Consider the following 230686-nt stretch of genomic DNA (forward strand, 5'->3'; position numbering starts at 1 on the left):
ACGTATCGGATCGGAATCAGGGCCAGAATCTATGGACATTGCCGATTGATGGTAAGCCTGCTATGCTGACAAACTTTACCAGCGGTCGGGTACTGTGGCCGTCGATCAGCTATGATGGTAAGGCTATTGTCTTTGAACGCGATTTTCAGTTGTGGAAATACGATATCGCTAGTCGGCAGGCGACACCGATTGCCATCCGGCTGCGGGGCGTTGCCGCTAGTCCGGCAGTTGAACACCTGAAGCTAACAAATCAATTCCGTGAGCTGACTTTGTCGCCAGATGGTAAGAAAGTTGCTTTCGTTGCGCATGGTGACGTGTTTGCAGCATCGACCAAAGAAGGGGGCGACGCAACGCGGATTAGTCACAGTGCCGCGAATGAATCGCAACCAGTCTGGACACCCAACAGTCGTAGTTTGGTCTATGTCTCCACGCGCGACGGGGTAGCCCATTTGTATCGCTATGATTTCTCGACGCGTGACGAAACGCGTCTGACGGATGGTACGCTGGACGATGGTTCACCCGTGTTTTCACCCGATGGTAAATCGCTGGCTTTTGTTCGGAATGGGCAGGAATTGCGGGTGGTGGATCTTACCACAAAAAAGGATCGTCTGCTTAAGAAAGCGTATCTGGGCCGTCCGCCATTCGGCGCTAATGGAAGTGTTGTCTGGTCGCCGGATGGTAAATGGATTGCGTTTGCATCGTACGGTGCCAAAACGTTTCGGAATATTTCGGTTATCCCGGCAGCCGGTGGCGAGAGTAAGCCAATCAGCTTTCTGGCGAATACATTCGGCGGTAATGTAAGCTGGAGTCCTGATGGAAAATACATTCTGTTCGGTACAACCCAGCGGACCGAGACGGCCCAGATTGCCCGCGTTGACCTGGTTCCCCGTTCGCCTAAATTCCGGGAGGATCAGTTCCGTGATTTGTTTAACGAAGAAGTGCCCAAGACGCTGAAGCCAGCGCCGACGAGTCCAGCAATTGCCAAAACCCCTACGCGCGATACGACGGCCCTCGCTCTAGGCGATACCGCTAAATCGGGACGGGGCGGAGCAACCCGAATCGTTTTCGACGACATTCGCCAGCGGCTAAGCCTGTTGCCCGTAGGCGTAGACGTGGATGCCCATTCGATTAGTAAGGACGGCAAAACGCTGTTGCTGGTAGCTACCGTCGCTGGTCAACAAAACCTGTACACCTATTCACTCGATGAATTAGGGCGCGATCAGAGCGTAGCGCGTCAGCTAACCTCGACGCCCGGTAGCAAAAGCGGGGTACAATTCTCGCCCGATGGTAAGGAGGTATTTTATCTGGAACAGGGGAGAGTTCAATCCATTGCTTTAGACAAACGCGAACCCAAACCACTCGCTATAACCGCTGAAATGGACGTTGACTTTGGCGAAGAGAAAATTCAGGTGTTTCGGCAGGCGTGGGATATACAAAACAAAGGCTTTTACGATTCTACATTCCACGGTGTAGACTGGAAAGCCGTCCGGGCAGAATACGAATCGGTAGCGGCTGGTGCCCGTACGCCCGACGAACTACGTCGGCTGATTAGCTTAATGCTCGGCGAGTTGAACGCGTCACATTCGGGAATTTCGGCGCCCGCTGGCTCGGTGCAGACCACTACGGGACGGATCGGCCTGCGCTTTGACCGGGAGGAATACGAAAATAAGGGTAGGCTAAAAATTACGGAAGTCATTGCGCTGGGGCCGGCTGCCGTAGCTGGCTCAATCAAACCCGGTGATTATTTACTGGCCGTTGATGATACAAAAATTACCGCTTCAACTAACCTTGACCAGCTACTCGAGAACCAGATTAACCGACGTCTTGCGCTCACAATCGCTTCTTCTGCCGACGGAACCCCGCGTGAAGTGACGGTTCGGCCTGTTAACCTGACAACAGAAAAAGGATTGCTTTACAAACAGTGGGTACAACAGCAGCGTCAGTACGTTGACAAGGTGAGTGGTGGGCGGCTGGGTTATGTGCACATGTACGATATGTCGGCTGAATCGTTGGCGCAGTTGAGCGTTGACCTTGATGCGGATAACCACGCCCGCGAAGGTGTCGTTGTTGACGTTCGAAATAACAACGGTGGTTTTGTCAATGCGTATGCGCTGGATGTCTTCACCCGGAAAGGTTATATGACGATGACTTCGCGCGGTTTACCATCGGCTCCGGCGCGGACGCAGTTGGGACAGCGGGCATTGGAAACACCAACCATTCTAGTAACCAATCAACACTCGCTTTCTGATGCGGAGGACTTTACAGAAGGGTATCGAACGCTCAAAGTCGGCAAGGTCGTTGGCGAACCAACGGCAGGGTGGATCATTTACACATCAGCGGCTCAACTGATTGACGGGTCTAATCTACGGCTTCCTTTTTCAAAAATTACGGATAATGCCGGTAAGAACATGGAGTTGGCTCCCCGTCCAGTAGACATAGCCGTTGCTCGGCCAATCGGGGAGAGTTACACCGACAAAAACAGCCAGTTAGACGCTGCGGTCGCCGAATTGCTAAAAGAGCTAAATGAAGCAAAAGCTGCTAAATTGAGTACCGGAAAATGATATAACAAGGGGAGCGGATTAATTCCGTTCCCCTTGTTATTGATTAAATGTCATCAGAAAGTAAGCCCCTTCGTTCGATTGGCCTCCAGCCTGAATGCGCCAGCCTTGTCGTTGGTAAAACTGGACGGCGTTCGTATTTTGTTGAAGGCATTTAAGCGAAGCTGGCCGACCGACTTGCGCTAAACTCTCATCAAGCAACGCTTTGCCGATACCTTTATGGTGAAAGTGGCAATCGACGAATAAGGTATGAATGAAGTTGTCGGGAGGCCACCACGACACAAAACCAATCGGTTTTTCGCCCACAACGGCTACTCGTATCTCTTCGTCTTGCGTTGCTGAATCGAAATCGCTGGAAGCGAACCGCGCCTTATCTAGCCACGTGAACGTCTGCGCGCGAGAATCTAAGTACAATTGCCGTAAACCGGGTAGGTACGCCGGTTGCATCGTGACAATCTTCCAATCCATCGGAACGCCGTTTGCTGGCTATAAGCTGTTTCTCTGAATTTACTTCACCCGGCTAAATTCAAACAGGTTATTGAATACCCATTTGCCGTCTTTTTGCTGACCGCGCTGAATCACCAACTGATCGTTTGAGGGCTTTTCGTAGATAATACGAATAGAACCATCTTCTTTCTCGAATAGCGCGTTGTCTTTTTTTGCTTCGATAAAGGAGTAACGATCCTGCTTATCTTTTTCCTCCTGTCCGATCAGGCCCGGCTTGAAATGTTTGACCAGCGCTATGGGACCTTGTTCGGTCTGTTCGAAGATTAGCATTTCGTACATCGTCACTTTATCGTCCTTCATCATTCGAATAAAGCCGGTAAGGTTATCACCAGCCGGAGCTATCCATACCGCGTCAATCGGCCCGCCATTGAACGTTCCCCGCCAATGGCCTTCCAGAAAACGCATATCGGACAAAGAGCCTTTGGCAGCTTTGCTAGTTTGGGCGTACGAGGCAAAAGAGGTTGTAAAACAAAGAAGGAAAAGCCAGAAAAGCTTGTTCATACGAGTTAAGGAAGTTAGTGTAAAAATTGGGGTTGATAAAAAGGATTATTGTGGTTAAGCTACCGTATCATCAGTAAAACGATGGTTCAGCAATAGTTTCTAACATTTCGTGTTTAGAAGAAAGCTATCCGGCATGATTCGTGATAGAAAATCTGAATTTATCCTACACTGATCGATAATTGATTCGCCATGATCATGACATCAACTGACAGGCAAGAAATTGCTGATGAGATAAGAGCAAAAGTCGTTGAACTAGAAAATCTAATTGTTTTGGCAGAGTCGCTGGGGCTAACTATAAAGCTGACGGGGCGAACCGTTGCCAGCAGTATATTCCGTCCAGACACTACCCTATGCGTAGAGATTAACCATCACCATGTCCAGAAATACTAAAGTTTAATATTGAGGGTTTCCGATAGCGTAACAGCCATGTGCATACTGTCATCAACTACGCCCACAACTGTACCGCAAGCCGTACATTGAACAAAATACAGTTGATAGACGCTGTTCTTGACCGAAGCGGGCTGAAGCTCGAACGATGTATGCTGACAACGGGGGCACCTTGATTTAGCCATGATTTGAGCACCAATTGAGAAGGGCAGAGGTTTGCATAAAGGATAAAAATCTTTGTGACTAAATAGGAAATTTAGTATGAAAACTATCTAGTTAGGATTAACCCTGTTCAAGTATAATCAAGGAAATGTTAAATGAAAATTTTAGCTATAACTATTATCTATAGGGTAATAGGATACTCCTTAACAAATAAGCACACTTGTATAAAAATACATTAGTTAGTTAAAAATATATATATCAATAATAGTTTTTTATTACTACTAGTAATGCTGTAATTTATTGTCTGTCAACAGGTAAAGTTAACTTAACCAGCTAATAGATATCCTCTTTACAAACGTATAAAAGTTACATAATATGTACCTTGAAACGTATCTTATAACTGTCTTATGTTTGGTTAAATGATAAAATCGAGTAGCTGAAATTCAGGTAATTAACTCTTTATGACTCATATTCTATCAAAGGGCTATTTGTTCTAGAAGAAAATAATAGAAAATTATCTACGTAATAGAACGCAGCCAAATGTATGGTCTAACCAAAACGTATAAAAACAGGCTTGATAAAATAAGTTACTTAGTATAAATAGAAATGTGAATTAAAAAAGTTGACTGTACCACTCAATAAAAAAGCAGGATAAAGACACGTTTTTGTGTCTTTTATCCGGATATAAAAAAGATTGCTTTATTCTAAAACAGAGGCTACTTATTGGTATATTTCATACCCTATGTGCATCGAGCTCGTTACTCACCAATTACTTGTTTCTCGATTAGAAGAATAAACAAGTGAATAATTTTGATGTGAATCTCCTGTATACGGTCGGCATAGCCAAAGTGAGGAACTCGTATCTCTACGTCTGCTTTTCCGGCAAGTTTACCGCCATCTTTTCCCGTCAGTAAGATAACGGACATTCCTTTTGAACGCGCGGCTTCGACTGCTCTGATAATGTTCGCTGAATTTCCGCTTGTACTAAGTCCTAACAGTACGTCTCCTTCGTTGCCAAGTCCTTCGATGAAGCGTGAAAACACAAACTCGTACCCATAATCGTTGCTGACACAGGAAATGTGGCTTACGTCCGAAATGGCGATTGCAGCCAACGACCGACGGTCATTCCGATAACGTCCGGAAAGCTCTTCAGCAAAATGCATTGCGTCGCAGTGAGAGCCGCCATTCCCGCAGGAGATTATTTTACCACCTTTTTTCAGGGATTCAGCCATCAGCCGGGCGGCTTGTTCGATAGCAGTAAGGTGATCAGGATTACTAAGAAATGTATCTAAGACGGACTGGGCTTCGGCCAGTTCGTGGCGAATTATGTCAAGCATTGAAAAGCAAGTTTGAATACTCGTCTGCTGCTATTTGTTGTTGATGGAAAGCAAACGATTGCCAAAGTTGGCTACTATCCGACGAAAACTCAAAAGTCGGTTCTAAAAACTAGCGTTAGAAAACCCAGTTCCGGTAAGGCAGATTCCAGCGCAACGCAAAACTAGCTAGTTTATCTGTGTACGCTTCGGCTTCGTTCTGACTGTCTTTAAAGCGGTACAACAAGCGCCCCTCCAGAAAGATGTTATGACGGATCATATAGGAAGCGCGTACATCAGCGTAAGTAATGATGGTTTTACGACCCTGACCGATGTAGTTCCCTAAATCGCCAATTCGGGTATCATAGTTAAGCAAAATGTTGCCGCCATAGTTACGGCCTGGCTGGTCGGCTCCGTACATCATGACGCCGAAGATACCGTTGCCAGACCATTTGTTACGCTGATACCGAACGATACCCAGACCTTCCAGAAAGTTGGCACCGAGTGGGTGAGCCATCGGCTGGCTGTAATGCGCGTAGTTTCCTTGTCCGGCCGTCACATAAGGCGACGTTAGGTGAGAATACGTATAAGGACGAGCCAAGTTCATTTCCGCCTGGATATCCAAATTCGGCACGTTGAACGCGTCGATGTATTTACCACCCAACTGGAAAGCAAACTTATTGGTCCAGTTCCCTTTACCCGACAACATGTCGCTTAGCCTGAACTCATCCAGCAGAAGTTGGCTGTACACCAGAAAGCGGGAAAGGAAATTAGCCTTAAGATCAATCCCAATCATCGCGTTATCGGCGCTGCCCCGGTATGATTCAACGAAGCGGTAGAAAATGATTGGATTAAGGTAGTTTAGATCCAGCCGGTCTCGGCTGAATACTTCGGCTTCAAAGACACCTAGATTGATCTGAGGAGTGATATTTACGCTGAGGTGGTGCATGGCTGCGAACTTCTGCTTGAACAGCGTACTGGCCGCTACCGCATCCTGCGTATTTTGTAATTCGGTAAATAAGTTGGTATACTGAATCTTCTTGCCCAGTCGGGTCGTCAGCTTCAGGAAAAGGTAAGGCGCGCTATTGTCCGAAAGAAGCAGTGAACGGAAGCCATTACCGAAGAAGTTACGGTCGTGGCCAAATTGCAAATTGATTATTTTTAGGACGTTGAGCGTAAAGTAACCACGCGCCGAAATAAAGTCGGCTCCTCTCCGGATGAGATCAGGTCCGTTCTGGCTACGTACTTTTGTAAAACCTTCTCCAGGAGCAAATCCACCACCCGCTTCCGTCGCCTGGTAGAGCTGGCCATAATCGTTTATGTACTGCGGATAAATCGCCTGGTTGTCGGCAAAAAAGGTGTAAAAACCTACTTTCTTACCAATGGTACCCCGAATTTCAAGTCCACGCGTGTTGACAAACGGATTGCGTAGCGACTCGTCTGAGCTGGCAGCGTTGCCAGAAACCTGTTCTCCCCCGATACCAAAGTAAAAAACGGGGTTTACGTGCAAGTCAAAGTCAGGGGTTTGCAGACTATAGAAGTCCGCTTTTTTGTGATAGAAAGGCTTGAGAAACGATACCGTTTGACCCAAGGGTCTTTCGCTGTCACCGGGGGACGGGGGTGGGAGCAGATGCTTCGTGAATGGATCACGAACGAGTGAATCCGCCGTGGAGCGAACCCATTCCCAACTGTCGTCCTGTAAATAATTGAAGTTGAAGTAATCCGTATCCGAAAAACCCCGGCCTGGTTTGGCCAGCAAGCTATCCGTGAGCTGAATAACGCTTTGCCGGTTGTAGGGTTTCACAGAACTATGGAAGCCATCGGCCCAGTGGCCCTGTCTGATCTCCAATCGGTCGATTAAGTGGTAGTAGTCCGTGTTTAAGGGCACAAATGGACTTTGTGACCAGCCAGAAAATGATATTACTAGAAATAAGAAAACGTAAAGAAAACGCTGCATACAAGTTACAAGATTGCTCACTCCACTCCGTTCATCCACTCAATTTGCCTTATCTGAGCGACAAATTAGGCATTTGGTTTGGATATACGCCAGTCATCGGGCTAATTTACGGGGAAAGATAACCGTAATCTATGTTTGTTTTTGCGCAACAGCCCTCGCTGGCTAATCAATTCGTAGCTGAACTTCGCGATGTATCGATTCAGAAAGACCGTTTACGTTTTCGACGGAATCTCGAACGAATTGGTGAGTTGATGGCTTATGAAATCTCAAAAACGTTACCTTATCACAATGTATCGGTACCAACACCACTCGGTATAGCCGATACACAACTGCTTAGGCAACAGCCAGTTCTGGCGACGATCTTACGTGCGGGGTTACCTTTTCACCAGGGGTTCGCCAATTATTTCGATCAGGCTGAGAACGCTTTTGCCGGAGCGTACAGGGGGTACAGCGCCAGTGAAAGTGACGAGTTTGAGATTGCGATGGATTATATCGTCGGACCAGATTTAAGCGGGAAAACACTGATCCTTAGTGACCCGATGCTGGCCACGGGCCGTTCGCTAGAAAAAGTATATCACGCGATGCTTCGCTACGGAATTCCGGCGCAAACCCATATTGCCGCTGTTATCGCCAGTCCAGAAGGTATTCGGTATGTCCAACGGCAATTACCGCAATGCCATTTGTGGCTGGGAGCTATAGATGATCACCTGAATGAGCATTCGTACATTGTCCCCGGACTCGGCGACGCTGGCGATCTCTCGTACGGCGCGAAAGTTTAAAACAGCGTGTATGACTACGGGGTGCGGTCAACTCTCGAGTAGTCGATCACACCCCGTAGTCATAAGTTTTATTAATTACCGTAAATCAACAACTTCGACGCCTGGGTATTTCGACTTGTCAAAGACAAAATGCGTGTCGGGTACGTTGACGTTCGGGGTAAATTTGGTGATCGTGTACGAAGTACGCTTCCCGTCTTTGTTAATAATCAGCCAGTTCCGAACGGATTTGTCAGCTTTATCTACCGAAATCTGGACGGTTGCTATAGGACTTTTCTGACGGTTCGGGGTCAATTCGATAACTTCGAGCGTACGACCTCCCTGTTTTTGCTCCTTCAAAAAGCGATAATCGAACCCGCGTTTGTAGATCGTATAGATCTGAGTCGGGTTTAGTTCACCGTTTGCTGCTGCTTCGTAGTCCTGAACGTTTACTTCGTTAGACTCTTTGACATAGGTAGACATTGTTTGCCCATCTGAGTAAACTTCCTGCCCTCCCAATTTTAAGCGAAACTTCGGACCCTTAACGGCTAGATCTCCTTTGAATGAGTCGTTGGCCCCCGCTCCAGCGCTGGCATAAGTAAAAGCGGCCTGGTAGGATTTCAGTGCCTGATATTGTTTACTCATTGCGTCCAGAATGGTCTTTGCCCGCTTATCTTTCTGAGCTGCGGCAGGTAGTGACAGCACTAACGCTATGCTCAGTATCCATGCTACTTTTTTCATCTCTCTGTATTTACTCCAAAATTCGAATTGAAAAGGTGGTCTATTTATTAAATTTCTTCTTTCTGCTTAGACTATAGACAGAAAGAATAGTTTAACACAATTGTTTACTAGTGAGCTTATTAACGACTTATTCTCCTTTTAGTCGTTTCAGCGTTTCTTCCAATAGCTGTAAGTCCTGAACCAACACATCGCGGGCTTTACTTCCCTCAAAAGGCCCAACGATTCGAGCGGCCTCCAATTGGTCAATAAGCCGGCCCGCGCGATTATAACCAAGCTTAAGCTTCCGTTGAATAAGCGATGTACTTCCCTGCTGATGAATCACAATAAGCCGGGCTGCTTCGTCGAACATTGGATCACGATTGTCAAGGTCCACGTCTTTTTCTTCACCCTGACCACCCTCATCACCGACAAATTCGGGCAGTGCGTAGGCATCGTCGTAACCGCGCTGGTTGCCCACAAAGTCACACAGATCTTCAATTTCGTTCGTGTCCACGAATGGGCACTGTAAACGGATAAGGTCTGAGTTGGACGATAGCAGCATATCGCCCATACCCACGAGCTGTTCGGCTCCACCCGTGTCCAGAATGGTTCGTGAGTCGATCTTCGACGTTACTTTAAATGACAGACGGGCGGGGAAATTGGCTTTTATCAATCCGGTAATAACGTTCACGGATGGCCGTTGCGTAGCGACAACCAGATGGATACCGATGGCCCGCGCTAGCTGAGCCAGCCGGGCAATAGGCTGTTCTACTTCTTTTCCAGCGGTCATCATCAAATCGGCCAACTCGTCGATGATCAGCACGATGTACGGTAGATACCGGTGCCCTTTTTCCGGGTTCAATCGACGCTTTGTGAACTTGGCGTTGTATTCTTTCAGGTTACGGCAACCCGCGTCTTTAAGCAGGTTGTACCGATTGTCCATCTCGATGCAAAGCGAGTTGAGCGTGTTGACCACCTTTTTCGTATCCGTGATAATCGGCTCTTCCGAATCGGGTAGCTTGGCCAGAAAATGCCGTTCCAGCTTGTTGAACAAGGTCAACTCCACCTTTTTGGGGTCTACCAGCACCAGCTTTAGTTGCGACGGATGTTTCTTGTAGATCAGCGACGTAAGCAGGACGTTCAGACCTACCGATTTCCCCTGACCCGTAGCACCCGCCATTAGTAAGTGCGGCATTTTTGCCAGATCGGCTACGTAAATCTCGTTGGATATGGTCTTACCCAACACAACCGGCAAATCAAATTTGCTGCTGGCAAAAACGTCGCTCGTAATCACCGAGCGCATCGAGACCATCTCCCGGTTCTTGTTGGGCACCTCGATACCGATTGTTCCCATACCTGGCATCGGGGCAATGATGCGGATACCCAACGCCGACAGGCTAAGGGCAATATCGTCTTCGAGACTTTTGATTTTTGAAATACGAACGCCTTTGGCCGGTACAATCTCGTACAGCGTAACCGTTGGCCCGATAGACGCCTGAATCGAATCGATTTCGATCCCAAAATTGCGTAAAGTCGTTTCAATCCGCTCTTTATTCGCGGTCAGCTCGTCGTCAGAAACCTGTGCCTTTCGATTGTTTTGATAATCGGTGAGTAGCTCGTTGGTTGGATATTGGTACTGCGGCAAATCGAGGGTTGAGTCGTACAAGCCGTGAGTCGCTACCAAGTCATTTTCATCGAATGCATCAGGTTCGAAGGTAGGCGCAGGCGTTGCGCTCAGCTCCGAGGGCTCGGCGTCCGCTGAATCGTCGGTAACGGATTCGCGGTTTTTGATCGTCAGCGTAACGCCAGTTGTTTTGGCAATGACTTCGGGCAGCGAAGCCGAAACGGTTTCCTGAACATTATCGTCGATTGCCGGCTCAACCGGCTTAACGGGTACAACTTCAGGTTCCTTCTCAACGAAGTGATTAGGTGTTGCAACGGGAACTGTGTTGACAGGAACCGGCTCTTCTTCCTCCTCGTTGTCTTCCTCGATTTCACTTTCTTCGTAAGACTGCAAGGTGGCGTCAGGCCGTTTAGGGGATTTGGAACGTAGGCTTCCGGCCAGATCGGGCGCTGACAAACTAGGTAGTTTAATGTTTCTAACGTCGAAGAAGTAAACGACGAATAGAAACAGAGAAAAGGCGATGAAAGCTAAGTTTCCCCAGCCGAATAAGCTGTAAAGCGTCACGTTGAATTCGTAGCCAAGCCCTCCGCACCACACGCTGGCTGTTTCGGCAGAATCCGTAGCAAGAACAATATAACCGGCTAATAAACTAGCCCAAACCGCCAGGAAGAGCAGACCTGCGGTTGCACGGCTCAACGGAAACAGTTCACGGCCAAGCGTAAGTTTGTAGCCGGCTAAGAACATAATCATCGGCAACGCCAGTGCACCAACTCCAAACCAGCGAAACACGAAGACGTGGGCTACGAAAGCACCGACCAGCCCAACCCAGTTGCGGGTTTCGGTGCCTGACTCGGCTAACGGTTCCGAAAAAGCCGATCCGACCACACTTTGATCTGCGTGCCCGGTCGTCATGTACGAAATGAAGGCAATGAACAGACCAATCGATAGCAGCATCAGCAAAACGCCTAAGGTAAGCGCCGATCGTTGATCGCTGAACCAACGATCCAGTGAGGCTCCCCAGTTCAAGGATGGTCTTTTCTCCCGCAACGGACCCGCCGAAACGGCCTCGCGATTAGGGCGGGGCGTGTTCTGACGGTTACGGTCTGGCTGTGGTTGACGAACTGAATTTTGGCGAGATGATGTCGTTGGTTGTGCCATGCGTTGAGATAAAGCTGTAGCGGCAGTGGTAAATTTCCCATTTTTTGGCGAAAATCCGCGCACAAAAACGTAGATTTCGGGTAAACTGTGGGAACGGGCCAAGGTCGTCTAGTATACGGCTAGGCAGTCGGTAGGGGCGAGGTTACCACGTCCTTCAATAGGGCCCTGTTGATGCGCTTTGCCAGTCCTGGCCCTTCGTAGATGAAGCTGGTATAAACCTGAATCAAACTCGCTCCCGCTTGGAGTTTTTCCTGCGCATCTTCGGGGGAGAAGATACCACCAACCCCAACGATTGGAAACGCCCCGCCCGACTGCTGGTGCAGGTAACGAATCACCTCCGTCGAACGCTCGCGCAAGGGGCGTCCGCTCACACCACCAGCACCGATCTGGGAGACGGTGGCTGAGTCTGTTCGTAAACCGTCGCGGCTTATCGTCGTGTTGGTTGCAATGACGCCTGCGATGCCGGTATCGCTGACGATGGCGATGATATCGTCCAACTGCCCGTTGGTTAAATCGGGCGCTATTTTCAATAAAATCGGCTTAGGAGTGGCCCGTTGACGATTTTCGGTTTGTAAAGCGGTCAGCAAACGGGTTAGGGGTTCCCGTTCCTGAAGGTCGCGCAGCCCCGGTGTGTTGGGCGAGCTAACGTTAACTACGAAGTAATCGACCGCATCAAACAACTCACGGAAACTGATAAGGTAATCGTTCAGCGCACTTTCGTTCGGGGTATCTTTATTCTTACCGATGTTGCCGCCAATAATCACGTTGCGTCCGCCCCGGTTTTTGGCGAAGTGACGCAATCGTCCACCCGCCGGTCCTGCTCCTTTATTGTTGAAACCCATTCGGTTAATCAAGCCACCATCGGCTTTTAACCGAAACAGACGGGGGCGGGGATTTCCCGGTTGCGGGCGTGGGGTTACGGTGCCAATCTCAACGAAACCAAAACCCAGGTCACTCAACTCGCTGACCAGTTCGGCGTTTTTGTCGAACCCGGCTGCCATTCCAACCGGATTTGGAAACGTAAGTCCGAAAACGGTACGGTTTAAACGTTGATCCTCAATGACGAATAATCTGCGGCAAACGGCGGATACACCGGGAAGGGCTAGGCCAAATTTAAGCACCGTTGTAACGGCATGATGAATCGTTTCCGCATCGAAACGGAACAGCAAGGGCAGAATAATGCGCTTATACATGGCAGCAAAGGTACGGTCTTGGCGCAAGAAGGCCGCTACGGTCCACTAAGTTTACCCAAATAAGTCGGAAGAAAGGTAGCGGTCGCCCCGGTCGCAGATAATGCAGACAATAACCCCTGAATCCAGCTCCTGGGCTAACTGCTGGGCAGCCCATACGGCACCACCGCTGCTCATACCCGCGAAAACACCTTCTACGCTCGCCAGCTTCCGCGTTTGCTGAGTAGCATCATCGGCTGATACGTCAATGACGCGGTCTACTCGTTGCGGTTCAAAAATCTTGGGCAGGTATTCGACGGGCCATTTCCGAATGCCTGGAATCGACGAGCCATCCGTTGGCTGGCAACCGACGATCTGTATAGCCGGATTTTGCTCTTTCAAATAACGGGAGGTTCCCATGATCGTACCTGTGGTTCCCATCGACGAAACAAAGTGAGTAATCTGCCCGTCTGTATCGCGCCAGATTTCCGGTCCGGTGGTTCGGTAGTGCGCTAAGTAATTATCGGGGTTAGTAAACTGATTAAGCATCAGATAACCTCCTTTTTTGACCTGGTCTTCGGCGTAATCGCGGGCTCCTTCAATGGTTTCGGTCAAGATCACTTTTGCACCGAATGCTTCCATGGTCAGTACCCGCTCCCGCGTAGAGTTTTCGGGCATGACCAACTCAATATCTATGTCGTAAAGTCGGGCAATCATGGCTAAAGCAATGCCGGTGTTACCACTGGTCGCTTCGATAAGCTTCATGCCCGGTTTTAATTCGCCACGAGATAACGCGCCCTGAATCATGCTGGCAGCAGCTCTGTCTTTCACACTACCACCGGGGTTCGTGCCTTCGAGCTTACCATACAATCGAACGTTGGGATTAGGGTTCAGGCGATTCAATTCTATCAACGGCGTATTGCCGACTAAATCAAGCAGGGTTGCCATGCCAATACATCTGGAATAAACTATGTCGATTTAAGGTCAAATGGATTCAATAAGTTCGCATGGCGGTTTTTTCTCCCGGATGTGACGCAATTTTTTTAGAAATGGTATTATCCAAACTTTTCATATGATTCAAATTTTTTTGCGGGTTAATGAATTGATAATGAATTTTTTGTATAATTGAACACGCTTACTCTATGGAGCATATTTATGTATGTGGAAGTAGGCAGGCAGTTTACTTATTCACACCATTAAAATAGATTGATTATGAAAGCCGCTTTGCTTCAAGAGCCGCTATCCAGCGCCTATGTCGAACAAATTGCTCTCCAGTTCGACATGCCCGATCTCGTTTTACCATTCTGGGGTTACCGCAAAAAGATGCCGATGCATCAAATTGTTCGGCTGGAAGGAGAAGGTAATTACACCCTCTTTCACTTCTCGGATGGTAGCCAGCTCATGGTTTCGCTGACGCTTAAAAAAATGGAGAGTCGGTTGTCATCAAAGGTCTTTGTCCGACCGCACAAAAAAAATATTATCAATCTGCTGTATCTGGAAGGTGTTTATCCGGAGACCGTTCAGCCGAAACGACCACAACTGAGTGTTGGTTTGGTCAATGGTCATCGGATAGAAGTATCGCGCCGGAAAGCCAGCCAGTTCATCAAACAAGTGAAAGGATTTCAGGAGGAAATTCAGTCCTTAAATAGTTAGCCTCAGTCACAAAAGCGGCCCCTGGGTAATTCTCAGGGGCCGCTTTTTGTCGATTAGCACAGGACCTTTTGAATGGGTTTCTGCCTGAGTTTGGCTATTTACCTTTTATTTTTGCTAGCTCTTCATCCCGTAGCGGCCGGCGCAGAATTTTGCCCACGTTCGACTTAGGCAATTCGGTTCGAAACTCGATCAATTTTGGAATTTTATAAGGCGTCAGATTTTCGCGGCAGAAAGCTTTGATGGTCTCATCTGTCAAGGCGGGGTCCTTCTTCACCACAAAAACCTTAACAATCTCGGTCGACTTCTCGTTGGGAACGCCAATGCAGGCAACTTCAAGAACGCCGGGGCACTGCGAAACGACATCTTCGATTTCGTTCGGGTAGACATTGAAACCTGATACCAGAATCATGTCTTTTTTACGGTCAACGATTTTGAAATAACCGTCTTCGTTCATTACGCCAATGTCTCCCGTTTTGAACCAGTTTCCTAACATAACCTGAGCCGTCTCTTCGGGACGGTTGTAGTAGCCCGTAAATACTTGAGGGCCGAAAGCGGCAATTTCACCAGCTTCGCCCAGGGGTGCATCGGTACCGTCTTCACGAATGATTTTCATTTGGGTGCTGGGCCACGGAATACCAATCGTTCCAACGCGGATCCCCTCACCTACAGGATTAGACGATAATACAGGAGAAGTTTCGGTAAGTCCGTAACCTTCGCAGGGGGTATTACCCGTAAGTTTGGCCCACCGTTCGGCTACGGATGTCTGTAAAGCCATACCGCCCGCCGAGGTTACTCGCAAACCACTAAAATCGACTTCGCCGATTCGGGGGTGGTTCAAAAGTCCATTGTAAAGGGTGTTAACACCGGTGAAAGCCGATACCTTGTATTTTTTCAGATCGTCGATAAAGGCGTTGAGATCACGCGGGTTCGTGATCAGCAAGTTCATGCAACCGCTTCTCAGCGCCGATAGCGCATTCGTCGTCAGGGCGTAGACATGGTAGAGGGGTAAGGCGGCCACAAAAATGCCTTGGCCTTCTGGTATGCCCGCCGGTCGAATCCAGGCGTGCTGACCCTCGACATTGGCAATCATATTTCGCTGCGTGAGCATAGCCCCTTTTGAAACGCCCGTGGTTCCTCCCGTGTACTGAACAAAGGCGAGGTCGCTGCTTTTAATATCCACAGGCTGGAAGCTGTGACGACTGCCCCGGCTCAGCGCATCGTTGAACGAAATGGCATTGGGCAGTTTATACGGGGGAACCAGCTTCTTAACGTAGTTGACAACCGCATTGACAATTTGCTTTTTGGGAAAGCCCAGCAAGTCGCCTAGTTGTGTTACAATGACGTGCTGAATGTCGGTTTTATCGAGAATCTTTTCCAGGTTGGCCGCAAAGTTCGCCACAATCACAACGGCCTTGGCACCAGAATCCTTAAACTGGTGCTGCATTTCACGCGGGGTGTACAAAGGATTCGTGTTAACTACTGCCAGCCCAGCGCGTAACGCCCCAAACATGGCAATTGGATATTGCAAAACGTTTGGCATCTGAATGGCCAGCCGATCTCCTTTTTTAAGACCCAGATCATGCTGTAAAAAGGACGCAAACTGTTTTGAAAGACGGTCCAGCTCGCCATACGTGATCTGCTTACCCATGCAGGCGTAAGCGGGTCGATCACTGAATCGTTGACAACCTTCCTCGATCAAAGCTGCCAGAGACGGGTAAGCATCCGGATTTATTTCGTGGGGAACACCTTTGGGATAAAAGCGTAGCCAAGGATATGTCTGATTCGTTGTGGGCGTGTCCATAAGAAAGATTTGGAGCTTTTCTAGTAAAAGTAAAATAAAATGAGGAAAGGTTGTGTTGCGCGAAGCAATTTATACGACGCTAAGCGGTACAAAAACAAAAACCACAGAATGGATCAGTGGTTTGGCGGTCCTGCTTCTGTTACGGCAAGGAAGCCTCTAATAAAGCTACTCATTGATGGAATAGCTTTATTGCTGTATGTTGATTTACATGAACAAACGCTCTCCTGTGTAATACGCTCTGGTAAGGGCAACGAGTGCGCTTCAATGAAAACGAGTGCGCTTCAATGAAATAACTTACGCTTAAGCCGCTGCCAGCGAGAGGGTGTTTTAAGAATCGCGATGCCTCCACCCGTAATGGCTACTGAAATAGGCCGACCATACGAATAGAGTAGTATATCGTTTAGTTCAATGACCGGGCTTGATGGTGACCCTTGAAACGTAGTTTGTCCGCGCCAAAAAGTTAAGGCATGTACATCAACCTTAAAAGCCGTAGTATCGATACGGGTAGTAATCGGCAGGCTGAAAGCACCCGTATCATCCGATTGCGTAACCCATCGTTCTCCTGATCGAGAAACTGATACATAAGCTTCCGATACCGGTAAAAGAGTACCACTCGAATCATTCCGCATTATCCGTCCCCGAACGACCCACTTTGTGCTTGGACCAAGTGTACTCCGGACGGGAATTGCCCTGATCGAAACAACCGGTTTTTCTGCCGCTTGGTATACGGTAGCGGGTTGCGAGAGAATTCTACGTTGATTGACCTGCGCTCGGGCCGCTTGCCACCCAAACAAACTCATTGTCAACAGGCTAAGCCAATGCCGCCAAACGGGTCTAGCGCCCTTAGTAGCTGGTACTAATGGGCGGTTTAACTGGTCATCTCGAAAACGGCCGCAGTTTGTTGCCAAAGGTTTGCTCAGTAGCTTGATTAATTCCTGATCCGAAAAAGCCGTGTAGTCAACCACTAGTTTCTGGCAGCTTGCGCAAAATCGACCCCGCTCGTCTGGTTGCATTTCAGACCAACGTTCGTGACAAGGCTGTGGAATCTGGACGGAGAAGCTTGACATGGTGTGTACCTTCGACTAGGACTTACTTAACCGGGAAGCATGACTATACTGAATCATCTATCGTTTAACAGGACCACCAGTTGTACAAATAAGAAGCCTGATGGTGTGTCGCTGTTTTAGCAATTCTAAAAGCGGTTGATACGCCCTGTATACTTCAAATAATGTGTACATCGGTAGGAGCCAGAATAGTGACCAACCAAACGAGGGTTCGAAATGTACTGTCTGAAAAGCCAGCTTTTACAGGCTTTCGCCATATACGATTTGGTAAGAACGCGTGAGCTTATCTGCCATACTATTTATGGTAATATAAGCACAAATGAATGAGTGATAATTTTATATAAATACTTGTATAGTAAATAGAAAGTTGATTAATTAGTGCTATTATAACAAATAGGTAAGTAGTAATGGCTCTTATTGTAGTAGGGAGATACTACTTGCAAGAAGCGTTGTTATTTATAACAAACAGATCTAGATAATTGTAATTAAACAGAACCCTATGTCGATTTATATAGTCAACAACGTAAACGTGTCAACAATTAGTGCACCGTTAGGTCCGAGATCTGTGTTCACTAGTCTGTAATCCTTTTCGATTACCCAATTATCCACATTGCATTGTAGGTCATGGAGCAGCGTAATGCAAGCATAGATGTCTTTCGCTTTTTTGCAGCCTGTTTGGTATTTATCAGTCACAGTGTTTATTCCAATCATCCGTCACTGCTGGCTTTATTAGGAATAGTAGGTCGATGGGCGTTGCCTTTCTTTTTTCTGGTGAGTGGCTATTATTTTGAGAAAAGTTATGCTCGTCGGTCCGTATCTGCCTTTTCCAAAACCATAACGGCTCTGTTATCCGCCACCTTGTTTATTAATTTGTTTTACCTGGTGTTTGTTGGGCTCACGGAAGGGACGCTTAAGCCACTTGCTACGCACTTTACCCTGCTAACCGGTACTTACTTTCATCTGTGGTTTCTGACCTCACTTTTAGTAAGTTATGTAGTCCTCTGGTTTTTTCTAACCTACAAGCTGACCCGGTTACTACCTTATCTGGCAATAGCAACCATTGTCCTTGTTCTGCTGCTGACTCCTTACAATTATTTGTTTGGTATGAGCGCACACCCCATTTATGCGCGCTCGCTCTTATCAATCCCCTTCTTATGCATCGGGTTTTTTATTGCCCGATATTCAGTGGATGTTAACGTTTCCAGGCCAACGACCTATGTATTGATTGCCGTAGGTATCGGGATACAACTTATCGAAGGATGGTTTTTGTCGAATGGGGGGCAGGATTCGTCAAGGGTTAACTTCCTGGGCGGCACGTTTTTCGTATCGATCGGAATGTTCTTACTAGCCCTGCAACTGGTTGTGCGCAGCGACAGTGTGTTGGGTTATTATGGCCGTCGGTATTCGTTTCCTTTATACCTATATCATCCGTTCATCAACTACTTTCTTCACAAAACGCTGGAAGTTACGTCAATCGGGGAAGTGATGTATTGGCTTAGTCCAATAGTAGCCCTGGCTGCAACCTTACTCCTATTTATTTACCTGGACAAATATGCTCCGACCGTATTTCGTGTTCTGAGTGGCAACCTAAGTAGGCCAAAACTTGCTGAAAAGCCAAACTAATCTCTTAACCAAGCTTACACTAAAAGCAACTGAAAATCAGTACGCTTTGCTTGATCTACTAAGGCTGGTTAATTCATATTTGTAAATTAGAAAGGGCCAACAGATCGCGATCTGCTGGCCCTTTCTAATTTATTAAGTGCTCCCGAAGGGATTCGAACCCCTATCGTCGGTACCGGAAACCGAAATTCTATCCATTGAACTACGGAAGCGTCTTTTCCCAATGGGAGTGCAAATATACTAGCTTTTGCTCTAAAAACGCAAGTATCTTGCAAAGATGATTTTAGGCAAAAAGTCAAATGAGCAAGCACATCCTTTGAAAAACGAGCTCAATTTGAGGGTTGAGTAGGCATTGTGACCCGATTTGTGCTTTCCTACGTTTTCTCGTCAATCTCGCCAATTTTCTTCGCTCGTTTGGGTAGATGATCAGCCAGTTGCTGAAAGTTTTTGATGGGTGGACGGGGCTTTTCGGCTTCGCCGATCAAAAAACCGTAAGGGTTAAGTGACTCGACAGCATCGAAAATCACTTTTATGATGGCCGTCATGGGTAGTGCTAGTACCAGGCCCGGAAATCCCCAGACGTTTTCCCACAGAATCAGGACTATAATAGCCGCCAGCGGATTAATACTTACCTTAGAACCCACAATATAAGGCGTAATGAAATTACCTTCCAACGTTTGAACAAAGAGAAAAACGCCAATGACGCCGAGCGCTTTCAGCGGATTATCTTGCGTGACCAATGCGTAGGCTGCGGGTAGAAGCGAACCCATAGAAATTCCGAAGTAAGGGATCAAAACCAGACAAGCACCAAAGAATCCGAAGAAGATAGCATAGTCAATGCCGAGGATAAATAGCCCGATGGTCATTAGGGTACCGATGATCAAAATAACCAATACTAGTCCGGCCAAATAATCTTTTACGACGTTGTAGATACCGCTCAGCACAGCATCTATCTTGGAGCGCCGTGTACCATTGAACGCTCTGTAAAAAAAAGATCGGAAAAAGTCGCGGTAAAGCAAAAAAAAGAAAATAAACAGCAGCACCAGAAAAACATCCGTTAGGGTGCTGGTCGTAGCCAGCAGCGTGCTGGTCAGAATGGTGCCACCTTCAGCCAAAGCCTGGTTCAGGTATTTACGAACTTCGGCAACCTGGCGCTGTCGGTCGATGTTTAAACGTTCGTCGGCGTACGTCTGAAGCTGCCCCAGATACTCGTTACCTCGCTTGATCAGCTGCGGTATGACTTCGGCAAAGCTGCTGATCTGCATCGAAACAGCGTATAGAATGCCAACGATAACGGCCAGCGTCAGGATTAAACACAAGATAATGGCGAGTATTCGGGGAAGTCGCCAGTTTTCAAGTCGTTGCGCCAACGGAAAGAGCAGGACGGAAAATAGAATAGCAAAAACCAGCGGAATTAATAATCCATGGAGTGCATGTAATCCGTAAATAATAATAACCAATGACAGTAATACGCAGGAAATTTTAGCGTATAAGGGAAGCTTTATCTCCCGGGCGCGAGTATCCATAATGCAGCATAAACACGAATTCTAGTCTAATCGTTATTAAGTTTTTTTAAGCTGGAAAGGATACAACAGACTATACCGTCCCGTTGGCGGGCTAGTTGAAATCTTATAGCGTATAGAGTGAATTCAATGGGTTAGTAATCAACGGGTAACAAAAGCTTATGGAAGTTGTTTGCTTGTTAAATTTTTGTTAAGTATGTACTGTTTAGGCGTAACGTTGTGGATAAGCCACGTAACTTCGCAGTAGCCTAAGCTAACTAATAGGCTGTTCTCACCAATTCCGCTTCTCATGAGTGCTGCTAAAGCTGCTCAACCGCAACATCGCATTTTAGTCGTAGATGACGACGCCGACATTGTCGAAATGCTCGAATACAATTTGATTAAGGAAGGGTACGATGTGCGCACAGCGACCGATGGTCGTAAAGCCGTCGAAATTGCCCGTACTTATTTGCCTGAATTAGTAATGCTCGACATTATGATGCCGAAATTAGACGGTATCGAAGCAGGTCGGCAATTACGTGACATACCCGAGCTACGTCAGACTTACATTCTGTACCTGACCGCCCGTTCGGAGGAATATTCAGAAGTCGCGGCTTTTGATGTCGGGGCTGATGATTACATCACGAAACCCATCAAGCCGCGTGCCTTGATGAGTCGGATTAATGCACTCTTCCGGCGCGAAGCCCAGCGCGATGATCCAGGTGAGCAGATCAATATCGCCGAACTAACCATCAACCGGAAAAATTATTCGGTTACGCAGGGTGACAAGTCGGTCATTCTACCCAAAAAGGAATTTGAACTACTGTTTTTTCTGGCGCAACATCCCAATAAAGTGTTTAGCCGGGAAGAACTTCTTCAAAAAATATGGGGGGCCGATATTTATGTCCTCGAACGCACTGTCGATGTTCATATCCGTAAACTCCGCGAGAAAATCGGGGATACGCATATTCGAACGCTCAAAGGAGTTGGCTACATGTTTACCGACCAGCCCGAATAAACGAATGAGTGAATTAGTGACTGAGCGAATTGGTTTATTGATAAGTGATTGTGTGCCTATGCTGGGACACAATCACTCATTCTCTTATTTAGTTGATGTCGCTTAGCCCCCGCTTTATAGCTTTGCTGCTGGCGTCGCTGATTTCGGCGCTGACGGTCGTTTTTTTAACCTTCGTGGAAGGCGTAACCAACAACATGTTGTTTGTTGTGGGAATCTCCTCGTTTGGCGTCTCGTTTTTTCTGGTCCTGTACGCCATTGAACTGCTCGTTTTTCGAGAGGTCAATAAAATGTACAAGACCATCCACAAACTCAAGATCCGTGATTTTGCTATTTCGCGCAAGACAATCGTCAAAAATGTCAATCCCTTCAAGAAGCTGAACGACGAGATCTTTGTTTATGTCGCCAAAAAGCAGAAAGAAATTGATGAACTGAAACGGCTGGAACAATTTCGGCGTGAATTTCTGGCCGATGTTTCGCACGAACTGAAAACCCCAATTTTTGCCGCGCAGGGATTTATCCATACCCTTATCGACGGGGCCGTCGATGATGAGTTCGTGCGGGATAAGTTTCTGGCAAAGGCGGCTAAAAGTCTGGATGGTCTGGATGCGTTGGTCAAAGACCTGGTAGCGCTTTCGCAACTGGAAACTGGCGAGGTAACGATGAGCTTTGAGCGCGTTGACATTGCCCAGGTGACGGAAGAAATATTCGAACAGCTAGAAACGATTGCCAGTGATAAACGCACGTTTCTGAAGTTACGAATCGATCAGCCCGGCCCGGTCTGGGTGAAAGCGGACCCGCAGCGCATCATGCAGGTTATGACCAACCTGATCGAAAATGCGGTTAAATACGGGAATGAGAACGGCAAGGTTATCGTAAGTCTCGAAACCGACAAAAAACATGTGCTTATCGCTGTCAAAGACGATGGTCCCGGTATTCCGCCCGAACACCTGAGCCGAATTTTTGAGCGGTTCTACCGGGTCGAAAAAAGCCGCTCTAAGGATCGGGGTGGTACGGGGTTAGGATTGGCCATTGTGAAGCATATCCTGAATGCTCACAAAGCAAAGATCACCGTCATGAGCAAATTGGAAAAAGGAACTACGTTTCGCTTCAAACTGGAACGAATGGAGTAACCAAGCCAATCGCGTTTTTTACGTCAGAAAAGTTAGATGAATCGTTTCAGGGCAAAATGCGCAATAACCATCTGCCCATTACGTCTGACCAAGATAGAGACTTCCTTGCCTTCGCCTTTTTGAAGGATCTTATAAATATCGCTGACTGTCAGGTTCTTGGCTGAGTAGTTATTGACAAATAAAACTTCGTCACCTTCTTTGAGTCCAGACAGATCAGCGGGGGAACCTTCGATGATTTTGCCGACGTAATAGTTGCGTAACTGTTCGCCTTTGGCGCGAAGCTCCAGACCGCTCATATCGTGCTCAAACGTTTCGCGCATCAGACGCTTGACCGGTTTCATCACAACATAGCGCTCCGGGTAGTTGAACGTGACATTGAACCGGCGCAGCAGTTCGCAACCGACATTGCCCTGTCGTTCGGGCATATCGACCAGCTTCATCCCAAAAGCGGTGCTATCCGGGAAGGACGCCAGGATATTATCCAGTTCATAACGGCCAAATTTTATTTTCTGAATCCGGCCCATGCTGCCGTTGATCACTCCGTTTAACCCACGGCCCAGTTGCGCCCGAACCACTTTGGCCGGCAAGGGCATTGCATTTGTGCTGCGCGAGGGATCCAGCAGAAGGGCATGACCGGCCCCCGTGTCTAAAACCACCCGAAGCGGCATAGACTTTTCTCCGTCGTAAACAGACAGTGCATCGGTATACGCTTTGGTGTCTTGAATCGTAATGGGATAACGGTCGCCTTTCCGCTTCCGATAGCGGTATTTTTTTGGCTGCATGATGACGAGTTCCCGCCGGGTAAAATCAACGTTTACGACAAAATTGGCAAAGAGTTCATAGCCAAAAATGCCATGAACCGGTGTTCCGACAAACTCCGAAAGCTTTAGAATGTCTTCGTCCAACAGCACAATGTTGTGGTGCGAAGCCCGTAGGTCGCCCATTCGCAGGTTGTTGTTGATCGCAATTGATGCGGTCAGGTTAGCCCCTTCACCTGCCCCCGCAATTTTCATTTTTCGGGCGAGTGTAAGCGGTTGTTTCTTGAAAATACTAGGGTCGGTAATAATGGTATTGCTAACGCCCGTATCCAGAATAAAATGGAGCGTATCGGAATCATTGATGCGTACCGGGACGATGATCAGGTTTGAATGAAGTTGGAAAGGAATTCGCGTCCAGGAGCGATTCCCGGCTATATAAAAGCCGTAACGGTCGCGATCCGGGGTACCCTTGTTGCCATCCTTGGCCCAAGCGTCCAGACAGATGCATAGCATCCCGATTGCCAATAGTACCGCCTTCATGTAGATGTTGTTTATAGCATTGAAATTACGTATTTTTTACTAGAATAACACAAAAAAAGAGTAGTGAGTTTTGCTTGTGAACAAGCGGTATACACCGTTGAACGATCGCTTTACAAAATTTACCACTGCTCCAAACAACGGGTTCGGATGAAAAGCCCTAATTTCGCCCAGAGTTGATAGACAATGCCCTGTTTAAGTAACTCATTGTAGTTGATTATTAGCACATTATTTTCTGTTCTATGCGTAAAAAGATAGTTGCCGGTAACTGGAAAATGAACAAAACCTTCGAGGAAGCGAAAGCCCTGCTATCGGAGGTGATCAATATGGTTAAGGATGAAGTTACGGGGGACGTTCAGGTGGTGCTTTGTCCGCCTTCGTTGTACCTGACTACATCACGCCAGTACATCGCACCGGGTGGTAAGATTTCACTAGGAGCACAGAACTGCCACGAGAAAGCTTCGGGTGCTTACACAGGTGAAATTTCGGCACCGATGCTCCAGTCTATCGGCGTCGAATACGTCATCCTGGGTCATAGCGAACGGCGTCAGTATTTCGAAGAAACCAATGCGCAGTTGGCCGAAAAAGTCAATAGTGTACTTGAAAATGGCCTGACGCCAATTTTTTGCTGCGGTGAATCGCGCGATCTACGCGAAAACGGCGATTACATCGGTTTTGTAAAAGATCAGTTGACCGAAAGCCTTTTTCACCTGTCGGCTGAATCGTTCAGCAAAGTCGTTATTGCTTACGAACCCATCTGGGCTATCGGTACCGGCTTAACGGCTTCATCGGCGCAGGCGCAGGATATGCATTTCGAGCTTCGTCAGCACATTGCCGGACAGTATGGTGATGAGGTAGCGCAGGAAACGTCAATTTTATACGGCGGTAGCGCCAACGAGAAAAATGCGGCTGAGCTCTTCGCACAACCGGATGTTGACGGTGGTCTTATCGGTGGTGCTTCGCTCAAATCGCGCGAGTTTACCAACGTTATCAAGGCTCGCCAGTAACAACAATGGCCAGGTCAATGCCTGGCCATTACTTTTTCTAACGCTTAAACGAACGGTGGTTCCGGATGACAGCTGCTTACTACGTCCAGAAATTACAGATGGAGCCCCATCCAGAGGGCGGTTATTTCGCCGAAACCTACCGGTCAGCCGAAACGATTCCACATTCGGCCTTGCCTGATCGATTCGGCGGTAATCGTGCGTTTGGAACGGCGATTTATTTTTTGCTGGAAAGCCACCACGTTTCTGCGCTCCACCGAATACAGGCTGACGAAATCTGGCATTTCTACGCGGGTGGACCACTAGACGTTTTCGTAATCGATCCAACCGGCGAACTGACAGTTATTCGTTTGGGCAACAAGCTGGAACAGGGCGACGTATTTCAGGCGGTTGTTCCGGCGGGCTGCTGGTTTGGCTCGAAGCCCGCCGAGGGTAGCGCTTTTTCGCTCGTGGGCTGCACTGTTGCGCCGGGTTTCGACTTTGCCGATTTCGAAATGGCTGATCGCGCTACACTTCTTGAGGAATACCCTCAACACCGGGCGGTTATCGAGCAGCTAACGGAAGTTTACATTCCCAAACTTTGAGATAACCCGAACCTTAGGGCCTGAACCGCTACCGATTTTACCCGTGTATTGCTTCGTCAGACGCGGTCCCGAATTACTCTTCTCTTCGGGTTGTGTTCGAAAATGCAGCGACTGATCGGATGCGTAGTTGAAGTTGCCGTAGCTAACGGTCACGTCGAAATCGCAGTTGTTTACATTTTCCATCGGCAAGGCAACGGATGAGTAATTCGCCTGAATATCAATGTTGTCTACTTTGTTAGATAACTGCTCGATCCGAAAACCACCCGAAAAGTCGAGTTTAATCTTTCCCGATTCGCGCAGGGTGCCAATCTTCGCTCCTGAGTAGTTGATATCCGCATCCAGTTTACCAACGTCCCCGATGCTCATTTTACCGAACTTGTTGCTCAGGACAAGCACGTTCACCCGATCCAGTTCCAGATTACCGTAGGCAATGTCCAGTTTCCCTTCGTCAAGCGTGTGAATATCAGCTTTGCCGTAAGCAACATCAATGTCGTTCTGGCGGCCCAGCAATTGATCGGCGCTAAAATTACCGTAGCGCGAATGAACTGACAGCGGGGCATGAAATGACGGAATACTGGTGTTGCCAAACTTATTACGAATGGTCAGCGCGTTTTTCTTGGGCATCGTCACTTCGTAATTGATCTTTACAAAGTTTCGGTCGCCGTTGTTTTTCCAGCTGTTCAGACTCCAGTTCGACAATTTATTCTGGCTGAAATTTGTGCGAATGAGAATCTGATCGCCACTCCGTTTTTCTTCAATCGAAACTGCATCCAGGTACCGTTGGACACGTTCGTCCGAATCCGAGTTGGCTACGATGGTGATTTGAACGCGAATTTCGCTTTTGTCCCACAATCCCACCGATACTTCGCCGAACTGATTGTCAACGACCAGATTGTCTTTGGCATCGACATCGAATAGCTTGATAATGGTTTTCTTTCGTTCAGTCGCGCCCGCTACAATCGGGTCCTCGGCTCGCGTTAGCAGCGGGCAAAGGAAAAGCAATAGGCTATACAGGATTCTGATTTTCATTCGTTTGCTGTTTAATGCGTTGAATAACACGCAACTGTTCGTTAAGCAGGTTGATCTGTATTTGCAGGTTCTGAATCATGGCCTGAATCAGCATTTCCTGATTCGGATTTTTCGGCAGATCGGCTTTCAATGACTGGTACGATTTTTCGAGCCGGTTAAGGTCCGTCGCAAATTCTTCGTACAGAGCGGGATTATCTTCGGTCATGTGTTTCAGTTCGGCCCGCTTATCATCAATCAGTCGCGTATACTGAACGACTTCTTTGGCGTAGGTAGGGCCGACCGCCACCACTTCGGGTTGACGGGTAACACCGTACTGGTGATTCATGTACAGAAAGCTGCCCGCCAGCAATAACACGGCGATAGATGCGGCCACTCGCCAGTCCAGGCTCGACCATGACCAACCAGACCGGTCGTGCCTGGATTGACCTAGTCTTGCTTGACCAAGTTGGTTGTTATCCGATTCGGACCCGTTTTTATGAATTTGCCCAAATGGGAAGGTGCTGTCGAGCCGAGCCTGATCGGGCGTCGAATCTTTCTCATCCGGCGGTTGTGCTGGTAACCCGGCTTCTATCTTACGCCACAAGTCCAGGGACGGCTCTTTGTCGTCAAAATCCTCGCGATTGTCGCGTATGAAGCGTTCTAAATTATCTTTTCTCATCATTAGTTTTGTTGTTCATTGCAATAATTCTAACAACCGTTTTTTACCCCGCAGATATTGTGTTCGGGATGTTGTTTCGCTAATATTCAACACATTGCCTATCTCTTCGTGATCGTACCCCTCAAATAAATACAGCGACAAAACAACCCGGTACCCTTCTGGAAGCAACTGCATCGCTCGCCTAACCCGTTCTACTTCAAGCTGAGTCCCTTCTTCGTCGTAGGGTTCCGGATCGGCAAAGTCGGGACCATCGTCTTCACCAAACCGATTTGAATCCATATCGACGAGTTCCAGGCGACGACTACGCAGGTGATTAATGGCCCGGTTAACCACAATCTGCTTTAGCCAAGCCCCGAAAGTACTCTGCCCCCGGAACGAACTGATGTGATTGAACGCATCCATGAACGCTTCCTGCAATACGTCTTCGGCCTCAGCCTCGTGATTGAGAATACGGAGGCAGACGTTGTACATCGCTTTGACGTACTGCTGGTAAAGTTCATATTGAGCCCGTCGCTCACCCTGTTGGCAGCGCCTGACCAAGTCAGCATGGCGATCTGGGTATGGTTTAGGTTCCAACAGTTTCAGCCTAGTGTGTAGTTTAGATTGTAATCAATGAAAAGATGGAAGAAAAAAACAAATGTTGCACGGGTTCTTAAAAAAATAGGTAGCTACGCTAACTAGAAGGTCTACCCCAAGCAATAAAAAAAGGACAGACCCGTTTTGTCTGCCCTTAATTAGCTGGTTTCTTGCGCTATGTGGCTAGTCTGTTGAACAACTAACTCATAGGGCGCAATCTTACTTTTTCGTCGATACTTTACCCGTCGAATTCGCAGAAGTACCGCCGGTCAACTCGCTTACCAACCGATCTGCTTTGTAGATGTAGCGCATAGCGGCTATAATACCACCAGTATGAACCGAGATGGTTCGGTTTGCGTCGGGTACAAAAATGAACTCGCCCGGCAGGCTTTCCATGTTTCCGTCGAAAGCCAGACCGACTGCTTCCCGATTTTTGTTGATCATAGGACTTCCTGAATTGCCGCCAATAATATCGTTGGTTGAAATAAAACACATTGGCTCCTTCAACAAGGCCGCCGGTGGATTCTTCCAGCGGGCGGGTAGATTCCAGGGTGCTTTATCGGCAAATGAATAATTACGGTCGTATAAGCCCGAAAACGTGGTCATGATCGGTGCTTTGGTGCCGTTGTAATTATAGCTCTGAACCACGCCGTCATTGATACGGAGCGAAAAAGTAGCGTCGGGTGGCACGGCAGCGCCGTATACGTCGTACAGCATCCGCCCTAATTGGCCGCGCAGTACCTCCTGCCGTTGCGAGATTTGTCGTGCCTGACGGGCTGCGGCCACATAGCGTGGGAAGCCAATGCGGGCAAGTACCAGCATCGGATCGTCGGAGGCCGCAATTGAGCCGGGCCGCGTAGCCAGTTCTTTTATAAAGGCCGGATTGCTCAGTTTAGTTGTTTTAAGCAAGTAAGCCGCTGCCTCTTTAGGCGTTCGGGGTTTGCCCGCAACCATTCCCAACGCCGTTTTTACGTAAGGGTCGTCGTTACCCAGGCCAGTCTGAGCTTCGGTCAGGTGAGCGGTCAGGTACGCTTCTTCCAGAACAGCGCTTTTTACGTTTGGCGATACCAGAAGCGAACGGGCACTTTCCGCATCCTGCGGACGGGAAGTCAACAGCTCACCAAATTGGGTCAGCACATTCGCAAAGGTGAGGTATTCACCCATAATTCGCTCGCTGGGGGCCAGGTAGTTTGCATCCTTGAACAGACTACGCAACTGAGCCGTATTGGTGGCAATATCGTCCCACGTTTTTAGCTGATCGGCGGGTAGGTTTTTGGCTTTGGCCGCCGTCTGAAACTGATGCTCGAAGTTGGCCTTACGGGCCAGTAAACTTGCATCGCGCAAACCCGCCAGTTGCCCACCGTAGGCTTTCAGGCTGTTTTCATAGCTGAAGATCTCGTTTAAGATGCTGTCGTTTTTGGCCGTAGCATTATAAGCTTGTAGAGCAGCCGAGCGGTTACGCAACAGCTGAATGGTTGCGGGTGTCTGCAAATCGCGGTCAAATTCCAGCTCGGCAACGGTCTTGAGCCGTTCGGTGTGACCGGGGTTACCAATCACAAAAATTGGTTCGCCGTCGCGGATACCGTTGGTATTGAATTTAAAAAAGTGCGTAGTCTGGAGTGGCTTGCCGTTGTCGTACACCCGAAAAAAAGAGCAGTCAAGCGCGTAGCGGGGGTAAGTAAAATTGTCGTAGTCGCCACCAAAGAAGCCGAGCTGCAATTCGGGCATAAATACAAGCCGAACGTCGTTGTAGCGTTTAAAGCCGTACAGCGCATACCGCCCGCCGTTGTAAAACGTAATCGTCTGCAATTCCAGCCCCTGCCAGCCTGCTTTTGTGCTGTATTCCTGCTTGATTGTTGACAATGCTTGTTCGCGGGCCTGCAACTGCGCCTGCTCGTTGCCTACGCCGTTCATTGCGTCCTGAACACGTTTCGTAATATCCTCAATCTTGACGAGCTGATCGACGAACAAACCGTCTACCTTACGCTCTTCGGTGAGGGTTTTCGCAAAAAAGCCGGTTGCGTTCAGATCTTCTCCTTTGCGCGTAACCCCCGTTCCTGACTCGCGGGCGCAGTGATGGTTTGTCATGACCAGCCCGTTGGCGGAAACAAATGAAGCCGAACAGTAATCGGCAAAACGTAGCGATGCGAGCCGGGCCTCATCAAACCACTTATCGTCTGGTTTGAAGCCGTATGTCTTCGTGAAAAACTCCTTCGGTGGGGTATCGAAAGTCCACATTTTCCCCAAGTCGAGTGGACCGCCTTTGGTACTATCGACTTGATCCGCCGGGGCGGTTCCGGGATAAGGCTCGGTTGATTGTGCTAAAAGTGCACCTGTGAGGGTGGTGAATAGCGCACTTACAAACAGTGTAGAGCGAAGGTTAATCCTGTGCATCAGAGAAAATAGCTAGTAGCCAATAAAACGTGAATTTGGCGCAAACGTTTTATGAAATCGTTTTTGCACTACCAGCTCAAGGTCGTGGGTCGTCGTTAATCCCTGCGGAATTCATTCGTTCTAGTCAATACCGCTTCTCTGTAGCTGCACATGAATTGTGTAGCCATTAAATACACCGCTAATAGTGGCTGTGCGTACCCTCGTCGGTAAGCCCAAACACACAAACGGCAACTCCTTTGCCAAGAAGCTGCCGTTTGTGTGTTTGGGCTATGGTTACTTAACTCATTTCGTTTTTCAGGAGAATTTCCTGACCGACCTTATCATCTTTCCGAACAAAAGGTCGGATGATGATCCGGGTACCCCGTTCGTATGTGAACAATCGGTAGATCCAGTTACTGAAAACAATCAGTTTGCTACGGAAGCCGACCAGGTACCAGATGTGCACAAAAAGCCAGGAGATCCAGGCAATAAAACCACCGAGGTGAATATTTCCCGGTAGGTCAGCCACGGCACGGCTACGGCCTACAATCGCCAGTGATCCTTTGTCGAAGTACTCGAACGGTTCCGTTGGCTCGTTCTTCATCAGTCGGCGTAGGTTTTTCGCAAGGTGCACACCCTGTTGAATGGCGGGCTGAGCCACCCCTGGATGACCTCTTGGATACTTTTCCAGTTTCATGAACGCAATATCACCGATGGCAAATACATCGTTCAGACCTATGACGCGGTTGATGGGGTCTACCAGCACTCGGCCCTTTTCAATGGATTCGGCTGGAATACCGTCGATTAGAGCTCCGGTTACGCCCGCTCCCCAAACCAGGGTTTGCGTTCTGATTTGCTCACCGCCTTTAAACGTTACCGTATCGCCGTCGTACGATTCGACAAGCGTATTTAGCTTGATAATAACGCCCAGATCTTCGAGATACCGCTGCGATTTTTGCCCGGCTTCATCCGACATCGGTGGTAGTACCTTGCCCAGCCCCTCCACGATGTATATTTTCATCTGACTGAAATCCAGACCGGGATAATCGCTCGGTAGAACGTGTTTCCGCATCTCGGCTAGTGAGCCAGCCATCTCAACACCGGTCGGTCCCGCTCCGGCAATAACAAACGTCAGCAGACTCTGCCGTTCAACTGGATCGGTGGTGACGCTGGCCTGTTCGAAGCATTGCAGGAACTGGCTTCTCACATTGAGCGCTTCAGGAATAGTCTTTAACGGAAACGAATATTTCTTGATCTGTTCATTGCCGAAGAAGTTTGATTTTGTTCCCGTAGCAATGACCAGATAGTCGTAATGCAAGTCGCCGATGGTCGTGGTTACCGTTTTAGCTGCTGGATCAATTTTGTTGACACGCACCATCCGGTAATGGAAATCCTCGAAGCCGTCAAACATTTTCCGGAAGGGTTCGGCAATAGCATCCGGTTCAAGTCCGGCGGTTGCTACCTGATACAGCAGGGGCCAGAAACCGTTGTAATTTTGTTTGTCGAGCAACACTACCTGAACATCTTTATTTTTCAGGCTTTTGGCTAAGTTCATACCACCAAATCCTCCGCCGATAATGACGACGCGCGGTTTGGTAGTATCAGGTATATTCAGCGAAAGTTTATCAAATTGGAGCATCGTCGTGAAGTTTTCAGCCCAGCGGTTGTTTACGGTTGTACTACCTTGTAATCAGTTGTTTTGTTTGGCTCAGGGCCAAAAAGTAAGCAGCGTAAAAACTCTTTGCCCGGTTTGTGTATACGATTTGTCGATAAAAAAGGTTAATAGATTGATTAGCTTTATTGCGCTGGTAAGCGAGCTTACTGCCCTGCCTCAATCTACCCGTTTTCACCTCATTCTCTTTTATGCGTTTTGGTCTTTACGCTCTAGTGAGCTTTTTCTATCTGTATAACAATGTATGGGCTCAGAAAGTGACCAATCGGGCAACTATAAGCGGTTATGTGCGCGAAATAGGGAGCCAGGAAGCTCTAATTGGCGTAAACGTTTACATTCCCGGCACGACGACAGGTACCACAACGAATACGTACGGATTTTACTCGCTGACGCTGCCTGCGCAGGATAGCGTTCGATTGGCCTACTCATTCGTCGGTTACGAAACGGTTACGCGTGCCAGTCAACTACGCGCTAATCAAACAATCAGTGTAGCGCTTACGCCCGGACGCGCCTTAGCAGAGGTGAACGTGCCCGCCGAATCGACGGGTGAAAAAGTTAGCGAGAGTGCTCAGATGAGTGCAATCGATATTCCAATTGCGCAGATCAAAAAGATACCGGCTTTTCTGGGAGAGAAAGACGTGTTGAAAGTGCTTCAGCTGATGCCGGGTGTTCAGAAAGGTTCTGAGGGGCAGACCGGCATTTACGTGCGGGGTGGGGGACCGGACCAGAACCTAATTATTCTGGACGACGCCGTCGTGTACAATGCCAGCCATCTATTCGGCTTCTTTTCTGTATTCAACGGTGATGCGATCAAGAGCGTCGAGTTAATAAAAGGAGGCTTTCCGGCACGGTACGGTGGGCGGTTGTCGTCGGTAATCGAAATGAACCTGAAAGATGGTAACCGCGAAAAGCTCCACGGCGAAGGCGGTATCGGGCTAATCGCGTCGCGGCTGACGCTCGAAGGCCCCCTGACCAAAAACAAGAAAAGCTCCTTTCTGATATCGGGTCGTCGTACGTATCTGGATATTCTGGCGGCTCCGCTTATCAATGCCGAAACGCGTGGTCAGACAAAGATTGGGTATTTCTTCTACGACCTTAACGCCAAGGCAAATTACGACCTGAGCGATAAAGACAAATTGTACCTAAGCGGCTACTTTGGCCGGGATAAGTTTCATGCCCGTGACAGAACCCAGAACACGGATACCGACTTGAGTTGGGGCAATGCCACCAGTACACTTCGCTGGAATCACCTCTTCAGTCAAAAACTGTTCTCGAATCTGTCGCTGATTTATAGTGATTACAAGTTTCAAATTGCGTCTATCGAACGGGGAACGGTAGACAATCAGCTGTATTCGCTTCAATACAATTCGGGAATTCGGGATTTCTCGCTTAAGTACGACTTCGATTATTATCCGTCGCCTGAACACTCGGTAAAAGTTGGCGTCCAGGGAACGTATCACCGCTTTACACCCAGCGCCGTTGTCTTGCAAAACAGTGCGATCAACCAGCTGAACAGCACCATAAATACTATCGACGTTACCGAATCCGGGGTTTATGCGGAGGATATCTGGCGACCTTCGAGCCGGTGGCGCATCAATGGTGGGTTACGCCTGAGCTATTTCCAACAAAAAGACGTTGGCTATTTCCGCCCGGAACCGCGCCTTTCTGGTGCTTATACACTCCGACCCGATTTGTCTGTCAAGGCGTCCTATGCGTTGATGAACCAGTACGTTCATTTGCTTTCAAATACCGGAATCGGCCTGCCAACCGATTTGTGGGTTCCTACTACCGACCGGGTAAAGCCGCAGCAATCGCAGCAAGTGGCGGTTGGCATTGCAAAAGATTTTACGACCGGGAGTTCGTTCACCAAAGGTTTGGCATTGACCATCGAAGGTTACTACAAGACGATGGACAACATTATTAACTATAAAGAAGGAGCCAGCTTTTTGTTGATCAATGACCCTACTTCGGCGAATAGCGTACGCTGGGAGGATAATGTGACCGCTGGCAGGGGCTGGTCCTACGGCGCAGAATTTCTATTGCAAAAGAAAGTCGGGCGGTTTTCAGGTTGGGCGGGCTACACGCTCTCCTGGACGCAGTGGCAATTTGCCGAGTTGAACAATGGTCGGCCTTATTACCCACGCTACGACCGTCGTCATGATGTTTCGCTGGTTGGTATCTATGAACTAAACAAACGAATCACGTTGTCAGCAACTTGGGTGTACGGTACAGGAAACGCGCTTACCATGCCGATCTCCCGGTACGATGCCTACCGGGCGGGTGCTAGCTACCTGTATGACAACGACGGACGCGGTATTATACAGTCGCTTCTTCAAAATAGCCGCCCGGTCGATGATTACGGAACGCAGAGAAACCGGTTTCGGGCTGAGCCCTACCACCGCTTCGACGTAAGTATTCAGTTTCATAAGCAGAAAAAACACCACGAACGAACCTGGGAAATAAGCATGTACAACCTGTACAATCGTCGTAACCCTTATTTCTATCGGTTAGAAGCCGTCGATCCATTATCTACTGAGCCGTCGCGGATTGGGTTATTTCGTTACTCGGTTTTTCCAATCGTCCCGTCGGTGAGTTACAATTTCAAGTTTTAAAATGCGTACGAAGCTATTTTTTGTCTTTACTATCCTTATTGGATTGACCGGTTTATTAACGGGTTGCGATAGCTTGCGCAACGAAGTTGATCCATCTGTGCTGGGAGCCGAATCGCCACGGTTGGTTGTGCATGGGTTTTTATCTCCGCAAAGTAGGGTGCTTGCCGTTCGGGTGACACGCTCGCAAACGGTAGTCGGCGACAGCGTTGGGGGAGCAGTAACGATTGATGATTCGTTGGCAGATGAAGCCGACGATGTGGTTGATGCTGTCGTTACGATCTCCGAAGGGGGACGGTCGGTGAACTTACGCTACAAAGCGAATGGGCTACCGTATTACAGTGCTCGGGCGGGAGAGCTACTAATTACAGTTGGTAAAACGTATACGCTTACGGTTCAAACGCCCAACGGCGAGCGGGCCACGAGTAGCTGTACGATACCCGGACCCGTTGATCTTACGAGCATACGATTTGATTCATTACAGTCGGGTAGAATACAGCGCTATTTTGTCCGGGCTCGCTGGTACGATGTTGCCAATCAAACCAATTACTACCAGGTTACGGGAGCGTTCCGCTTTATTGCCGATTGCCCTGAATGCACTACTAAACCGGGTTATATAGAACGGGAAGAGTTTAGTAATTTGTCGTTTGACGATAATAGTCGGGGGCTACTTACCGATGCGGATGGGAATGACGAAATGATTTCTGGGCGAGCTTACTTAAACGGGGCAAACGTAGATACACAACTGCCGTTCAGGAGGCAATACAAAACGGCAACTGTAACCATGAACTTGCTTAACATCGAACCAAGCTATTATCAATACTGGACAGCGGTGATTCGGCAGCGACGTACTCGCGGCAACCCCTTTGCTGAACCCGTTATGATTCCGAGCAATATTCAGGGAGGACTAGGCTGCTTTGCCGGCTACAGCAATTCGACGTTAACGCTACGAATAAAGTAACTATAAAATAAAAAACGGGGTACCTCGTGTCTGGAACGCGAGGTACCCCGTTTGGCAATAATAAAAATTTATACGCCCTGTACGGTACTGTTTATGATTTCGGTTTGTTTCCGAATCGACTCCATGTGGATGATTTTGTAAATCTCTTCCACCAGTTCAGGATACAGACCTAATTTTTGACCCAGTTCGGTACGCGTTTTCAAGATTTCTTTCCAACGATCAGGCTGGAACAGCGTCACGTTGTTATCGCGCTTGTACTCAGCCAGACGCTCAACCAATGCCATACGAGCAGCCAGCATTTCTACAATCTGACGGTCTACGTTATCGATGCTGCGACGTGATTGATCCATGAAGCCCTGGAACTCCAGATTCTGCGATTCAACCTGGCGGATTTGCAGATGGTCGAGCATTTCGCCAAACGCGGCTGGCGTCAACTGCTGAGCGGCATCACTCCACGCTTTATCAGGATCGATGTGCGATTCAACGATTAGACCGTCATAGTTGAGATCCATAGCCATCTGAGCCAGTTCGTTCAGATAAGCGCGCTTACCCGCCATGTGGCTTGGATCACCGATGATAGGCAGCTGAGGGAAAATAGACTTAAGCTCAATCGCCATCTGCCACATTGGCACATTACGGTATTTGCTGGCTTCGCCCGTAGCAAACCCACGGTGAATAGCGCCCAACTTTTTGATACCGGCTCCGGCCAGACGCTCGAACGCGCCTACCCATAACGCTAAATCAGGGTTAACCGGGTTTTTAACCAGAACAGGTACATCAACACCGCGCAGGGCATCGGCAATTTCCTGTACGTTAAATGGGTTAACGGTGGTACGTGCGCCAACCCACAGAATATCAACGCCGTATTTCAGCGCTAACTCGATATGTTCGGGAGTTGCTACTTCAACGGCAAACGGCAAGCCCGTTTCGGCTTTGGCGCGCTGAATCCAGGGTAGAGCGGCTTCGCCCATCCCTTCAAAGCTACCTGGCCGGGTGCGTGGCTTCCATACGCCTGCACGAATAACATGAACAGCCCCTAGTTCTTTCAACTGGCGGGCGGTTTCTACTAACTGATCTTCCGTCTCGGCGCTGCATGGGCCAGCGATGATCAGGGGCTTGCCGTTGGTCTCAATCCACGATCCAAGCGGCTCTACGGCTAATTCTACTTTCATACTAAACACTTAATATTCCAAGTAACACCTTTACTCTATAGGGAACTTTTCAATGCAAATTTATGGTATATTTGCAGAAGGAACCAGCTGTCTGTCAAGCTAGTTCCTCTATTTTTCTAAAACAGTTTTCACTTTGTCAAACAGGTCGTAATCGCGATTTTAACTTAATGACCGAAATTTCGTTATATATTTCGGTCGCGTTAGCCGAATACGAACCTAAGCTATAGATGTAGCGCCGTCAGAACGGAGCACTGATATGTCGAACCGAAGTAATGTAATGCCGGAGACCGTCGAACGGTTCAATGGCTCGTTTCAGGCTGGGTCGCATACGACCAACATGAAGCCTGTCTCTTTCGAGGACACTTCGATTGCTTTTTCTTCCCAGTCGGATTCAAAACTGAGAAAGACCTACTGGTTATTTGCGTTGATGAATAAAGGATGGCTGGTAAATTTAGGGACTTTTTTTATAAAGATTGCCCTCCGCCTGCATCTCCCTATTAAATTCCTCATAAAAAACACGATTTTCGAACAGTTTTGTGGGGGAGAAAGCATTCAGGATTCTGAAAAAACAATTCAGTATCTACATAACGTACACGTAGGAACCATCCTTGACTATTCCGTTGAAGGCGAGGATAATGAGAAAAGCTTTGATGAGACAACGCTCGAAATCCTGCGGACAATCGAGCGCGCCAGTCAATCCGACGATATTCCCTTTTCTGTTTTTAAAGTCACGGGCTTAGCGTCCACTGAACTTCTGGAAGCTGTTCAGATCGGCGATTCGCTTAATAAAGAGCAGAAAGCGCAGTTTGACCGGGTTCTTAAGCGGGTTGATACCCTTTGTCGCCGGGCTTACGAACGTAATGTGCGAATCTTTATCGATGCCGAAGAAAGCTGGATTCAGGATACGATTGATACATTGGCCTACGAAATGATGGATCGCTACAATCACGAGCGGCCCGTTGTTTTCAATACTTATCAAATGTATCGGTGGGAAAGCCTGGACCACCTGCGCCGGGATGTGAACGAAGCGCACGCAAAAGGGTATTTCCTGGGTGCCAAGCTGGTTCGGGGTGCTTATCTGGAGAAAGAACGGCTTCGTTCGCACGAAGAAGAATACCAGGATCCGATTCAGGCAACGAAAGAAGATACGGACCGTGACTTCAATGCTGCTATCGATTTCTGTCTGGAAAACCGGGATGTCGTGTCATTCTGCTTAGGCACGCACAATGAGTACAGTTGCCAGTACTGTGTTCAGCAAATGAAACGGTATGAAATTGAACCGGGCGATTCGCATATTTACTTTGCTCAACTGCTCGGCATGAGCGACAACATATCGTACAATCTGGCCAATGCGGGTTACAACGTGGCTAAATATGTGCCTTATGGACCTGTTGAAACGGTAATGCCTTATCTATTCCGGCGGGCGGAGGAAAACAAATCCATCGCTGGACAAAGCAGCCGGGAGTTTATGCTGGTCAGCGATGAGTTGAAGCGCCGTAAAGGTTGTAATTAATTTTTCGGAAAGGCACGGCATTTGTTGCTTTGCTTTTACTGTTTATAACGGCACAGCAGCGATGCTGTGCCTGTGCTTTATGATCAAGAAAAGTCCCCTAAAATTTTTTATCCTAACCCTGATTCTGATTCTCATTGACCAGGGCGTGAAGCTAGCCGTTCATTTTTACATGGCTCCTGGCTTTGCGGGTCAAATAAAACTGGTTGGTGATTGGCTTAAACTGCATTACGTGTTGAATCCAGGAATGGCGTTCGGAATGCAGCTAGGGTATGAGTACGGCAAATTGCTGCTGAGTGTGTTTCGGCTTTTTGCGATGGTAGGTATCGGCTATTACTTGGTTCATTTGGCGCATCGAGGGGCTCCCGATGGATTGCTCTGGGCAATGGCTATGATTCTGGCCGGAGCCGTTGGTAACGTAATTGATAGCACATTTTACGGCGTCTTCTTGAATAATGCACCGTACGGTTCGCCGACACCCTGGTTTCACGGTCAGGTAATCGACATGGTTTTCGTCGATGTATGGGAAGGGTTTATTCCGGACTGGGTACCGGTCTGGGGGGGACAATACTATTCAACGCCAATTTTTAACATTGCCGATTCGTGCATCTTTATTGGTGTCTGTATGATCCTAATCTTTCAGCGCCGTTTCTTTGGTGGTCATACCCTTGAAGATGGTTTGCTGCCTGTTTCTGGTCCTGATGCTACCCAAGCCGAAGTAGTACCAATGTCGGAGCTTACGGATGGAGAGTATGCCGAAAAACAGGTTGAAAAGACGAATGAAGAGCTGTCAAACGAAACGAGTAACGACGAAAAAACGTCGTCTTCTTCGGAGCCAGTGACGTTAGAAGAACCAAAAGACGAAGACTCCCTTTCGTCTGATTTAAAGAAGTCCTGATTCAATTTTATACTCTAGCCATCAAAACGAAGGGCGTCTGACTGTTCAGACGCCCTTCGTTTTGATGGCTAGAAGAGGATTTATTGAGTCTCTTCTAAAGGAGTGAAATCCTTAAACGTTCGCTTGATCGCTTTGTCGGAGGCTTCTTTCTTACTTTGCCAGTTGGCGTCAAGTTCTAAGGCAACCAGTCCGCTTAAGCTCATCGCGCTCCGAAAATCGTCCAGTTTTTTAACAAACTCATTGCTTCGGCGGGATGATTTGAGCGAAAACTCCCGGGCAAAAACATCTCCTTTGTTCTGCAACTCTGATTTCTTTCCCAACACGTAATTATAGCGGTCGAGTAGGTCTTTCATCGATTTGCCAATAACTTCCGTTGCTTCCAGTGTTCCCATCGTCAGAACGGCGGTACCACCAATTGCTGAAATGAGACGCTGTTGATCTGGCCTGTCAGCCGTTATTGCTGGCGATACGCCCGTGACTGCGCCCAGGGATGCGTTGGCAACCGAGCGGTTCCGTTTGCCGCCTTTAGCCCGCTTATAATCTTTCTTGAGCTGTTCTTCTTTTTCGCCTAATTGTTCGACCAATCCCCAAGCCTGTACAAGTAGCTGACGATAGAGCGAGTAGTAGTACCGATCTTTCTCTAATTCGTTTACGGTATTGATTACGGTAAATGTGATGCGACGTTCCTCCCGGTTCTTCGCTTTGTCAAGGGCGTAGAACGTGATTTGCGTGTTTAGTGAATCATAGGGGTCCTTTACGAAGTCGTAGCCGGGCTGCCAGATAAATTCGTACTGGTTATCCGTGTTTTTCACTAAGCTTGTCTTGGGTATTTGTTGATTGTCCGACAGAAAACCGAACGTAGTAACGTCGTCTTCTCCGTTTGGATCCGAGAGGTAAAACTTAAGGTTTACCGTTGCGTTTTCCTTTAGCTTGTAGTGGGTCTCTTTTGGTATAATCTGGATAATAGGAGGAAGGTCCATTTCCGTTACCTGAACCTTAAGACGGCCTTTTGTGCGCGTTTTCGCGGGCTGGTCTTCTACCCAAAATTCGATGTACTGTGGATTTTGCTTTAATCGATTAAACTGATTCAAAGACAGCGTCCACGTCAGTTCACCCTGTGAAGAAAGCTTGCTACCTTCCGGCATCTGGTCCGCAATAGGAATAAAGGCAATCGGGTCGCCATCGTCATCGTGGACAATTTCGGGGTCGATTTTATAGGTGTTCTGCGTTCGGTAGCTCACGTAAAACGGCTGTAGGTCGCCAACGACCGGCGGGCGGTTAACGTGCATTACTTTAAAATCGACGGTCTGAGAAGCCATTTGCCCACGTCGATTTCGGGCCTCAAACGTCACGGGATAAGTCTTGGTCGTCTGAATACGGTCGGCCAGATCGAAACCAGGAGTCCAGCTGAAATGACCCAGCGAGTCCAGGCGCATGCCTTCCTGCTTGTTGTCCCCAAAGGAATAGATTATGGTGTCAGTAGGAACTGCATTCGTTTTCAAGTCAAACTGAATCGTGCTACCTTCTGGTACCGTATTCCAGTTAGCTTGCGTAGGTAGTAGTAATTGAAATGATTTGGCGTCCTGCGCGTAGCTGCCAACAACTGAGAGAAGTATTAGCAGCCACGCTATAGTACCGGCAGTTCGGCTCATAAGCAACAACAAAAGGTGGTCTGTCTTGAAAAACGTAAAAGTAAGGCGAAGATTTCGTCTGTTTAATTCAAAGGGACAGTTTTGATACTTTTCTTAGTTAAATCTAGGAAATGCCCTGTAATAATTATGTTTTTCGTTGAACAAATGCGCATGTTAATGAGGTGACAGAAAGCAAGACTTTGGAGAAAATCCAATAAAAAATCGCTCCCTGCCAAGGCGGGGAGCGATTATAAGCATAAGCCGGATCGGCTATTTATTACTTAGTTTTTTTTGGGCGTTGCTGCTCCTGAACCCGCGCTAGCTGGTTTGCTTGCGTTGTTGGTAGCGGCTGGCGTCGCAATCTTGGTTGGGTCGATACCCAATTTTTTCAGCACTAGCTCTGTAATGTTATTTTCTTCTGGAGCTACTAACAGGATTGGAGTCGTGTTGGCACCAGCGTCCAAGTTGAAAACGTACGTATACGCGTTTTCTTTGGCTACCGCATCAATTGCTTTTTGAATCTTCTGCACAACAGGATTAACCAGCTGGCCATATTTGTTTTGCAGCGATTGCTCAGCGGTCCGACCAAACTCCTGAATCCGACCTTGCAAACCCTGCAATTCCGTTTCGCGGTCTTTGCGGATAACATCCGTCATCTGCGCTGCGCCTTTTTCGTAAGCACCGTATTTATCTTCCAGTTCCTTCTGCATCCGCTTCAGTTCGTTTTCCGACTGCGTGCGCTGGATCGTCAGTTGGTTCTGGATGTCTTTTGCTTCAGGCGTTTGCGCGAGGATATAATCAATATTCGTATAGCCTAACTTCAGTGAAGCAGCTGCGGTTGTGGTCGGAGCTGCCGTTGTCGTTTGAGCTTGTGCCTGTGCATTCAGACCGCCTACCAAAAGAGCCGTTGCGAATGCCATGACGAGGTTTTTATTCATCTCAGTTTACTTGTTTGTACTACTTCGGTTTTATGGTTGTTTTATTGTCGGGGGTACCGTTGGCTGGTTGGGTTGGCGCATTAACGGCTGTTGGTTTGTTTGGCTTGTTGGCTGCATCCAAACCTAGTTCCTCCATAATGTAGTCCGTGTAATCGTGACGGGGATTCGTGTAAAGCATCGTAAAATCAGAAGCCTTGTCAAAGACAAATTCTAATTTCTTTTGTACAGCAACTTTCTCGATTGCCCGGTTCACCAACTCCATCGGCACCTTCATCAGTTCTTTCTTTTTCTCGAAAAGCAATCCCTGATAGCCAAAGACCTTGTTGTTGTACTCTCTGGCTTCGCGTTCTTTATCGCTTAGCACCCGTTGACGGTCGCGTTTCATGTCTTCAGTCAGCAGGATCTCCTCCGCCTGATACGATCTCTGCAATTTCTCGATCTCGGCGTATTTTTCCTGAATGTCCTTCGACCACTTATCCGCAAACTTATCGATTTCGCTCAATGCCTTCTGATACTCCGGCATCTTGCCCAAAATGAACTCTGAGTCTACGTACCCAAATTTTTGTGCTCGTGCCGGTAACGCAAGACAAACGGCGCACAAAAGTACGAAAAAAAGGCCCTTTTTCATTATCAGCCGATCAATTTTTTACGCGAACTAATTGATTGTCAATTATGGATGTCAGCCTTTTGCCTGTTAGATACACAACTAACACGAAGGTTTAATTGCGAGTTCATTGAACCGGCCATTAGGGCAACAACCCGATTTTTATCTACAACTAACGCTCAACAGTTCGAAATCTTATCTGAATTGCTGACCAATTGTAAAGTGGAACTGACCTGAAGCTTTGTCTTTGATACCCGGAATCTTGTCAAAACCATAGCCATAGTCAATACCAATCAGACCGAAAGCAGGCATGAAAATCCGAGCCCCAAAACCAACCGACCGTTTCAAATCAAAAGGATTGTACTGCTTGTAGCTTGCCCAGTTGTTACCCGCTTCCAGGAAGGTCAGCACGAAAATAGTGGCCGACGGGTTCAATGAAATAGGATATCGTAGCTCCGTAACAAACTTGTTGTACACAACTCCACCCTGGCTACGAGCATTGGTTGTAGGAACCCGGTCGTAATCGGCTGTGTAAACGCTCCGGTCATCGTAACCGCGTAGACCAATGATGTCCTGTGCCAGCGCAAACTGACCCTGACCAGCCAGACCTGATCCACCTAATACAAACCGCTCAAAAGGTCCGATTGCCGTGCGCTTGTTATAGCTACCCAGGAAACCCATGTGCGCCCGTGCGTTCAGTACCAGCTTGCCGAATACCGTCTGGAACCAGCTGGCGTCAAACATCCACTTGTGGTACTCTACAAACTTGTATCTGTCTTCCGGCTTTTCTGTTGTGGTCACTGTCCGGAAAGCGGAGTAAGGAGGGGTAAACGAACCACTCAACGTAAACGACGAACCAGAGCGCGGGAACTGCGGGTTATCGATGCTGTTCCGCGAAAGGGTTGTATTGAAGGTGAAGTTGTTCGAGATACCGTTGCTATACCCGATGTAGAACAAATCCAGGTTATTCAAATCGTACCGTTGATACGACAAGGAATTGCTCAGAGTAAAGAAGTCATCGGGGACTTTTAGCTGCCGGCCTAAGCCAACCGTAATAGCGGTGTTTGTGTACGAACCCGTTGGTTTACGACCTTTAAGGCTTTGGTAGATACTAAGCGGATTTGTTGGATCGTAGAACGTGCGATAAACCGTGTGGCTGGCACTTACTGACAGCGCATTGGGTTTGCGGCCACCCAACCAAGGTTCCGTAAACGACAGCGAATACACCTGATACTGGCTACCGTTGGCCTGGAAGCGCAACTGTACACGCTGCCCATCGCCCGCTGGTAAGGGCCTCCAGGCGCTGAAATTCGGAATGTTGCGGGCCGAGAAGTTGTTGAACGTCAAACCGAGCGTTCCGACAAAACCGACGTAGCCACCCCAACCGCCTGACAATTCGATCTGATCCGATGGTTTCTCTTCAACCGTGTATTCAACGTCAACCGTGCCGTCATTCTGCGGAATGGGGTTGATACCAATTTTCTCCGGGTCGAAATAGCCAAGCGTGGCTAACTCGCGCTGGGTACGAATGAGGTTCGTTTTCGAGAACTTCTGGCCCGGCAGCGTCCGGATTGAGCGCATAACCACATGGTCACTGGTTTTGGTATTACCGTTCAGAATAATGCGGTTGATCGAAGCCTGTTTGCCTTCGAAAATGCGGATTTCCAGATCTATCGAATCGCCATCGATGCTTTTCTCAATAGGCTGTGCATTGTAATACAAATAGCCATCGTCCATGTATAGTGAACTCAGATCCTGTCCGGGGTTACCGTTCAGCTTTTTCTCTAGGTCCTCTGGGTTGTACACATCACCTTTCTGGATGCCAAGTACATCGCGCAGACGGGTTGCAGGATACAGGTAGTTGCCCGAGAAGTCAACATTACGATAGTAGTACTTATGCCCTTCGTTCAGCGTCATATTGATGCTGATGGTGTTGTTGCTGTTGTGGATGATTGTATCGTGTTCGATAGCCGCATCCCGATAGCCAAGCTTATTGTAATATTCAATCAGCTTCTGTTTATCCTCTTCGTACTTTTTAGGGACAAACTTCGACGGTGAGAACAAGCGGCCAAAGCGTTTCTCTTTGGTGCTTTTAAGCTTCATCCGAACGGCGGATTCTTCGACCTCATCCCGGCCTTCGAACGAGATCTTGGCAATCTTGACCTTCTGCCCTTTATCGACCAGTACGCGCATAGTCGCGTTATTGCGGGCGCTATCCGGTATGGTTGTAATTTTTACTTTCGTATTCAGATAGCCTTTATCGACGAAGAATTTCCGAACGGCCATCTGCGTATTTTTGGTGATGGTGTTCGAAACGATCTTACCCAGATTCAGCTTCACTTTATCTTTCAACTGATCCTGTTCGCCTTTTTTGACACCCAGGAAGGTAACCCGGTAAAGGCGGGGCCGCTCCTGAGCCCGGAACATCAGCGTAACCTTGCCTTCGCCTGCATGGTTGGCAAACAACTCAACGTTGTCGAGCAGACCCGACTCCATCAGTTTGCGAACCGCCGAGCCAACCGCTTCCCCCGGAATCCGGATTTTATCGCCGACTTTAAGGCCCGATAAAGATACCAGTGAGTTGGGATCGAGATAACGGGTTCCCGTCATGGTCAGCCCGGTAATTTCGTAATCTTTAGGATTGGCGTAATTCAGCAATTCATCGTTGCTGAGCGGGGTTTCTGTACCTCGTCCGACGCCCACACGAACCTGCGCCCGAAGCGTGGCCGGATATAAACTAGTGAGCAACAAAAAAGCTCCCAGTACGAGTTTTATACGGTGTTTCAAGTGAATTGTACAGTTTTCGATTTTCTGTTTTTCAGTAGGTGAGTTTTCAGTTGCTTTGCTCGGCCAGATTTCTCAAAACTCATCTACCAACGACTGAAAACTTTATTTAACTAATTGCTCGCTGGTTTTCCCAAACCGGCGCTCACGTTTTTGATAGTTCAAAATGGCTTCGTACAAATGGTTTTTGCGGAAATCCGGCCAGAGTACATCTGGCATGTAAAGTTCCGAATACGCCAACTGCCAAAGCAGGAAGTTGCTGATACGCATCTCGCCACTGGTTCGGATCATCAACTCAGGATCGGGGATGCCATCCGTCGTCAGATAATGGCCAAAAAGCGTCTCATTGATGTCATCTGTTGTCATCCGTCCGTCGCGGACATCCGTGGCAATCTGCCGAACCGCTTCCAAAATTTCCCAGCGTCCGCTATAACTTAACGCCAGGATCAGCGTTAAACCCGTATTACCCGCTGTTTCCCGCATGGCTTCGGCCAGTTCGCGCTGGCAGTCGCCGGGAAGGCTCTCCGTGTTACCGATGGTGGTCAGCCGCACGTTGTTATTCATCAGGGTTTTTATTTCGCCCCGAATCGTATGAACCAACAGCGTCATGAGTGCATCAATTTCAAATTTTGGTCGGTTCCAGTTTTCCGTTGAAAATGCGTAAAGCGTCAAAAATTTAACGCCCAGCTCGGCACAACCCTCTGTTACCTCACGCACAGCCTTAATGGCATTCCGATGGCCAAACACCCGGGCAGCGCCCTGCCGTTTCGCCCAACGTCCGTTTCCGTCCATGATAACGGCTATGTGCTGAGGCAGATTGCTCGGGTCAATGAGTTCTTTCATCCCAATGGGGGAGTTTTAACTTTATTTAAGAATCAATCTTACAAAAGTACCTATAAATCCCGATAAAGAGTGAGCTTGCCCTGAAATCCAATTTCTTAAAATTTGTTATAAGTTAAATTTTTGGGCGGGCCAGAACAATTTTTTCTCACTGGATTGAACGTGCCGGTAAGCCTGGTCTGGTAGTTACTATTGGGAGCCCGTTTATCTTTGCACACGGGAAACATAAGCGGGACCGTTACGTTTGACGTACAAAGACCTCTTATTTCATTGTTCACTTCGTATGACTAGATTTTTTTCATTGCTTCTGGGCCGAGGCCAGTTGGCTGTTTTGGGGCTACTGCTGACAGCGTTACTAAGTTGTACAAAAGATGATACGACTGTTGCCGAGCCCAAAACGATTACGGATCAGATTCTGGAAGATAAACAGTTTAGCCTGCTTAAAGAAGCAATGGCTTATGCCAATGCCGGTGATGCACTCAAAGCCGCTAATCTGACTTTCTTTGCGCCCAACGATGCGGCTTTTCAGGCATCGGGGATCTCGTCGGTGGCTACCATTATGACCATGTCGAAAGAGCAGGTCAAGACAATGCTGCTCTACCATGCGCTCAATGCGCCCGTTACCTCGTCAGCCATTCCGTCCGGGCAAAATGCGGTGCTGACGGCTAGCCAGGGGGTGGCTTACCTGAACAATGCCGGAGGAGGTACGATCTACGTTAACAGTGCCCGGGTTACCCAGCCGGATATTAAAGCCGCCAACGGTATCATTCACGTGATTGATCGCGTATTGACGCCATCCGCCGGGTCTATTCTGGCCACGATTCAAGCCAATCCGAGACTGACCTTTCTGGCGGCTGCCGTCAAACGCGTTGACAGTAGCAACCCGTCCCTGATCGCGTCGCTCAGCAACACGTCCGCTTCGAATCCGCTTACGTTGTTTGCGCCGAATGACGATGCCTTTATGGCCGCTGGCTACAAAACGATAAGCGCTATCGAAACCGCTTCAACGCAAACGCTTTCGTCGCTGCTTTCGTACCACATCGTTTCTGGCCTAAACCTGTCGTATCAGATTCAGACAAGTTCGGTCAATACCCTGCTGAGTGGTAACCGGTTGAACTTAACCGCCAGTAATGGTGTGTTGGGGGTAAAAGGCAATAAGAATACAACGCCAGCTATCGTCCGAACCGCCGATCTGGTTGCTACCAATGGCGTCGTTCATATTATTGATCAGGTGTTGCAACCGTAAATCGGACCAATCGACCGAATTCTGCTGATGGCTATGTGGTCTAAAGTGCTGCTTGGATTAGGTGTGCTGATTCTGGTGGTTGTTATTGTGGCGTTGATTATCGGCTACGCTGTTTCGGGACCTCGCTATTCCGGACCGATCAGTGATCATTTCGACGGGAATGAATTTCAAAATCTGGATGGGGTAAAAGCTAAAGGCTTTCGGGAAGTGCTGGCCTGGTCGCTCAACCGCCACCGTGACCCCTGGCCAGCCTACCATAATGACCCACCCGGTCCGCCACCGCCCACGCGCGTTGAAGGCCGGACGGTACGAGTGACATTCATTAACCACTCGACAGTATTGCTTCAGTTCGATGGCTTGAACGTACTGACCGATCCGGTGTATTACGAACGCGTAAGTCCGGTGCAGTTTGCGGGTCCCAAACGAAACAACCCGCCGGGCATTCGTTTCGATGAACTGCCTAAAATTGACGTACTTTTGCTGAGCCATAACCACTGGGATCACCTGGATATTGGAACGGTGCAAAAGCTCTGTGATCGCGACAAGCCAACGGTGTTCTGCCCACTGGGTCTGAAAGCATTTCTGGAAGAAAAAAATTGTCGGAATGTTCAGGAGATGGATTGGCGTCAGTCCGTTGCCTTCAATGACAGCACGGCGATTCACTGTGTTCCCGCGCAGCACTTCTCGGGTCGGGGCCTGTTCGACCGAAATGCTACTCTATGGGCGGGTTACGTAATCGATAGTAAAGTAGCCGGTAAGTTATACTTTGTGGGAGACAGCGGGTACGGCACGTTTTTCAAGGATATTGGCAAGCAGTTCGGTCCGTTACGGCTGGCGCTGATTCCAATTGGCGCGTATAAGCCACCCTGGTTTATGGCCCCTATTCACTGTTCACCGTTCGAAGCGGTGCAGATCCATACCGATGTTCAGTCGCAGCAAAGCGTGGCCATTCATTTTGGTACCTTTCCGCTAGCCGATGACGGAGCCGCCGAACCAGTGCGTGATCTGGCAAAGGCATTAGCCGAAAAAAATGTATCTTCTGAGCGGTTTCAAGCGTTAAAAGCAGGCGCAAGTCTGGTTCTGGATTGAAAAAATTGACTTCCGTCCCAACGCTACGCCACACTACGGGGTCATTATGCGTACTAGTTAGTATCTATTTGTCTATTTAATTCCATGCGTAAGCTTCAATTACTTATTTGCGGTGCATTGCTGATTGGGGGAGTAGCCGCTTGCTCCCAACAGGATATCGACGCGTCGAACACACGATTTGCTGAGAACGATCAGCAGATCAAAACGTACGCCACGGCTAAAAACCTGAATGGTAAGACAACCAATTCGGGTTTGTATTACGTGATCACCTCACCCACAACCGGTAAACTACCGTCGCTTGGGGAAGAAGTAGAGTTTATGTACAAGTCGTATAATTTACAGGATGTGCTGATTGACAGTACAGTAAGTGGTAAACCTGTTTATTATCCGCTGGGTATTCAATCCATTCTGGCCGGTCTGGAGGAGGGTGTAGGGTTGATGCACGAAGGCGAGAAAGCAACGTTCCTGATCCCGTCGTATCTGGGTTACGGAAACAATGCCGTTAACGCAAACCTGCCTGCTTACTCGGTTGTACGGTTCGACGTGCAGCTAAACCGGTCCCGTACCGAAGATCAGCAAATTCGGCAGTACATCGCCGATAGAAAGTTGGTGGTTAGTGATTCGTCGTCGACAGGAGTGCGGGTTATCAAAACCAAAGCGAACCCAACTGGGGCAGCCCTTGGCGCTAATCAGACGGTTACGATAAAATATGTAGGCCGACAACTGCGAGCTGCCGCTCCGTTTGATAGTACCGGACAGAATTTTGACGCGGTGCTGGGCGGCAACCGGTACGTGAAAGGCTTTGAAGAAGGGCTGTCGAAATTGCGCGTTGGTGAAACGGCGACTATATTATTCCCCTCAACCGTTGGCTACGGAACGACCGGTGTGATTAGCGGAAATTCATACAAAATCACTCCCTACGCGCCACTCCGTTTCGATATACAAGTGATTTCGGTAAAATAACCAGATCGTTAGCCGATATTAATTCGCAAAACGTACTCATGACAAAGGCCGGTCACTTGATCGGCCTTTGTCGTAGATAGTAACTGGTAGCATTTATTTCGGAGCCATTCGGATAGCACCATCCAGCCGAATCACTTCACCGTTCAGCATTGGATTTTCAATAATACTTTTAGCGAGCAACGCGTATTCGTCGGGTCGGCCAAGCCGCGATGGAAACGGCACCTGCTGACCTAGTGATAAGCGCGCTTCTTCGGGTAAACTTGCCAGTAAGGGCGTCTCGAACAAACCGGGTGCAATGGTCATCACCCGGATGCCGGAACGAGCCAGATCACGCGCGATGGGTAACGTCATCCCCACGATACCACCTTTTGACGCCGAATAAGCCGCCTGACCGATCTGGCCGTCGTAAGCCGCTACTGATGCGGTGTTGATGATAATCCCCCGCTCACCGTCGCTGCCGCTTGGTTCGTTGTGTTCCATCGCCAGAGCCGCCAGCCGGATGACGTTGAAGGTGCCGATCAGGTTGATAGAAATTACTTTTTGAAAAGCCGCCAGCGAATGCGCTCCGTAAACACCATCCACTTTACCTACGGTTTTACGAGCTTCGGCGACCCCCGCACAGTTCACATTGATGTGTAAACCCCCAAACGCTTCTACTGCCAGATTGACAGCCGCTTGTACATCCGCTTCGTCGGTAACGTTAGTCTTAATAAAGCGGGCGGTTGCTCCTAGTTCTTCAACCAATGCATTGCCACGTTCTTCATTAAGATCGACGATGACGACGTTAGCCCCGTTCGAGGTCAGCAGTCGGGCGGTTGCTTCCCCAAGGCCGGAAGCGCCACCGGTTATCAGTGCCGTTGATGAGTTTAGTTGCATAACGTGCTAAACGTTTTACAGAATCGCAATTAGTTCTTTCCAGTGGCGAATGTCGTAGGTCGGTTGATCATCGACAAGTAATCCCTGCGGATTGTAAAATACCGTATCCAGATTAACGCCTTTTGCGCCCATGATATCGGCCTCGTAGTTATCGCCGATCATCAGGCTCTCCTGCGCATTAGTTCCGCTGATTTCCATCGCGTACTGAAATACCAGCGGATTCGGCTTCTTCGCATTGGCATTCTCGCTCGTAACGACATGGGTAAAATAATGCGCTATTTCGGCACTATCCATCTTAATCGCCTGAATTTCGGCGAAACCGTTGGTGATGATGTGCATGACGTAGCCTTTCTCTTTCAGGTAATCCAGTACTTCACGCGCTGATTCCAGCAGGTGCGGCTTGCGAGGTAAAATCCGCAGGTATTCCGTGTTGAGGTCCGCGTGGACTGCTGACTCATCGACCCCCAAAGCCTGAAAAACCAGCGGAAAGCGGTGCTGCCGGATGTAGCTATGCTCAATAAGGTTCTTGTCGTAATCGGCCCACAACTGTCGATTGATCGTAACAAAGTGCCGACTGAACTCTTCGGCAGAAGGAATACCTAAATCGACTAGCCGAAACGTTTCAAACAATTCAGTAATCGACTCGGCTGAATTACGGTCAAAATCCCACAGCGTGTGGTCAAGGTCGAAGAACAGGTGCTTGTACATGAAACAGGTTTTTCGTTTCCAGCGATAATGGCTTGTTTAACAAGTAAGTTATCGGACGGAAAGCAGGAGGACGAGAAGCTAGTAATTTAACTTAAGCCGCTCGACGGGCTGGTTATTTATCAGATCGCTCTCTACGATTTCTTCAACGTCGGACAGTTGAACGTTGCCGTAATACGTACCTTCCGGATAGACAACCAGGGCTGGACCAAAGGCGCAGGCGTCGAGACAGCCAGTCCGCTGCGCGCGCATTTCTTTCAATAAACCACGTTGGGCCAGAGCCGCTTTAAACGCATCAACGAGTTCGTTACCGTGGGCTTCACCGCAGGACTTTTTTGGGGCGGCCTTCTGATTGGCACAAATAAAAACGTGCTTTTTGTATTTCATGGGATTGAATCAAATCTATGCGGCAAAGGTACGGAACGAACCGGACTACCGGCCAACTTACTTTTTGGCGGCTACCATCACCCGACCGGGCATGGTGCGGTACGAGATAACTTTGTGCGCTTTCAAACCGGCGGTTTGCTGCCACTGCTGAATTTCGGTGACGGAGTAATTTCCCGCTGTGCTGCTCAGGCCGTAGAATAAATCGGTACTGCTGCCGATCAAGTCCGGTTTGGCTCCCAGCTCGGGACGGATAAATTCATTAACGATAAATACCCCGCCGGGCCGTAGCGCACGCGCCACTTTGTCCGTGACGAGTTGATTTTGTTCAGGAGTAAAATGATGCGCCAGACTTGACAGAAGCACAATGTCAAACGCACTTTCGCCGAAATCGTTGGTAAGCGCGTTACCCGGTCGGTACGTTATCCGATTGCCCATGCCTTGCCGGGCAAGCAGCGGAGCCGCCTGCTCAATGGCTGGTGGCAAATCCAGAATGGTAGACGTTAAGGCCGGAAGCTTGCGGCAAAGGGCTGCCGAATGCTGACCGTGCGAACCACCAATATCAAGCATCGAAGTGGCTCCTTTCGGAACGGGTGCCCGTCGGCCAAACTCCCGCGCTTCGGTGCTTGACGCTGCGACCATTGCCTCCTGGTAATACTGCCACTGCTCGGTTGACAGCGAGTCGTGGTATTGGATGCCTTCACCCGTTTGCAGGTAGTTGCCCAACTGATTCATCCAATCCCAGACGACGCGGTTGTTGAAGATCATCATGCCGTAAACCGAGAACGGGTCATCTTTGAGCGTAAACCGTCGGGCCATTCGGGTCAGCGAAAACTGGTTATTTTTATAGGTAAAGTAACCCATTGCCGTCAGCAGACCCATCAACTCGCCCAGTGCCTTCCGGTTCAGATGTAATGTCGTCGTAAGTTCGTCCAGCGTTTTGCGGCCTTCTTTGACGGCTTCAAAGACACCTTTGTCGGCGGCTTCGAGTACTGCCTTTGCCAAAACGGGCATGATCTGAACGTGGAGGAGCGGAATAGGGGCAAGGTTAGCGCGAAGGGCCAGCCATTCAAGTGGATTTTCAGGCGAGATGGTAAGTTGCATAAACGTATTACTTCTAACCGTACAACTCGCAAAAGCCAGAACTGGCTTCCAGACGGGAAAGTATTTATCGAACTGCTCCGTGCCGGGCTCAATCAAAAACAAGTCGTCCCGACAGATCTGGCAAAACAGATTCTGTCGGGACGACTTGTTCACGTCGAGTAGCTTAGGATCGTTTGCCCGACGATTTAGAGGAGGCAATTGGCTTTTTTGGCGTTGCTTTGGTCGTCGTTGGATTTTTCTGGGTCATCGTGACAGGGTCCCAATGAATCACTTTCTGTTCGAAATAGCTTTCGTTGCAGGCCAGTACCGGCGCGGCTGCCCGGAAACCAAACACGGGATCTTCAACCGTTCCCTGACTTCCCTGCCTTACATTCTCGAAAAAGTTAGCGAAGTGTTTAGCGTGCGGGTCGTCGTCTTTCGGGGCTTCGAATCGTACTTCTTTCACGGGTTCTGCCTTTCGGGTTTCGGGCGGGTACTGGGCATCGTACTGCTTGACAAACTCCTGCTGCACGGGTTCGGTAAACGTAAAGAAGCTATCGTAACCGCCGTAGCCGGGAGCCGTCGGTAGTTTCTTCTTGCTCATGATAAGGTTGTTTTCCGAAAACTCAATCTGGCCTTCGTTACCGATAATCCGGGTTACGTCGTTGATCTTACCGGCGTTGGCAAAGTTTACGCGCAAAACCATCTGAAACGCTTCATGCTGATCGGTTTTCGGGTAATCCATAATGCACGACATCACATCCGGTACATCACGGCCATCTTTCCAATACGCTAAATTTCCCGATGAGAAGATCCGTGTTGGGCCGAGGGTATTCGTAACGAAGTGAACGCCGGTGATGAGGTGGACAAACAAGTCACCCGCAACACCGGTGCCATAGTCCCGGTAGTTCCGCCAGCGGAAAAAGCGTTTTGGATCAAACGCTTTCTTCGGCGCGTCGCCCAGGAAGCGGTCCCAGTCGAGGGTTTGTGTAGACGCATCGGGTGGAATGGAATACTGCCAGGCCCCCATAGCGTTGAACCGGTCGTTGTTCGACTCGATATAATTGATCTGTCCGATTTCACCCGCTTCGACGAGTCGTTTCGCTTCCTGAAAGGCCGCGCTGCTGATGCGCTGACTGCCTACCTGCATGGTTTTGCCTGATTTCTTCCAAGCATCAATCACTGCTTTGCCTTCGCTGAGGTGCTGTACCATCGGTTTTTCGCAGTAAACATTTTTACCTGCTTTGAGCGCTGCGATGGTGATGTGATCGTGCCAGTGATCGGGCGTAACAACCAGAACGGCGTCAATATCGGGCCGGGTCAGAATTTCGCGGTAGTCGCGGGTTGTGAACAGCTCCTTGTCTTTCCCGTAGGCCGTTTTCGCGTGCTCCAGCCGACCGTCGTAGAGATCAGCTACGGCTACCAGTTCTACGTCAGGACTACGCAGGGCCGCGCGGGTATCAAAATTGCCCTGAATTCCCATGCCGATGGTGGCAAAGCGAATCTTGTCGTTCGGGCTGATTTTCTTAAGATTCTTGATGTAGGCAGGAGCCACGCCAAACGGTTTCGCCAGCCCTTGCGTGGCTATGAGCGCCGAAGCCGCCGACAGGCTTTTTATGAATGTGCGTCTGTTGGATTGCATAGGAAAGATTCGTTTCGAGTATGCTAACTAAAGCGTAAACATTGAAAAAAATACCCCTATTTCCTGGCGTTAATGCGTGTTCTTTTGCGGTGGTGTCGGTTTTTCAAAACCGACACAAATTGCTGACGCGAAGTGTCGGTTTTGAAAAACCGACACCACCATAGAAGGGTATCAGATTGGGACAAATCCAACATTCCGGACAATACTGTTTTTAGAACCGCGCGAGCATCCCCGCCGACACCACCGCTAGGCATTCGCCATACCGTATTCTTTGAATCCGATTGCGTTATAGATGAAGCAGGTTTCAACAAGGTTAACGCTAGGCATGGAGTAGGGTAACCGTCCAAGAACGCTTTTAGTCCTGTTTCGCCTAACTTTCTATAGGATCTCCAATGCTTCCCGTTTCACGTCGTTCTTTTTTGCGGTCATCGGCTGTTATATCCGGTAGCCTGCTCACCGCGTCAATTCCTGCGTTCAACAAGGCACAAAAAGCGCTGCGGCTGGGTGGCCCCATTTTTCTCAAAAGTGATGATCCTGAAATTCTGGCTCGTGAGCATCGGCGGTTACGGTACAGTTCGGCCTATGTTCCCCCGGTCGAGTTGAAAGACTCGGACAAAATCAAGGCGATTCAAAAAGCATTTACCGAGCAGAATGTTCTTATTGCGGAGGTTGGTGCCTGGGTAAATATGCTGGATCAGGATGCCGAAAAACGTCGGAAGAATCTGACGTACGTAACTGAGCGGCTGGCGTTGGCCGAAGCGGTTGGTGCGCTGACCTGCGTAAATATTGCTGGTTCGTACAATCCTAAGCATTGGGACGGACCCGACGCCCGTAACCTGACGAAAGAATATTTTGACGCGACGGTTGAAAATTGTCGAAAGGTGATTGATGCCGTAAAGCCTAAACGGGCCAAATTCGCGCTCGAAATGATGGGCTGGAGCTTACCCGATGGACCCGAATCCTACCTCAAATTCATCAAGGCAATCGACCGGCCAGCGTTCGGAGCGCACATCGATATTGCCAATATCATCAACAGTCCCACGCGCTATTATACCAACACGGCCCTGATCAACGAGACGTTCCGGATTCTGGGCCGCTGGATTGTCTCGTCACACGCGAAAGATGTTTATGGAAAAGACGGTCATTTTATGGAAACCATGCCCGGTCGGGGAGAAATGGATTACGTAACGTACCTGCGCAACGTGACTGCATTGCCGCAGGAAGTGCCGTTGCTGCTTGAACACCTGCGAACAGCCGACGAGTACGACGAAGCGCGGCAATACGTTATCGGTCAGGCTGAGAAGGCGCAGATTTCGTTAGCCTGAAAAAAGCCTATAGCTCAGTAATCTCCCGAATACGCACTTTCACCACCGGACGCTCCCCATCGGGTACTATCGCGACAAACATGTTGGTTACCGACTCGCCATTGTGCAGAATGTACCCCGCCTGGATGTTGGTTGTGGTCGTTACTTCTTTGCCTTCCGCGTTTTTAACTTTTTGCTGATAAGGAACAGTAAAGGGTTTAGCCAGAATCTTGCTGCCCTTCGCCGTCAGGCGCTTTCCGTTCGCGTTCAGGCAGTCGAAGGCGGCTAGTTCGTTGAAGTTTTCCTGACCGAAAACGGTCTGGCGGGGAAGAAACAGTTTCGTGCAGTTGCTTTTGTTGGTGACGTAGACCGTCAGCTCATACCGCATGAACGGTTCGCCACTGATTTTTATGTGGCGTTCATTCTTGATCTCAAACCCATAGTCGATCCCGTTGAATTGGGCGGGTTTGCCCGCTTCCAGATCATACGCCTGTTGGGCGAAAACAGGACAACAGATAGCTAATACAAACAGACAAGCGTTCAAAAAGCGGATCATAAGAATTAAGTTACGTTACGGGCTATAAAAATACGTAGAGAGCCACGTATCACGCAAGCCAAATTCAAACCGGGATTTAAACGGGCAGTACATGATGAACCACTGCCCTATTGAACCGACTAAGAGCAGTAGGGCAGTGGTCGTATTTTAATGCATTGTATGGCTATGAGCGGTCTGCGATAGCGTGATTACAGCGGCTTGCTCAACAGATGAGGCCGTTCGGCTGCTACTTTTAACACAAACTCACCGAAGAGCGTGTTGGCCCAGGCAAACCACTTCCGGGTAAATTTAGTCGGGTCGTCCTGATTGAACGATTCGTGCATGAAACCTGTGCCCGCGTGGTTTTGCTTGAGCTGACGAAGCTGCGCCAGTATTTCTGCATCGTCGGTAGATGTTAGCCCGCGCATGATCAGACTCATTGGCCAGATGTTTTGTACCAGCGTATGCGGGCTACCGATCCCTTCGGCGGCTTTACCTTTGAAGAAATACGGATTGTCGGCGCTGAGCACAAAACGGCGGGTGTTTTTGTAAATCGGATCGCTGGCAGGAAATGCACCCAGGTACGGTAAGCCCAGCAGGTTCGGTACGTTGGCATCGTCCTGAAGCAGGTAGTTGCCGTAGCCGTCCACTTCCAGCGCGTAGATTTTGCCGTATTTCGGGTGATTGTAAATAGCATGCTGTTTCAGCGCGCCTTCGATTTCGTTGGACAGCGCCCGACAATCGCTGGCAAACGCAGCTTCGTTTTTGTGCATCTGGTCGATCATAGTCGCCAATTGCCGGAAGGAAACCACCGCAAACCAGTTTGATGGCACGTAGAACGGGAAAACCGTCGCGTCATCCGATGGGCGGAAAATGCTGTGGATCAAACCAATTGGGCGGGATGCATTGCCATAACCATCGCCCGGAACCGTATCCGTTGACCAGGACGTCGTGCGACTAAATCGATAAGGTCCCCGGTTTGTTTTGCGCTGTTGCTCCCGGCAAGTTTGCAAGGCCAGCTTCATAGCTTGTAGCCAGTTGGCATCGAAGGGACTCGTATCGCCCGTCAATTTCCAGTACTGATGAGCCAGCCGGATCGGGTAACAAAGCGAATCCAGTTCCCATTTGCGCTCATGGAGGCCGGGTTTCATGGCCGTAACGTCTTTTTTCCATTCGCCTTCTTTGGTCGCATCGGCGTAGAAAGCATTGGCATACGGATCGCGACGAATGCACTCGGCCTGTCGGCGAATAACCCCCTCAATGAGTTGCTGTAAAGGCTTATCCTGCTTGATGAGCGGTAAATAAGGCCAGACCTGCGCCGTACTGTCGCGCAACCACATAGCGTCAATATCACCGGTAATCACAAACGTATCGGGCTTGCCGTCGCGGCTACTGAACTGAACCGTAGTATCGAGCGTGTTGGGAAAGCAGTTTTCGAACAGCCAGGCTAGTTCAGGATCACGGATGGTTTTGTGCATCCGCTCAATTGTTTGGTCAACGGCAGCACTCTTGAAATTCCGCTGACCGGTAGCCGTTCGAACAACGGGAAAATCGGGCGCTGAGGTTGCCCAGACGGCAGGCTGATTGACGAGTAATCCGGCACTGACTAAGCTGGACTGTTGGATAAAATGACGGCGATTCATGTAAACGAAAAGTAACGATAAGACGCAAAAAATGCCGGGTACAGCGCATAACGCTTCACTGTACGGTAATCAGGAGCAAAGAAAATGCAGCCAGCGCCCAGAATCGCATTCAAGGACAATATTATTTCGCGTTAAGGCCGTATTTGGCCTCCAAAGAAGGTATTCTTACATTGTTTACGCACTTTTTAGTGGATCAGCATATCTTTTTCTATACTTATGGCTTGAACCCCCGATTACGTCTCAGTACGATAAACGCTCATGATTCATTATACGCATCCAAACCGGATTTTGGTAGCACTGGACTGCATTATCTTCGGCTTCGATGGCGAAGAGATCAAGCTTCTGTTGATCAAACGAAATTTTGAACCGGAGAAGGGTAAGTGGTCGCTCATGGGCGGATTTCTGAATGAGACCGAGGACCTGGAAGCCGCTTCTCAGCGCATTCTGTACGAACTCACCGGATTGACCAACAATTATCTGGAGCAGTTGCAGACCTTCGGTGCCGTAAACCGAGATCCCGTAGAACGAACGATCTCGGTAATCTACTACGCGCTGGTCAATATCGAACAGCAGGATGTTAATGCCATTAAAGCGCATAACGCCTATTGGATTAGCCTGACGAATAAACCGGAACTGATCTTCGACCACGATGCCATGGTTGAACAGGCACTGCAACGGTTACGCTACAAAGCCGCTTTGCACGCTATTGGCTTTGAGCTGTTACCGGAAAAATTCACGATTCCACAGCTTCAAAAACTCTACGAAGCGATCTACAAAACCCAACTCGACCGTCGCAATTTTAGTCGGAAAATCATGTCGACGGGTTTGTTGGAGAGTACGGGTGAAAAGGATACCAACTCGGCTACCAAAAAAGGCCAGCTCTACCGGTTGAATAGTGAAAAATACCAGCGGTATCTGACCGATTACGTTAGCTTCTTCCCCGAACTGACTTTATCATAAAACCGACTCATTCTTCCGGAATAATATACTATGTTTCGATAGCTGGTGAGTAAAAAATAATTTCTATTCTTTATTGATACAACACAACAAGTTTGTAGTATTGTGTCAGATAAACACTATTCGGAAATCGCTTCTGAATGAAACCCTTACTTAATGATCCGGCGCCCAAATCGGGACGCGGTAACAAATCACCATTATGAGCAATTCCTACGTTATCGGGGTTGATTTTGGCACCGACTCGGTCAGGGCGCTGATCGTCGATACGCAGACCGGTCAGGCCGTTGGAACGCATGTCCATAACTATGTCCGGTGGAAAAAAGGACTTTACTGCAATCCCGCTACTTCGCAGTTTCGCCAGCATCCGCTCGATTATCTGGAAGGGCTGGAAGCAAGTATCCGGGGCGCACTGGCTAACGCATCCGATGACGTACGACAGCACGTAGTCGGTATCTCGATTGATACGACAGGTTCGACACCCGGACCGGTGGATGAAACAGGGTTGCCGCTAGCGCTTCGGCCCGATTTTGCCGAGAACCCAAACGGGATGTTTATTCTCTGGAAAGACCATACCGCCAATGCCGAAGCGGAAGAAATCAACAACCTCGCTCACCACTGGGATATTGACTACACGAAATACGTCGGGGGTATCTACTCGTCGGAGTGGTTCTGGGCAAAAATGCTGCGAACGATCCGGGTGGACGAAGCGGTTCGTCAGCACGCGTTTTCGTGGGTCGAGCATTGCGACTGGATTTCGGCAGTGCTGACCGGCAATACGAATCCACTCACGCTTCGTCGGTCGCGTTGTGCGGCTGGTCACAAAGCGCTTTGGCACAGTGAGTTTGATGGACTACCTTCCGAAGAGTTTCTTACCCAGCTCGATCCTTTGCTGGCCGGACAGCGCGACCGGCTTTACCACGATACCTACACATCCGACCAGTCTATGGGAAACCTGTCGGCTGAATGGGCTCAAAAATTAGGGCTCTCTACCGACGTTGTTACTGGGGTTGGTGCTTTCGATGCGCATATGGGCGCTATCGGTGCGGAGATTGAACCTTACGCTTTTGTTCGGATCATTGGTACGTCAACCTGCGATATTCTGATGGCTCCCAATGAAGAAATCGGTCATCGGCTTATTCGCGGCATCTGCGGTCAGGTCGATGGGTCGGTTGCGCCGGGAATGCTCGGTCTGGAAGCGGGTCAATCGGCTTTTGGCGACGTGTACGCGTGGTTTGCCCGGCTGATTACCGGCCCGGTGCGCGAACTGCTGGGCGACGAAGCCGCTGATACCATGAGCAGTCAGCTCATCCCACATCTTTCGGCACAGGCCGAGCAGTTGCCCGTTACGGCGAACGATCTGATTGCGCTGGACTGGATCAACGGACGCCGGACGCCCGATGCCAATCATACGCTGAAAGCGGCCATTACTGGCCTGAACCTTGGAACGGATGCACCTAAGATCTTCAAAGCACTGGTCGAAGCGACGGCCTTCGGTTCTCGCAGCATTGTCGATCGTTTCCTACAGGAAGGCGTTCCGATCAGCAAGGTAATTGCAATTGGGGGGGTGGCCAAAAAATCACCCTTTGTCATGCAAACCCTAGCCGATGTGCTTAATAAACCCATTCAGGTGGCTAGTTCCGATCAGGCCTGTGCGCTGGGAGCCGCCATGTGTGCCGCTGTAGCCGCTGGTATTCATCCGACGATGGAAGCCGCTCAGCAAGCAATGGGTTCAGGCTTCGATGCCGAGTACCAGCCCCGTCCAGAACAGGTAGCGACCTACGAAACTTTATACCAGAAGTACCTTCAACTAGGCGCTTTTGTCGAAAATAAACCAGTAAGCAGTTCCCAATCAATCGCGCAGTATGCTCAATCTGAATCACTATGAAGTCTGGTTCGTCACCGGAAGTCAACACTTGTACGGTGAAGAAACGCTTCGACAAGTAGATGCTCATTCCCAAATTATTGCCAAGTTTTTAGATGAAGCTTCGGCTGTTCCGGTACGGGTCGTTTTCAAGCCAGTCGTTAAAACACCGGACGAAATTTACGCGATCTGTCAGGAGGCCAATGTCGCACCCAATTGTGTAGGGATCATAACCTGGATGCACACGTTTTCGCCCGCTAAAATGTGGATTCGCGGACTGACGGTGCTTAAAAAACCATTGCTTCACCTGCATACCCAGTTCAACCGGGATATTCCCTGGGGCGACATCGACATGGATTTTATGAACCTCAACCAGTCGGCGCACGGCGACCGCGAGTTTGGGTTCATGGTATCGCGGATGCGCCTGAACCGGAAGGTAATCGTTGGTTTCTGGCAGGATGAGAGCGTTGTACAGAAGATCGGTGCCTGGACACGGGTGGCCGTAGCCGCTTACGAGTTAAAGACCATGAAGGTAGCCCGTTTTGGGGATAACATGCGTCAGGTAGCCGTGACAGAAGGCGATAAAGTAGCGGCCGAAATGACCTTCGGGATGTCGGTTAATACCTACGGAATCGGGGATCTGGTCGCGGTGATCAATCAGGTAACGGACGGGGACATAGATCGGCTGGTGGAAGAGTATGCCGATAGCTACACGCTGATGGATTCGCTGCTGAAAGGCGGTGCGCAATACAGTTCGTTGCGCGATGCGGCTAAGATCGAATTAGGCTTGCGGGCTTTCCTGAAAGACGGAAACTTTAGCGCCTACACCGATACGTTCGAGGATTTGCACGGTATGGCGCAGCTACCTGGTATCGCGTCGCAGCGGCTGATGGCTGACGGCTACGGTTTCGGGGGCGAGGGCGACTGGAAAACCTCGGCGATGGTGCGTACGCTAAAAGTGATGGCGGCTGGTCTACCGGGCGGTAACTCGTTTATGGAAGATTACACCTACCATTTCGATCCGGTAAATCCGTTGGTACTGGGCTCCCACATGCTTGAAATCTGCCCGTCCATTGCCGACGGTAAACCGTCCTGCGAAATTCATCCGTTGGGTATTGGCGGCAAAGCCGATCCGGTGCGGCTGGTGTTCAACGCTCCGGCGGGTCCCGCAATCAACGTATCGCTGATCGACATGGGCAATCGGTTCCGTTTGCTGGTCAACGAAGTCGAAGCGGTTGCCGTAACCGAAGCGTTGCCCAAATTGCCGGTAGCCCGCGCCTTGTGGAAACCCATGCCCGACATGCAAACCGGCTGTGCGGCCTGGATATTAGCGGGAGGGGCGCACCACACGGTCTACAGCCAAAACCTGACGACCGAACATATCGAGGATTTTGCCGAAATCTTTGGTGTCGAACTAGTTGTCATTGACAAGGACACAACCCTACGGCAGCTAAAGAACGAATTACGCTGGAACGAAGCGTCTTATCGATAACCCTTTCCTGTCCTCTGCTCACGCTTTTACGGAAACGAAGGAGCAGAGGACAACCCTGATTTTTATGAAAAAACCATTTCTTACACTGGCGTTGGCGTCGCTGAGTCTTGTTGGCTTAGCACAGAACAAAGTGACGATCAATGGGGATGAAGGCAAGCATACCATCAACCGGCATATCTACGGCCATTTTGCCGAACACCTGGGCCGCTGCATCTACGGCGGTTTTTACGTCGGCGACAACAACAAGACCATCCCGAACAAAAACGGGGTGCGGCTCGACGTGGTCGACGCGTTGAAGAAGATGAAAATTCCGAATCTGCGGTGGCCGGGCGGCTGCTTTGCAGATACGTATCACTGGAAAGACGGCATTGGTCCGAAAGCCAAACGCCCGAAGATCGTGAACACCTGGTGGGGGGGCGTTACAGAAGATAACAGCTTTGGTACGCACGACTTTCTAAACATGTGCGAACTGCTGGGCACCGAGCCGTATCTGGCAGGTAACGTCGGCAGTGGCACCGTGCAGGACCTCAGCGAATGGGTGCAGTACGTCAACTTCCCGAGCAATAGCCCTATGTCGGCCCTGCGGCAGCAGAATGGGCGGGCGACCCCCTGGAACGTCAAATACTGGGGTGTTGGCAACGAAGCGTGGGGTTGTGGAGGAAACATGAAACCGGACTATTACGCCAACATCTACCGCCAGTACAGCACCTTTATGAACGGGCAGGTCGGTAAGGAAAAGATCTTCCGCATTGCATCCGGAGCCAGTTCGGATGATTACAACTGGACCGAAACGTTGATGAAAAACATTCCCGGCAACATGCTCGAAGGTGTGGCGATGCACCATTACTCGGTGTTTGGCTGGGGTGAAAATGCGAAAGGTTCGGCCACGGAGTTCACCGAAACCGACTACGCCCACACCATGAACGAAGCCCTGAAAATGGATGAGTTCGTGCAGAAGCACTCGGAGATCATGGACAAGTACGACCCGAAGAAAAAGGTTGCGCTGGTCGTCGACGAGTGGGGTGCGTGGTACAACGTTGAGCCGGGTACGAATCCGGGGTTCCTTTTCCAGCAGAACACCATGCGCGACGCAGTACTGGCGGGAGCTACGCTCAATATTTTCCACAAGCATGCTGAACGGGTTCGGATGGCTAACCTGGCGCAGGCGATCAACGTACTACAGGCGGTTATCCTGACCGACGGTCCAAAGATGCTGCTGACGCCAACCTACCACGTGCTGGAAATGTACAACGTTCACCAGGACGCAACCATGCTACCGGTCGACGTGAAAGCTGACGACTACAAAGTGGGTGAGTACAAAATGCCTGCCGTGTCGGTTTCTGCCTCGCGCGACAAAGCCGGAAAAACGCACATTTCGCTGGTCAACATCGACGCGGGTAAGCCCCAGACCTTCACGGTAAATCTGAAAGGCATTAACGCGAAAAGCGTGTCGGGTCGTATTCTGACATCGGCTAAAGTGCAGGACTACAACACCTTCGCTCAGCCGAATAAAGTGAAACCGGCGTCTTTCTCCGGTGCCAAACTCACTGGTGATGAACTAACCGTAACCCTGCCCCCGGTGTCGGTGGTGGTGTTAGAAATGTAGAATTAATGAATGCGTGCCGCAACGGAGGTTGAATGAATGAGCGAGTGTTTGGTTTTGCGCCAGCAATTATTCGCTTATTCAACCTCTTTTGCGGCACGCATTCATACAATCACGCATTGAATCATGTACAAAAATCTTCAAGACGAATGCTACGAGGCTAATATGCAGCTTCCGGAGCTGGGACTGGTGCTGTTTACGTTCGGTAACGTCAGTGCTGTCGATCGCGACAAAGCGGTATTTGCGATCAAGCCCAGCGGGGTACCGTACGCGCTGCTCAAACCCGAAGACATCGTTATCTGCGATTACGACGCGAAGATTGTCGCCGGAACCATGCGCCCCTCGTCCGATACGAAAACGCACGCGCTGCTGTACAAAACCTGGGACGACATTGGCGGAATCACGCACACCCACAGTACCTACGCGGTGGCCTGGGCGCAGGCGGGTATGGACATTCCCATCTTCGGCACGACCCACGCCGACCACACGCATCAGGATATCCCCTGCGCCCCGGTACTAACCGACGAGATGATTCAGGGCGACTACGAACACGAAACGGGGAACCAGATTTTCGACGTATTCCGGGAAAAGGGGCTGTCGCACAAGGAAGTCGAAATGGTGTTGCTGCAAAATCACGGTCCGTTCACTTGGGGGAAAACGGCCGAAAAATCAGTGTACAATGCTGCCGTGCTGGAAGAAGTGGCCCGTATGGCGTACATGACACTGGTGATCAACCCCGATACGCCACGCATCAAAGACACGCTTCGGCTCAAGCATTACGAACGCAAGCACGGCAAGAATGCCTACTACGGGCAAGGGTGCTGACATGTAGCTCCAAAAGAAAATTGTAAACTGAAACCGCGATCAATCTGATTATCGATCAGCTACATTATTTTCTGATGCGTATTCGCTTTTACGTAGCGGGGAGCGGGATCGAACTCCGCATCTTATCATCACCTTGCCTTTTCCCATGAAAATAGTCTTTCAATTTACAGCTGTTGCCCTGCTGATGGGCTGCTTAGCCATGACATCTTCTTCCCCAGAATCAATTGACCAGAATCAAAAAGCCGGAATTGAAAAGTCAGTGTTTGGTCAGTTACCCAGTGGGCAAACGGCTGATTTATACACGCTTCGCAACGCAGCCGGTATGACCGCCAAGATAACCAACTACGGTGGTATTCTGGTGTCGCTGGTAACACCGGATAAAAATGGCAAATTCGAAGAAGTTACACTGGGTTACGATTCACTGGACCCCTATGTACAAAGCAACCCCTTTTTCGGTGCTTTGGTGGGGCGCTACGGAAATCGAATTGCGAAAGGTCAGTTTACACTCGATGGAAAAACGTATTCGCTCGTAACGAACAACATGGGTAACCATCTGCACGGTGGTAAAGTCGGTTTCGACAAGGTACTCTGGACTGCTACGCCGGTCGATGGCAAAGAGCCCGCCCTGAAGTTGGCGTATACTGCAAAAGATGGCGAAGAAGGTTATCCGGGCAATCTGGCGGTTGCCGTTACCTACACGCTCACCAACGACAATACGTTGCGGATCGACTACCAGGCTACGACCGATAAACCAACCGTGGTGAACCTGACCAATCACACGTATTTCAATCTGACCGGCGGAGTCAAGCGCGACGTTCTCGACCACGTGGTGACGCTCAATGCCGATCGGTTTCTACCCGTTGACAAGACCTTGATTCCGACGGGCGAACTAAAGCCTGTTGCGGGTACGGTTTTCGATTTTACGAAGCCAACGCCGATCGGTGCACGGATCAACGATGCGAACGACGAGCAGATCAAATACGGATCGGGCTATGACCATTGCTGGCTGATCAACGGTCCTGAAACGGCGTCGAAGCGAGTTGCTACGGTCTATGAACCAACCAGCGGACGAGTGATGGAAGTGCGTACCACTGAACCCGCCGTTCAGTTTTACACGAGCAATATGTTGGTCAGCAAAGCGCCGGGTCACGGTGGAGTTTCCTACAAAAAGCGGGATGCGCTGTGCCTTGAAACGCAACATTACCCTGACTCGCCTAACCAGCCTTCTTTCCCGACAACCGAACTACGACCCGGCCAGACGTACAAAACGACAACCGAGTATACGTTCTCTACCCGGAAATAATTGCTGAACGCGTTTGACACAGTACTAACGTGAAGAGGGCCGTATAATCGTATACGGCCCTCTTCACGTTAGTCGGCTAATTGGTCGATTAGTACGTTATTTTCTTAACCGTACCGTCAATCAGGCTGCTGACGTAGTAGGTGTTAGCGGCAGTACCTGCAATGATCGATGTTGGGTAATTAAGACCCGTTAGTAATGTTGTCGTTTGTCCATTGACGGTTTGCTTTATGTTTCCTGAATTTTGGGCGAAACCTTGCGGACCGAACTCTCCAACACTAAGCGTGATAATGCGCTTGTCAGGTGCTAGCAGTAAATCTACCATTGTCGTATAGCCTTCCTGGAACGTATCCACGCTACCGTCCTGACTGATTTTATAGATTCGAGCCTTGCCCACAGGGAAAGGAAAACCAATCAACGTAGTTACCAGAAACTTATCGCCATCAAACGTAATGCTGGTTGGTACAACGTTGATTTTAGGCGGGCCCACCGTGGTTGGATTGTCAATGTTTGCCAGTTCTGTGAACACACTCAACGCTCCATTGGGGGTCCGCCGAATGATGGCGTTGGCTGCTGCGTCAGTGATGTACAAATCGCCGTTGGGCGCGAACGTAAGGTTATACAGGTTTGAATCGTCGGTATCTTCCTTAAACTTATAATTCAAGACAAACTGACCTATTGGCTCGCTGCTGAGTTGGCTAACCGTCATAGCCGGATCGCCCGGCTTAAAATTAGAAACATCGGCTTTGTACAACTTGTCATCGACGCCGTGCAGAATGTACAGCATACCGTCTTTATAAGCCAGATGGTTAAGACCGTCGGGCGTGTTTTCGGGGCTAACGGTCACCGAAAAACCGGTGATGACCGGGTACTTATTGCCGTCCGGTGTGATGACCGATACGCGACCCGCTCCGGCTTCGGTAACCCAGATCTGTCCTTTAGCGTCACGCGCCAGACCGATGGGCGCGCCCAGGCCACTAGCCAACGTGGTAGGAGTTGGTAACTGACCCGAAGCAGGTGGCTCCCGGTGATCCTGACAACTGGTTGCTGCCAGAAGAGCGCACAGAGAAAAAACGCTAAGCAGTTTAGTTTTCATGAACGAGTAATGAGGAATTGAAACGTAGATAGATGACTAGCAATCAGTATGATTACGGGGCCAAAATAAAAGAGCTTGAAAGGATATCGTTGTTTTTTATAGCAAACGGTAGCTTTAGAAGAGCCCCTATTATTTTACGGTAGTCTACGCAGGCAATTTATTCCATAAGCTGTGCTATGCTACCTATTTGGTTAGGTAGTTTAGGCCGGTTTCGGTCTTATGGCTATAACCTAGTAGTCAATCTATTTCCTAAGCGCTGCTTAACTGTAATCGTTATGTCTTTTTTATCGACATCTGGTAAACACTGGCTTCATCTGCTCGGAGCGGCCGGGGTTTCCATAAGTTTGTACGCGTGCCTGAGTACGCAAAAAGTTACCAATCAAACGGGAGCCAACTCGGTTTCGGCCACCGACGCTTCGGTAACACCTACGTCTGCCGTTCCTGAACCGGGCCGGGCCACGTTAGGCCGGGCCACACCTGGCCGGGTGTTGGTTTTTTCTAAAACAAAAGGCTGGAAACACACGTCCATTCCGTTTGGCATTGCGGCTATTCAGAAGCTGGGTCGGGAAAACAACTTTCTGGTCGATACGACCAAAAACGCGAATTACTTCAACGACGATAGCCTGAAAAAGTATCAGGCCGTTGTCTTTCTGAGTACTACGGGCAACATATTAAATCAAATCCAACAAGCGGCTTTTGAGCGGTACATTCAGGCCGGGGGTGGCTACATGGGTATTCATGCCGCTGCCGATACCGAATACGATTGGCCGTGGTACAACAAACTGGTGGGTGGGTATTTCGCGAGCCATCCGAGTAATTCAAACGTTCGGAAAGCGACGGTTGACGTGACCGACAAAAACCATCCGTCAACGGCGCACCTGCCCGACCATTGGGAACGCACGGATGAGTGGTACAACTACCGCTCGTTCTACACCGATCTGACCGTACTGGCTAATCTGGACGAGAACACCTACGACGGAGGAACAAACGGTAGCAATCACCCGATTGCCTGGTATCATGAGTTTGACGGTGGACGCGCTTTTTACACGGGCGGTGGCCACGAAGATGCCAGCTTTAGCGAACCGTTGTTTGTGCAGCACGTACTCGGTGGTCTGAAATGGGCCATGGGCGACGGCAAGGCCCTGAACTACAGCAAATCGTATGCAGTGGTAATGCCCGAAGAAAACCGATTCGTAAAAACGGTCCTGGTTAATGACCTCAACGAGCCGATGGAGTTAGCCGTGGCCAACGACGGTCGTGTTTTCTTTACCGAACGCAGCGGTAACCTGTCGGTTTACAACAGCCGCACCAACGAGCATAAAATCATGCACAAGTTTGCGGTAACGACCAAGCAGGGCTTCGGTGTACAGGGCGTTACGGTTGATCCAAATTTTGCAACGAACCATTACCTGTACGTGTATTATTCGCCCGATACCGACAAAGATCCGACCTATCATCTGTCGCGCTTCGTGGTCAATGCCAACAATACGCTTGATCTGGCTTCGGAGAAAGTAATCCTGAAAGTGCCCGGTGAGTTTGAAGCTAGTGCCCACCACGGCGGCTCGCTGGCCTGGGATAAAGACGGAAACCTGTTTCTTTCAACGGGCGATAACACCAACCCGTTTCCATCGAACGGCTACGCGCCCATCGATGAACGTCCCGATCATCTAACACTCGATGCCCAGCGGTCAGCCGCCAACACCAACGATTTACGCGGTAAAGTCCTTCGTATTCATCCTCAGGCCGATGGTACCTACACGATTCCTGACGGTAACCTATTTCCGAAAGGTACTGCTCAAACGCTGCCTGAGATCTACACGATGGGGCTACGGAATCCGTACCGCATTGCCGTCAACCCGAAAACGTCGGTCCTGTACTGGGGCGAAATCGGTCCTGATGCCGGAAAAGACAGTACCATCGGACCACGGGGTTATGACGAATTCAACCAGGCGAAAAAGCCCGGTAACTACGGCTGGCCCCTGTTCATCGGTAACAGCCAGCCCTATCCCGATCTGAATTTTGCGACCAACGAGGCCGGTCCGAAATTTGATCCGAAGGCACCGGTTAACAGTTCCCCGAACAATACGGGCATGAAAAATCTGCCGCCGACCAATTCGGCCATGATCTGGTATCCGTATGCCGCTTCAAAAGAGTTTCCCGAACTAGGCTTGGGCGGACGCAGTGCCATGGCGGGCGAGTTTTATACCTACGACAAGAACTCGTCGTCGAAAACGAAATTCCCGGAATACTACGACGGAGCCTTGTTTATCTTCGACTGGATGCGCAACTGGGTTGTAGCCGCGCGGTTTGATAAAGACGAAAACTACGTGCGCAACGAGCCGTTCATGGCCGCTGGTGGCGACTTCCGGCGACCTATCGACCTCGCGTTCGGTAAAGATGGAATTATGTACATGCTGGAATATGGTTCCGTTTATGGCGCTGACAACGACGATGCGCGTTTGGTGAAAATCGAATACAACACGGGCAACCGGCCACCCATTGCCAAAGCAGGTGTTGTTGACTCGGTAGCCGTAGCGCAGCGGAATGCCCGTTCGTACCTGACGTCTGACGGACGCAACGCCCCCGCCATCCGGGAGGCCATCGGTCAGGCTCCGTTGCGGGTAAAATTCAGCGGTCGCGGTACCGATCTGGACGATGAAGACCAACTGACGTATCAATGGCTCTTTGACGGAAAAACGGTTGGTGCAACGCAACCCAACGCGACGTATACCTACAGTCAACCCGGTGTTTATAAGGCTATTTTCAAAGTAAGTGACCAGACCGGACAGGTTGGCATGGACACCATTGTTGTCAAAGTCGGCAATGCTAGCCCTGAAGTGGCTATTACAACACCCGGCAACAAATCTTTCTACTGGGAAAATAAGCCGTTTGCATACGCCGTAAAAGTGACGGATAAGGAGGACAAAAAGATTGATCCCAAAAAGATAAAAGTAGTCTACGCCTACAGCGCACAACCGGGGGGAGCCCCAACGGCGGGTCCTCAGCAGGGCCATCAGGACTTAGCCGCTATCGGTAATGGGTCACTGGGTAAAACGCTGGTTGCCAATAGCGATTGTAAAGCGTGTCATACCATCGATAAGCCATCGGTGGGTCCAACCTTCCTGGCGGTTGCTACCCGTTACAAAGGGCAGACCGGATCGGTCGAGCGACTGGCAAAGAAGATTATCGAAGGGGGGGGCGGTAACTGGAGCAAAGACCATCTGATGAGTGCTCACCCGCAGATTCCGGTGCAGGATGCTCAGGAAATGGTGAAATACATCTTCTCGCTGACCGACGAGCGCAAACAGAAAACGGTTCCGCTGCAAGGAACGCTGGCGTTGAATGAGCATAAGCCGGAGGAAGCGCGAGGGCAATACACGTTGGTAGCTTCGTACACCGACAACGGCGGGAAAGTGGTTGGACCGCTTACGGGTACCGACATCGTCACGTTGCGCAATGCGAAAGTAAAAACGCTCAACGCTGATGCTTACGTTGGGTTTCCGCGCTGGGGCAGTCGGCTGGGTGCCGGAAGTCACAAAGCGTATATTTTGATGAAAGACATCGATCTGACGAATATCAAGTCGCTCACGTACGATTACTCATCAGTCAGCAAAGATGGCGAAATCGAAGTACGGCTCGATTCTTACGCTGCGCCCGTCGTCAGCCGAACAGCCTACAAAGCAACCGGCGACTGGAAAAAGAACAGCGAAGTAACGGGTACTTTTGATAAGCCCGTGACCGGTAAGCACGATGTTTACATTGTTGTGGTCAAGCGAGATAAGCCGAACAACGACATTATTCAGTTGAACAGCATTCAGTTCAACGAGCAGAATAATCAATAATTATTCTGTATGGTATTACTCGTGTGGTGTCGATTTCTCAAAATAGTATTGTCCGAAATGTTGGATTTGCTGTAATCTGATGTCCTTCTGCGGTGGTGTCGGTTTCTCAAAACCGACACCACTGTTGTTTTATCCCGCCCAACTCTCCCGGTCCAGGCTCCGGTACTGAATCGCTTCGGCGAGGTGCTCGATGCGGATTTCTTCGCTGGCGGCCAGGTCGGCAATTGTGCGCGACACTTTCAGAATGCGGTCATACGCGCGGGCCGACAAGCCGAGCCGTTCCATCGCCGTTCGAAGCAAAGCCCGCCCAGCATCGCTGATGACGCAGATTTCCTTCACCATTTGCGAAGGCATCATGGCATTGGAATAAATGCCCGGCTGATCATTGAACCGCTCCGTTTGTATATCGCGGGCTTTGATTACCCGCTCCCGAATCACTTCACTGGATTCAGCAGGACGGTTCGCCGTCATTTGATCGAACGAAACGGGTGTTACTTCAACGTGCAAATCGATCCGGTCGAGGAGAGGGCCACTGATTTTAGCCAGGTATTTCTGCACCACACCCGGTCCGCATACACATTCTTTGTCAGGGTGATTGTAGTAGCCGCAAGGGCAGGGGTTCATACTGGCAATAAGCATGAAACTAGCCGGAAACTCTACCGCCCACTTGGCCCGTGAGATGCTTACTTTTCGATCTTCCAGCGGCTGCCGCATGACTTCCAGCGCCGAGCGTTTGAACTCTGGCAACTCATCCAGAAACAAAACGCCGTTGTGGGCCAGCGAGATTTCACCCGGCTGCGGAAAACTACCACCACCAACCAGAGCCGCGTCGGAAATCGAGTGGTGTGGGGCGCGGTAGGGGCGGGTCGCAATGAGCGTGGCGCGGCTGCCGAGCTTACCCGCTACGGAGTGAATTTTGGTTGTTTCGAGCGCTTCCTGCAACGTAAGTGGGGGTAGGATGGTAGGCAAGCGCTTTGCCAGCATCGTTTTACCCGCACCCGGCGGACCAATCATGATGGCGTTGTGCCCACCGGCCGCAGCAATCTCCAATGCCCGTTTAATGTTTTCCTGGCCCTGTACGTGTGAGAAATCAACTTCATACGCGTTGATCTGACTCATAAACAAATCGCGCGTGTCGCTGACCAACGGCTCGATCTCTTTCTTACCTTCGAAGTAATCAACCGCTTCCTGTATGGTTGTCACACCAATAACGTCCAGATTGTTGACGATAGCCGCTTCCTGGGCGTTTTCGACGGGAAGAATAAATCCTTTGTAACCCTGTTTTCGGGCTTCAATCGCAATGGGCAATACGCCTTTGATGGGCCTGAGTTTTCCGTCAAGCGCCAGTTCGCCCATAATCACGTAGTCTTCCAGATTGCGTTTAGTCGTAATCTGTTCGGATGCCTGGAGGATACAAAGCGCAATCGGCAGATCGTACGCGGAACCTTCCTTGCGGATATCGGCGGGGGCCAAGTTAACCACGACTTTCTGCCGGGGCATTCGGTAACCGAAAAATTTCAGAGATGCTTCCACCCGGTGTTCACTTTCCTTAACGGCACTATCGGGCAAACCGACGAGATGAAAATGCAAACCCTGCGCAACGACCACTTCGATCGTAATCAAACTGGCATTGACGCCATACACAGCCGCGCCGAAGGTTTTAGCTAGCATAGAAGAAAGAAGTAAACAAATTAAATAAATAGGTTTCAAATCTACATTGCTGTCGGTCAATAACAAAGTAGATTTCGGTGTCAGTATGCTCGTGGTGCCAGATTCTCAAATCATTATTGTCCGAAATGTTAGCTTTGCCTCAATCCGATGTCCTTCTAGGGTGGTATCGGTTTTGAGAAACCGACACGAATTGCTGACGCCAAGGGTCGGTTTTGAGAACCGCGCGGGCGGCCCCGCCGACTCCACCCGCCCGACACCACCAATCATACTGACACTCAGAAGTTAATCAACCAATGGTTTCTCGGCAATACGAAGCTTGGCACTACGGGCGCGGGGATTCCGGGCAATTTCGTCGGGTGTCGCTTCGATGGGTTTGCGGGTAACGGATTGGAGTGGTTTCAGGTCGTTGCCAAACAAATCTTTCTCGACCTCGCCCTGAAATTTACCCTTGTTGATAAAGTTCTTGACCAGTCGGTCTTCCAGCGAATGATACGACATCACCACAAGACGCCCGCCCGGCTTTAGTACCTCCGGCACCTGCTCCAGAAATTCTTCCAGGGCCTGTAATTCTTCGTTCACTTCGATGCGAAGCGCCTGAAAAACCTGGGCAAAATATTTATTTTCTTTACCGCGTGGCGCGTATCGTTGCAAGGCGGCTTTCAGATCGTTGACCGTTTTAAGCGGCCGGTTTGAGCGGGCCGACACGATGGCGCTGGCAGCGGTTCGGGCGTTAGTGATTTCGCCGTACATACCCAAAATTCGGTGCAAATCCGCTTCCGAATAGTCATTAATCACCTGCCGGGCTGTGCGGTCGGCCTGTTGGTTCATGCGCATGTCGAGGTCAGCGTCAAAGCGGGTCGAGAAGCCGCGCTCTGGTGTATCGATCTGGTGCGATGAGATACCTAGATCGGCCAGAATACCGTCTACCTGATTCGCTTTATACAAACGCAGGTAGCGTTTCATGTTGCGGAAATTAGCGGCAACGAATGTCAATCGCGGGTCATTGATGGCCTGGGCATTGGCGCGGGCATCGGCATCCTGATCAAAACCGAACAAGCGTCCGCCTTCCAGTTGATGAAGGATTTCGCGGCTGTGCCCGCCCCCGCCAAACGTAATATCGACGTAGGTGCCGCCGGGTTGTAAATTCAAACCGTCGATGCAGGCTTGTAATAAAACAGGTTCGTGGTATGTAGTTGGCATAATTGTTTGATGAACTATATTCATTCCGATCATCATTGAGGTACTCGTTTTCTGGTTAATGACGAGAGCGGCAATGTAGCTCGAAGCATAAGAGCTGGACGAATATGACTATTGGAGCCATCTTCTTTAAAACCAAAAAGTAAACCCGAAAAGATGGGGTATCGTGTCTCAATAGATATCATTTTTCGATAGCTCAAACCAATACTGGTATCTAAGAAACCAAAACCAGTCGAAAACCCAGTATATAACTTACCTTGAATAGCATGTTGTCCAAAGTACTTCCCGGCATAGAACCCAAGCTGAAGTGTCGTTTCGACTCCTACTGAGGAATTCCGGCTAGACCGCCCAAGATCAAGACATAGGAATGTATTATTGAGTCTCCTGGGAAGCAGAACCTGACACATTAATCCATAACCTATTACAGTTCTCTGATCGGTAGGCCACAACGAAGCAAATGTGCCAAGTAAGAAAGTTGCCGTTCCTAATTTTTTCTGCTCTGAGTATATCTTAGAATCTATCTTACAAAACGAAAGGTATTCCTTAAGAAGTTGAAGTATACTTTTCTCTGAGTAAGTAGTATTGTCTATTTTCAGGGTAGGACATTCCTGAAGTAAGGTTCGTAATTGCCTTCTGTATTCATGATCCGTTATATCAAACCTACCCTCTCGCCGATACACCTGGACATGAATATCATTCAATAAGGTCAGCGTGTCGTTTTTACTAATAACAAAACGTACTGATGCATCCTGATCGAAAAATCGATAAAGTTTTACGGATTCACTATCGAGTAATAACTCAGCCAGGCAATAAGTTGAATCTATATGATCGATGATATTTCCTCCAATCGATACAGGAGATGTTGCGTAATAAGGAACTTTTAAATACAAGCTCTCGTACGTGGGACCGCCTTGGATAAAGAGTTTTCGCATACTTCTTAATGAAAAGGAGGTCATCGATCCCACCGTGTCTTCTCCAAATTCTATATTTTTAGGACTTCTGTCCCAATCGTAGAATTTAACAAATCCAGTAATTGTTTTCTCGTTGTCATCTATCAGCGTGGCTGACCGGACTTGATATTGTGCTAATAAAGAAATTGGTAGTAATAGTATGAGGAAAGTAAAAAGTGACCGCATGAACAATAGTGAAGGTGGGTGGAGTTAATTTGTTTATTTACTTACGCATTACAAACTTCAAATTACAGGCGTCTATTCGTAAGCTATTTACAGTACATTAACGAGTGATTTTTATGAAAAGAGTGATTATTTATAGCATCTATTTATTAGCGACCACAGCCTGCTCCGGCCAGTCTTCTTCGTCAACGGTGAAGCCCGGAACGTACCGCGCTGTTCTGAAAACCAAAGGTGGCGACTTACCGTTCGGATTGGACATTCAGCCAACAGCGGGTTCTTCTAAAACGTACACAGTCTTTGCGCTCAACGGTAACGAACGGCTGCCGATGGACCCCGCTACCGTTCAGGGTGACTCCATTCGTATACCGATGGCGTTGTTTGAGTCGGAATTGATTGCAAAGATAGAGGATAATACGCTCCGTGGCGTCTGGCGTCGGCGTCGGACTGCGCAACAGTATCAGACATTACCGTTTGAAGCGCAGCACGGCCAGAATTACCGGTTTGTCAAAGAAGCCAAAGGAACAGCTGCGAATCTGGCTGGTAAATGGGCGACCGACTTTGGCAGCAAAACTGGAAAGGTGGATACCGTAAACGCCGTGGGGGTGTTTAATCAGAAAGGTAATCAGGTAACGGGAACCTTCCTGACACCGACGGGAGACTATCGCTACCTCGATGGCAACGTTGTGGGTGATAGTCTGTTTTTATCCTGCTTCGATGGATCACATTTGTTTCTGTTCAAAGCTAAACATGATCCGGCCACGAAAACGCTCACGGGTGGTTTCTGGGCGGGGGTTTCTGGGTACGAGTCGTGGGTAGCTCGGTTTGATCCCAAAGCCGAATTGCCTGATCCCGCCAAGCTGACTTTCCTGAAACCCGGTTCGAAAACACTAAATGTATCGTTTCCAGAACCAAACGGCAAGGTCGTTTCGCTGGCTGATCCGCGCTTTAAAAACAAAGTGACGATTGTGCAGATTCTAGGCTCCTGGTGCCCAAACTGCATGGACGAAACCAATTTCCTGAGTCCCTGGTACAAGCGCAACAAACAGCGGGGCGTCGAGGTGCTGGGTCTCGCGTTTGAACGGTCGCCTGAAATGACCGAATCGGGTCCAAAAATCGAACGGATGAAGCAGCGGTTCAAGATCGATTATCCGGTTGTATTGGCAGGCACCAACGATAAGGCGCAGGCCTCGAAAGCATTGCCTGATCTGAATGCTGTAGTCGCTTTCCCTACAACCATTATCATCGATAAAAAAGGGCAGGTGCGCTCTATTCATACCGGCTTCTCCGGCCCCGGAACTGGTAAATACTACGATCAATACGTAGACGAATTCAACCGGCTAATCGACAAGCTGCTGGCAGAGAAGATTTAAACGGTCTGGTGTCTTGGCGGGACTTATAGAATCTGATCAATCATGGTTCTGTCGTATTCATCCGTTACCGACAAAGCCAACCTAGAATCAATGTAATCGGTCAAATCATATAAATCCCGGTTGAAACTATTATGCATGCATACTGTTTTCAGAAAAAATAGTAGATTTACATCCATAAATTGGACAGTACGACACCTGCTATGAAGAAAGAGAAAACAGTAGATTTTCACATCAAATGGGCCTGGCATGCCATTTCGCGGATGTACAACGCCCACGCAGGCCGCTTCGACATCACGATGGCGATTGGCTACGTGCTGCTCAACATCGACCTCGATAACGGTACGCCCGCTACCAAAATTGGTCCGTTGCTGGGAATGGAGCCGCGATCGCTGGTGCGGATGCTGAAAAGTCTCGAAGAGCGGGGACTGATTCGCCGGGAGGTAGACGGAAACGACAAACGGTTTGTGCGCATCTACCTGACCGAAGAAGGTAAAGAGAAACGGGAGATGGCTCGTGAAGGCGTTATTCAGTTCAATAACATGATTCGCGAACGAATTCCGCTCGACAAACTGGTCGTTTTCTTCGATGTGATCAAAGAAATCAATCGGATGGTCGAAGATGAAAATGCGAAAATCAAAACCGGCGAACCCGAAGAATTACCCTTAGATTAACCATAAAGCCAGGAACACCGATAAAGTCTACGAATCAACGGGTAGCTTTATCGGTGTCTCTTTTACCACAAACCCCATGGAAGCAACCCTGGAGAAACCCAAACCACAAGTAAAAAATCGGACCATCCGGCGCGTAGCCGTATTAGGTTCGGGGATTATGGGATCGCGGATTGCGGCTCATTTCGCCAATATCGGTGTAGATGTACTGCTGTTGGACATTGTCCCGAAAGAGCCGAACGATGCCGAAAAAGTAAAAGGGCTAACCGTCGATAGTCCAGCCGTCCGTAACCGGATCGTCAACGACGCGTTCCAGACGATGCTAAAAGCAAGTCCCGCTTCGTTGTACGCACCAAAATTTGCCGACCGGGTCAAGCTGGGTAATTTCGATGATAATCTAAAGGATATAGCCACCTACGATTGGGTGATCGAGGTAGTCGTTGAACGGCTCGATGTCAAGCGTTCGGTATACGAGCGCGTCGAGCAGTTCCGCAAACCGGGAACGCTGATCACGTCAAACACGTCGGGTATTCCGATGCACCTGTTGACGGAAGGCCGCAGTGAGGATTTCCGGCGTAACTTCTGCGGAACGCACTTCTTTAATCCGCCCCGCTACCTGCGTTTGCTCGAAATCATTCCCGGTCCCGACACCGACCCGGCGGTTATCGATTTTCTGGTGAACTACGGGGATTTGTACCTCGGTAAAACGACCGTTCTGTGTAAAGATACACCCGGCTTTATTGCCAATCGACTCGGTATTCAATCGTTGATTCAAACCATTCGCGTAGCCGAAGAACTGGGTCTGACGGTCGAGGAAGTCGATAAACTAACCGGACCCGTCGTGGGCCGTCCTAAGTCGGGAACGTTCCGGTTGTCGGATGTGGTCGGTCTGGACACGACGGTCAACGTAGCCAGCAACCTCGTCAGGATGGAGCACGACGAGTCGCGGTCGTCGTTCGAGTTGCCGTCATCGGTGCAGAAACTGATGGAGAACAAGTGGCTGGGCGACAAGACCGGTCAGGGCTATTACAAGAAAACAAAAGACGAGAAAGGGCAGACGCTGATCCTGGCGCTGGACCTGAAAACGTTTGAGTATAAGCCGTCACAAAAAGTAAAATTCGGAACGCTGGAGAGTACCAAAGCGATTGACAACCTGAAAAAACGGTTTCCGGTGCTGATCGCTGGTAAAGACAAGGCAGGTGAGTTTTACCGTCGGACTTTTGCCGATGGGTTCCGTTACGCAACGTATCGCATTCCCGAAATCTCCGATGAACTGTACCGGATCGACGCGGCTATCACGGCTGGTTTTGGCTGGCAGCTGGGGCTGTTTGAAACCTGGGATGCGATTGGCGTCCGCAAAGGTGTCGAACTGATCGAATCATCTGGTCAGAAGCCCGCGCCGTGGGTATACGATATGCTCGACGCTGGTTTTGACAGTTTCTATAAGCTGGAAAACGGCAAGCGGAAATACTATGATATTCCAACGAAGAGCTACAAAGTAATTCCAGGTACGGAGGCATTTACCATTCTGGAAAACTTGAGTAACAACATCGTCTGGAAAAATTCCGGTGCTAACGTTGTCGATCTGGGCGACGGCATTCTGAACGTAGAGTTCCGCAGCAAAATGAACACCTTCGGTCAGGAAGTGTCGGAAGCGTTATTAAAAGGAATTTCGCTGGCCGAGAAAGATTTTCGGGGGCTGGTTGTCGGGAACGATTCGACCGACGCGTTTTCTGCCGGGGCCAACCTCGGAACGCTGTTTATGTATGCCGTTGAGCAGGAGTTCGACGAAGTAAACCTGATGATTGCGCAGTTTCAGAAGTTGATCACGCGGTTACGCTATTCATCGATACCCGTTATTGTGGCTCCGCATACGCTTACGCTGGGGGGCGGCTGCGAAGCGGTGCTGCATGCCGACCGGGCGGTTGCCCATGCCGAAAGCTACATTGGGCTGGTCGAAGTGGGTGTCGGGTTGATTCCCGCCGGTGGTGGTACGAAAGAAATGGCGGCTCGCGCGTCGGATCTCTACCAAACTGGCGATCCCGAATTGAACATTCTGCAAAATGTGTTCATGAACATCGCCACGGCGAAAGTGTCAACCTCAGCGCAGGAAGCCCGCGACATGAACTACCTCCGCTCGACGGATCAGATCGTTCTAAACCGCAGTCGGCTACTGGCCGAAGCCAAGCAGGCGGCTATCGAACTGGCAGAGAACGGATACACCCAGCCAAAACCGCGTATGGACATCAAAGTACAGGGAAAAACCGGTATTGCCTTGTTTAAAGCGGGTATCACGGCTATGCACATGGGCCGCTACATTTCGGACCACGACCGTAAGATCGTTGACAAGCTGGCGTACGTAATCTGTGGTGGTGATTTAAGCGTTCCGCAAAACGTATCGGAGCAGTACTTACTCGATCTGGAGCGGGAAGCCTTCCTGTCGCTATCGGGCGAAAAGAAAACGCTGGAACGTATTCAAAGCCTGCTGACGGGCGGTAAGCCGCTGCGGAATTAGAAAATCTGATTAGTAAACCGGTTGATTGAATGGGGGCATACGCCATATCTTGGAGATATGGCGTATGCCCCCATTCAATCAACCGGTTTGGCTGTTACACCTTCTCCGTTCGTCGTTCTTTGCGGGCGTTCAGATATCCTTTAACCACCGTAAATGTTGTGACTGCCAGGAAGAAAATAATAATCCAGTGCACATAGTTAATGATCCACGGAAAGCGCTCTCCGAAGTAAAACCCACCCCCGACGAGCGTTAAGACCCAAATCGCTCCGCCGACAATATTATACAGCATAAAGAAGCGGCTCGGCATGTGAATCAGTCCGGCCAGGATAGGAGCGAAGGTCCGTACGACCGGCAGAAAACGGGAAATAATCAGGGCGCCGTTTCCGTAACGAACAAACGCATCCCGTGTGTCGTCAATGTATTTCTGCTTGAAAAACAGGGAGTCAGGGCGGTTCTTAATGCGGGCACCGAAGTAATAACCCGTCAAATAACCCGTCAGCGAACCTAACACGGCTGCTCCGAAAATGCAGCTCAATAGCAGCCAGAGCGGTACGTTCAAAATCTTTGTCCCTGCAAACACGCCTGACAAAAACAGCAGGTAATCGCCCGGCAGGAAAAACCCGAAGATGATTCCGTTCTCGACGAAAATAATAAGCGTGATCAGGACTAAACCACCCGTTCGGATAATCTCTTCCGAATTTAACAGGTACTGAAAAAAGTCGACAATCTGGTGCATACGTAAAGAGTGAAAGAGTCAATGAGTGAAAGAGTGAAGTACTGGCGGTTGCTTCGTTCACCCATTCGCTCATTCACGCTCTAAATATATTCCGCCAGCTCCAGCCAACGGTCTGATTTTGTAGCAATACTTTGATCAATCTCTTCGATTTCTCGCGACCACGCCGTTAACTGTTCGTGGTGGCCGCCCGTATTCAGTAGACCAATTACCTCGGTTTTCCGTTGCTCCAGCGACTCGATTTCTTTTTCGAGTGTTTCGTACTCACGAATTTCCTTGAACGACAATTTCTTTTTGGCCGTCGTAGTGCTAACCGCCGTCGCCGGTGAAACTACCTCGCTGGCGGTTTGGTTCTTAGCCGTGGGCTGCACTGACTTATCGACTTGCGGTACGTTCTTGGGCTGCGAGTCGCGCCATTCGCGGTAATCCGTGTAATTACCCGGATAGTCGCGAACTTTACCGGCACCCTCCAATACAAAAACGTGCTCAACGAGCCGATCCATAAAGTAACGGTCGTGGGTAACGATCAGAACACAACCGGAGAAACTAAGCAAAAAGTCTTCCAGTACGTTGAGCGTCGTGATGTCCAGGTCGTTCGTTGGCTCATCGAGAATCAAGAAGTTCGGATTCTGCACCAACACCAGTAGCAACTGCAACCGCCGTTTTTCGCCACCGCTTAGCTTCGCCACGTAATCGTACTGCTTCGCGCGGTCGAACAGGAACCGGCTTAGCAACTGACTAGCCGAAACGGTGTCGCCATTGGCTAGTTTCATCACCTCGGCAACATCCTGTACAACATCGATAACGCGTTGATTTTCGGGAATGTCTAGTTCACTCTGTGTGTAATACCCAAACTTAACTGTGCCGCCCGTTGTGATCTTTCCCGAATCGGGCCGCAACTGACCCGTCAGCATATTCATCAGTGTGGTTTTACCCATGCCGTTTTTGCCGATCAGCCCGACGCGGTCGAACCGTTTGAACGTGTACGTAAAATGATCGAGCAGGACTTTTTCATCGAATCGTTTGCTTAGATTTTCGACTTCCAGAATCTTGGTGCCAAGCCGGGCGGTACGCAGGTTTAAATCCAGATCGCCGTCGCTGCGACGACCGCTTGTTTTTTCTTTCAGGTCCTCAAACGCGTCGATCCGGTACTGGGCTTTGGTACCCCGCGCTTTGGGCTGCCGACGCATCCACTCCAGTTCGCGCCGGAAGGTGTTTCGGTCTTTCGCCAGTTCCGACGCTGCGGCTTGTTCGCGCTCGTCTTTCTTTTCCAGAAAATACGCGTAGTTGCCTTTGTAGGTGTATAGCTGGCCATTGTCGAGTTCCGCGATCTGATTGCAGACCCGATCCAGGAAATAACGGTCGTGGGAGACCATCAGCAACGTACCGTTGTTCGTGTTGAGGAAGTTTTCGAGGTATTCAATCGCTTCCAGGTCGAGGTGGTTGGTTGGCTCGTCCAGAATAAGCAAATCAGGGTTCTGGATCAGTACCCGTGCCAGCGCAACCCGCTTGCGTTGCCCACCCGACAGCGACCCTACCGGCTGTTCGACATTCTGAATGCCCAACTCCCCGAGGATTTGCCGAATCTGGGACTCGTAATCCCAGGCTTCTAGCTTTTCCATGTCCGACATAGCTTGTTCGAGCGCTGCGTGATCGTCGTTGGCCAACGCATGTTCGTAGGCACGTACCGCATCGAGTTGGGCGCTATCGCCCGCCAGTACGACATTCATCACAGTCAGGGCATCGTTGAGGTCGGGTTGTTGATCGAGGTAGCCGATACTAATATCTTTCCGGTGGCTAACAATACCGGCGTCGGGGGGCGCTGCTCCGGCTAGGATGGAAAGCAGTGTTGTTTTGCCCGAGCCGTTGGCCCCGACGATAGCCACCTTATCGCCCCGATTGACGCCAAACGTCAGATTTTGGAACAGCATCCGGTCGCCGTATGACTTCGTTAAATTTTCCGCTGAAAGGTAATTCATTAGCTAATTTTGAATCAATTTGATGGTCCAGGGGAATCGTTCTGCTTCGTTGCTTGCGGGTACATTCGGTCAACTGGACTTCTCTCTGGTTACAAAGGTACAATAAAGAAAATCGTTCGTATTTTTACGGACCAACATGATCCTTGCCTTTTCCTTATAACCAACAATGTTTCTGAAATATCTCAGTGTAGCGAGTATAGTTGCCCTAAGTTCAGTCGTGAGCGTGAATGCCCAAACGACGACTAGTTTTACTTCCTACACGCAGGTTATTCCCGGTAGTAACCAGACGTATGCAATGGCTGCTATCCCAGGCGGTAAGTACCTGATGGGTAGCACTCCCTCTGAAAAAGGACACAAACCCGATGAAAGTCCGCAGCATGGTGTAACAATCGAGCCATTCTACATGGGGAAATACGAGGTAACGTGGGATCTTTATGACCTGTTCGCCTTTACCAATATGGAAAAGGAAATGGCCGCGAAATATACCGACACCGACGCCAAGCTGTCTAAAACGGACGCTACCACCCGGCCTAGTCCGCCGTATGTCGATATGTCGTTCGGTATGGGTCGGGCAGGTTATCCAGCAATCAACATGACCCAGTACGCGGCCATCAAATTCTGCGCCTGGCTGTACGCTAAAACGGGGGTGTTTTACCGGTTGCCGACCGAAGCTGAATGGGAATACGCTTGCCGGGGCAACGACAAAAATGCGACGCTGGCTTATTCTTTCGGTAACGATGTGAAAAAACTGGGCGAATACGCGGTGTTCAAGGGAAACAGCGATGGTGGTTATAAAAAGGTCGGGACGAAGAAACCAAATTCGTTCGGTCTCTACGATATACACGGTAACGTCATGGAGTGGACCAAGGATCAGTACATCGAGGATTATTACAAACAGGTAGCCAGTGGAAAGGTCAAGGAGTCATATGCACCAACGACTACACTGTATCCGAACTCGGTACGGGGTGGCTCCTGGGATGATGATCCGACGGTCCTACGCTCAGCGGCTCGTACGCCTTCGGCTCCAGCCTGGAAAGTACTCGATCCGCAAAGTCCTAAGTCAGACTGGTGGCTTACGTCGGCTTCGTTCGTTGGCTTTCGGATCGTACGGCCCGCCAAAACCCCTAGTCAGGAAGAGATTGACGCCTACTACGGCATCAAACCAATCAAAGATTATTGATTTCGTAGTAAGTGTCAATTTTTAGTTGAAGTTGGGTTCCCAAACCCGTATTATGTGGAATTCGTAAAACACATGATGTAGTGTTGAGTGAGTGGTGTCGGCGAGCCCGTGGTGTCGGTTTCTCAAAACCGACCTTTGGCGTCAGCAATTCGTGTCAGTTTTAAGAAACCGACACCACGGGCCCAGACCCTATCACGCGTTTTCATGAATTTCGGACAATACTAGTTTTCTAACCTGACAGTAAACCAGCAACTTCACGCCTTGGAAACATTCCTTCTTTTAGGGGCCAATCTTGGCGACCGGGTCACAACCATGAGCCGGGCTGTCGAACTGATTGCCCAACAGGTTGGGAAGATCATTCGACAGTCGAGTTTGTACGAAACGGCTCCCTGGGGCGTTACTGAGCAACCGTCGTATCTGAATCAGGTATTGCTTGTCGAGACAGCCCTGGCTCCGCAGCCGCTACTTGAACACACCCAGGCTATTGAGTACGAGTTGGGGCGTGTTCGGCTTGATAAGTGGGGGGCTCGCCTGATCGACATTGATATTCTGTACTACGAGCAGCAAGCGATAAGGACAGAAACACTTAGTATTCCACACCCTTATCTGCATCTTCGCCGGTTCACGCTGATGCCATTGACGGAGATCGCGCCCCACTACAGACATCCTGTTTTGCAGAAAACAACCCAAGAATTGCTTAATGAATGCCCGGATACCAGCGATGTTGCGATTTTTAATTTCTGAAAAATATCGTCGCTACGCTGAAAAGATAGTACCTTTGTAGTCAGTTTGTTATAATTTTCTCAAAAAGAAACACCGATTATGTCTGCCACGCTTGACACCGTGAGTTTGTTAGCCGACCGCATCAACGCGCTGGAGGAGTCGTCCACGCTGGCGATGACCAAGAAAGCTCGTGAATTGGCCGCTCAGGGCCACAAAGTAATCAGCCTGAGCGTCGGAGAGCCGGATTTTAAAACTCCTCAACACATCTGTGAGGCCGCCAAAAAAGCCATCGACGACGGCTTTCATGGCTACTCGCCAGTTGCGGGGTATCCAGATCTTCGCAAAGCGATTGCTGATAAGTTCAAGCGCGATAACAACATCGACTGGAAACCCGAGAATATCGTTGTTTCGACCGGGGCTAAACACTCGCTGGCTAACGTTATTCAGGTTCTGATCAATCCGGGTGATGAAGTGGTCATTTTCTCACCTTACTGGGTTAGCTATTCCGAGATGGTGAAGCTAGCCGAGGGGAAAGCGGTTGTCGTTGACGGATCGTTCGAGAATAATTTCAAAGTAACGCCCGAGCAATTTGAAGCGGCTATCACCGACCGTACGAAGATTGTGATGTACGCGTCGCCGAACAATCCAACCGGTTCTATCTACTCGGAAGCGGAGCTTCGTGCCATTGCCGACGTGGTTGCCCGTCACGAAAATGTGTACGTGCTGGCGGATGAAATTTACGAATACATCAACTTTACGCCGGAAGGACATTTCAGCATCGGGTCTATTCCCGAAATTGCAGAGCGCGTGATCACCGTAAATGGTGTTGCCAAAGGATTTGCAATGACTGGCTGGCGGATTGGTTACATCGGTGCGGCAAAATGGATCGCTGAAGGTGTAGAAAAGTTGCAGGGTCAGGTAACGTCGGGTACTAACTCGATTGCGCAAAAAGCGACCGTTGCGGCCTTAACGGGACCGTTAGAGCCTTCAATGGAAATGACCAAAGCATACCATCGTCGCCGTGATCTGGTCGTTAAATTATTGAAAGAAGTGCCTGGCTTCCGTACGAATGTTCCAGAAGGAGCTTTTTACGCCTTCCCGGATATCAGCTCGTACTACGGCAAATCAGACGGTACGACGACAATTGAAAATTCGGACGATTTTGCCGCTTGGTTATTAAATACAGCGTACGTAGCAACGGTTGCCGGATCAGGGTTCGGTGCTCCCAATTGCCTGCGGATTTCGACAGCTGCCGCTGATGAATCGCTTGTTGAAGCTGTTGAGCGCATCAAAGAAGCTGTATCAAAATTGAAGTAATCAGACCAAACTCTGGATATAGTACAATAGCACAGACCTAGTTTGTGCTATTTTTCTTGTAGTTAAGTAATTAGATCATCCTTGTATGTAAACAAATTAGTAATTTTTAACGTTATTTTAATAAAAAAGTAGTTTTATACTTTTGAATCAGGTAACTACTATTGCTATTTAATTTTAGTCTTTATATCTTGTCAATCAATTAGTTATACGTATTCTAACACTAGGGCTGTTCTGCTCGTTTCCTTACTATTTACTCTTTCAACGAACCTTTTCGGAAAGGGCTTGTTTTTGCATTTATAATAGTTTAACTTTGATTATGCTTGGAATGGGATAAAGATAACGATCAACTTCTTTTTACTGTAGAGAAAAGGTGTTAACTTAATCTTATAAATTACTAACCGACCGATGAGAAATTTCCGCTTGTATATGCTCTTTCAATGGGTCTTTTTCCTGCCCATTATTTTACCGCTTTGCATCATTTTTGGTGCGTTACGGGGCGCAGCACAAATGGCTGAGCGCGTAATCGAACAGATAAAGGCGGATATCTTACCACAAAACGAAACACAACCATCGATGGATTGATGGAATATATCTACGTTTGATACGCCCATTAGACTAGCAGACATAATTTAAAGACTTGCTACATTGACAGTGATCTGTTCGGAACCTAACTGCGAAGTGCTAGTTTACAACCATCATGCAGCGGTTAGTTGTACGCGTTACGATTCAGAAAAAATCTACTATAAAGACTATATAAATACAAGGGCATAGGTAGCCAATACAATCGGAAAAGTTATTAAATTTACCGTTCGTTTTTCACCGAATTGTACCGGCAACACTTACTTATGGCAACGTTCACCAATTTTGTCAACTCGAATACCACCGAACCCCACCGCATTCGCACTCGGCAGATCTTAAAATCTCATCCAGAAGTTAAGAAGCTTATCGGCCAAAAGAATCCAACAACGTTTTGGATCATTCTGGGTTGCGTTACCCTGATGACAGGTATCGCTTATCTGGTTCGTGACCAATCGTGGTGGGTCGTTGTCGCGGCTGCCTGGTTTATCGGCGCTTTCCCGGCGCATACGCTGTTTGTCTGCATTCACGAAGCTGCGCACAACCTGATTTTTCGTAAGCCTGCTGCCAATATGTGGGCGGCCATTTTTGCCAATCTGCCAACGGTATTCCCAACAGCGCTATCCTTTAAAAACTTTCACATCAAACACCATGCATTCCAAGGCGTGCACGAGCTAGATGCTGACTTACCCGACTGGTATGAAGCCAAGCTTATCAACAACTACGCAATTGGTAAGGCGCTTTGGCTGCTTTTCTTCCCTATCTTTCAGGGTATCCGGACGATTCGTTGCCGCGAACTGGCTGTGATTGACAAATGGGTAGCCACGAATATGATTGTTCAGGTTGCGTTCGATGTGCTGATCGTTGCCTTGTTTGGCTGGAAAGCTTTAATCTTCTTGGTGTTGTGCTTGTTCTTCTCGGTTGGGCTTCATCCGCTGGGCGCTCGCTGGATTCAGGAACATTACCTAACCCTCGACCCGGAGCAAGAGACTTATAGCTACTACGGTCAGTTGAACGGCGTAAACCTGAATGTAGGTTTTCACAACGAACACCACGATTTTCCATCAATTCCTTGGAACAAGCTGCCTGATCTCAAGAAATCGGCACCTGAGTATTATGATACGTTGAAATACCATACGTCGTACGTTCGGTTGTTTTTCCGCTTCTTATTCGATCAGGAGATTTCGCTGTACTCGCGCATTGTTCGCAAAGAACGTGGTCGGGTAACCATCGCTGATCAATCAAAACCGGATATCGAGTTTATCCAGGCTAACGAGGCTCCTGCCAAGGTTACGGCCTAAGCAAAAGTCAAAAGTCGCCATATTCTACAAACGAAAGCCCCGCCAACACTGGCGGGGCTTTCGTTTGTAGTTCAAAGTCAGTTCTTAAAACTTATTCTTACCTGATTCAAGGAAAGCAACGAAGTTCTCAACGCTTCGATCGTAGTTTTTGGGAGCTACCAGCAGCTCGCCGTTGCTGTTGACAAGGCAATAGTGCGGCTGAGCATTGTTGTTGTATTTCGTGATTTGTAAATCGGCGTTCTGGGCACCAATCGTTTTCTTAACCTTCTGGTCATACGTAGAGGTATACCATTCCGATTCGGGTAGTTCGGTCTTATCGTCGACGTAGAGGGCAATTAACACGAAATCATTTTGCAGCCGTGACTTTACGGCGGGGTCCGACCAAACGCGGGCTTCCATCTCGCGGCAGTTCACGCAACCGTGACCAGTAAAGTCAATAAAGACGGGCTTGTTTACTTTTTTCGCGTATGCCAGTCCCTGCTTGTAGTCGAAGAAACCTTGCAGGCCACGGGGCAGATCGAAAAGATTAGCGTATTTGATTGGTTCCGCTATAGAGTTACCTGCTGGTTGCTGACTACCTATAGCCGCTGGCTGGTTCATGTTGAAATCCTGTGACGTTTCAGGCGGTAAATAGCCCGACAGAGCTTTCAACGGCGCTCCCCATAAGCCGGGAATCATGTAGGTCACGAATGAGAACGTAGCTATGGCCAATAACAGCTTCTGAACGCTCACATACTTGGTTTCGCTATCGTGCGGCAACCGAATTTTTCCTAGAAAGTAAAAGCCGAGCAGGGCGAAAATAACAATCCACAGCGAGAGGAATACTTCGCGGTCCAGCAGATGCCAGTGGTATACCTGATCAGCAACGCTCAGGAATTTCAGGGCCAACGCCAGTTCCAGAAAGCCGAGGACAACTTTTACCGAGTTGAGCCATCCGCCGGAACGGGGTAGATTTTTAAGCCATTGCGGAAAAGCCGCGAACAAAGTAAACGGTACGGCAAAAGCAGACGAGAAAGCAGCCATACCCAGAATTGGTTTCACGACTTCACCACCCGCCGAGGCTACCAGCAAGCTACCAACGATAGGGCCTGTGCAGGAGAAGGAAACAAGAACCAGCGTGAAGGCCATGAAAAAAATACCGAGGATACCGCCTTTTTCGGAACGGGAATCTGCCTGGTTAATCAGCGAGTTCGGCAGTACGATCTCGAACAAGCCCAGAAACGATAAACCAAAAACAAAAAATATGGCGAAGAATAGGATATTGGGTATCCAGTGTGTACTGACAAAATTTGCAAAAGCTGGGCCGTTGATTCGCGAAACGACCGTGCCTACCAGCACATAAATACCAATGATAAAGGCTCCGTATAACAAGGCTTTCCACTGCCCACCCTGCTGATTCGTGAAAAAGCTAACCGTTGCGGGAATGATTGGGAAAACGCAGGGCGTAAGCAGCGCAACCAATCCGGACAAGAAAGCGGCCAGCATAAAGCCCCATAACGATCCCCCCGACGTTGTGGCTGATTCGTTCATGGACTGAACGGGCTGTTTCAATACCTCTTTGACGATGGGTGTCGTTGATGCCGTTGCGTCAGCCGTGTCTGGCAAAACGGGTGCAGTAGCCGCTACCGCCGTATCAGACGCCGAGGACGTAACCGCCGTGGTCGCTTTCGAAGTAGACGCTACAGTTGCTGTAGTAGCCGCTGGCGTGGTCGCTTGTTCCGAAGCTTTAATTGCTGCCGAAAATTCAATTTCGGTGGGGGGGAGGCATACACCGTCTTTGTCCGAACAAACCTGGTATTCGGCCGTTCCCGAGAAAGTGGCCGTTGGCTTCAGAACTTTAACTTTCTGAATAAAGACTGCCTTATTCTTGAACTGACGAACTTTGGCTCCCCACACTTCTTCGAAAATTTCTTCGACGCCGACAGGGGTCGTTTTGCCGACGAGCGCGAACGCGTCCGAGTTGGCAAATTTGAACGATGTTGGAACGGGGCCAACATTCGGGTCAAGATCGTTTGAGTACATGTGCCAGCCGTCGCCAATGCTGACCTGAATCTTGATGCTGACTACATCGCCCACTTTAGCCGGCTGCTTATCGACCTGGGCCGACCAATTGGTAGGGTCTTTACGAATCTGCGCTGTTGTTGCAAGACTAATAAGTAGCCCCACAAAAAGTGCGAAAAATGATTTCATACCGCCTTGGGTAAGTAATGGTTTGCAGGTGTAACAGAAATACTGCAAAAATACTTCCATAAAACGGCAATAGTCGTTAGTTAATAGCGGTAAATCATCACAGATAGCTCCCTAGCCGCTATGGATTAGCTAATAACTGAACAATACGGGATTCAAATCCGACTGGGGGTGGCTGCCAATGGGCGCGTTATTTAGCCATTTCGTAAGATCAGCAACCTGAAACTCGTTGCGAGGTTGACTAATGATCTGCTCCTTGTCCATGTAAATCATGGTCATAACCTTACGCGGTTGAGTTGACGTATTGGGGCCAGCGCGGTGAAATGTCCAACCCGCATGGTAGCTGACTTCACCCAGATCGAACGGCGTGTCATGAACGGTAAACTTCTGTTTTTGTAGTTCATCCGCCAGAATATTCTCGCTTTCGTCGCTAATTTCCAGATCGCGGCCAATCTCAACGTGTTGACTACCTTCGGCAAAAGCCAATGGTCCCATTTGCATGGGCGTTTCCTGGAGAGGAATCCAGACCGTAACTGTGTTTGGTGACGCCAGCGGCCAGTAAAACTGGTCGGCATGCCAGGGTGTAATTCCTCCCGACGGTTCCTTATAAAGCGCCTGATCGTGGTAAAGCCGAACACCCTGAACGCCCATCAGATCAGCCGCAATTTTGGCTAGTCGTTTAGAAAAAACAAACGCTTTGGCCTGTTCGTCCTCCCGCCAGAGATTCATAATTTGGAGAAATGCCCGTTCGTAGGTGCTCCGTTCCTCCATCGGTTTACTAAGTGTATTGAGCCGAAAGACTAACTCCGTAATAATGTTGTCGTAGTAGTCGAGAAGGGTGGGACTCAGTACGTGTTTTAGTTTGACATACCCGCGCTGTCGGTAAAAATCGATAGCTGCTGGGTCAAGCGTGTAAGGCGCATCTAACTCATCGAGTAGCGATTCTTTAGAGCGGGTAGCCTCCATACAGTTCTATGATTTAATGGGTTTAGGAACAGCCGAATGCTTAACAAAGTTAATTTGCTACTTCATTGCAAGTAAAGCCAGTATTTTCAGATTTATGTCTAATTTTGATCATTGATGTAAAGTGATTTGCATAATTAGGTTAAGATAGCGTATAGATGAAGGCATTGTTTGAGAAGGTACCTTTTGCTGGTCAAAGCTCGCTGCTGGTCCGTCGATTTAAGATGCCTTACTTCGATGCTCCCTGGCATTATCACCCGGAATACGAACTAACGTACATCGTAGAAGGATACGGGCGTCGCTTTGTGGGCGATCATATTGAGCCATTTACTGCCGGAGACCTGGTATTGATTGGTCCTGACTTACCTCATTTCTGGCGCAGTGACGAAGATTTTTACCAGCCTGGATCAACGCAAGAGGTGGAATCAATTGTTATCCAGTTTCCAAGTGAGTTTTCGCAACAGGGTTTAACAACTTTACCAGAAGCCAGCGCAATACAGCGATTGCTGGAGCGTTCGCGTTACGGGCTACGCTTTAGTCCAGCCGCTGGCCTGGCGGTTCGAACGCAGCTAAATCAACTGCCCGAACGAACAGGGTTTCTGCAACTGCTCGGTTTGCTGGAAATTTTGGATGAACTAGCCGCTGATTCAGAGGCCGCACTTCTGGCCAGCGATGGCTACCAACTCGCTCCCGGTGCTGCTGAAACCGAGCGAATGAAGCGTGTACTCGATTTCATGCTAACAAATTTTCGGGAAGAGATACGGGTTGAGCAAATTGCCTCCGTAGCGGGCATGGCACCAGCCGCTTTCTGTCGTTACTTTAAAAAACGGACCCGAAAATCGTTTGTCGAGTACTTAAACGAGTTACGGATCGGTCACGCTCGTAAACTACTCACTCAGGTCGATATCAGCATTGGGCAAGTGGGCCTTGAATGTGGATTTAACAACAGTTCACATTTTCATCGGCAGTTTAAGCTACATACCGGTATGACTCCACTACACTACCAAACGGTGCAAAAAGCAAAATAATCTGGTGAATTCGGACGCTTGTCGCATATGCCGTGCATAGGATTGAATAAAGATTGCTTTCGGTCTGTAATTCCGCTAAATTCGAAGGACTGATCTTGAGGAGATCCTGCTTATTCTACCGTTTTCCGCTGTACCTTTGTGTCTAATTGCTTGTTTGGTTGTTCACTAGTATCTTTTTTTTCAACCAGACGTTGACTAATCGAATGCACAAAACGCTCGAAGCATGACTACCGTCACCACCACCCGCGATACGCAGGTATTTGACCTGATTGCCAAAGAACAACACCGGCAGGAGTCGGGTATTGAACTGATTGCATCTGAAAATTTTGTTTCACCCGCCGTTATGGAAGCGGCTGGAAGCGTACTGACTAACAAGTATGCGGAAGGACTGCCCGGCAAGCGGTATTATGGTGGCTGTGAGGTAGTCGACCAGATTGAGCAGATTGCCATTGATCGTGCCAAAGAACTTTTCGGGGCTACGTGGGTCAATGTACAGCCGCATTCCGGAGCGCAGGCTAACACAGCTGTCTTCCTGGCTGCGCTGAAACCCGGCGATACCATCCTGGGCTTTGATTTGTCGCACGGTGGTCACCTGACGCACGGTTCGCCGGTCAACATTTCGGGTAAATATTTCCGGCCTACATTCTATGGCGTGGAAAAAGAAACGGGTGTTATCAACTACGACATCGTAGAAGAAACGGCCAAGCGCGAAATGCCGAAAATGCTGATCTGTGGCGCGTCAGCCTACAGCCGCGACTGGGATTATGCTCGGTTACGGGCCATTGCCGATGAAGTCGGAGCGTTACTGCTGGCCGACGTATCGCACCCGGCGGGTCTGATCGCCAAAGGATTACTGAATGACCCCCTAGCGCATGCACACATCGTCACGACCACCACGCACAAAACACTGCGCGGTACACGGGGCGGTATGATCATGATGCGGAACGACTTCGAAAATCCGTTTGGTATCAAAACCCCGAAAGGTGAATTGCGGCTGATGTCGTCGCTGCTCGATTCGGGTGTGTTCCCCGGAACGCAGGGCGGACCGCTTGAGCACATCATCGCGGCTAAAGCGATTGCCTTCGGCGAAGCGCTGACCGACGATTTCTACGATTACGCCGTACAGGTAAAAGCCAATGCGCAAGCTATGGCCAACGCTTTCTTGAGCCGGGGTTACGAGATCATTTCGGGTGGAACAGACAACCATCTGATGCTGATCGACCTGCGCTCGAAAGGCTTGACCGGTAAACTGGCCGAGAACACGTTGATCAAAGCCGACATCACGATCAATAAAAACATGGTTCCGTTCGATGATAAGTCGCCAATGATCACGTCGGGTATCCGCGTGGGTACAGCGGCCATGACGACCCGTGGTTTAAAGGAATCGGACATGGAGCAAATTGTCGTATATATCGATAAGGTGTTGATGAACCACGACGACGAAGCAACTTTAGCGACCGTTAAAGAAGAAATCAATGAGTGGATGAAAGCATTTCCACTCTATAAAAGTTAATCGTGAGTGAGCGAATGAGTGGGTTAGGCCGTAAGTCTCGCTGGTTTTTACCAACTCATTCGCTTATTTACTCATTCGCTAATTAATACAATGCCACTAGATCAACTGACCGACGAAGAGATCGACGCCGAAGGTAAAGAGATGTCCTTTCTGGACCATCTGGAGGAGCTTCGCTGGCACATTATCCGGGCCGTTGGGTCCATCTTTGTGTTCGCCCTAATTGCCTTTATTTTCATTGAGGATATATTCAGGGTCGTTATTATGGGGCCTAAAAACCCTGATTTCTGGACTTACCGGATGATGTGTAAGCTGTCAGATATGACGGGTTATGCCGACTTGTGCGTCAAGAAGTTGAACTTTGAGTTGCAGGCGTTGGGAGTATCTGACCAGTTCACAATGGCGCTTACGTCGTCGTTAATTATTGGTCTGTGCTTTGCGTTTCCGTATGCCTTCTGGGAATTATGGCGGTTTATCAAGCCCGGCTTGCGCTCGTCGGAGAAAAATGCTGCTCGGGGAGCCGTGTTTTACGTATCGATGCTGTTCTTGTTAGGACTGATGTTTGGTTACTTTATTGTATCGCCACTGGCTATCAATTTCTTAGCGAATTATCAAATTACCCCTGAGATTAAAAACCAGTTTGACATCACATCGTATATCGGTATTCTGGTGACGCTTTCGTTAGGTTGTGCGTTAATGTTCCAAATGCCGATTGTCGCGTTTGTGCTCTCGAAAGTAGGTGTGCTGACACCTTCGTTTATGAAAGAGTACCGCAAACACGCCTGGATTGTGATTCTGGTGGTGGCGGGTATCATAACCCCTTCGCCTGATATTTACAGTCAGGTGCTGGTTGCGCTACCGTTGGCCGCTTTGTATGAGGTCAGCATTATCGTCTCCGGTTCTGTGGAGCGGGCTCGTCTGAAAGAACTGCGGGAGCTAACTAAGTAATTCTTCAAGCAATCCATAACTGGACGTTAGGTACTGGACTTATTCCGTATTTAACGTCCAGTCTTTTTATAGACTATGCAGTACGATTTCAAAAAATACCATTACCGCTCGATCAATGCCACTGATGATGCCGAACGAGCTGCAATCAACCAAGAGTTGAAGGACCTCTACACATCGCTACCCGACGATGAAAAGGAAGATTTCAATCGTCAGTTACAAACGTTTCTTGCGCAGGAAATGGGACGTTTGAAATCGAATTACGAATCGGTAAAGGGCAATCTAGGCGACAACTAACGAGTAACAAGCCTTATATTCTCGTGGTGTCGGTTTTGCGAACCGCGCGGGCGGCCCCGCCGACACCACAATCATTTTTACGTGTTTTGGCAATAACGCTTCGAAAACCTGACACCACAAAGAGCCAAGATCTACTTGTCAAATCATTCCTCTGGCTTTTAATTCAAGGTATTTGTTGACCGTATTAGCCGTCAGGTTTTGCGGGGCGGTCAATATGGTCTGAATACCGTATTGGCTTAACTCTTTTATAATCTGCTTTTTTTCAGAAGCAAACTTCTCCGCGATCGTTTTCAGGTAAATCTGTTCGGTGTCGCTCGCTGGTTGATCTAATAGGCTCCTGAGTTCGGTGTTCTCGAAAAAAATGATCAATAACAGGTGATCTTTAGCTAGCCGACGCAGGTACGGCAATTGTCTGTGCATGGCGCTAACCGTTTCGAAGTTAGTGAACAGCAGAAGTAGACTGCGTTGACGGATGTGGTTGCGAACGCTGGCGTACAGACTTTCGTAATCCGTTTCGAGAAAGCGCGTTTTCTGTCGGTAGAGCAACTCCAGAATCTTGAGCATGTGCCCTGTTCGACGGTCGGCGGGAAGAAGCTGGCCGACATGGTCGGAGAAGGTTAGGATACCCGCACGGTCTTGTTTCAACAAGGCAATGTTGCTCAGCACCAGACTGGCATTGATGGCATAGTCGAGCAACGTAAGCCCCTCAAACGGTGATTGCATCACGCGTCCCTTGTCAATCAGGCAGTAAACCGGCTGAGAGCGTTCATCCTGATAAGCGTTGATCATCAGTGAAGTTCCTTGTGCATCGGTGCGTCGGGCGGTGGCTTTCCAGTTAACTGTTCGCACATCGTCACCAGTAGCGTAGGGGCGTACCTGCTCGAATTCCATGCTATGACCAATGCGCCGAATCCGTTTTATACCAACTTCGTTCAGGCGATTGGTTGCGGCCAGCAGTTCGTACTGACGCATTTGTAGAAACGATGGGTAAACGGCTACCATCTTGCCTTGTTCAAACTGGTAGCGTCGTTTCAGCAAGCCGAGGGGAGTTTTGACAAATACGTTAACCGCTCCGAAGCTATACTCGCCCCGACGAGTTGGTCGAAGTTCATAGCGGATCGCCTGCGTTTCGCGCGGGTTTAGTCGTGCCCGAAACAGCACATCGCGTCGCTGGAACTGGAATGGGATTTCATCAATTACGTCGACATCGGCTCGGAATGAATACCGGTTTTCCAAATAGATCGTCAACGGATTTTCGTCGCCGTTGGACAGTCGGTCAGGCACCTCGCGACGCGCAAAAAAGGCCGATCCTACAGACTGGTTTTTCGTTCGAAACAGCAACCAGCCATCTAGTCCGATCAGAATAACGAAAATGACAAAAGCGATCTGTACCAGCGGAAACAGCAGCGGGAACGCGTAGGCCGCCACAAACAGCACGACAAAGGCAATCAGGACAAACCACAGGCGAGTAGCGACGAAAAGAGGGCGGATAGCTTTCAAAACTTACGGTTTAAGGTTGGCGAGCGCTTGGTCTATTTCAGGCTCGTAGAGTGGGTTTGATTCGTCTTCCTGATAATTAGCCGTTCGTTCAACGCGTAAAGCTTTGAAGAGGAATGACGCATTCTGAAAAGCGGTTCGGGCTTCCTCCTTCCGGCCCAGTTGTTTCAGGGCCTGTCCTCGATGGTACTGAGCCAGTGCGCTACGGCTGTAATTTTGGGAGGCTTTTTCTAAATCGTCCAGTGCTTTTTGTGGCTGGTTGATCGCTAGATAGCTCACGGCTCTACTGACAAAATGCCGGTAATTAACCCATTTTGATCCATGTTTGATAGCCAGCGAATCGATTCCTCTCGAAAACTGGCTGATCGCTTCCGCATGATTTCCCAAACTCCGGTACGTGAGGCCAAGCAGATAACTCACCGGATTGTTACCGATCATATCGTCGAAGGTCGGCGTTGAAGCGTCGTAAGCCGTTAGGTGACACAGCGCTCGGTCGTAATCGTGTAATTGAGTCAGATACATTTCACCCGCAAATCCCTGTCCTTTCGGCAACAAAGCGACGTTCTCCAGCGCGACAACCGCCTGTTCGTAGTTTCCTTCCCACAAATAGTTCATCGCCTGAAAACGGTAGTTCTGCGGGTTAGCAGGCGCAGACTGGCCGCGCCTTGGAGAACCGAGAAACGTTGGCTGGGTGGTACGATTAATGGCTAGCATATGCTGATACGAAGTTAGTATCGTCTTACTCGTTTGGGCAGAAGCTAGAATCGGCCAGAATAGTAGTAAGAGAAGAAAGTGCTTCATGGTAGAATATCGGTGATCTGACCGTCTTTAAGGCGGATCGTAAACGATACCGGAACGTCCATTGAAGAACGTTCATCCGCTGATAACAAGCGGTCGGCGGTTAAGTAGTTTCGGCAAATATCGAGTAACTGACTGGTTACCTGAGTAGAGAAGGTTTTAGGGCAGTAATCCGCATCGAAGCCGCTCACGTGGTACATGCCTTGGGCACCTTCGCAATTGATTACGAACTGTAAGCGAATTATTCCCGATTGGCCTTGTCTGATAATGGGTTTGTAATACGTTGCTAAAAGCTGGTTTAGATCGTAACGCTTGTGTGATTGACCAAGTCCTGAACCTGCCATCATCCGACTAAGACAATTCGCGCAGGGCTGAAAACCCGACGGACGGCACGAATCACCAGGTGACAAACGGCGCACGAGCCGAAACGGTTGTGTTACGGAAGAACGACCATGTGAGCCAATGGCTTGAATAAGCGTAGGCGAAAAGCTACCAAGTTGCCAAATAAATTTATAGTTGCCCTCGCGAAAACGGTACTGATTACCGCCAATGATCAGGAACAAAGAGGTTCCAAACCGCGCCAGTTGCCAAAAATGAGCGGTGCGTTGGCTGGACTTCCGATCCTCGACCATCAGCTGACCGTTGGCGTGAATAAACAAAGACAGGCTATCGGACTGCCAGACCCGACCGCTCAACTGCTGATGGGCAGTAGCGGAGTCGAGCGGAATGGCCGTGAAGCGCCGAAAAACCAGTGGGTAGTTCGTCCCGATTCGTAACAAATCGTTTTCCAGCGTAACCAACTTCGGCGCAAAATGAACGGTGTCTAAACGCACCAGGCTATCAACTGCCCATGTCGAAGAAACAGTCTCGACTGAACCGTCTATCGTGCCAAGCCGGTATGTACCGTCAGCTTCTAGCTGAATGTAGACCGGTAACGGGCAAAAAGCATTTGAGTCCCATTCTGTACGGACGCCGATCCAGGTTCCTGCGAGTTGTTCTTTTGTTGGGTTCTGTCCGTACGAATAGCTAGCCATGAAGCATGTACAAAGCAAATACGACCACTTTACCCAGAATAGACCAGATAAAAAGCGAGCGGATTGGCAATGTACAGTAGTCATGCGGCATCGGTGGGTGATTAGCGGGGTACTTCGATCTTCTGTACCAGCTGCGCAATTACTTCGTCGGGTGTACCTCCTTCCATCTCACGTTCGGGCGTGAGTAGTACTCGGTGGCGTAGGACCGCAGCGGCTAGCTCCTGAACGTCTTCGGGTGTAATAAAGTCGCGGCCTCGTAGTGTAGCCAGAGCTTTGGCACTATTGAGCAAGGCAACCGATGCCCGAGGGGATGCTCCAAGATACAGCGACTTGTTCGCGCGAGTCGCCTGAACGATCTGCGCGATGTAATCGAACAGGTTGTCTTCAACATGAACCTGGTGAACCTGACCACGCAGCGTTGCCAATAGCTCAGCGGTAATTACAGGCTCAACTGCATCAAGCGCATCGTTGAGGTTTCGTCGCTGATGGTGACCACGCAGAATGTCAACTTCGGCGGCTGCATCGGGATAACCCACGACGATTTTAAACAAAAAACGATCCAGCTGGGCTTCGGGAAGTCGATACGTACCTTCCTGTTCGATGGGGTTTTGCGTAGCCAGGACCATAAACGGCTCTTCGAGATGATACGTCGTGCCGTCGTTCGTTACCTGACGTTCTTCCATAACTTCAAAAAGCGCGGCCTGCGTTTTGGCGGGAGCGCGGTTGATCTCATCAATGAGCACAAGGTTTGAAAAGATAGGGCCTTTCCTGAACTCGAAATCACCTGTTTTCGGCATAAAAACCGAAGTGCCCAATACATCCGACGGCATCAGATCGGGCGTAAATTGAATGCGGCTGAACCCCACCGACATGGTTTTTGCCAGTAATTTGGCGGTCAGCGTTTTAGCGACACCCGGAACGCCTTCAATCAGAACGTGGCCGTCGGCTAGTAGGGCCGTCAATAATAAATCGACAGTCTGATGCTGACCCACGATAATTTTACCGACTTCCGACCGAATTGCATCAATTGTGCTTTTGAGAGAGGTTAGGTCTATGCGCGTTTGTCTATTTTCCATAAAAGGTGTCAGAACCAGCGTTTGTGAGATTCATTCAATGACTACGATTTTTTCTTGCAGGCAAGCAATAAGCATAGTCAAATGGTGTAATCACATAAATCGTGGTTCAGACGGTTTGGTGTTTAAATCGTTCGATGGCGGCATTGAGCGTCAGCAAGTCATACTCTGACAAGGAAATACTTTTTTGCGCATCACGCAGTAATCGAACCAACTCTTCTGTTTCTGTCAACGAGGTTCCGCTTTTTTGAGCCAGTGTTTCCGTAAACTCTTTGTCGAGAACAGTTGTGTTCAGGCTGTATTGTTCACGCAGGTCGCTTAGAAAATACTGAATGCGCTTACGGGCCAGATTGTCGTGGTCGCCTTGCTGAAAATACAACCGTCCTACGGTTTTTACAAAATCCAGCGAAGTATTTCGGGGCGGTTCAACTACCGGAATGATGCGTTGGGTGCGCTTGCCCGCAAAAATAGCGTAGAAGAGCAAACCGAAGACTACCAGATAATACGCCCAGTTCAAAGCAGGCTGGCTCCAGATGTAGCGGAAAATGGATTGTTGTTCCTCGTCGAAGCGGCCCTGCTTCTGGTACTCATCCCAATAAGTGGGTAAGGCTGGCAAGTAAGAGAGCGCTTTAAACGTATAATCCGACGTTCTGGGCGAAAGCACGTAATAGTTCGTGAAAGCCAGGGGCAGATTGTGAATGAAAAAGTATCCTTTTCCGTATTGAACCCGAATGAAAACCGGCTCTTTTCGCGCATTACGACCCAGGACGGTTGTTCGCTGGCTGTTCGTGATCGTCAAGAAATTCCGGCCATCATCGTGGAAGAAATTATAACCGCCCGATTTGGCTACTTTCGGATTGACGAGGTTCTGGCGAAGGGTTGTGTCCGCTTTGTTCGGTTCTTTCACATCTGCTTTAAAACCGAGTACCGATCCTAATGAGTCCGGAAAGCTATACGCCGAGATAAAGACGTTATTACCGCGATTAGCGTACGCCCGTAGCTGCTTCAGGTCATTACCATCGGCGTTGAAATCCCGGCAGATAAAGACGTAGTTACTGCGAACCGCCGATTTGGTTTCGGTCAAGAAATTGTAGACAGGCAGCCGCACAGTGCTGACGTTTGCCTGCTGCATGACATCAGGCAAGAGTTCATACAGCACCTTTGTACCGAAGGGAATCTTATCGTCGTTTTCGTAGGTAGGTGTCCAGTCCAGCGGCTTCGGGCGGTAATACTCAACGAGTACGTATGCCGTAATAGTGGCCAGTAAAATAAGAACGTATTTATTGGGCTTCAAATGCTTGATTACCAGTTAGTGCCGGATCACCGGACGGTTTGCAGTTGAGTCTTTGAAAAGTCCCCAAACGCTTTACGCAATAGGGTAAATTGATGCTCATCAATCGGAAAATCGCCGTACCAGATAAATTCGAACTGGCGGGTCAAACGTTCGAAATCGGTCTGTAAAGGTGTTTTTGCGAGCTCGTTAATGTAATGCTGGTTGGTTTTGTCCGGCTTATAATGGATGAGTCCCGGATCGGTTAGTCGTTTAAGCGTTTGTAGATACAGCAGTCGAACCGCCTGCCGAAAATTGCGCTGACCGACTGCTTCGTCAATAGCCGCATCAAAATTTATGGCATGAATATTCTCTGACAGGTTCTCGTAGGCCAAAGTGCTCGTCTGTGCTTTCTTGGGGAAAAGAAAACCAAGTACTTCAGCCTTCATCAACAAGTAGACAACGAAGCCCGCAACACCCGCCAGGATAACATACTGCCAGACGTTTTGATAAGCGTCGCTTCGTAGAAAACGCATTAGTTTCGTGTATAGCCAATAAAAAAAGCGCGCTACCGGATTTTCGGGGGGCGGGGCTTCATGGTTATATTGGTAATCACGATCTGTCTGAAACTCGCTTAGCTTTTCGGGCATTGGATACCGTACCCGGATTGCCGACCGGTCATCGGACGCAACTACCGACTGGGTTTGAGGCTTAGTCGTTTGGGCCAACACAGGCGCATGAACGCTTATAACCAGGATAAGCATTGCCCAAACGCCTTGGCGGCTTTTCACCAAAATCTTGACAAAAGAACAGTCTATCAAGCTACTCATACGTTGTTTACCCCGCTTCATTGCGTTAAAAACTACCTTCATCGGTTGAGCGGGGTTGGCTAGGGCTTGTCCCGATAGAATCGATTGCCGACAGTAAACCCCGTCCTTCCTGACGTTCTACCAGGTTGGTATACTGAAACCCGATGGCGGTGTAAAGCACTGTATTCAGGAGGGTTTTGCCTACTAAATTGATAACGCTCGCCAGCATTAGCCAGGCCGATGACACGTCGGGCAACAGCTTTCCACCGATCATAAAACCAATAACCGCGCTTGGAATCTGAAAGATAAGCCCGACAAGCCCAACGATGATTCCCATGACGACAATCAGCCCGAAGGTAGACCACCACTTGTCCCGAATCAGTTTAAAACAGCGCTCCCAGGTCGCGCCGAAATCGGTGTCTTCAAACGAGGTAACCGCTAACGAGAGCGATAGAACAACCGCTACGTAAACGCCCGGAATAAAGAAAAACATAAACCCGACGAACGTAACAATCGATCCAAGAACCGAAATGATGACGGCCCGGCCAATGGTTGGCTGCACTTCCTCCCAAATATCGGCAACGCTGATAGGACCACCATTGGTGCGGTTATATACCTTCATATGGCCGTAGGTCACCACAATGACCGCCACGTTCGCTAGAATGCTCAGTAATACCGTTAGCCAAAAGGTAGGTGAGGCAAATTGAGTCATCATCTGAAACATAGCTGTCTGGCGTGAGTCGGCCCCTCCGTCAATTGTCGACGCAATTCGTATCACTTTGGATTGGAGTAGTCCACTTAAAACGCCCACTACCAAAGCGATCGGCCCGACGATGTAGAGTAAAGCCGTGCCCAGGCTCCGGAAATTTTCGCCGATGTACTGAAACGTGGCGTTGATTTTATTGCCAAAATCGCGTTGTTGAAACAGCTGAATCATGGTTGAACTGTGCGGTTAAGTGAGATAGGGTATAGGATGAAATACCAAACGATAAACGTAGCTGATACCAGGATGATGGCTCCGCTCGCGACCGGCGGTAAGGTCAACCGGGTGACGAAGCTTTCGAGAAAGCCCGCCATGATAAATATAGGAACCAGCCCGATGGCAATTTTAAGCCCTTGCTTCACTCCTCGTTTAAACGATTCCAGCCGCGAGTAAGTACCCGGAAAGAGCAGGCTGTTGCCTACCGTCAGGCCCGCGCAGCCCGCAATGACGATAGCCGAAATTTCGAGCGTGCCGTGAATCCAGATTTTCAGAACCGAGTCGAGTAGCAAGCCGCGCTCGTAGAAGAAGTACTGGAAAGAGCCAAGCATCACTCCGTTGTAGAACAGCATCGCCATCGTACCGAATGAGGCAAACAAACCAAAAATAAAGGTTCGGAAGGCTACGTAGATATTGTTTAGCGTAATCTGAACAAACATACTAGCCTGATCTCTGCTGTTGTACACCCCTAGCGGATCGCCTTTCTTGATGTTTTCGAGCGTCATGTTTACGTACTGATCACCAAGGATCAACCGCACAAACGTGTTATCGTGAGCCGCCGATAACCAGCCCAAGATACCGGCCGCCAAAAAGACCGCTGCCGACACGGCAAGCAACCGGTGTGATTGCCGAAACAACAACGGCAACTCGTACTTCCAGAAGGTGATGAACCGGCTTCGGTCGTCGCGCCGATTCTGCATCAGCCCCCGGTGCATTTGGGCCGCCAGCCCATTAAGGTAACGGGTTACATTTGAGTCTGGGTAAAACGTACGGGCGTACGATAAATCATCCGTCAGCTCTACGTAGCGCTCGGTCAGTTCGTCCGGGTTGCGGGTCGTGGCTTGCTCAATGGTACGCCACTTATCGGTGTTTCGTTTAACGAATAAGGCTTCACGCATGGGGTAAGAATTTGGGCTGCTGACGCTGATAGTGAAAATTGGTTATTTGTTTATTAAGAACAAAAGAAAGGTTGTTAATTTTGATGACTGGCTATGCCTGACGGAAACTACCGTCAACAACTTATTTATTGCTGACAACTCACCGACAATGTCTGTTGCGATTCGCACCTCCCAGAATGTGTTATTGGAATACGAACCCGCCAGCGTTGGTGAACGCATCCTGGCGGCAATCATCGACTATCTGGTTATATTCGGGTGGGTATTGCTGGTCGTAGCCTTGCCGTCCCGGTTTGGTATTCGCACGAGCAGCTTCTACACGGTTCTCGTTATGTTTCCGGTGGTGGCTTACGATTTGCTGTCGGAGTGGTTTCTTAATGGTCGAAGTCCTGGCAAAATAGCGATGGACATCCGCGTGGTCATGCTCGATGGTTCGTCGCCGGGTTTGGGTGCTTACCTGATCCGGTGGGTATTGCGGATTGTGGAGTCAGCAGCGTTTCTGGGCGGTATTGTTCCGATTATCACCGTGGCAATGAATGGAAAAGGCCAGCGTCTGGGCGATATTGCCGCCGGTACGACAGTTGTTAAGCTTAAGCCCGCTGTTTCGTTAGACCACATTCTTATTCAACCGGTCGATGAAAATTATACCGCACAGTTTCCCGATGTTCGTTTATTAAATGACCGCGATATCAGTATTATCCGAGAGGCTCTGTACAGAAGTGACAACGAATTGCTGACACGCACCGCCAATAAAGTTAAAGACGTAACCGGTATTCAGAGCACGATGCCTGATCGCGACTTTCTGCAAACGGTTATCAGTGATTATCAATTCATAACGTCGCAGTAAACGTTGGTTTGGCTGGCGGCTTACCTGTGATTTATTTAACGACCATCGTTCTGTTGGTCAGACTACTATGCTTGAATCAATCAAATCGCTCGCCCGGCAGTATGCGGCTGATATCGTTCAGACCCGTAGACATCTGCACGCGCATCCCGAACTTTCGTTTCGTGAGCATAACACGGCTCAATTCGTTGCCGATCAACTGAAAGCGATTGGCATTACTCCGCAGGAAGGAGTTGCTGATACAGGTCTGGTGGCGCTTATTGACGGTACTAAAAGCAACGGCTCCAATATGTCTTCCCGAGTGGTTGGGTTGCGGGCCGACATGGACGCGTTACCCATTCATGAAGCGAACGACGTTTCGTATAAATCCACCGTCGATGGGGTCATGCACGCCTGTGGGCATGATGCGCATACGGCTAGCCTGCTCGGTGTCGCGCGTATTCTGCACGTCTTACGCGATCAGTTCGATGGAACGGTAAAGTTGGTGTTCCAGCCTGGTGAGGAGAAAGCGCCGGGTGGCGCGTCGCTGATGATCAAAGAAGGTGTTCTGGAAAATCCGACCCCGATGAGCATGATTGGTCAGCACGTTGCGCCAAACATTCCAGTGGGTAAGATTGGCTTCCGCGAAGGCATGTACATGGCCAGTACCGACGAGATTTATATAACGGTGCGCGGTAAGGGTGGCCACGCGGCTATGCCCGACAATCTGGTCGATCCGGTATTGATTGCATCGCATATCATCGTGGCTTTGCAGCAGATCATTAGCCGCAACCGTCCGCCCGCCAGTCCGTCGGTGTTGTCGTTCGGGCGGTTTATTGCTGATGGCGTTACGAACGTAATTCCGAACGAAGTCAAGATTGAAGGGACCTTCCGCTGCATGAACGAAGAATGGCGGGCTGAAGGAAAGCGCCGGATGGTAAAATTAGCCGAAGGTATTGCCGAAGCGATGGGCGGCTCATGCGAGTTTACCATTGTTAACGGGTATCCTTACCTGAAGAATAATCCTGAGCTGACCCGGCGCGTGCGGTCGCAGGCGGTAGCCTACATGGGTGCGGACAATGTGGTCGATCTCGACCTGTGGATGGCGGGTGAAGATTTTGCTTTTTATTCGCAAGTGGTTGATTCCTGCTTCTACCGGCTCGGAACGCGCAACGAAGCACGCGGCATCATTTCAGGAGTGCACACGCCCACGTTTGACATCGATGAATCGTCGCTGGAAATCGGTGCCGGACTGATGAGCTGGCTGGCCGTGCAGGAGCTGACAGCGCTCTAGATTTTTGTGTTTTGCAGGGTATCAGATAGTTGATATAGGGTTGATATGATCCTTTAAAACTGCATCTCTAAATTGCACAATCAAATCCTTGATTTTTATACATTTGTAATTCCTTACATCGTTCTATTTGAAAGTTTAACTCGCTCTAAGCACATGAACAGAAGAGACGCCCTTATGCGGGTGGCTGCATTGGCTGGTGTAACCATGTCTTTGCCCGCTTTAGCCGATACGCTTGAAGCTTCGGCCACCCGACGCGCCTTGACGGGCAAGCCGCTCTTTTTTACAGCTGATCAGGACGCTACCGTCGCTGAACTGGCTGATACAATAATACCAACGACTAGTACTCCCGGTGCCAAAGCCGCTAAAGTGAACGAGGTCATTGATATTCTGCTAAAAGACTGCTACAAGGCAGACGATCAGCAACGGTTCCTGGATGGCCTTACGCAAACAAACAAATTAAGTCAGGATGCGTATGGCAAAGCGTTTGTCCAACTCGACCCAACGCAACGGATTGAGATTGTGAAAAAGCTGGAAGCCGATGCCAAGCAACAGCTGGCGCAGATGAGCAATGCAAAAGCTGCCGCCAAAGTGGAAAACTCGCAGGCCGATTTGCAGATGCCCGACGCTAAGAAACGGTATACGCCGTTCTACACGATCCTGAAAGATTTAACGCTGACTGGCTATTTTACGTCGGAAATTGGCTGTACACAGGCGCTTGAATACGTGGCTGTACCGGGCCGTTACGATGGTTGTGTTCCACTCAAAAAAGGCCAGAAGGCTTGGGCTATCTAAACGCTTGCCGTAACTAGGTATAAAGGGTCAATAGATGAATCTGATTGCTTGCAGAAGTAATCAAAACCGTTGAACTGAATACTTTATACCGAAAATTTCTTCAAAGATGAATCTCAATATTGACGCAAAAAAAGATATGATCTACGACGCTATCGTTGTAGGATCAGGAATATCGGGCGGCTGGGCTGCTAAAGAATTGACACAAAAAGGTCTGAAAGTATTAATGCTGGAGCGGGGCCGCGACGTGAAACACATCGAAGGCTACCCAACTGCTACCAACAACCCGTGGGATTTTCCGCACCGGGGACGCATCACAACGATGGCTGCCGAGGAGTACTGGGCAAACATGCGCACCGGTTACACGGCTAACGAAGAGTGGCGCCACTTTTTCGAGAATGATAAAGAAAACCCGTACCTCGAAAAACGCAAGGTAGACTGGATTCGGGGTTATCACGTGGGCGGTCGGTCGCTGATGTGGGGACGCCAAAGTTACCGCTGGAACAAAGAAGACTTCATGGCCAACGGCAAAGAAGGAATCGGCGTTGACTGGCCAATCCGCTACGAAGATCTGGCTCCCTGGTATACGTACGCCGAAACGTTTGTCGGCGTTTCTGGTAGCAAAGACGGACTGGACGTACTGCCCGATGGTAACTTTCTGCCCGCGATGCAGATGAACTGTCTGGAGAAGGAAGCGAAAAAGAAAATCGAAAAAGCGTTCCCGGCGCGTATGGTTACGATGGGACGCACAGCGCACCTGACGGCACCTAAGCAGCTTCACTACGATCTGGGCCGGGCGGCTTGTCAGTTCCGGAATCAGTGTATGCGAGGATGCCCTTACGGTGCTTATTTCAGTACGCAATCGGCTACGTTGCCAGCGGCCATGAAAACCGGTCGGTTAACGCTTCGTCCTGATTCAATCGTGTCGGAAGTTCTTTACGACGAGAAAAAAGGAAAAGCAACCGGTGTTCGGGTTGTTGACCAGAATACGAAAGAAGTTCGGGAGTACTACGCTAAAGTTATCTTCCTGAACGCGTCGGCTTTTGCGAGTACGTCGATCCTGATGAACTCGAAGTCGCACCGGTTCCCGAACGGAATGGGTAACGATTCTGACCAGCTTGGCCGAAACATTATGGACCATCACCTGGCTGCGGGTGCTGCTGGTTCGTTTGAAGGCATGGAAGACCAATACTATTACGGCCGTCGGGCCAATGGTGTGTACATTCCACGCTACCGCAACTGGGCGGGTGACAAACGCGATTATGTACGTGGCTTTGGCTATCAGGGTGGCGCTGGCCGGGGCGGTTGGAACCGGGGGAATGGCATGGAAGGTTTTGGGGCCGAGTTCAAAGACAGCCTGACGACACCGGGTCCGTGGACAATGAGCCTGGGCGGCTTCGGCGAGATGATTGCTGACCCGAACAACCGCATGACGCTGTCGCCTGATCAGAAAGATAAGTGGGGCCTGCCATTGATCGTATTTGACGCGGCCTATGGTGAGAACGAGAAGAAGATGCGCATTGACATGATGAACGATGCCGCTGAAATGCTCGAAGCCGCTGGTCTGAAGAACGTAACGCCTTACAACGACGAGTCGAAACACCCCGGTATCGGTATTCACGAAATGGGTACCGCACGCATGGGCCGTGATCCCAAAACGTCGGTTCTGAACGCACACAACCAAGTGCACGCGGTTAAGAACGTATTTAATACGGATGGAGCCTGCATGACGTCGGCATCCTGCGTAAACCCTTCGCTGACCTACATGGCTTTAACAGCACGCGCTGCTGATTTTGCCGTGAAAGAAATGAAAAAGGGTAATTTGTAATCAGCAAAGTGCACAAAAAGGGGTAGTGAGCCAATCTGGATTCACTACCCCTTTTTGTGCTTCTACGACGCCTTCGCAATCCATGCATTGCCGCAAGATCAAAACTGAAATTTATTAGTTGCTAAGAATGAATCATTTATAAACGGTGAGAGCGTACGAGGCTGCGGAAGAATTTTTTTAGAATTCTGCTGAAAAGTTAAAGTTTGATTAAACAAACTAATATTAGTTGAGTTATACTATAGAATATCGGGTAAAAACGATATAACCATTACTCAACTATGAAAAAAATACTGATAATGGGTTTCATGCTGGCAGCCGGCCTGACCCTCAATACGCAAGCACAGACAACGAACTCAGGTTCGACCGGAACCACGGGTACGGGAACGACTGGTGTAGGAACAACAGGAACTACCGGTACCGGAACGATGGGTACTAACACAGGCACGATGAATAACGGCCAGAATACGGGAACGAATTCGGGCACGTATCAGACGCAGCCACCGACGAATACGGGTACTGGCACGATGAACGGCGGTACGATGGGAACGACAGGCACCAACACAGGTACCTACCAAACCCAACCACCAACGGGCACTAATACCGGTACGATGAACAATGGTACCACAGGAACGGGTACTACCGGCACAACCGGCACGGGTACTTATTCAACTGGCACGGGCACCATGAATAATGGAACAACGACCGGAACAGGAACTACCGGTACCGGAACGATGGGTACTTCTGACCGTATGAACAACGGTTCGACGGGCAACCCTCCAACCCGCAGAAACAGCCGTCGTTCTTCATCATCAACGACGACAAGCCCTTCTTCAACCACGTATTAATCGAGCGCAATACGAGAAGAAGTAAGCTGGATGGATAACTTTGCGAAGTTGTCCATCCAGCTTTTTTTATGTCCAGTCATAATGATATAATAGCATTACATAATTTTTCCATACGTCGCGGTAGTCAGCTCGTCTTGTCCGATCTAACGTGGACTGTTCATTCAGGTGAGAGCTGGGCCGTAGTTGGACCGACTGGCAGTGGTAAAACTACACTCTTACAGGCATTAGCCGGGCAGTTACCGGCAAAACCCGGTACGCTTCTACGAAAGAAGTCGGCTGCGTTTGTTTCCTTCAAGGAAGAATCGCACCAGTTCTCGTACACGGGTCATTTTTATCAGCAACGTTATCACGCTACGCTTAGTGATTCTCATGACGGCAAGCCCGCTTTGACAGTACGCGATTACCTGCGTTTTTCCGGGTCAGCGGAAGATATGGCTCTTGTACAACGCCTTGGCCTTGAACCCCTTCTTGATTCGGCCTTTCTCAAGTTGTCGAATGGTCAAACCCGGAAAGCTCGTATCGGCAAGGCATTACTACAACATCCTGAGCTGCTTCTTCTCGACAATCCGTTTGTTGGATTAGACGCTATATTTCGTCAGGAACTGAATCAGTGGTTAGGCGATCTTATTCACCACGGACTTACGCTGATCATTGTCGTTGAACCCGAAAATATACCCGGCTTTATTACCCATGTCCTTGTATTGGAGCGCGGGCGTATTGTCCAGCTAGGCCCCAAAAAAGAGGTTCGTTGGCAAAGTGGTTCGCTGGCGAGTTCCGAACTGCCCACTCTGGAAACGCCCCCCAAAGCGGCTGATTTCTCAGAGGCATTTCGTCTTACGGATGTCAGTGTAAAGTATGGAGACCGAATTATTTTGGATGCCATCAACTGGACTGTCGCCGTCAACGAACGCTGGGCGCTGATGGGCCGGAACGGAGCCGGGAAATCTGTTTTGTTGAGCCTGCTTTACGGCGATCATCCGCAGGCTTATGCCAATGATGTACGCGTGTTTGACCACAAACGAGGTAAAGGCGGAAGCATCTGGGATGTCAAACGTCGGATCGGTTTCGTTTCGCCGGAGTTGCATCTGTACTTTCCGCAGCTTCTGACGGCGGCACAGGTGGCGTTTACGGGTTTGACGGATACGCTCACTGTCCCCGCCCGCGTTCCGGCCAGCGCTGAAGCCGATTTGCAGTCCCTTCTGGCATACTTTGGTTTGACACACCTTAAAGACCGTCCGTTTGGTACGTTGTCCATTGGCGAGCAGCGGCTTACGTTGCTGGTAAGAGCTTTACTCAAAAACGCGCCAGTGCTAATCCTTGACGAACCCTTTCAGGCTATCGATGCCCTTCATGTTCAGCTAGCGCAGCAATTGCTGAACTCCTTGTCGGATAAGACAATTCTGTTCGTGACCCACGATCGGCGCGAATTACCTAGTAGCATTAACCGTCTTTTTGAACTAGGCTAAGCAACGAATAATTGGTCGAGCGTGTTGGCGTACCCTACCGCTCGGTAACTATTATCACTTTTACTTAACTGGTAACTTAACGACTTACAAGGCTGGCATGGTTTGTGATAATTTTAAGCATGTACCAGCTGAACATAGTATGCTTGATTCTAGCCTACTGCCCAATTTGTAACTAAATCGGATGGTTGTTCGCTTGTACTGCATGCTACTTCCGCAGCGCTTGGCATGATATTCGTCTAGTGTAGTAATAGACCATACACCATTCGATAAGCATGTTACTAACTAATTTACTGAGGAATTTTTCGTGTTTTTTTGTACTAGTATTAGTAACAAGCAACGTGACAGCGAGCGTATTTTCAGTGGCCGATTCGTGCCGAAATCCGGAACCTCCCATTATCAGAGGTTCCGCGAAAGTAATATGTCGCAATGAAAGCGTTACATTGACCGCTACTGGCTGCATAGGCACTATCGTATGGTCAAACGGAGAGACGGGCAACCAGCTAACTGTTCAGCCGCAACGAACAACAAAATATACGGCTATCTGTCGCGCTCGGCAAGGTTGTATTAGCTGCTTCGCGGACGTGTGGAAAGTAACTGTAAACACGCCTGAACCGCCTGTTCTGACGGCTTCTGCCATCACCATCTGTCCTGGAAATAGCGTTACGTTGACGGCCACAAATTGCGCGGGCATTGTTCGCTGGCCTGATCAGACAACCGGCTCAACCTGGACAGGCCAACTCATACAGACAACAACGTTCAGCGCAACCTGCGAAGGAGAAAATTGCGTTAGTGGACCGTCGGCGGGGATTAACGTGTCGGTTGCTGAACCAACAACACCTATTATTTCGGCAAGCGTAAGCGACATTTGTGCCGGGCAAACTAGTCAGTTGACTGCCTCGGGCTGCGTTGGCCGCGTGCGTTGGTCAGATGGAAGAGAAGGGCTGGTACGAGCTGTGAGCCCGTATAGCACGACTACGTTTCGCGCTGTTTGCCAGATTGGTTCGTGTCAAAGCGACAGTTCGGCTGGTCAGTTGATAACGGTACGGGGGGGCGGCAAACAAATAGCTTCCAGCGCTACAGTGACAAATAGCTGTCCGTTCCAGACCGCCGATTTGTCTAACGCTATCGGGACGACAAACCAAAATTCAGCGGTTCATTATGAGTTTAGAACCGCTCCATCGTTGAATGCACCGTTGGTTCAATCGCCGGGCGCTGCCTTGTCAGGGACGTATTACGTGTTTGGGCGAGACGATAATGGATGCTATACTGAGCCAATGGCCGTGACGGTTCGTATTGCAGACTGTCCAAATGCCATACCCCCGTGTATAAGTAATCCCGCTACGGTAGCGGTTCGAGTAGACACGTTGGATTGGGCGAAAGGGGTTGTGTGTCTGCAAGGAAAACTCGGTGGATCAGCAACTGGCGTAACCTGGGAAAGCAGCGGTAAAGGGTTATTCACAAATACAGGTTTGAACGCACGTTATTTATTGTCCGAAACGGACCAACGACTGGGCAGGACGACATTCACGCTGACAACAGCCGATCCTGATGGAAAGGGTCCGTGCGTTGGCGCATTGACGCAAGTAGTTGTTGGGGCTCCATCCGTAGCGCGCGAACTGCTGGGTATCAGCAAAAAAGTAAGCGAACCGGTCTGGGTCGTGGAAGGAGCCGCGCGGTTGGTTGCGTTAACCTATCAGCTAACGGCTACTAATTTGGGAGAACACACACTAACGCAGCTTCAGGTTTCGGATAATCTCGATGCGGTGTTTACCAGAAAAGGAGCCAGGGTTCACTCGGTGGCTGTCCGGGCCGATAACGGATTGATTGCCAATGCTGCGTACACAGGACAGGGTGCTGACACAACGTTGTTGCTGGCGGGTAGTCAACTGCCTACAAATCGACAGGCGCATATCTGGCTGACAGTTCGGGTAGATGTTAACCAGGCTACGGATTTAACGTTTACAAACACCGCGCTTGGGCAAGCTGTTGATGCTGCCAATAACGTCTGTCGTGATTGGTCAGCCAATGGTACCAGCGCTGATCCTGATCAGAACGGTGATCCAACGGATAACAATGAACCAACAAGCGTAACGGTACACGCAGTACTGCCCGAAGGAGCGCAAACGGTATTCATTCCAGAAGGTTTCTCGCCAAACGATGATGGAATCAATGACCGTTTTGTCATTCAGGGAGTGCCGTCAGGTATCACTATACAGTTGGCAATCTATAACCGTTGGGGAAGTCTGGTTTACCAGAATAACGATTACAAAAACGACTGGGACGGTACCGCAAATCAAGGTGTTAGAGCCGCTGATAAAAGCCAGGGACTACCCGATGGTGCGTATTATTACCAGATTAAATTAAGCGACGGTCGTGAGTTCGTACGATTCTTGACGTTGGCACGTTGATTATCGCGTAGCGGTTAATAGCCGAACTTGTGACCTGTCGAACGAAAAGTCACGGATTTATTGGGCGTAAACTATGCCAATGAGGATAGGTTGGATAAAGCATTTTTTAAGCGTATGGCTGTGGATAAGCTGTTCTATAACGGCTTGGTCACAGACAGACTCGCTGTTGCGGCAGGCCGAACGTCTGCTTAGTTACAAAGCGTATGGGCGTGCTATTGACGCCTACGCGCAGTTATTGGCGAACGATCAGCTGACAACAACCCAGAAAGCACTGGCTCAGGGAAAATTAGCTTACGCATACCAGCAGGTAGGTGATGGCACAAAGGCCGAACGTTTTTATCGGGATGCCCTGAGCAACGGTGCGGATGAAGATCCTCAGCAAGTGTTGCAGTTTGCTAAGGCGTTAGCGGCCAACGGCAAGTTTCAGGAATCGCAGAAACAATACGAACGGTACCTGCAATTGAAAGAGAAAATGCCCGCTCGTCGGTCTGTCGCGATACCAGAAAATGCGGCTTCACCCGGTGGCAGTAAAAAAGAAACAATACGCTACCGGCTGGAATATTTAGACTTGAATACAGCGGGTGAGGAGTTTAGTCCATCGTTTTATCAAGATGGGTTGGTGTATGTATCGGGGAAAAAAGGCGGAGCAACGATCGAGACAACTGGGAAGGGTGGGGGAGCCGGTTACCTTGACTTGTTTTATGCGCCCAACCGCAATAGCCTGAAAGTTGCCAGCATTATCAATGCGGATGGAAGCGTCAGTAAGGCTGTTAACCAGCGGACCAAAACGGAGCGTCAGGTCGGTAGCGATCAATATACTCGTGCAACGGCTAACGATTCACGCACGGTACCAAATTTCAGCGGAAGTATCAACATTACGGAAGGACTTGGCTATGACGCTCGCTCCTCAGGTGCTCCAAAGCGATTCAGCAAAACGTTGAATACTAAGTACCACGAGGGACCTGCCACTTTTTCGCGGGATGGTTCGCGGATTATCTTCACGCGGAATAACTACAACGAAGGGCGTTCTGCAAAAAGCAGTGAAGGCGTCAATAAACTAAAACTGTATTCGGCTCGCCAGGAGAACGGTATGTGGGTTGATGTGGAAGAACTGCCCTTCAACAGCGATGAATATTCCGTCGGCCATCCAACCTTGAGCCGTGACGAACAACTGCTGTATTTCGCGTCGGATATGCCGGGCGGTTTTGGCGGAACGGATCTCTACGTAAGCCGCTTCCAAAACGGAAAATGGGGACGACCGGTCAACCTTGGTCAGACAGTCAATACGAAAGGCAATGAATTGTTTCCCTTTGTTGATGACGCTGGAAATCTTTACTTCTCATCCGATGGTCGGGGTGGACTGGGCGCACTGGACATTTTCTTTGCTGCGTTGTCCAACGCGACAACCGTACAATCCGTTGAACACCTGAACGCGCCAATCAACTCGGCCGAAGACGATTTTGGGTTGATCACCGATGCTAGCCGACGGGGTGGCTATTTTAGTAGCAATCGACGTGAAGGCAGTGACGACATCTACCGATTTGTTCGTGAGAGTTCGTTGTACGGATGCCGTGATCTGACCATTCGGCTCTATGATATGGATACGGATGCCGCGTTGGATAGCGTCAGCGTGCTGGTCAAAACCAAAGGCGAAGGCCGTCCTGATCAAACGCTTACCACCGACCGCAACGGACTAGTGCAACTCTGTCTGGAAGGCAACAACGACTTTATGTTTCAGGCCAGCCGGGATGGATACATCAACAGCACCATTGGATTTACAACACGCTTACTGACGGATGACCAGCCAACCCGGCTTGAAATGTCGATGATGAAGCCCACGGTCATTATGGATACCATTGCGGAGGCTCCGGTAAGGCCAACCTCCTTGTCACGTTCCCGGATTCGGGGTGTGATCATGAGCGAACGGGATCGTCGGCCGATTGCTGGCGTTACGGTGCGACTCCGAAAAGAGTGCGACCGGTCACTGCGTGAATACGTAACAGGACCAGATGGGCGCTACAGCTTCGAACTTGATCCGGGTTGTGATTACACGCTTATTGCTTCTAAGCCCAAGTTTGGAACCAACACGAGCCGTATCAAGCGACTGGCCAAAAAAGAAAAGCCAAAAGAGCTATCGGCGGACTTACGTATGCTGGGTGTCGGCGATATTGTCGCTATTGACAACATTTATTACGATCTGGATCAGTTTAGCCTCCGTCCGAACGCTGCGCGTGAATTGGATCGGCTGGTTGCTACCATGCAAAAATATCCCTCGCTGGTCATCGAAATTCGTTCGCATACCGACAGTCGTGGCGACGCGGGCCACAACAAGGCCTTATCAACGGAGCGGGCAAAAGCAGTCACCAACTACCTCAGCTCAAAAGGAATCAGTCGCAAACGGATGGTGGCAATCGGCATGGGCGAGTCGGAGCTAGTGAATAACTGTACCGATGGGGTCATCTGCACCGATGCCGAACACCAGCGCAACCGCCGAACGGAATTCAAAGTAATTGCGATCAAATAAGCAACAAACGTATTGCAGCAGGATTAACTTCTTTAGGAGTTTCTGCGCTTACATTTGTGCTACTATTCGTCGGTTTCAATGATTTCTTTTCCAAACGCAAAAATTAACCTCGGCTTGTTTATCACAGAAAAACGAGCCGACGGCTTTCATAATCTGCAATCCTGCTTTTATCCGATTGGATGGAGTGACGCACTTGAACTGATTCCTGCCGAACCGTTTGCGTTTAGTAGTAGTGGATTACCTATTCCGGGAGAGGCCGCAACCAACCTTTGCGTACGGGCGTATGAGTTACTAAAGAAGGACTTTGCGCTACCTTCGATTCAGATGCATCTGCACAAAATAGTGCCTATCGGTGCCGGGCTAGGGGGCGGCTCTGCTGATGCGGCTTTCGCGTTGAAGCTCATCAACGAACAGTTTGCGCTTGGCTTAAGCGTTGCGCAGTTGCAGGACTACGCCCGTCGCCTAGGTAGCGACTGTGCTTTTTTTATCCAGAACAAGCCGGTCTACTGCGTTGAGAAAGGAGACATCTTTGAAGAAATCGGGGTTGATTTAAGTGGCTATTCCATCCTGCTGATTTATCCAAACCTGGCGATCTCGACTGCCGAGGCTTACGCAAATATTCGACCAACAAAACCTCAGCGACCGCTACGGGACTACCTGCAACAACCGATTAAAACCTGGCGACAAACTGTCCGTAACGATTTCGAAGACAGCCTATTTCCTAACTATCCTGTTTTACCCAAAATTAAGCAGCAGCTGTACGAATTAGGGGCGGTCTACGCTAGTATGAGTGGTTCAGGCTCAACGGTGTACGGGATTTTTGATGCGCCACCGGTTATCTCAAACCAATTTGAGGATTACAACGTTTGGCAAGGAAAGCTTTAACCCGGTTTTTAATATAAGTTTGTGGTTCAGGATCGTCTGGCTATAGCGTAATTAGAAGCCACAAGCTACGAATCCTTACGAATGAGTAACTTCATCACGAAACGGCGGGAGCCGTTCCGCTTCATGGTCTGGCTTGGAATCGCTAGCAGCGTCATGCTGTTTACCATTCTGCTGGCCGCCTATGTGATCCGCCGAACGGGGCCGGGCTGGGCCAGCGTTAAGCTACCGAATGTCTTTTTAATCAGTACCGTAGTCATCGTTCTAAGCAGCCTCACGCTGAACAACGCCAATCAGGCTTTCCGGCATGAACGGTTTGGAAGTTACCGCAGCAACATGGCGACAACGCTGGTGCTAGGAACCCTTTTTATTCTTTTACAGGGTTGGGGTTGGCGGCAAATGATTCAGGCTGGTATCAAACTAGAAGGTAATCCGGCGGGTGGGTTCGTCTATATTATCTCCGGAGTCCACTTACTTCACATTTTGATCGGATTAATTTTTATCATCATTGCTTTGGTCGAAGCTCTTCGCCGTCGTCCCTACGTCGATTCGTTTGTTTATAGTGTTAATCCGCCCAATCAACTTAAAATTCGCCTGATAACGCTCTACTGGCATTTTGTTGATGTTTTGTGGATCGCTCTATTTATCTTCCTGCTGGTTCATCACGGCCTTGATTTACGCTTGCCCTTTTAACTATTCGTTCAGGCCAACACCTAGTTTTAGGGCTTTATCGCGTTATTTGTATATCAATCTTGTTTTATTATTGCTTCATGAAAAAAATTGTTCTCGGAGCGTGTCTATGGGCGTTAAGTATCCTCTCGTTCGCCCAAAACGCACCGTCATCAACGACGGGATCGAAATATGATCCGCTTGCCTTGTTTCATCCTCTTTTTAACATGCAGCCGGGTAACGACTACCGAACGGGTAGTGGTGCTCCTGGACCGCGCTACTGGCAAAACCGCTCGGACTACCAGATTAACGTTGCCCTTGACGATCAGCAAAACACGATCACGGGTGAGGTAACGATTACGTACAAAAATAATTCGCCCGAATCGTTGGCTTACTTATGGCTTCAGTTGGACCAAAATGCGTTCAGCGATACCTCGCGGGCTTCGAAAACGACACCCGTAACCGGTGGACGGTTCGGTAACCTGGGTTTTGCGGGTGGGCTATCGATCACGAGTGTAACGGTTGATCATGGCAAGAGCAAATTTGCGAACGCCCCTTACGAAGTTACGGATACCCGGATGCAGATACGTCTGGCAGAGCCTGTAAAACCGAATGGGGATGTGATAAAAGTGAAAATAGCCTATTCGTTTAAAATTCCTGAGTACGGCTCCGACCGCATGGGGCAGTTGAAGCGTAAGGATGGGGTCATTTACGAACTGGCTCAATGGTATCCACGGATGTGTGTCTACGACGACATCGAAGGGTGGAACGTATTGCCTTATCTGGGCGCGGGCGAGTTTTACCTCGATTACGGCGACTTCGAGTATAATGTTACCGTACCCTGGGATCATATCGTTGTCGGATCGGGCGAACTGCTGAATCCAAACGACGTTCTGACCACTGAACAGATCAAACGGCTGGCACAGGCCCGCCAAAGTGACAAAACGGTTATCATTCGCAGCAAGGACGAAGTAAACAATCCGGATTCCCGTCCGAAGAGAACGGGTACGCTGACCTGGAAATTCCGTTGCCAAAACACCCGCGATGTCGCCTGGGCTTCGTCAAAGGCGTTTGTGTGGGATGCTGCTAAAATGAATCTGCCAAGCGGTAAACCGTCTTTGGCTCAGTCCGTTTATCCGGTTGAAAGCGCGACCAATGATGCCTGGAACCGATCAACGGAGTACGTAAAGGGATGTATTGAATTTTACTCAAAATACCTGTACGAGTTTTCGTACCCCGTGGCTACCAACGTAGCGGGTATTGTAGGCGGTATGGAATACCCCGGTATTGTGTTCTGCGATCATAAAAGCCGTAAAGATGGATTGTGGGGGGTGACGGACCACGAATTTGGCCACAACTGGTTCCCTATGATCGTTGGCAACAACGAGCGTAAGTTTCCGTGGATGGATGAAGGATTTAACACCTTTATCAACACGCTTTCTACGGCTAACTTCAACAAGGGGGAATATGATCGCGAGCGCGGTACCATGCACGACCTTGCGCCCGCGTTGTTCTACCCAACCGAGCCGGTCATGACGATTCCTGATGTGCAACAGCCACGCGACTTAGGCATCCTGGCTTATTACAAACCGGGCATGGGATTGAAAATGCTGCGTGAATCGGTGTTAGGTCCTGAGCGCTTCGATTTTGCCTTTAAAAATTACGTGAATCGCTGGGCGTTTAAACACCCGACACCATACGATTTCTTCCGAAGCATGGAAGATGGTGCCGGCGAGGATTTAGGCTGGTTCTGGCGCGGCTTCTTCTACGAAACCTGGAAACTCGATCAGGCCGTTAAAGAAGTAAAATATGTAGATGGCTCCGCTGAGAAAGGATCACTGATTTCCATCGAAAACCTCGAAAAATTTGCCATGCCGGTGACTATCGAAGTTACTGAAAGCAATGGTAAAAAAGGACGGGTGAATTTGCCTATAGAAGTTTGGCAGCGGGGCGGCTCCTGGACGTTTAAGTACAATTCGACTTCACCGTTGAAGACGGTTGTTGTGGACCCGGACGAAAAACTGCCGGATATCAACGAAAAAAACAATACCTGGCGGGCCGATGCTCAATAAGGTAACGTAGCAAGTAAATAGCCTGTACTTAGTCGCCAAAGCGGCAATTAAGTACAGGCTATTTCTTTTTTATGCTTCGATTAACATGGCACCATACGAGTAGCCACCCCCGAAGACGGTTATGACGATGTGCTGACCTTTCTGGAAGGTATCCCACTGCTCGGAAAGCGCTATAGCGCAGCCTGCACAGCCGGTATTGCCGTACATCTGAATATTTGAAATCAATTTCTCCTCGGGCAGGCCAAGCGTATTCATCACATTGCGCGAGATACGCAGATTAGCCTGGTGTGGAAGCACGTAGTCTACATCGGCGAGTGTTAGGCCACACCGTTCGAGCACCTGTAGCGATGCTTTGGGCATGTACTGGCAAGCGTTAATAAACACATCACGACCGAAGGGCATACTGACGCCACCGTCGACAGGTTTCAGCATAACACCCGTGGTTGCTTTTGGCGTATGGGCCGCCCCACCCGTCAGCAGTGCTTTGATGGAAAAATCGCTTTCCTGCTGACGCTCTTTTGTGATCAGGAGCGCAGCAGCACCGTCGCCCCACAAATGACCCGAAACGGTGTCTTTGTCGTTATTATACGCCGTATTGTGCTCCGAAACGATGACAAGTGCACGGCTGGCTTTGTTAAGCGCAAAGTAACCTTCTACAACCTCGATGGCATTCAGCAACGAAGAGCAGGCCGTTGAAATGGAAACCACGGGTATGTCAGCGATACCAAGAAAATGCTGAGCCTCGTGGGCAAGTGAGACAATTGTGTCGTAGGGCGTATACGTTGCGCCAACAATCAGGTCAACCGTTGATAGGTCTGCCTTGGGCATAAGCCGACGAACCACCTCAACGGTCATCGTATTTGTATTCTCGCCGGGAGAGGCTTTGCGTCGCTCCCGGATGCCGGTACGCTCAATTATCCAATCACTGGATAGGCCGTTTAGCCTCGTAAAGTGTTCATTGCCGACTATCTCTGTAGGGAGATAATGACTTACTGCATGAATATACATCAGGTCAATAAAGTAAGGCTAATCCGAGTAAAACCTGAATTAACGCCGAAAGTTAAATCCTTCCGTGAAAGCGTAGTATCAAACATTGGAACAATACTATAAATAAGTGGAAATGTATAATTATTTATACCTGAATCCTTGTTTGCTGGCCTTCTCGAAAAACAAGTTCATAAAAGCGTAACAGCTTATAGGCTTCGCTTTTCCAGTTATATTCTGTTTCTACCGCCCGGCGTCCCCTCTGGCTCATGTCGTAGCTTTGCCCTGGGTTCTCGATAAGAAAGGTCAACGCATCAGCCAGTTGTACCGGATCGGTAGGATCAACACACAAGCCACATTGGTGACGCTCTACAACGTGGCGGTAAAGAGGAAAATTTGAGGTTATGACCGGTAAACCTAAGGCCATGTATTCAAACATCTTGGTTGTGTAGGAGTCTGGGTAGTCACCAACGGCTTTGAGCAAAGCCAGGCCAGCTGTACATTGGGATGTATACGAGAGCGCTTTCTTTTGATCTGCATAGCCGTGAAAATGCAGATTATTTTGAACAGACGCAAAACCGGGTAGCTCCTTGAGCTGCTCATCTGTACAAGTCCGTTCCCCGAATAAATGAACCTGGAAAAGAGGGTGGCGTTTTTTCAAAAGAACCAGGCCTGCAACTAACGTGTCGATAGCGCGCTCAAAACTTATCCAGCCGATGTAAAAAAAGATTGGCTCTTGCTGATTGGGTGTGTAGGGACTACGAAAAACATCCAGAAAAGACAACCGCGGATAATTATAAATGATGGTGTATGGTTTCGCCAGGTTTGTATAGGTGTCAAGGTAGCGGTGTTCCGTAAAAATGAGGTGAAACCGGCGTTGTGCCATCGCGTCGAACAAAAAGAACAGCCACATGAAAACAGCCCCCTGATTGGTCGCTTTCTCGTGCTTCTTTTTGTACAGATTCTCGTGAACTTCGTACAAGACCGGGATACTTAGCGCCAACTGAATAAGACGGGCTAACGGGAGAAGTTCAGGATCGTATATGTGAAGCAGTTGAGGACGCAGTCGAAAGGCATACCAAAGCACGAAGGGTTGGCTGACCAGAACGCGGAACAACAGACGCCTAAATTTGGGAAGCCAGCGGTAATCGACTCCGTTTCTGTAGCCTGTTGACACATGAGGTAAGGCTGCCGTTAGGTCGTAGTGCGGTGCCAGACTCGGAATTACCCGGTAGGCTAATCGCGGGTCTTGGCATGGGTGGGCTGTGCTAACGTGCAGAATACGGACTTTGTTCATCCTAAAGAGTGAGAGCTAGATGGATGTGCCTATCAGGTCGCCGGAGGCAGGTTGGCAGCCGATTTATTTCTTTACACCAAAAGCGCGCAGTTCTGCATCTAATTTTTGGTTCCAGCGTTCCTGCGCTGCCTGATTGATTCCGTGATTGGTTTCACTGTCGTACTGCTCCTGCATGTGGTTCATCTCGCGAAAAGATTCGATGAATTTGTACTGAATAATGCTGTTGTAATCCTCCAGCGTCAGGCTGTCCGGCTGAATTTTACGCTTGAACCGCTCGACAATTATTTTGGCAACGTCAAAATGGCGCTGTTCGTGGTTTAAGGCGTAGTCGTTTTTGGCCTCGGGTCTTCCCCAGGAGGAATTTTTAAGCATGTATCCTTTTACTGTCAGGTTGACATTAATAATGCCATCTTTTACGCTGCTCTTGCCCTCGTAGGCGAAACTGGTGAATACTTCCGCGGCATAATGACTACCCCGGCGTGGTTCGGCCCGAAAATCGGCCCAGGTTAATTTGCGAGCTGGATTGTAGTGTACCGTGTCATCGTCAGTAATGCGATTGTCATCAATGATCGTAACCTTAAGATCTTTCGCCAGCCTTTCATTTTTACCACTTTCCCGATTCATATAATCGTTCAAATTACGCAATGAAGCCACAAGCGCTTGCCGAATGGTTGGCTCAACAACAGCAGTCTGGCCGAGCGGTCGGGTGTAGTTCGCGCTGCCCTGATACTCGGTCAATCGGGTGCTCGTCTCAGTTCCCGTATCATCTTTGCCCAATAATTCAAAAGCAGCGCTAAACGTAAAATGACCGGTTACTCGACTGCCACTGGCTGTCTCCGTTATTTTGCACTGGCGGATACGCATCGCAATCGGCCGTAACGACCGATTCTGCTTCATGTTCTGATTAATAAATTGCCGTATGTGCGTAGCAACGCCGTCCTCCAAATCAACAGGTTGCACAGGCTGGTTAAGCACTAGCGCCAGGCGGGCAACGGGACCTCGTTCGGGCCGCTGATCAGTAACGGTCGCTATGTAGAATTCTTTAGGCGTAAAGGGCAGCGATTGAGAACTAAGTCGGATAGGGGTAGCCGGGGGGGCAAACGAGAGCAGCCCAACTAAAATCAATCCAAAGAATACGTTGTTCATTTGCCTTGAAAGGGCTCAGTATTGGTAATAGACGTTTCGTATATCAACAAAAAAGCCCCCCGAATATACAAATCGGGGGGCGTTTTGACAAGTAAGCTCAGGTTATTCGATGAGCATCGCTTTTCCACTTACGACATCATTTTCAACCGTCTTGAATTTAACGTCGCGTTTGATCGAGCCATCGGCATACTGAACGTTAACACGGGCATTCCGGTCCATCTTAGCCACCCGTGCTGGTAGCTGGGGAGGCATTGGCGGAGCGCCTGCTCCCATCGCGTTATTTTCAGCCATCCGACGAGCGTATTCTTCAGGACCGGTCGCCAGATGGTCGTCATCAAAGTCCTCTATGTTTGTGTGCAATTCCGGCTGCGGTTCTGGCCGACGCTGGGCTGGTGCCTGCCGAATTTCCTGCTGTACTTCTTCGGCTTCCTGGGCTGGAATATCTGCTTTGGTCAGGAAGCTGATTGTGTCGAAGTTTACTTTGGTCAGGAATCGCTTAAATAACTCTACCGACTCAAACTTGTACACCAATAAGGGGTCTTTCTGCTCGAAAACGGCATTTTGCACCGATTGCTTCAGATCGTCCATTTCGCGAAGGTGTTCCTTCCACTCCTGGTCAATGACTGACAGCGTAACCGCTTTTTCCATCTCGGTCACGATTTCACGGCTGTTCGACTCAACCGATTTCTGCAAATCGGCAACGACCGTCAATTCGTGAAGTCCATCGGAGAAAGGCACGACAATATTTTTGATCTGATGCCCCTGCTCGTTCCAGACCTGGGTTAATACCGGCAATGCTTTCTCGGCAATAGCTTCGTTTTTCGCCTGATAATGGGCTTCTGCCTCGTCGTACAAACGCCGGGTCAACTCAGGTTTCTTCAACCGGTTAAACTCTTCGTTTGTCACTTCTGGCGTAAAGCCGAGCGTTGTAAGCAGCTGAAGTTTTACCTCCTCAAAATTGCCCTCCGCATTGTTGACGGTTTCTTCGACAACGTCATACATCGTATTGGCAATATCGAGTGGTAAGCGGTCGCCGAAGAGCGCGTTCCGACGCCGTTTGTAAATCGCTTCCCGCTGGTAGTTCATCACGTCATCGTATTCCAGCAGCCGTTTCCGAATGCCGAAGTTGTTTTCTTCGACTTTCTTCTGCGCGCGTTCGATCGACTTGGTGATCATGGAATGCTGAATGACTTCACCTTCTTCCAGACCCATACGGTCCATCACTTTGGCGATTCGCTCAGAACCGAATAAACGCATCAGGCTATCTTCGAGCGATACAAAGAACTGCGACGTACCGGGGTCACCCTGACGACCCGAACGACCGCGTAACTGCCGGTCAACCCGGCGCGATTCGTGACGCTCGGTACCAATGATGGCCAGACCACCAGCCGACCGCGATTCGGGCGTCAGTTTAATGTCAGTACCACGACCAGCCATGTTAGTAGCAATCGTCACCGTACCCGGCAGACCCGCAGTCGCAACAATCTCAGCTTCGCGCTGGTGATACTTCGCGTTCAGAACCTGGTGTTGAATCTTACGAAGCGTGAGCAAACGGCTCAGCAGCTCAGAGTTTTCAACCGAAGTTGTACCAACCAGAACAGGACGACCTTTTTCGACCAGACTCGTAATCTCATCGACAACGGCGTTGTACTTCTCGCGTACCGAACGATAAACTTTATCTTCCTCATCTTTCCGGCTGATAGAACGGTTGGTTGGAATAACCACGACGTCCATTTTGTAAATTTGCCAGAATTCAGAGGCCTCCGTTTCAGCGGTACCTGTCATACCCGCCCGCTTGTGGTACATCCGGAAGTAATTCTGTAGCGTAACCGTAGCGTAGGTTTGGGTAGCGTCTTCAACTTTCACGTTTTCTTTCGCTTCCACCGCCTGGTGCAGCCCATCCGACCACCGGCGGCCTTCCATGATACGACCCGTCTGCTCATCCACGATTTTTACCTTGCCGTCCATAATGACGTATTCGGTATCTTTTTCGAACAAGCAATACGCTTTCAGTAACTGATTAACCGTGTTGATGCGCTGCGTTTTGACGGCGTAGTCGCGTACTACAGCTTCTTTATGCAGAATTTTTTCCGGCTCCGAGAAATCACTGTCTTTATCAATCGCATTCAGATCGATCGACAGATCCGGCAGGATAAAGAAGTTTGGATCTTCGCCCGATCCGGTGATAAAATCAATACCTTTTTCGGTTAGATCGATGCTATTGTGCCGCTCGTCGATTGTGAAATACAACGGTGCGTCCGCTTCTGGCATCAATTTCTGGTTCTCGGCCAGATAAATAGACTCCGTTCTTTGTAACAAGGCTTTGTTCCCTGTTTCACTCAAGAACTTGATGAGCGGTTTATGCTTTGGCAAACCACGGTAGGCACGGAACAGCGACAAACCGCCTTCCTTTTCGTCGCCAGCCGCAATTTTCTTTTTGGCGTCGTTGAGGTAATCGTAGACCAGTTTCCGTTGGGCTTCAACTACCCGAGATACCCGAGGCTTTAACTCAATATAATCCTGCTCATCACCACGGGGTACAGGTCCGCTAATGATCAGCGGAGTCCGGGCATCGTCAATCAATACAGAGTCGACTTCATCCACCATTGCGTAGTGGTGCTTCCGCTGAACCAGTTCACCCGTTTCACGGGCCATATTGTCACGCAGGTAATCGAAGCCAAATTCGTTATTTGTTCCGTACGTAATGTCGGCCAGATAAGCCTGCTTACGGGCGGGGGAGTTAGGCTGGTGCTTATCGATGCAATCCACCCGCATTCCATGGAATTCAAAAAGAGGAGCCATCCACTCCGAGTCACGCTTCGCCAGGTAATCATTGACGGTTACGATGTGTACACCGCGACCGGCCAATCCGTTCAGGAAAGCGGGGAACGTTGCTACAAGCGTTTTACCTTCACCAGTAGCCATCTCCGCGATTTTCCCCTGGTGAAGCACAACACCACCGATAATCTGAACGTTGTAGTGGACCATATCCCACTTAATGGGTGACCCAGCCGCGTCCCAGCGATTAGCCCAGTGAGCTTTTTCGCCATCGATGGTAACGTTCTTTTTGCGGGAAGCAATTTCACGATCGAAATCGGTAACTGTAACCGTTAATTGATCATTTTCGGTAAACCGCCGGGCTGTTTCCTTAACCACCGCAAAGGCGCGGGGAAGAATGTCCATCAGCACCCGTTCCAGTTCAATGTTTCGCTCTGCTTCCAGTTTATCGATCTGGTTGAATAGACGCTCTTTTTCATTAACGTCTACTTCGGGATGGTTTACCGACTCATTGAGTTCCGCAAGCTGGTTATCGATACCGCCAAGTTCATCCGCGATCTGGGCTTTCAATTCAGCTGACACCCGACGCAATTCATCGTTGGACAGGTCTTTTAACCGGGCAAATTCGGCATTCACCTTCTCAACGTAAGGAAGCAACTCCTTGATATCTCGTTGCGACTTAGTGCCGAAGAACTTTGCTATCAGATTAATCATTTCGTTTAGTCGTTACTCGTCCGCTGTCTAAATCAATTCCGCTCTTTAGGAACTAATTACTGATGACGAACGACTTATTTTTCTACAAATTTAGTGCATTAGGATGGGACTACAAGGTAAGTATTACCTATGTTAGGCTCAGCTTACTATGTGGGAACAATGTTTTAAGAGTATTCTATTACTTTTGCGAATCAAATATTGGCCCAAAGCCACTGTTCATGCGTACCACCGACAAATTGTCACATTATAGTCATCTAATAAACCCGTTTTACCTTGGTTTGGTGCTATTGTTGCTAACGGGAATACAGCAAGCTTCAGCTCAGAGACCACGTTCTCGCGTTGATCAATTAAGTGACGAGGATGTACAGAACTTTTATCGAAGAGCTCAGGCCAGCGGTCTCAGTGAAGCCCAAATTGAGCAAGCGGCTATGTCACAAGGCTATACATTAGATGATATAGCTAAGATGCGGAAACGTATTAATGAAATACGCTCATTGACATCGTTACCGCAAAATCAAACGGCGAATGCAACAGGACGCACGCTTCCCTATGATCTTTCAAGTCGAATGGATTCAGTACCAGGAAGAAATGTTCGGAAAGACACAAGCCGTGGCTTACCTGTTTTTGGCGCTTCTCTTTTTGAAAACGCCAATCTCTCGTTTGAGCCAAACTTACGTATAGCCACTCCTCGTAACTACGTTGTTGGGCCTGACGACGAAATAAGAATTGATATTTCTGGAGCATCAACTGGCGAGTTTCAGTTAAAAGTAACACCTGATGGTACCGTAAAAGTACCCAGCCTACCACCCATTTTTGTTGCAGGACTTACAATTGAGCAAGCAGAGCAACGCATTATCGCTCGTTTGCGTCAGGGCGGCTATCAGGGGCTTGGCCAAGCAGGTAGTGGTACTACCGCTAATGTCACATTGACCAATATCCGTAGTATCCGCGTTACTTTAGTTGGGGAAGTGGTTCATCCAGGCACGTATACGATATCGTCATTAGGCACTGCTTTCAACGCTCTTTATCTGGCTGGTGGACCAAACCCCGAAACAGGGTCGTTTCGAAAAATCAATATCATACGTGGTAATCGCATTATACGTACGATTGACCTGTACGACTTTATTTTACGTGCTGATCAGCGCGATAACATTCGTCTGCAGGATCAGGATGTTATTCGGGTCGCTGATTACGAGACACGGGTTGAGTTGACTGGGCAAGTTAGAAGGCCAGCCATCTTTGAGGTGTTGCCGGGTGAAACGCTCAAGAATGTTCTTTCGTTTGCCGGTGGATTTGGTGATGATGCCTATCGGGCTTCTATTACGCTTCGACGTAACACAACTCGTGAACGGCGGATTGTTACCATTACGGAAGAGCAAGTAGCTAGCTTTGTACCGCAACGTGGTGACAAATTTATCGTTGGAAAAATCTTAGAGCGTTACGAAAACCGGATACAAATAGCAGGCGCTGTTATGCGCCCAGGTGATTATGCTCTTGAGCCTGGTCTGGAAACTGTCAAACAACTCATAGCACGAGCGGATGGGCTACGCAAAGATGCGTTTACCAATCGGGCCACCATTCTGAGAGAACGGACCGATATGGATCAAGAGAACCTTTCATTTGATCTAGGTAAACTCATGCGGGGAGAAATTGCCGATATACCTCTTCAGCGCCAAGACAGCTTGACGGTGTTGTCGATACGGGATTTACGTGAGCGGTACTATGTGACTATCGAAGGAGCTGTTAACAATCCTGATACTGTCGATTATGTAAACAATATGACAGTAGCTGATTTAATTGCTCAGGCAGGTGGATTTCAAGAAGGGGCTAAGCCAAATCTGGTCGAAGTGGCCCGTCGCATTCGCCAGGACTCATCGGGAGTACGCACAACGATACTTGAAACGTATCGTTTTTCGATAGATCGAAATCTTCAGATAACTCCTTTAGAAAGTAATTCACCCGAGTTTCGGCTTCAGCCTTTTGATATAGTTTATGTAAGGACTTCAATTAATTATGAAGCTCAGAAGCAAGTAGCTATTTTAGGCGAAATCATGCAGCCTGGGAATTATGCTATTTATAGCCGAGAAGAGCGTATCAGCGATTTAATTAAACGAGCGGGGGGAATAAAGCCGGAAGCTTATATTCCTGGGGCCCAGCTTCGGCGTCAAGGGCAACTTATAGGTAACGACCTAAGGAACGTATTAAATGATCCTAGTGCTGAAGAAAATCTATTGATTCAAAATGGTGATACTTTACTTATTCCTCGTCGGTCTGAAATTGTCACGGTACAGGGTGGAGTCCTAAATCCATCATCTGTTAGCTTTAAATCTGAATACAGCTTTAACGATTACATTAGTGAAGCTGGAGGATTTACTGAGAACGCGAGGAAGAAGAAGGCATACGTGATTTATCCAAATGGTCGTAAAGATAGAACGCACAAGTTCCTTTTTTTTACTTCAAGGCCCCAAGTAGAGCCGGGTTCAACAGTAGTTGTGCCATTTAAGCCTTTAGATACGAATCGGCTAACTGCAGCGGAGCGAATCGGTATATTTTCGTTACTAGCAACTGTGTCCATCGCACTTATTAATGTCTTAGTTCGTTAGTTCTTTCCATATGTCTGTAACAGAAAATAAAGAAAAAGAAACGGTTGACGAAGACGAAATAGAAATTCGTGTAAGCGATATTATCCAGTTTTTTAAAGATAGTCGTCGGCAGATACTGTTGGGAGTCTCCATTGGATTTGTGATTGGTGCTTTATACGCATTTAATAAACCAAATCAATATAGTGCTCAAGCTACAGTAATGCCAGAAATCCAGTCAAAGACGGGTAGTTTGAGCGGACTAGGTTCCTTAGCTGGATTAGCTGGGCTTGATATTAGTGGTGCTACTGGTTCTACGGATGCGGTTAGGCCTGATATATATCCCGATATTTTACAAAGTGTGCCTTTTGCTCTGCACATCCTACAGCAGAGGGTTTATTCGCAACGACTAGCCAAAGAGACGAGTTTACAAGAATTTCTTGATCAGCAGGACAGCCAATCTTGGTTCAGTAGTATGGTGAATGCAAGTAGCGACGAGACTCCGTTACTTGATCCAAATAATCGAAGCAAGACCTTGCAAATTACGAAAAAGCAGGAGGCCCTTATTAAACAAGTTCATAAATCAATAACAGCTACGTTCGATAAAAAGACAGGGATTATAAAGGTGGAAACAGTTTTTACTGATCCCGTTGTTGCAGCTACTCTTGCTCGTTTGTCTTTACAATATCTCACTAGCTATGTTGCAAGCTACCGCACTGAAAAAGTTAGGAACCAAGTTACTTTCTTGACCAAGCAAGTAGCTGAAGCTAAGCACCGTTACCAAATAGCTGAATATACACTTTCTACCTACAGAGATAAAAATAGGAATCTTTTTCTTCAAACGGCAAAAATAGAAGAGCAACGATTAGAAGCTGACTTTCTACTCGCTCAAAACGTCTTCAACGATCTTTCAAAACAATTGGAACAGGCAAAGATCAAAGTAGAGGAGCAAGCTCCAGTCTTTAAAATATTGGAACCCGCTCAAATTCCTCTGAAAAAGAGCGGTCCTCAACGAACTTTAATAACAGTTGGGTTTGCTTTCGTCGGGGGACTTATTGGCCTAATAATTATGACAGTAAGACGGCTTAAAATGCTTTTGAGCTAGGCGGTATATAACGTTATATAACGTTAGAATTGAATAAGAGAACGTTATTAACATTCCAACGAACTTTTGGTGAAAACAGCATTAATCTGTGGAATTTCAGGGCAAGATGGCGCTTATCTTGCTGAGCTATTGCTAAAAAAAGGCTATAAAGTATATGGTGGATCTCGTGATGCTCAAATGTCATCATTTAGTGGATTAAATCAGCTAAGTATAAGGCATGAAATAGAAACCATCTCTATAAGCATTAATGATTTCCGATCTGTACTGCAAACTTTGAAACGTACAAAGCCCGATGAAGTTTATAACCTAGCGGGACAAAGCTCAGTCGGTTTATCATTTGAACAGCCTGTCGAAACACTCGAAAGTATAAGTATGGGCACGCTAAATCTGCTTGAAGCGATACGTTTTAGTGATTTACCGATTAGATTTTATAATGCCGGATCTAGCGAGTGCTTTGGTGATACGGGGGCAGCGTTAGCAGACGAAAAAACTCCGTTCAGACCACGTAGCCCGTATGGAGTGGCAAAAGCTGCTGCTTTTTGGCAGGTTGCAAATTATCGAGAAGCATACCATCTGCACGCTAGCACTGGTATACTTTTCAATCATGAGTCTCCATTACGACCGGAGCGCTTTGTTACCCAAAAAATCGTATCAGCTGCTTGTCGTATTGCTCAAGGGAGCAAAGAGCTACTGACATTAGGCAATCTTGATATTGCTCGGGACTGGGGATGGGCACCAGATTACGTGGAAGCTATGTGGTTAATGCTACAACGTAACCATGCAGACGACTATGTTATTGCTACAGGCCAAACACATAAGCTAAGACATTTTATAGATATTGTATTCAAAACAGTTGGATTAAATTGGCAAGATCATGTCCATATAGATTCACTATTGTTCAGGCCGACGGATATTGCTGAGGGGCATGCAAATCCGGCCAAAGCACAATTCAAACTAGGCTGGAAAGCTACTCGAAATGTGGAAGATGTTGCTCGCTTAATGGTTGAAGAGCGATTAGAAAGAAGTGTTTGACATTTATGAAAGCAATAACATTCGCTTACTTACATGATAAATTTCGTAGTATACACCCTCGCACTAAAAAAGTACAACTTAATACCGTAGCAGGCCTTCTAATAAAAGGAGGAGGTATGCTAATATCTCTACTTTTAGTTCCGCTAACAATCGATTATCTGTCGAAGGAAACTTATGGCACATGGCTTACAATCAGTTCCGTCGTAACAATGATGTCATTTTTGGACATAGGTATAGGTAACGGTCTACGCAATAAGTTCTCAGAAGCAGTAGCTAATAAAGACACTATTCTTGCTCGGGCTTACGTTAGCACTTCGTACTCTATTTTTAGCGCCATACAACTGTTATTAATAACTGTATTTTTATGCGTGTGTTCTTTCGTACCCTGGTCAAAAGTATTTAACACAAAAATTGATATACATAGTTTACAATTAGTAATAGTACTTACAGTTATTGCACTTTCAATAAAACTTGTGCTCGATATAGTGTCTTATATACTGTTCGCGTTACAAGAGACAGCTAAAGCAGGCTTTATCACATTGTTATCCAACATTATAATACTACTTGGTACGTATATACTAAAGTATTTCACTAATGGTGAGCTGACTTATCTAGCTGCAATATCAGCTTTTACTCCTGTAATCGTCTTAATGCTGAGTAGCATCGTACTATTCAGAGGAGAGCTGAAAAAATATCGTCCTTCATGGCAACTGGTTGATTTAAAGCATGCTAGTAGTCTGCTGTCTATAGGATACAAATTCTTTGTAATTCAGATAGCAGTTATTGTTATTTTCTATACAGACAATCTCATTATAACACAATTATTCGGTCCTGCTGAGGTAACTGTATACAATGTTGCTTTTCGGTATTTCAATTCCATCAACACAATATTCGCGATTGCAATAGCGCCTTACTGGTCAGCTTTTACTGAAGCGTACGTTAAAGGCGATATGGCTTGGATGAAAAAAACATATAACTATTTACAAAAAATATGGATGGGTTTGTTTCTAGCTGTAGTTATGATGATTATAGCATCAAATTATATATATTACATATGGGTTGGCGATAGAGTGACAATACCAACGCAACTTAATATTTGTATTGGACTATTCGTTGTAATCAGTTGTTGGAACAATGTAACTGTAGCAGTAATAAATGGACTGGGGAAAGTAAGGCTGCAATTATATTATTCTAGCTTTTCGGCATTTATTAACATTCCGCTTGGAATAATATTAGGTAAATCTATGAACATGGGTAGCGCAGGTGTAATATTAGCGACTGGATTATCTTTGTTGATTGGTTCAGTTTTCGGAGGTATACAAGCAAAAAAACTTATTTCAGGAAAGGCCAAAGGAATTTGGAATAAATAATCTTTTTGTAATGCATGGGTATTTATAGGATTTTTCTGTTCCACATCGTAACTATCTTCTATGATAAAAGTTTTTATTACTTCAAAATAGTAAACATCTACATGTATGGAACGATAGAAAAGCTAGCTAAGTAAGTATAGAATAACTAGTTATTCTAATTAGTTGCTAAATAATAATACTAAAAGTAAAATTGTTCATTTTTAATTTACTGATCGTAAAAAAAAACATTTCTCTCTACCAGCACAGTTGCTTCGAATATGCCCTCTATCTGACGAGTTAGTACAGAAAACAAGAGTTACTATACTCTATTGTATTCAACATTTCAATGATTGCACAAATTTTATAAGAAGTAGAGTACTCTAGCCAGTTATTTTTCAACAATTGTGGAAGAGAAGAGACAGTTTGTATTTTAGCTAATTGCTAAATATTAAGGGGCCATACTATCATAGAACAGATTATTGTCTTTGTGAGATATCCTTTTTTGTAGCAAGTATTTATAACTATATGAATGAATATATTTAGCTATTTTTTTGTCAATACTGAATCAATTAATATAACAAAGCTTTTTTGGATGGTAATATAACACTTAATACTGTAAACAAAATAGATAGTGTATGTATTGACAAAAAATTGATCAATACATACACTATCTAATACTGAATTAAATCTAAAAAATGTTTTTACTTATTGCTCCGCGAATTACCTTATAATATTCGTGTTTATTTGAAATGAGCGAGATAAGACCCAAGCTGATCCAGTAAGTCATCTTCACTACCTTCTAAAGCGTAATATTCATCTGTGAGCTTTTCTAGTTCATCAGCTAGCTCTTCATCAAAATCCACTATACGATCTAATTTCCTTTCGGAGATTCTCATTCTAAACTCATCAACACTGTATTGGTCTTTATTGACTTCATGGATTGCTCTTCCCAGAATCGATGCTGCCTTTAGCGCTTTGATGCGCTTTAAATGGTCAATGGTCAAATAAGCGAACTGACCATAGGAGTTAAAAAAATACTGATGTAAGCCGCCATTTAATACTTGATAGTTGAGGATACCAATCGTGTAGACAACTTGAAGATCTCGCGGTAAGTCAATAATATACCTGTACCACCTTTCATAGTCATGTAAGATAGCTTCAGTCAGGCCGCTGACGGCTTCATAATATCGCTCGTTGATGAGCGTATCGTTTTCATTTTCCATGGTCTGTAGCGCTCTCTTAGAAGTCACTATCTGTTTCACAGCCGTTGAATTAACTCGTAACGAAGCCGATCTCTTTCTTGCGAAAGAAGGCTTTTATCAGCTTCGGGTCTTCCGTCAGATATCGGATTTGTTCGAGAACCGCTGTGGCAAGTTCATCTAAGTTAGTAAAGACTTGATTCTTTAGGCTTCGTTTTAGCTGGCTCCAAACCAATTCGACTGGATTCAGTTCAGGGCCACCGTGGCGCGGCTGTAAGCAGGCAAACGTTCTAAATGTATCCGACCTGGTCTGTTTCGTAAAAAGGTCTTGACTGCTTCACTCCGGTGAATGGCTGCTCCATCCCAAATTACTAATAAGTCTCGTTTACGGTATCGACCGCAGAGTTTGTCTAGAAACCATACTATATCCTCGCTAGTAAAGGCTTGATCTTGCCCCCCGACATAGAGTCGGCCATTGGGCGCGATGGCAGCAATCAAGCTAAGATGGGTTCGGCCTGCTTGCTCAACCACTGTAGGTGGCTGACCACAAGGAGCCCAGGTATGGGCTAATAAAGGCAGTAAGTAGCAAGCCGATTCATCTACGTATAAGATGGTCCGCTGCTCATTCTGCGCTTTTTTTAAGTTCGGGTAAGCGCTCTTGTCGCCACTGAGTTACAGCGCGCATATCTTGTTGACGTGCTTTAGCCTGCGGTTTCTGACGACCGGGCCGCCGGAGCGGTCCATCCAACTTTCTTCAACAAACGCCCAACTTGAGAAGGGTCATAACTAATACCAAACAGTTTTTTAATAATCTCATTAACGCGAAGCCGTGTCCAAACAGAACCAACAAAGCCCTGTTGTTCAGCTCCCTTGTTAAGTTCTTCTACCAATTGAAGCAACTGGGCGTTTGTTAAACGGGTCTGAGCACCCGGAGGCTTCCGCCACTGCAAAGCTGCTGGCCCTTGCTGCCGATATTTCTTCAAAGTTTGACTGACCCACCCCTGAGTCAAGCCTAATGCCTGGGCAATAGGTTTTTGTTTCCATCCCGCCTGATCGAGTTCGACGCAACGTCGGCGGAGTACTTCGTAATCGGAGTGTTTATAACTTGCCATAAGCTGAACAAGTTACGAATATTATAAGATAATTCACGGAGCAATAACTGTGTATCATCCTAATAAAGAATAATATTGATTGAATTTAATACAGGTTGCTATATAGATTGTGGTAATGGCTATAGACAAAAGATTATTTTGTGATTTATTTTTAAAATAGTGCATAGTGGAGAGATATGCTCACGTAAATCAAAAGTATTTATAAAACTCAAAACCACATAGTGTCCCAATCAGAATTTTGCTCAAATATAGGACAGTAAATTTTGCTAAATATATGTTTAAAATTATATTTGTACTTGACAGAAAGTGTTTGTATTAAATTCAGACTGGAAAGAGTAACTGATAGGGATTAGATGTGAATCTCATTTGTTTTACTAATATGAATATATTTTTTGATTATCAAACTTTTTCCCTTCAGACATTTGGTGGTATATCAAGATACTACGCTGAACTTATCAAAGGTATAAACGAAACCCGTAATAACAATGCTTACTTACCATTGCTTTTCTCTAACAATGTTCATTTACAAGAAAGCGGATTAGGTGTTAGGCAAATGATGCCTAATAAAGATTTCTACAAGAAAATTCAAATAATTTATCGCTCTAATCAATTATATACCATCGCAAAATTATACCAAAAGCAGTTTGATATTTTTCATGCTACCTATTACGATCCTTATTTCATACCACATCTTAAAGGACGTCCATTCGTTGTCACGTTTTTGGACATGATTCACGAGAAATTCGTAGCTAAATTTCCAGGTTTAGATGATGGGGGTGTCATTTTTAAACAAAAAAAAATTATAGCAGGCAAGGCAGATAAAATTATAGCAATATCCGAAAGCACTAAGCGAGATGTTGTTTCCTTATTAGAAGTTGATCCCGATAAAGTAAAAGTCATATATCTAGGTAGTTCACTAAAGCCATCGAGAATCGAAACAATAGATGAACAATTAGCATTAGAACCATATCTTTTATTTGTGGGTAGACGTGAAAGATATAAGAACTTCGACGGGCTATTATCTGCAGTTTACCCATTATTAAAAAAATATAAGTTGAAGTTACTATGTGCTGGTGGTGGCCAGTTCACCAATGAGGAGCGCTTCTTTATTAACTCTTTGGGTGCAAGTTCATTTGTTCAGCAGTGTTCCATTGACGATCAAAAATTGCAGCAGCTTTATCAGGGAGCCGTTGCTTTCGTTTTTCCATCTATGTATGAAGGTTTTGGAATACCAGTTCTAGAAGCATTTGCATGTGGATGCCCTTGTATCGTAAGCAACAACAGTTCGCTTCCAGAGGTTGCAGGTAAAGCCGCAATATATATTGACCCTCTGTTACCAGAAACAATAGTCTCTGCCGTCGAAAAAGTGATCACTGATACTTATTTACGCCAAGAAATGATAGACAAAGGGTACGAACAACTTTCTCTCTTTTCTTGGGAAAATACTGTCTCTGACACTCTTGACTTGTACCGAGCTATTGCCTAAGTACCAGTAGCTCTTAAATCCAACATCGTGAGTAGACCACATTTTACAATTATAACAGTAGTTTATAACACTCAGTCAACACTAGAGGCCACTATTATAAGTGTTCTTCAACAGAAGAAAGGTTTATATGAGTATTGGATCATTGATGGTAATAGCACCGATGGATCAATAGATATAATACGTAAATACGAAAAAGAGTTAACAGGCTGGGTTAGCGAGCCTGATAATGGTATTTATGATGCTATGAATAAAGGAATCAACAGAGCGAACGGCAATTGGCTGTATTTTTTAGGGGCAGATGATACTTTAGAAAATAATGTGTTAGAAAAAATCGTTCCTTACCTGTCGAATGATGATAGCATGATTTTCGGAAATATACTCTTTGACAATGGACGATTGGTTAGATCTTTTCTTAATCTACGAACGTTCTTACAAAATACAGTACATCATCAAGGAGCTTTTTATAACCGAAAACTTTTTAAAGACTTTCGATATGACACTAGTCAGAAAATACTATCTGATTACGAACTTAACCTAATTGTACACAAAAACAAATTACCTGTTAGAGAAATACCAGTAGTAATAGCAATATGCAAAGAAGGAGGGGCAAGTAGTCATTTAGATAAGTCACTTGAGGAGACTAATCTTATAAGGTCTAAACACGTAACTAATATTTTTCTGCGGAAAACATTATCATTTAGCCTATGGCTATATTACAGTCAAAAAAAAATCAGAAATTACTTATTTAAATAATGAATATGGAAGAGTTGAAAATAAAAGAGAGTTATTGTTCTCTTTCGTATTCAGAGATTTTAGCCGATATTTTATTTGTGATAGTTATATATAAAGAAGATATAAGTAGATCTAATTCTTTTAACACAATAAGAAATGCAGTTGAGTTTTTATCGATTGGTGAAAAAGTAGATGTTCTGATTTGTGATAATAGTCCGAATTCCTTAGATATAATTACATATAGTAATAATTATTTTAACCTTTTCTACTTACACGATTCTGCAAACCCGGGGATAAGTGCTTCTTATAACAAGGCAGCAGAGTTCGCTGGTGTAAAAGGAAAACAATGGCTCTTTGTTTTAGATCAAGATACAATATTACCTATTAATGCATTGGAACAGTATATAAATGCTTTGAAAGCAGGCGCTAGTGTTCCTATTTTCGCGCCAAAAGTTTACTATAATGGTTTACTAATTTCTCCCTGTCATTTTGCGCTGTATAGAGGTTCACCATTAGTATCTATAAATTCTGGCGTACATAACTTAAAAAGTAAAAATGTTATTAATAGTGGCTTGTTAATTAATGTGTCCTCTTATCAAGAGGTTGGTGGTTACGATGAGCATGTCTGGCTCTATTTTAGTGACTTTGTCTTTTTCAACAGAATAAAGGCTAAGTATAAAAAGTTTTTCGTAGTTGATTGCGATTTACAGCATGAGTTATCTAGTTCTGATTACACAAACTATACATTTGCAATAAAAAGGTTTGATTATTACTGCCAGGGGGCTCGGGCTGCTAGTGCGAGTTACGAAAGTATAGGAGCTTATATTGTGAACGGAGTGATGGTTGGATTGCGAAGTGTTCTGATGAGTTATAGGTTTAAGAAATTGAATTTCTTAAAAGTTTTTTTCAACAGATATATACTTTCGAAATGAGAACAAAAATTATAGCTAATCCATTTTTCTGCTACATTTTTAGCTTTGGATTGTCACTATTGATATATTCTTGGGGTTGGTCAGAGCTATACCCAGCTTTGACAGTTGAAATTGTGATATTCCTTTTGACTTCTTTTCTTATAGCAATTATAGCGGGAAGGCGTGTGGGTAATAGGATAAAATTCAAAACTATTGGCATAGACGAAGCAAACTGGAAGATCATAGTCTTTATATTGTTAGGATATATTTTAGAATTTATATACAATGGGGGTATTCCTGTATATCTTTTATTCAAGGGTAATGATATCGCATATATGGATTTTGGTATTCCTACTTTCCATGTGTTGTTACATACATTCACTAGTTTTTATACGGTATATATATACCACCAGTATATTAGCAACAGGAATAATAAACTATTAATTTTATTATTCTTACTGTTGATACCTAATATCTTAATTGTGAACAGAGGGGCCTTAATTATGACTTTGACCGCCTGTCTGATAATATATTTATTGTCTATTGGTAGAGTTGTTGTGAAAAGGCTATTAATACTATTTATTGGTGCTTGTATCTTTTTTTATGGATTTGGATTTCTTGGTAACGCAAGGTCTTTTAATGGAGACTCAACAGCGCTTTTAAAAGTTACAAAAGTTAGCGATGATTTTACCGATGGCTTTATTCCAAATGAATATTATTGGTTCTATATATATGCATCCTCTCCGTTTGCTAATTTTCAAAATGCTACTATAACAAGCGTTAAACATAAATATGATGTTCTAACATTTGTAACATGGGAGTTATTACCAGATTTCATATCTAAAAGAATAGTACCAATTGATGAAGATCTGGAAGGGAAAAATAGATTAGATTACTCTATCCATCCAACATTAACCGTTGGGTCTATATACTTTGAGCCTTTTATTCGCATGGGTTGGTATGGACCAATAATTGTATTCTTATTTTATACTGCCATAGTTTTTTCATACATAAAATTATTCCCAACAGACAGTAAATATTTTATAACATCTGTAGCGATACTATGTGTAATTTCCATTTTCAACATTTTTGAGAATATGATAAACTTCTCTGGTTTAAGTGTTCAGCTAATATTTCCCATTTTGCTAAGTAGATTAGAAAAAGTAAAAGTTACTTTTTCTAATCTAAAAACGATAAATTTAGTTTTTTTAAGGAAAAAGATAAAATTTTTAGCTCATTAGTACACATTTCTTATAGCTTGATAGCTATTTTTATAGTTCCAGTAAATCGTTTTTAGCCTATTTCCAGAATGATCTATGCATACTGATTTTCCTCTTTAAAGCAATTGGCAAGTGCTCCTCCCAATTTCCTAGGCGGTATCCCGCGTATTTAGCAATTGTACGAAATATTTGTGACGGAATTAATCCTGTATGGCCATTATCTTTCAGGTATTGCCATTCTTGAATCACATATTTCAAGCCCTCAGATTCTGCATTGGAAAATTCTCGTAAAACATTTCGCTGTTCATTATGGAATACACCAATGTCGAAATAGCGTTTAAACTCCTCTAGGATGCTATAGTCGTGGGAATGTAATACTTCTGCTTCTGCACAATAAGCAACTCCTTTTCCTTGTAAGATAAACCGAGCTGCGGCTGACACATCTTCACCTAAAATAGTATTTGTAGGAAATCCTCCTATTAACTGTAAATCCTTTTTGTAATAGGCAGCAAAAGAATTAGAACATGAGCAAGTTTTGATACCCATCTGCGGAATCAAGTCTTTAGTCTTTACGATGCTAGTTGGAGGATAATTAGTAAGACGAGCAAAACGACCAAATATTTTTGTATCTGGATACGGTAATTGTCTTCCATATGCCATTGCTATATCTGTACTGCTAGTTAGCATAGAAATTAAATTTTCGAGCGTATTAGGAGAGACAGGTAATGCATCCTGCGTCAAAAAAATGGCTATCTCTGACCTCGCTATACTTAATCCAAGATTACGTGTTGCTCCGTGATTGAACTCAGTCTTATCTATTTTTATCAGTGTAATACCTTCTTCATTGACGATTATTTCCCGAGTGTTGTCTGTGGAGCCTGAATCTATTATAATTAATTCATGTGGCAAGGTCTGTGATTTGAGTTGCTCGAATAACATCGGTAAATATACGGCAGCATTATAAGTGGGTATGATAACGGATACCATAATGAGTAACAGTGTTACGATGAAAAATTAGAACTCAGCCGTCTAATGACGTGTAATAGTAGAAAAAATCTGTTTCTTAACCTCTGTATGAGGCTATAATCACTACTTTCACCAGTAGGGGAAGCGTTGCTTCCATGTCTTACATAGCTTATAAGCGGCTGAGGGTAGAAACAAACTTTACCCTTTATTTCAACTAATAGTCCAATCCACCAGTCATGCATATGTACTTGCGTAGGAATAGGCAAGGCATATGCTAAAACCTCTCTTCGAAAAGCCATGCAGCATCCTATGTAGGAGTTTTTGTATAGGTTGAGCCAAAACCCTGATCTACTGTTTCTGTACTTGAAAAAGGATGAATGCAATATTTGACCTTTTTCGTTTACAACTTGACAATCAGACAATATCAAATCGTGAGTATTCAATAATTCTTTAATAACTTTAACTTTATTATCCAGCCAAAGATCGTCTTGGTCTGCAAGTATTATATAATCACCTGTTGCGTGCCTCAAAGAGTTCTGAAAATTACCTACTGGACCAGGAGTACTTATGTTGTAAACAATTTTTATTCTATCATCTTTAAGTTGAGATACAATATACAATGTCTTATCAAGAGAATTATCATCTGATATAATTATCTCATCTTCTGTGCTGAGTTGTGGCAAAATACTTAATAGCTGGTTTTTTATATGTGCTTCGCCGTTGTAAGAAGCCATGCAAACACTCACTCTCTTCATAAAATAACAATTATGTCAAATCAATTGTAAGAATAAAATTTTATATGTAAAAGGCGGCTAGAAGACACTGATTGTCAATTTGAGTGCCTAAATATACTGTATAATTCGTAATGTAGCCCAACAGTAATAAAGTACGCTTCTACCAATTTTGCTAATTGATAATTATATTGTATATATTGAAAGTGCAGTTTTCGGTATATCCTTTCTAAAGTATTTAACACGTATGGAGCCTAAACCATACTTATGCTGGCAAATTCATTATTGTAAAACTATCTGTTTTAGCTGTTATTTTAACTTTTATAAGTTAAAATATAATTATAAACGATTGAAAAAAGTGGATACAATCTTTGTTTTAGAATAAAACTCGATACGATGTTTCTTAGTTGCGAAGATACAGTCAATAAATTCAATAATTCTAAAAATAAAGCCTACCCCTAAGCAAACAAAATAGCCTTTGTTATTCTCTCATTTTTTAAAATGTGGATAAGAATAGAAGTTTCGCTTGGTAGTCAATATCATTTTTTCTGGTAAGTATACCCAAATCATACACTGGTTTAAAATTGTATAAAATAATCTGCTTGTCATCATTTAATTCTTATAAATAGCACATGCACTTAAACTAATTTATATAGCTATAAATTAGTTTTTGCTTGCGTCTGAAATGAAATTCACCTTTTCAAATTGTTATAAAATCTTTTTTTTGCTCCTCATTATGCATGTTTTAGTGTAGATAATTACATTAAGGAAAGGGGTGTGGCTGCTTCATGCTTCCTAATTTATGTTAATTTTATAAACTGATACAGATTAGGAAATTATTGCATTATCGTTGCTGAAAAGGGTAAATGTAAACTAACAATAATAATTAAATGGCTATGCTTAGTTCGTAACCGAGGATTTGTATGTCTATGTTACTGTACGTACTCTACAAAGTTATTTCTGATCGATACTATACGTATCTGTATTAGCTTGAAATTAGTTTTGCTCGTGTGTATATTATGTCAAAGGTTTTTCACTAATTATGGTTTCTTCTTTTGTGCAAAACGTAGTGATGGTGTGTTTGTCAAAAGTTTCTCACTTACTGCTGTACCTTTTATATTCCAACTTCGGATCTCGCCGGATACATTGTTTAGTGCATAAGCGTGCTGGTGCATAATTTTAGCCCTATTGTCGATCACTGAGTTGTTTTCGCAGTATAAGCGAGTTACGTTACCTATCTCGATCACATCACCGGATAGACTCTGTGATGGTACTGGACCGCTACAGTTTAAGAAGGTGTTACTTAGAAATTGAAGTTGATCGACACGATTTCCCCAAAAACCATTTGCTTTACTGCTGATGATTTTGTTGCCTTTAATTATTATATTCTTTAAACGCTTACTTTCCCCAGCGTTAACCTGATTATTGGAGCCAAGTGAACCTATAAAAATAGCGGCTCTTCCTGTAGAGGCTTGCCCGTTATTATCATAAGATGAATTGTTTATCGTAACCGTGCTGCACGAATTTTCAATTCTATTGTTTAAAATCTGTGCGTTAGTTACGGTTGATGTGCTACCAGGGTACAGTTCTTTGGAATTGAAAACGGCTATACCGGCAATGACAGTGTTTTTTATACGGTTACCAATGACCTTAATATTTGATGACCCAATTGAGCCGAACCCTTGATATACATTTTCGATTGTATTGTTAGTTGCCGTTAGATTTGTGGCTTGTTTATAGCCATATTTAAGTAAGGTTTTTTTTTGCGATGCAATGCCATAATCATGAAAAGACATTGCATCATCTTTAATTTCTTTATATATGTTGTTTAGATATTTAATATTAGCTGAATAATGGGAATACGTGCCATCACGAAACGTATGCTCAATCACACTATTTCTTATAGTTACATTATTACTGTTTGTAATTGCTACACCCATTTCTGGTGAATTCAGTATATGTACTTTGTTGACAGTTACTAACTGACAGCTTTCAAACTGAAAAACATGTTGGCTATTTCCCCCATTCTTTGTTGGCATTTCTGTATATCCATATTCACCACCTTCTATGTTTAAATTTTTGCAGTTTTGGAAAAGAAATGTCGCTTTTGTGAGGTCACTGTTAAGGATTTTAGCACCAGTTGCTATTAATTTCTTTTTTGATATATTATTAACAATAATTAGTGTAGAAACCTTGTAAAAAGCTTCTGTTTTTTCTGCATATATGATAGGAAATGATGAGTTTAAAGCTTTCACAATCGCTTGTGTGTCGTCAGTTTTTCCATCGCCTTTTGCCCCAAAATATCTCAACGTTAGATGTTTAGGTTGGGAAGCAGCAGTTGTACGTTGATTTTTGATGTTACTGGACCGGACAACTTGTTCGAGAAAAGTAATTGTTTCTCTTGATTTCATCAAACAGCTACTTGGAACCTCGTTTTTGTATACGAGCATCAGATACGAAGTAGTCGCTAGCAGCAAAAATTTTATCATATGGGATAGTTATTAAATATGCTTTATGGTAGTGCTCTACAGAAATGGCAAGATTGGCTCACAGTAAATAATTACTCGCTTAGAATCATTTTGTTACTAAAAAAATATGTTTGTTTGTTTGGTAGTATTGTTTTTTGCTTTAATTTGTACTTAAATGTCGCAAAATACTATACATTTATAAGTTAAACCGCTGTTTTTAAGTCACTTATGATGTAAATAAGGGGGCTTATTCGAAAGTTAGCTTATTTCACTACCTATTTAATCACTTGACAACATGAAAAATTCGTTTACCAAGGTTCATAGAGCTATATATATCGTATTATGCATAGCACTAGCAAGCGAAATCAGTGCACAAGTGCTTGTGGGAACACCATCAGGAGCAATAGATGGGTCTGCATCCCTAGATGTTAGGTCGGGACCTTATCCAACAGGGAATCAGTATAGAGGGTTGGTAACTCCAAAACTTACTACTCAACAACGTAATCAGATACAAAGCCCAGCGACTGGATTGTTGATATTTAATACAACTACTAACCAGATAGAAGTAAATAGTGGTACAGCTTCCTCACCTGTCTGGACTACGGGGGGATCCTCTAATAGTGGCGGAGCATGGAGTTTGACAGGAAATGCTGGGACCGTTGATAAAGTTAATTACTTTGGTACGCCGGATAATGTCCCTATAACTTTTAAAGTTTTCAACCAGCCTGCAGGTCGGATAGATCATATTCTTTTTAATTTAGGTCTAGGGTTTTTTTCCATTAATCCTAATACGACAGGAACGTATAACACGGCAGTTGGTAGTTACACGTTACGGAACAATACTACTGGTATTGCAAATACTGCTGTAGGAGCTGGAGCGTTGACTACTAATACATCTGGTACAGCAAACACAGGTGTAGGCCACGACGCTCTTATCGGTAATGTCGATGGAAGAGAAAATACGGCGGTAGGTCAAAGTGCTCTGCGTAACAATACCAGTGGCTTCTCAAATACAGCTTTAGGAGCTGATGCCATGAATGAAGCTACTACCAGTTATGATAACACTGCATTAGGTGCGTCGGCGCAATACAATACAACAACTGGTTACTCAAACACCGCGGCAGGAGCTCTTGCTCTATTTTCTAACACAACTGGCTATAATAATGTAGGAGTAGGTAACTATGCTCTGCAAAACAATGTAACTGGGTACTTGAATTCTAGCCTTGGCTTCAATGCAGGTCCTTCCAGTGGTAATGGGTCAGTGCATCATGCTATAGCGATTGGAGCTGCAGCTGTGCCGAATGCTATATACTCAATAGCGATTGGAGCTGATGTAACGATAAATAGCAGTGCTAATGGGCTATCAACAGCGATTGGGGCGCTTTCGTCAGTGGGCGCTAACGTCAGTAATTCTACAGCAATAGGAGCTCGCTCAATAGTAAATAGTAGCAACACAATCGTGTTAGGCGATGCAAATATAAGCTCTTTGCGATGCAACGTTCAAAGCATTTCAACCTTATCTGACAAGAGGATAAAAGATGATGTAACTGCCAATGTACCAGGTCTAAGTTTTATTACTCGATTAAAACCCGTTACTTACTACATAAATAAAAGCAAAGAAGCTAAAATACTAGGTTACCCTTTAGCACATGTTCAAAAAGATACAATACTTCACAGCGGGTTTTTAGCTCAGGATGTCGAAATAGTCGCTAAAGAGATAGGCTATAATTTCGAAGGAGTACGTCAGGAAGAAGGTGGGAAATATTACACTTTAGGATATTCTACGTTTGTTGTACCATTAGTACAAGCTGTTAAAGATCTTCATAGCGAAGTCGAACAATTAAAGGCTCAGCTTGAAGAAAGTAAAACGGCTTACAAGCAACTATCTGTTCAGGTTCAGCATATACACGAGATTCTAGGAGTTTCAAAAGCGGTATCTGATAAAAAAGTAAGTAAAAAAAAGCTAGTTAGCAATGTTCACACATACTAACTTATGGCTATACACTTATAATCCTGAACAAATATCATAGTTTAGTGGGTAAATAAGCTTTTGAAAAGGTATAAGACTGTATTTAACTGTTAGGATAAACAATGATAACAAAATTTACTCTGTCGATCATGGCCGCCCTATTTGTATCGGCTAGGGTTTGGTCTCAGCAAATCACCACGCCTGATTCTCAACCATTAAACCTGAGGACCGATGCCAACAATGTTACTCTATTTGTTGGGTTGAATACCAACGTTACTAATGGGGGAGCATCAAATACATATCTTGGTTACCAAGCCGGTCAAGCTAATACGGGTACGGGCAATACCTTCCTGGGCTTTGGTGCCGGACGCAACAACCAGTCGGGGGGCTACAACGTGTTTCTGGGTCTCTTGGCGGGGTCCAACAACACCACGGGGCTAGGCAACCTGTTCCTGGGACAGCAGGCTGGTATCAACAACACCAGCGGCAACTACAACCTGTTCATGGGCAACAGCTCGGGCAGCAACACCTCAACCGGTGGGGGCAATACGGCCATCGGCGACGGGTCGGCCCTGCACAACACCACGGGTCAGCGCAACACGGCCATCGGCCAGTATGCGGGGCTCAACAACCAGACGGGTACTGACAACGTCTTCATCGGCTTCGGCGCTAAGGCGGGCAACAACAACCCCACCAACTTGGTCAACGCGACCGCTATCGGGGCAAACGCGGTTGTCAGTGCGAGCAACAGCATGGTGTTAGGCAACAATGTAAACGTTGGCATCGGCACATCAACACCCAGCGCCAAGCTGGAGATCACTCAGGGCACTGCGGGCAACAGCGGGTTGCGCTTTACTAACCTGACTCGTTCCAGCCAAGCTGCTTACGTAGGCCAGACCAAGTTTCTAACCGTCAATGACCAGGGCGACGTAGTGCTTGGCAGCACTACCAGTAGCCCGTTGCGGGAGGGGGCGGAAGGCGCTGGCTCTTGGAAGTCGGAAGGTGACAATCTGGTGAACACCAATGCTGGTGGTGTAGTCATTGGGCCCGGCGTGAGCAATACACCCGCTGGCTACCGGTTGTATGTGGCCGATGGCGTGTTGACGGAGAAAGTGAAGGTAGCGGTGAAGAGCACTAACGACTGGTCGGACCGGGTGTTCGAGAGGGGTTACAGGTTGCGTGGTTTGAAAGAGGTTGAGGCCTTCATCAACCGGGAGAAGCACTTGCCAGGTGTTCCGTCTGCCGAGGAGGTGGTCAAGGAAGGAGTGGACGTGGGTCAGATGCAGGCCAAGCTTCTTGAGAAAGTGGAAGAGTTGACTTTGTATAATATCAGGCTTGCTAAAATTAGTCAGAAACAGCAGCGTGAAATAAATCAATTAAAGAAGCAGCTTAATTCAGTAGTCCAGAAAAAAAATAAAGCCTCTTTTGACAAACATTAGTCCTTTTATCAAAGATTTTTGATCTGAATTTTAACAAGTATGTGCTATAACCTAAATTTGACATGTACTTTTCCAATTAGAAAAATAGAACAGGAAATAAGCTTATATTAACTATGAAAAGAAATTTATTTTTCTTTGTTATCTCACCGTTCATGGTAGTTTCTTGGGGGTATGCTCAAACAAACTATGTATCAACGAGCCCATCATCTGCCACTCCAGGTTCTGACAACACACTAGTGGGTGTTGGGGCGGGCAATCTAAATATGAGTGGAGCCAGTAATCTTTTTATTGGTCGTGGTACTGGCATTCAAAATATGGCAGGAACGCAAAACGCGTTTCTAGGTGCATCATCTGGAGCAAAAAATACGTCTGGTCAGAAAAACTCATTTCTAGGGTATAGCTCAGGTCTTAATAATACCACAGGTAACAACAATACATTTTTGGGTAGCGAAGCCGGATATTCGAATAGCGTAGGATATAACAATGTATTCACAGGGCAACGAACAGGCTATTTTAACTCACAAGGTAATAATAACGCTTTTGTCGGATCAGGTGCGGGATATTCGAACACGGTTGGCAATGACAATACGTTTTTGGGTGCAGATGCTGGAAGCGGTAACATCACTGGCAGTGGAAATACATTTTTGGGATCGTTATCTGGTTCTACGAATGGGGATGCCTCTTCGAACACATTTGTAGGAGCAAATGCCGGTATTAATAATACGGGTACGGGCAATACCTTCCTGGGCTTTGGTGCCGGACGCAACAACCAGTCGGGGGGCTACAACGTGTTTCTGGGTCTCTTGGCGGGGTCCAACAACACCACGGGGCTAGGCAACCTGTTCCTGGGACAGCAGGCTGGTATCAACAACACCAGCGGCAACTACAACCTGTTCATGGGCAACAGCTCGGGCAGCAACACCTCAACCGGTGGGGGCAATACGGCCATCGGCGACGGGTCGGCCCTGCACAACACCACGGGTCAGCGCAACACGGCCATCGGCCAGTATGCGGGGCTCAACAACCAGACGGGTACTGACAACGTCTTCATCGGCTTCGGCGCTAAGGCGGGCAACAACAACCCCACCAACTTGGTCAACGCGACCGCTATCGGGGCAAACGCGGTTGTCAGTGCGAGCAACAGCATGGTGTTAGGCAACAATGTAAACGTTGGCATCGGCACATCAACACCCAGCGCCAAGCTGGAGATCACTCAGGGCACTGCGGGCAACAGCGGGTTGCGCTTTACTAACCTGACTCGTTCCAGCCAAGCTGCTTACGTAGGCCAGACCAAGTTTCTAACCGTCAATGACCAGGGCGACGTAGTGCTTGGCAGCACTACCAGTAGCCCGTTGCGGGAGGGGGCGGAAGGCGCTGGCTCTTGGAAGTCGGAAGGTGACAATCTGGTGAACACCAATGCTGGTGGTGTAGTCATTGGGCCCGGCGTGAGCAATACACCCGCTGGCTACCGGTTGTATGTGGCCGATGGCGTGTTGACGGAGAAAGTGAAGGTAGCGGTGAAGAGCACTAACGACTGGTCGGACCGGGTGTTCGAGAGGGGTTACAGGTTGCGTGGTTTGAAAGAGGTTGAGGCCTTCATCAACCGGGAGAAGCACTTGCCAGGTGTTCCGTCTGCCGAGGAGGTGGTCAAGGAAGGAGTGGACGTGGGTCAGATGCAGGCCAAGCTTCTTGAGAAAGTGGAAGAGTTGACTTTGTACGTTATTGAGTTGAAAAAGCAAAATGACGCGTTGAAACAGAAAAGCAGCCGACTGGAAAACCGTATCAATAGAATGCAAACCAAGACTCGTAAATAACATGAAATTACTAACCATAGTAGTAAGTTGCGGTCTGGCATTGAATAGCTTCGCGCAGGTCCCTCCTAAAAATCTTCGTATTCAGCTTAGTTATGAACGGGGTGGAAAATATACACAGCAGGCAGTCGAAACGATTGAAGCCACAAACACTGTAGGAACAGCTAGCGTGGTTGATTATAAGGCGGGGCGATCTGTTATATTGCTAGCAGGATTTGAAGCGAAGACCGGCAGTACATTTACTGCCGATATCCGACCCGTAAGCGTTGAAGGGGATGTTGCGTTAAAGTTAGATGCTTACCCCAGCCCTTTTGAGCATTCTACACGGATTGAATATTATCTACCAGCCGACGGTAACGTGAATCTATGGGTTATAGACGCTCAGGGTAAAGTTGTTGGTCAACTAGTGAAAGATGAGAGCCAATCAGCGGGCAAACATCATGTAGAATGGAAACCGTCTAACTTAGATGCTGGCGTATACATTCCTATCGTAGAAGCCAATCAGCAAAAGGCAACAAATCGCATTATAAAAAAATAGCCTTGACTATTTAGGCATGAACTTTAAAAGAAAGACCTGCACAGCGTGTAGGTCTTTCTTTTTTCGATTGTCTTTATCGTACGCAGCCTCAAAAAGTAAGCGGGCTGCAATAAACGTGGACTTAAGGCATTATAATTGCAAATTCATTTTCTACTCTACCCGACAATCAATGCTTAATTGCTTAAAGTCAGGTTCTCTACTACTTGGTGTTTACGTCATTGCTTCTTCTTTGCAAGCACAGTCAATTCATTTGCCTAATCGGTACACCGCTGAAGTTGGAACCTATTTTTCTTCCTCTACCCAAACACCATTTTGGCTAAGAGCTAATCAATACGGGGTTGTTCCGAATCAGTCGCCTGTAGTGACATATCGAGCTGGAATTTACAGCGATTATGACACCAGCCGTTACGACACTGAGCGTAAACGTAGTAAAAAATATGATTTTGCTTATGGTCTAAACGTCATTGTAAACACTCCGCAGAGCCAATTGCCTTACGAGCGAAACGTGTTACTGCCAGAAGCGTATATTAAAGTAAGGCGGGGAATTTTTGAAGCGTATATCGGGCGGCAGCGCGAAAAATTCGGCTTAGCCGACTCTACTTTATCGACAGGGTCGTATGCTTGGTCGGGTAATGCGATGCCTGTCCCTAAGATACAAATAGCTATTCCCGTTTTTACGCCCATTGGCTTTACAAAAGGATGGGTGTCCGTCCAGGGAACGTTTGCGCATGGTTACTTAGATGGTAAAGGGTATATCCAAAACACAATGCTACATCAAAAATCATTGTATCTACGTTTTGGGCGAGAGCGCGATGTGATACGGGTGTATGCAGGAATTAACCACCAAGCTGTTTGGGGTGGGCGTGCAACCGATACAACAGGTATACCGGGCACGATTCCTGCTGGCGGAAAATTGCCAAGTGGTCTGACGAATTACTTCTATGTGGTTAGCACATTAAATTCAGGCCGTACTGATACACAGCAATATACGTTCTTCGACTTGACAAACCGAGTGGGAAACCATCTTGGCTCCGTAGATATAGCTACTGAGATAGATCTGGTTCGTCATACACTTTACCTATATCGGCAGAACATATATGAAGATGGGTCACTATTCTACTTAATCAACATTGCTGACGGCCTGAATGGGATACGAATTCGACGTAATGATCCAGGAGCTATAGTTCGGGACATTTTATTTGAGTTCTTGAATACGACAAGTCAGGGTGGCCCTGAGTTCGTCATTGACGATCCTGATCGAAGAGGTAAAGATGATTACTTTAATCATCAGCAATACCGAGATGGTTGGGCTTACCGCAAACACACAATCGGCACGCCATTTATCGCACCCGCGCTTGGACCGCAAGATCAATATCCGTACGGCACATTCACAGCAAATAATCGAGTCTATGTTTTCCATACAGGAATCGCTGGAAGTTTACCAATTAGGGGAAGTGCATTTGAAGGACCCATATCGTACCAATTAAAGTTATCTTACAGCCGCAATTTAGGTACATACGATTATCCGTTTCGCTCGATTCGTGACCAATTTTCTGGTCTTGCTAGTTTCATTGCTCCAGTAGCAATTTTAGGTGGCATCCAACTTACTGGAAGTATTGCCGTTGATGCCGGAACGTTTTATCAAAACAGCGTAGGGGGGTATATTAGTTTAAAGAAAAATTGGTTAACGCGATAATGCGCTATCTAATCTATTACTACACGTACGGTTACATATTAACAAATTGGATAAAAATTGCTACATTGCAGGCAAAGTACATAAACCGTAGGATAATTTTAAGAAGTGCTGCTACACCTTGAATACTATCTTCGTTGTCTAAACAGAGAGTAAGTGTTGTAATGGACTTGCACGGTAAATAAGTAGATTATGAGGCATCGCTATTCCATATTACTCTTTCCGCTCCACATTATTGTTGATTTTTTGAGTCTTAATGTAGCCTTTGTTGGAGCATACGGAATAAAGTTTGGAACGATATCTCCTGTTTTTGAACCACCCTATGTGACGTTATGGTGGGTTTTTAATCTGATCTGGTTAGCTGAAATTCTGGTATCCAAGCCTTACATATTTCCCCGGCAACTATTCAAAGCGGATCATTTAATCAAAAAAATGCTTATTTTGATGGCTGTACACGTGGCCATCATTGCAATATATTGGGTAGCTGTTAAAGGTTATTACTACTCGCGCGGACATATTGCGATCACATATGGATTGTTTGCTACTCTGGGTATTGCTTTTCGAATAGGAGGGTTACTATTTTTGAAGGAATACAGATCCAGAGGGTATAATAATAGGCGGTATATTATTGTAGGATATGGAAAGCTAGCAACTACAATCCGAGGTTTTTATGAGGCTCATCCCGAAATGGGATTTCATTTTAAAGGTTATTTCGATGATCCTACTCCCGAAACTGCGGATCAATTGAAAGGTAATTACGATCAACTGGTTGATTATGTTCGTGTTAATCAGATTGACTGTGTATACTGCTGTATGCCCTATATTGACAATAGTCGTCTGAAAGGAATTGTAGATGATGCGGAAGCTGTTGATTATCAGGTTAAATTACTGGTCGATTTCCGAGGATTCCTAGCTCGTGGCGCGTCGGTTGAATACCATGATTTCCTGCCTGTGCTAAATCTGTCCTCGCAAATGTTGGCTGACTTCCAAGTTAATACACTTAAGCGAGGATTCGATATTGCTTTTTCGTTAGGAGTCATCGTACTTGGGGCTCCCTTCTTTCTTTTAGTAGCGTTAATTACGCGAGTAACGTCAAAAGGACCCGTCTTTTATGCTCAGGAACGTATTGGACGAGGTGGTAAGCCCTTCTTGATTTATAAGTTTCGGAGTATGTATGTCAATGCGGAGCAGGGCGGTCCCGTGTTGTCAGCAGGGTACCGAGATAGCCGAATCACTCCTTGGGGATGGTTTATGCGCCAGACTCGCTTAGATGAATTACCTCAGTTCTATAATGTTTTACGAGGAGATATGTCTGTTGTTGGCCCTCGCCCCGAACGTCAGTTTTTTATTGACCAAATCATCGAGGTTGCTCCAGAATATAAAACTTTACTCAAAGTCAAACCAGGTATCACGTCGATTGGCCAAATTAAATTTGGTTATGCGGCTAATATTGAAGAAATGGTACAGCGGTTGCGATACGACTTGTTGTATCCTGAACGCCGGTCTTTTTTGTTTGATATGTGGATTATCGCCCAAACAGTCCGGGTAATGATGCAGGGCCGTGGAAAATGACCTTGGTGCCAGTCGGGGCAGTTGATCTATTCCTTCACTTTATGAGATTTGTCCTTTGCTGCTTTTGTTGTCTATGGCTGTTGCTTTTCCCTGTATCTGCCTCTTATAGCCAACGCATTAACCAATATGATGTAGAAGCAGGAGGAATGATTTCTTCTAATCATACTCCATTCTGGTTAAGAGCGAATCAATATGGTACAGTCCCTTTACAAACGCCCTTGCTCCGCCTGAATGTAAGTCTCCGCGCCGATTACTTATCCGTGGACAGTACGGGGCATCGGCCAAAAGCTGATTGGGGATACGGCCTGAATGTAGTATCGAACGCAGGTCAAACGAGTCAATTACTTTTGGCCGAAGCATATATTAAGGGGAGGGTAGGCGCTTTTGAGCTTTATGCGGGTCGCCGGAAAGAAATTATTGGGTTAGTTGATACGCTGCTAACCACCGGAGCTTATGCTTGGTCAGGAAATGCGCTTCCCATACCCAAAATTCAGATCGGTTTACCTGCATTCACATCAATCCCGTTCACAAAAGGTGTCGTATCTGTGCTGGGCGCTTGGTCGCACGGATGGTTCGAAAACTCAGATCGTTTAATAAAGGGCTCTTACTTACATCAAAAATATCTGTATCTACGATTAGGAAAGCCATCCTGGAAGATTCGTTTATACGGAGGTTTCAATCACCAAGTCATTTGGGCCGGGCAAGCAGATCCTGGCGTCTTACCACCAAATATTGCTGTCAATGGGAAGTTACCATCCAATATTCGCTATTATCCAAATGTAGTTCTTGGAACACAGGGAAACGATTTTATCAATGATGGTAATCTTACATCCTTTGAAGATAACCGAATCGGTAACCATTTGGGCTCTGTCGACATAGCCGCTGATGTTGATCTGGCTAACTGGAATGTGTATGCTTATCGGCAATTCTTATACGACGATGGCTCTCTGTTTTACGGCACCAACTTGCAGGATGGGTTAAACGGTATTCGTATTAAGAACATGAATCAGCCAACTGGGTCTGCCTTTTTTCTCCGGCAGTTTACGTTCGAGTATCTTTTTACTGGTAGCCAGGGGGGGGCAGAATTTGTTATTGATGACCCGGAGCGTAGAGGTCGAGATAATTATTTTAACCATAGCCAGTTTGTAGATGGATGGACGTACTTCGGACGTACAATAGGAACCCCCTTTCTAACATCAAGAGCTGAAGTCAACCCGAATTTGACTAGATTTAGTCCCGCTATTGCTAATAATCGGGTTAGCGCCTTTCATGTCGGTCTTAGTGCCCTGATAGTCGATAAGATCGATTTGACAACGCGATTGTCCTATAGTATTAATGCTGGAACGTATGATATTCCATTCATTAGCTTGCCTCGTCAGTTTTCAGGATTAATATCGCTGGCCGTTCCCATAGGCATTCTAGGCGGCTCTACAATAAATGCTTCCGTCGCTGCTGATGTAGGTGAATTGTTGCCGAGAAGCGTTGGTGCTTACCTGGGAATACGTAAAGTTGGATTTTTAGGCCGGAAACCAGCCAACAAGAAGCTATCTTCCGGAGCAGACAAGCGTTCGGATTTTCAAAAGGCTAACCATCGTTGGTAAGTGCGCTGAATAAGTTTTTAAACTCAGTTTTATTTTTTGGGCAAACCTATCCTTGGCATTTGACGAAGGTTTTTATTTTTGTGCGTACAGAGATTAGTCAAGTAAGGGGTAGGATGGCGAGGATGAACAGGATAGTAAGTGTAATAAGCGTATTAGTCTTTCTAAACCTTATTTTTTCTTGCGGGCAAAGCACGCAAAAACAGTTAGATAAGTCAGCAAAAGAATTGCGCAACTGTGCCGACGAGCAGGTTCTCACACCTGAACAACAAGCGGCTGTTCGACAGGAAATCCATGCTGACCAGAAAGCTCAGCAGATTGAACACATCTTTCAGCAGAAAGTACGTGAAGGTCTAAACGGTAACGTTCTGGTAGCACAGAAGGGAATGGTCCTTTACAAGCATTGCTTCGGCTTGGGCCATTTCGAGCGGGGGCAACGGGATACACTAGTCGATGATTCAAAGTTTCAACTGGCATCGCTGTCAAAAACGTTCACGGCTGTCGGTACACTCAAGCTTATCGAGCTGGGTAAGTTGAAATTTGAAGATACTATTCAAAAATTCTATCCTGATTTTCCTTATCACGGTATTACGATTCGCGAATTGCTGAGCCACCGAAGCGGGTTGCCGAACTATCAGTATGCCTTCGATGATAGCATGAAGGTTAATTTCTATAAAAAAGAAAAGCCTTACCCGTCCAATGCAACCATTATGCATTGGTTCGCCACGGTGAAGCCTACTCCCAGAGCCTACAACATTCCTGGTCGTGGTTTTAGCTACAGTAATACCAATTACATGGTGCTGGCGTCAATCATCGAAAAAGTGTCGGGTAAAAGCTACGAAGAGTACATACACGCTACAATTTTCGAACCGCTGGGAATGCATCAGACCTTTGTGGCGACGACAAAAAATGAGTTGTTCAATCAGCATAAAACGGCAGGTTATCAATGGAACCGACGAATACCGAAAGATTACTATGATGATGTCGTCGGTGATAAAGGTATTTACTCAACCATCGGCGATCTATTTCGATGGTATCGAGCGCTCAATGGCGATTGTGTCTTACAGAAAAAGACATTGCAGGAAGCCTTTGTGCCGCGGAGTTTTGAGAAAAAAGGAGCAAAGAATTACGGCTACGGCTTCCGAATGATGCTCGGCGACGATAATCAACCTGAATTTATTTACCATTCAGGCTGGTGGAAAGGGTACAACACCATGTTCTGGTTTAGTCCAAAAGATGAGTACGTCATCATAATGCTAGGCAATAAATACAACAAAACGGTATATCGGGTAAAAGAGCTCATCGATGTTCTCCGAAGTGATTCAAAAAGTACAGACACTGCGGAAGAAACGGAGGCAGAAATATGAGTAGAGCCGACCTGAGTGTCGGCTTTTTCATGCAATTATCATCGGCCCTGTTGCTAACCTTACGCCTTTATATGCGCAATCTATTCGCTACTACACTTTTAACCATGCTCCTAACGCAAACGGCCCATTCGCAGGAAGTAATAAAGTTATGGCCTGATGGAGCCATTCCCAATGCTATTGCTGGGGCACAGATCGAAGAGAAATCAGATCCTGGGAATGACGGAATCATGCGGATCAGTAACGTATCCGTACCGACGCTTACGGCTTACCTGCCCGCCAAGAACAACGCAACGGGGACTGCTGTGATGATCTGCCCAGGTGGCGGGTATTCGATTCTTGCATCAGGCCACGAAGGCGTTGATATTGCCAAGTGGTTTAATGAGATGGGCATAACGGCTTTTGTACTGAAATATCGGCTGCCCAACGAAGCGATCATGACCAATCAACAGGAGGTGCCGCTTCTGGACGCCATGCAGGGAATGACCCTGATTCGGCAAAACGCAACCAAATACAATATTGATCCAAACAAGATAGGGGTTATGGGCTTCTCTGCGGGGGGGCACCTAGCTTCTACGCTGGCAACGCACTACCACCGTGGCCCTAAAGCGAATGAAGTGGCTAAACCAAACTTCGCGATTTTGATGTACCCCGTGATAACCTTGGGAGAGAAAGCCCATACGGGTTCAAGGGATAAATTATTGGGAAAGCTAAATACATCCGCCGAGATGCTGGCGTACTATTCCAACGAGCTACAAGTCTCCAATCAAACGCCACCGACATTTCTTGTTCACTCGGAGGACGACAAAGCGGTACCCGTTGAAAACAGCATTAACTATTATCTGGCCTGTTTAAAAAATAACATACCTGTCGAGATGCATCTTTATCCAACTGGTGGGCATGGATATGGACTTCGTACGGCAAAATTTGGCTCGTTGAATACTTGGCCCGCGGCCTGTAAAGCGTGGTTGACTGCCTTGACCGCTGCAAAGCAAAATTAGTAAGTCGCTTTTGGCGAAAGATGCCCGTTTCCGCTGCCAATAAACCGATAATCTACGGTTTATTGGCAGCGGAAACGGGCATTATGGCTGGTAGTGGCAGAAGAGTATCTCGCTAGTAAGAAGCAAAAAAAAGCATCCGGTAAACAACCAGATGCCTTTCGTGACCACACTATTAACCCTTCAGCGTGTTAGCGTGATTTCTTTTTGTCTTTGCCAGCAGGAGCTGCAGCAGGGCTAGCCGCCGTTTGAGCATCTTTTTGAGCAACGACTTCACCTTTCAGGTAAAGAACAGTTTGACCGGCCTCGGCATTGCTTGTTACCGTAACCGATTTATTGAATGGACCAGCCGCAGCAGCATTGAATGTAGCTGATACCGTACCCGTTTTGCCCGGCATTACTGGTTCGCGCGTCCAATTTGGTTTGGTGCAGCCGCAAGAAGCCGTAGCATCATTGATGACAATAGGATCAGTACCCGAGTTCTTAAATTCGAACACGTACGTTACTGGCTTGCCTTGCTCAACTTTACCGAAGTCGTGAGTCTCTTTAGCAAACTTCAGGACTCCCTTCTGTGCGTAGCCTACTGCGACAAACACAAATAAAGCTACGAAAAGTGAAAAAAACTTTTTCATTGGACTAAACGGAATTATGGTTTGGTTGTTTTACTAGTATACTCAGTAAATCGATTGTAGAGCAAAGAGTCTGCCAAATGCTAACTGCCTGCTGTTGACCTAACAAAGAAACAGAAAAAATCGTTTTTTTGAAAGCTGGGTTGTTTTGCCTTAAATTTACTTTCGCATGACGCTCGAAAGCGGGTATCATTCGCACCCTATGAGAAATTAAATGTTGGACGCTTTCAACCCGTAGCTCCGCTGTGATAGCAAACGAACAACTCCGCTCGACTGATATTTTAACTCGCGAAAAAATCCTATCTGATTACCGAATGGCCTGCGAAAGCCGACAGGTAAGTTTATTAGGTCGGCGCGACGTTATGGGCGGACGCGCGAAATTCGGAATCTTCGGCGATGGCAAAGAATTGGCGCAGATTGCAGCAGCCAGCGCTTTTCGTCGGGGCGATTTTCGTTCGGGGTATTACCGCGACCAAACGTTCGTAGCTGCTTTGGGTGAACTTAGCTGGCAGGAATTTTTTGCCCAGCTGTATGCCCATACCGATCTAGTGGCCGAGCCTAATACGGGGGGGCGGTCCATGAATGGACACTACGCTACTCGCTGGCTCGATGACCAGGGGCTGTGGCTTAATCAAACAGAACTGTTTAATTCTGTCTGCGACATATCACCGACAGCCGGGCAAATCCCGAGAGCGGTTGGACTAGCGTATGCATCGAAGCTTTTTCGAAACAACGAAGCATTGCGTGAGATGACCAGCTTCTCTCACAACGGGAACGAGATCGTGTTTGCTACCATTGGCGATGCGTCTACGTCACAAGGCATGTTCTGGGAGGCAATGAATGCCGTCGGGGTCTTACAGGTACCACTGCTGATGTCGATCTGGGATGATGGCTATGGTATTTCGGTGCCCGTTGAGTACCAGACAACGAAAGGGAGTATCTCAAAGGCGTTGGCCGGTTTTCAACGCGAGGGACAAGAGGAAAAAGGAATCGAAATTTTTACCGTCAAAGGCTGGGACTACGCAGCGTTGCTGGAAACGTATCAGCAAGCCGCTCGTATCTGCCGGGAAGAACATGTGCCCGTGCTGGTTCACGTACAAGAACTCACGCAGCCACAGGGCCATTCGACGTCTGGTTCGCACGAACGCTATAAGTCGAAAGAACGACTTGCTTGGGAAGCGGACCGAGACTGTAACCGGATATTTCGCCAATGGATTCTCGAGAATGGCTACGCCACAAGCGATGAGTTAGAAGCTATCGAAGCGGAATCCAAACAAGTCGCTAAGAAGGCTCGGCTTGATGCATGGCATGCATCCGAAGCGTCGATGAGAGAAGATCTTGAGACTGCGCTGGCTTTACTTCAGCAGACCGCAAGGCATAATTCAAAATCGGCTGTGCTAATGGCACTTCGGGAGGAATTACGTACAACGGTCAATCCCTTGCGCCGAGATGCTGTTTCCACTGTTCGGAAAGCGTTGCGAATACTTCGGAACGACCCAGGGACTGCCCGGCAAAAGCTGAAAGCATGGCTGGAACGAACCAACGAAGCGAATGCTGATCGGTACAACTCACACCTTTATAGCCATTCGCCCGAATCGCCGATGCTGGTAGAGGCTATGCCCGCGCATTACGCCGACGACGCTGTACAGGTAGACGGCTATGTGCTGATGCAGCGATATTTTGATAGCTTATTTGCCCGAGATGCTCGGGTCGTTGCGCTGGGAGAAGACGTGGGTATGATTGGCGATGTAAACCAGGGGTTTGCTGGTTTGCAGGAAAAGTACGGCGAAATCCGAATTACTGATACGGGTATTCGTGAAACAACCATCATTGGACAGGGCATTGGGCTGGCGATGCGGGGCTTGCGGCCGATCGTTGAAATCCAGTACTTCGACTATGTCTATTACGCGTTAGCGACGCTTACCGACGATCTGGCAACGTTGCTTTACCGTACCAAAGGTGGGCAAAAAGCGCCTGTCATCATTCGGACGCGTGGCCATCGACTGGAAGGAATATGGCATTCAGGATCACCGCTGAGTGCGATGCTCGGTAGCTTGCGCGGGCTGCACGTACTGGTACCGCGTAACATGACCCAGGCTGCTGGCTTTTACAATACGCTGATCAAAGGAGACGATCCGGCCTTGCTGATCGAATCCTTGAATGGCTACCGGCTTAAAGAAAAGCTTCCCGACAACCTAGCCGAGTTTTGTGTTCCGCTTGGGGTGCCTGAAATACTGCGGAGCGGTTCAGACGTAACGGTTGTCACGTATGGATCAATGTGCCGATTTGTTATGGAGGCCGCTAGCCAGCTGGCCGATCTGGGTATAAGCGTCGAGGTTATCGATGTTCAGTCGTTGTTGCCGTTTGACGTCCATCATTCCATTGTTGAGTCTATAAAAAAAACAAATCGCGTTATCTTCGCCGACGAAGATGTCCCCGGTGGTGCGTCGGCGTACATGATGCAGCAGGTAGTAGAAGGTCAAAATGCCTATCGCTACCTGGACTCCGTTCCTAAAACAATCTCGGCTAAGGCCCATCGTCCACCGTATGGATCAGACGGGGATTATTTTTCGAAGCCAAGCGTTGATGATGTGATCGACACGGTGTACTCACTGATGAGTGAGTGCGAACCCGACCGATTTCCCGCTATATAATCACTGATCGATTGAAAAGTCGAACGGCATTCAATCAATCGGTCCTCTTTTGCCATGTCTTACTTTGACGATATACAGTCCGGTATTCGGACTACACTCAAGGGATTAAGTCTGACGTTGCAACACATACGCAATGCAACGCATCGCCGGACGCCCGAAGGAATTGCCGACGCCAATTATTTTGATCAGCAAAATGGGCTGGTCACGCTTCAATACCCGCACGAGCAGCTTCCTATTCCTGACAATGGTCGTTATCGGCTTCGTAATGAAATTGAGGATTGCATCGTTTGCGATAAATGCGCTAAAGTATGCCCGGTCGATTGCATTACTATCGACGCTATTAAAGCCACAGAAGAAGTCGGACGGGCTTCTGATGGGTCTCCAATTCGATTGTACGCGGCCAAGTTCGACATCGATATGGCTAAGTGCTGCTATTGCGGTCTGTGCACCGCCGTTTGTCCAACTGAGTGTCTGACGATGGACAAAAAGTTCGACTACAGCGAGTTCGAGCTTGGAAAATTAACGTATGAGTTCTCGAACCTGACGGCTGAACAAGCGGACGAAAAACGATCCCTGTACGAGCAATTTCTTCGCGAAAAAGAAGAGCAGAAAGCCGCTCAGGTAGCCGCCAAAGCCGCAGCCCAACCAACCGCTGAAAGCGCACCTGTTGCCAAGCCCAAACCGGCATTCCGGCCCACCGCCAAGCCAGCCGCAACTCCGCCACCTGCTGAACCTGCCAACTCGGAGGGTTCATCTATTGAGCACCCGTTAACGGACGCTACGCCGGACGAAATGCAGCAGATTGCCCAGGGCGGTCTGGAAACGACGAAACGGCCTGTATTCCGCCCAACGAAAAAAACAGCAAATCCGCCTACTGAGGTTCCAAACGAAGCGAAAACTGACGATGTTACTAATGAACTGGTGACAGGGGAGAAGCCTGCTGAAGCCCCACCAAAACCGAAAGCGCCAGGTGGATTCCGGCCAACGATGAAACCGCCAAAACCAGCTGACGAAAAACCAGCTGAGCAACCTGATCCTTCAGCAGCGGAAGAAACGCCCACGCCGAAACCGGCCTTTCGGCCAACGATGAAGCCACCTAAGCCGGTCGCTAACGACCTACCAGCGGATTCAGAAGCACAGCTGACCAACGAAGAAAGTAAACCAGAGCCGAAAGCGCGTCCGGCGTTCCGGCCCACCATGAAACCGAAATCGGCTCAAATAGACGAACCTGCGCTCCGTAGTGAGGATGAAAAAACAGAGGCTATTGAGAACGTAAGCAAGGAAAGCTCATCGGCATCCGAAGATGAGAATGCCAAGCCGAAGCCTGCGGGTGGGTTCAGGCCGACCATGAAGCCAAAAGTAGCTGCACCTCCCAGTGAACCAGCGAACGATGTATCATCGGAAAAGTCGATTGGTCAGGATGCAGAAGAGGCAGCTATTGAAGAGCCTAAGCCAAAACCCGCCTTTCGGCCAACGATGAAGCCGAAGGCAAGTGAACCTCTGCCAACGCCAGCTGAACCACAAAGCAGCGAAACGGATAACGTAATCTCAGAAAAACCAGAAGAGGAAAGTGATAAGCCTAAACCGGTTTTTCGCCCGACGATGAAGCCGAAGGGTACACCGGTTTCTGAACCCGAAAAAGGGCCGTCGTCGGAAGGTACTGTTGCCCAGAGCTCAGCAACCCAGCCGGAGGAAGCGCCCAAGCCTAAAGCCACTTTTCGGCCAACGATGAAGCCCAAAGTAGCTCCTCCAAAACCGGCGTCGGATGACGAAACGGCATCAGAATAACTAGACAAACGGAAGATCTGTGGTTCAACTCGCTTTTTATGGATTTGCTGCCCTGACGATAGGCGGAGCACTAGCCGTGTTACTAACCCGAAACGTACTGTATGCGGCCTTTTTCCTGTTGTTGACGCTGCTTGGTGTGGCAGGACTGTTCGTGCTGGCGAGCGCTGATTTTCTGGCAGTGGCCCAAATCATGATCTACGTTGGCGGGGTGCTGGTGCTGGTTATTTTCGGCGTGATGCTTACTCAAAAGAACGCATCATCAAACGCAGATAGTCAGTCGCCTAACCGCATTCCTGCCTTGAACCGTGCCGGAACGTACTCCTGGTTGCTCGCTTTGTGCGTAGCAGGTGGATTGTTTGTTGCTTTGTATACGTTGTTGGCGCGGGCTAATTTTTCGCTTTTGACTCGTCCAGTCGGCTGGAAAACAACGGTCGGTACTATTGGCAAGCAACTGATGACCGAATACGTCGTCCCGTTTGAGATCGTTGGTATTTTGCTATTGGCGTCCTTAGTTGGCGCAACGTATCTAGCGGCACCACTAACCCAAAATCGTAATTCCGGTCGTAACGGCGTTTAATAATCACCACCCGCGCCACCACCGCCGAAGCTCCCACCGCCAAAGCCGCCAAAGTCGCTGCCACCACCGCCACCGCTCCAGCCACCTCCGCGTGAACCGCCCCAGCCGGAATACGTCGAGGTAGGGAAAAAGACGGGCGGAAAGAAACCTCCACCCCGGTTGCTTCCATTGCCTCCCCCTCGGTTGCGCCGGGAGATGATGAAGATGATAACGAAGATGATGACAACCCAGATCAGGAAACCTGCTCCGTCGCCATCTGACTGGTCTTTCGGATCCGCTTTGTACTCACCACTGGCACGCTGAATAATTTCAGTAGTTGCCTTGTCTAAGCCTTGATAGTACTGCTCCTGCTTGAATGCTGGTACAATGGTGTTGCTGATAATGCGTTTGGCAATGGCGTCGGGAATGGCTCCCTCGAGGCCGTAGCCAGTAGCAATAAAAACTTTCCGCGTCTGCGTTGCCCAGGCAAGGACTAAGCCGTTGTTCTTGCCCTGCTGTCCAACCCCCCACTTTCTACCGACTTGAAAGGCAAAATCGCCGATAGGGTAAGGCTCCGTGGTTTTTACGATAACAACAGTGATCTGTGTCGATGTGGAATCGTTGTAGGCACGGAGTTTTTGCTCCAACTGATTGCGCTCGCTACCGCTCAGAATACCCGCAAAGTCGTTCACCAAACGCGGTGGATTCGGTTTGTCAGGGATGACAGCGTCAGGAGTGCCCGTTGATGAATCCTGCGCCAGCAGATGGTTTGGTAATGCCATAAAAAACAACAGCATGACCAGACTAATCGTGTGGGCGGTTCGGTATAGGAAGGTGGATACGTTCACGAAGTTATCAATCAAACGAAATTTCATCGGCGAGTTCGTTGGTATCGGTTTCGCCATCATACGGGAAATAATGCCGCAGTTGTTGTCCGGCTTTTTCGATGCCTCGGCTTAATCCTTCGGTGTATTGACCCGCTGCAAAGTGGCTGCGCATCAGCTCTTTTGTGCTTGCCCAAAAATCGGCGGGTACTTTCGAGTTGATACCTTTATCGCCGACTAAAGCAAACTTGCGGTCAACATGCGCCAGATAAAACAGCACACCGTTCTGTGCTTTTGTCTGGCGCATACCGAGCTGATCGAATACGGCGATAGCGCGTTGGACAGGATCTGAAGTCGGGCAATGTTGCTCAACATGCACCCGAATTTCTCCAGACGTGGCTTTCTCGGCCTGTCGAATGGCATCTACAATGCGTTGCTGATCTTCGGGAGTAAATGGATTGTTCATGGCCGGGGCAACAATCTGCGCACCCGTGAGCCTGTTGTGCATAGCTCACGGGTGCGGAAACTGGTTTAGAACTGCACGGTCGGTGCGCTTTGCGCTGCCTGCGACGCTTCAAAGAAGCCTTTTACGGGGAAGCCAAAAATACCGGCGAAAATATTGTTCGGGAATGACCGCACGGACTGATTGTAGGTTTTAACCGATCCATTGAAGTCGTTACGTGCCACAGCGATACGGTTTTCGGTTCCTTCCAACTGGGCTTGCAACTCCGAGAAATTCTGATTTGCTTTCAGGTTTGGATAGTTCTCCGCTACTGCTAACAACCGCGATAAAGAACCACTAAGCTGATCCTGAGCAGCCTGAAATTTCTGGATGTTTTCCGGTGTCAGTTGATCCGCGTTCAGATTGATCCCAGTTGCGTTAGCTCGGGCCTGTATTACAGCCGTCAGTGTACTTTTCTCAAAGGTAGCGGCTCCCTGTACCGTTCGTACGAGGTTCGGAATAAGGTCGGCCCGACGTTGATATTGCGTTTGTACAAGCGACCATTTTTCCTGTACCTCGGTATCACTCTGGACAAGGCCGTTATAGGAGCTACAACCGTACATGCCCAAAATCAGGGCGACAACGATCACAATAATTAATGTTCTTGACATGGTTTTTTAGGATGGTACTGTGTTATTGAGTCAAAGTTGAACAAAACTTGTTAGGATGTAAACTTAAAACTGGGTCAACGGTTTTTTTCCGCTGTTGCCCACCGGTTTGGGTTGATGATTGGTAGGGGATACGTGTCGCCCAGCGTAACCCTATATTGTGCCTGATCGGCAACCGATAAGTTGTAAACAGAATGAATTTTTTCTGCCGGAACAGCCGCTAATTCCGGAAGCCAGCGCTTAACGTATTCTCCCGCTTCGTCGAAACGCACCGCCTGATCATACACGTTGATTGTGCGGTTTTCGTGGGGATCATTGCTTACATCGGCGACGTAGTTCCAGCTACCCCAGTTGGTACAAGGATCGTAATCGACAAGCAGGCTTTCGAAATAAGAGGCACCCCATGTCCAGATAACGCCCAGGTCGTTAGCGAGAAAACGGCTGACGGTCTGCCGCCCCCGGTTAGACATAAAGCCTGTCGCGTTTAACTCCCGCATGTTTGCGTCGATAAACGGAATTCCCGTTTTCCCCTCAGCCCACTGTTCGAAGAGAGTTTTGTCACGAAGCCATGGCTTATTCAAATTTTGCTGTATTCCGCTTGGTTTGAAAAGTCTTGATCCGTACCGGAGAGCGGTAAACCGAAAGAAGTCGCGCCAAATCAGGTCCGATAGAATACGCTCGGTCGAGTCGTTTTTGGCGCGGTCTGCCTGATAGCGCATAACCTCCTGATAAATCAATCGAGGAGACAAACAACCCAGCGCTAGCCATGCCGAAAACTTCGATGGATAATCGTCGCTGGGTAGTCCGTTTCTGGCGTCCTCGTACGTTTTAACGAGTTCATTTTCCCAGATGTACTGATGCAGCCGCTGAACTCCCGTCGTCTCTCCGCCCGCGTACCGACTGGTTGTATTTTCGTTGATTTGGTATGCCTCATCCACGTCCGAAAAACCAAACGAAGCTAGTGAAGGTAGTTCCTGCGTTGGAATTCCCGGAACGAGCCGGACCGTTTGGGGCTCGGCGATTGGTTTCCGTACGGCGGTATAGGGTTCAACGGAGTTATGGAATTCCGTAAAGCTTTTGGGCAGTCGTGAAACCCAGAACGGTAAATCGCGAACGTGGTACAGCGTCGATACCCAGAACAGATCAATGTCAATGTTGATTGGCTTGAGCAGCTTGCTTAGATCCGATTCCGTATCCGTCTCTTCTTCGGCAACTTCTTTGCTGGCGTAGATGGCTTCCGCGTCAATTTCTTCCGCTAGCTGAGCCAGTATTTTGGCCGAGTGACCGACGCGTATGATTAGATCAGCGCCTTTGGCCTGGAGTGATCTACGCAGGTCCGCTACCGCTTCAATCATGAACTTGGCGCGGTAAATCCCGGTTCGGCGAAAACCAAGCTCAGGTAATTCGTCGAACCAGCGCGGTTCGAAAACATACACCGGAAGAACCTCGTCCGCCATTTCGACGGCGCGGGCGAACCCTTCGTTATCGTGAAGGCGCAGATCGTTTCGGAACCAGTATAAAATTCGTTTAGGCATAATTGTGTACAGTAACCGAGTTTGCAGTAAGCAGAAACAATATCGAAAGGCTACAGTTCCATCTGGCCTTGTTAGCGTCTGGTTATTGCTCGTTCAACCCCCAGTTGTAATCCAGATAAGAGATTGGCGTATCCCGATTGATTTTTGCTGACGAGTAGCGGTTTACCCAGTAATCAACCGATTTGTTACTTTTCTGCCAATCGCTTTTGTACCAGTCAAAAATTTTCGAAAGACTCGCTCTTTGTGGACTAATGGCATTTTTGGCCGGATTGTTTAGAAAGTCGCTGCCTTGCTCGTCTAACTGATCGATAAGTTTGTCGGGTTGGTACGCTTCATTCCGTAGGCGAGGACCTAACGTGGCTGCGGGTACCAACGCGAAGTGGATTCGGGGTTCGTTGAATTGCTTACGCAGCACACTGCGCTCGATATGGTCAAGGCTCATGTCTTTACCCCCGATTTTAAAGAATTTGCTCGCCCAGGGCGTTGTTACAAACGGTATCTGAACTTTAGAACCGATGTCTTTAATACTCGCGACCGGGTAATGATTCAAAATCAACTGGATGGTATAGGCATTATACGCATTGATCCAGTAAGCCATCTGCTCATTTCTGGACCACTTATCCGCTGGTGGATTGTTACTAAGCATGTCCAGATACTTTGTCAGCTCTTTCTGGTCATGTTTAAAACCTCTGTAATTGACAAGACCCTTTTCGTTGACGTACTTTTTTAGCAACCTGTCGTAGAGAGTATGGTTAACTGGAACACCCGTTGTGGAGGCATTTGTTGGTGTAGTGACCCCTACTGAGAAAGGTATAACAAAGGCCGTCAGACTTATGAACAGACAGCTGACAATGCCGGTGATTGCTATTTTTAGCAAGGAAGGTGTCATTAAAATTTGTTTGTTTACGATTATGGGCGCAAATAAGCGTCAAAAACTGAAACCTCAGCCGTTTGGCTGACGTAACGAATCGAACGCAATGAATCTTGATTTAACTGGAAAAACCGCTCTTGTTGGGGGGAGCACCCAAGGGATTGGCCGTGCTTCGGCCATTGAATTAGCGCTATTGGGTGCTAACATTGTGCTTATGGCCCGGAATGAAGAAACGCTCAAGACCACACTGGCTGACTTGGACACGACAAAAGGGCAACTACATCGATACCTGGTCATTGATTTTAGCCAGCCGGGAGCCGTTGCAACAGCGGTCGCGAATCATTTGGCCCAGTTTCCAGACGTACACATCCTCGTTAACAATACGGGCGGTCCGGCAGGTGGACCCATCATCGACGCCACACCGGAAGAGTTTACGCATACATTTCACAACCATTTGCTCAATAATCAGTCCTTAGTTCAGGCGGTGGTGCCCGCTATGAAGCAAGCCGGTTATGGCCGGATCGTGAATATCATTTCTACATCAGTCAAACAACCCATTGTGGGGCTGGGCGTGTCGAATACCATCCGGGGAGCGGTGGCTCAGTGGGCTAAAACGTTGTCGCTGGAGATCGCGCGTTTTGGCATTACGGTGAATAACGTCTTGCCCGGTTATACGCGTACGGCCCGTCTGGACTCCGTGTTGGCCATGCGCGCCAAAGCATCGGGTAAGACGGAAGACGAAGTGTCGGCTCAGATGGAAAGCGAAATTCCTACGGGTCGGTTTTCAACCGCTGAAGAGGTAGCAGCCGCCGTCGCGTTTTTGTGTACGCCCGCAGCCGCGTCGATCAATGGGATCAACGTTCCGGTGGATGGCGGTAAGACGGGAAGCTTATAAACGAGTCGCTGGTCATTGTGGTGCCGGATACTCATACCCGGCACCACAATGACCATACGTTACACCAGGCTGTTTTTAAACGCGTAGGCTACCATACCTGCCGTATTTTTGGTGCCCGTTTTTTCCAGAATGCGTAGCCGGTGTCCTTCAACGGTACGCGGGCTGAGAAAGATTTTTTCGCTGATTTCATTCGTTGACAGCCCTTCGCAAATCAGCGTTAGTACTTCCTTCTCCCGTTCGGAAAGGAGAATTTTACTGTTATAAAATGAGTTGGCTGGTTTGTTAACCGTGGTTTTATTAGTCATTTTGCGAAGCATCGCTCTGGAAACGAATTCGTTCAAATAAACGCCTTCGTCCATAACCTTCCGAATCGCCTTTTCCACTTCACCCGCTTCGGCATCTTTCAGCAGATACCCGCTAACTCCTTTTTCGAGCAGGTGCAGCACCATCCGGTCTTCATCGTGCATAGTGAGCACGACAATCTTGACCAGGGGGTAATTCTCACGGAGATAATCAGCCGTTGCTGTACCGTCCAGCACCGGCATTTGCAGGTCCAGCAGAACGACATCCGGCGTTTTGCGGGGAATTTTATCGATGAGATCTTGTCCGTTTCCTGCTTCGAGAATAAGTTCGAAGTCATGAATCTGGCCCAGGATAGTAGCCATACCGACTCGGAATAGCGTGTGGTCGTCGCAGAGTGCCAGTTTAATTTTTCGCATGAGCGTAGAGGTAAGGTTCTATTAGTAATTTGTTGGTCGTATTTGTCATCTGCCGGGAAAACAGCTTGACACAAAAAAGTAAGCAAACAAACGAACAACTAAACAGACAAGCAAATCAACCTAGTAATGGGGCGGGTTGGGCAACTTGCAAGCGTATTTGGACATGAATTTGCGAGCCGCGACCGGGAGCAACATCGAAGGTGGCATGGCCGTCAACTACGCTCAGGCGGCTTTCAATATTTCGTAGACCCAGACCACCTTGTTTGCTTTCCGTGACAGCGTCGAAGTCAAAGCCTATGCCGTCGTCCAGTACGGACAAACGCACGATGTCGGAAAGGCATTGCAACTGAATAACAATATGCTTGGCCCGCGCATGACGGATGGCATTGTTGACAAGCTCCTGCGCGATGCGGTACAGCATCAGGTCAATGGCTGATGATAACTGATTGATTGTTTCAGGATAGTCCAGCTGCACATCCAGTTCACTGTCACTGGCGCGGTCGGCCAGTTCTTCCAGCGCGGGCAGCAAACCAAACCGGTCGAGGGTTGTCGGAACCAGATCACGGCTGATACGACGGACATTGGTCATCATATCGTCAATGATGGAGCGGGTTTTTTCGATCTGTAAACTGGCCCGGATGTTATCTTCGTTAAGTTGGCGCTCCAGTTGATTCAGGCTCATTTTGGTCACGGAGAGCATGGTGCCAATACCGTCGTGCAAATCTTCGGCCAGCCGTCTTCGCTCTTCTTCCTGCCCCCGAAAGGTAGCCGTCATCAGTTCGCGTCGGTGCTGCTCCTGTAATTCTTTAAGGGCTAGTTGCTGCTTTGCCTGTTTTTGTTGGTAATAAGCCACGAAGATGATGATGAACACCGCCATCATCAGCAACACAACTGTACCAACGGCAATAACAAAACCAGAATCCATTGATGAAATCAATTATGACCAAAGCCAAATAAAGTAAAGTTGGCCAATTTGATCTGAACGTCAAAAAAATGAAATTACGATTGAGTGAGTGGTAGAAGACGTAATAGGCTGATTAGCATTAGCAGCGGTAAGGTATTAGCGGCAATTAGTTATAGCAGATTTCCCTTTTCGTACTTACTAAACCAAATCCCAATTGATGAAAACGTAACCAAAAAAAGAAAGAGGATATTGTTTATATTCCAGTACGTATCAAATAATTCATCGCTAACCAGCGATGGGTTGAAAATGATTTTGCTGAAAATTGAAATAAAGAAAGTACCCGTCGCGTAAATAATTATGCCTGAGCTTATCCAGAATAAATTGTGAATGAGAATATTCCGAATGCGCATGTCTGATAAGATTTTATTGAAATAAAGCAGCGCCAGAATGATTATGTATAGTCTGTACGTTATTGAGCCTACAGGATCAGCTTCGAGACGTTTGATATTGACCAGACAGATAAGAAAAGAAAGTACAGCTAGCCCCGTGATTATACGTTTGGTCAATACGCTGTCGAAAGCTGAAAAATAAACAGTAGTCAGGAGTAAAATGCCGCCTAAGGGATATAGATTTAAGATAAAAAGATTATTTTTTGATTCCAGACCGAGCCAAATCATCCATGTATCACCAAGGAGATACATGCCAAAAAATAACAGAATTAGTTTAGATGATTTGCTTAAAACTTTATAGTTAGCGAGCCCTATCAGAATAGGGAAAATACTGCTAATATCTGAGATAAAATCTAACGGATATTTGCCTGATAATAGCAGTAATCTTTCCAGCATACGTTCAACCGTTTTTAGTTATCTTCATCTCCACCACAGTGTCTTGGGCATGGCAGGCCATCGCCAAGTGTAGCTGCGCTTTGGTTCATGTCTTTCAAGCCGGCACTGCCACTGTTGACGCCTATGTTCTTGCCTTTTGCATTAACGGCAGTCAACAAAACGCGTGGCTTAAGCTGTCCGACTCCAACTTCGGTAGGATTTCCATCGGTATCCTCCCAACGCTTGGCATGGTGTACCCGAAGCCCGACGCAATCTGGATGGTTGAGAAGTTCTTTTATCTGATTAATTCCAAAATACTCGGAACGAACATAATCATCTGTCGACAGACCAACGGCTAGCTTACGATCACGATAAGCTTCTTTCATTGATTTGGTTTCAGAAGAATTTAAAAAACGTCCGGCGTTTTCACTAAACGGAGTAGTCATGTGCGTTTATAAAGAATAGTGATGGGTGGAAAGCTATTAGTAAACCGTAGACTTTTCAATCGAAGGTACGCGTTTTGACGCGAATACTGCCTTTAGGTCTGCTGAATCAGGTAGTTCTACGTAGTGAATTAGGGGCTTCTCCTTAATTGTAAGTGCTGATAAAAAATCAGGGTTTTTGCTCTTACGCAGTCGGGTGTTGACCCGTTACCTTTGTATCGTAGCTGATGGGCAACCAGGCGACGTTATTTCTCATCTCATAGGTTAGGTTAAGATAACCCTGCTAACATATTGAATAGCAGGGTTATTTGTTTTTATTGCTGAAACAATACTGGAACATTATTCCTTCTGCTCTAAAATTCAGTATATATACTCCCTGAGTCGTAATACTCTTAAGTAGGTAAAAAGACAACTTAAGAATTCTATTTTTGTGAATAAGACTAAACAAATAGAAGAGATGTTTAGAGACGTATTTATAAGCCACGCTAGGGAAGATTCAGAAATTGCAGAACAAATATATGATTACTTGGAATCAGAGGGGTATAGTCCATGGCTTGATAAACGTAAATTAAGACCTGGAGCGAACTGGGATTATGAAATCAGACAAGCATTGAAGAGAAGCGATTTTGTTATAGTGTTGCTGTCTTCTATCTCAGTGAGTAAAAGGGGGTATGTTCAAAGAGAGTTCAAACTAGCTTTGGAGTACGCAGAAACCAAACTAGAGGATGATTATTACATACTACCAATCCTTATAGATGAATGTGCAGTGCCAGAAGGACTGTCTAAGTATCAATGGATAGAAATCAATAAAGAGAATTTCATGGCTGATGTTCTAGAATCTCTTAACATTCAACGTGACAGATACATAAAATCTCTGCCGCAGGGAAGTATAGAATTGAATCAATATACGAAAATATCAATTCCTCTTAACAGAGATATAGGTGGTAAACTGAAATATCATTGTGAAATACCACAGTTTTACCCTAATCGCTTTTTTGACTCACAATACGTTAACACAGTAATACAGCATGATACTTTAGAGATAATAAATGACTACAGGGGTTGGATAGGTGACATTGAAGTTGACGATCATTTAAAAAGGTTTAGCGAACTTGACATGGAAATAAATTTTTCGATTTATGAATTGTCTGAAGAAATGCTAAGTATTAAAATTATTATTAACTCATTTCTCGGAGGAGCGCATCCAAACACTCAGACACACAACATCAACATAGCCTTCAAGCCTGATAGGAAAGTTTACTTAAATGACGTAGTGGTGTATAAAAATTTAACAACGTTTGTTAAGAGTATGATTTCTAGGTTTGGAGACAAGGAGCAAAGGGAAAATTTACCTCATTATGCAAAATATATAAAGAACACAGATTTTACGATTGATGATAAAAATCTGTATTTGGATTTTACTAACCACTCCCCTAGAGTTATTTTGAGTTTAGCTAATTTAGATATTCCACTCCATAAAATAGAACTTAAAGTTCATGAGGACTTATAATTTGTTTAGATAATGATTGGTATATAGTACTAATGTTAGGACGAAACCCGGCTTGATTGATATGTTGACTTGATTAACGGTTTTTTGTGTACCTCCCGAATGTTGGGAGGTATTCGCTAGTAGCTTTCTGACTAGCCAGCAGTTGTCTGGTTTGCGTTCATTGTCTTACGCTTGATAGAGTAGAGGTTGGACAGGGTGGTAAAACGTTTCTGGGACTGGGGTTTCGACAACTGTAGGCGATAGCGGCAGCATACGTTCTTTCGAGTGGCCCCGGCTTAGAACCTGATCTTTGCGCAGGTCGATGCTCAGCAGTTCCCGGACGCGAGGCTCGAAATAGGTGACTTTGTAGTACTCGTCCGTCAGGCCGACAATGCGCCCGGTGTAAATGGCTTTGCAATCGCCCAGGTCAAAAGAGAATGTTACTGTAAACATAATGTTAATCTGTTAGAAAGTGAAAAAGGTAATGTTAATATGATACTGCCGGGCGAAGTGATACCCGTCAGGAGGGGAGGGGGTTACTTGTTTTCAAGTAGGTATTCCAAGCCTATTACTTTCATGTAATCTTCGAATTGAACGTTCACCCGTTCGGAATAGGCATTGAAATAGAGCGATGGGAACGTAATAAGGTTTTCGAATTGCAAAACCTCCAGATCGGCTATATCACAACAGTACAAATCAGATGTTAAAAACCGTTTGTAGTGGTTGTTGATAAACGGGCAAACGACGCGGGTAAAAAATTCATTGTTTAGAATTGTCCCGGCGAATACAGCCATATTAATCGGCTCGTGGTATTCTTTGATTGGGGTTTTAAACACAATCCGCCGTCTTTCACCCTTGTGAATGCCGTCGAAACTAGCAGTTATACGGCAGCGTAATCCTTTAGCTTCCAGAATGTCAATCGCCTGCAAAACGTTTTTGTAGTAGTGGAAAACCCGGCTGTCTGGTGTGCTGCAAGGTCTGCCCATGCGAATATTTACATCAATGAACTGGGCTTGTTCGTATTGACCCTCGAAACTGAACATGCATTCAGGTTCGCCACTCAGAAACTGGCCAACGTCTACAAAGTCGCCAGCAAGTTCGTAGCTGGGCAGTAGCTGATCGGGCAGTACTAGTTTAGCCTCTTTACGAATGGCGAGAAAGCGTTCCAGTGTGTAGTCGTCGCCAATTAGAGCGAGGTCTGCCAGTGATTGAACGCAGAGCGAACGTTCAGTAAGTTGAGTAAGGGTTAGTTCGCCAAGATCGTCAACAGTTGCTTTGTTGAGGGCGCGAATTATTGAGGTGACGGTTGCCATAATTACGAATTGTCTGGTCTGTTAGAGTAAGAGCAAAGGTAATATTAATATTACCTTTGTCAAGGGCAAATCATAGAAAACCCGGACAGTTTTTTCTGTCCGGGCTGGACTTGACTAGTAGAACCGGGTATAAACCTTTTTTACGCGTTCGGTTAATATCGGGTTCATTCCTTTGATTACCCGCGTTTGCATCGCGTATGCTGGGGATTTGCCAGCGGCCAGCAACTTACCGCCTTGAATGGATGCGCGGGGGCTAATAACAATGCGTTCGTTTACAAACTCTTTCCGAACGGCTTGGACGAACTGGCAGAACTTTTTGTCTGGGGCAAGCGACATTTCCAGTTTCTCATCATAACCGAACTCAATAACAGAAAAGCGGTCGAGGGTTGCGTCGTCCAGCTGGCTACGTCCTACGTACTGGCGGGTTGCGCCGGTCCCGAACGTATTAGCGCAGGCAATCAGAACAAAATCTTCGTGCTTGCGGATCATGCCGTCAGCAAAGGCGCAGTAATTATTGGCTAGTGCGCTGTTGAGGACTGCGATAACGTTAGGATTACCGGCGTCTATTTCGTCAAGAACAAAAACCCCGCCCTTTTCGTACGCTACCCGGAACTCAGTACTGACAAAGTTACCGTTCGCGTCCATGTAGCCGAGTAGTTCAGACTTCGACGTTTGCGAGCAAACCGATTTGCAGTAGAAATCTAGCTGTAACGCTTGGGCAACGTTTTCGCAGACGGTTGTTTTGCCCGAACCTGCTGGGCCTACTAGCATAACGTGATCCCGTACGGCAACGTGGCTCAAAATATCTTCGAAACGCTCATGCACCAGACCCTCAACTTTTACGGCGGCTTTATCATTTACTTTTACCTGTATCGTAGTAACGCCTGATTTCGTCGCCATAGATAGTTCTTCCAGTAGCTCGTTAAGCTCGAAAAGGCTTTGCTTAAACGGCATTGTCTCGTTTGCTACCGCTACCCGGACTTGTTCGGCTATCGCTTCGGCGTCTGCTGGCTGAGCTGTTGTTGTCGTCTTTGGCTTTATACCGGCAAGCAGCTGGGCAAGTTGACGCGCGGTTTCTTCTATGTTGTCTGAATCAGAAACCTGTGAAATGTCCTCAACAATTACCGGCGCAGATTCAGGGGCTACTACTGTTTCAGTCTTTACTACTGCTGGCGCTGGTTCAGCTTTCTTTTCAACCGTTGGCGCAGTTGTGTTTTCTGCTTTCGCTGGACGAGGGTTTGCGATAACCCACTTAGTCATGGCAGCGTCAAATTCTTCCTCGCTCGTAAAATCCATACGGCGCGGTGCTTTCGTTGGCTTAACTTCTGCAACTGCTGGCTCAGGCTGTACGTCTGCTTCTGCTGTTTCGGCTACTATTGTTTCAGCTGCTGGCTCAGACGGTACGACTGGAACCTGTACGTTTGTCGATTTAACTGTAACCTTAGAGGCTACTGATTTCTTTGCTGGAGCTTCTTCGTTCGTTATTCCGTCGTTCAGTGCTTTGTAAGCATTCGAGATAGAACGACGTCCGCCTTTAGCATCAATAGGAACTTCTAGGAACTTGGCTAAATCCATCCACTGCCCTTCGAACTCATGTAAACCTACTGCCTTTGCGTATTCTGCTACTGTGTTAAACTGACGAGCGTTAATGATGTAAGCGGTTTTCATAGTGTTAATCTGTATAAGGTGAAAGTATGTCAGCAATTCAGCGGTTTGTTTCTCTGTTTACTCGTTGTAAAGGTAATACTAATATTACTATCATGTCAAGGGTATTCATGGGATTCCCACCGAAAAATGCGGGATAATTCGCCACCCGTTCAGCCTCAGCAGGGTTATAATCAGGGATATTTTTACGGGTATTAAATCTTTTCTGCTGCCTTTATTCATCTATAGTCAAACTTTCTCCCCTCCCCCCTCTACTTTTTATGTAATATTAATACTACTTTCGCCTTGGTCATTAACGTACACAATGGAACTACAGATTAGCCCCGTTCTTTCGGGTCTGCCGCGAGTCAATTCTAACGACTTGGAGGACTTGCAGGGCAACCTCAAAGACTTGACCGAAAAGAACTACAAACGGCTCAAGAACTCATTAGAAACCGAAGGCTTCATTTTTCCCCTGTTTGTCTGGGAGGACCCGAATACCGGGGAAAAGTATTCGTTTGACGGTCATCAACGCTTACGGCTCATTCAGCGCGAAATTCCAGGGGGAATAATGTTGCCTTACGTTCGCGTTGAAGCCAGCGACCGGGAGGACGCCAAGAAAAAGCTACTGCTGTTTAACTCGAATTACGGGGAAGTCACAAAGGACGGTTGGGATGAATTTATAGCGGAGTTCTCCGATACGTCATTCGTGAGCAACATGACCACGTTCAGCGGCTTTCTGGATGAGAACTGGAATGTAAGCACCGATGACGACGACGCGAGCAAGGTAGACGACGCCAGTTCGAACACAGATTCGGGTGTTGCTGATGCTGATACGCCAACGTACCGGGTCGAGGCCGTTTGTGTATCTGAACGGGAGCAGGAACAATTATTCAATGAACTAACCGAACGCGGATTCCCATGCAAAGTTCTATCTCTATAAGTTACTTATTCACAAGAAATATTGAGTAGTAACTTAAAAAGCTTTCGATATACTACGCCTACAAATGGACTAATTACCAATACTATTGCTAGCTGAATGTGAGTTTATTGTAACTGCATCTAAAAACCGTTTGCCCGAACTGGTTAAATATATAATTGTCACATTATTCTGCTTTTCATAGATCTCATCAGTTGGAGCTAATACTTCGGCTAAACCAGAATCTAGAAGAATATTGCAAGAGTAACTCCATTTGTGTAGGATTTTATCACGGCATTTCAGGAGGAAATAATCAAAACCATCACGAGGTGAACCAAAATAAACGCTGAAGCCCTCACCTAGGTTATCTACAGTATTTAGTTGCATTAGCAAATCAGCTTCATCTGCACTAAGAGTTGATAAAATATTCACATAGCGGGGATGAAAATTTGAGTCAGTTATTTGATTTGCTATAATATTCTCCCACATCTCGTGCAAGATTGGATTTGTCTCCTTCGAAGCTTCTTCAAAGGAAGTAATAAAGCTTTTTGTATGCTTCGGAATCAATATATTACCACTCCGCTTGGCCTTTTCGACTGCATTTTGAATAGTAAAAGCAGCTAGTGCTTTTTCTACTTCAACCATATTGTCAAATTTCTGTCTTATATATCTTCCAATGCCGCTCGTCGTTTCTGTTATCGGAGCAACTATTTTACTAAATGTATCAATTAGGCCTCTGCTAGCCTCTATGTATACTTCTTTGGGAATCGCCTCCGCGGTTTTCCCTAAACCTACTATGTCAAAACCTGAATCAGCTTTATCAGAACTCTTATCTTTCATGTGGATTGGAATATATAATTATATACATCAAGTTACTTCCATCAATTATAAAATGCACTTGCAGTAGTTGTCCAAAAACTGTAATTGCTTTTTTGTATCCTATCTGCAACTTAGTTGATAGCTATTAACTTAAAAAGATCTATACATGAAGCAAATAACAAGTTGATTACAACATGTCCAAACAACTCTTATCAAAATAATAGGGCGACAGATAAAACTCTATCAGACGATGCATTTTAGTAATATTAATATTACTATTGTGTTATGATTACATTTAATATTGTAAGGAAGTCAAAGCCCCCGAAATCGTTCCGGGTTGCGTCTGTTATGGGTACGTTTGATTTGCAGTCAGACACAATTGAGGAGCGATTCACGGGCTATGTTGACCCGCCCGAAAACTGGCAGGTAGGGCTGATTGTCGGTGCATCGGGTACGGGTAAGACAACGATAGCCAAACACCTGTTCCCTGATTCGTACATAACCAACTTTGCCTACAACAAGCCGAGTATACTGGACGATATGCCTGCCGGTTGTACTTGCAGCGATATTACCAGTATGTTCAATGCTGTTGGCTTTAGTTCGCCTCCTTCGTGGCTCAAGCCGTACGACGTACTGAGTAACGGGGAAAAGATGCGGGTTGACCTGGCTAACGCATTGCTACGCGATGAGCAGCTAATCGTATTCGATGAGTTCACCAGCGTAGTAGACCGCACCGTCGCTCAGATTGGCAGCTATGCCGTTCAGAAGGCGATCCGACGCAGCACAAAGCAATTCATTGCCGTTACCTGTCATTACGACGTGGAGCAATACCTGAAACCCGATTGGGTGTTCGACACCAACACAATGACGTTTAGAGTACAGGAGGTTACTGAGCCGGGAAAGCCGGAGCCGGGAACGCCCCCGGCCTCTTCAATATCGACATATATGCTAGTGAAGGGCCATTACGTAAACGTGAGCTATGGAAGGCTTTTAGCAAGCATCACTATCTAGCCCATACGTTCAATGCCTCAGCGTGGGTGTACGTCGCTACCGTGAACGGTCAGTTAGCTGGCTTTCTGGCGGTGCTGAACTTCCCGCACCCGAAAGTAAAGAACGCTATTCGTTTGCATCGAACGGTTGTCTTACCTGCCTTTCAGGGTATCGGGCTGGGCAATGTACTTACGTCGCACGTTGTCAAAATGTACCATCGCAACGGTACAAAGATATTCACGACAACAACGCACCCGGCCCGAATCAAGCAGCTGAGCAAATCCCCGGACTGGACGTGTACGCACAAAGGCCGGGTAAGTCCAGCGGGCAAGAACGGCACAATGAAAAGACATTCTGAAAGCAGAATCACAACGTCATGGCGTTACGCGCCTAAATAGCACAAACTATGGCAAGAAAGGCAATAGTAATCGACTGGAAGCTGGTAGAAAAGATGCTACGCAGCATGTGCGACGGCCCGGAGATTGCCGCCCGTGTGGGTGTTCATCCCGATACGTTGTACCGCGCCTGTAAAAAGGAACATAAAATAGCATTTCAGGACTATGCGGCCAGTATGTACGCCAGCACGCGCCAGATGCTGCGCGAACAACAGATTAACAAGGCAGTGGGCTACAAGCGTCTTGAGGATACGCCGTTCAATACTGCTCAGGGGGTTATATTCATGCCGGTAGTAAGGCACTATGAGCCGTCCGATACTATGCTCAAGTGGCTGGGTGTTCAGTACCTGAATCAGAAAGAGAAACAGGACGTAACGCTCGAAATACCCGATTTTGTTATCGTTGGCGATACCGACGATGACGAGGAAGAAACAGACGACGACGAAACCGAAGAATGAGCAGACCGCGTAAACGCGAAGCTCCGTTACCTCCCCGAAGTGATCACCCCGAACGGTCGGCCTCTGGTCTGCCCAAGAAAGTAAAAGTAGGCAAAAAGATGTATGAACAGGTTCGCCCGAACCCGATCATAGATATGAGCCAGATGCGGCATAAGCTGCTGCCAGTCTATCAGAAACTAGTAAAGGCTGCTACTGACTACACCATCAATTACGGCGGTGGCGGTTCTGGTAAGTCGTTTGCGCAAGCGCAGTACTTCGTTCGCCGTCTGCTGACCAAGAAGCATAAGCTACTTGTTATACGCAAGTTCGGAACGTCGCTGAATGATTCAGTTATTGCGCAGTTCAAAGAGGTTGCTCTGCCTTTCTTCGGGCTGCGTGAAAATGTCCACTGGAAATACAACGGGAGTCGCAAGCAAATAACCTTTGCCAACGGCTCTACGATCATTTTCAAGGGGCTGGACGATGCCGAGAAGTTTAAGAGTATCGTGGGCGTGTCGCTGGTCTGGATCGAGGAAGCGACCGAGATAGAAAAGAACGAGTTCAAGATTGTCAATGACCGGATAAGGGGTAAGAAGAAAGTACAAATCTTCCTGACGTACAACCCGATCTCGGAACGGCACTGGCTACGCGAACGGTTTCATAACCCCGACGATCCACACAAAGGGATTGACGACCGCACGACGGTTATATTCAGCACGTATCTGGAAAACCCGTTCGTCGGTCAGAAGTACATTGACGAAATGGCGTATTATCAGGATCACGACCCTGATCACTACCGCGTCTATGGACTAGGACAGTTCGGTATCATTCGCCCGGAGAATCCATACTTCACCAGCTGGAAGCCAACCAAGCAGAAAGGCAAAACCAAGTACAACCCTGCGCACCCGGTTTGTGTATCGTTCGACTTCAACATCAAAAACTCGTTCGTTGTCAGTCAGCACTACGACGGCAAGCGTATTCAGTTTCTGGAAGCCAAACACGGCGAGGGTGATCTGCTCGAAATGTGCCGATACCTGGCTATCAAGTACGGGCGTAATCACATTCGGTTTACGGGTGACGCGTCGGGTAACGCAGGCAGTGCCTACACAACGGGTAACGTATCCGCCTGGACGCTGATTGAGCAGTACATGGCTCAGTTCGGTGCAACCTTCTGCGATTACGAAATGGTTCCGAAGTCAAACCCTTCGACGGCTTCATCACGGCACATCTGTAACGCGCTGCTGGTCTACTACATGGAACGGATGACTGTTGATCTTGTGGAGTGCGGTATACTAACCGATGACATTGAACGTATGCGGGCAACGTCCGAGGGTTCGCTGGATAAGCACGATGCAAATAAGAATAACTACGGTCACATTGGCGACTGTTTCCGTTACGCTCTGCATAATTTTGAATATGATACGTACTTATCGCTGGGGATTGCAAAAAAAGGTATAGCTTAGGGGCTGTAATTCAGAGGCAAACGCCCTCTTTTTTTGTAAGTAGTTGAGTAATAGTAACATTACAATTATTGTTTGAAACTATTACTTTTTTCATTTGTGTTTTGCAACCGAAATACTTAGGCGTACTTATGACAAGTGAGAGTAACAATCCTTTTCGTTCGCTGGTTGGTCTGCGGGGCGTCGATACAGTAACGCACGCTTGGGTAAACGACATAACTGGTATTAGTACCGAATTGGTTTCTGATCTGGCGCAGCCTTCTGATATTTTCGGCAGTATATCGCAAATCGCAGACCCAACCACTGCTGTATGGGAAGGTGTTCACCGCGAAGCCTACGAAAAGCTGGTTACAGAAATCAAGTTGCAGCTCAGTGAGAACTACGATTTCGCCCCGGTTATTGTGCGTACAGCGCAGCCTCAACGGGCAAAGCCGTCTGAAACTGTAGCGGGGCCGTTTCTGGTCGGCTCAATTGCGACTATTCCGTACTTGGAAAACGCAACGATAAACCTCAATGCGCTGACGGTGTTCGTTGTGCCTACCGGCTCAGGTTCGCCAAACCAAACGGCAATGGCTTCAGTACGCGTTTACGACATGGATTCACAAGCCATGTTCTATTCGGCCCCGCACGAGTTTCGGTTCGGTGCAAATACGATTCAGTTGAACCAGCCCTATAGAACGCTGTTTCTTGAGCCGTTGCGTCTGGGTGTATTTGTTGATGTGTCTCAGATGTGGCTCAGTGAACTGCGGCTTGATTGGGGCAAATGCGAAGGGGATTACCTGCTTGAGGGGGCTAGAATGCTGAACACAGTCGCTACCATTGATGCGGAAAAAACCTACGTATCGCTCGATATTGAGGTTGTACGCTCGATTGAGCCGATGCTGACGCGCTACGCTAAGGAAATGGCAAACGCCTATCGGTATCTATGCGGCTCGCTGCTGATGACTGAGAAGCTGGCAACGCCGAACCTGAGCGCGTTTACGCTGTCTAACGTGCAAATGACTGAGCGACTCGAAAGCAAGCTGTTTGATGACTTTAAACGCGCTCTGCGCCCTACTGTTAGACTGCTATCAAACGAGCTACAGCAGCAGCAGTCATTGACGATCCCCCTTGCCACGCCCAACGAAACGACGATTATCTACGGCTCGTATGTTTAGAATTGATTCGGGTACGTCACTGGCTGACCTGCTGGCGATTCAGAAAAAGCTCCAGCTTGTTCAGCAGCGTCAGCTAACATTAGTACGAATGACGGCTCAGTTTGGGGCCAATCAGGTACGCGACCGGATTCAGCTAACGGGGCGCAACACCCAGGGCGACCCGATGATCAGTAAAAGTCCTAAACGGCTGGGTCGCTATTCGGCTTCACACGGCAAGGTTCGTCAGGAAGAGGGATTACGTACTGATCTGATCAACCTCACGTTTTCGGGTGAATTGCTCAACGGCGATAGCTGGACGGCCATTCAGGACAGCGACGATAGTTACGGCGCAGGCTTCAATGAAAACGCGATGAGCGAACGCGCCGACTTTCTGGAAGAGGAGTTCGGGGAAGTGTTTCAGCTGTCAGCAGACGAAGAAGATGCCGCTGCGGATTACTTCAACAATGCACTTACCGATTTAATGACCGTAACGTTTTAGCCCATGAATGACAGTCTGCTATTACAGCCCATTGACGAACACCTGAAAGCAACGCAGCCGGGCGTTCGTACGCAGTTTGCCGGTCGCGTCGAACAGTTCTACGACCCGCAGCTGCGCAGGCCGGGACTGATGCGTTTTGATAGTACAACGCTTGCGCCGAGTCGCTACACGATTGATACCGTCAACTTTGATTTGCAGGTTGCGCACCGTCTGACTGGTGGACAGCCGGTTAAAAGCCCCACGCGCTGGGGATCGCGTCAGCAGATTGCTTTCGATTTGTACTGGACGCTGATCTGCGCCACAAAACGCCCCGGCATCATTACGCAGTTTCTGCTTGCTTTCTCGCACATGAACGACCTCGAAGTTAGCGAGTTCAGCACCGATACGCTAAGCATCCTAAAGCGCGATTTCCTATTCTCACCAGACGGAAAAACGCCCTACGATCCACAATTACAGTGTTTTTCTATTCAGTACCGAATGTTGAACATTTCGGAAGAAGTGTTCTCTAGCCTTTGTAACTCTTTTAGTTAATATGAATACTAGTACTTTTCACCCGGAGTTTAAAAAGGCGTTTGAGTTAGGCCATGTTGAGCCGGTAGCCCTGCCCAACGGCGAGCCGTTTATCATTGACGGACACCAGTTCTATCAGGCGGCAAACGACGGCACAAGCATGTATCAGGGGCGTGCGATGTCGTTTACGGACGTAATTGAGAAGCACGACCGGCTAAAGCTCGATGAAGCGACAATTCGCGCTTTCTTTCTCACTGTAAGCGAGAACGCAACGCAGGCTATGAAGCTGATGAATAACGACCCAGAGCAGGCGTTACGCTATCTGAGCGAGATTATGACGCTGGCCGGACACGGCAAGCAGCGTCTTGATCTGTACGAAGATGTTGCCGAGCTGGGTATCGGTAGCAACACGGCGCGTATTTATGAACTATCGTCGATCTGGTTTTTTCTGTCCGACGAAGACCCGGCAGGCTATGACCCGGCAAAGGGTGAGCGCAACGTCAAACTAATGTTAAAGCGGCCCGACCTCTATGATTTTTTTTTAAGGCTGCGGTTGAACCAATTCGCTCCCTTAGCAGCGCACTCCGCCGAAAATACCCTGAGGTGTATGAAGGCGATAGAGGACAGCAACTTCGAGGGGCTGCTCCTCTTCACGCAAACCCTGTTGAACTACAAAATCAATGGAGTAAATCCCACTACGACCCGATTTTTAGAGTCGCTGACGGCGACCCTGCGCGTTTACGATTCCTGTTACGTTCAACTGTGGAAGAATCTCACGACTACATGGCCGCAAGCGTCCGAAAACAGCAGTTCGAAGCCAGTGAGCGCGAACGACTCGCTGAACTAGCCAAGCGTAACAACTCAACGAAGAAATAACAACACCGTAGTACTTTTCAAATTATTCCAGAACACCAATCCCTAAAATGCAATCTTCTACTTTTCCGACAAAACAAGCGCAACAAGACCTTCAATTACTCCAAGATTTCTTATTTGAAAAAGTTTACAACGATCCTAAGCGTCTGTATGATTCAGAGGTTGAGGATTTAGTCGAATACTGTTTTCGACAGTACTACGTGTTTCTGTTTAATTCTTACTCGCTGGAAGCCATGTATAAGCACTTTCAGCAGGAAGTTTACAAAATGCTGGAACTGCGCGAGGTGAGTAGCGATGAAGCCGAATACTGTCTACGCTCCGGTAGATTCTGTCAGTTTGCCCAAAAGCTAATGAAGGGCATTAAAAATGAAACCAATCAGGTCCCACCCTCGGCCAGCACATCAGGCGAGGATTTAACCCATGTCTGCGCGTGAGCAAAACATCCGTTTTAACTTCAAAGTAGCCTCCGAATTTCCCCAAGTTATTTCTCAATTAGAGACAGTTAACGATCTAATTGAAAAGCAGTCTAAAGTCGCGTCGGCCAGTGCCGACGCGGTTAAGACTTCACTCCTCCAACAGCGCAACGACACAAAAGCCACGGCGGACGAATCCCTAGCCATTGCCAAAGAGATCGCCCGACAGACCACGCTTGAGCGTAAAGCGCAACTTGATCAGCAGACCGCCCAGCTAAAAGCCAGCGAAGCCCAGAACACCGCTTTCGTTAAAGCCAGTGAACAGGAACGGGCTGCGATTACCAAGCAGATTGCCCAGCAGACAACCAACGAACAGAACGCTGAGCTACGCCGTCGTGAGATCGAACTACAGGCATCGACCGAGCGTCAGACCGCCGCTTACCGGGCTTCGCTCATTGAGCAGGCTCAGGCTGCGCAGCGTCTGAATGACCAGACCACGCTTGAGCTAAAAGCGGAGCTTAACGAACGCACGATTGCGGTAAAAGCCGAAGCCGACCAGCAGACGGCAGCTATCCGGGCTGAACAGCAGCGTCAGACAATGATCCTGCGCAATGAGCTGGCCGAACAGCGTGCCGAACTCAAGCAGCAGGGTAACGCGTATTCCGAGCTTCGCAACTTCATTGCCAGTGCCTTTGGCGTTTACGAAATCATTGAGTTTGGCCGGGGTGTTATTGATGCCAAATCAAAGATTGACGTTTTTCGTACGGGTTTGCAGCAAATGATTGGCAGCAAGCGCGAAGCCGACGAACTGTTTGCGCGACTTCTGGAAATGGCGAAAACGACGCCTTTCCAGGTGGAGAACCTGATGGAAACGGCGTTCCAGCTGAAAGCGATGGGTACGGCCACAAAAGACCTGATTCCTACGCTCGAAGTGCTGGGCAACATGGCCGCTGTCGTCGGTGAGCAGAAGCTGGGACTCATTGCCAAAGCCTTCAACGACGTTCAGAACAAGGGTAAGCTGATGAAACAGGAGCTTAACCAGTTCGCTGAAAACGGCGTTCCGTTGTACGACCTGCTGGCCGAGTCGATGGGTAAAACCCGAGATGAGGTTGTGAAGCTGGCCGAAGATCACAAGATTTCATTCGCTCAGGTAAAGGAAGCGTTGTTCGACGCTAGTTCGGCAGGCGGCAGGTATTATAACCTGATGTCTATTCAGGCGCAGACGCTGGGCGGTCAGGTATCTAACCTGGCTGATAAGTTTTTCCTCGCTAAAGCCAAGCTGGGGGATTACTTCGAGAACGGCCTGCAAAAAGTTGTCAGCGGGTTATCCTCGTTAGTGGAGTGGCTGGCTGGTTCTGACAAAGCGATTGACCGAAACGTCAAGATCGTTGAGGCTGCGGGTGCTGCGTGGCTGACCTATCACGGCTACGTTAATTCGGCCATGATTGCCGAACGCGCAATGGCTGCGGCAATAACGGCTAAAAACGTCGTTGTCGGTGCTGGCTCGCTGGCGATGGGTACGCTCAATCTCCTAATGATTTCGGCGACCGGCTACACGGATCTGTTTTCGGCGGCTCAGGTTCGATCCGCAGCCGCAGCGCGGGCGACGTGGGCGGCTTTCCTGAGCAATCCGCTGGGGGCTATTATTCTGACGGTTGGCGCACTGACAACGGCGTATCTGGCTTGGCAGGCGGCAAACGTGATCGTTATTGAATCAATCGGTGAGCAGCAGGCACAGCTTGAGAAAGAGCAGCGTTCGCTCAAGGTGTCGATTGAGCAGGCGATGAACCTGAAAGAAGGCACGAAGGAGCGAGCCGCTGCCATTCAGTCGCTGATTAATAAATACCCGGACTACTTTGCGGGGCTGGACGCTGAGCATACCAATAATGCCCAGCTAAAGAAGATTCTTGATAAAGTCAATGAATCGTACACGACCCGGATTGCACTCGCTAAAGAAGCCTATCGGACGGAGCTTAACGAGGGTAAACTAAAGTCGCTTATCGAACAGCAGGAACAGCTGATGAAGGTAGCGGCTCAGCGTTTACCGGCTGAGGTCATGCTGAAAGTGGGCGGGGATGCTTCGCAGCTGCTGAAAGTAATTCAGGAGGTTCCCAAGTACGCTGAAATGCTGAAAGGCGACTGGATGACTCAGGTTGGCGACGATGTCGGGCGGCTGTTCGGTGGCATTAACCCCACAATTGCGCTTAAGCAGATCACGGCGGGTCTGAAAGAGTACGAGACAGAGGTTAAAGCGTCGGACGAACGAATCAAGAAAATCAAGGCTGACAATAATACGGCTCTGATCACGCTGGAAAACGAACGGCATAAAACCGTACTGGCTCAGCTGAAAGCAGCAAACGACGGTAGTGCGAAGGATCAGGCCGAGTATAACCGCAAGGCACAGGCTGAGGAAAAGCTGCACGCTACGAATCTGGGTGAGGTCAAGCAGCAGGCCCGTAAAAAGGAGGAGCAGGCCGAAAACGAACACGGCGGTAAGATGAAAACGATCACCGCCAATACTGCGGCACAGATCAAAGTCGAAAAACTGCGGTACGATTCGGACTCTTATTTTGAGAAAGTAAAGCTGCTCAAGGCGGAGGAGGACGCACAGATCGAATCGGTCAACCGGGTACTTGTCAACAGCAAAGCGAGCGGGGATAAGCTGGCCGCTGTTCGTGCGCAGTCGATGGATAAGATCAAGGAAATTCACGCAGCTACTGAAAAGAAAATTCAGGATTTGCGCGATGAAACTGTCCAGACGCTGCTGAGCGATACGCAGGATATTGTCGAAACGGATCGTCAGGCGCAGGAAGCGATTGTTGCGGCCAATCAGAAGTCGAAAAAGGAAATCGACAAAGAGAATAAAGAGGCTAAAAAAGAGCAAATTAAGGACGCCAAAGAGATCGCCAAAGAGGTTCAGGATGCCGAAGCGGAAACTCAGAAAATTCAGGCTGAAACCCACAAAATTCAGACGAGAGCCTATAAAGAACAGACGAATCTGTTGTTTAGTCTGCTGGGGCAACAGGGCGGGATTATTACCGAAATGTCGGGTACGGTTAAAAAGGTGTACGACGATTGGGATATGATTTCGGGTAAATCCAAAGCCGAAGCCGCCAGTCGTCTGCAATCCGCCGAAACCGAGTACGCCCGGTACATGAATATGTATCTGCAAGGCGATAAGGAAGCCGAAGGCATGGCCGCACGAATGAAGGTGACCAAAGCCCAGGCTACGCAGGATATGACCGAGATTTCGGCGGCTCAGGCAACCACCGCGCTTGGTCTGGTCGGTATGCTGGTGTCAGTTGCTCAGAAGCTGTTTGCTGCGCTCAATGAAATGCACGCCGAGACATTCCGGGCGATTTCAAAGGCTATCGGCGTAACGATAGAAGCCACGAATGCGGCTTACGATAAGCTGATCGAGATCGAAAAGGAAAACTACAGTGAGCAGCTGCAATTTACGAAAGGCTCTTACGATGAGCGCATTCGTGTAATTGAGCAGTTCTACGACCGTCAGAAGGAGCTGGTTAGCAACCGCGACTTTATGAACGACATGCTGGCCTCAAACAAGGCGTACGCTGATGCGATTCTGGAAGCGGGTCGAGATACGGTGTGGAATCATAAGAACTACACTGAAACAATGGCGCGGGCTGAGATTGAGATCAATGCCGACAAAGCGCAGCGCATTATCCAGATGGAGATCAATCAGATTGAGCTACAGAAGGAGAAAGCCGCCGAGATTCGCGACGCTAAAATTGACGCGCTGGATGAATATAACGACCGTTTCAAGCAAACCGTTGACGAAACGATTGATAAGCTGAACGAAGTTGCTGACGCTGAAATCGACGCCATAAACCGGGCGTCCGACAAGAAGAAAAGTGCGCTCGAAGAACAGCTGAGCGAAGTAAAAAGCACCTACGATGAGAATGTCCGGTTAGCGAATGAGTTTTTCGATAACGAACTAAAACTACTGCGTGCGCAGGAGTCCGCCAAGAAAGCAGAGCTTCAAGCGACATTCGACCTGAGACAGCAATTACTCGAACAGTCTACGCTGGACGAAATCGAGAAAATTGGCATCATTGACCGCGCCCGGAATGAAGCACTGGAACGCTACCGGATTGACGAAGTTGCCCGGCTGACGGCAACCCGCGACCGGATTCTCGCGACGTTGACCGATGAAGGCGAGCGCGAACGCGTTACCAATGAGTACGCGCAGCGGATCGGTCAGGTGCATAAAGATGTCGAAGATGCGAAGCTCGACAAAACGAAGGGTGTCAGTCTGGCAACGACCCAACTGCGCAACGAAGAAAAGGACACGGCGGAACGGCTCAAGCAGGAGGAAAAGACGGCGCTTGCGATTCTGGAACAAAACTTTCAGACCTTATTCGAGCAGCTGTCTGATCAGAAAGACGCCCGGTTGGAGAAGCTGAAAGCTGACAGCGAGACACGCGAAACCGAACTCAAGGCGCAGATCAAAAAGATTGAGGAGGATTCAAAAACGGCCATTGAAGCCATTCAGAATGAGCTGAAAGCCAAAACGGTTTCCTTACAGAATCAGGTCGCACAGAACGAAGCGGAGGCTGCTTTAAAAAAGAAGATCGCTAATGCCGAGTATACAAACGCCGTCATTGGTATGAACCGGCAGTTGTTCGAAGCAAACAAGGCCATGAAAATAGCCGAAATCCAAACCGAAATTGCAATCCTCAACGCCCAGAAAAGCTGGACAGGGATCGGTAACGGCAAAATCAATGAAGCGATCGGGCAGCTGCAACAGGCTATTTCTTCGATTCAGGGGCTGAGTGCTGGCGGTCAGGAGGTTGCTGTTGACGGCGGGCATTCCTTCGATCCGGGTAACGGTACGTACCATTTCAATCTTGATCAGGGCGAACTGCAATACATCGTCGATATGAACAAGGCCGGGGGCCGGGATAAAATCTCACTGCGCGACGGTGCGGTAACGGGACCAAGCTCGCCGGTTCGCGAGGATAACCTGTCGCTGTTACCCGAAGGGCAGGAGGTCGGCCTGTACAAGGATGGAAACCCGATTACGCTCCGGTACGCACCCGATGGACACCGCATTTTTGTCAACGATGCGAACGGAAAGCCGGTGATCGTGGCCTTTGCCTACGGCTACGTTCCCAAGACCGGGGAACAGTTCGCCCAGGGTACGGAGTACGTCGAAGGTCGGGGCTATCCTGACGGCATTGATACAGTTCCGTCCTGGCTCACAAAGGGCGAACGCGTTATTGACGCCAGCAAGAACAAATCGCTGAACGGTATCAGTAACGAGGAGCTAGTCGCCCGGTCAACGTTTTTCGAAAAACTACAGCTGAGCCTGCCTGATCTGCGAGGGACGTGGGCCGACATCGGTAGTGCTAAACTCAGACTGCCAAACGGCATCCTATCGAGCGACGGCAAGCAGATGCTTGATTTTGCCGAATTGACCGGAGAGATGCAAAAGACGCGTCAGGCAATCGAAAATCAGAAACTGCTGCGCGTGAGTATCGACCGTCAGGGCTTCGCTGAGTCTGAAATCGGCAAGCAGAGTATTACGAACTATTGGGGGAATATTTTAGATCGTTAATAAATATCGCTGATCAAAAGCCGATGATCAAAGGAAGATATTAATTCTGAACTTCATATTTTAAATAGAAGAAATATCTCTTTTGACGTTGGCAAGGTTCTCGCAATATCTTGGCTGTCCTGTTTTTTTGCAAAGGTGTCCCCATATCTCTAAGGATTTTATGTAATGAGTACGGGCCTCTTCATATAAACCGAGCTTTTTACACTGATATCCTATTTGGGCATAAGAGTTAGCAATATGATCTTCTATTTCAATAGAAGATGGGTTTTTGACTATTAACTCTAAGGCTATCTTGTTGTACTCTTTATAATAATCTAGTGCAGTTGCATACTCGTGTTTTCTACTATTAACTTCTCCTAATCTATTGTTGGAAATTGCAACTGCAAGTTTCAACAATTCAGAACTGCTATTATTAGAAAACATTTCAGAGTTTAGTTGATTGTAACGTAAAAAATTTGTCGTTGCCTCTTCTAATTGATTTTTATGCATATAAAAATTTCCAAGTCTGTCAAAAGAGATAGCATAGCCAAATTTTGAAAGCTCAGAAATAGGGTTATTTTCGTGTGTTGTTTTACATAAAGAGTTAAATTTTTTAAGTAATTTCTCTGCCTTTAAACTATCAGTATTTTCATACATTCTTGCTAGTAAGTCTGTGGAACGTGCGTAGTTCTGTTGATTAAATTCTGAATCAGGGTTTTTAATATACACTTCTTCCATTATTCTATTACTATTAACAAACAGAGAAAGGGCTCTAGGTATATCACCCATCTCTCTATATATAATTCCAATTTTAGAAAGTGATAAGCCAATTCCTGTTCTATAGTAATTGTCATTGCTTAAGTTCATCAAATGGACAAAGCAATCATGCATTTTTACGAACTCTTCTAGTGCTTCATGTAAAGGTCTTATTTTTTGCTTTATTTCAGCAATTGATTCGTGTACAGAGGCTAATACTGTAATTATGTTTTGATTATTTGGGAAATCATTATTTAGTTTCTTTATATTATTTAATTCTTGCTGTGCTAGTTTTAGAGCTTCTTCTGATCTTCCTTGGCTATTTAATAAGTTAATTTTATTTATATTAACAGAGATAGTTTCTAGCGAGTTTTCATCACCGTAAAGGCCGAGACTTTCATCAAAGCTTTCGATTGCTTCTCTTTGCTTTCCCTGATCGTTATAAAGTCTACCTATCTGCCGAATGCATTCAGCTAAAGCCTTTTTATCCCCTAAATACTCAAAGATGTTCTTGCTCTCTTGTATGAACTCCATAGCTAAAGGTATGTTACCTTTAGTGTGATAATATCCGCTTATATTATAATTTATCAGCGCTAGTAACTGTGTTCGCTCCTTAAGGGAACGAGATACGCTAGAAGCAAAAGCAACGTGAGTAGATAATTCTTTAAAATCTATTATTGTAAATGAATTATTTAAATTTGCAACAAAATTATGAGTGTGCTCTAATAGGCGTTCTTTGTTCGCATCCTTAATAATAGCTTGTATAACAGGGCTACATTTGATAAAATTATTTTCTTCATTTAAATCTAACCAGCCTTTCTGATATAAATTATACAAGTCATCTTCAAATTGGTCCTTATTGATTGGGTTATAAAGAGAAATCAGAATTTTGTAATCAATACTTTCCGGAGGAAGTATACTAAGAACACACAATAAATTAATTTGACTGTAACTTAACGGAGCTAAGTTATACATAGCCTTGATTATATCTTCTGGCTTAGCTGTTTGAAGTTCATTACTGCCGTATGTAGTTTGTACCGATTTGGTCTTAATTTGTAATAAACCATTTTCCTGTAATGATTTTAACAAATCCTGTAAAGAATAATTGCTTGTAAATTTATTTAACTGTCTTAGGTTTTTTGCAAGTAGTTCTATAACTAGTGTGTTAAATCCTACAGCTATAAAAATACTTTCTAATAGAGTCTCTTCTTCTTTAATAATATTTTTGTAATATGTCTTGAAAAGTTCAATCGAAGTTTCTAAATCTAAACTCCCTACAGGAAACGTAGTTATATTAGATAGTTCATTTACTCTACTTGTTACTAATATGTGAAAGTTTGTCAGGCTCTTTAGATTCTTATAATATTTTTGTAGGTCTTCTATATCATTAGCATTGTCTAGTACTAGCAGAGATGGATCTTCTAAGTTGGATAAATATTGAAGGAAGACTTCTAATCTATCTTCTACATTCATACTAGATTGAAATTCAATTTTAAGTTTATCTGCCATTGATAGGAGACCACGAAGAATACCATCTCCAGCGAATATCCATCCTAGATGCTTATAATTAGCTTCATTTGAATGCCAGTAATGCGATGCTAAGGTTGTTTTACCAATCCCGCCTTCACCATTTACTAAAAGTAGCAAATGGTTATTATTCCAAAGGCATTCTTTTATTTTATCCAAATCATCATCACGTCCTAGAATAACTTCTGCGCTAAATGGTTTACTGGTCAAATATTTAGGAGCAACGTTTTGGGGATGAACATGTATTTCATCCCCAAAACGTACCGAACCTGCATTAACAGTACCTGTATTGATATTTTTACTGTTTTCTATATTGCTCATTTTGTATCGCCGAAAGTAACGCTTGTACCCGCTGTGACAGTACCTGTATTGACATTTTTACTGTTAGTAACTGTTGTCGTTGACCCGGTACTTTGTTTACTCTTTATCACAGAATACATTTCCTCTAACAATTTAATCAATTGTGGATTGTCTTCTACTTCGACCGCTATTGCCGCTTCCGCTGCTTTTTTTCTTGCCTCACTGTCAGGATTTTGTTCTAGTTTCTTTAGAAGGTCATTTGGTGTATTGTCATTCTCTAAAAAAACGGGGCGTATCCAGTTTACTGTGGCCTCTGTAAAATCAGATGTGAAGTCTTTAAATGCTTTATTTTCCTTTAGGGTTTTTGCTAAATACCCAACGACAGCAGCGATTGTTAATGGTTCCATTAACTTAAGTTTTAAGTGAGAATTGCATTTGAGTAATCAAATTTAATAAATATTATAGATTATATCAATCTTATATATTTTTGGTTTTTAGTAATATTAATATTGTATATATTGGTAGAATGGAACTATATTTTTTAGATGATACCGAAGTCGTAGCCCCGCAGGGTATTGCGGCGCTGACGCGTCAGAAAACGCGCTCACGCCGTTATTTCTCCGTACTGTACCGAAACGTCGGTTACGCGTCCGGCGTCGGTAACGTTTCGTTTCTGGATACGCTGAGCCGCAATCTACTTTTGACTCCTTACCGGGAGTCGAAAGTAGCGGCCAATGTCCGGTTCCGATCCGAGTATAACGGGCAAACGGAATTTGATGCGTTTGTCGATTTCCTCAGCTTCTCCTATAACCGGGATCGTGTAACCTGCGCCTTTCGGGATGAGCAGGCCGTTACGACGCTGGAAAGTCAGGCTGTAGCTTCGTTCGGCGTACCGACACAGACAACTATCGTTTTGCGCCCGAAACGCGTTACGGGGCCGTCTACGCACACGATAAACAGCCTAGCGGCAACCGTTCAGCGGTCAACACCCGGAGCGCAGCCACTGAATCACGCCTTACCGCTGGTCAAGCCCGAAAAAGAAGATACGACGCTACCCGGACAGCTGTTAACCGTCGAAACGCCGCTCGGTAGCACGCCGATGTATCGCAACACAACCAACGAAGTGCAGTCGTTGCAGCTGTCCGGTAAAGCCGTGATGTCGTTTAGTGCAAGCGCAACGGTTTCGGCTTACCTTAGCGTGTTTGTGTACTCGCCAAACGGCGAAGTTGAGGAGATTCCGCAGGGAACGCTGCTACTCACAACGAGCACCAACAGCCATACGCTGCTGCTGCGGGGTAACGCGCTGGTTCAGCCTGGGGGCTGGATTGTTGTCGGCTTCCGGGGCGATGCTGTGCAGCGGTTTAGCTTCACCTACGGAGCCGACACCGCCGTAACGCTTGAGTCAACCAATCAGGCCCCGGAAAGCCGCTGTCGTGGCCTGCTGGCGGGTGATCTGCTGGCGCAGCTGGTCGAGAAAGCAACGGACGGCGCAATGCAGTTTGCCAGTCGTTATTTCTCGACCGGCGACGGCTCGACGCTGTTTATTACCAACGGGGCAAACCTGCGCGGTCTGGACAAATCGCTGACGGCAACGCTACAGGATATTTTCGAGGGAATAACGTCGTTTGAGCCGCTGGCCCTGTGGCTCGACGGCCTGACCGTTCGCTGTGAGCCGCTGGCCGAGTATCTGCAACAGCACGCGACCCGGACAACGTTCGACGCTGAAATTATCAGTGCGACGTACAGGCCAAACGCGAGCTACATTGCGTCGGAAATCCTGACCGGCTTTGAATCGTGGCGCGGTGATGGTCCACTGGCGGGTGACGAGTTCAACGGGTTTCATCGGTACGTAAGTCCCTACAAAACCGCCCGACAGCCGCTTGATCTGCGCAGTAAACTGATTGCGTCCGGCTCACTCATCGAGCAGCAGCGACGCAAGCAGTTTAGCGACAAGACGGCAAGCACCTCCGCCGATGGTGACGACGAACGGCTGTTTGTGCTTTGCGTGGCTACCGACCGCAGCGGCCAGCTGATAGGGGAAACCCGGCAGCGTACGGGCTACATCAGCAATACCGTCGATACAGAAACCCCGTACAACGTTCGCTTATCCCCGGCTCGCAGTCTGCGACGCTGGGCAACGATTCTGCCACTGAACAGACTGATACTCGAATCGTCGGAAGGCAATACCGAGTTTGTCAGTCGTTACGACGACGGCGATTTCGTTCGGGAAAACGATTCGCTGTTCGAGTCGAATAATAATCCGCTGCTGGGCGATGAACAGGTTGAGGTTGCTATTCCCATGACGCAGCAGGAGTTTAACAGCCTGGGCGACTGGATTACGTTTTACGATGAAGGGAAGGAGGTGACAGGTTTGCTGATGGATGCCGTCTGGCGCACGACCAACGATCTGGGGGAAGTCGCGCAGCTGATGCTGTTCATGTGAAAAATTTTTTCGTTAATTTGTAATATTAATATTACTTTTCCGCATGAGTCAGTTTGCGCATTTCCTTCGCTTCTTTCCACTGAATGACGATACACGCCCGGTTCCGGGTAATGCCATAACGCCAGATACAGCACACCCCTTGTTGCCGATTGTGCCGGGGGATGTGCTGCGCTGGCTGATCCCCAAAGCGGATTTAGGAGGCTGTCCGGCTCACCTTTCCGAAATCGTACTGCTGTCGCAGGCGAATGTTAATCTGGGCAAAACGGGTATTGTGCGACTACAGGACAGCGAACACTACGTTCAGTTCGAGCTGACAATCGACGCGCTACCGCAGCCGGGAGAGCAGTTTGCTATTACGCGTACAGCGGCCAGCGGTGAGGTTTCGATCATGGGAACCGTTCGGGGTTCGTTTGCTAATCTGGATGCGTACATAACGGCCATTCAGAAAAAATTTGAAGCCTACCCGCACGCGCCGGTTCTTACAATCCGGCGTCAGAACCGGCTCGCCGTCCGCATGTATCACACAAGCCGGTTTCGACCAACGGACGCCGACCTGCTAACGTGGCGGGTCGGTTTAGGTAAAGTTCCGGCCAATGCCTACAACACCAACAGCCCCGCGCTGCTGGCCCAATCGCTCGGCACAGTAAACCAACCGGCTACCGATTCGTACAAGGTTGTCGTTGCTGATGACATTGAGGCCGGTAATATTTTCCAGTTGCAGGGTATCAGCCACACCGCGACGGCGACCGATACCCCGGCCTCGGTGCTTACTGCGCTTGGCGTTGGCAGTAATTACCTGACGGTGCAAAGCGGAACCGTCGTAACGATCAACGCGCAGGTCGGTGCGTATCGGTCTGAGAACCGCAATACACCAACCTTGCAGCTGCTGTACGACAGCAACAACGGAGCAGGACAGGATCGGTACAAAGTGATCATCGGGCAGGATGTCAAACCGGGCAACATCTTTCAGGTTAGTGCGCCGGGCATGACGACGAAAACCGTTAAGGCCGGAAGCGTTGACACCAGCGCAACGATTGCCGCGCTGTTCAACACCTCGGCGGGTTTTATGCTGATCCCGCAGGGGCAGAACCCAACCGCTACGACCGATTCAGGTAGTCTACAGGTCGATAACACAAACCTGCCAAGTATTTACCTGACTGACAAGAAGATTACGCAGGCTGCGACGGTTACGCGCTGGCGGTTATTCGTCGGTAGCAGCATTCAGCGCAATAACGCGTTTGTCATCGAGCAAACCGGGCTGACGACAAAAACCGTCGTTGCGACCGCGACCGACACCCCGGCCAGCATCGCCGGTAAGCTGGGCTACTCGACAAACCCGTTTACGGTTGAAGTACCGGCAGGCCAGACGCTGAGTGCCTACGCCCGACGCGGCCCCCGCTACAGCGAGCCGGACGACATTGCGCCGGTCAGAATCACGGCAAAGCCCCGTTGCGTGCGTCCTGATCAGGCGGTTGCCCAGGCAATAATCGGGAACGTCGCGCCGGGTCTTTACGCGCTGGGCCTGTTCGACAAGCAGAAAGGGAAAATCGTTGCCCAATCAAACCGGCTCAGTTTGCAACGCGTCACGCAGGAAACGGCTGTTGTTCGCTGGGGCAGTCTCCAAGATCAGGAACGCGTCTTTGCCTACCAGTATACCGAACCCGGACTCACGCAGCAGCTGCGTTTGCCGGTCTGGGTTGGTGTCATGCGGCAGCTAACGCAGGAAAGCCAGTACGATACGCAGCGGGGTAACGTAATCCGTACCGACCTGCGGGTAACGTATCAGTTTCCGCTGACGACTTCCATGCAGCCCGCAGCCTTTCATAAAGCGTTGCTGATGGCCCTGAAACACCCGCGCCTGAGCATTGACAACAAAGCGTTTCGCTGTCAGAGCGATTACCGAGAAACCGAGCCTACGCCGGTTCGACAGCTTTATCAGGCGCAGGCTGATCTGACGCAGCTTGCTTTCAACAGCTACCGGCCCGGCCAGTTCAACGAGCTTGATACGCTGTCAACGGCGCACGTTGACGCGCTGGAAGGAACCGAAGTCTTTGGCGGTATCTGGCTACAGGGTAACGGCGGTTTGTGGCCGCTGCGGGTCGATCTGGAACTACAACCCGCCGAGTACGACCTGCGCGTTTTGTGTCCGCATGAGCCGTATAGGATAAGCGTCTACGTCAATGAGCGACTAGCAACGACTGCGCTGCTGACGGCTGGCCTGCTGAACCGAACCGAGCGAATCCGCATCGAGCCAAGCGACCGCATCATCCTACGGGCTGAGCCGGTAGCCTTCACGGTAGACAGCGCGAAAAACCGCCTGCCTGCGCCGGTCGAGCCGGTTGCGGTCGTGAGTGACAGCCCGGAAACACGACGTACCGGCGATTTCAACGCAGATTTCAATACGGATTTTACAATCAATCAATAGCATGAATCTAAGCGAATTACGGGCCTATATTAATAAGAATATAGGCCCCAACGGTGAGCAGGGAATCGACGGCAGCGAAATGAAAACCGCGCTGCTTGAGCTTTGCGAACGCATTGAAGCCAGTACAAACTGGACACCGTTTTTTGCGTTGGCAACCAACGGTCCGTATCTGGTTGTCAAAATCACCGACTGGCAGGGCGGTCAGGGCGTAAAACCCCCGGTTAATGTGTATCTGGGTACAAACGGTGCGTACGTGACCGACATTAACCTGGCTGTTAATATTCGCGGTGCGCAGGGGCCGCAGGGACTGCCCGGTAACGGTGTACTTAGCGGGGTAACTACACCTGCTGACGGAAAGGCCGGAACGCAGTACTACCCGGTTATGGAGCTACCAGCGGCAACGCAGGGGACGTACGACTTTGCCGACATCGAACTCGTTAGCAAACCGTGGGATGCCGGGAACGGGACGCATACGCACACGCGTCTGTACATCGCTAACCGGGGGTCATTCACCTACGAGTACACGCTACAGGGTTTCGTTGACGGCGTAGGGCTGGAAGTGTACCGCGTTGCGGACGGCAGAGCCATTGTCTACATAAAGACGGATAATAGCTTTCGCGCCTTTGCGGTACGGGTTACTAATCATCTGCTCGCGACGGTTTACGGCGAACTGGTCTATCAGGCGGGCGCGCCCGGAAACAGTACGCTCATGGTTAGCACGCTGGACCCGAAAACCTACAAGCCGCTGTCGATTACCCGTACGCGGTTCAGCAGCTTTGCCAGCCTGAACTCGGACGGTCTTTTCCCTGCTGTAATCAGTGATCTGGGTTCTGCGCAGCTGTCGCTAGGCGCAAACTACGTAGCCGGTGCAAGTGATCTGGCCGTGATTAGCTCGAACCTAGCCAGTAACGGAATATCGTTCTGGCAAATGGTAACGGCGACAACTAAGCGGCTGCTTGCGTACCTGAATGCGAACGGTGACTTTGCGATAGGTACGGCCACACCCGCCGAGAAGTTTCACGTTGAAGGGAATGCCTACATATCGGGCATCTTGAAGTTTGCTGCTGCTGTTGGATTGCGCAAAATTGCACTGCATCCGGGTAGTAACAACGATCACCAGTTTTACGGATTTGGTATTGCAGCTTCAACGCTACGCTATCAGGTTGACGCAGCCACGTCGAAACACCTGTTCAGCGCGGGACTAACGCCCGCGACCAGCAAAACGCTGATGGTTATTCAGGGTGACGGCAAGGTCGGCATTGGAATGGACTCACCCAGCAATGTTTTTCACGTTGCTGCTGACAATCCAACAGCGGGCATTATCGCTGAATTTCAGAATAACCACGGCGCTTCCGGTACGAGTGGGGTCATGCTTCAGATCCACCAGACCGGCGTAGCAATCTGGCGGTTCGGTCAGCCTCCCGGCGTTGACGCGTTCGTGATTAATGGCTGGGCGGGCGGTGCTTACCCGGAACGGATGCGTATCGACGCAAACGGCAACGTCGGGATCGGCACACAGTCGCCAACGTCACGGATGCACCTCAAGAGTGACACGGGCGTTGATCAGCTTCGGCTCGAAACGCGCTACACGCCGAACGGATCAGGTGACGCCAACGGTCAGCCCGGAAATATTACGTGGGACGGCGAATACCTCTACTGCAAAACGCAATACGGCTGGCGCAGGGCAAACCTGTACGGCTTCTAATTCCAATCGTTCACTAGTCTACTTTTTATGCTTCACACACTAGCTGCGCCAGTGACCCCCGAAAAAATAACGGGGTTCCAGCGCATTGCTCTGCACGAAAACTTTGTCGTGACCCCTAACCTGAATATGATTCAGCAGGTGCGTGTCATTATTCTCGACGGCGACGGCCAACCACTCGTTAACCGGATTGTAAACGATCCGACCTTGACGGCTCAGCAGCGAAAAGACGCGCTGGAACGATACGGCGATAAGCTAATCGACAAGACGACGGAAGGGGCGTTTATCGACCCCAAAACGGGCAAGATCGTTGAGGCTGGAACCGAGGGAGCAATCCCGCAGCGTGATTACTTTCAGGCAATCACAATCGGTCAGATCAGGGCAATGGGGATTGAGATTACCGACGATACGCCATTCTCGACGCTGCTGTACGCGATGATCGGAAACGAAATCAGCAACATAGACAAGCGGGGGGATTTATAATGTATCGTCACACAATCGCCCGTATTGGCCGCAGCGACACGGCCTACACGTTGCGCGTCGCTATCGACTCCCGGTTAAGCAAGTCGGATCAGATGCGGCTTACCGCGCCGGTCATCGTTGAGCTGTTCAACGGCAAAGAGGTCGTGCTGCCTGCTGGCTTCGTGACCGACTGCCACAGTACACCCCGGCTGCTGGCTTCGCTGCTACCTGAATACGACAACCGGACTAATATTGCCGCTGTCGTACACGATTACCTGTATATGCATTGGGAGGAGTTCGCTCAGGATCAATACCCCCATGATTATCAGATCATCGGTGACGGCCCCGCTGCAAGATGGTATGCTGATGGAATATACCTGAGTTTAATGGATCAATTTCACCCGAAAGGCTGGCGCAATCGGCTTTACTACGCGGCTGTGCGCGTTTTTGGCTGGTATAACTGGGAAAAATTTAGAGAGCTTAATCAAAATGAAAAAGAAAATGAAGAAAGACAGAATCAGGATCGGAACGGTTGACATCATTGGCGGACGCGTTATTGTTGAAGCTCCCGACGTTGTGGACGGCACGCAGGTCGATGTACACCTGAACGCAAGCCGCGAGGTGTGGGGAAGTGGCAAGGTCGCCGCAGGTCAGGCGTTTGTCATCGGTCAGCCGCTTGCTGAACAGCACTCGCTGACGCTTACCGTTCACCCGCTTAATCCTAAACTGCTGACTGCCTAATGATTCTTGCCACGATTACAGCCGGGGCTTTTCATAGCTCCCAATCCGTGACCGTTACCTGCGCCCTGGCGAACGGGTTGACAATCGTTCTTTACCGGGGCGATAACCTGATCGCTCAGGGCACGCTGGCGAATGGCGCGGTCGTGCTGGCCGTCGCTCCGCTGGCAAAGGGTGACATCATTCAGGCAAGCGTAACTGAGCGCGGCAATCAGGCCGGTTTGCCGGTGCTGGTCAGTGAAAGTAGCGACCGCTTGACCGGCTGGCGTACTCCGCAAACAGTGAAGTTATCGGACACGGAAACGATCACGGCGGCGGAGTACGAAGCCCGGTTCGGAGAGCGTCCGGCTGCGACCTATAACCCGGCTCTGGTGGTGGGCATTGTTGCGCCGGACCCCGAAACGATCCAGACCACGACGGTAGTTGTTGCGGCTATTCTGTTTGATCTGAGCGTTATCCAGCAGGTAGGCAGCACGACGGTAACGATCAGCAACGTATTGAACCAGCTGGGTAACGCGCTCGTTCGCTGGGCCTCGACGGAAAGCTACGGAAATGCGATGTCGCGCAGCTTCACGCAGTCATCAACCGTTACGATTGAGGTAAAAGGCGAGAACGATACGACGCCCGTTAGCCGAACGGTGAACGTTCCCGTTTTCGCACCAGCCACGACAACACCGGGCGGGGCCAACGATATTCCGGTCAGCTACCGGCTGTTCAATGACAATAACTACGTTCGGATTAACCTCAACAGCTTGAAAGGCTGCGAGTGTAAACTGGACGGATTCAGTTCGAACTGGCAGGCGTGCGCTTTCTACGGAACCGACTATCAGGAAGCGACCTTTAACCCGGTTCCGCTGGGAACCTACACCGCTATCGTTCGCGTGGCCGGGGATACCGATTCGAGCCGTTGGAAATCGGTTGTCATCAAGACAAACTAATTTGGGTCGATATAGTAATATTAATATTACTTATTTACTTTTGCTTCAAACATAATTATTTCGTACACATGGCAAAATTGCAGGCATTCATGGCCGACCCCGTAGCGAACGCAACCTTACAGCACCGCGTCGCTGATTTCGGTTCGGCTCAGCCGAAGGGTAATTATCTCGCTGTTGCGTTCGTAGTAGCCGGAATGCTACCCGAACCCTATACGACAACGTACACTATCGGACAGGCAGCTGCTGCGCAGATTACGGGTTCGAACATCGTAGCAGCCCTGAAAGATTTGGCCTATAAAGGCATGTGCTGGTTTCTGGGCGACGGTCTGGTCAACGGTAAGGCGGGTAAGCCTACTGAGATGAAAAACTCTACCGGCTACGGCTCCCGGACAGCACCCCGGACAACGGGCGAAGTGGCCGAAAAGGTAGATTTTACCGTAAAGGATACGTTCCTGAATACCGACTTCTGGAACTCGCTTCGTGCTGGTTTGCTGGGTCCATTGGATGTATATCTGTTTACGAACCGTACGGTTCAGGTTGTACGGTACGCGTCCGAAATGCCGACCTTCGACGGTATCGGTTACGAAATGCCCGGTGACTACAATCAGGATATTCCAGGCGGCTTCTCGGTTGCATGGACGTGCGAGCGCGGCCAGCTGTCACCGCTGAAAGGCGTTAAGGAGTTCGACCTGAACTTTGAATTACTGCGTTACTCGTTCGCAGCCGCTACGCCTGCGCCGACGAACCTGACGCTGGTAGCCGGTACGTCGAACCGCTACACGATGACGACCGGCACAGCCGCTAAAATCAAGCGTGCCGTTGTCGAAGCCGGGGCCGTTCGCTATTCGATCTACAAGAATACGAACGAAGATATTCCAGCTACCGAACTGGTAACGATTGACAGCGATACGGGCGAAGTTACGCTTGCGGCTGGTATGCCAGTTGGTCGGTACTTCTACACGGTTGCGGCTGAGAATACGGTCGGCGTTTACGGCTCGTATCAGATTGAGATCGTCGTCAAGTAATCGTTCGTCATACCTGTTTTTATAAAAAACGGCGGTCTGCCCTCACTGGCTGCCGCCGTTTTTTCTTTCGCTCACATCATGCTTACATTCAACACTATACTGCCTTATTTGCAGCAGGGCGCAGGGCGAACCCGACCCGGTGCAAAGCTGATGCACAGCTTTTACGGAAAAAGCATCCAGCACCGTAACCAGATTGAGGAAGTATTCGGCGATGAATACCCGAAGTATCTGGATAAGGATCGACCGCGTGAGCAGCCTGAGCATAAAAAGTACCGCAGGGAAGTCTACGAGAACGTTTATCGGGGATTCAAAAACCGGATCATCGGTGCGCTGGATTATATCCGGCAGGCCGACGACTTCGACGTACAGTACCCGACGACGGACGTACCAGAGGAGGATTCACTGCGCACCTACACAGGTAAGAATTTTTCGCCCGAGGGGAATCTTGTCGAGTGGTTTTTTACCAACGTAAAAAGCGACTACGTAGACGATCCGAACGCGGTGCTGCTGATCCTGCCGCTTGAACCGACGTTCTCCGATGTCGATTACCCACGTCCGCAGGCGTTGATCATTCCGTCGTCTGACGTGTGGATGTTTCGGCGTGGCAAATTCGCCGTTCTGGTATCGTCCGAAAAAACCTTGCTGCCGAACGATCTGCCGGACAGTCCAACGGGTAACGTCTTGATCTTTGTTGATCAGGACAGCTACACAATAGCGCGTCAGACCGGCATGAGTACCAACGAAAACGGGCAGCTAATGGCTGGCTGGGACATTCTTGGTATTGAGTCGTATTACGATCTGGAAGGCAACCCGCTAGGACAGACGTTTAACCCACCCCTGCACTACTGCGCAACGATACCCGCCCGAAAGCTGGGCCTGCGCCGGGTCAAAAAGAACGGCAAAGGTGAGGAGTACTACGAAAGTCTGGTCGCTGACGCGCTTCCGCACATTCGGCTAGGCCAGCGCAATCAGAGCGACATCACGGTTGAAACAAACTTTCACGTTGCCTCGAAGGAGTGGCGGAAAAGCAACGGCAAGTGTAAGGCTCCCGGCTGCATCGGCGGTATTATTCACATTCGCGATGACGCAAAAGGCTCCAAGTCAGGCGAGCCGGGCGCGATTATCGACGTGCGCGAATGTCAGCAGTGTAAAGGTTCGGGCTTTTACGACGCTGGCGGAGGGCTGGGTATTATGTACGTCGATGGCGGAGAGGCCAAAACGCCGACCGATCAGGGCAACAACACTTCGGGCGGTGCGCCTGGGGGATTCATTCCCCGGCCTATTGAGGCTCTGAAAACCTTTGTGGAGGAGTTTAAGCGCAACACCGAGGAAGCCTATTCGACCATCAACATGCAGTTCATCCGTACGACGCCCTACGATCAGTCGGGAACCTCGAAACGCTACGACCGGCAGGAAATGCTGCGCGATCTGATCGTTCAGGGTGTTCACCTGGTTGATCTGGCAAGTTTTGCCTTTGAGTGTATCGACGCGCAGCGGTTTGGCCCCTCCGGTCGGGCCGGTGAGCAGGTTCCCGAAGTGCTGGCCCCGGTTCGTATTGACCTGGAAAACGCAGAACTGACCCGTGAGGAGCTGAACAACGCGAAGGATAAAAAGTACGATCCGACGCTGGTAGAAGCCTACGAGAAAAAGATGCTGCTGTATACGACCGGCGAGCATTCGGACGAATACCGGCGTTACGTGCTGCGGACAGTCTGCGACCCCTACAAGGATAACACCGACGAGATGAAAGCGTATCTGTTGGGTATGGAATACAGAAACCCCGAATCGCCCCAGCAGAAAACGGCTATCGAACGGTTGTATTTCTCGATCAACTTCGACGGACTGGTCGCGGACGCTTTGCGGGAAGACCCGGACTTCTGGCAGCTGGACACCCAGAAACAGTATACCGAAATCCAGCGCAGAAATGTGCTGCTGGTTGGGCCGAAAGCCGTGGGGCCAATGGCGACCGGGGCCGGTGGCAGCTTCCCCGTTCTTGAGCCGCTTAGTTTAAAACCCCCGGTTGATGTTCAGCAAGTCGAACAGATTTTGGATAAGCAGTAATATTGCTATATATTTCGGCAAGTAATATTAATATTACTATTTCACTTTTGTAAACTGTAATCATGGCAAAGACGCAACCCAAAGCAGCGGCTAAATCCGCTGATCCGACAGCCGAAACAGCTGCCGAACCTGTGGAAAAGAAAACCACGGACAAGACCTACAAGTCGCTTTCTCCGGTGGCGGAAATCGTCGTTGAAGTTGGCCCCCGAATCAAGATGAAGGGTAACAAGCCGGTGACGGTGGAAGCCGCTAGAAACGTCGTGATGACTAAAGCCGGGTACGAGGCAATGGATCGCAATGAAGAAGGCGAAACGATCCACATCGCCACCGAAGTGCTGGGCATCCCTGAGTACAAAACGGTGCAGGATTTCAACACGCCGGATGGTACGCGTAAAGACATCGTAGTGCTGTATTTCGCTGACGGTGCTGGCCCGGAAAAGCCAGAAGCCGAGGAGGAGGAAGGCGACGAAGCCTAATTCCGTTCGACAGTTCGCTAGTAACACCAATCTAATACCGGGCCAGTAGCCTAAATCAACAGCATGAAACGGAGAGCATTTCTCGAAAAGGCGTTAAAAAAGTTTGGCTTCACCGACGATCAGGTGAAGGATTTTATTGAAAAACTCGATGATGACTACAGCGACGAGGAAGCTACGAAAGCACTGGCCTCGCTGATGACTGCCGACGAAGCGAAGGGCAACGACGAGATTTTCAAAGATGTCAAGAAACGTACGAAGGGCGAAGCCCTGGGCGCGATTGATACGCTGCTGAAACAGTACGAGCCAAAGCTGACGGCTGAGCAGAAAACCGAGTACGCCAAATTCGGCGCGACGGATACCGACAAAAAGTATCAGTTCATTCTCAAGGCGTTTGCTGATGCCGATACCAAGACCGGCGACAAGAATTACGACGACCTGAAAACGGATTTCGACAATCTGAAAACGTCGCTTGCGAACGAGTACATCAAGAAAGCTGATCACGACATCGTGGCCGGTCAGCTAACGGCTCGCGAGAAAGAGATTCTAGGCGTCAAGATTCTTAATTCCGCCATTCGTTCGGGTCGGTTGAAGGACGTTTCGAGTGATCGGCATTTTGAGCGCAACTTCATTTCAGACGCCGAAGAACTGCTCAATACGGGCATTGGCGAAAAGAAAGTCAAAGGGTTTATCGACGCAACAACCGGCAAGGTTATGCGCTTGGATTCGCCCGAACAGCCGCTACTTGTCGATAATAAGCCGGTGCTGATTTCCGACCTGGCTGATCTCACAATTACGGCCTATGGCTACGAGAAAAAGTCGGATCAGACCCAGCAGGGCCGGGTAGAGGTTCCAGCTGGCCCCCAGACTCAGAAGGGCAGCAATGCTGCGCTGGCTCAGATGCTGGCCGAGGAAGCAGCTGTAAAGTAACCCGGCGTTTCCGTGGCTTTGTGGCCTTTTTAAAGTATGTGTTTCACTAATTCCAATATCGCCGACAATGGCAAACAATGTAAGTCTGTCGCCTGCCCGTATCGTTCGGGCGGCAATCATGCACACAACGGAGAACGCTCCGAAGTTCAACAACATCGGGACGTTGCAGGCAATGCGCTCTCCGCAGCTGGCGGGTCTGACCGAGGCCATGAGCGCAAAGGTTGCGGGCGAAGAAAAACGCCTGAGCTTTGAGCAGGGCGCAACGGCTGATGACATCATCCCGAAGGTGCGGCTCAACTACCGCAAGCAGTACAGTACCGGCACGACGACCTCAACCCGGACGGTAGACACAAGCGGCAATCGCCCCGGCTCGGTAAACGAGATGGACATTACCTACGCAGGCTATAAGCAGTACAATCTTGAGTTCCGTACGATTGATATTATGTCGCTCGAAGAAACGGCTCAGAAGTACTATGATAGCGTCATTGGTGGCGGTGTTCAGCTGGACGCTGGCGAGTCGGCAAAGCTGACGGAGGTTGCGCTTGAGTTCTACCTGACGGTGGAAAAGGATATGCTCGAACCGCTGAACACGGCGGCTCTGACGGCTCTGACTACCGCAGTCGGTACGAACAAAGTCACCAACACGGCTGTCCCGAAAGACATCTACCTGTACAAGTCGAACGGCGATCTGCGGGAAGATTTCTGGGAGTATCTAAACTCACTGAGTACCCTTCATGGCGTGTCGAGCAAGTGGATCATTATCGGTGGCCTGACGTGGGTAAACTTTATGGGCCGCAAGAAAATCCGGGGCATGAATAATGTCGGTCTGGACGCTCAGCAGATGTACGATGATCTGCCGATTGAATGGTACTACGATCCAAAGATCGACTCGCTTTACGGTATGAATAAAATCCTGATCATCGAGCCGGGTTCTGCGGCTTGGCAACAGATCATGGAGCATGAGGTTATCGTCAAGAAAACGAAGGCTGCGAACACAACCTTCGGCGGGGCGAAAATCAACCTTGCGCAGTACAACGTCGATAAGTTCGGTCGGCCAAACCCGTTCGTGATGAACATCGACCTGCGCGTTCGCGAGTACGATACGACGAAGTATCCGTACGAGATCGTAACGCCGTCGTCTGGTCTGTACGGCATGTTCACCCGTCCGGCTGGTTACGCCAAGTCGTACGACGGCTGGGACACCTACACGGGCATTATCGGCGCTAAGCTCGTCCTGACCGAGCCAACCGTCTAACCGCTTCCCTAAGTCAAGCAAGCCAGTTCAGAAACTTACTGAACTGGCTTTTCTCCAACTCGTTATTTATGCTTTGTTTTCTTACGAATGTCGAAGGCTGTCTACTCGGCTTACTTCTTATTGCTACATGGGCTGTGCTTCGTTTATGGGGCCGCAATGACAAGCTGCGCGAGCAGGCAAAAGGATTGCGTCCGCAGGATATGCACCCGCAGGATCGGCTGCGCAGAAGCGCGAAACCGGCAACCCGGACGCAGGTACAGACGATGACCGGCTCGTTTGGCGATCAGCCCGTTGTTGTCTCGCCCCAGGAGCAGGAGCTGCATAACTGGCTGCACAACATACCGCAGCCGCAAATGCCCGAAACGGACCCGCTCGATTGGCTGAAAAAGCCAAAAGTATTCGAAACGGTACAGCCAATAGCAACGCCTGAGCCAACGCCGGAACCCGAACCGGAGCCGGTAAAAACGATCAGTAAAGCAGATGAGTCGTCGCTGCTGAGCCGGTCGCTGCCGCACATCAAACTAGCCATGTTTGCGCTGAGTATCGTTGCGGTCTGGTTTGGATTTGCGGCTTGGTACGATAACCTGAGCCACTACATGCCGCCGAGTGGCGATGAGCTAGGCGACTTTCGCATTCTTTATCTCAAAAAAACGATCGGGGCGATTCTGCCCTTAATCTCCGCCGTAGGTGCTGCGCTGGGCCTCCTGTTTATGATTAACCCACGCTATTATATCTACCTCAACGGATGGTTTCCAACGGATTACGATTTCTACACCGACTTGCGACACCTGGAACGTCCAGAGTCTTACCGTCGCGTTCTGGTGTTTGTCTCGCTGTTTGGCTTGCTCTTGCTTGTCTCGCTCTGGGTGCTGCTGCACAGCAGCCCGCAGGAGCTGACCCTGTAGCGATCCTCAAAAAAGAGAACACGGTACGGGAACAGACGAACCGGAACGATCACCCGCGCATCACGATCTACAACACGACGTATCACAAGCTGGCAAAGAATAGCCCGTATTGCGGTACGTCGGTTGAGTGGGCGATCAAGCAAGCGGGCTGGGAACTGCTGATTGAGTATGCGCCGATAGCGCGGAACTGGTCACTAAAAAAGCAGTACATCGTTTGGAGTCGGGCCAGTGGGCCGATGACCCGAAACGGGCGGAAAACGCTTCCGCAGCGCAACGACGTAGTTGTCTTTTACTATTACGGACGTTGGCATGTGGGCCTGCTGGAAGATTGGCAGGAAGGTAATAACTACTGTAAAACGGTCGAAGGCAATACGAGTGATCGGGGCGTCAACGGCATTAAAAAGCCCAAAGGAATTGAGGGCGTTTACGATGAAAAAATCAGGAATAAGAATGACATTTTTTGCGTGGTCCGTCCATACCGTTCTTAGCATTGGACTTTTGGCCGCTATCGCTCAGGGCTGCGTAAAAGTCGAACAGAAGCCGCAGGCCGTTGAGCAGGTAGATAGCTTGAAGCTAACGCTCGCCGTGGATAGTACGGCGATCTACCGCTGTGATACCTGCGCGTTTGCCGTTGCCTATCGCAAGCAAAGCAGCGGACAGGTAAAGCCCTGTAAAACCTGCAACTGGGTTTCGCTTAGCAAACCAGCTCACAACAAAGGCGACGTACCGGAGCCGACAAATCAGCCGGTCAATCCACTCGCCGAACAGGACGCCATTCAGCACAACACGGTTCATCTGGTTACGCCGGACAAAGCCCCCACCGATTCGGGCGACACCCCAGAGCCGAGCAAACCGCCGATTGCTGAAGCCGTGGCAAACCGGCGCGTTAAACCGGGAAACTTACCTGAAACCCCTCAGTAAAATGCCTTACGAACTGACAAAATCCGGTACATCGCTCAAGATAGCCGACACGACGAGTGGCGCAGTGCGGTTTATGGCGCTGGGTAGTCTGATGGTGTCTACCAGCACAACGCTGCCTTCGCCGGAGATACGCACGAACCTGATCACGATCATAGCAGGCGCATCGAGCGTACGCATGGGTATGGCCGAGATCAGCAAGATTGATGGAGCCAATCCAGCCGCAACGCTGGCCGACGTTGCTGCGCAGATCATGGCGATTCAGGCCACGTACATGCAAAGCGTGTCAATCGGCAATGCCGTAGCCGAGATCGAGTTCAAGAACGATTCGGGCAACCCGATTCCGTCACTGCCACAAATGGCGAACGGCGGACATCTGGCCCTCGCTACGCATGCTACGACCGGCACAAACTACGTAGCGTTTGCTTCGCAAGCCTGCAAGCAGCTGACGATAGCCAATAACTCAGGCGTTGACGTTGAGGTTTTGCAGGGCGGTAGCGGCGTGTCGTTCCCGGTGTTTATGAATACGGTCTACACGTTTTTCGGCCTGACAAACGCCAGTCAGCTGAGCGTCCGGCGCGTCGATACAGCCAGTACGTCTGTGACGGTAAAAGCCCGTTGGGAAAGCTAATGCGAATGCTGCGCACCAACAATTTCAGAGGGGGCGGGATTGTGCCCTCTCTGAATCTGGATTTCATGCAAGGTGTGATGCACCCGGCCTTGAGCTATTCCCGCGCATCGGCAGGCACGTACTTCGACAGTACGGGCACACTTCGTACGGCTGCTGTCAATGAACCGCGATTCGAGTACGATCCGATCTCTGGAAAGTTGCTTGGTTTACTGATTGAGGAGCAGCGCACGAACATGCTTTTACAAAGCAATTCGTTAAACGCTTTCGCTACGAACGGCAACGGTATTCCAGCTAAGACACTAAACGCAACAACTTCTCCAGATGCGACCAACAATGCAACCTTATTAAGTATCACTACCGCAGGCAGTGATTCGGGTTTAAGAACGACTAATGCAGGGATGACCCCTAGCACGACCTACACTCTTTCTGTGTACGCGAAGGCAAACACAGGGACTATACTTTTTATGCGCAACATCGCAACAAGCACGACAGGGAACGACGGTGCTTGGTTTAACTTAGCGACAGGCAGTGTAGGAGTAAAGCAGTCGAACATAGCCTCAAGCTCGATTGTTGCGCTGGCGGGCGGCTGGTACAGGTGTACGATTACAGCGACTACACAGGCGACAATAGGCAATAATATTGTCGATGTTAAAATAACAGATGCGGACAATGGCTTTGGTGCGTCGGCGGGAAAATCAATATACGTGTACGGCGCTCAGCTCGAAGTTGGCTCATTCGCTACGTCATACATTCCTACTACAACGGCGGCAGTAACCCGGTCGATGGATGTTTGCAATATCAACCTGGGGAGCTGGTATAATCAGAGTGAAGGTACGCTTGTAATGAACGCGCTCAAGGCCGTTCCGCAGGGTGTCGTTAGTCGGTATTACAATTTCCTGCCTGCTACTGGCGCAAACCCGCAATGGTATTTAGCGAACGATGCCACGTTAAACCGGGTCACGGTCACGCTGGCCGACGAATCGGGCAGTACGTTGTTTTCTGGTACTTCGCCCAATACGCTGAACACAGGTTCGGTAATGCGAACCGCTGCGGCTCTGCGTGCTGGCGACTGCGCGTTCGCCGTAAACGGGTCCGTCGTAGGGGTCGGCTCTCCGGGTTCGATGCCTCAGTTTGCGTCACTGGTATTAGGCAACAACAGCCTGAACGGGGCGCGTTCACTGAATGGCTATCTGCAACGATTTACCTACTACCCGCGTCGGCTGAGCAATCCACTCATTCAATCCTTAACGCAATGACGGATTACTATCTGCGAGCAGCTGATGAGTCTGCGCTGAAAACGGCTCTGCAACTGGCTGGACTGTTCACTGCTGAGGGGTATCAGCTCGCCAGCCTGACGCATGGAATGACGGTAATCGGAACGGTTGTTCATTCAGCTACCTACGATCAGGAAGGGAACGAGCTAACGGCTCAGGTTGTCCGACCCGGTTTTCACGCGAATCTACGCCTGCTGTCGGGCGATCTTCACCCGGCCTTGTCTAGTCTTGTTATCAACCCTAAAACGCCCTCAGTGGTCTGGTTTTAAATGTGGACTAAGGTTTTGTCTTTACTACGTGTTGCTGCGCTCCCGGTTTGGGGTAAACTCGAAATCGGCCTAAAGTGGCTCTGGAAAGCCCTTTGGTATCCGGCAGCGTTGCCGATTGTCATCTGGCTGCTGATCGTTGGCTTTGGCCTGAAATCGTGTCAGAACTATAACCAGCTGGTTCGGGAAACGCTTGCGTCGCAGGATTCAGTTATCGCTGCGCAGGATACCGAACTCTGGCAGCTCCGGGCGGATACGCTCGAAGCACACTTTCAAATTCGTGAAATGTATAACCGCTTGGATAATCGTGAAAAACAGGAAGTACTTTTTTATTCTCAGCTTCGCAGTGCTGACGATGCTGCTTTGCAGGTTGCCCTTGATAGCGTCTACGGGCGACACGCTAACTACGGAATGGGTATCAGGCTCGGACAGCCTGCCGAAACCGCAGGCATTGCCCCGCTCTTATCCGGTCGAAACCTTACAGCCCCGAAGTTTGACGCTAACGCCGGATGGAGCCCGGGAAGCTCTGCTAAATCGGTTCCGCGTCGATAAGCTGACAAAGGACGTGGCGGATCTGAAAGCGATCATTCACGAAAAGGATTCGATCAATAAACGCCTGGCTGAAAGTGTACGCGTGCTGTCGATCAGACCCCCAGACGTAGTCAGTAAGCTGCCAGTACAGCCCGGAGCGTCGGCCCGGTCGGTCGTCAAAACATCGACCGGGCCAAAACCTCTGGTCAGTATCAACTGGCCTAAAACGGAAAACTGGTTCTGGCGCGGACTCGCGGGTTATTTAGTGTTCGAGACAGTCAGAGCTGCGATACGCAACCGATAAAACAAAGAAGCCCCGGCACGACTGCCGGGGCTTCTTTTATGACTTGCGCTTACTTCATTGGATCAACAGCATTCCGCATGTCATCAACCGACGATGGGCCAGCCGGAGAGGTTGGCGTTTGGATCGGCGGAGGTGTCGGCGTTGGTGTTGGCTTCGGCGGGGTCGGAATCGTTGAAGGCGTTGGCGTAGTAGCCTCACCCGACGATCCTTCGTGAAAGTAGCTTATTGGGGCTTTATTCATGCCGTACAAGCCTGCCTTTGGAACAATCGCGTAATGCTGCAAAAATAATTCCAGCATTGCCGGTACTGCTTCGACAAACTGAGAAACCGTAAATTCGGTAAGTGGCTTACTGTACAGTCTCTGAATCGAATCTCTGGCCGCTGCGATCTGCTGCTTGTATTTAGAATAATCTGTTGCCGTTCCCAGCGGTTTGATATAGAACAATGAGTCGTAAGAGTCAGGGTGATTCCTGTCTCTTGTCTGACTCATTGTCTGCTGATGCTCGATTGTGGCAAACTTGCGCAACGTGAAACCGTACTGCTGATATTCAACCCCAGGGTTCGCAGCCTGTAAACCCTTTTTATACTCAGGTTCCGTTTCGAGTCTGTGGATAAAAGCCGATAATGCGTCTAGTTCGGCATTGGTGAAAATAACCATGATGGATAGGTATTGGTACTACTAACCTAACCAACAGCAGGGCAATTTGTTCATCTGATAATCAGATAGATTTTTTGTAACAGACGGTGCTCGTTTTAGTCGTCAGCGTGTAGGTTCCAACGATGCTTTCGACCTTCGTTTCGCCCTTTTCCAGCTTCACTTTCTGGGCTTCATCGCATACCTGCATTTCGCGGGTGTAGGGCGACGGCGTGTTAAACGAGGGCATGTTCGATTGATACTGAACAAACGAGGTGCAGGTATAGCAGGGCTGTACAACTTCTTTCTTCGAACAGCCGTCCAGCAGCAAAACGAGTACAGCAGAAGTGAACACAATCAGGCGTGAGGTATAGATTTGTTTCATAACCCGTAAATACGTAAAAAAGAAACGCCCGGACAAGTTGCCCAGGCGTTTGCAGAACCTTCCTCTTTTTAACCAAAAACAATCCGCTTAGTTTACCAGACACCGCAGACAAGACTTGCCGGACGAACCGGCATGAGGTCTTTTTATCGTTCGACCCCTTTGTTTCCCTAAAAAATGGAAACTCTAGTGGAGCGGGGGCAAGACTCGAACTTGCGACCTGCGGATTATGAGTCCGCTATTCTAACCACTGAACTACCCCGCACGTAAGACGCTGACCTTAGAAAAGAAGCAGTGCGCCAGCCTCCCCTGATACGCACTACGTTCCGCTTTGCTTCGATGAGCCTCCGACACAAAAGTAATATTAATATTACATAACGCAAGAAAAATTTATTCTTTCTGCGGTAGTAGTTTTTCTTCGACCAATCGAAGGTCTTCCCGCTTCAAACTGATCAGCTCAAGCACCGGCTCCGACTTGCGGGTAACCGTAGCCGTGTAGTAATCAAAGCCGACGGCGATTTCGTCCGCGTCAACGTAGAAGTTCGTAGACGCATTATAACGCGGTATAGTGACCTTAACGCCTTCCTCTTCGATCTCTGCCTCACCCAGCAGCTTAATCTTCGGGAATTTAAGTTTATGCTGACTACCGATTGTTGTGCCGTCCTGACGAACCAGCAGCAGGCGCAGGAAAAATATGCCGAGGTCGCGCCGTTCGTGCCACTTGAAAAAATGCCGATGGACGGTCTTGCCGTTTACGACCATCGTTTTAACGGTCAGCGATTGTAATCTGAAATGAGGCTGCATGATTAGTTAATCGTTATTCGTTGAACCCGCAGGCCGGACATAACGGCCTCGGCTTCGAGGCTATCCAGAAAATCGTTCCGTTCCAGGGCGTGATTAAACTCAAAGTAAAACATTGTGTGAACGCGCATTTTGAACGTGCCGTTGTACTTAATGCGGAACATGATTTCGTACCGCGTCAGGTCGCTGGTCGGCATATCGTCGGGCAGTTGGTAGAAACAGGCACGTTCTACGGCTAAACGCTTGGGGATTTTGTAGGATACGCTCACGCTACTACTGATTGATAAACGGACTGCGGGTAAAGAAACCAACGGGCGGCTGCGTGTGGCCGGATCGAATGGTAAACCAGATTACGCCGGTTGTTTGGACTAACTCAATTTCGTCATCGGTAAGCGGCCAGCAGGTAATACTGCGCTCCTCATCCTGATACAATACGTCGAGCAAAGTGGTTTCAACAATGATCGAATAACCCCGGATCGGGTGAAGCATTGATATGTGCATCTCCACGTTTATTGGACAGCATAGATGTATCCAGAGTGCTTTAGACGCCTGTAAATCCCGCTTTTCTTCGTCGTTCAGTTCCCAGCAGGATATACAATACCGGCCATTGGTGAAGCTCGGCAAATTCAGAATGTCAGTCGTGGGGTTACCCTGTTCATCTCTGGGGCCGTGTAGGATTCGGTTGCGACCTTTAAAATCAATTGGAAGCATAACGCTATTCGAGCGATAGATAGGTTTTGAAAATGTGTCTGGCTTCCTGTCTTGTGTAGCAGACCTTACAGCAGTAGCCCAGCTTTGTCAGTCGCTGCATCCAGAACACTTGTTCGGTGCTTGGCTTGTTATCGCCGTATTTCATCTCGACAAACAAACCGTGATAGCGACCTTTCGGGACCGGCAGGCACAGATCAGGAACGCCGGGGCGCATACCCTCTTTCTTGAGCTTGATTGCTTCGGGACATACCCGCTTACCCTTTACGGTTTTATAAGGCAGTTTTGCGCCGTTTGGAATGGCAAAAAGCAAGCCTTCGTAGGTCGGGTAATCTTTGTCGAAGTCGAACACGACCTCACATTGTAGGTCGTGTTCGGGGGTTGCCTTCGGCCTATGTTTTTTTAGGAGACTTTGAAACTGATCGGCGGTGATCAGATCACTAGGCATTCGTCGTTACCGTGAACGGGTCGCGTTGAAATGAGTCCTGAAAGGTTATACAAGCCCCGCCGATTGTTATCTCGTACTTGCCGTCGTTGGTTCCGCACGACATATCGTTTTCGTCAATCGCCAGGGTGATCATGCTTTTATCGCCACCTCGCCAAAGCTCCAGTATCGTCTGAGTCGGTTCCGGCATTCTCAGCTGACCGCTTGTTTCGAACAGATTACCCGATGCGTTAAACGCAACCGAACATTGAGTTCCTTCTTTTGTCGCGGCTACTAAAACCGCCAGTATTACTTTTCTCATAATGTAATATTAATATGTCTTTCGAAGGTACGGCTAAACAACGATTATCTGCTCAAGACGATGCCGAAAAAATATGTATCGGCTGCTCGACTCTAAAGAGCCATCGGCGCGAACCCGTTTACCGACTGGCTTGCCGTCGCCCGAAACCTCCGTCAGCTGATACACAATTTCGCCCAGCTGAACACGCTGGCCCATTTTTAAGCTAAAGTCACTTAGCAGCTGAGCGCACTTGATTGCTGCGAGTTGTAGGCGTTCCTGCTGCAAACTGACTTCTGTGCGCTGTATGTACTCCCGGCGCGACTTCATCATTGAACTACGTGTCGAGTCGGATATGCTCAGCAGCCGATTGACACGCTCCTGCATGTCGGTCATAGCGTCGCTGGCTGCAAAGTTGCTTTCGACTCGTAAACGCTGATGACCTTCACAATGACGAACTTGCTGCCGATCTTGTGCTGATAATTGTTTTCCAGAAACTCCTCTGCGCCTGACAGTTCGGCAAAGCGTTGACCTTCTACCGTTCCGACTTCCAGCGTAGAATCTTCGGCAATCATGCCCACTAGAAAAGAGCCTTCGGAGGGTGTGTTAGCAGTTGTTATACTAGCCTTGTCAACAGAAAGAGCCTGATCGACAAAATCCTCAAGGGTAAAATTAGTTGTCACGGTAGAAGTAATTTCCTGCTGAACGGGCGTATACTCAGGGTTCGGGAAGTTTAACGCCCGGTAGGTGATCAGCTCTTTAGCGGTCAGCGTTGCCAGCTTGTCCGTGGCTTTGTAGCTCCGAACGCCGTTGTTTGACCGAATGGTCTGAATGGCTCCAATAGCGCAAACCAGAAAGAGAAACGAGCTGGTGATTTTGAACGTGCTGGAAAATTCGCCAGATCGGATTGACGACCAGCCGCCTGCTTTCAGTTCTTCGCGCAGGTATTCAATCGCTTCGGTGTATCGTTCTACGGCTCCTTTTCGAACAATCGGTTTGCGAGCGTTCAGAACGTTGGCCTGCTGCTGAGCCAGTGGGGAAAAGTTTACGGGAATTTGTCCGGTATTCATCATTGCTTTAAAAGGGGTTTGAAATGTTGCTTGTTAAGTATTTAAGAGCTTTCAGCCGGTTCATGGCTGAGGTCAGCACACCGATTTTGTAGTCAGCGTCCGATTGCGACATTTGACCGGCTGCTACTTTCTTTTTGTAGAAGCCATGCCGGAGGCCTATCTCGCGGTTCAGTTCGGCTATTTCTTCCTCAAGCGTGAACTGTTTAGGCTTGGGCTGGGGGGCTTGTTGTTCGGGTTGTTCGGCCATGTTAGTAGCGTAGGTCTGTCCAGTGAATGAGTTTTAACGTGAGTAGTCTGTTAGGCGCAGCTTCTACGAGTGGTTCAAACCAGTCCATAAACTCGGTCATAGACTCGAATCCGTCGTTCAGGATAAACAGTAGTAGCGTGTCATCTTTCAGGAAGCTGCCGTTTACCAGTACGCGCAAACGATTCGTTCCCTTTTTGTTGATTGTGATATGCACCGTTTGCGTGCCGGTGCATTCGCCTGAGTGAAATTGCCTGCGGAACCTGGTTCGATTGCCGACAACAAACTGAATGCTGTTGCCTGCCTTCCAGCGATTCTTTAAATCTTCCCGCAAGGTGTGCTTTTTGCGGTTGTCGAGGATCTTCTCCTCGAACAGAGTAGGGCGGGGCGGTTTGCCCCATTGGGTGCGGAATCCTAAAACCATGCCGTGTTAATCTGTCTGGCTGTGAACTACTGGACTGTTTCCATTACGTTGAGATTCGGGTATTTCAGCTTTTTGGCTTCCAGCTGCTCCGGTCTGATCAGGATAATTACATCCTTACCCATGTGCTGTGTGCCGGTGTGACAACGCAGCTGGCCTTTGAAATCCTGAATCTGTCCGGTGTACTTCTTATGCTTCAGATCATTCCAGGCGGTCATTCCGGGAACGCCGGACAGAATTGTTTGGCGGGGAGCTTTTGCGCTTACTTTAGGCTTGCTCATTCTCATTGTTGACATTTTCGCTATCGTTTAGAGGTTGTAAAAAATCGTCTGGTGTTGTTTCAAATTCGATCATTTCCTTGAGCAGCGTAACAAAGGCGATTTGCTTGGCTCTGGTGATGATTCTATCTTTCTGAGGTAAGTACAGCTCGTTTTGCTGGTCGGCCAGCTTGAGCAGTTCGGCCATTGATCGGGCGTCTTTATGCTCCTGAGCGTTGCCCGTTACGCCGTAATTGGCTTCCTCGTTGTAGATATGCCGCTGGGCCTGTTTCATAAAAGCCCACTTGCGCTCTTTCTCGAAAGGAATTAGTCCTTTGCTGTCGAGCCAGTCATAAAGCAGGTTGCCATGATCCCGGTATTCGCGGCCTTTCTCAAGAGCCAGACACGCAAACCGAAACAGCTGGGCGTTCGATCTGTCCTGTTGCTGCTGACTCGGTGCGGTGGGTTCGGGTAGTAATCCGGCAGGCTTCGCGGCTGGGGCCGGGTTGCGGCCTAATTCTTCCCGTTTGAACTGCTCGTAAGCGTTCAGTACTTTGCCAATCGAGCGGGGATTTAGCTCGGCGAACATTTCGAGCGGTTGGCCGTCTTTGTCCGGTAGCAGACTTTTGACGCCAAGTCGATAAGCCAGCAGCACCTCGCCGAGTGTCCACTTCGGGTATTCCTGCTGCATGTAGGCCGTCATAGCCTTCATTTTCTGCCGGTGATACTGCAATTCGGATTCTTTAACTTTCAGTTCGAGCAGCAGCGTCAACTCATTCCAAAGTGAGATGAAGTGTGGTGTACTCGTTTGTTCCAGTTTCATCGTCTGACTCATCGAACGAATGCGGTGCGCTATCGTGTCCGTCGCTGAGATCGTCGGCAGTAAGCACTGGGACGGTTCTGCTGTTGCCAGTTGGTTTGTCTGCGTTTGCATAGGTCTGGTTCTTGATGTAGACGTTTTTGTAAGAGTAGGCTAGTTTGTTGCCGAGGCTTGAAAAGAAATACGGGTCCTTTTCGTAGCGCATCGTTGTGTTGGAATCGTTAACGGTAGTCCAGTAGGTGAAGAAATTGTTGTAGAAGTCTTTCGGATACATTTTCGGGTTGATCCGGTCGTACTCGTGGAGCTTTGCGGTGAAATCTTCCCGGCGTTCTTCGATTGACTTCTTGGGCGGTTTAGGTCTGGTACGACGCAGCCACTTGCGTACGAGGTCGGCCAGCTCTTTCAGATCGTTGTAGTGCCGACCGCTGTTCTCAGTGACGAACGGCTCTAGTCGCTGATCCTCGACACCGCGAATGTTGACTAGCTTGCCTAGCTCAGCCGGTGCGACTGGTTCACTGCCTAGCCAGATCAAAGGAGTTGACGCAGGTTTTTGCGTCTGCTCGTCATTTTCGGGTTTTTGCGCAGAAAGTTTACTAGTAGTATTAGTATTAACTTTTGGAGTAGTAAGTAATATATTATTATATATATTATCTCTTTCCTCTGAAAACCCGGAATTTTGACCGGAGTTGACGCAAGATTTTGTGTCAATGTTAGTAAATGACTCAGAATCAGCGCATTCGTCTTTAATAGCTGACGCAAGATTTTGCGCTAACATGACGCATGATTTTGCGTCAGGTAGAGCTGACGCAAGAATTTGCGCCAACTTGACGCAAGAATCTGCGTCAGCTAACATCAACTTTTGCAGCAGGATCGGACTTAACGCAAAATCTTGCGTCAACTCATTAAGTCTAATTGTGCGCTGCTTGGTCTTTAACTTGCGGTCAACATCGACAGTAATAAATCCGGCCCGGTTCAGATTGGTAATAAAGCCAGAAACCGAACGCTCGGAAATTCCCAGATGTGCTGCCAGTTCGTCGTTATCGGCCTTTGTCATGCCCTCGGCCCCGCACAGAACGACCAGCTGAGGAAATAAAAGTTTCTCGCTGGGCGTGAGCAGGTCGGACTGCAAAACGGAATCGGGAACCATGATCATACAAAAACAAAGAGACTCTTTTGTCGGTGTGCGGCTTGGCAGGCCGAGAGTGCGCAGGTAAGGCAACACGTTCACACACCGACAAAAGAGCCTGTTGTAAGCTAACTCTTTAGTCATTCCTTACCTGCTGTATTTTAAGCGTGACTGCCAATCACGTTGCAACCTAGAAAAGTAATATTAATATTACAATCCTTGCTACAAAAAAAATTATCGGGAACAACAACGCACCGCACTAACCCCGTGGGGATATACTGCCAGCGTTCTTTCAGATTGTCGAAATTTCGCTTGTACTGCTCGAAATCGTTACCCGAGTAAACGATCCGTTCCCGTTCGGTTCGATTGTCCAGAGCCAGCACAGAACCGTCTGCGTTGAAGTCGGTAAGCGTGCCCCAGTGCTTGATCATACAACCCCCGCAGACAACAACGACCAGCAGGTTTATTTTCAAGTAGGGACGTAACAGAAGCATTCGCTCGGAGGTCGATTGATCAGCTGCGAAATCTAGCTGCATCGGCATTTACGGTTTGGTCTTCACTCGGCGGGAATACCTCGTTCAGTTGACGGATTTGCTCGGCTAATTCTTCGGCTGTTGGCGGGGTTAACGTACGTTTCTTACTCATTCTAAAGGATTCGTATTAATTGCTATAAACAGATTTTGCTTAGCAAAGATCAATACTTAGTCTTTTATTCTACATTGTCGAGTAGTAAACTGTTGACGCTAATCTCAAGCGGCTTTGATAAATCCATAAGTGCAAGACGTGCCGGGTTAGCGGTCGGGTTTTCGCTCAGGTACTTGCTAACCTGCAAGCCGGTTTCCATCGAGAACATGGGAACTAGATCGACAACGGGGTACGTATCCGTTACACCCGGTTTGTTGCTTTTAACCTTCTTGATCGTCAGCGAAAAGGGGAGGAACCGGACGAGGCCGAACGACTGCATACTGCCGTCAAACCGTTCCCGAAGGTTGGGAATACTCGTAGCTACAGCTTTCGTGCTGAACTGCCAGTAGCCGAGTACTGGAATGTCTTTGATGCAAAACCGCATCGTCAGAACGTGCGCCCACTTGATATACGGCGCCATGCTGCCCGCGCCGTCTTTCAGGTACTTTTCGCAGGCTTCAATCAGATCAGGCTTGTCAGATAGTTTGACCGGCTTGTACGCGCCCTGGTGAAAGACGAAAAAGGTTTCGCCGTCGCCGTAGGCATATAGAGCCCCGGTTTTGTCCCGGATTTCAAGCCGTTCTGTACAGGCTTCGTTGAAGTCGTCTGAGTAGAAAAAGACAGGCAGTTCAGTCGGTTTCTCGCCGTACTTGCTGATAACTTTCTGCTCGAACTTCGAGCGAATGACAAAGTAATCGGTTGACTTGGGGAACGCCCGGTTGTTGGCGGTATAACCTTTCTCGCCAATTGAGATTCTGCCAACTTCGGGCAATGATCGTTTCGGCTGCTCGCCGGTTGACGGCTTTCGCAGCGGGTTGTTAACTAGTCGCATGGATTGTCTGGGTATTAAGAGAGGTGAAAATTAGCAGTTCAGGGCCGCGTCAATCATTGCATTTACTTCGTCGGCGGTCTGGGTAACGTTCAGTACTAAATTGGGCAGCGTAATAACAGCGCGTGTATCGGGTTCACGAGGTGACTCGTACGGCTCTACCATGACGATGTACTGTACACCGATTCGTACTGTTCTAATATTTCCGTTGACTTTATCTACGTAAATGAACATAGCGGGATAGGGGTTTAGTAGGGTAGTATTGCCTCGGTGATACCCACGGCCCGGTGGTGCTGGGCAAGCTCTGCGCCTGGCTTAATCGTACCCGTGAACTGATGAAACGTTTTTGCTTCTAACTCCCCGTTGTACTCAGCTGCGTAGATCGCCAGATAATTGTCGATCAGTGCCGGGGTGTAAATCGTCTGAGTCTGGTTAACTAGCATGTACGTTGGCTCCTTCTGAAAGTCTTTGGGCGACCATGACCAGTTTTCGGCTATTTCGAGGTGCGGGAAATTTTCCTCGAAAATCATTTTGTTGATGCTCAGCTGCATTTGTGCCGACTTGTGAATATTACCCGACTTGAAATCAAGGTTGATCAGCTTGCGCTCGCGGACGATATCCGCAGCTTTACCTTTTCCGATCTTGCGCTCAATCGTCGCAAAGGCGACCAGATCAAGCGTTCCGGCGATGCCCATTTCGTCGCTTGCAAGCATGCCTTCGATCAGGATCGGCTCAATGTCGTAATCAGCGCAGAACTTGGCGTAAGATGCTACCGCCTTGTTTAGCTTCTTTGTCCATTCCCCGGCCAGTGCCAGCGGGTGACCGCATTGCTGAATCCATTCCTTTACCCGTTTGGCCGTCGTGTTGAAGTTGTAGCCGTGTTCGTGATACTCGGCAAAGCAGATGTGCATGAGCGTTCCGAAGTCTGCGGCCTGATCGCGCAGAACGTCGGCCTGCTGACCGTTCTTTTTGAACCACTCAATCAGGTACGCCGACGTTGGCGTAACTTTCTTGATAAAGCTGGTAGTACTGATGTAGAACGTTGCCTCGTCACCGTCGAGCGTGTAGTAGTACCGGCTGTCGAGCGCGTCAATCCGGCGGATCATGCGCAGCTGCTGTAGCAGTATTGTTTCGTTGGCAAAGACGTATAAGAGGTTGTCTATGTCGTCGCTGAGCAGTATTGTTTCGTTGACAGTCATAGCCGGTTTTGTTTACGTAGTGCTACAAGGCAAGCCGCTAACCAGACAAGCAGGATAACCAGTACCGCCGACGCGTCTTTGTACTGCTTTACTTCAATCAGTTTCAGGCCGCAGCGTCCGAAAAACACGGTCATGGCAAGGCCGATACAATCGACTGGAATACGCTTAACGTTTAGTTTCATCAAACTCATAGTGGTAATATTAATATTACTAAGCTGGTTAAAAGAACGCGCCGTTTCTAGGATCGTGCGTAGCTGATCAGGATAAGCCTTTGCTGCTACGCGAACAGAATCAAGTAACTGACTGCGGAAATGGTGTTCAGACTCGCCGTTTGCTGCGGCAATGGCTCGGACGAGCTGCGCAATAATGGCTTCGTTTGTGTCGGTCAGGTCTACAATAGATTCTTTACTGTCGATCCCTACCGCTGCGCCTTCACTACTTTCAAAATAAAAAAACGCCTGACTATGAGTGACTTTGTAACATTGCGAGGTTTCCGGTCTGTGCTGATCAGCCCGCACAAGCGCAATTTGCAGTAGCGCGTTCATGCGTCGTCGTTCAGACTTGTTTACCTTTGCTTCCATAGCGCGTTATTTAACGTGTTAATCTGTTAGAGTACCGAAACACTGGTTTCTGTGAGGCCAGTGTTTTTTGCTACCGCTTTGCAATAGTAATATTAATATTAACATTACACAATAAAAAAAGTTATCTTTTTTGCTTTGTCTGCAAAATTTTCCGGAAACGCTCTTGTGCCATTTCTGCGCTATAGCCCTGACTTTGTAGATAAGACCTACAGGAACTCGTTTTGTATAAAACTTTGCCGGTTTTTTCGGTCGTTTCAATCGTACCGGAGTTCTTTAATTCCCAGAGCTTTGTACTGCCGACGTGTAAAAATTGCATGGCTTGAGAACGGCTCAGATATTCGCTGCCCGTGACCGAACTTGATTCCAGCGTGTCTAAACGATTAAGAACGCTATCCATTAGCGGGACCAGTCGCTCAAGTCGCTGCCACAGCGAAAGCGGCACGACAACCGAATCGGGGCTTATTTGTCGAACTGTTGCGCTCTCCATGTCTTGAAATCAGATATTTGAGTTTCCAGTTGATCAGCCTCAGAACGTAGCTGAAAAATACGCCTTTCCGATTCCTCAATAACTGCGGTCAGAATACGTCTGCGAACATGATATTTGTAGCCAGGGCGCGGGTTTTTTGCCATTCTACTAACAACTTGGTAAGCTACATTTGCCAGCTCTGCGATGCGACCGAAACCGATTTTTTGCGTAACAGCCGAAAAATCTTTTTCAATATTTTGCATAAGATTCCAACCTTTCCCTAAATTTTGCGTGATGTTAATAAAAAGTTTTGCAAATATTAACATCGAATTTATTCCTCGCAAGGAAAGAGCATAATAATATTACATAATGAGCCAAACAGCCGAATTATACCAGATGAATGCAAGTGAAAAGATTACCGCGTTACGTGATATGCTAGGAATAAACCAGAATCGGTTTTCTCAGCTGATCGGCGTAGCGCCTTCGACCATGACCCGGTTAGAGCGAGGTACGCCAAATAAGCCTAGTCAGGATACGCTGCAAAAGATCGCCGACACATTCAACGAGGTTACAATCGAATGGCTTGAGAATGATCAGGACGAAACGATGCCCTCGGCTCTGACGATGACAAACGAACGGCCAATCGCCCAGAATGACCACGAGGGAAAGCGTTTGCGTCGGTTTGTCGAACGGCATAAGCCGACGCTGAATCAGGAACTGATCGGCAAGGAAATCGGCGTTTCCCGCAATCAGGTCGGTGCCTATTACAATACAGAACGTTTCCGTCAGAACGTTAGAATTAATATCCTGAAAGCGCTCGGTAAGCTACTGGATCGTAACGTAACGCCCGAAGAGGTGTTCGGCGAGGCTCGCACTGCGGCGACCTCCGTACCGACGAACCTTATTGCCGTACCGCGCCTGAGTGTAGCGGATCGCCCGAAGCTGGACGCGAAATATCTGGATGAGGTACAAAGCAACTTTATGCCGTCCATGCGGCCAGAAACGGCTATGTACGCGCCAAAACAGGCTGTATCGGTAGAACAGCACAAACGCGCCTATGCGATTGAGGTAGGAAACTCTGACCGCATGGAGCCTTTATATTTTACTGGGTACTGGCTGCTGGGGCTTGCGCTCGAACCTGCCGACTACTCGCGTTTGTTTGACGGATCGGTCGCAATCGTCACCAGCGACGGCGAGTTTCTGCTAAAGCGGGTTATTGCCAATAACCTGCGCACGACTGGCGTTCTTGAGCTGGGTAGCTTCACCACCGAACGGGGCGGAACCGTTCAACTGCGCAAATCAGATATACAGCTGATGTTTTCAATACCCGGTATCATTTACGGCCTGAACGCCTAGTTTGCTATGTCATCGGTTACTTACAAATTTGTCCAGAACGAAACGCTGCGCGAAGATGGAACGCGGCTTATCCTGCTACGGATAACCTACAAACGTAAACTAAAGTACGTTGGTACGGGTGTGTACGTTCGTGAAAAGAGTTTTAACCCTGACGGCACGTACGAAAAACAGAACTGGATTCGCAAGGGACACGACAATTATCAGACGCTGAACGAGATTCTGAGAAACTGGCAGGATAAAGCCTATTCCAGCCTCAGCCGTCTGAGCCAGACAAACCGGCCTTTTACTGCCGATGACATTAAACGGGCTTTGGTCAACAACGAAACGGATTCGTTTTCGGGCTATATCGAGCAGCAGATAGCCGTTTATCAGCAGCGGGAGCAAAATAGTAACGTGCGCAATCACTCCGCCGTACTGGTTAACCTGCGCCGTTTTTTGAACCGTAACGAGAAAACGGGCGAAGTCTCATTCTATGAGCTGACGCCGGACGTAATCAATCAGTTTGAAACCTACCTGCTGACGCGCACCATTAAACGGCCTACAACCGACGCGGCCCGGCGCAATACGACAACGGACTACCTGCGCCGGATTCGCCAGCACATCACAGGTTACATTAACAAGCATAATCTACCCTCTGAAACAGACCCCCTGCGGGGAAAGAAATTAGTAACGGCCCCCGTCAACCGGAGCCGGTTAACTGAGGCCGAGCTTGAGGTATTGATCGACGCGGATTTTAGCGACATCAAGAAAGGGCGCAAGGTCACCAATTCAGTCGAGTCCTGGGCGCGGGATTTGTACGTATGTAGCTATTACCTTCACGGTATCCGGGGCGGTGATCTGGTGTCGGCCCGTTGCGAGCAGCTGCAACAGGTCTGGCATTTGCAGGACGATAAACCTGTACGTCAGTGGCGTTTCTCGTTTATATCCGATAAGAAAGACAAACCAAAAACGATAGTTATTGAGGAGCCGGCCCTTTCAATCATGCTTCGGCACGCGAAAGACAAAAAGTCCCAGGACTTCATATTTCCGTTTATGCGTCACCCTCGTTACAGCATAATGACCGAAAGTCAGCTGTCCAACGCGGTAAGCACGAAAATAAGCGACATAGACAAGGTTTTAAAACGGGTTGCTACCCATCTTGATATACCGAAGAATTTAACCCTACACACGGCTCGGCATACGTTCGCTGAGCATTTGTTCGATATGACGGAAAACGTTCGCTTAGTGCAGCAGGCTTTAGGCCACCAGTCGATTATTACGACAGAGCGTTATCTGTCCAGCTTCAATCAGGACTTTGTTGATAAAGCCAACGTGCTGTATAAACGGCGTAGCCAGTTGGGGCCGGAGGCAATGGACGATAAGACAGAACAAATTCTGTCTCGCAAAGAGTAATATGTAGGTATTAATGAAGATAAATATCAATGTCATCCAGCGTAGTAAGAGTACTGAAATAGTTTATTTATAAACATAATAACAAAAAAAGTCCTGGAAAAAGAACTAGGACTTTTTTTGTTATTATGAAACAAGAAAAAAGATAATATTATTAACTAATTTCAATAATAGTAAATAAAATATATATTTTTATTTAATAATAATATATTAGTAATTATGAAAATGAAAGAATATAATATTAAAAATTATTGGGAGGTTAATATTAAATTAATGCTAACTGAGAAAATAGTTAATAATTTTTGTTTAGATTTATAATAAACATCGAATAAACAATGAGACCAGTTTTACAACCTGCTACATGGACACCATACAACAAGTTCCCCGCCCAAAAGTACCGGAGTCAGGTACAGAACCTGAACTCCCGAACTGGCTGAAAGTTCTATTTTATATTGTCGATGGAAAGTATGTCATAAAAATTATAAAACAGTTTTTGTGGACTGCTGCCATATTCTTTTTGTTTATGGTTAAGATAGGTCTAATAGAAACTCCTCCTATTCCTATCCCTACTGGGTTAAAGAAGTTTTTTGAGGATGACAAAAGCAAGAATAAATTTTGGCCTAACAAAGCATCGCTGGAGCAGGCTACAAAACTGCTCGATCAACAGCAGAAGCTTAATACTACCTTATTGCTTTATGTTATTATAGCTAAAGAGGGTGACGAACTTAACCAAATTGCATACGAGTCAAATCAGGAGCCTCAGCTTATGAGGCGACTTAATAGCCACATAATAGATGACAAAAAAATCATCGCTGGAGAGACGCCAATAATAATGATAGCTCGTGGTGCTGTAACAAATGAGGCTACTGGCTCAATAGCTCATATCGCAGCGAAAAACCGTGTATCATTGCAGTTACTACTAGAAGCAAACTACCTAACTTTAGATTACGCAAAAAAAGGAGCAAGAATATTGATACCATATCAGCACGGAAAAAGAAACTTTTGAAGCGTAAAACTATACTGAAACATTTACCGAAAGCGAGCGAAAAATAACCTTTCGGAACAAGACTTTAAAGCAACCTAACTAGCTGAGTGCGAAAACAAATATTCCGTCCTGTTTCGATATCTTATTATATAGGTTAGGTTAAAGGAAACCCTGTCAACATTATGATTGACAGGGCTTTTTGTTGTACCGTGTTTTCTGGCCGATCTGCTTCTTGCGAAAAAGGCTTGGTAAACTGACAGGGCGTTAGCGAAATTTGAGATTCTGTACCCGCACCGCATTGAGAATCGCCAGCATTGCCACGCCAACATCGGCGAAGACCGCTTCCCACATCGTGGCAATACCTCCTGCACCCAGCAGAAGTACAATCGCTTTGACGATGAGTGATAGACTAATGTTTTGCCAGACAATTCGACGAGTGGCTTGACCGATAGCAACGGCAGTTGCAATTTTAGCCGGTTCGTCATTCTGAATGATTACGTCAGCCGTCTCGATGGTGGCGTCTGAACCCAGACCGCCCATCGCTATTCCAACGTCGGCCAGCGCAACGACAGGGGCATCGTTGACGCCATCACCGACGAAGGCCAATTTTGCTTTTTTGTCACCGGTATACGCAGCTTTAAGGTGCTCAACCTGAGCGACTTTATCTTCAGGAAGTAAATCGCCGTGCCATTCATCGACGCCAAGCTGTTGGGCAACTGCGTCAACCACCGCTGATTTATCGCCCGATAACATCACGGTACGAATGCCATTTTCCTTAAGACGCTGGATCGCGTCGGCTGCGTCGGGTTTGAGTTCATCCGCAATCGTAAAATACCCAGCGAACTGCCCGTCGAGGGCCGTCATAACAATGGTGTAAGGTATGTTAAGCAATGATTCATCGAATACTACGCCGAACTTTCGCAGTAGCTTGGCGTTTCCGGCCAGCATAGTCCTACCGGCTACCTTGCCTTTTAAGCCGTGACCGGGAATTTCTTCGACATCTTCTACTGAAACGGATTCGTATCCTTTCCCGGCATAGGCAATAAGTGCCGTAGCTACCGGATGCGTTGATTTACTTTCCAATGCCGCTGTTAATTTGGCTAGTTCATTGGCATCAATGCCTATGGATGTGGCATCCTGAACCTTAAAGACTCCTTTTGTCAGGGTACCCGTTTTGTCCATGACGACCGTTTTAAGCTGGGTCATCAAATCGAGAAATACGGAGCCTTTGAACAAAATACCATGTTTGGACCCCGCACCGATACCACCAAAATACCCGAGCGGAATCGAGATGACCAATGCGCATGGACAACCAATCACGAGAAAGACCAACCCCCGGTAAAGCCAGTCGTGAAATTGGTAATCAGCCACGAAAAAATAAGGCACGAGCGTAATCAGCAACGCTAGCCCACAGATGGCTGGCGTGTAGATTCGGGCAAAGCGGGCTATAAATTCCTGAGTCTGTGCTTTACGACCTGTTGCCTGCTGAACGAGCTTAAGAATGCGGGATAACTTAGAATCCTGATAAGGCGTTGTTACGTCCATCTCGACCAGCGATTGCCGGTTAATCATTCCGGCCAGCACAACGTCGCCCTTGCGAATGGTACGGGGAACGCTTTCTCCGGTTAAGGCCGCCGTGTCGAAACTGCCGCTTTCTGATCGCATAGTGCCGTCGAGGCCGACTTTCTCACCGGGCTTTACCTGGACAACGTCGCCAACGGCTACCGTGGCTGCTTGAACCGGCATTGCTTGCCCATTCCGGATAACCGTTACCTGATCGGGTCTAACATCCAACAGCGCTTTGATTGACCGACGGGCGCGCAACACAGCCGCATCCTGAAACAGTTCGCCGATGGTGTAAAACAGCATGACCGTAACCCCTTCGGGATATTCGCCGATGCCAAAAGCGCCTACCGTGGCAACACCCATCAGAAAAAATTCTGTGAACACATCCCGGTGGAGAATCCGGCTCCAGGCGCGGTGCAGGACTGGCCATCCGACAGGAAGATAAGCGATCAGGTACCAGAGAAAGCGAATCGGGTTCTGAAACCAGTCGGCAGCGTAATGGTCTAGAGCAATACCGGCTAGCAGCAAAACCAAGCTACTGATGGCCGGTGCGTAGGTGCGCCAGGTCTGCTCCGGACCTTTCTTCGCCGGTGCTGCATTAGCCGCCGGGGTTGTACCTGTTTCTATCAGGGCCACGTCCTCGTGGTCGTGATCGTCGTCATGAGTATGATTGTGGTCGTGTGCCATAGCGTCCGTTAGAATTCGATGTAAAAATTAAGTATAGCCAGCCCGATCAGTGTCAAACTAGTTATTAGATTTTCATTGTGTTCAAACCAATGAGCGTTGACCCGGCGCAACCCATGCCGCCCCAGCGTAACCATGACCAGCATTCCCGATAACGTGATCACATTATAGATCAGGACGACCAGGGCAACGGCCTGCCAACCCTGAGCGCCCGCGCTCAAGAAGTAAGCTTCAATTTCCAGACAGGGTGAAAGAAACATAGCCAGTCCCAACGATAGGAGTAAGGCACTGAACGAGCGTGTCTGCCGGACTGCTTTCGTGTCGATATGGTTGTGAAGGTGCCGGTGCTGGATGTGCTGCATCAAATACCAAAGCCCCAGCGCAAGGAGCAGTAAAGGAATGGCTCGCTCCGAAAGATCGTGGTAGTTCTCGGCCAGTTGCCATCCCGCTAAACTCACCAGTATACCTAACAAACTGGTACTGATTGTGTGCGCCAGTCCAACAACTACGGTAACAAAAATTAACTGCCGGTACGACCAGCGTTCGGTCTGGCCAATGGTCACGAGGGGTAACCAATGGCTGGGGATCAGGGCGTGAAGCAGGCTCAGCGTTAGACTACCCGTGATAAGTGCGTTCATTGAATTGAGTATAAACGGTTTGGCGACATATCTCCAACATAAGCAACCAGCATAAGCCAAGGTTCCTTTCGTCAATGAGCATGACCTTCCTCGTGCCCACCAGCGGCCTGAAGCTGTGATAGTACCGCATAAGCGCCGTTGGTCACCACTTTAGTCGTAGCCAGATCGATTGTAGATGGTAGTGTAATTTGCGAATAACCACCTTCGGTTACTCCCCGCCGAACCTGAATCTGTTTAAAGCTTGTACCATGCTGTTCCGCTTCGTCTGGCTGGTGATTCGCTTCGCTTTTTTCTTCATGCTCATGGTGTTTAGGGGCTTGCTCGTTGGTGACTACAAAAATGTAATCCTTTCCCTCGGCGGATACAATAGCACCTTCCGGTAACGCCGTCACTCGACTGTCGCCCAGATCAAGGCTTGCTTTCAGGAAGGTGTTAGGTGTCAGGTGAGCGGCTGGTTGGTCAAGCTGGGCGACCACGCGAACGGAACGGTCGGCATCAATGGATTGATTGATGTGTTTGATGCGTCCGTAGCGTTCACGCCCGTTTTCGTTTGTCAGTCGGATAACTACCCGCTGACCCTCCCGAAGCTGTGGCAGGTCCTTTTCAAAGACAGTAAGTTCAGCGTACAGCCCATGACTGCTGGTCAGTTGAGCAATTACATCGCTGGGTTGTACGTATTGTCCGGCTGTGGTCGATAGACTCGTTACAACACCAGCCACGGGTGCGGTCAGGACATACATACTGCTAAATTTACCGTCTAGGGCTGCCTGCGTCGATAAGCCAACTAGCCGCATCCGGTGAGCCATTCCCGCTAAACGGGCGCGTGTTGCCTTTAGGTCGGCGCTGGTCTGCTGAAATACTTTCAAGGCGCTTACATTTTGCTCGCTGAGCTCTTTCTGACGAGCAAATTCGGTTTCTAAAAACGTTAGTCGGCTATACGTTTCGGCGTAATCCTGCTGTAGCTGAATCAGATCCGGGTTTTCGATGCGGGCCAGTACCTGCCCTTTCGTGACAGGCTGACCGGGCAACAACGGTATCGTTCGGATGAATCCACCTAATAACGCCGATACATTGACCTGACTTTGAGCCGGAACGGCTAATCGACCATTGACGGTCAACTGCTGACTTAAATTGCGGTAGTCGATTTTTCCTAAACGGATGCCACCAATGCGGATCTGATCATCCGTCAGTTCGACAATGTCGGCCGGTTCTTCGTTGTGCGTATGCGTTGTTTCTGCTTTCGTTTCACGCTCGTTGGTTGCCTGTTGCTTGCAGCCCGCAAGACTGAACAGGGCAACTAGCAGGGCAATCAGATAGCGATTTAGTAAGGTCAACATAGGGATGGGATTAAGGCAGACCAAGTAATTGCTCCAGAGCGATGACCGCCTGATTGTATTGATTAATGGTGTCTACGTAGCCAGTGCGGGTTTGGTAAGCCTGGGTAAGCGCCTGAGAGAGTTGCAGATACGCGATTTCGCCCGCCCGAAACGCTCGATTTGCCTGATCGGTCAACAAGCGAGCCGTAGGTAGCCCGGTTTGATCGTAGTAGTTGAGGCTACTTTGCAGTTTGCGAATCGATTGAACTAGAATGCTTAACTCGCCTTGCAGATTCCGTTGAGTCAAACTCAGACTGGCTTCGCTTAGTTGCTGGCCTAGTCGGGCCGCTTCGACGCGCGCGCGTTGCGGACGAGTAAACAAAGGCACGGCGACCCCCGCTATGAAGCCTTGAAACCGTTTTCCGCCACCATAACTAACTTCCTGATTGTCGACCGTATACGTTCCAATGAGCGATTGGTTGAAATAACCCAGCGAAAAAGAAGGGAGCAGACGCGCTTGTTCGACCGCCGTTTGCTGAGCGGCTACTTCGGTTTGTTGGCGCAGTAAAGCCAGTTCAGGCGTTTGGGCCAGCGTGATCGAATCCGTTACAGTCGGTAAGTTGCGACGGGTCAGGCTGTTCTCCGAGAGTTGAATCGGTCGATTGGTGTTTAGCAACGTTTGCAAACGGCTCTGGGCAATCTGCTGATCGGCTTCATTTTGGGCCAGTAGATTTCGCAGTTCACCCAATTGATTGCTAGCCGTCGCCACTTCAACGGTTGTACCCTCACCTGTTTTCAGCCGAAGTTCGGTAGCCGCCCGAAATGCAATCAACAGGCTATCCTGAGACCGTAAAAGCTTATTCCGTTCTACCAGATAAAGCAGATCGTAATAAGCGGCTTTTACCTGCGCCCTCAAACCATTCTGCGTTAACTTGGCCTGTACTTCACTGCTGGCGATAGCCGCATCAGCCAGACGTCCCAATTGCTTAATGAGTTTAGGGTTAGGCAAGCTTTGCTGAAGCGTGACGTTGTTATCGAAGTTGACGCCGTTGTATTGCCCCCCCATCCAGGATAAATTCGTCGCTCCAATGTCACGGGCCGACCGACGACCAGTCTGCTGAATGGCCGTATTGAGCGTACTGACGCGAGTACTTCCGTTGTTGGTAATAGCCTGTTGTAAAGCCGCATCAAGCGAGAGTGACGTTGTCGTCAGTTGTGGAACCTGAGCCTGCACCGAGTGGTAAATACCGCCTAGTAGCCCCAGCACAAGTAAACCGGTCAGCGCTTTACCAATCGCCGTTGGTGTACCGCTGGATAAATGCCTGACGCCTGCGCTGTTTCTCTGTTGAGTGGTTTGTTCCCACCAGTAAAGACACGGCAGCACCAGGAGCGTTAATAGCGTGGCCGACAGCAACCCGCCAATGACTACCGTAGCCAGAGGTCGTTGGACCTCCGCGCCTGCCGTTTTGGCTAAAGCCATTGGCAAAAAGCCCAACGAAGCCACGAGTGCGGTCATCATAACCGGACGCAGTCGGGTAGCGGTCCCCTGGAGAATCCGCTCGCGTAAACTGAGTTCAGTTTCGGTCTTAAGGTGGTTGAATTCACCAATCAGAACGATACCGTTTAAAACTGCCACGCCAAAAAGGGCAATAAAGCCGACGCCCGCCGAAATACTAAACGGCATATCTCGAATCCAAAGGGCGAAGATGCCCCCAATGGCCGACAAGGGAATGGCCGAAAAAACTAGCAGACTCTGACGAATCGATCTAAACGTAAAAAAGAGCAGGGTAAAAATTAAACCCAAAGCGGCCGGTACAGCGATGCTAAGCCGATCTTTTGCTTCTTCCAGGTTTTGAAATTGACCGCCATACGTCAGATAATAGCCCGGAGAAAGTTTGAGTTGCTGGTCTAGCTTTTGTTGTAATTCGCGGACAACGCTTTCTACGTCGCGTTCGCGCACATTGAAGGCCACTGTGATTCGCCGTTGCGCATTTTCGCGCTGTACCTGGTTGGTGCTGTTTTGAAACGACACATCAGCAAGTTGACTCAGCGGAATCGCTTGACCGTCTACGGATGTCACCAGCAGATTCTGCACATCTTCGAGTCGTTGGCGGCTTTGCTGTTGCAGCCGAACCACCAGATCGTACCGTCGCTCGCCTTCGTAAACCAAACCCGCCGAAGCACCGGCAAAAGCAGCTTGCAGGTACCGGTTGGCTTCTTCAACCGACAACCCGAAGCGAGCCAGTGCGTCGCGGTCAAAACGAACCACGATCTGCGGTAAACCGGAAACCTGTTCGACGTACAGATCTTTCACGCCTTGTACCGTAGTCGCTATCCGACCGATGCGGGCGGCATATTCGGCCAGCAATTTCAGGTCTTCGCCATAAAGTTTGATCGCCACATCCTGCTTAACGCCCGAAATCAGTTCGCTAAACCGCATCTGGATGGGTTGAAGGAAACCAAAACTTACGCCCGGAATCTGGTTGAGCTTATCCTGCATTTTATCCGCTAATTCCTCCCGACTGTCCGCCGAAGTCCATTCGCTACGGTCCTTGAGGATAACCATCAAATCGGTGGCTTCTATCGGCATCGGATCAGTCGGAATTTCGCTGGCACCGGTCTTGCCAACCACTTCAATTACTTCCGGAAAGGTTTCTTTCAACATACGGCCTGCCTGTAAGGATGCTTCACTGGACTGAGCGAGCGAAGAGCCAGTCATGACGCGCGTTTCAACGGCAAAATCACCTTCGTCTAGTTGCGGAATGAATTCGCCCCCCAATCGGCTAAAAACCAACAGGCTACCGGCGAAGAGTACCAGTGAGGAACCAACGACCATACCTTTATGATTGAGCGTCCACGTTATCGCTGGTGTATAGAGCCGGTGGAAAAAAGCCATGATCCGGTCAGAGATGGTCCGTGATCCTTCACGGACAGGTTTCTTACTCAGGAGCAGAGCCGAAACCATAGGAACGTACGTTAGCGAGAGGATAAAAGCGCCAACAATGGCAAAAACGACGGTCTGGGCCATCGGGCGAAACATTTTGCCTTCAATACCGACCAATGCGAGAATAGGCAGGTACACAATCAGGATAATAATCTCGCCAAAGGCAGCCGATGAGCGTATCCGGCTGGCGGATTCAAAAACTTCTTCGTCCATCTCGGCCTGCGACAGGTTACGCCGGAAACGTTTCAGCATCAGATGGTGCAAGGTCGCTTCTACGATAATCACCGCACCGTCGACAATCAGCCCAAAGTCAATAGCGCCTAAACTCATCAGATTGCCCGATACACCAAAGAAGTTCATGAGCGAGACCGCAAACAGCATTGACAGGGGAATCACCGAGGCTACAACCAGTCCGGCACGCCAGTTGCCCAGGAGTAAAATCAACACAAACAGGACAATCAACGCTCCTTCGATCAGGTTACGCTCGACCGTTCCGATAGCCCGATCAACCAGCTTTGTCCGGTCCAGAAACGCGTGAATTTCTACACCTTCGGGCAGCGATTTTTTG

The 230686-nt window shown here is 48.3% G+C and carries 200 protein-coding genes and 2 tRNA genes (2 of these 202 only partly in view); 102 read left to right on the top strand and 100 right to left on the bottom strand.

Annotated features, from left to right (window positions below; all coding sequences use genetic code 11):
- On the top strand, nt 1–2561 hold the 3' portion of the coding sequence (locus tag LQ777_RS01650; protein WP_232560778.1) for a S41 family peptidase. The gene continues 724 nt to the left of window position 1, outside the view; 2561 of the gene's 3285 nt are visible here — the last part of the coding sequence; the start codon falls outside the window, past its left edge; the stop codon is at nt 2559–2561.
- A 36-nt stretch (nt 2562–2597) separates the two neighbouring features.
- Here the strand turns inward: LQ777_RS01650 and LQ777_RS01655 are convergent, their stop codons facing one another.
- The 4 genes from LQ777_RS01655 to LQ777_RS01670 all read right to left on the bottom strand — a co-directional run bounded on the left by LQ777_RS01655 (nt 2598) and on the right by LQ777_RS01670 (nt 7316).
- Nucleotides 2598–3026: a GNAT family N-acetyltransferase gene (locus LQ777_RS01655; protein WP_232560779.1), complete on the bottom strand. Its 429-nt coding sequence runs from the start codon at nt 3024–3026 to the stop codon at nt 2598–2600.
- 39 nt (nt 3027–3065) lie between these two features.
- Nucleotides 3066–3566 carry a DUF6265 family protein gene (locus LQ777_RS01660; protein ID WP_232560780.1) on the bottom strand — a complete coding sequence of 167 codons (501 nt, stop codon included), beginning with the start codon at nt 3564–3566 and terminating at the stop codon, nt 3066–3068.
- A gap of 1307 nt (nt 3567–4873) precedes the next feature.
- Nucleotides 4874–5452 carry a D-sedoheptulose 7-phosphate isomerase gene (gene lpcA, locus LQ777_RS01665; RefSeq protein WP_232560781.1) on the bottom strand — a complete coding sequence of 193 codons (579 nt, stop codon included), beginning with the start codon at nt 5450–5452 and terminating at the stop codon, nt 4874–4876.
- A 115-nt stretch (nt 5453–5567) separates the two neighbouring features.
- Nucleotides 5568–7316: a hypothetical protein gene (locus LQ777_RS01670; RefSeq protein ID WP_341871363.1), complete on the bottom strand. Its 1749-nt coding sequence runs from the start codon at nt 7314–7316 to the stop codon at nt 5568–5570.
- Between the two features lie 200 nt (nt 7317–7516).
- Here LQ777_RS01670 and upp point away from each other — a divergent pair, with 200 nt between their 5' ends.
- Entirely contained in the window at nt 7517–8164 is a 648-nt protein-coding gene (gene upp, locus LQ777_RS01675; protein WP_232560783.1) for a uracil phosphoribosyltransferase, read from the top strand.
- Nucleotides 8165–8239: 75 nt separating this feature from the next.
- Here upp and lolA1 read toward each other — a convergent pair whose 3' ends face one another.
- The 4 genes from lolA1 to cysM form a co-directional block, all read right to left on the bottom strand.
- Nucleotides 8240–8881 carry an outer membrane lipoprotein periplasmic chaperone LolA1 gene (gene lolA1, locus LQ777_RS01680; protein WP_232560784.1) on the bottom strand — a complete coding sequence of 214 codons (642 nt, stop codon included), beginning with the start codon at nt 8879–8881 and terminating at the stop codon, nt 8240–8242.
- Between the two features lie 127 nt (nt 8882–9008).
- On the bottom strand, nt 9009–11642 hold the full coding sequence (locus tag LQ777_RS01685) for an FtsK/SpoIIIE family DNA translocase (RefSeq protein WP_232560785.1): 2634 nt from the start codon (nt 11640–11642) through the stop codon (nt 9009–9011).
- Nucleotides 11643–11761: 119 nt separating this feature from the next.
- A complete protein-coding gene (locus LQ777_RS01690; protein ID WP_232560786.1) occupies nt 11762–12835 on the bottom strand; it encodes a quinone-dependent dihydroorotate dehydrogenase in 1074 nt (357 codons plus the stop codon).
- 51 nt (nt 12836–12886) lie between these two features.
- Nucleotides 12887–13759, bottom strand: coding sequence for a cysteine synthase CysM (gene cysM, locus LQ777_RS01695; RefSeq protein WP_232560787.1), 873 nt, complete (start codon nt 13757–13759; stop codon nt 12887–12889).
- Between the two features lie 264 nt (nt 13760–14023).
- Between cysM and LQ777_RS01700 the strand changes: the two genes are divergently transcribed.
- A complete protein-coding gene (locus LQ777_RS01700; protein WP_232560788.1) occupies nt 14024–14464 on the top strand; it encodes a LytR/AlgR family response regulator transcription factor in 441 nt (146 codons plus the stop codon).
- 94 nt (nt 14465–14558) lie between these two features.
- Here LQ777_RS01700 and LQ777_RS01705 read toward each other — a convergent pair whose 3' ends face one another.
- The gene (locus tag LQ777_RS01705; protein WP_232560789.1) at nt 14559–16265 is read right to left on the bottom strand and encodes an AMP-binding protein; all 1707 of its coding nucleotides are present in this window, start codon (nt 16263–16265) and stop codon (nt 14559–14561) included.
- 281 nt (nt 16266–16546) lie between these two features.
- On the bottom strand, nt 16547–17065 hold the full coding sequence (locus tag LQ777_RS01710; RefSeq protein WP_232560790.1) for a hypothetical protein: 519 nt from the start codon (nt 17063–17065) through the stop codon (nt 16547–16549).
- An 888-nt stretch (nt 17066–17953) separates the two neighbouring features.
- On the opposite strand from LQ777_RS01710, the gene LQ777_RS01715 reads away from it, so the two are divergent.
- Nucleotides 17954–18952, top strand: a complete 999-nt coding sequence (locus LQ777_RS01715) for an acyltransferase (protein ID WP_232560791.1) — start codon at nt 17954–17956, stop codon at nt 18950–18952.
- Nucleotides 18953–19089: 137 nt separating this feature from the next.
- On the opposite strand, the gene LQ777_RS01720 is transcribed toward LQ777_RS01715, so the two are convergent.
- Nucleotides 19090–19161 (bottom strand) — tRNA-Arg (locus LQ777_RS01720).
- A gap of 162 nt (nt 19162–19323) precedes the next feature.
- Nucleotides 19324–20475 (bottom strand): AI-2E family transporter, encoded by a 1152-nt coding sequence (locus LQ777_RS01725; protein ID WP_232560792.1) that lies wholly within the window; start codon nt 20473–20475, stop codon nt 19324–19326.
- 286 nt (nt 20476–20761) lie between these two features.
- Here LQ777_RS01725 and LQ777_RS01730 point away from each other — a divergent pair, with 286 nt between their 5' ends.
- Both LQ777_RS01730 and LQ777_RS01735 read left to right on the top strand, forming a co-directional pair.
- Nucleotides 20762–21469, top strand: coding sequence for a response regulator (locus LQ777_RS01730; protein WP_232560793.1), 708 nt, complete (start codon nt 20762–20764; stop codon nt 21467–21469).
- A 95-nt stretch (nt 21470–21564) separates the two neighbouring features.
- Nucleotides 21565–22599, top strand: a complete 1035-nt coding sequence (locus LQ777_RS01735) for a sensor histidine kinase (protein ID WP_232560794.1) — start codon at nt 21565–21567, stop codon at nt 22597–22599.
- Between the two features lie 32 nt (nt 22600–22631).
- Here the strand turns inward: LQ777_RS01735 and LQ777_RS01740 are convergent, their stop codons facing one another.
- A complete protein-coding gene (locus tag LQ777_RS01740; RefSeq protein WP_232560795.1) occupies nt 22632–23897 on the bottom strand; it encodes an aspartyl protease family protein in 1266 nt (421 codons plus the stop codon).
- 239 nt (nt 23898–24136) lie between these two features.
- Here LQ777_RS01740 and tpiA point away from each other — a divergent pair, with 239 nt between their 5' ends.
- Nucleotides 24137–24901, top strand: a complete 765-nt coding sequence (gene tpiA, locus LQ777_RS01745) for a triose-phosphate isomerase (RefSeq protein WP_232560796.1) — start codon at nt 24137–24139, stop codon at nt 24899–24901.
- A 65-nt stretch (nt 24902–24966) separates the two neighbouring features.
- Nucleotides 24967–25482 carry a cupin domain-containing protein gene (locus LQ777_RS01750; protein ID WP_232560797.1) on the top strand — a complete coding sequence of 172 codons (516 nt, stop codon included), beginning with the start codon at nt 24967–24969 and terminating at the stop codon, nt 25480–25482.
- Here the strand turns inward: LQ777_RS01750 and LQ777_RS01755 are convergent.
- The 5 genes from LQ777_RS01755 to LQ777_RS01775 form a co-directional block, all read right to left on the bottom strand.
- Complete coding sequence (locus LQ777_RS01755) at nt 25453–26511, bottom strand: hypothetical protein (protein WP_232560798.1); 1059 nt, start codon at nt 26509–26511, stop codon at nt 25453–25455. The genes LQ777_RS01750 and LQ777_RS01755 overlap by 30 nt on opposite strands.
- Nucleotides 26489–27169 carry a hypothetical protein gene (locus tag LQ777_RS01760; RefSeq protein WP_232562782.1) on the bottom strand — a complete coding sequence of 227 codons (681 nt, stop codon included), beginning with the start codon at nt 27167–27169 and terminating at the stop codon, nt 26489–26491. The genes LQ777_RS01755 and LQ777_RS01760 overlap by 23 nt, the downstream gene beginning before the upstream one ends.
- A 15-nt stretch (nt 27170–27184) precedes the next feature.
- Nucleotides 27185–27745, bottom strand: a complete 561-nt coding sequence (locus LQ777_RS01765) for an RNA polymerase sigma factor (RefSeq protein ID WP_232560799.1) — start codon at nt 27743–27745, stop codon at nt 27185–27187.
- A gap of 219 nt (nt 27746–27964) precedes the next feature.
- Nucleotides 27965–30139 (bottom strand): S46 family peptidase, encoded by a 2175-nt coding sequence (locus tag LQ777_RS01770; RefSeq protein WP_232560800.1) that lies wholly within the window; start codon nt 30137–30139, stop codon nt 27965–27967.
- 277 nt (nt 30140–30416) lie between these two features.
- Entirely contained in the window at nt 30417–31757 is a 1341-nt protein-coding gene (locus LQ777_RS01775) for an NAD(P)/FAD-dependent oxidoreductase (RefSeq protein WP_232560801.1), read from the bottom strand.
- Nucleotides 31758–31981: 224 nt separating this feature from the next.
- On the opposite strand from LQ777_RS01775, the gene LQ777_RS01780 reads away from it, so the two are divergent.
- Both LQ777_RS01780 and LQ777_RS01785 read left to right on the top strand, forming a co-directional pair.
- Nucleotides 31982–34402: a TonB-dependent receptor gene (locus LQ777_RS01780; RefSeq protein WP_232560802.1), complete on the top strand. Its 2421-nt coding sequence runs from the start codon at nt 31982–31984 to the stop codon at nt 34400–34402.
- A gap of 1 nt (nt 34403) precedes the next feature.
- Nucleotides 34404–35360, top strand: coding sequence for a DUF4249 domain-containing protein (locus LQ777_RS01785; RefSeq protein WP_232560803.1), 957 nt, complete (start codon nt 34404–34406; stop codon nt 35358–35360).
- A gap of 68 nt (nt 35361–35428) precedes the next feature.
- Here the strand turns inward: LQ777_RS01785 and LQ777_RS01790 are convergent, their stop codons facing one another.
- Nucleotides 35429–36532 carry a chorismate mutase gene (locus LQ777_RS01790; RefSeq protein WP_232560804.1) on the bottom strand — a complete coding sequence of 368 codons (1104 nt, stop codon included), beginning with the start codon at nt 36530–36532 and terminating at the stop codon, nt 35429–35431.
- Between the two features lie 256 nt (nt 36533–36788).
- Between LQ777_RS01790 and LQ777_RS01795 the strand changes: the two genes are divergently transcribed.
- On the top strand, nt 36789–38045 hold the full coding sequence (locus LQ777_RS01795) for a proline dehydrogenase family protein (protein ID WP_425276920.1): 1257 nt from the start codon (nt 36789–36791) through the stop codon (nt 38043–38045).
- 79 nt (nt 38046–38124) lie between these two features.
- Complete coding sequence (locus tag LQ777_RS01800) at nt 38125–38940, top strand: lipoprotein signal peptidase (protein ID WP_232560805.1); 816 nt, start codon at nt 38125–38127, stop codon at nt 38938–38940.
- 80 nt (nt 38941–39020) lie between these two features.
- Here LQ777_RS01800 and LQ777_RS01805 read toward each other — a convergent pair whose 3' ends face one another.
- The 5 genes from LQ777_RS01805 to LQ777_RS01825 form a co-directional block, all read right to left on the bottom strand.
- Nucleotides 39021–40592: a hypothetical protein gene (locus LQ777_RS01805; protein WP_232560806.1), complete on the bottom strand. Its 1572-nt coding sequence runs from the start codon at nt 40590–40592 to the stop codon at nt 39021–39023.
- Nucleotides 40593–40852: 260 nt separating this feature from the next.
- On the bottom strand, nt 40853–41509 hold the full coding sequence (locus LQ777_RS01810) for an OmpH/Skp family outer membrane protein (protein WP_232560807.1): 657 nt from the start codon (nt 41507–41509) through the stop codon (nt 40853–40855).
- 19 nt (nt 41510–41528) lie between these two features.
- Nucleotides 41529–42137, bottom strand: a complete 609-nt coding sequence (locus LQ777_RS01815) for an OmpH/Skp family outer membrane protein (protein ID WP_232560808.1) — start codon at nt 42135–42137, stop codon at nt 41529–41531.
- A gap of 171 nt (nt 42138–42308) precedes the next feature.
- Nucleotides 42309–44900, bottom strand: coding sequence for an outer membrane protein assembly factor BamA (gene bamA / locus LQ777_RS01820; protein WP_232560809.1), 2592 nt, complete (start codon nt 44898–44900; stop codon nt 42309–42311).
- Nucleotides 44901–45002: 102 nt separating this feature from the next.
- Complete coding sequence (locus tag LQ777_RS01825) at nt 45003–45740, bottom strand: isoprenyl transferase (RefSeq protein ID WP_232560810.1); 738 nt, start codon at nt 45738–45740, stop codon at nt 45003–45005.
- Nucleotides 45741–46020: 280 nt separating this feature from the next.
- On the opposite strand from LQ777_RS01825, the gene LQ777_RS01830 reads away from it, so the two are divergent.
- The 3 genes from LQ777_RS01830 to LQ777_RS01840 all read left to right on the top strand — a co-directional run bounded on the left by LQ777_RS01830 (nt 46021) and on the right by LQ777_RS01840 (nt 49035).
- Nucleotides 46021–46983, top strand: coding sequence for a fasciclin domain-containing protein (locus tag LQ777_RS01830; RefSeq protein ID WP_232560811.1), 963 nt, complete (start codon nt 46021–46023; stop codon nt 46981–46983).
- A 33-nt stretch (nt 46984–47016) separates the two neighbouring features.
- Complete coding sequence (locus LQ777_RS01835) at nt 47017–48072, top strand: MBL fold metallo-hydrolase (protein WP_232560812.1); 1056 nt, start codon at nt 47017–47019, stop codon at nt 48070–48072.
- A gap of 84 nt (nt 48073–48156) precedes the next feature.
- Nucleotides 48157–49035: an FKBP-type peptidyl-prolyl cis-trans isomerase gene (locus LQ777_RS01840; protein WP_232560813.1), complete on the top strand. Its 879-nt coding sequence runs from the start codon at nt 48157–48159 to the stop codon at nt 49033–49035.
- A 93-nt stretch (nt 49036–49128) separates the two neighbouring features.
- On the opposite strand, the gene LQ777_RS01845 is transcribed toward LQ777_RS01840, so the two are convergent.
- From LQ777_RS01845 to LQ777_RS01865, 5 genes are all read right to left on the bottom strand, one after another.
- A complete protein-coding gene (locus tag LQ777_RS01845) occupies nt 49129–49911 on the bottom strand; it encodes a 3-hydroxyacyl-CoA dehydrogenase (RefSeq protein ID WP_232560814.1) in 783 nt (260 codons plus the stop codon).
- A gap of 15 nt (nt 49912–49926) precedes the next feature.
- Nucleotides 49927–50619, bottom strand: coding sequence for a YjjG family noncanonical pyrimidine nucleotidase (locus LQ777_RS01850; RefSeq protein ID WP_232560815.1), 693 nt, complete (start codon nt 50617–50619; stop codon nt 49927–49929).
- A 78-nt stretch (nt 50620–50697) separates the two neighbouring features.
- A complete protein-coding gene (locus tag LQ777_RS01855; RefSeq protein ID WP_232560816.1) occupies nt 50698–51003 on the bottom strand; it encodes a (2Fe-2S) ferredoxin domain-containing protein in 306 nt (101 codons plus the stop codon).
- Nucleotides 51004–51060: 57 nt separating this feature from the next.
- Complete coding sequence (locus tag LQ777_RS01860) at nt 51061–52302, bottom strand: class I SAM-dependent methyltransferase (protein WP_232560817.1); 1242 nt, start codon at nt 52300–52302, stop codon at nt 51061–51063.
- Nucleotides 52268–53725, bottom strand: a complete 1458-nt coding sequence (locus tag LQ777_RS01865; RefSeq protein WP_232560818.1) for a Gfo/Idh/MocA family protein — start codon at nt 53723–53725, stop codon at nt 52268–52270. The genes LQ777_RS01860 and LQ777_RS01865 overlap by 35 nt, the downstream gene beginning before the upstream one ends.
- Before the next feature lie 392 nt (nt 53726–54117).
- Here LQ777_RS01865 and LQ777_RS01870 point away from each other — a divergent pair, with 392 nt between their 5' ends.
- Entirely contained in the window at nt 54118–55050 is a 933-nt protein-coding gene (locus LQ777_RS01870) for a sugar phosphate isomerase/epimerase family protein (protein WP_232560819.1), read from the top strand.
- Nucleotides 55051–55057: 7 nt separating this feature from the next.
- Here LQ777_RS01870 and LQ777_RS01875 read toward each other — a convergent pair whose 3' ends face one another.
- Both LQ777_RS01875 and LQ777_RS01880 read right to left on the bottom strand, forming a co-directional pair.
- Nucleotides 55058–55585: an ABC transporter permease gene (locus tag LQ777_RS01875; protein ID WP_232560820.1), complete on the bottom strand. Its 528-nt coding sequence runs from the start codon at nt 55583–55585 to the stop codon at nt 55058–55060.
- A 188-nt stretch (nt 55586–55773) separates the two neighbouring features.
- On the bottom strand, nt 55774–57207 hold the full coding sequence (locus tag LQ777_RS01880; protein ID WP_232560821.1) for a glycoside hydrolase family 125 protein: 1434 nt from the start codon (nt 57205–57207) through the stop codon (nt 55774–55776).
- 258 nt (nt 57208–57465) lie between these two features.
- On the opposite strand from LQ777_RS01880, the gene LQ777_RS01885 reads away from it, so the two are divergent.
- The 6 genes from LQ777_RS01885 to LQ777_RS01910 all read left to right on the top strand — a co-directional run bounded on the left by LQ777_RS01885 (nt 57466) and on the right by LQ777_RS01910 (nt 65248).
- On the top strand, nt 57466–58167 hold the full coding sequence (locus LQ777_RS01885; RefSeq protein WP_232560822.1) for an NUDIX hydrolase: 702 nt from the start codon (nt 57466–57468) through the stop codon (nt 58165–58167).
- A 196-nt stretch (nt 58168–58363) separates the two neighbouring features.
- On the top strand, nt 58364–60049 hold the full coding sequence (locus LQ777_RS01890) for a ribulokinase (RefSeq protein WP_232560823.1): 1686 nt from the start codon (nt 58364–58366) through the stop codon (nt 60047–60049).
- A complete protein-coding gene (gene araA, locus LQ777_RS01895) occupies nt 60027–61517 on the top strand; it encodes an L-arabinose isomerase (RefSeq protein ID WP_232560824.1) in 1491 nt (496 codons plus the stop codon). The genes LQ777_RS01890 and araA overlap by 23 nt, the downstream gene beginning before the upstream one ends.
- Nucleotides 61518–61581: 64 nt before the next feature.
- Nucleotides 61582–63123, top strand: a complete 1542-nt coding sequence (locus LQ777_RS01900; RefSeq protein ID WP_232560825.1) for an alpha-N-arabinofuranosidase — start codon at nt 61582–61584, stop codon at nt 63121–63123.
- A gap of 123 nt (nt 63124–63246) precedes the next feature.
- On the top strand, nt 63247–63945 hold the full coding sequence (locus tag LQ777_RS01905) for an L-ribulose-5-phosphate 4-epimerase (RefSeq protein WP_232560826.1): 699 nt from the start codon (nt 63247–63249) through the stop codon (nt 63943–63945).
- Nucleotides 63946–64090: 145 nt separating this feature from the next.
- The gene (locus tag LQ777_RS01910) at nt 64091–65248 is read left to right on the top strand and encodes an aldose epimerase family protein (protein ID WP_232560827.1); all 1158 of its coding nucleotides are present in this window, start codon (nt 64091–64093) and stop codon (nt 65246–65248) included.
- Nucleotides 65249–65336: 88 nt separating this feature from the next.
- On the opposite strand, the gene LQ777_RS01915 is transcribed toward LQ777_RS01910, so the two are convergent.
- Nucleotides 65337–66341: a ScyD/ScyE family protein gene (locus LQ777_RS01915; protein ID WP_232560828.1), complete on the bottom strand. Its 1005-nt coding sequence runs from the start codon at nt 66339–66341 to the stop codon at nt 65337–65339.
- A gap of 275 nt (nt 66342–66616) precedes the next feature.
- Here LQ777_RS01915 and LQ777_RS01920 point away from each other — a divergent pair, with 275 nt between their 5' ends.
- Nucleotides 66617–70183, top strand: coding sequence for a ThuA domain-containing protein (locus LQ777_RS01920; RefSeq protein ID WP_232560829.1), 3567 nt, complete (start codon nt 66617–66619; stop codon nt 70181–70183).
- Between the two features lie 129 nt (nt 70184–70312).
- On the opposite strand, the gene LQ777_RS01925 is transcribed toward LQ777_RS01920, so the two are convergent.
- The 3 genes from LQ777_RS01925 to LQ777_RS01935 form a co-directional block, all read right to left on the bottom strand.
- On the bottom strand, nt 70313–71854 hold the full coding sequence (locus LQ777_RS01925; RefSeq protein WP_232560830.1) for a YifB family Mg chelatase-like AAA ATPase: 1542 nt from the start codon (nt 71852–71854) through the stop codon (nt 70313–70315).
- Nucleotides 71855–72136: 282 nt separating this feature from the next.
- On the bottom strand, nt 72137–73054 hold the full coding sequence (rsmH, locus tag LQ777_RS01930) for a 16S rRNA (cytosine(1402)-N(4))-methyltransferase RsmH (RefSeq protein ID WP_232560831.1): 918 nt from the start codon (nt 73052–73054) through the stop codon (nt 72137–72139).
- Nucleotides 73055–73086: 32 nt separating this feature from the next.
- A complete protein-coding gene (locus LQ777_RS01935; protein WP_232560832.1) occupies nt 73087–74187 on the bottom strand; it encodes a hypothetical protein in 1101 nt (366 codons plus the stop codon).
- A 113-nt stretch (nt 74188–74300) separates the two neighbouring features.
- On the opposite strand from LQ777_RS01935, the gene LQ777_RS01940 reads away from it, so the two are divergent.
- The 3 genes from LQ777_RS01940 (at nt 74301) to LQ777_RS01950 (ending at nt 78737) form a co-directional block, all read left to right on the top strand.
- Nucleotides 74301–75554, top strand: coding sequence for a TlpA family protein disulfide reductase (locus LQ777_RS01940; protein ID WP_232560833.1), 1254 nt, complete (start codon nt 74301–74303; stop codon nt 75552–75554).
- A 200-nt stretch (nt 75555–75754) separates the two neighbouring features.
- Nucleotides 75755–76225, top strand: a complete 471-nt coding sequence (locus tag LQ777_RS01945) for a MarR family winged helix-turn-helix transcriptional regulator (protein ID WP_232560834.1) — start codon at nt 75755–75757, stop codon at nt 76223–76225.
- A 76-nt stretch (nt 76226–76301) separates the two neighbouring features.
- Nucleotides 76302–78737, top strand: coding sequence for a 3-hydroxyacyl-CoA dehydrogenase/enoyl-CoA hydratase family protein (locus LQ777_RS01950; protein ID WP_232560835.1), 2436 nt, complete (start codon nt 76302–76304; stop codon nt 78735–78737).
- A 94-nt stretch (nt 78738–78831) separates the two neighbouring features.
- Here LQ777_RS01950 and LQ777_RS01955 read toward each other — a convergent pair whose 3' ends face one another.
- Both LQ777_RS01955 and LQ777_RS01960 read right to left on the bottom strand, forming a co-directional pair.
- Complete coding sequence (locus tag LQ777_RS01955) at nt 78832–79473, bottom strand: DedA family protein (RefSeq protein ID WP_232560836.1); 642 nt, start codon at nt 79471–79473, stop codon at nt 78832–78834.
- Between the two features lie 80 nt (nt 79474–79553).
- Nucleotides 79554–81449: an ABC-F family ATP-binding cassette domain-containing protein gene (locus tag LQ777_RS01960; RefSeq protein WP_232560837.1), complete on the bottom strand. Its 1896-nt coding sequence runs from the start codon at nt 81447–81449 to the stop codon at nt 79554–79556.
- Between the two features lie 166 nt (nt 81450–81615).
- Here LQ777_RS01960 and LQ777_RS01965 point away from each other — a divergent pair, with 166 nt between their 5' ends.
- The 5 genes from LQ777_RS01965 (at nt 81616) to LQ777_RS01985 (ending at nt 86546) form a co-directional block, all read left to right on the top strand.
- Nucleotides 81616–82629 carry a formylglycine-generating enzyme family protein gene (locus LQ777_RS01965; protein ID WP_232560838.1) on the top strand — a complete coding sequence of 338 codons (1014 nt, stop codon included), beginning with the start codon at nt 81616–81618 and terminating at the stop codon, nt 82627–82629.
- A 261-nt stretch (nt 82630–82890) separates the two neighbouring features.
- Entirely contained in the window at nt 82891–83373 is a 483-nt protein-coding gene (gene folK, locus LQ777_RS01970) for a 2-amino-4-hydroxy-6-hydroxymethyldihydropteridine diphosphokinase (RefSeq protein WP_232560839.1), read from the top strand.
- A gap of 78 nt (nt 83374–83451) precedes the next feature.
- Complete coding sequence (locus LQ777_RS01975) at nt 83452–84669, top strand: pyridoxal phosphate-dependent aminotransferase (protein WP_232560840.1); 1218 nt, start codon at nt 83452–83454, stop codon at nt 84667–84669.
- Between the two features lie 405 nt (nt 84670–85074).
- Nucleotides 85075–85251, top strand: coding sequence for a hypothetical protein (locus tag LQ777_RS01980; RefSeq protein WP_232560841.1), 177 nt, complete (start codon nt 85075–85077; stop codon nt 85249–85251).
- A gap of 263 nt (nt 85252–85514) precedes the next feature.
- Entirely contained in the window at nt 85515–86546 is a 1032-nt protein-coding gene (locus LQ777_RS01985) for a fatty acid desaturase (RefSeq protein ID WP_232560842.1), read from the top strand.
- An 84-nt stretch (nt 86547–86630) separates the two neighbouring features.
- Here LQ777_RS01985 and LQ777_RS01990 read toward each other — a convergent pair whose 3' ends face one another.
- Nucleotides 86631–88736, bottom strand: coding sequence for a protein-disulfide reductase DsbD family protein (locus tag LQ777_RS01990; protein WP_232560843.1), 2106 nt, complete (start codon nt 88734–88736; stop codon nt 86631–86633).
- 129 nt (nt 88737–88865) lie between these two features.
- The gene (locus LQ777_RS01995) at nt 88866–89699 is read right to left on the bottom strand and encodes a phytanoyl-CoA dioxygenase family protein (RefSeq protein ID WP_232560844.1); all 834 of its coding nucleotides are present in this window, start codon (nt 89697–89699) and stop codon (nt 88866–88868) included.
- 155 nt (nt 89700–89854) lie between these two features.
- On the opposite strand from LQ777_RS01995, the gene LQ777_RS02000 reads away from it, so the two are divergent.
- The 4 genes from LQ777_RS02000 to LQ777_RS02015 all read left to right on the top strand — a co-directional run bounded on the left by LQ777_RS02000 (nt 89855) and on the right by LQ777_RS02015 (nt 93476).
- Nucleotides 89855–90724, top strand: coding sequence for a helix-turn-helix domain-containing protein (locus tag LQ777_RS02000; RefSeq protein WP_232560845.1), 870 nt, complete (start codon nt 89855–89857; stop codon nt 90722–90724).
- 223 nt (nt 90725–90947) lie between these two features.
- On the top strand, nt 90948–92237 hold the full coding sequence (locus LQ777_RS02005; RefSeq protein WP_232560846.1) for a serine hydroxymethyltransferase: 1290 nt from the start codon (nt 90948–90950) through the stop codon (nt 92235–92237).
- A gap of 90 nt (nt 92238–92327) precedes the next feature.
- The gene (gene tatC / locus LQ777_RS02010; protein WP_232560847.1) at nt 92328–93182 is read left to right on the top strand and encodes a twin-arginine translocase subunit TatC; all 855 of its coding nucleotides are present in this window, start codon (nt 92328–92330) and stop codon (nt 93180–93182) included.
- A gap of 75 nt (nt 93183–93257) precedes the next feature.
- On the top strand, nt 93258–93476 hold the full coding sequence (locus LQ777_RS02015) for a hypothetical protein (RefSeq protein ID WP_232560848.1): 219 nt from the start codon (nt 93258–93260) through the stop codon (nt 93474–93476).
- A 138-nt stretch (nt 93477–93614) separates the two neighbouring features.
- Here the strand turns inward: LQ777_RS02015 and LQ777_RS02020 are convergent, their stop codons facing one another.
- The 8 genes from LQ777_RS02020 to LQ777_RS02055 form a co-directional block, all read right to left on the bottom strand.
- Nucleotides 93615–94976, bottom strand: coding sequence for a DUF58 domain-containing protein (locus LQ777_RS02020; RefSeq protein WP_232560849.1), 1362 nt, complete (start codon nt 94974–94976; stop codon nt 93615–93617).
- Nucleotides 94977–94979: 3 nt separating this feature from the next.
- A complete protein-coding gene (locus LQ777_RS02025) occupies nt 94980–95774 on the bottom strand; it encodes a tetratricopeptide repeat protein (protein WP_232560850.1) in 795 nt (264 codons plus the stop codon).
- Complete coding sequence (locus tag LQ777_RS02030; RefSeq protein WP_232560851.1) at nt 95771–96805, bottom strand: hypothetical protein; 1035 nt, start codon at nt 96803–96805, stop codon at nt 95771–95773. The genes LQ777_RS02025 and LQ777_RS02030 overlap by 4 nt, the downstream gene beginning before the upstream one ends.
- Before the next feature lie 101 nt (nt 96806–96906).
- The gene (locus tag LQ777_RS02035) at nt 96907–97881 is read right to left on the bottom strand and encodes an AAA family ATPase (RefSeq protein WP_232560852.1); all 975 of its coding nucleotides are present in this window, start codon (nt 97879–97881) and stop codon (nt 96907–96909) included.
- Between the two features lie 106 nt (nt 97882–97987).
- Nucleotides 97988–99172 carry a DUF4350 domain-containing protein gene (locus LQ777_RS02040; protein ID WP_232560853.1) on the bottom strand — a complete coding sequence of 395 codons (1185 nt, stop codon included), beginning with the start codon at nt 99170–99172 and terminating at the stop codon, nt 97988–97990.
- A 26-nt stretch (nt 99173–99198) separates the two neighbouring features.
- On the bottom strand, nt 99199–100020 hold the full coding sequence (locus LQ777_RS02045; protein WP_232560854.1) for a DUF4129 domain-containing protein: 822 nt from the start codon (nt 100018–100020) through the stop codon (nt 99199–99201).
- The gene (locus LQ777_RS02050) at nt 100004–100894 is read right to left on the bottom strand and encodes a DUF7847 domain-containing protein (RefSeq protein WP_232560855.1); all 891 of its coding nucleotides are present in this window, start codon (nt 100892–100894) and stop codon (nt 100004–100006) included. The genes LQ777_RS02045 and LQ777_RS02050 overlap by 17 nt, the downstream gene beginning before the upstream one ends.
- Nucleotides 100891–101835, bottom strand: a complete 945-nt coding sequence (locus tag LQ777_RS02055) for a stage II sporulation protein M (RefSeq protein WP_232560856.1) — start codon at nt 101833–101835, stop codon at nt 100891–100893. The genes LQ777_RS02050 and LQ777_RS02055 overlap by 4 nt, the downstream gene beginning before the upstream one ends.
- Nucleotides 101836–101983: 148 nt before the next feature.
- On the opposite strand from LQ777_RS02055, the gene LQ777_RS02060 reads away from it, so the two are divergent.
- From LQ777_RS02060 to LQ777_RS02110, 11 genes are all read left to right on the top strand, one after another.
- Nucleotides 101984–102679, top strand: coding sequence for an RDD family protein (locus LQ777_RS02060; RefSeq protein ID WP_232560857.1), 696 nt, complete (start codon nt 101984–101986; stop codon nt 102677–102679).
- Nucleotides 102680–102746: 67 nt separating this feature from the next.
- Nucleotides 102747–103949, top strand: a complete 1203-nt coding sequence (locus LQ777_RS02065) for a M20 metallopeptidase family protein (RefSeq protein WP_232560858.1) — start codon at nt 102747–102749, stop codon at nt 103947–103949.
- 153 nt (nt 103950–104102) lie between these two features.
- Nucleotides 104103–104741: a gluconate 2-dehydrogenase subunit 3 family protein gene (locus LQ777_RS02070; protein ID WP_232560859.1), complete on the top strand. Its 639-nt coding sequence runs from the start codon at nt 104103–104105 to the stop codon at nt 104739–104741.
- A gap of 106 nt (nt 104742–104847) precedes the next feature.
- Nucleotides 104848–106566, top strand: a complete 1719-nt coding sequence (locus LQ777_RS02075) for a GMC oxidoreductase (protein WP_232560860.1) — start codon at nt 104848–104850, stop codon at nt 106564–106566.
- A 278-nt stretch (nt 106567–106844) separates the two neighbouring features.
- Nucleotides 106845–107411, top strand: a complete 567-nt coding sequence (locus tag LQ777_RS02080; RefSeq protein ID WP_232560861.1) for a hypothetical protein — start codon at nt 106845–106847, stop codon at nt 107409–107411.
- Nucleotides 107412–107545: 134 nt separating this feature from the next.
- A complete protein-coding gene (locus LQ777_RS02085) occupies nt 107546–108877 on the top strand; it encodes an ATP-binding cassette domain-containing protein (protein ID WP_232560862.1) in 1332 nt (443 codons plus the stop codon).
- A gap of 581 nt (nt 108878–109458) precedes the next feature.
- Nucleotides 109459–111285: a gliding motility-associated C-terminal domain-containing protein gene (locus tag LQ777_RS02090; protein ID WP_232560863.1), complete on the top strand. Its 1827-nt coding sequence runs from the start codon at nt 109459–109461 to the stop codon at nt 111283–111285.
- A 79-nt stretch (nt 111286–111364) separates the two neighbouring features.
- The gene (locus LQ777_RS02095; RefSeq protein ID WP_232560864.1) at nt 111365–113809 is read left to right on the top strand and encodes an OmpA family protein; all 2445 of its coding nucleotides are present in this window, start codon (nt 111365–111367) and stop codon (nt 113807–113809) included.
- Nucleotides 113810–113887: 78 nt separating this feature from the next.
- Nucleotides 113888–114694: a 4-(cytidine 5'-diphospho)-2-C-methyl-D-erythritol kinase gene (gene ispE / locus LQ777_RS02100; protein ID WP_232560865.1), complete on the top strand. Its 807-nt coding sequence runs from the start codon at nt 113888–113890 to the stop codon at nt 114692–114694.
- A gap of 81 nt (nt 114695–114775) precedes the next feature.
- The gene (locus LQ777_RS02105; protein WP_232560866.1) at nt 114776–115384 is read left to right on the top strand and encodes a cytochrome c oxidase subunit 3; all 609 of its coding nucleotides are present in this window, start codon (nt 114776–114778) and stop codon (nt 115382–115384) included.
- A gap of 77 nt (nt 115385–115461) precedes the next feature.
- A complete protein-coding gene (locus tag LQ777_RS02110; protein WP_232560867.1) occupies nt 115462–117432 on the top strand; it encodes a M1 family metallopeptidase in 1971 nt (656 codons plus the stop codon).
- A 69-nt stretch (nt 117433–117501) separates the two neighbouring features.
- Here the strand turns inward: LQ777_RS02110 and LQ777_RS02115 are convergent, their stop codons facing one another.
- From LQ777_RS02115 to secA, 4 genes are all read right to left on the bottom strand, one after another.
- Nucleotides 117502–118440 (bottom strand): 3-oxoacyl-ACP synthase III family protein, encoded by a 939-nt coding sequence (locus LQ777_RS02115; RefSeq protein ID WP_232560868.1) that lies wholly within the window; start codon nt 118438–118440, stop codon nt 117502–117504.
- 124 nt (nt 118441–118564) lie between these two features.
- On the bottom strand, nt 118565–119713 hold the full coding sequence (locus tag LQ777_RS02120; protein ID WP_232560869.1) for a glycosyltransferase: 1149 nt from the start codon (nt 119711–119713) through the stop codon (nt 118565–118567).
- A gap of 63 nt (nt 119714–119776) precedes the next feature.
- Nucleotides 119777–120859, bottom strand: coding sequence for a hypothetical protein (locus tag LQ777_RS02125; RefSeq protein WP_232560870.1), 1083 nt, complete (start codon nt 120857–120859; stop codon nt 119777–119779).
- Between the two features lie 102 nt (nt 120860–120961).
- A complete protein-coding gene (secA, locus tag LQ777_RS02130) occupies nt 120962–124351 on the bottom strand; it encodes a preprotein translocase subunit SecA (RefSeq protein WP_232560871.1) in 3390 nt (1129 codons plus the stop codon).
- A 218-nt stretch (nt 124352–124569) separates the two neighbouring features.
- On the opposite strand from secA, the gene LQ777_RS02135 reads away from it, so the two are divergent.
- The 4 genes from LQ777_RS02135 to LQ777_RS02150 all read left to right on the top strand — a co-directional run bounded on the left by LQ777_RS02135 (nt 124570) and on the right by LQ777_RS02150 (nt 130437).
- A complete protein-coding gene (locus tag LQ777_RS02135; protein WP_232562784.1) occupies nt 124570–126954 on the top strand; it encodes an SLBB domain-containing protein in 2385 nt (794 codons plus the stop codon).
- Nucleotides 126955–126964: 10 nt separating this feature from the next.
- The gene (locus tag LQ777_RS02140) at nt 126965–128035 is read left to right on the top strand and encodes a lipopolysaccharide biosynthesis protein (RefSeq protein ID WP_232560872.1); all 1071 of its coding nucleotides are present in this window, start codon (nt 126965–126967) and stop codon (nt 128033–128035) included.
- Nucleotides 128036–128104: 69 nt separating this feature from the next.
- Nucleotides 128105–129067 carry a GDP-mannose 4,6-dehydratase gene (locus LQ777_RS02145; RefSeq protein WP_232560873.1) on the top strand — a complete coding sequence of 321 codons (963 nt, stop codon included), beginning with the start codon at nt 128105–128107 and terminating at the stop codon, nt 129065–129067.
- Between the two features lie 5 nt (nt 129068–129072).
- Nucleotides 129073–130437 (top strand): lipopolysaccharide biosynthesis protein, encoded by a 1365-nt coding sequence (locus tag LQ777_RS02150; RefSeq protein ID WP_232560874.1) that lies wholly within the window; start codon nt 129073–129075, stop codon nt 130435–130437.
- Nucleotides 130438–131156: 719 nt separating this feature from the next.
- Here the strand turns inward: LQ777_RS02150 and LQ777_RS02155 are convergent.
- The 3 genes from LQ777_RS02155 to LQ777_RS02160 form a co-directional block, all read right to left on the bottom strand.
- Nucleotides 131157–131639 (bottom strand): DMP19 family protein, encoded by a 483-nt coding sequence (locus LQ777_RS02155; protein ID WP_232560875.1) that lies wholly within the window; start codon nt 131637–131639, stop codon nt 131157–131159.
- A 222-nt stretch (nt 131640–131861) separates the two neighbouring features.
- Nucleotides 131862–132227 carry a transposase gene (locus LQ777_RS30645; protein ID WP_425276938.1) on the bottom strand — a complete coding sequence of 122 codons (366 nt, stop codon included), beginning with the start codon at nt 132225–132227 and terminating at the stop codon, nt 131862–131864.
- Between the two features lie 89 nt (nt 132228–132316).
- Nucleotides 132317–132727, bottom strand: coding sequence for a helix-turn-helix domain-containing protein (locus tag LQ777_RS02160; RefSeq protein ID WP_232560876.1), 411 nt, complete (start codon nt 132725–132727; stop codon nt 132317–132319).
- Nucleotides 132728–133106: 379 nt separating this feature from the next.
- Here LQ777_RS02160 and LQ777_RS02165 point away from each other — a divergent pair, with 379 nt between their 5' ends.
- The 4 genes from LQ777_RS02165 to LQ777_RS02180 are packed head-to-tail and all read left to right on the top strand — an operon-like array spanning nt 133107 to nt 137097.
- Nucleotides 133107–134213 carry a glycosyltransferase family 4 protein gene (locus LQ777_RS02165; protein WP_232560877.1) on the top strand — a complete coding sequence of 369 codons (1107 nt, stop codon included), beginning with the start codon at nt 133107–133109 and terminating at the stop codon, nt 134211–134213.
- Between the two features lie 27 nt (nt 134214–134240).
- Nucleotides 134241–134966: a glycosyltransferase family 2 protein gene (locus LQ777_RS02170; protein ID WP_232560878.1), complete on the top strand. Its 726-nt coding sequence runs from the start codon at nt 134241–134243 to the stop codon at nt 134964–134966.
- Entirely contained in the window at nt 134966–135877 is a 912-nt protein-coding gene (locus tag LQ777_RS02175; RefSeq protein WP_232560879.1) for a glycosyltransferase, read from the top strand. The genes LQ777_RS02170 and LQ777_RS02175 overlap by 1 nt, the downstream gene beginning before the upstream one ends.
- Nucleotides 135874–137097, top strand: a complete 1224-nt coding sequence (locus tag LQ777_RS02180) for a hypothetical protein (protein WP_232560880.1) — start codon at nt 135874–135876, stop codon at nt 137095–137097. Before LQ777_RS02175 ends, LQ777_RS02180 begins: the two co-directional genes overlap by 4 nt.
- 57 nt (nt 137098–137154) lie before the next feature.
- On the opposite strand, the gene LQ777_RS02185 is transcribed toward LQ777_RS02180, so the two are convergent.
- From LQ777_RS02185 to LQ777_RS02195, 3 genes are all read right to left on the bottom strand, one after another.
- Complete coding sequence (locus LQ777_RS02185; RefSeq protein WP_232560881.1) at nt 137155–138063, bottom strand: glycosyltransferase family 2 protein; 909 nt, start codon at nt 138061–138063, stop codon at nt 137155–137157.
- A 14-nt stretch (nt 138064–138077) separates the two neighbouring features.
- Nucleotides 138078–138776 carry a glycosyltransferase family 2 protein gene (locus LQ777_RS02190; protein ID WP_232560882.1) on the bottom strand — a complete coding sequence of 233 codons (699 nt, stop codon included), beginning with the start codon at nt 138774–138776 and terminating at the stop codon, nt 138078–138080.
- Nucleotides 138777–139813: 1037 nt separating this feature from the next.
- Entirely contained in the window at nt 139814–141184 is a 1371-nt protein-coding gene (locus tag LQ777_RS02195) for a right-handed parallel beta-helix repeat-containing protein (protein ID WP_232560883.1), read from the bottom strand.
- A 352-nt stretch (nt 141185–141536) separates the two neighbouring features.
- Here LQ777_RS02195 and LQ777_RS02200 point away from each other — a divergent pair, with 352 nt between their 5' ends.
- From LQ777_RS02200 to LQ777_RS02240, 9 genes are all read left to right on the top strand, one after another.
- On the top strand, nt 141537–143231 hold the full coding sequence (locus LQ777_RS02200) for a tail fiber domain-containing protein (protein WP_232560884.1): 1695 nt from the start codon (nt 141537–141539) through the stop codon (nt 143229–143231).
- Nucleotides 143232–143332: 101 nt separating this feature from the next.
- Entirely contained in the window at nt 143333–144649 is a 1317-nt protein-coding gene (locus LQ777_RS02205; protein ID WP_232560885.1) for a hypothetical protein, read from the top strand.
- 113 nt (nt 144650–144762) lie between these two features.
- Nucleotides 144763–146463 carry a TMF family protein gene (locus LQ777_RS02210; RefSeq protein WP_232560886.1) on the top strand — a complete coding sequence of 567 codons (1701 nt, stop codon included), beginning with the start codon at nt 144763–144765 and terminating at the stop codon, nt 146461–146463.
- Nucleotide 146464: 1 nt separating this feature from the next.
- Nucleotides 146465–146998, top strand: a complete 534-nt coding sequence (locus LQ777_RS02215) for a T9SS type A sorting domain-containing protein (protein WP_232560887.1) — start codon at nt 146465–146467, stop codon at nt 146996–146998.
- A gap of 169 nt (nt 146999–147167) precedes the next feature.
- Complete coding sequence (locus tag LQ777_RS02220) at nt 147168–148694, top strand: capsule assembly Wzi family protein (RefSeq protein WP_232560888.1); 1527 nt, start codon at nt 147168–147170, stop codon at nt 148692–148694.
- 189 nt (nt 148695–148883) lie between these two features.
- Nucleotides 148884–150263 (top strand): sugar transferase, encoded by a 1380-nt coding sequence (locus LQ777_RS02225; protein ID WP_232560889.1) that lies wholly within the window; start codon nt 148884–148886, stop codon nt 150261–150263.
- A gap of 41 nt (nt 150264–150304) precedes the next feature.
- The gene (locus LQ777_RS02230; protein ID WP_232560890.1) at nt 150305–151864 is read left to right on the top strand and encodes a capsule assembly Wzi family protein; all 1560 of its coding nucleotides are present in this window, start codon (nt 150305–150307) and stop codon (nt 151862–151864) included.
- Nucleotides 151865–152088: 224 nt separating this feature from the next.
- Nucleotides 152089–153228: a serine hydrolase domain-containing protein gene (locus LQ777_RS02235; protein ID WP_232560891.1), complete on the top strand. Its 1140-nt coding sequence runs from the start codon at nt 152089–152091 to the stop codon at nt 153226–153228.
- Nucleotides 153229–153332: 104 nt separating this feature from the next.
- Nucleotides 153333–154226 carry an alpha/beta hydrolase gene (locus LQ777_RS02240; RefSeq protein ID WP_232560892.1) on the top strand — a complete coding sequence of 298 codons (894 nt, stop codon included), beginning with the start codon at nt 153333–153335 and terminating at the stop codon, nt 154224–154226.
- 188 nt (nt 154227–154414) lie between these two features.
- Here the strand turns inward: LQ777_RS02240 and LQ777_RS02245 are convergent, their stop codons facing one another.
- A complete protein-coding gene (locus tag LQ777_RS02245; protein WP_232560893.1) occupies nt 154415–154855 on the bottom strand; it encodes a DUF1573 domain-containing protein in 441 nt (146 codons plus the stop codon).
- A gap of 242 nt (nt 154856–155097) precedes the next feature.
- Here LQ777_RS02245 and LQ777_RS02250 point away from each other — a divergent pair, with 242 nt between their 5' ends.
- The 3 genes from LQ777_RS02250 to LQ777_RS02260 are packed head-to-tail and all read left to right on the top strand — an operon-like array spanning nt 155098 to nt 159871.
- Nucleotides 155098–157506: an alpha-ketoacid dehydrogenase subunit alpha/beta gene (locus LQ777_RS02250; protein WP_232560894.1), complete on the top strand. Its 2409-nt coding sequence runs from the start codon at nt 155098–155100 to the stop codon at nt 157504–157506.
- Nucleotides 157507–157560: 54 nt separating this feature from the next.
- Nucleotides 157561–159294, top strand: a complete 1734-nt coding sequence (locus LQ777_RS02255) for a 4Fe-4S dicluster domain-containing protein (protein ID WP_232560895.1) — start codon at nt 157561–157563, stop codon at nt 159292–159294.
- A 19-nt stretch (nt 159295–159313) separates the two neighbouring features.
- Nucleotides 159314–159871: an NADH-quinone oxidoreductase subunit J family protein gene (locus LQ777_RS02260; protein WP_232560896.1), complete on the top strand. Its 558-nt coding sequence runs from the start codon at nt 159314–159316 to the stop codon at nt 159869–159871.
- Here the strand turns inward: LQ777_RS02260 and LQ777_RS02265 are convergent.
- The 5 genes from LQ777_RS02265 to LQ777_RS02285 form a co-directional block, all read right to left on the bottom strand.
- The gene (locus LQ777_RS02265; RefSeq protein ID WP_425276939.1) at nt 159868–160647 is read right to left on the bottom strand and encodes a TPM domain-containing protein; all 780 of its coding nucleotides are present in this window, start codon (nt 160645–160647) and stop codon (nt 159868–159870) included. The genes LQ777_RS02260 and LQ777_RS02265 overlap by 4 nt on opposite strands.
- 58 nt (nt 160648–160705) lie before the next feature.
- The gene (locus tag LQ777_RS02270) at nt 160706–161182 is read right to left on the bottom strand and encodes a TPM domain-containing protein (protein WP_232560897.1); all 477 of its coding nucleotides are present in this window, start codon (nt 161180–161182) and stop codon (nt 160706–160708) included.
- Between the two features lie 23 nt (nt 161183–161205).
- Nucleotides 161206–161787 carry a LemA family protein gene (locus LQ777_RS02275; protein ID WP_232560898.1) on the bottom strand — a complete coding sequence of 194 codons (582 nt, stop codon included), beginning with the start codon at nt 161785–161787 and terminating at the stop codon, nt 161206–161208.
- 74 nt (nt 161788–161861) lie between these two features.
- A complete protein-coding gene (locus LQ777_RS02280) occupies nt 161862–163319 on the bottom strand; it encodes a DASH family cryptochrome (protein ID WP_232560899.1) in 1458 nt (485 codons plus the stop codon).
- An 82-nt stretch (nt 163320–163401) separates the two neighbouring features.
- Complete coding sequence (locus LQ777_RS02285) at nt 163402–164208, bottom strand: DUF547 domain-containing protein (protein WP_232560900.1); 807 nt, start codon at nt 164206–164208, stop codon at nt 163402–163404.
- A gap of 88 nt (nt 164209–164296) precedes the next feature.
- Here LQ777_RS02285 and LQ777_RS02290 point away from each other — a divergent pair, with 88 nt between their 5' ends.
- On the top strand, nt 164297–165085 hold the full coding sequence (locus tag LQ777_RS02290; RefSeq protein ID WP_232560901.1) for an SDR family oxidoreductase: 789 nt from the start codon (nt 164297–164299) through the stop codon (nt 165083–165085).
- A gap of 59 nt (nt 165086–165144) precedes the next feature.
- Here LQ777_RS02290 and LQ777_RS02295 read toward each other — a convergent pair whose 3' ends face one another.
- The 4 genes from LQ777_RS02295 to LQ777_RS02310 form a co-directional block, all read right to left on the bottom strand.
- Nucleotides 165145–165804: a response regulator transcription factor gene (locus tag LQ777_RS02295; protein ID WP_232560902.1), complete on the bottom strand. Its 660-nt coding sequence runs from the start codon at nt 165802–165804 to the stop codon at nt 165145–165147.
- Nucleotides 165805–165919: 115 nt separating this feature from the next.
- The gene (locus tag LQ777_RS02300) at nt 165920–166729 is read right to left on the bottom strand and encodes a sensor histidine kinase (RefSeq protein WP_232560903.1); all 810 of its coding nucleotides are present in this window, start codon (nt 166727–166729) and stop codon (nt 165920–165922) included.
- Nucleotides 166730–166878: 149 nt separating this feature from the next.
- On the bottom strand, nt 166879–167553 hold the full coding sequence (locus LQ777_RS02305) for a hypothetical protein (RefSeq protein ID WP_232560904.1): 675 nt from the start codon (nt 167551–167553) through the stop codon (nt 166879–166881).
- Between the two features lie 14 nt (nt 167554–167567).
- Entirely contained in the window at nt 167568–167978 is a 411-nt protein-coding gene (locus tag LQ777_RS02310) for a hypothetical protein (protein WP_232560905.1), read from the bottom strand.
- A gap of 427 nt (nt 167979–168405) precedes the next feature.
- Here LQ777_RS02310 and LQ777_RS02315 point away from each other — a divergent pair, with 427 nt between their 5' ends.
- Entirely contained in the window at nt 168406–169485 is a 1080-nt protein-coding gene (locus LQ777_RS02315; RefSeq protein WP_232560906.1) for a TIR domain-containing protein, read from the top strand.
- A gap of 165 nt (nt 169486–169650) precedes the next feature.
- Here the strand turns inward: LQ777_RS02315 and LQ777_RS02320 are convergent, their stop codons facing one another.
- The 3 genes from LQ777_RS02320 to LQ777_RS02330 form a co-directional block, all read right to left on the bottom strand.
- Nucleotides 169651–169917, bottom strand: coding sequence for a hypothetical protein (locus LQ777_RS02320; protein WP_232560907.1), 267 nt, complete (start codon nt 169915–169917; stop codon nt 169651–169653).
- Nucleotides 169918–170000: 83 nt separating this feature from the next.
- A complete protein-coding gene (locus tag LQ777_RS02325) occupies nt 170001–170777 on the bottom strand; it encodes a DUF7192 family protein (RefSeq protein ID WP_232560908.1) in 777 nt (258 codons plus the stop codon).
- 114 nt (nt 170778–170891) lie between these two features.
- Nucleotides 170892–172445 carry an AAA family ATPase gene (locus LQ777_RS02330; RefSeq protein WP_232560909.1) on the bottom strand — a complete coding sequence of 518 codons (1554 nt, stop codon included), beginning with the start codon at nt 172443–172445 and terminating at the stop codon, nt 170892–170894.
- A gap of 301 nt (nt 172446–172746) precedes the next feature.
- Between LQ777_RS02330 and LQ777_RS02335 the strand changes: the two genes are divergently transcribed.
- Nucleotides 172747–173364 carry a ParB N-terminal domain-containing protein gene (locus LQ777_RS02335; protein WP_232560910.1) on the top strand — a complete coding sequence of 206 codons (618 nt, stop codon included), beginning with the start codon at nt 172747–172749 and terminating at the stop codon, nt 173362–173364.
- Between the two features lie 69 nt (nt 173365–173433).
- Here LQ777_RS02335 and LQ777_RS02340 read toward each other — a convergent pair whose 3' ends face one another.
- The gene (locus tag LQ777_RS02340) at nt 173434–174180 is read right to left on the bottom strand and encodes an Abi-alpha family protein (RefSeq protein WP_232560911.1); all 747 of its coding nucleotides are present in this window, start codon (nt 174178–174180) and stop codon (nt 173434–173436) included.
- 264 nt (nt 174181–174444) lie between these two features.
- On the opposite strand from LQ777_RS02340, the gene LQ777_RS02345 reads away from it, so the two are divergent.
- From LQ777_RS02345 to LQ777_RS02390, 10 genes are all read left to right on the top strand, one after another.
- Nucleotides 174445–175170, top strand: coding sequence for an ATP-binding cassette domain-containing protein (locus tag LQ777_RS02345; RefSeq protein WP_232560912.1), 726 nt, complete (start codon nt 174445–174447; stop codon nt 175168–175170).
- Complete coding sequence (locus tag LQ777_RS02350) at nt 175101–175547, top strand: GNAT family N-acetyltransferase (protein WP_232562786.1); 447 nt, start codon at nt 175101–175103, stop codon at nt 175545–175547. Before LQ777_RS02345 ends, LQ777_RS02350 begins: the two co-directional genes overlap by 70 nt.
- Nucleotides 175548–175555: 8 nt before the next feature.
- Nucleotides 175556–176002 (top strand): hypothetical protein, encoded by a 447-nt coding sequence (locus tag LQ777_RS02355; RefSeq protein ID WP_232560913.1) that lies wholly within the window; start codon nt 175556–175558, stop codon nt 176000–176002.
- The gene (locus LQ777_RS02360; RefSeq protein ID WP_232560914.1) at nt 175999–177444 is read left to right on the top strand and encodes a PBSX family phage terminase large subunit; all 1446 of its coding nucleotides are present in this window, start codon (nt 175999–176001) and stop codon (nt 177442–177444) included. The genes LQ777_RS02355 and LQ777_RS02360 overlap by 4 nt, the downstream gene beginning before the upstream one ends.
- A 128-nt stretch (nt 177445–177572) precedes the next feature.
- Nucleotides 177573–178598, top strand: a complete 1026-nt coding sequence (locus tag LQ777_RS02365; RefSeq protein WP_232560915.1) for a hypothetical protein — start codon at nt 177573–177575, stop codon at nt 178596–178598.
- Entirely contained in the window at nt 178591–179076 is a 486-nt protein-coding gene (locus LQ777_RS02370; RefSeq protein WP_232560916.1) for a hypothetical protein, read from the top strand. Before LQ777_RS02365 ends, LQ777_RS02370 begins: the two co-directional genes overlap by 8 nt.
- 3 nt (nt 179077–179079) lie before the next feature.
- Nucleotides 179080–179607: a hypothetical protein gene (locus LQ777_RS02375; RefSeq protein WP_232560917.1), complete on the top strand. Its 528-nt coding sequence runs from the start codon at nt 179080–179082 to the stop codon at nt 179605–179607.
- A 1-nt stretch (nt 179608) separates the two neighbouring features.
- Nucleotides 179609–180433 carry a hypothetical protein gene (locus tag LQ777_RS02380; protein ID WP_232560918.1) on the top strand — a complete coding sequence of 275 codons (825 nt, stop codon included), beginning with the start codon at nt 179609–179611 and terminating at the stop codon, nt 180431–180433.
- Between the two features lie 76 nt (nt 180434–180509).
- Nucleotides 180510–180893 (top strand): hypothetical protein, encoded by a 384-nt coding sequence (locus tag LQ777_RS02385; RefSeq protein WP_232560919.1) that lies wholly within the window; start codon nt 180510–180512, stop codon nt 180891–180893.
- Nucleotides 180880–186453, top strand: a complete 5574-nt coding sequence (locus LQ777_RS02390) for a tape measure protein (protein WP_232560920.1) — start codon at nt 180880–180882, stop codon at nt 186451–186453. The genes LQ777_RS02385 and LQ777_RS02390 overlap by 14 nt, the downstream gene beginning before the upstream one ends.
- A 60-nt stretch (nt 186454–186513) precedes the next feature.
- Here the strand turns inward: LQ777_RS02390 and LQ777_RS02395 are convergent, their stop codons facing one another.
- Complete coding sequence (locus LQ777_RS02395; protein WP_232560921.1) at nt 186514–189036, bottom strand: tetratricopeptide repeat protein; 2523 nt, start codon at nt 189034–189036, stop codon at nt 186514–186516.
- Nucleotides 189033–189422, bottom strand: coding sequence for a hypothetical protein (locus tag LQ777_RS02400; RefSeq protein WP_232560922.1), 390 nt, complete (start codon nt 189420–189422; stop codon nt 189033–189035). The genes LQ777_RS02395 and LQ777_RS02400 overlap by 4 nt, the downstream gene beginning before the upstream one ends.
- A gap of 119 nt (nt 189423–189541) precedes the next feature.
- On the opposite strand from LQ777_RS02400, the gene LQ777_RS02405 reads away from it, so the two are divergent.
- The 20 genes from LQ777_RS02405 to LQ777_RS02500 all read left to right on the top strand — a co-directional run bounded on the left by LQ777_RS02405 (nt 189542) and on the right by LQ777_RS02500 (nt 208296).
- A complete protein-coding gene (locus tag LQ777_RS02405; RefSeq protein WP_232560923.1) occupies nt 189542–191458 on the top strand; it encodes a hypothetical protein in 1917 nt (638 codons plus the stop codon).
- Between the two features lie 43 nt (nt 191459–191501).
- Complete coding sequence (locus LQ777_RS02410) at nt 191502–193883, top strand: hypothetical protein (RefSeq protein ID WP_232560924.1); 2382 nt, start codon at nt 191502–191504, stop codon at nt 193881–193883.
- 1 nt (nt 193884) lies between these two features.
- Nucleotides 193885–195588, top strand: a complete 1704-nt coding sequence (locus tag LQ777_RS02415) for a hypothetical protein (protein ID WP_232560925.1) — start codon at nt 193885–193887, stop codon at nt 195586–195588.
- Nucleotides 195589–195615: 27 nt separating this feature from the next.
- The gene (locus LQ777_RS02420; protein ID WP_232560926.1) at nt 195616–196068 is read left to right on the top strand and encodes a hypothetical protein; all 453 of its coding nucleotides are present in this window, start codon (nt 195616–195618) and stop codon (nt 196066–196068) included.
- Entirely contained in the window at nt 196068–196583 is a 516-nt protein-coding gene (locus tag LQ777_RS02425) for a DUF1353 domain-containing protein (protein WP_232560927.1), read from the top strand. Before LQ777_RS02420 ends, LQ777_RS02425 begins: the two co-directional genes overlap by 1 nt.
- Nucleotides 196549–196788 (top strand): hypothetical protein, encoded by a 240-nt coding sequence (locus LQ777_RS02430; protein WP_232560928.1) that lies wholly within the window; start codon nt 196549–196551, stop codon nt 196786–196788. Before LQ777_RS02425 ends, LQ777_RS02430 begins: the two co-directional genes overlap by 35 nt.
- On the top strand, nt 196788–197723 hold the full coding sequence (locus LQ777_RS02435) for a hypothetical protein (protein WP_232560929.1): 936 nt from the start codon (nt 196788–196790) through the stop codon (nt 197721–197723). The genes LQ777_RS02430 and LQ777_RS02435 overlap by 1 nt, the downstream gene beginning before the upstream one ends.
- 68 nt (nt 197724–197791) lie before the next feature.
- Nucleotides 197792–198748: a hypothetical protein gene (locus tag LQ777_RS02440; RefSeq protein WP_232560930.1), complete on the top strand. Its 957-nt coding sequence runs from the start codon at nt 197792–197794 to the stop codon at nt 198746–198748.
- A 78-nt stretch (nt 198749–198826) separates the two neighbouring features.
- Nucleotides 198827–200809, top strand: a complete 1983-nt coding sequence (locus LQ777_RS02445) for a hypothetical protein (RefSeq protein WP_232560931.1) — start codon at nt 198827–198829, stop codon at nt 200807–200809.
- Between the two features lie 62 nt (nt 200810–200871).
- Nucleotides 200872–201285, top strand: coding sequence for a hypothetical protein (locus tag LQ777_RS02450; protein ID WP_232560932.1), 414 nt, complete (start codon nt 200872–200874; stop codon nt 201283–201285).
- A gap of 63 nt (nt 201286–201348) precedes the next feature.
- On the top strand, nt 201349–202212 hold the full coding sequence (locus LQ777_RS02455; RefSeq protein WP_232560933.1) for a hypothetical protein: 864 nt from the start codon (nt 201349–201351) through the stop codon (nt 202210–202212).
- Between the two features lie 67 nt (nt 202213–202279).
- Nucleotides 202280–203467: a hypothetical protein gene (locus tag LQ777_RS02460; RefSeq protein ID WP_232560934.1), complete on the top strand. Its 1188-nt coding sequence runs from the start codon at nt 202280–202282 to the stop codon at nt 203465–203467.
- 68 nt (nt 203468–203535) lie between these two features.
- Complete coding sequence (locus LQ777_RS02465; RefSeq protein WP_232560935.1) at nt 203536–204372, top strand: hypothetical protein; 837 nt, start codon at nt 203536–203538, stop codon at nt 204370–204372.
- Nucleotides 204373–204608: 236 nt separating this feature from the next.
- Entirely contained in the window at nt 204609–204860 is a 252-nt protein-coding gene (locus LQ777_RS02470) for a hypothetical protein (RefSeq protein ID WP_232560936.1), read from the top strand.
- A complete protein-coding gene (locus LQ777_RS02475; protein ID WP_232560937.1) occupies nt 204823–205293 on the top strand; it encodes a hypothetical protein in 471 nt (156 codons plus the stop codon). Before LQ777_RS02470 ends, LQ777_RS02475 begins: the two co-directional genes overlap by 38 nt.
- Nucleotide 205294: 1 nt before the next feature.
- Nucleotides 205295–205921 carry a hypothetical protein gene (locus LQ777_RS02480; RefSeq protein WP_232560938.1) on the top strand — a complete coding sequence of 209 codons (627 nt, stop codon included), beginning with the start codon at nt 205295–205297 and terminating at the stop codon, nt 205919–205921.
- Between the two features lie 5 nt (nt 205922–205926).
- Nucleotides 205927–207177, top strand: a complete 1251-nt coding sequence (locus tag LQ777_RS02485; protein ID WP_232560939.1) for a phage head spike fiber domain-containing protein — start codon at nt 205927–205929, stop codon at nt 207175–207177.
- Entirely contained in the window at nt 207174–207464 is a 291-nt protein-coding gene (locus tag LQ777_RS02490; protein ID WP_232560940.1) for a hypothetical protein, read from the top strand. Before LQ777_RS02485 ends, LQ777_RS02490 begins: the two co-directional genes overlap by 4 nt.
- Before the next feature lie 15 nt (nt 207465–207479).
- Complete coding sequence (locus tag LQ777_RS02495; RefSeq protein ID WP_232560941.1) at nt 207480–208013, top strand: hypothetical protein; 534 nt, start codon at nt 207480–207482, stop codon at nt 208011–208013.
- 13 nt (nt 208014–208026) lie between these two features.
- Nucleotides 208027–208296: a hypothetical protein gene (locus tag LQ777_RS02500; RefSeq protein WP_232560942.1), complete on the top strand. Its 270-nt coding sequence runs from the start codon at nt 208027–208029 to the stop codon at nt 208294–208296.
- A 49-nt stretch (nt 208297–208345) separates the two neighbouring features.
- Here the strand turns inward: LQ777_RS02500 and LQ777_RS02505 are convergent, their stop codons facing one another.
- From LQ777_RS02505 to LQ777_RS02610, 23 genes are all read right to left on the bottom strand, one after another.
- Nucleotides 208346–208954: a hypothetical protein gene (locus LQ777_RS02505; protein WP_232560943.1), complete on the bottom strand. Its 609-nt coding sequence runs from the start codon at nt 208952–208954 to the stop codon at nt 208346–208348.
- Nucleotides 208955–209015: 61 nt separating this feature from the next.
- Nucleotides 209016–209315 (bottom strand): hypothetical protein, encoded by a 300-nt coding sequence (locus tag LQ777_RS02510; protein ID WP_232560944.1) that lies wholly within the window; start codon nt 209313–209315, stop codon nt 209016–209018.
- A gap of 187 nt (nt 209316–209502) precedes the next feature.
- Nucleotides 209503–209576, bottom strand: a tRNA-Met gene (locus LQ777_RS02515).
- A gap of 126 nt (nt 209577–209702) precedes the next feature.
- On the bottom strand, nt 209703–210116 hold the full coding sequence (locus LQ777_RS02520; protein ID WP_232560945.1) for a hypothetical protein: 414 nt from the start codon (nt 210114–210116) through the stop codon (nt 209703–209705).
- 2 nt (nt 210117–210118) lie between these two features.
- Nucleotides 210119–210382 carry a hypothetical protein gene (locus tag LQ777_RS02525; protein ID WP_232560946.1) on the bottom strand — a complete coding sequence of 88 codons (264 nt, stop codon included), beginning with the start codon at nt 210380–210382 and terminating at the stop codon, nt 210119–210121.
- A gap of 4 nt (nt 210383–210386) precedes the next feature.
- Nucleotides 210387–210824 carry a hypothetical protein gene (locus LQ777_RS02530; RefSeq protein ID WP_232560947.1) on the bottom strand — a complete coding sequence of 146 codons (438 nt, stop codon included), beginning with the start codon at nt 210822–210824 and terminating at the stop codon, nt 210387–210389.
- A gap of 4 nt (nt 210825–210828) precedes the next feature.
- Nucleotides 210829–211269, bottom strand: coding sequence for a VRR-NUC domain-containing protein (locus tag LQ777_RS02535; protein ID WP_232560948.1), 441 nt, complete (start codon nt 211267–211269; stop codon nt 210829–210831).
- Complete coding sequence (locus tag LQ777_RS02540; RefSeq protein ID WP_232560949.1) at nt 211262–211567, bottom strand: hypothetical protein; 306 nt, start codon at nt 211565–211567, stop codon at nt 211262–211264. The genes LQ777_RS02535 and LQ777_RS02540 overlap by 8 nt, the downstream gene beginning before the upstream one ends.
- Before the next feature lie 33 nt (nt 211568–211600).
- Complete coding sequence (locus LQ777_RS02545; RefSeq protein WP_232560950.1) at nt 211601–211939, bottom strand: hypothetical protein; 339 nt, start codon at nt 211937–211939, stop codon at nt 211601–211603.
- On the bottom strand, nt 211936–212616 hold the full coding sequence (locus LQ777_RS02550) for a hypothetical protein (protein WP_232560951.1): 681 nt from the start codon (nt 212614–212616) through the stop codon (nt 211936–211938). Before LQ777_RS02550 ends, LQ777_RS02545 begins: the two co-directional genes overlap by 4 nt.
- Before the next feature lie 4 nt (nt 212617–212620).
- Nucleotides 212621–212860 (bottom strand): hypothetical protein, encoded by a 240-nt coding sequence (locus tag LQ777_RS02555; RefSeq protein ID WP_232560952.1) that lies wholly within the window; start codon nt 212858–212860, stop codon nt 212621–212623.
- 1 nt (nt 212861) lies between these two features.
- Complete coding sequence (locus LQ777_RS02560; protein ID WP_232560953.1) at nt 212862–213281, bottom strand: hypothetical protein; 420 nt, start codon at nt 213279–213281, stop codon at nt 212862–212864.
- Between the two features lie 26 nt (nt 213282–213307).
- Nucleotides 213308–213559 carry a hypothetical protein gene (locus tag LQ777_RS02565; protein WP_232560954.1) on the bottom strand — a complete coding sequence of 84 codons (252 nt, stop codon included), beginning with the start codon at nt 213557–213559 and terminating at the stop codon, nt 213308–213310.
- Nucleotides 213546–214358, bottom strand: coding sequence for a hypothetical protein (locus LQ777_RS02570; RefSeq protein WP_232560955.1), 813 nt, complete (start codon nt 214356–214358; stop codon nt 213546–213548). Before LQ777_RS02570 ends, LQ777_RS02565 begins: the two co-directional genes overlap by 14 nt.
- The gene (locus tag LQ777_RS02575) at nt 214309–215625 is read right to left on the bottom strand and encodes a helix-turn-helix domain-containing protein (protein ID WP_232560956.1); all 1317 of its coding nucleotides are present in this window, start codon (nt 215623–215625) and stop codon (nt 214309–214311) included. Before LQ777_RS02575 ends, LQ777_RS02570 begins: the two co-directional genes overlap by 50 nt.
- 17 nt (nt 215626–215642) lie before the next feature.
- On the bottom strand, nt 215643–216017 hold the full coding sequence (locus tag LQ777_RS02580) for a hypothetical protein (protein WP_232560957.1): 375 nt from the start codon (nt 216015–216017) through the stop codon (nt 215643–215645).
- Entirely contained in the window at nt 215995–216126 is a 132-nt protein-coding gene (locus tag LQ777_RS30500; protein WP_255720819.1) for a hypothetical protein, read from the bottom strand. The genes LQ777_RS02580 and LQ777_RS30500 overlap by 23 nt, the downstream gene beginning before the upstream one ends.
- 64 nt (nt 216127–216190) lie before the next feature.
- Nucleotides 216191–216997, bottom strand: coding sequence for a recombination directionality factor (locus LQ777_RS02585; RefSeq protein WP_232560958.1), 807 nt, complete (start codon nt 216995–216997; stop codon nt 216191–216193).
- Nucleotides 216998–217027: 30 nt separating this feature from the next.
- Complete coding sequence (locus LQ777_RS02590; protein ID WP_232560959.1) at nt 217028–217228, bottom strand: hypothetical protein; 201 nt, start codon at nt 217226–217228, stop codon at nt 217028–217030.
- 14 nt (nt 217229–217242) lie between these two features.
- On the bottom strand, nt 217243–218193 hold the full coding sequence (locus LQ777_RS02595; protein WP_232560960.1) for a hypothetical protein: 951 nt from the start codon (nt 218191–218193) through the stop codon (nt 217243–217245).
- Complete coding sequence (locus LQ777_RS02600) at nt 218190–218774, bottom strand: hypothetical protein (RefSeq protein ID WP_232560961.1); 585 nt, start codon at nt 218772–218774, stop codon at nt 218190–218192. The genes LQ777_RS02595 and LQ777_RS02600 overlap by 4 nt, the downstream gene beginning before the upstream one ends.
- 121 nt (nt 218775–218895) lie before the next feature.
- Entirely contained in the window at nt 218896–219171 is a 276-nt protein-coding gene (locus tag LQ777_RS02605; protein ID WP_232560962.1) for a hypothetical protein, read from the bottom strand.
- A 62-nt stretch (nt 219172–219233) separates the two neighbouring features.
- On the bottom strand, nt 219234–219566 hold the full coding sequence (locus LQ777_RS02610; protein ID WP_232560963.1) for a hypothetical protein: 333 nt from the start codon (nt 219564–219566) through the stop codon (nt 219234–219236).
- A gap of 43 nt (nt 219567–219609) precedes the next feature.
- Here LQ777_RS02610 and LQ777_RS02615 point away from each other — a divergent pair, with 43 nt between their 5' ends.
- The 3 genes from LQ777_RS02615 (at nt 219610) to LQ777_RS02625 (ending at nt 222991) form a co-directional block, all read left to right on the top strand.
- Nucleotides 219610–220596 (top strand): helix-turn-helix domain-containing protein, encoded by a 987-nt coding sequence (locus LQ777_RS02615; protein WP_232560964.1) that lies wholly within the window; start codon nt 219610–219612, stop codon nt 220594–220596.
- A 6-nt stretch (nt 220597–220602) separates the two neighbouring features.
- A complete protein-coding gene (locus LQ777_RS02620) occupies nt 220603–221988 on the top strand; it encodes a tyrosine-type recombinase/integrase (protein WP_232560965.1) in 1386 nt (461 codons plus the stop codon).
- A 358-nt stretch (nt 221989–222346) separates the two neighbouring features.
- Nucleotides 222347–222991 carry a hypothetical protein gene (locus tag LQ777_RS02625; RefSeq protein WP_232560966.1) on the top strand — a complete coding sequence of 215 codons (645 nt, stop codon included), beginning with the start codon at nt 222347–222349 and terminating at the stop codon, nt 222989–222991.
- Nucleotides 222992–223234: 243 nt separating this feature from the next.
- Here the strand turns inward: LQ777_RS02625 and LQ777_RS02630 are convergent, their stop codons facing one another.
- The 4 genes from LQ777_RS02630 to LQ777_RS02645 all read right to left on the bottom strand — a co-directional run.
- Nucleotides 223235–225223 carry a heavy metal translocating P-type ATPase gene (locus tag LQ777_RS02630; RefSeq protein WP_232560967.1) on the bottom strand — a complete coding sequence of 663 codons (1989 nt, stop codon included), beginning with the start codon at nt 225221–225223 and terminating at the stop codon, nt 223235–223237.
- An 8-nt stretch (nt 225224–225231) separates the two neighbouring features.
- Nucleotides 225232–225858 (bottom strand): hypothetical protein, encoded by a 627-nt coding sequence (locus LQ777_RS02635; protein WP_232560968.1) that lies wholly within the window; start codon nt 225856–225858, stop codon nt 225232–225234.
- Between the two features lie 71 nt (nt 225859–225929).
- Nucleotides 225930–227195, bottom strand: coding sequence for an efflux RND transporter periplasmic adaptor subunit (locus LQ777_RS02640; RefSeq protein WP_232560969.1), 1266 nt, complete (start codon nt 227193–227195; stop codon nt 225930–225932).
- 10 nt (nt 227196–227205) lie between these two features.
- Nucleotides 227206–230686: the 3' portion of a CusA/CzcA family heavy metal efflux RND transporter gene (locus LQ777_RS02645; protein ID WP_232560970.1), read on the bottom strand. It continues 944 nt past the right edge of the window; 3481 of the gene's 4425 nt are visible here — the last part of the coding sequence; the start codon falls outside the window, past its right edge; its stop codon occupies nt 227206–227208.

Source organism: Spirosoma oryzicola, assembly GCF_021233055.1.
Lineage (GTDB): Bacteria > Bacteroidota > Bacteroidia > Cytophagales > Spirosomataceae > Spirosoma > Spirosoma oryzicola.

Bases quoted from the DNA above. Each gene is read 5' to 3' on its own strand.
- rsmH (WP_232560831.1), bottom strand. From the start codon at position 73,054: ATGCCAACTACATACCACGAACCTGTTTTATTACAAGCCTGCATCGAC.
- LQ777_RS02330 (WP_232560909.1), bottom strand. From the start codon at position 172,445: ATGAAAACCGCTTACATCATTAACGCTCGTCAGTTTAACACAGTAGCA.
- LQ777_RS30500 (WP_255720819.1), bottom strand. From the start codon at position 216,126: ATGAGTAAGAAACGTACGTTAACCCCGCCAACAGCCGAAGAATTAGCC.
- LQ777_RS01985 (WP_232560842.1), top strand. From the start codon at position 85,515: ATGGCAACGTTCACCAATTTTGTCAACTCGAATACCACCGAACCCCAC.
- LQ777_RS02545 (WP_232560950.1), bottom strand. From the start codon at position 211,939: ATGACCGACATGCAGGAGCGTGTCAATCGGCTGCTGAGCATATCCGAC.
- LQ777_RS01795 (WP_425276920.1), top strand. From the start codon at position 36,789: ATGTCGAACCGAAGTAATGTAATGCCGGAGACCGTCGAACGGTTCAAT.
- LQ777_RS02165 (WP_232560877.1), top strand. From the start codon at position 133,107: ATGAATATATTTTTTGATTATCAAACTTTTTCCCTTCAGACATTTGGT.
- LQ777_RS01940 (WP_232560833.1), top strand. From the start codon at position 74,301: ATGAAAAGAGTGATTATTTATAGCATCTATTTATTAGCGACCACAGCC.
- LQ777_RS02590 (WP_232560959.1), bottom strand. From the start codon at position 217,228: ATGTTCATTTACGTAGATAAAGTCAACGGAAATATTAGAACAGTACGA.
- LQ777_RS02335 (WP_232560910.1), top strand. From the start codon at position 172,747: ATGGAACTACAGATTAGCCCCGTTCTTTCGGGTCTGCCGCGAGTCAAT.
- LQ777_RS02105 (WP_232560866.1), top strand. From the start codon at position 114,776: ATGAGTAACTTCATCACGAAACGGCGGGAGCCGTTCCGCTTCATGGTC.
- LQ777_RS02615 (WP_232560964.1), top strand. From the start codon at position 219,610: ATGAGCCAAACAGCCGAATTATACCAGATGAATGCAAGTGAAAAGATT.
- LQ777_RS02215 (WP_232560887.1), top strand. From the start codon at position 146,465: ATGAAATTACTAACCATAGTAGTAAGTTGCGGTCTGGCATTGAATAGC.
- LQ777_RS02585 (WP_232560958.1), bottom strand. From the start codon at position 216,997: ATGCGACTAGTTAACAACCCGCTGCGAAAGCCGTCAACCGGCGAGCAG.
- LQ777_RS02600 (WP_232560961.1), bottom strand. From the start codon at position 218,774: ATGGAAGCAAAGGTAAACAAGTCTGAACGACGACGCATGAACGCGCTA.
- LQ777_RS02240 (WP_232560892.1), top strand. From the start codon at position 153,333: ATGCTCCTAACGCAAACGGCCCATTCGCAGGAAGTAATAAAGTTATGG.
- LQ777_RS01750 (WP_232560797.1), top strand. From the start codon at position 24,967: ATGACAGCTGCTTACTACGTCCAGAAATTACAGATGGAGCCCCATCCA.
- LQ777_RS02420 (WP_232560926.1), top strand. From the start codon at position 195,616: ATGCTTCACACACTAGCTGCGCCAGTGACCCCCGAAAAAATAACGGGG.
- LQ777_RS02155 (WP_232560875.1), bottom strand. From the start codon at position 131,639: ATGGAAAATGAAAACGATACGCTCATCAACGAGCGATATTATGAAGCC.
- LQ777_RS01740 (WP_232560795.1), bottom strand. From the start codon at position 23,897: ATGAAGGCGGTACTATTGGCAATCGGGATGCTATGCATCTGTCTGGAC.
- LQ777_RS02075 (WP_232560860.1), top strand. From the start codon at position 104,848: ATGAATCTCAATATTGACGCAAAAAAAGATATGATCTACGACGCTATC.
- LQ777_RS02310 (WP_232560905.1), bottom strand. From the start codon at position 167,978: ATGACTACTCCGTTTAGTGAAAACGCCGGACGTTTTTTAAATTCTTCT.
- LQ777_RS01890 (WP_232560823.1), top strand. From the start codon at position 58,364: ATGAGCAATTCCTACGTTATCGGGGTTGATTTTGGCACCGACTCGGTC.
- LQ777_RS01700 (WP_232560788.1), top strand. From the start codon at position 14,024: ATGAAAGCCGCTTTGCTTCAAGAGCCGCTATCCAGCGCCTATGTCGAA.
- LQ777_RS01715 (WP_232560791.1), top strand. From the start codon at position 17,954: ATGGAGCAGCGTAATGCAAGCATAGATGTCTTTCGCTTTTTTGCAGCC.
- LQ777_RS02610 (WP_232560963.1), bottom strand. From the start codon at position 219,566: ATGTTAATATTTGCAAAACTTTTTATTAACATCACGCAAAATTTAGGG.
- LQ777_RS02400 (WP_232560922.1), bottom strand. From the start codon at position 189,422: ATGGAACCATTAACAATCGCTGCTGTCGTTGGGTATTTAGCAAAAACC.
- LQ777_RS02430 (WP_232560928.1), top strand. From the start codon at position 196,549: ATGAAGAAAGACAGAATCAGGATCGGAACGGTTGACATCATTGGCGGA.
- LQ777_RS01840 (WP_232560813.1), top strand. From the start codon at position 48,157: ATGCGTAAGCTTCAATTACTTATTTGCGGTGCATTGCTGATTGGGGGA.
- LQ777_RS01915 (WP_232560828.1), bottom strand. From the start codon at position 66,341: ATGAAAACTAAACTGCTTAGCGTTTTTTCTCTGTGCGCTCTTCTGGCA.
- LQ777_RS02280 (WP_232560899.1), bottom strand. From the start codon at position 163,319: ATGCCTAAACGAATTTTATACTGGTTCCGAAACGATCTGCGCCTTCAC.
- LQ777_RS02290 (WP_232560901.1), top strand. From the start codon at position 164,297: ATGAATCTTGATTTAACTGGAAAAACCGCTCTTGTTGGGGGGAGCACC.
- LQ777_RS01770 (WP_232560800.1), bottom strand. From the start codon at position 30,139: ATGCACAGGATTAACCTTCGCTCTACACTGTTTGTAAGTGCGCTATTC.
- LQ777_RS02340 (WP_232560911.1), bottom strand. From the start codon at position 174,180: ATGAAAGATAAGAGTTCTGATAAAGCTGATTCAGGTTTTGACATAGTA.
- LQ777_RS02535 (WP_232560948.1), bottom strand. From the start codon at position 211,269: ATGCCTAGTGATCTGATCACCGCCGATCAGTTTCAAAGTCTCCTAAAA.
- LQ777_RS01850 (WP_232560815.1), bottom strand. From the start codon at position 50,619: ATGTACAAGCACCTGTTCTTCGACCTTGACCACACGCTGTGGGATTTT.
- lpcA (WP_232560781.1), bottom strand. From the start codon at position 5,452: ATGCTTGACATAATTCGCCACGAACTGGCCGAAGCCCAGTCCGTCTTA.
- LQ777_RS02380 (WP_232560918.1), top strand. From the start codon at position 179,609: ATGAATACTAGTACTTTTCACCCGGAGTTTAAAAAGGCGTTTGAGTTA.
- LQ777_RS01855 (WP_232560816.1), bottom strand. From the start codon at position 51,003: ATGAAATACAAAAAGCACGTTTTTATTTGTGCCAATCAGAAGGCCGCC.
- secA (WP_232560871.1), bottom strand. From the start codon at position 124,351: ATGATTAATCTGATAGCAAAGTTCTTCGGCACTAAGTCGCAACGAGAT.
- LQ777_RS01785 (WP_232560803.1), top strand. From the start codon at position 34,404: ATGCGTACGAAGCTATTTTTTGTCTTTACTATCCTTATTGGATTGACC.
- LQ777_RS02150 (WP_232560874.1), top strand. From the start codon at position 129,073: ATGAAAGCAATAACATTCGCTTACTTACATGATAAATTTCGTAGTATA.
- LQ777_RS01730 (WP_232560793.1), top strand. From the start codon at position 20,762: ATGAGTGCTGCTAAAGCTGCTCAACCGCAACATCGCATTTTAGTCGTA.
- LQ777_RS01995 (WP_232560844.1), bottom strand. From the start codon at position 89,699: ATGGAGGCTACCCGCTCTAAAGAATCGCTACTCGATGAGTTAGATGCG.
- LQ777_RS01950 (WP_232560835.1), top strand. From the start codon at position 76,302: ATGGAAGCAACCCTGGAGAAACCCAAACCACAAGTAAAAAATCGGACC.
- LQ777_RS02540 (WP_232560949.1), bottom strand. From the start codon at position 211,567: ATGAGAAAAGTAATACTGGCGGTTTTAGTAGCCGCGACAAAAGAAGGA.
- LQ777_RS02490 (WP_232560940.1), top strand. From the start codon at position 207,174: ATGACGGATTACTATCTGCGAGCAGCTGATGAGTCTGCGCTGAAAACG.
- LQ777_RS01810 (WP_232560807.1), bottom strand. From the start codon at position 41,509: ATGAATAAAAACCTCGTCATGGCATTCGCAACGGCTCTTTTGGTAGGC.
- LQ777_RS01845 (WP_232560814.1), bottom strand. From the start codon at position 49,911: ATGCAACTAAACTCATCAACGGCACTGATAACCGGTGGCGCTTCCGGC.
- LQ777_RS02285 (WP_232560900.1), bottom strand. From the start codon at position 164,208: ATGACACCTTCCTTGCTAAAAATAGCAATCACCGGCATTGTCAGCTGT.
- tatC (WP_232560847.1), top strand. From the start codon at position 92,328: ATGCCACTAGATCAACTGACCGACGAAGAGATCGACGCCGAAGGTAAA.
- LQ777_RS02035 (WP_232560852.1), bottom strand. From the start codon at position 97,881: ATGGAAAATAGACAAACGCGCATAGACCTAACCTCTCTCAAAAGCACA.
- LQ777_RS02065 (WP_232560858.1), top strand. From the start codon at position 102,747: ATGCTTGAATCAATCAAATCGCTCGCCCGGCAGTATGCGGCTGATATC.
- LQ777_RS02390 (WP_232560920.1), top strand. From the start codon at position 180,880: ATGTCTGCGCGTGAGCAAAACATCCGTTTTAACTTCAAAGTAGCCTCC.
- LQ777_RS01990 (WP_232560843.1), bottom strand. From the start codon at position 88,736: ATGAAATCATTTTTCGCACTTTTTGTGGGGCTACTTATTAGTCTTGCA.
- LQ777_RS02435 (WP_232560929.1), top strand. From the start codon at position 196,788: ATGATTCTTGCCACGATTACAGCCGGGGCTTTTCATAGCTCCCAATCC.
- LQ777_RS01835 (WP_232560812.1), top strand. From the start codon at position 47,017: ATGTGGTCTAAAGTGCTGCTTGGATTAGGTGTGCTGATTCTGGTGGTT.
- LQ777_RS02305 (WP_232560904.1), bottom strand. From the start codon at position 167,553: ATGCTGGAAAGATTACTGCTATTATCAGGCAAATATCCGTTAGATTTT.
- LQ777_RS02470 (WP_232560936.1), top strand. From the start codon at position 204,609: ATGACCCGAAACGGGCGGAAAACGCTTCCGCAGCGCAACGACGTAGTT.
- LQ777_RS01780 (WP_232560802.1), top strand. From the start codon at position 31,982: ATGCGTTTTGGTCTTTACGCTCTAGTGAGCTTTTTCTATCTGTATAAC.
- LQ777_RS02550 (WP_232560951.1), bottom strand. From the start codon at position 212,616: ATGATGAATACCGGACAAATTCCCGTAAACTTTTCCCCACTGGCTCAG.
- LQ777_RS01885 (WP_232560822.1), top strand. From the start codon at position 57,466: ATGATTCATTATACGCATCCAAACCGGATTTTGGTAGCACTGGACTGC.
- LQ777_RS02445 (WP_232560931.1), top strand. From the start codon at position 198,827: ATGCTTACATTCAACACTATACTGCCTTATTTGCAGCAGGGCGCAGGG.
- LQ777_RS01875 (WP_232560820.1), bottom strand. From the start codon at position 55,585: ATGATCCGCTTTTTGAACGCTTGTCTGTTTGTATTAGCTATCTGTTGT.
- lolA1 (WP_232560784.1), bottom strand. From the start codon at position 8,881: ATGAAAAAAGTAGCATGGATACTGAGCATAGCGTTAGTGCTGTCACTA.
- LQ777_RS02510 (WP_232560944.1), bottom strand. From the start codon at position 209,315: ATGAAACAAATCTATACCTCACGCCTGATTGTGTTCACTTCTGCTGTA.
- LQ777_RS02135 (WP_232562784.1), top strand. From the start codon at position 124,570: ATGCGTACCACCGACAAATTGTCACATTATAGTCATCTAATAAACCCG.
- LQ777_RS02265 (WP_425276939.1), bottom strand. From the start codon at position 160,647: ATGCTGTTGTTTTTTATGGCATTACCAAACCATCTGCTGGCGCAGGAT.
- LQ777_RS01690 (WP_232560786.1), bottom strand. From the start codon at position 12,835: ATGTATAAGCGCATTATTCTGCCCTTGCTGTTCCGTTTCGATGCGGAA.
- LQ777_RS02095 (WP_232560864.1), top strand. From the start codon at position 111,365: ATGAGGATAGGTTGGATAAAGCATTTTTTAAGCGTATGGCTGTGGATA.
- LQ777_RS02360 (WP_232560914.1), top strand. From the start codon at position 175,999: ATGAGCAGACCGCGTAAACGCGAAGCTCCGTTACCTCCCCGAAGTGAT.
- LQ777_RS02455 (WP_232560933.1), top strand. From the start codon at position 201,349: ATGAAACGGAGAGCATTTCTCGAAAAGGCGTTAAAAAAGTTTGGCTTC.
- LQ777_RS02325 (WP_232560908.1), bottom strand. From the start codon at position 170,777: ATGGCAACCGTCACCTCAATAATTCGCGCCCTCAACAAAGCAACTGTT.
- LQ777_RS01955 (WP_232560836.1), bottom strand. From the start codon at position 79,473: ATGCACCAGATTGTCGACTTTTTTCAGTACCTGTTAAATTCGGAAGAG.
- LQ777_RS02005 (WP_232560846.1), top strand. From the start codon at position 90,948: ATGACTACCGTCACCACCACCCGCGATACGCAGGTATTTGACCTGATT.
- LQ777_RS02195 (WP_232560883.1), bottom strand. From the start codon at position 141,184: ATGAAATCAAGAGAAACAATTACTTTTCTCGAACAAGTTGTCCGGTCC.
- LQ777_RS01905 (WP_232560826.1), top strand. From the start codon at position 63,247: ATGTACAAAAATCTTCAAGACGAATGCTACGAGGCTAATATGCAGCTT.
- LQ777_RS02560 (WP_232560953.1), bottom strand. From the start codon at position 213,281: ATGGTTTTAGGATTCCGCACCCAATGGGGCAAACCGCCCCGCCCTACT.
- LQ777_RS02630 (WP_232560967.1), bottom strand. From the start codon at position 225,223: ATGGCACACGACCACAATCATACTCATGACGACGATCACGACCACGAG.
- LQ777_RS01925 (WP_232560830.1), bottom strand. From the start codon at position 71,854: ATGCTAGCTAAAACCTTCGGCGCGGCTGTGTATGGCGTCAATGCCAGT.
- LQ777_RS01800 (WP_232560805.1), top strand. From the start codon at position 38,125: ATGATCAAGAAAAGTCCCCTAAAATTTTTTATCCTAACCCTGATTCTG.
- LQ777_RS02015 (WP_232560848.1), top strand. From the start codon at position 93,258: ATGCAGTACGATTTCAAAAAATACCATTACCGCTCGATCAATGCCACT.
- LQ777_RS02485 (WP_232560939.1), top strand. From the start codon at position 205,927: ATGCTGCGCACCAACAATTTCAGAGGGGGCGGGATTGTGCCCTCTCTG.
- LQ777_RS01710 (WP_232560790.1), bottom strand. From the start codon at position 17,065: ATGAGTTTGTTTGGGTGGCAAGCGGCCCGAGCGCAGGTCAATCAACGT.
- LQ777_RS02640 (WP_232560969.1), bottom strand. From the start codon at position 227,195: ATGTTGACCTTACTAAATCGCTATCTGATTGCCCTGCTAGTTGCCCTG.
- LQ777_RS02385 (WP_232560919.1), top strand. From the start codon at position 180,510: ATGCAATCTTCTACTTTTCCGACAAAACAAGCGCAACAAGACCTTCAA.
- LQ777_RS02440 (WP_232560930.1), top strand. From the start codon at position 197,792: ATGGCAAAATTGCAGGCATTCATGGCCGACCCCGTAGCGAACGCAACC.
- LQ777_RS02565 (WP_232560954.1), bottom strand. From the start codon at position 213,559: ATGAGCAAGCCTAAAGTAAGCGCAAAAGCTCCCCGCCAAACAATTCTG.
- LQ777_RS02230 (WP_232560890.1), top strand. From the start codon at position 150,305: ATGAGATTTGTCCTTTGCTGCTTTTGTTGTCTATGGCTGTTGCTTTTC.
- LQ777_RS01655 (WP_232560779.1), bottom strand. From the start codon at position 3,026: ATGGATTGGAAGATTGTCACGATGCAACCGGCGTACCTACCCGGTTTA.
- LQ777_RS02200 (WP_232560884.1), top strand. From the start codon at position 141,537: ATGAAAAATTCGTTTACCAAGGTTCATAGAGCTATATATATCGTATTA.
- LQ777_RS02620 (WP_232560965.1), top strand. From the start codon at position 220,603: ATGTCATCGGTTACTTACAAATTTGTCCAGAACGAAACGCTGCGCGAA.
- LQ777_RS02365 (WP_232560915.1), top strand. From the start codon at position 177,573: ATGACAAGTGAGAGTAACAATCCTTTTCGTTCGCTGGTTGGTCTGCGG.
- LQ777_RS01980 (WP_232560841.1), top strand. From the start codon at position 85,075: ATGAGAAATTTCCGCTTGTATATGCTCTTTCAATGGGTCTTTTTCCTG.
- LQ777_RS01965 (WP_232560838.1), top strand. From the start codon at position 81,616: ATGTTTCTGAAATATCTCAGTGTAGCGAGTATAGTTGCCCTAAGTTCA.
- LQ777_RS01910 (WP_232560827.1), top strand. From the start codon at position 64,091: ATGAAAATAGTCTTTCAATTTACAGCTGTTGCCCTGCTGATGGGCTGC.
- LQ777_RS02395 (WP_232560921.1), bottom strand. From the start codon at position 189,036: ATGAGCAATATAGAAAACAGTAAAAATATCAATACAGGTACTGTTAAT.
- LQ777_RS02000 (WP_232560845.1), top strand. From the start codon at position 89,855: ATGAAGGCATTGTTTGAGAAGGTACCTTTTGCTGGTCAAAGCTCGCTG.
- LQ777_RS02125 (WP_232560870.1), bottom strand. From the start codon at position 120,859: ATGAACAACGTATTCTTTGGATTGATTTTAGTTGGGCTGCTCTCGTTT.
- LQ777_RS02175 (WP_232560879.1), top strand. From the start codon at position 134,966: ATGAATATGGAAGAGTTGAAAATAAAAGAGAGTTATTGTTCTCTTTCG.
- LQ777_RS01960 (WP_232560837.1), bottom strand. From the start codon at position 81,449: ATGAATTACCTTTCAGCGGAAAATTTAACGAAGTCATACGGCGACCGG.
- LQ777_RS01705 (WP_232560789.1), bottom strand. From the start codon at position 16,265: ATGGACACGCCCACAACGAATCAGACATATCCTTGGCTACGCTTTTAT.
- LQ777_RS02320 (WP_232560907.1), bottom strand. From the start codon at position 169,917: ATGTTTACAGTAACATTCTCTTTTGACCTGGGCGATTGCAAAGCCATT.
- LQ777_RS01815 (WP_232560808.1), bottom strand. From the start codon at position 42,137: ATGAAAAAGGGCCTTTTTTTCGTACTTTTGTGCGCCGTTTGTCTTGCG.
- LQ777_RS02415 (WP_232560925.1), top strand. From the start codon at position 193,885: ATGAATCTAAGCGAATTACGGGCCTATATTAATAAGAATATAGGCCCC.
- LQ777_RS02410 (WP_232560924.1), top strand. From the start codon at position 191,502: ATGAGTCAGTTTGCGCATTTCCTTCGCTTCTTTCCACTGAATGACGAT.
- LQ777_RS02245 (WP_232560893.1), bottom strand. From the start codon at position 154,855: ATGAAAAAGTTTTTTTCACTTTTCGTAGCTTTATTTGTGTTTGTCGCA.
- LQ777_RS02635 (WP_232560968.1), bottom strand. From the start codon at position 225,858: ATGAACGCACTTATCACGGGTAGTCTAACGCTGAGCCTGCTTCACGCC.
- LQ777_RS01825 (WP_232560810.1), bottom strand. From the start codon at position 45,740: ATGAAAGAACTCATTGACCCGAGCAATCTGCCTCAGCACATAGCCGTT.
- LQ777_RS02505 (WP_232560943.1), bottom strand. From the start codon at position 208,954: ATGGTTATTTTCACCAATGCCGAACTAGACGCATTATCGGCTTTTATC.
- LQ777_RS01865 (WP_232560818.1), bottom strand. From the start codon at position 53,725: ATGCAATCCAACAGACGCACATTCATAAAAAGCCTGTCGGCGGCTTCG.
- LQ777_RS02605 (WP_232560962.1), bottom strand. From the start codon at position 219,171: ATGGATAGCGTTCTTAATCGTTTAGACACGCTGGAATCAAGTTCGGTC.
- LQ777_RS01830 (WP_232560811.1), top strand. From the start codon at position 46,021: ATGACTAGATTTTTTTCATTGCTTCTGGGCCGAGGCCAGTTGGCTGTT.
- LQ777_RS02450 (WP_232560932.1), top strand. From the start codon at position 200,872: ATGGCAAAGACGCAACCCAAAGCAGCGGCTAAATCCGCTGATCCGACA.
- LQ777_RS02355 (WP_232560913.1), top strand. From the start codon at position 175,556: ATGGCAAGAAAGGCAATAGTAATCGACTGGAAGCTGGTAGAAAAGATG.
- LQ777_RS01725 (WP_232560792.1), bottom strand. From the start codon at position 20,475: ATGGATACTCGCGCCCGGGAGATAAAGCTTCCCTTATACGCTAAAATT.
- upp (WP_232560783.1), top strand. From the start codon at position 7,517: ATGTTTGTTTTTGCGCAACAGCCCTCGCTGGCTAATCAATTCGTAGCT.
- LQ777_RS02575 (WP_232560956.1), bottom strand. From the start codon at position 215,625: ATGACTAAAGAGTTAGCTTACAACAGGCTCTTTTGTCGGTGTGTGAAC.
- LQ777_RS02345 (WP_232560912.1), top strand. From the start codon at position 174,445: ATGATTACATTTAATATTGTAAGGAAGTCAAAGCCCCCGAAATCGTTC.
- LQ777_RS02405 (WP_232560923.1), top strand. From the start codon at position 189,542: ATGGAACTATATTTTTTAGATGATACCGAAGTCGTAGCCCCGCAGGGT.
- LQ777_RS02595 (WP_232560960.1), bottom strand. From the start codon at position 218,193: ATGACTGTCAACGAAACAATACTGCTCAGCGACGACATAGACAACCTC.
- LQ777_RS02070 (WP_232560859.1), top strand. From the start codon at position 104,103: ATGAACAGAAGAGACGCCCTTATGCGGGTGGCTGCATTGGCTGGTGTA.
- LQ777_RS02520 (WP_232560945.1), bottom strand. From the start codon at position 210,116: ATGCAGCCTCATTTCAGATTACAATCGCTGACCGTTAAAACGATGGTC.
- LQ777_RS01660 (WP_232560780.1), bottom strand. From the start codon at position 3,566: ATGAACAAGCTTTTCTGGCTTTTCCTTCTTTGTTTTACAACCTCTTTT.
- LQ777_RS02275 (WP_232560898.1), bottom strand. From the start codon at position 161,787: ATGTCAAGAACATTAATTATTGTGATCGTTGTCGCCCTGATTTTGGGC.
- LQ777_RS01805 (WP_232560806.1), bottom strand. From the start codon at position 40,592: ATGAGCCGAACTGCCGGTACTATAGCGTGGCTGCTAATACTTCTCTCA.
- cysM (WP_232560787.1), bottom strand. From the start codon at position 13,759: ATGGCAACCCTGCTTGATTTAGTCGGCAATACGCCGTTGATAGAATTG.
- araA (WP_232560824.1), top strand. From the start codon at position 60,027: ATGCTCAATCTGAATCACTATGAAGTCTGGTTCGTCACCGGAAGTCAA.
- LQ777_RS02185 (WP_232560881.1), bottom strand. From the start codon at position 138,063: ATGGTATCCGTTATCATACCCACTTATAATGCTGCCGTATATTTACCG.
- LQ777_RS02055 (WP_232560856.1), bottom strand. From the start codon at position 101,835: ATGCGTGAAGCCTTATTCGTTAAACGAAACACCGATAAGTGGCGTACC.
- LQ777_RS01775 (WP_232560801.1), bottom strand. From the start codon at position 31,757: ATGCTCCAATTTGATAAACTTTCGCTGAATATACCTGATACTACCAAA.
- LQ777_RS02370 (WP_232560916.1), top strand. From the start codon at position 178,591: ATGTTTAGAATTGATTCGGGTACGTCACTGGCTGACCTGCTGGCGATT.
- LQ777_RS02480 (WP_232560938.1), top strand. From the start codon at position 205,295: ATGCCTTACGAACTGACAAAATCCGGTACATCGCTCAAGATAGCCGAC.
- LQ777_RS02425 (WP_232560927.1), top strand. From the start codon at position 196,068: ATGTATCGTCACACAATCGCCCGTATTGGCCGCAGCGACACGGCCTAC.
- LQ777_RS02300 (WP_232560903.1), bottom strand. From the start codon at position 166,729: ATGGATTCTGGTTTTGTTATTGCCGTTGGTACAGTTGTGTTGCTGATG.
- LQ777_RS01735 (WP_232560794.1), top strand. From the start codon at position 21,565: ATGTCGCTTAGCCCCCGCTTTATAGCTTTGCTGCTGGCGTCGCTGATT.
- LQ777_RS02115 (WP_232560868.1), bottom strand. From the start codon at position 118,440: ATGTATATTCATGCAGTAAGTCATTATCTCCCTACAGAGATAGTCGGC.
- LQ777_RS02030 (WP_232560851.1), bottom strand. From the start codon at position 96,805: ATGGCTAGCTATTCGTACGGACAGAACCCAACAAAAGAACAACTCGCA.
- LQ777_RS01920 (WP_232560829.1), top strand. From the start codon at position 66,617: ATGTCTTTTTTATCGACATCTGGTAAACACTGGCTTCATCTGCTCGGA.
- LQ777_RS02255 (WP_232560895.1), top strand. From the start codon at position 157,561: ATGTCTTACTTTGACGATATACAGTCCGGTATTCGGACTACACTCAAG.
- LQ777_RS02120 (WP_232560869.1), bottom strand. From the start codon at position 119,713: ATGAACAAAGTCCGTATTCTGCACGTTAGCACAGCCCACCCATGCCAA.
- LQ777_RS02570 (WP_232560955.1), bottom strand. From the start codon at position 214,358: ATGAAACTGGAACAAACGAGTACACCACACTTCATCTCACTTTGGAAT.
- LQ777_RS01935 (WP_232560832.1), bottom strand. From the start codon at position 74,187: ATGCGGTCACTTTTTACTTTCCTCATACTATTACTACCAATTTCTTTA.
- LQ777_RS02295 (WP_232560902.1), bottom strand. From the start codon at position 165,804: ATGCGAAAAATTAAACTGGCACTCTGCGACGACCACACGCTATTCCGA.
- LQ777_RS02180 (WP_232560880.1), top strand. From the start codon at position 135,874: ATGAGAACAAAAATTATAGCTAATCCATTTTTCTGCTACATTTTTAGC.
- tpiA (WP_232560796.1), top strand. From the start codon at position 24,137: ATGCGTAAAAAGATAGTTGCCGGTAACTGGAAAATGAACAAAACCTTC.
- LQ777_RS01900 (WP_232560825.1), top strand. From the start codon at position 61,582: ATGAAAAAACCATTTCTTACACTGGCGTTGGCGTCGCTGAGTCTTGTT.
- LQ777_RS02580 (WP_232560957.1), bottom strand. From the start codon at position 216,017: ATGCAGCTAGATTTCGCAGCTGATCAATCGACCTCCGAGCGAATGCTT.
- LQ777_RS02190 (WP_232560882.1), bottom strand. From the start codon at position 138,776: ATGGCTTCTTACAACGGCGAAGCACATATAAAAAACCAGCTATTAAGT.
- LQ777_RS02270 (WP_232560897.1), bottom strand. From the start codon at position 161,182: ATGCACAACAGGCTCACGGGTGCGCAGATTGTTGCCCCGGCCATGAAC.
- LQ777_RS02050 (WP_232560855.1), bottom strand. From the start codon at position 100,894: ATGATTCAGCTGTTTCAACAACGCGATTTTGGCAATAAAATCAACGCC.
- LQ777_RS02205 (WP_232560885.1), top strand. From the start codon at position 143,333: ATGATAACAAAATTTACTCTGTCGATCATGGCCGCCCTATTTGTATCG.
- LQ777_RS02465 (WP_232560935.1), top strand. From the start codon at position 203,536: ATGCTTTGTTTTCTTACGAATGTCGAAGGCTGTCTACTCGGCTTACTT.
- LQ777_RS02210 (WP_232560886.1), top strand. From the start codon at position 144,763: ATGAAAAGAAATTTATTTTTCTTTGTTATCTCACCGTTCATGGTAGTT.
- LQ777_RS02160 (WP_232560876.1), bottom strand. From the start codon at position 132,727: ATGGCAAGTTATAAACACTCCGATTACGAAGTACTCCGCCGACGTTGC.
- LQ777_RS02460 (WP_232560934.1), top strand. From the start codon at position 202,280: ATGGCAAACAATGTAAGTCTGTCGCCTGCCCGTATCGTTCGGGCGGCA.
- LQ777_RS01760 (WP_232562782.1), bottom strand. From the start codon at position 27,169: ATGAGAAAAGATAATTTAGAACGCTTCATACGCGACAATCGCGAGGAT.
- LQ777_RS02220 (WP_232560888.1), top strand. From the start codon at position 147,168: ATGCTTAATTGCTTAAAGTCAGGTTCTCTACTACTTGGTGTTTACGTC.
- LQ777_RS02475 (WP_232560937.1), top strand. From the start codon at position 204,823: ATGACATTTTTTGCGTGGTCCGTCCATACCGTTCTTAGCATTGGACTT.
- LQ777_RS01870 (WP_232560819.1), top strand. From the start codon at position 54,118: ATGCTTCCCGTTTCACGTCGTTCTTTTTTGCGGTCATCGGCTGTTATA.
- LQ777_RS02060 (WP_232560857.1), top strand. From the start codon at position 101,984: ATGTCTGTTGCGATTCGCACCTCCCAGAATGTGTTATTGGAATACGAA.
- LQ777_RS02375 (WP_232560917.1), top strand. From the start codon at position 179,080: ATGAATGACAGTCTGCTATTACAGCCCATTGACGAACACCTGAAAGCA.
- LQ777_RS01975 (WP_232560840.1), top strand. From the start codon at position 83,452: ATGTCTGCCACGCTTGACACCGTGAGTTTGTTAGCCGACCGCATCAAC.
- LQ777_RS02555 (WP_232560952.1), bottom strand. From the start codon at position 212,860: ATGGCCGAACAACCCGAACAACAAGCCCCCCAGCCCAAGCCTAAACAG.
- ispE (WP_232560865.1), top strand. From the start codon at position 113,888: ATGATTTCTTTTCCAAACGCAAAAATTAACCTCGGCTTGTTTATCACA.
- LQ777_RS02045 (WP_232560854.1), bottom strand. From the start codon at position 100,020: ATGAAGGTAGTTTTTAACGCAATGAAGCGGGGTAAACAACGTATGAGT.
- LQ777_RS01945 (WP_232560834.1), top strand. From the start codon at position 75,755: ATGAAGAAAGAGAAAACAGTAGATTTTCACATCAAATGGGCCTGGCAT.
- LQ777_RS02080 (WP_232560861.1), top strand. From the start codon at position 106,845: ATGAAAAAAATACTGATAATGGGTTTCATGCTGGCAGCCGGCCTGACC.
- LQ777_RS01755 (WP_232560798.1), bottom strand. From the start codon at position 26,511: ATGAAAATCAGAATCCTGTATAGCCTATTGCTTTTCCTTTGCCCGCTG.
- LQ777_RS02110 (WP_232560867.1), top strand. From the start codon at position 115,462: ATGAAAAAAATTGTTCTCGGAGCGTGTCTATGGGCGTTAAGTATCCTC.
- LQ777_RS01790 (WP_232560804.1), bottom strand. From the start codon at position 36,532: ATGAAAGTAGAATTAGCCGTAGAGCCGCTTGGATCGTGGATTGAGACC.
- LQ777_RS02530 (WP_232560947.1), bottom strand. From the start codon at position 210,824: ATGCTTCCAATTGATTTTAAAGGTCGCAACCGAATCCTACACGGCCCC.
- LQ777_RS02625 (WP_232560966.1), top strand. From the start codon at position 222,347: ATGGACACCATACAACAAGTTCCCCGCCCAAAAGTACCGGAGTCAGGT.
- LQ777_RS02025 (WP_232560850.1), bottom strand. From the start codon at position 95,774: ATGAAGCACTTTCTTCTCTTACTACTATTCTGGCCGATTCTAGCTTCT.
- LQ777_RS02225 (WP_232560889.1), top strand. From the start codon at position 148,884: ATGAGGCATCGCTATTCCATATTACTCTTTCCGCTCCACATTATTGTT.
- LQ777_RS02140 (WP_232560872.1), top strand. From the start codon at position 126,965: ATGTCTGTAACAGAAAATAAAGAAAAAGAAACGGTTGACGAAGACGAA.
- LQ777_RS01685 (WP_232560785.1), bottom strand. From the start codon at position 11,642: ATGGCACAACCAACGACATCATCTCGCCAAAATTCAGTTCGTCAACCA.
- LQ777_RS01880 (WP_232560821.1), bottom strand. From the start codon at position 57,207: ATGAATCGCCGTCATTTTATCCAACAGTCCAGCTTAGTCAGTGCCGGA.